Annotated in this window: 213 protein-coding genes, 5 tRNA genes and 6 pseudogenes; 103 read left to right on the top strand and 121 right to left on the bottom strand. The window is 56.5% G+C overall.

The window, feature by feature from the left end; translation table 11 throughout:
- Positions 1 to 48: 48 nt before the first annotated feature.
- The gene (gene sltY / locus SK53_RS16005) at positions 49 to 1,986 is read right to left on the bottom strand and encodes a murein transglycosylase (RefSeq protein WP_048209778.1); all 1,938 of its coding nucleotides are present in this window, start codon (positions 1,984 to 1,986) and stop codon (positions 49 to 51) included.
- A gap of 226 nt (positions 1,987 to 2,212) precedes the next feature.
- Between sltY and ettA the strand changes: the two genes are divergently transcribed.
- Complete coding sequence (gene ettA, locus SK53_RS16000) at positions 2,213 to 3,880, top strand: energy-dependent translational throttle protein EttA (RefSeq protein ID WP_003856515.1); 1,668 nt, start codon at positions 2,213 to 2,215, stop codon at positions 3,878 to 3,880.
- A 91-nt stretch (positions 3,881 to 3,971) separates the two neighbouring features.
- On the opposite strand, the gene SK53_RS15995 is transcribed toward ettA, so the two are convergent.
- Positions 3,972 to 4,871 carry a LysR family transcriptional regulator gene (locus SK53_RS15995; RefSeq protein WP_022650376.1) on the bottom strand — a complete coding sequence of 300 codons (900 nt, stop codon included), beginning with the start codon at positions 4,869 to 4,871 and terminating at the stop codon, positions 3,972 to 3,974.
- A gap of 108 nt (positions 4,872 to 4,979) precedes the next feature.
- Here SK53_RS15995 and SK53_RS15990 point away from each other — a divergent pair, with 108 nt between their 5' ends.
- The gene (locus SK53_RS15990; RefSeq protein ID WP_045344267.1) at positions 4,980 to 5,981 is read left to right on the top strand and encodes a zinc-binding alcohol dehydrogenase family protein; all 1,002 of its coding nucleotides are present in this window, start codon (positions 4,980 to 4,982) and stop codon (positions 5,979 to 5,981) included.
- A 97-nt stretch (positions 5,982 to 6,078) separates the two neighbouring features.
- Here the strand turns inward: SK53_RS15990 and nadR are convergent, their stop codons facing one another.
- The 3 genes from nadR to serB are packed head-to-tail and all read right to left on the bottom strand — an operon-like array spanning position 6,079 to position 9,712.
- Positions 6,079 to 7,311, bottom strand: a complete 1,233-nt coding sequence (gene nadR / locus SK53_RS15985) for a multifunctional transcriptional regulator/nicotinamide-nucleotide adenylyltransferase/ribosylnicotinamide kinase NadR (RefSeq protein ID WP_003856522.1) — start codon at positions 7,309 to 7,311, stop codon at positions 6,079 to 6,081.
- Between the two features lie 35 nt (positions 7,312 to 7,346).
- Complete coding sequence (gene radA, locus SK53_RS15980) at positions 7,347 to 8,732, bottom strand: DNA repair protein RadA (RefSeq protein WP_003856523.1); 1,386 nt, start codon at positions 8,730 to 8,732, stop codon at positions 7,347 to 7,349.
- Positions 8,733 to 8,743: 11 nt separating this feature from the next.
- Positions 8,744 to 9,712 (bottom strand): phosphoserine phosphatase, encoded by a 969-nt coding sequence (serB, locus tag SK53_RS15975; protein ID WP_003856524.1) that lies wholly within the window; start codon positions 9,710 to 9,712, stop codon positions 8,744 to 8,746.
- Between the two features lie 117 nt (positions 9,713 to 9,829).
- Here serB and SK53_RS15970 point away from each other — a divergent pair, with 117 nt between their 5' ends.
- The 7 genes and pseudogenes from SK53_RS15970 to SK53_RS23945 form a co-directional block, all read left to right on the top strand.
- Complete coding sequence (locus SK53_RS15970; RefSeq protein WP_048209777.1) at positions 9,830 to 10,474, top strand: YtjB family periplasmic protein; 645 nt, start codon at positions 9,830 to 9,832, stop codon at positions 10,472 to 10,474.
- A gap of 39 nt (positions 10,475 to 10,513) precedes the next feature.
- On the top strand, positions 10,514 to 11,530 hold the full coding sequence (lplA, locus tag SK53_RS15965; protein WP_023324128.1) for a lipoate--protein ligase LplA: 1,017 nt from the start codon (positions 10,514 to 10,516) through the stop codon (positions 11,528 to 11,530).
- A gap of 237 nt (positions 11,531 to 11,767) precedes the next feature.
- Entirely contained in the window at positions 11,768 to 12,454 is a 687-nt protein-coding gene (locus SK53_RS15960) for a DUF1120 domain-containing protein (protein WP_022650372.1), read from the top strand.
- 57 nt (positions 12,455 to 12,511) lie between these two features.
- On the top strand, positions 12,512 to 13,201 hold the full coding sequence (locus tag SK53_RS15955) for a DUF1120 domain-containing protein (protein WP_003856531.1): 690 nt from the start codon (positions 12,512 to 12,514) through the stop codon (positions 13,199 to 13,201).
- A gap of 77 nt (positions 13,202 to 13,278) precedes the next feature.
- Positions 13,279 to 13,512, top strand: coding sequence for a hypothetical protein (locus SK53_RS22310; RefSeq protein ID WP_022650371.1), 234 nt, complete (start codon positions 13,279 to 13,281; stop codon positions 13,510 to 13,512).
- Between the two features lie 59 nt (positions 13,513 to 13,571).
- A pseudogene (locus SK53_RS23785) lies at positions 13,572 to 13,910 on the top strand (FimD/PapC C-terminal domain-containing protein); the annotation flags it as partial.
- Positions 13,911 to 13,996: 86 nt separating this feature from the next.
- Positions 13,997 to 14,095, top strand: a pseudogene (locus SK53_RS23945) (hypothetical protein); the annotation flags it as partial.
- A 41-nt stretch (positions 14,096 to 14,136) separates the two neighbouring features.
- Here the strand turns inward: SK53_RS23945 and deoD are convergent.
- The 4 genes from deoD to deoC all read right to left on the bottom strand — a co-directional run bounded on the left by deoD (position 14,137) and on the right by deoC (position 18,460).
- Entirely contained in the window at positions 14,137 to 14,856 is a 720-nt protein-coding gene (gene deoD / locus SK53_RS15940) for a purine-nucleoside phosphorylase (RefSeq protein WP_022650368.1), read from the bottom strand.
- Between the two features lie 125 nt (positions 14,857 to 14,981).
- Entirely contained in the window at positions 14,982 to 16,205 is a 1,224-nt protein-coding gene (gene deoB, locus SK53_RS15935) for a phosphopentomutase (protein ID WP_003856540.1), read from the bottom strand.
- Positions 16,206 to 16,258: 53 nt separating this feature from the next.
- The gene (gene deoA / locus SK53_RS15930) at positions 16,259 to 17,581 is read right to left on the bottom strand and encodes a thymidine phosphorylase (protein WP_048209776.1); all 1,323 of its coding nucleotides are present in this window, start codon (positions 17,579 to 17,581) and stop codon (positions 16,259 to 16,261) included.
- A gap of 99 nt (positions 17,582 to 17,680) precedes the next feature.
- Positions 17,681 to 18,460: a deoxyribose-phosphate aldolase gene (gene deoC / locus SK53_RS15925; protein WP_032645921.1), complete on the bottom strand. Its 780-nt coding sequence runs from the start codon at positions 18,458 to 18,460 to the stop codon at positions 17,681 to 17,683.
- Between the two features lie 261 nt (positions 18,461 to 18,721).
- Here deoC and SK53_RS15920 point away from each other — a divergent pair, with 261 nt between their 5' ends.
- Together SK53_RS15920 and SK53_RS15915 are read left to right on the top strand one after the other, a co-directional pair.
- On the top strand, positions 18,722 to 20,257 hold the full coding sequence (locus tag SK53_RS15920; protein WP_048209775.1) for a YjjI family glycine radical enzyme: 1,536 nt from the start codon (positions 18,722 to 18,724) through the stop codon (positions 20,255 to 20,257).
- Positions 20,232 to 21,092 carry a YjjW family glycine radical enzyme activase gene (locus SK53_RS15915; protein ID WP_048209774.1) on the top strand — a complete coding sequence of 287 codons (861 nt, stop codon included), beginning with the start codon at positions 20,232 to 20,234 and terminating at the stop codon, positions 21,090 to 21,092. Before SK53_RS15920 ends, SK53_RS15915 begins: the two co-directional genes overlap by 26 nt.
- Here SK53_RS15915 and SK53_RS15910 read toward each other — a convergent pair.
- The 8 genes from SK53_RS15910 to SK53_RS15875 form a co-directional block, all read right to left on the bottom strand.
- Entirely contained in the window at positions 21,087 to 21,869 is a 783-nt protein-coding gene (locus tag SK53_RS15910; protein WP_003856548.1) for a metal-dependent hydrolase, read from the bottom strand. The two genes, SK53_RS15915 and SK53_RS15910, sit on opposite strands and share 6 nt — an antisense overlap.
- Positions 21,866 to 22,918, bottom strand: coding sequence for a patatin-like phospholipase family protein (locus SK53_RS15905; protein WP_048209773.1), 1,053 nt, complete (start codon positions 22,916 to 22,918; stop codon positions 21,866 to 21,868). The genes SK53_RS15910 and SK53_RS15905 overlap by 4 nt, the downstream gene beginning before the upstream one ends.
- 122 nt (positions 22,919 to 23,040) lie before the next feature.
- A complete protein-coding gene (locus SK53_RS15900) occupies positions 23,041 to 23,202 on the bottom strand; it encodes a DUF1328 domain-containing protein (RefSeq protein WP_003856556.1) in 162 nt (53 codons plus the stop codon).
- Positions 23,203 to 23,327: 125 nt separating this feature from the next.
- Complete coding sequence (osmY, locus tag SK53_RS15895; RefSeq protein ID WP_003856559.1) at positions 23,328 to 23,945, bottom strand: molecular chaperone OsmY; 618 nt, start codon at positions 23,943 to 23,945, stop codon at positions 23,328 to 23,330.
- Positions 23,946 to 24,249: 304 nt separating this feature from the next.
- Positions 24,250 to 25,839: a peptide chain release factor 3 gene (gene prfC / locus SK53_RS15890; RefSeq protein ID WP_003856562.1), complete on the bottom strand. Its 1,590-nt coding sequence runs from the start codon at positions 25,837 to 25,839 to the stop codon at positions 24,250 to 24,252.
- Between the two features lie 92 nt (positions 25,840 to 25,931).
- Positions 25,932 to 26,609, bottom strand: a complete 678-nt coding sequence (yjjG, locus tag SK53_RS15885; RefSeq protein WP_003856564.1) for a pyrimidine 5'-nucleotidase — start codon at positions 26,607 to 26,609, stop codon at positions 25,932 to 25,934.
- A gap of 19 nt (positions 26,610 to 26,628) precedes the next feature.
- Positions 26,629 to 27,072, bottom strand: a complete 444-nt coding sequence (rimI, locus tag SK53_RS15880) for a ribosomal protein S18-alanine N-acetyltransferase (RefSeq protein ID WP_003856565.1) — start codon at positions 27,070 to 27,072, stop codon at positions 26,629 to 26,631.
- Positions 27,041 to 27,454: a DNA polymerase III subunit psi gene (locus SK53_RS15875; RefSeq protein WP_003856566.1), complete on the bottom strand. Its 414-nt coding sequence runs from the start codon at positions 27,452 to 27,454 to the stop codon at positions 27,041 to 27,043. The genes rimI and SK53_RS15875 overlap by 32 nt, the downstream gene beginning before the upstream one ends.
- Before the next feature lie 102 nt (positions 27,455 to 27,556).
- Here SK53_RS15875 and rsmC point away from each other — a divergent pair, with 102 nt between their 5' ends.
- The 4 genes from rsmC to SK53_RS15855 all read left to right on the top strand — a co-directional run bounded on the left by rsmC (position 27,557) and on the right by SK53_RS15855 (position 29,050).
- On the top strand, positions 27,557 to 28,585 hold the full coding sequence (gene rsmC, locus SK53_RS15870) for a 16S rRNA (guanine(1207)-N(2))-methyltransferase RsmC (RefSeq protein WP_023315349.1): 1,029 nt from the start codon (positions 27,557 to 27,559) through the stop codon (positions 28,583 to 28,585).
- 145 nt (positions 28,586 to 28,730) lie between these two features.
- Positions 28,731 to 28,817 (top strand) — tRNA-Leu (locus SK53_RS15865).
- Between the two features lie 28 nt (positions 28,818 to 28,845).
- Positions 28,846 to 28,931 (top strand) — tRNA-Leu (locus SK53_RS15860).
- A gap of 32 nt (positions 28,932 to 28,963) precedes the next feature.
- Positions 28,964 to 29,050 (top strand) — tRNA-Leu (locus SK53_RS15855).
- A gap of 42 nt (positions 29,051 to 29,092) precedes the next feature.
- Here SK53_RS15855 and SK53_RS15850 read toward each other — a convergent pair.
- Entirely contained in the window at positions 29,093 to 29,362 is a 270-nt protein-coding gene (locus tag SK53_RS15850) for a DUF1435 domain-containing protein (RefSeq protein ID WP_032628028.1), read from the bottom strand.
- Positions 29,363 to 29,578: 216 nt separating this feature from the next.
- Between SK53_RS15850 and SK53_RS15845 the strand changes: the two genes are divergently transcribed.
- On the top strand, positions 29,579 to 30,643 hold the full coding sequence (locus SK53_RS15845; RefSeq protein ID WP_003856569.1) for a GGDEF domain-containing protein: 1,065 nt from the start codon (positions 29,579 to 29,581) through the stop codon (positions 30,641 to 30,643).
- Positions 30,644 to 30,738: 95 nt separating this feature from the next.
- Complete coding sequence (fhuF, locus tag SK53_RS15840) at positions 30,739 to 31,527, top strand: siderophore-iron reductase FhuF (RefSeq protein WP_003856570.1); 789 nt, start codon at positions 30,739 to 30,741, stop codon at positions 31,525 to 31,527.
- Positions 31,528 to 31,604: 77 nt separating this feature from the next.
- On the opposite strand, the gene SK53_RS15835 is transcribed toward fhuF, so the two are convergent.
- Positions 31,605 to 32,951, bottom strand: coding sequence for a PTS cellobiose transporter subunit IIC (locus SK53_RS15835; protein ID WP_003856571.1), 1,347 nt, complete (start codon positions 32,949 to 32,951; stop codon positions 31,605 to 31,607).
- Positions 32,952 to 33,279: 328 nt separating this feature from the next.
- Here SK53_RS15835 and SK53_RS15830 point away from each other — a divergent pair, with 328 nt between their 5' ends.
- A complete protein-coding gene (locus SK53_RS15830; RefSeq protein WP_003856572.1) occupies positions 33,280 to 33,738 on the top strand; it encodes a YbaK/EbsC family protein in 459 nt (152 codons plus the stop codon).
- Between the two features lie 37 nt (positions 33,739 to 33,775).
- Here SK53_RS15830 and bglJ read toward each other — a convergent pair whose 3' ends face one another.
- Positions 33,776 to 34,408 carry a DNA-binding transcriptional activator BglJ gene (gene bglJ / locus SK53_RS15825; RefSeq protein ID WP_003856573.1) on the bottom strand — a complete coding sequence of 211 codons (633 nt, stop codon included), beginning with the start codon at positions 34,406 to 34,408 and terminating at the stop codon, positions 33,776 to 33,778.
- Complete coding sequence (locus SK53_RS15820) at positions 34,405 to 35,142, bottom strand: helix-turn-helix transcriptional regulator (RefSeq protein WP_003856574.1); 738 nt, start codon at positions 35,140 to 35,142, stop codon at positions 34,405 to 34,407. Before SK53_RS15820 ends, bglJ begins: the two co-directional genes overlap by 4 nt.
- Positions 35,143 to 35,532: 390 nt before the next feature.
- Between SK53_RS15820 and SK53_RS15815 the strand changes: the two genes are divergently transcribed.
- From SK53_RS15815 to SK53_RS15775, 9 genes are all read left to right on the top strand, one after another.
- Positions 35,533 to 36,309, top strand: a complete 777-nt coding sequence (locus SK53_RS15815; protein ID WP_047654644.1) for a threonine/serine exporter family protein — start codon at positions 35,533 to 35,535, stop codon at positions 36,307 to 36,309.
- Positions 36,300 to 36,773 (top strand): threonine/serine exporter, encoded by a 474-nt coding sequence (locus tag SK53_RS15810; protein ID WP_003856576.1) that lies wholly within the window; start codon positions 36,300 to 36,302, stop codon positions 36,771 to 36,773. The genes SK53_RS15815 and SK53_RS15810 overlap by 10 nt, the downstream gene beginning before the upstream one ends.
- A 44-nt stretch (positions 36,774 to 36,817) precedes the next feature.
- Positions 36,818 to 37,270, top strand: coding sequence for a MarR family winged helix-turn-helix transcriptional regulator (locus SK53_RS15805; protein WP_032608457.1), 453 nt, complete (start codon positions 36,818 to 36,820; stop codon positions 37,268 to 37,270).
- 84 nt (positions 37,271 to 37,354) lie between these two features.
- Positions 37,355 to 37,783 carry an organic hydroperoxide resistance protein gene (locus SK53_RS15800; protein ID WP_003856578.1) on the top strand — a complete coding sequence of 143 codons (429 nt, stop codon included), beginning with the start codon at positions 37,355 to 37,357 and terminating at the stop codon, positions 37,781 to 37,783.
- Positions 37,784 to 37,907: 124 nt separating this feature from the next.
- Positions 37,908 to 38,453, top strand: coding sequence for a primosomal protein DnaT (gene dnaT / locus SK53_RS15795; protein WP_045331751.1), 546 nt, complete (start codon positions 37,908 to 37,910; stop codon positions 38,451 to 38,453).
- Positions 38,450 to 39,187, top strand: a complete 738-nt coding sequence (dnaC, locus tag SK53_RS15790) for a DNA replication protein DnaC (RefSeq protein WP_003856580.1) — start codon at positions 38,450 to 38,452, stop codon at positions 39,185 to 39,187. Before dnaT ends, dnaC begins: the two co-directional genes overlap by 4 nt.
- An 84-nt stretch (positions 39,188 to 39,271) precedes the next feature.
- On the top strand, positions 39,272 to 39,754 hold the full coding sequence (locus SK53_RS15785; protein WP_003856582.1) for a YjjA family protein: 483 nt from the start codon (positions 39,272 to 39,274) through the stop codon (positions 39,752 to 39,754).
- 271 nt (positions 39,755 to 40,025) lie between these two features.
- Positions 40,026 to 42,317: a phosphatidylglycerol--membrane-oligosaccharide glycerophosphotransferase gene (gene opgB / locus SK53_RS15780; RefSeq protein WP_022650356.1), complete on the top strand. Its 2,292-nt coding sequence runs from the start codon at positions 40,026 to 40,028 to the stop codon at positions 42,315 to 42,317.
- On the top strand, positions 42,317 to 42,826 hold the full coding sequence (locus SK53_RS15775; protein WP_032661491.1) for a GNAT family N-acetyltransferase: 510 nt from the start codon (positions 42,317 to 42,319) through the stop codon (positions 42,824 to 42,826). Before opgB ends, SK53_RS15775 begins: the two co-directional genes overlap by 1 nt.
- Before the next feature lie 92 nt (positions 42,827 to 42,918).
- Here SK53_RS15775 and tsr read toward each other — a convergent pair whose 3' ends face one another.
- The gene (tsr, locus tag SK53_RS15770; RefSeq protein ID WP_003856589.1) at positions 42,919 to 44,583 is read right to left on the bottom strand and encodes a methyl-accepting chemotaxis protein; all 1,665 of its coding nucleotides are present in this window, start codon (positions 44,581 to 44,583) and stop codon (positions 42,919 to 42,921) included.
- Between the two features lie 83 nt (positions 44,584 to 44,666).
- The gene (gene hpaR, locus SK53_RS15765; protein WP_003856591.1) at positions 44,667 to 45,107 is read right to left on the bottom strand and encodes a homoprotocatechuate degradation operon regulator HpaR; all 441 of its coding nucleotides are present in this window, start codon (positions 45,105 to 45,107) and stop codon (positions 44,667 to 44,669) included.
- Positions 45,108 to 45,375: 268 nt separating this feature from the next.
- Here hpaR and hpaG point away from each other — a divergent pair, with 268 nt between their 5' ends.
- From hpaG to yjiA, 14 genes are all read left to right on the top strand, one after another.
- The gene (hpaG, locus tag SK53_RS15760; RefSeq protein ID WP_045331739.1) at positions 45,376 to 46,653 is read left to right on the top strand and encodes a 4-hydroxyphenylacetate degradation bifunctional isomerase/decarboxylase; all 1,278 of its coding nucleotides are present in this window, start codon (positions 45,376 to 45,378) and stop codon (positions 46,651 to 46,653) included.
- A complete protein-coding gene (hpaE, locus tag SK53_RS15755) occupies positions 46,650 to 48,116 on the top strand; it encodes a 5-carboxymethyl-2-hydroxymuconate semialdehyde dehydrogenase (RefSeq protein WP_023315340.1) in 1,467 nt (488 codons plus the stop codon). The genes hpaG and hpaE overlap by 4 nt, the downstream gene beginning before the upstream one ends.
- A gap of 2 nt (positions 48,117 to 48,118) precedes the next feature.
- Positions 48,119 to 48,970, top strand: a complete 852-nt coding sequence (hpaD, locus tag SK53_RS15750; RefSeq protein WP_022650350.1) for a 3,4-dihydroxyphenylacetate 2,3-dioxygenase — start codon at positions 48,119 to 48,121, stop codon at positions 48,968 to 48,970.
- Between the two features lie 9 nt (positions 48,971 to 48,979).
- Entirely contained in the window at positions 48,980 to 49,360 is a 381-nt protein-coding gene (locus tag SK53_RS15745; protein ID WP_003856599.1) for a 5-carboxymethyl-2-hydroxymuconate Delta-isomerase, read from the top strand.
- A gap of 65 nt (positions 49,361 to 49,425) precedes the next feature.
- Positions 49,426 to 50,229: a 2-oxo-hept-4-ene-1,7-dioate hydratase gene (gene hpaH, locus SK53_RS15740; RefSeq protein WP_015572593.1), complete on the top strand. Its 804-nt coding sequence runs from the start codon at positions 49,426 to 49,428 to the stop codon at positions 50,227 to 50,229.
- A 9-nt stretch (positions 50,230 to 50,238) separates the two neighbouring features.
- Entirely contained in the window at positions 50,239 to 51,033 is a 795-nt protein-coding gene (gene hpaI, locus SK53_RS15735; protein ID WP_032661483.1) for a 4-hydroxy-2-oxoheptanedioate aldolase, read from the top strand.
- A 21-nt stretch (positions 51,034 to 51,054) separates the two neighbouring features.
- Positions 51,055 to 52,398: a 4-hydroxyphenylacetate permease gene (gene hpaX / locus SK53_RS15730; RefSeq protein WP_003856603.1), complete on the top strand. Its 1,344-nt coding sequence runs from the start codon at positions 51,055 to 51,057 to the stop codon at positions 52,396 to 52,398.
- A 9-nt stretch (positions 52,399 to 52,407) separates the two neighbouring features.
- On the top strand, positions 52,408 to 53,334 hold the full coding sequence (gene hpaA, locus SK53_RS15725; RefSeq protein WP_023315338.1) for a 4-hydroxyphenylacetate catabolism regulatory protein HpaA: 927 nt from the start codon (positions 52,408 to 52,410) through the stop codon (positions 53,332 to 53,334).
- A 171-nt stretch (positions 53,335 to 53,505) separates the two neighbouring features.
- On the top strand, positions 53,506 to 55,068 hold the full coding sequence (gene hpaB / locus SK53_RS15720) for a 4-hydroxyphenylacetate 3-monooxygenase, oxygenase component (RefSeq protein ID WP_010427196.1): 1,563 nt from the start codon (positions 53,506 to 53,508) through the stop codon (positions 55,066 to 55,068).
- 17 nt (positions 55,069 to 55,085) lie between these two features.
- Positions 55,086 to 55,595, top strand: a complete 510-nt coding sequence (locus tag SK53_RS15715; protein WP_017383854.1) for a 4-hydroxyphenylacetate 3-monooxygenase reductase subunit — start codon at positions 55,086 to 55,088, stop codon at positions 55,593 to 55,595.
- A 119-nt stretch (positions 55,596 to 55,714) separates the two neighbouring features.
- A complete protein-coding gene (locus SK53_RS15710) occupies positions 55,715 to 55,972 on the top strand; it encodes an HTH domain-containing protein (protein ID WP_003856607.1) in 258 nt (85 codons plus the stop codon).
- Between the two features lie 219 nt (positions 55,973 to 56,191).
- Positions 56,192 to 58,345 carry a carbon starvation CstA family protein gene (locus tag SK53_RS15705; protein WP_003856608.1) on the top strand — a complete coding sequence of 718 codons (2,154 nt, stop codon included), beginning with the start codon at positions 56,192 to 56,194 and terminating at the stop codon, positions 58,343 to 58,345.
- A 65-nt stretch (positions 58,346 to 58,410) separates the two neighbouring features.
- The gene (locus SK53_RS15700; protein WP_003856610.1) at positions 58,411 to 58,614 is read left to right on the top strand and encodes a YbdD/YjiX family protein; all 204 of its coding nucleotides are present in this window, start codon (positions 58,411 to 58,413) and stop codon (positions 58,612 to 58,614) included.
- A gap of 10 nt (positions 58,615 to 58,624) precedes the next feature.
- A complete protein-coding gene (gene yjiA, locus SK53_RS15695; protein ID WP_003856612.1) occupies positions 58,625 to 59,578 on the top strand; it encodes a GTPase in 954 nt (317 codons plus the stop codon).
- 56 nt (positions 59,579 to 59,634) lie between these two features.
- Here yjiA and SK53_RS15690 read toward each other — a convergent pair whose 3' ends face one another.
- Positions 59,635 to 60,993, bottom strand: a complete 1,359-nt coding sequence (locus SK53_RS15690; RefSeq protein ID WP_045342559.1) for an esterase-like activity of phytase family protein — start codon at positions 60,991 to 60,993, stop codon at positions 59,635 to 59,637.
- Positions 60,994 to 61,404: 411 nt separating this feature from the next.
- Here SK53_RS15690 and SK53_RS15685 point away from each other — a divergent pair, with 411 nt between their 5' ends.
- A complete protein-coding gene (locus tag SK53_RS15685) occupies positions 61,405 to 61,950 on the top strand; it encodes a YfaZ family outer membrane protein (protein ID WP_003856615.1) in 546 nt (181 codons plus the stop codon).
- Between the two features lie 52 nt (positions 61,951 to 62,002).
- Here the strand turns inward: SK53_RS15685 and SK53_RS15680 are convergent, their stop codons facing one another.
- Positions 62,003 to 63,373: an NAD-dependent succinate-semialdehyde dehydrogenase gene (locus SK53_RS15680; RefSeq protein WP_048209772.1), complete on the bottom strand. Its 1,371-nt coding sequence runs from the start codon at positions 63,371 to 63,373 to the stop codon at positions 62,003 to 62,005.
- 151 nt (positions 63,374 to 63,524) lie between these two features.
- Between SK53_RS15680 and SK53_RS15675 the strand changes: the two genes are divergently transcribed.
- Genes SK53_RS15675 through SK53_RS15665 form a run of 3 tightly spaced genes read left to right on the top strand, consistent with a single transcriptional unit; the run spans position 63,525 to position 66,244 of the window.
- Positions 63,525 to 64,268, top strand: a complete 744-nt coding sequence (locus SK53_RS15675) for an AraC family transcriptional regulator (protein ID WP_048209771.1) — start codon at positions 63,525 to 63,527, stop codon at positions 64,266 to 64,268.
- A 47-nt stretch (positions 64,269 to 64,315) separates the two neighbouring features.
- A complete protein-coding gene (locus SK53_RS15670) occupies positions 64,316 to 64,969 on the top strand; it encodes a LysE family translocator (protein ID WP_048209770.1) in 654 nt (217 codons plus the stop codon).
- 3 nt (positions 64,970 to 64,972) lie between these two features.
- Positions 64,973 to 66,244, top strand: a complete 1,272-nt coding sequence (locus tag SK53_RS15665) for a DUF445 domain-containing protein (RefSeq protein ID WP_048209769.1) — start codon at positions 64,973 to 64,975, stop codon at positions 66,242 to 66,244.
- Here the strand turns inward: SK53_RS15665 and SK53_RS15660 are convergent.
- The 7 genes and pseudogenes from SK53_RS15660 to SK53_RS15635 form a co-directional block, all read right to left on the bottom strand.
- Entirely contained in the window at positions 66,241 to 67,317 is a 1,077-nt protein-coding gene (locus SK53_RS15660) for a DUF2955 domain-containing protein (RefSeq protein WP_003863094.1), read from the bottom strand. The genes SK53_RS15665 and SK53_RS15660 overlap by 4 nt on opposite strands.
- A complete protein-coding gene (locus SK53_RS15655) occupies positions 67,307 to 68,374 on the bottom strand; it encodes an HlyD family secretion protein (protein ID WP_086527941.1) in 1,068 nt (355 codons plus the stop codon). The genes SK53_RS15660 and SK53_RS15655 overlap by 11 nt, the downstream gene beginning before the upstream one ends.
- Positions 68,371 to 68,841 (bottom strand): MarR family winged helix-turn-helix transcriptional regulator, encoded by a 471-nt coding sequence (locus SK53_RS15650; RefSeq protein ID WP_003863089.1) that lies wholly within the window; start codon positions 68,839 to 68,841, stop codon positions 68,371 to 68,373. The genes SK53_RS15655 and SK53_RS15650 overlap by 4 nt, the downstream gene beginning before the upstream one ends.
- Before the next feature lie 149 nt (positions 68,842 to 68,990).
- On the bottom strand, positions 68,991 to 69,686 hold the full coding sequence (locus tag SK53_RS15645) for an ArsR/SmtB family transcription factor (RefSeq protein WP_045340719.1): 696 nt from the start codon (positions 69,684 to 69,686) through the stop codon (positions 68,991 to 68,993).
- A pseudogene (locus SK53_RS22880) lies at positions 69,679 to 69,795 on the bottom strand (amino acid-binding protein); the annotation flags it as partial. The gene SK53_RS15645 and the pseudogene SK53_RS22880, both read right to left, overlap by 8 nt.
- Complete coding sequence (locus SK53_RS15640) at positions 69,774 to 70,103, bottom strand: antibiotic biosynthesis monooxygenase family protein (protein WP_008501327.1); 330 nt, start codon at positions 70,101 to 70,103, stop codon at positions 69,774 to 69,776. The pseudogene SK53_RS22880 and the gene SK53_RS15640, both read right to left, overlap by 22 nt.
- Before the next feature lie 75 nt (positions 70,104 to 70,178).
- Positions 70,179 to 71,594 carry an aldehyde dehydrogenase family protein gene (locus tag SK53_RS15635; protein ID WP_048209768.1) on the bottom strand — a complete coding sequence of 472 codons (1,416 nt, stop codon included), beginning with the start codon at positions 71,592 to 71,594 and terminating at the stop codon, positions 70,179 to 70,181.
- A gap of 100 nt (positions 71,595 to 71,694) precedes the next feature.
- On the opposite strand from SK53_RS15635, the gene SK53_RS15630 reads away from it, so the two are divergent.
- Complete coding sequence (locus tag SK53_RS15630; protein ID WP_003863079.1) at positions 71,695 to 72,597, top strand: LysR family transcriptional regulator; 903 nt, start codon at positions 71,695 to 71,697, stop codon at positions 72,595 to 72,597.
- Here the strand turns inward: SK53_RS15630 and SK53_RS15625 are convergent.
- On the bottom strand, positions 72,584 to 73,063 hold the full coding sequence (locus tag SK53_RS15625; protein ID WP_003863077.1) for a carboxymuconolactone decarboxylase family protein: 480 nt from the start codon (positions 73,061 to 73,063) through the stop codon (positions 72,584 to 72,586). The genes SK53_RS15630 and SK53_RS15625 overlap by 14 nt on opposite strands.
- A gap of 102 nt (positions 73,064 to 73,165) precedes the next feature.
- Between SK53_RS15625 and SK53_RS15620 the strand changes: the two genes are divergently transcribed.
- A complete protein-coding gene (locus SK53_RS15620; protein WP_032608442.1) occupies positions 73,166 to 74,554 on the top strand; it encodes a MocR-like pyridoxine biosynthesis transcription factor PdxR in 1,389 nt (462 codons plus the stop codon).
- An 85-nt stretch (positions 74,555 to 74,639) separates the two neighbouring features.
- Here SK53_RS15620 and SK53_RS15615 read toward each other — a convergent pair whose 3' ends face one another.
- Positions 74,640 to 74,801, bottom strand: a complete 162-nt coding sequence (locus SK53_RS15615) for a DUF1127 domain-containing protein (protein WP_003863073.1) — start codon at positions 74,799 to 74,801, stop codon at positions 74,640 to 74,642.
- A gap of 176 nt (positions 74,802 to 74,977) precedes the next feature.
- Between SK53_RS15615 and SK53_RS15610 the strand changes: the two genes are divergently transcribed.
- Positions 74,978 to 76,393, top strand: coding sequence for an aminotransferase-like domain-containing protein (locus SK53_RS15610; protein ID WP_003863072.1), 1,416 nt, complete (start codon positions 74,978 to 74,980; stop codon positions 76,391 to 76,393).
- An 81-nt stretch (positions 76,394 to 76,474) separates the two neighbouring features.
- Here SK53_RS15610 and foxA read toward each other — a convergent pair whose 3' ends face one another.
- The 3 genes from foxA to SK53_RS15595 all read right to left on the bottom strand — a co-directional run bounded on the left by foxA (position 76,475) and on the right by SK53_RS15595 (position 80,029).
- The gene (gene foxA, locus SK53_RS15605) at positions 76,475 to 78,583 is read right to left on the bottom strand and encodes a ferrioxamine B receptor FoxA (RefSeq protein ID WP_151403282.1); all 2,109 of its coding nucleotides are present in this window, start codon (positions 78,581 to 78,583) and stop codon (positions 76,475 to 76,477) included.
- 121 nt (positions 78,584 to 78,704) lie between these two features.
- Entirely contained in the window at positions 78,705 to 79,661 is a 957-nt protein-coding gene (locus tag SK53_RS15600) for a helix-turn-helix domain-containing protein (RefSeq protein ID WP_048209767.1), read from the bottom strand.
- Positions 79,662 to 79,795: 134 nt separating this feature from the next.
- On the bottom strand, positions 79,796 to 80,029 hold the full coding sequence (locus tag SK53_RS15595) for a DUF2171 domain-containing protein (RefSeq protein ID WP_003863067.1): 234 nt from the start codon (positions 80,027 to 80,029) through the stop codon (positions 79,796 to 79,798).
- 219 nt (positions 80,030 to 80,248) lie between these two features.
- Here SK53_RS15595 and SK53_RS15590 point away from each other — a divergent pair, with 219 nt between their 5' ends.
- Positions 80,249 to 80,434, top strand: coding sequence for a hypothetical protein (locus SK53_RS15590; RefSeq protein WP_003863066.1), 186 nt, complete (start codon positions 80,249 to 80,251; stop codon positions 80,432 to 80,434).
- Positions 80,435 to 80,472: 38 nt separating this feature from the next.
- Here SK53_RS15590 and SK53_RS15585 read toward each other — a convergent pair whose 3' ends face one another.
- Complete coding sequence (locus tag SK53_RS15585) at positions 80,473 to 81,594, bottom strand: ribosomal protein uL16 3-hydroxylase (protein WP_003863064.1); 1,122 nt, start codon at positions 81,592 to 81,594, stop codon at positions 80,473 to 80,475.
- Positions 81,595 to 81,728: 134 nt separating this feature from the next.
- On the bottom strand, positions 81,729 to 82,334 hold the full coding sequence (locus SK53_RS15580) for an ATP-dependent Clp protease proteolytic subunit (protein WP_003863062.1): 606 nt from the start codon (positions 82,332 to 82,334) through the stop codon (positions 81,729 to 81,731).
- Between the two features lie 300 nt (positions 82,335 to 82,634).
- On the opposite strand from SK53_RS15580, the gene SK53_RS15575 reads away from it, so the two are divergent.
- The gene (locus tag SK53_RS15575; RefSeq protein ID WP_003863061.1) at positions 82,635 to 83,252 is read left to right on the top strand and encodes a response regulator transcription factor; all 618 of its coding nucleotides are present in this window, start codon (positions 82,635 to 82,637) and stop codon (positions 83,250 to 83,252) included.
- 3 nt (positions 83,253 to 83,255) lie between these two features.
- Here the strand turns inward: SK53_RS15575 and SK53_RS15570 are convergent, their stop codons facing one another.
- The 5 genes from SK53_RS15570 to SK53_RS15550 are packed head-to-tail and all read right to left on the bottom strand — an operon-like array spanning position 83,256 to position 90,480.
- Positions 83,256 to 88,841, bottom strand: a complete 5,586-nt coding sequence (locus SK53_RS15570; RefSeq protein ID WP_048209766.1) for a trifunctional serine/threonine-protein kinase/ATP-binding protein/sensor histidine kinase — start codon at positions 88,839 to 88,841, stop codon at positions 83,256 to 83,258.
- A 9-nt stretch (positions 88,842 to 88,850) separates the two neighbouring features.
- Positions 88,851 to 89,231 (bottom strand): response regulator transcription factor, encoded by a 381-nt coding sequence (locus SK53_RS15565; RefSeq protein ID WP_003863058.1) that lies wholly within the window; start codon positions 89,229 to 89,231, stop codon positions 88,851 to 88,853.
- A gap of 23 nt (positions 89,232 to 89,254) precedes the next feature.
- Complete coding sequence (locus SK53_RS15560; protein WP_023324098.1) at positions 89,255 to 89,515, bottom strand: XapX domain-containing protein; 261 nt, start codon at positions 89,513 to 89,515, stop codon at positions 89,255 to 89,257.
- Positions 89,512 to 89,733, bottom strand: a complete 222-nt coding sequence (locus SK53_RS15555; RefSeq protein ID WP_003863054.1) for a DUF1427 family protein — start codon at positions 89,731 to 89,733, stop codon at positions 89,512 to 89,514. Before SK53_RS15555 ends, SK53_RS15560 begins: the two co-directional genes overlap by 4 nt.
- A gap of 60 nt (positions 89,734 to 89,793) precedes the next feature.
- Positions 89,794 to 90,480 carry a hydrolase gene (locus SK53_RS15550; RefSeq protein WP_023315321.1) on the bottom strand — a complete coding sequence of 229 codons (687 nt, stop codon included), beginning with the start codon at positions 90,478 to 90,480 and terminating at the stop codon, positions 89,794 to 89,796.
- A 220-nt stretch (positions 90,481 to 90,700) separates the two neighbouring features.
- Between SK53_RS15550 and SK53_RS15545 the strand changes: the two genes are divergently transcribed.
- The 6 genes from SK53_RS15545 to SK53_RS15520 all read left to right on the top strand — a co-directional run bounded on the left by SK53_RS15545 (position 90,701) and on the right by SK53_RS15520 (position 98,943).
- Entirely contained in the window at positions 90,701 to 92,572 is a 1,872-nt protein-coding gene (locus SK53_RS15545) for an amidohydrolase (protein ID WP_048209765.1), read from the top strand.
- Complete coding sequence (locus SK53_RS15540; RefSeq protein WP_048209764.1) at positions 92,572 to 92,979, top strand: DoxX family protein; 408 nt, start codon at positions 92,572 to 92,574, stop codon at positions 92,977 to 92,979. The genes SK53_RS15545 and SK53_RS15540 overlap by 1 nt, the downstream gene beginning before the upstream one ends.
- Entirely contained in the window at positions 92,976 to 94,595 is a 1,620-nt protein-coding gene (locus tag SK53_RS15535) for an MFS transporter (RefSeq protein ID WP_048209763.1), read from the top strand. The genes SK53_RS15540 and SK53_RS15535 overlap by 4 nt, the downstream gene beginning before the upstream one ends.
- Positions 94,596 to 94,625: 30 nt before the next feature.
- Entirely contained in the window at positions 94,626 to 95,447 is an 822-nt protein-coding gene (locus SK53_RS15530; RefSeq protein WP_048209762.1) for an alpha/beta fold hydrolase, read from the top strand.
- Between the two features lie 131 nt (positions 95,448 to 95,578).
- Positions 95,579 to 97,642: an McrB family protein gene (locus tag SK53_RS15525; RefSeq protein ID WP_032608431.1), complete on the top strand. Its 2,064-nt coding sequence runs from the start codon at positions 95,579 to 95,581 to the stop codon at positions 97,640 to 97,642.
- Entirely contained in the window at positions 97,639 to 98,943 is a 1,305-nt protein-coding gene (locus SK53_RS15520; protein ID WP_045897450.1) for an McrC family protein, read from the top strand. Before SK53_RS15525 ends, SK53_RS15520 begins: the two co-directional genes overlap by 4 nt.
- A 34-nt stretch (positions 98,944 to 98,977) precedes the next feature.
- Here the strand turns inward: SK53_RS15520 and SK53_RS15515 are convergent, their stop codons facing one another.
- Together SK53_RS15515 and SK53_RS15510 are read right to left on the bottom strand one after the other, a co-directional pair.
- The gene (locus tag SK53_RS15515) at positions 98,978 to 100,372 is read right to left on the bottom strand and encodes an MFS transporter (protein ID WP_048209761.1); all 1,395 of its coding nucleotides are present in this window, start codon (positions 100,370 to 100,372) and stop codon (positions 98,978 to 98,980) included.
- A gap of 45 nt (positions 100,373 to 100,417) precedes the next feature.
- The gene (locus SK53_RS15510; protein WP_048209760.1) at positions 100,418 to 101,506 is read right to left on the bottom strand and encodes a cellulase family glycosylhydrolase; all 1,089 of its coding nucleotides are present in this window, start codon (positions 101,504 to 101,506) and stop codon (positions 100,418 to 100,420) included.
- A 185-nt stretch (positions 101,507 to 101,691) separates the two neighbouring features.
- Between SK53_RS15510 and SK53_RS15505 the strand changes: the two genes are divergently transcribed.
- Positions 101,692 to 102,699 carry a LacI family DNA-binding transcriptional regulator gene (locus tag SK53_RS15505; RefSeq protein WP_048209759.1) on the top strand — a complete coding sequence of 336 codons (1,008 nt, stop codon included), beginning with the start codon at positions 101,692 to 101,694 and terminating at the stop codon, positions 102,697 to 102,699.
- Here SK53_RS15505 and fosA read toward each other — a convergent pair.
- Complete coding sequence (gene fosA, locus SK53_RS15500) at positions 102,685 to 103,110, bottom strand: FosA/FosA2 family fosfomycin resistance glutathione transferase (protein WP_048209758.1); 426 nt, start codon at positions 103,108 to 103,110, stop codon at positions 102,685 to 102,687. The two genes, SK53_RS15505 and fosA, sit on opposite strands and share 15 nt — an antisense overlap.
- 199 nt (positions 103,111 to 103,309) lie before the next feature.
- Here fosA and trpS point away from each other — a divergent pair, with 199 nt between their 5' ends.
- Positions 103,310 to 104,311 (top strand): tryptophan--tRNA ligase, encoded by a 1,002-nt coding sequence (gene trpS, locus SK53_RS15495; RefSeq protein WP_048209757.1) that lies wholly within the window; start codon positions 103,310 to 103,312, stop codon positions 104,309 to 104,311.
- A gap of 44 nt (positions 104,312 to 104,355) precedes the next feature.
- Here the strand turns inward: trpS and SK53_RS22875 are convergent, their stop codons facing one another.
- On the bottom strand, positions 104,356 to 104,811 hold the full coding sequence (locus tag SK53_RS22875; RefSeq protein WP_075262537.1) for a SymE family type I addiction module toxin: 456 nt from the start codon (positions 104,809 to 104,811) through the stop codon (positions 104,356 to 104,358).
- 299 nt (positions 104,812 to 105,110) lie between these two features.
- On the opposite strand from SK53_RS22875, the gene SK53_RS15485 reads away from it, so the two are divergent.
- Positions 105,111 to 105,980 (top strand): phosphorothioated DNA-binding restriction endonuclease, encoded by an 870-nt coding sequence (locus SK53_RS15485; protein WP_048209756.1) that lies wholly within the window; start codon positions 105,111 to 105,113, stop codon positions 105,978 to 105,980.
- 27 nt (positions 105,981 to 106,007) lie between these two features.
- On the opposite strand, the gene SK53_RS15480 is transcribed toward SK53_RS15485, so the two are convergent.
- On the bottom strand, positions 106,008 to 107,270 hold the full coding sequence (locus tag SK53_RS15480) for a DNA cytosine methyltransferase (RefSeq protein ID WP_048209755.1): 1,263 nt from the start codon (positions 107,268 to 107,270) through the stop codon (positions 106,008 to 106,010).
- Positions 107,271 to 107,359: 89 nt separating this feature from the next.
- On the opposite strand from SK53_RS15480, the gene SK53_RS15475 reads away from it, so the two are divergent.
- Together SK53_RS15475 and SK53_RS15470 are read left to right on the top strand one after the other, a co-directional pair.
- Complete coding sequence (locus SK53_RS15475) at positions 107,360 to 108,076, top strand: PmeII family type II restriction endonuclease (protein WP_029882215.1); 717 nt, start codon at positions 107,360 to 107,362, stop codon at positions 108,074 to 108,076.
- A 321-nt stretch (positions 108,077 to 108,397) separates the two neighbouring features.
- Positions 108,398 to 108,755, top strand: a pseudogene (locus tag SK53_RS15470) (phage polarity suppression protein); the annotation flags it as partial.
- Between the two features lie 5 nt (positions 108,756 to 108,760).
- On the opposite strand, the gene SK53_RS15465 reads toward SK53_RS15470, so the two are convergent.
- Complete coding sequence (locus SK53_RS15465) at positions 108,761 to 108,904, bottom strand: hypothetical protein (RefSeq protein ID WP_048209754.1); 144 nt, start codon at positions 108,902 to 108,904, stop codon at positions 108,761 to 108,763.
- Positions 108,905 to 109,094: 190 nt separating this feature from the next.
- Between SK53_RS15465 and SK53_RS15460 the strand changes: the two genes are divergently transcribed.
- On the top strand, positions 109,095 to 111,491 hold the full coding sequence (locus tag SK53_RS15460; RefSeq protein WP_082137261.1) for an SIR2 family protein: 2,397 nt from the start codon (positions 109,095 to 109,097) through the stop codon (positions 111,489 to 111,491).
- 38 nt (positions 111,492 to 111,529) lie between these two features.
- On the opposite strand, the pseudogene SK53_RS15455 reads toward SK53_RS15460, so the two are convergent.
- The 5 genes and pseudogenes from SK53_RS15455 to rraB all read right to left on the bottom strand — a co-directional run bounded on the left by SK53_RS15455 (position 111,530) and on the right by rraB (position 115,113).
- Positions 111,530 to 112,740: pseudogene (locus tag SK53_RS15455) on the bottom strand (tyrosine-type recombinase/integrase).
- Positions 112,741 to 112,938: 198 nt separating this feature from the next.
- Positions 112,939 to 113,023, bottom strand: a tRNA-Leu gene (locus SK53_RS15450).
- 106 nt (positions 113,024 to 113,129) lie between these two features.
- Complete coding sequence (locus SK53_RS15445; protein ID WP_048209752.1) at positions 113,130 to 113,852, bottom strand: hypothetical protein; 723 nt, start codon at positions 113,850 to 113,852, stop codon at positions 113,130 to 113,132.
- A 30-nt stretch (positions 113,853 to 113,882) separates the two neighbouring features.
- The gene (gene miaE, locus SK53_RS15440; RefSeq protein WP_048209751.1) at positions 113,883 to 114,641 is read right to left on the bottom strand and encodes a tRNA isopentenyl-2-thiomethyl-A-37 hydroxylase MiaE; all 759 of its coding nucleotides are present in this window, start codon (positions 114,639 to 114,641) and stop codon (positions 113,883 to 113,885) included.
- A gap of 46 nt (positions 114,642 to 114,687) precedes the next feature.
- Positions 114,688 to 115,113, bottom strand: coding sequence for a ribonuclease E inhibitor RraB (gene rraB, locus SK53_RS15435; protein ID WP_003862940.1), 426 nt, complete (start codon positions 115,111 to 115,113; stop codon positions 114,688 to 114,690).
- Between the two features lie 99 nt (positions 115,114 to 115,212).
- Between rraB and SK53_RS23835 the strand changes: the two genes are divergently transcribed.
- The 5 genes from SK53_RS23835 to xynR all read left to right on the top strand — a co-directional run bounded on the left by SK53_RS23835 (position 115,213) and on the right by xynR (position 118,247).
- Positions 115,213 to 115,308 (top strand): putative translational regulatory protein ArgL, encoded by a 96-nt coding sequence (locus SK53_RS23835; RefSeq protein WP_213014347.1) that lies wholly within the window; start codon positions 115,213 to 115,215, stop codon positions 115,306 to 115,308.
- Positions 115,278 to 116,282, top strand: a complete 1,005-nt coding sequence (argF, locus tag SK53_RS15430; protein ID WP_048209750.1) for an ornithine carbamoyltransferase — start codon at positions 115,278 to 115,280, stop codon at positions 116,280 to 116,282. The genes SK53_RS23835 and argF (SK53_RS15430) overlap by 31 nt, the downstream gene beginning before the upstream one ends.
- Positions 116,283 to 116,559: 277 nt before the next feature.
- Entirely contained in the window at positions 116,560 to 116,835 is a 276-nt protein-coding gene (locus SK53_RS15425; protein ID WP_075262536.1) for a CHAP domain-containing protein, read from the top strand.
- A gap of 1 nt (position 116,836) precedes the next feature.
- Positions 116,837 to 117,289 (top strand): DUF3828 domain-containing protein, encoded by a 453-nt coding sequence (locus SK53_RS15420; RefSeq protein WP_048209749.1) that lies wholly within the window; start codon positions 116,837 to 116,839, stop codon positions 117,287 to 117,289.
- A gap of 199 nt (positions 117,290 to 117,488) precedes the next feature.
- Positions 117,489 to 118,247: a DNA-binding transcriptional repressor XynR gene (xynR, locus tag SK53_RS15415; protein ID WP_048209814.1), complete on the top strand. Its 759-nt coding sequence runs from the start codon at positions 117,489 to 117,491 to the stop codon at positions 118,245 to 118,247.
- A gap of 4 nt (positions 118,248 to 118,251) precedes the next feature.
- Here xynR and SK53_RS15410 read toward each other — a convergent pair whose 3' ends face one another.
- The 5 genes from SK53_RS15410 to SK53_RS15390 all read right to left on the bottom strand — a co-directional run bounded on the left by SK53_RS15410 (position 118,252) and on the right by SK53_RS15390 (position 125,065).
- On the bottom strand, positions 118,252 to 119,862 hold the full coding sequence (locus tag SK53_RS15410) for a glycoside hydrolase family 43 protein (RefSeq protein ID WP_048209748.1): 1,611 nt from the start codon (positions 119,860 to 119,862) through the stop codon (positions 118,252 to 118,254).
- 11 nt (positions 119,863 to 119,873) lie between these two features.
- On the bottom strand, positions 119,874 to 121,256 hold the full coding sequence (locus SK53_RS15405) for an MFS transporter (RefSeq protein ID WP_048209747.1): 1,383 nt from the start codon (positions 121,254 to 121,256) through the stop codon (positions 119,874 to 119,876).
- Positions 121,257 to 121,482: 226 nt separating this feature from the next.
- Positions 121,483 to 123,450, bottom strand: a complete 1,968-nt coding sequence (gene yagF / locus SK53_RS15400) for a xylonate dehydratase YagF (protein WP_048209746.1) — start codon at positions 123,448 to 123,450, stop codon at positions 121,483 to 121,485.
- 14 nt (positions 123,451 to 123,464) lie between these two features.
- A complete protein-coding gene (gene yagE / locus SK53_RS15395; RefSeq protein ID WP_048209745.1) occupies positions 123,465 to 124,373 on the bottom strand; it encodes a 2-keto-3-deoxygluconate aldolase in 909 nt (302 codons plus the stop codon).
- 239 nt (positions 124,374 to 124,612) lie between these two features.
- Complete coding sequence (locus SK53_RS15390; protein ID WP_003862921.1) at positions 124,613 to 125,065, bottom strand: YhcH/YjgK/YiaL family protein; 453 nt, start codon at positions 125,063 to 125,065, stop codon at positions 124,613 to 124,615.
- Between the two features lie 675 nt (positions 125,066 to 125,740).
- On the opposite strand from SK53_RS15390, the gene arcA reads away from it, so the two are divergent.
- From arcA to SK53_RS15365, 5 genes are all read left to right on the top strand, one after another.
- Positions 125,741 to 126,961 carry an arginine deiminase gene (arcA, locus tag SK53_RS15385; RefSeq protein ID WP_048209744.1) on the top strand — a complete coding sequence of 407 codons (1,221 nt, stop codon included), beginning with the start codon at positions 125,741 to 125,743 and terminating at the stop codon, positions 126,959 to 126,961.
- Positions 126,962 to 126,971: 10 nt separating this feature from the next.
- A complete protein-coding gene (gene arcC / locus SK53_RS15380; protein ID WP_048209743.1) occupies positions 126,972 to 127,883 on the top strand; it encodes a carbamate kinase in 912 nt (303 codons plus the stop codon).
- Positions 127,884 to 128,002: 119 nt separating this feature from the next.
- Entirely contained in the window at positions 128,003 to 129,007 is a 1,005-nt protein-coding gene (argF, locus tag SK53_RS15375; protein WP_003863360.1) for an ornithine carbamoyltransferase, read from the top strand.
- 47 nt (positions 129,008 to 129,054) lie between these two features.
- Complete coding sequence (locus SK53_RS15370; RefSeq protein ID WP_032661340.1) at positions 129,055 to 130,458, top strand: YfcC family protein; 1,404 nt, start codon at positions 129,055 to 129,057, stop codon at positions 130,456 to 130,458.
- A gap of 80 nt (positions 130,459 to 130,538) precedes the next feature.
- On the top strand, positions 130,539 to 131,018 hold the full coding sequence (locus SK53_RS15365; protein ID WP_003863366.1) for an arginine repressor: 480 nt from the start codon (positions 130,539 to 130,541) through the stop codon (positions 131,016 to 131,018).
- Between the two features lie 3 nt (positions 131,019 to 131,021).
- Here the strand turns inward: SK53_RS15365 and SK53_RS23640 are convergent.
- A pseudogene (locus tag SK53_RS23640) lies at positions 131,022 to 131,139 on the bottom strand (hypothetical protein).
- On the opposite strand from SK53_RS23640, the gene SK53_RS22870 reads away from it, so the two are divergent.
- The 5 genes from SK53_RS22870 (at position 131,119) to gbpA (ending at position 134,711) form a co-directional block, all read left to right on the top strand.
- Positions 131,119 to 131,223 carry a pyrBI operon leader peptide gene (locus SK53_RS22870; protein ID WP_022646880.1) on the top strand — a complete coding sequence of 35 codons (105 nt, stop codon included), beginning with the start codon at positions 131,119 to 131,121 and terminating at the stop codon, positions 131,221 to 131,223. The pseudogene SK53_RS23640 and the gene SK53_RS22870 sit on opposite strands and share 21 nt — an antisense overlap.
- Positions 131,224 to 131,257: 34 nt before the next feature.
- A complete protein-coding gene (gene pyrB, locus SK53_RS15360; protein WP_003863368.1) occupies positions 131,258 to 132,190 on the top strand; it encodes an aspartate carbamoyltransferase in 933 nt (310 codons plus the stop codon).
- Between the two features lie 12 nt (positions 132,191 to 132,202).
- Positions 132,203 to 132,664: an aspartate carbamoyltransferase regulatory subunit gene (gene pyrI / locus SK53_RS15355; RefSeq protein WP_003863370.1), complete on the top strand. Its 462-nt coding sequence runs from the start codon at positions 132,203 to 132,205 to the stop codon at positions 132,662 to 132,664.
- A gap of 73 nt (positions 132,665 to 132,737) precedes the next feature.
- On the top strand, positions 132,738 to 133,124 hold the full coding sequence (gene ridA, locus SK53_RS15350) for a 2-iminobutanoate/2-iminopropanoate deaminase (protein WP_003863373.1): 387 nt from the start codon (positions 132,738 to 132,740) through the stop codon (positions 133,122 to 133,124).
- Positions 133,125 to 133,262: 138 nt separating this feature from the next.
- Positions 133,263 to 134,711 carry an N-acetylglucosamine-binding protein GbpA gene (gene gbpA, locus SK53_RS15345; RefSeq protein WP_048209742.1) on the top strand — a complete coding sequence of 483 codons (1,449 nt, stop codon included), beginning with the start codon at positions 133,263 to 133,265 and terminating at the stop codon, positions 134,709 to 134,711.
- Between the two features lie 94 nt (positions 134,712 to 134,805).
- Here gbpA and SK53_RS15340 read toward each other — a convergent pair whose 3' ends face one another.
- Both SK53_RS15340 and mgtA read right to left on the bottom strand, forming a co-directional pair.
- Entirely contained in the window at positions 134,806 to 137,190 is a 2,385-nt protein-coding gene (locus SK53_RS15340) for a beta-N-acetylhexosaminidase (protein WP_048209741.1), read from the bottom strand.
- 200 nt (positions 137,191 to 137,390) lie between these two features.
- Entirely contained in the window at positions 137,391 to 140,099 is a 2,709-nt protein-coding gene (mgtA, locus tag SK53_RS15335) for a magnesium-translocating P-type ATPase (RefSeq protein ID WP_048209813.1), read from the bottom strand.
- 387 nt (positions 140,100 to 140,486) lie between these two features.
- Here mgtA and treR point away from each other — a divergent pair, with 387 nt between their 5' ends.
- A complete protein-coding gene (gene treR, locus SK53_RS15330; RefSeq protein WP_032608379.1) occupies positions 140,487 to 141,434 on the top strand; it encodes a trehalose operon repressor TreR in 948 nt (315 codons plus the stop codon).
- An 11-nt stretch (positions 141,435 to 141,445) separates the two neighbouring features.
- On the opposite strand, the gene SK53_RS15325 is transcribed toward treR, so the two are convergent.
- Positions 141,446 to 141,925, bottom strand: coding sequence for an Hcp family type VI secretion system effector (locus SK53_RS15325; RefSeq protein ID WP_003863398.1), 480 nt, complete (start codon positions 141,923 to 141,925; stop codon positions 141,446 to 141,448).
- Positions 141,926 to 142,161: 236 nt separating this feature from the next.
- Positions 142,162 to 142,854, bottom strand: a complete 693-nt coding sequence (locus SK53_RS15315; protein WP_048209740.1) for a hypothetical protein — start codon at positions 142,852 to 142,854, stop codon at positions 142,162 to 142,164.
- A 306-nt stretch (positions 142,855 to 143,160) separates the two neighbouring features.
- Between SK53_RS15315 and treB the strand changes: the two genes are divergently transcribed.
- From treB to nrdG, 4 genes are all read left to right on the top strand, one after another.
- Complete coding sequence (gene treB, locus SK53_RS15305; RefSeq protein ID WP_003863402.1) at positions 143,161 to 144,579, top strand: PTS trehalose transporter subunit IIBC; 1,419 nt, start codon at positions 143,161 to 143,163, stop codon at positions 144,577 to 144,579.
- Positions 144,580 to 144,630: 51 nt separating this feature from the next.
- Positions 144,631 to 146,274, top strand: coding sequence for an alpha,alpha-phosphotrehalase (gene treC, locus SK53_RS15300; protein ID WP_048209739.1), 1,644 nt, complete (start codon positions 144,631 to 144,633; stop codon positions 146,272 to 146,274).
- A 373-nt stretch (positions 146,275 to 146,647) separates the two neighbouring features.
- Entirely contained in the window at positions 146,648 to 148,786 is a 2,139-nt protein-coding gene (gene nrdD, locus SK53_RS15295) for an anaerobic ribonucleoside-triphosphate reductase (RefSeq protein ID WP_048209738.1), read from the top strand.
- 140 nt (positions 148,787 to 148,926) lie between these two features.
- Positions 148,927 to 149,391: an anaerobic ribonucleoside-triphosphate reductase-activating protein gene (gene nrdG / locus SK53_RS15290; protein ID WP_003856093.1), complete on the top strand. Its 465-nt coding sequence runs from the start codon at positions 148,927 to 148,929 to the stop codon at positions 149,389 to 149,391.
- A 32-nt stretch (positions 149,392 to 149,423) separates the two neighbouring features.
- Here the strand turns inward: nrdG and SK53_RS15285 are convergent, their stop codons facing one another.
- The 10 genes from SK53_RS15285 to SK53_RS15240 form a co-directional block, all read right to left on the bottom strand.
- Positions 149,424 to 151,334, bottom strand: coding sequence for a BglG family transcription antiterminator (locus tag SK53_RS15285; protein ID WP_048209737.1), 1,911 nt, complete (start codon positions 151,332 to 151,334; stop codon positions 149,424 to 149,426).
- Positions 151,335 to 151,353: 19 nt separating this feature from the next.
- Complete coding sequence (locus tag SK53_RS15280; protein ID WP_023324063.1) at positions 151,354 to 152,490, bottom strand: lactonase family protein; 1,137 nt, start codon at positions 152,488 to 152,490, stop codon at positions 151,354 to 151,356.
- Between the two features lie 119 nt (positions 152,491 to 152,609).
- Complete coding sequence (locus SK53_RS15275) at positions 152,610 to 153,350, bottom strand: 2-dehydro-3-deoxy-phosphogluconate aldolase (RefSeq protein WP_023315284.1); 741 nt, start codon at positions 153,348 to 153,350, stop codon at positions 152,610 to 152,612.
- Positions 153,347 to 154,465, bottom strand: a complete 1,119-nt coding sequence (locus SK53_RS15270) for a DgaE family pyridoxal phosphate-dependent ammonia lyase (protein WP_032608372.1) — start codon at positions 154,463 to 154,465, stop codon at positions 153,347 to 153,349. Before SK53_RS15270 ends, SK53_RS15275 begins: the two co-directional genes overlap by 4 nt.
- Entirely contained in the window at positions 154,449 to 155,582 is a 1,134-nt protein-coding gene (locus tag SK53_RS15265) for an amidohydrolase/deacetylase family metallohydrolase (RefSeq protein WP_048209736.1), read from the bottom strand. Before SK53_RS15265 ends, SK53_RS15270 begins: the two co-directional genes overlap by 17 nt.
- Positions 155,583 to 155,624: 42 nt before the next feature.
- Positions 155,625 to 156,266 (bottom strand): DUF4310 family protein, encoded by a 642-nt coding sequence (locus SK53_RS15260; protein ID WP_003856081.1) that lies wholly within the window; start codon positions 156,264 to 156,266, stop codon positions 155,625 to 155,627.
- 13 nt (positions 156,267 to 156,279) lie between these two features.
- Positions 156,280 to 157,056 carry a DUF4311 domain-containing protein gene (locus SK53_RS15255; RefSeq protein WP_006810337.1) on the bottom strand — a complete coding sequence of 259 codons (777 nt, stop codon included), beginning with the start codon at positions 157,054 to 157,056 and terminating at the stop codon, positions 156,280 to 156,282.
- A 22-nt stretch (positions 157,057 to 157,078) separates the two neighbouring features.
- Positions 157,079 to 157,378: a DUF4312 family protein gene (locus SK53_RS15250; protein ID WP_006810338.1), complete on the bottom strand. Its 300-nt coding sequence runs from the start codon at positions 157,376 to 157,378 to the stop codon at positions 157,079 to 157,081.
- 2 nt (positions 157,379 to 157,380) lie between these two features.
- Entirely contained in the window at positions 157,381 to 157,743 is a 363-nt protein-coding gene (locus SK53_RS15245; RefSeq protein WP_006810339.1) for an SFCGS family glycine-rich protein, read from the bottom strand.
- 10 nt (positions 157,744 to 157,753) lie between these two features.
- On the bottom strand, positions 157,754 to 158,092 hold the full coding sequence (locus SK53_RS15240) for a PRD domain-containing protein (RefSeq protein ID WP_026080657.1): 339 nt from the start codon (positions 158,090 to 158,092) through the stop codon (positions 157,754 to 157,756).
- A 416-nt stretch (positions 158,093 to 158,508) separates the two neighbouring features.
- Here SK53_RS15240 and SK53_RS22860 point away from each other — a divergent pair, with 416 nt between their 5' ends.
- Positions 158,509 to 158,664, top strand: coding sequence for a Hok/Gef family protein (locus SK53_RS22860; protein ID WP_017383916.1), 156 nt, complete (start codon positions 158,509 to 158,511; stop codon positions 158,662 to 158,664).
- A 70-nt stretch (positions 158,665 to 158,734) separates the two neighbouring features.
- Here the strand turns inward: SK53_RS22860 and cybC are convergent, their stop codons facing one another.
- Complete coding sequence (gene cybC, locus SK53_RS15230; protein WP_022650280.1) at positions 158,735 to 159,121, bottom strand: cytochrome b562; 387 nt, start codon at positions 159,119 to 159,121, stop codon at positions 158,735 to 158,737.
- Positions 159,122 to 159,163: 42 nt separating this feature from the next.
- Positions 159,164 to 160,516 carry a metalloprotease PmbA gene (pmbA, locus tag SK53_RS15225; RefSeq protein WP_015572506.1) on the bottom strand — a complete coding sequence of 451 codons (1,353 nt, stop codon included), beginning with the start codon at positions 160,514 to 160,516 and terminating at the stop codon, positions 159,164 to 159,166.
- Between the two features lie 95 nt (positions 160,517 to 160,611).
- Here pmbA and yjgA point away from each other — a divergent pair, with 95 nt between their 5' ends.
- On the top strand, positions 160,612 to 161,163 hold the full coding sequence (yjgA, locus tag SK53_RS15220; RefSeq protein ID WP_003856072.1) for a ribosome biogenesis factor YjgA: 552 nt from the start codon (positions 160,612 to 160,614) through the stop codon (positions 161,161 to 161,163).
- Between the two features lie 86 nt (positions 161,164 to 161,249).
- Here the strand turns inward: yjgA and mpl are convergent, their stop codons facing one another.
- Positions 161,250 to 162,623 carry a UDP-N-acetylmuramate:L-alanyl-gamma-D-glutamyl-meso-diaminopimelate ligase gene (gene mpl, locus SK53_RS15215; RefSeq protein WP_023315280.1) on the bottom strand — a complete coding sequence of 458 codons (1,374 nt, stop codon included), beginning with the start codon at positions 162,621 to 162,623 and terminating at the stop codon, positions 161,250 to 161,252.
- 179 nt (positions 162,624 to 162,802) lie between these two features.
- Here mpl and fbp point away from each other — a divergent pair, with 179 nt between their 5' ends.
- On the top strand, positions 162,803 to 163,801 hold the full coding sequence (fbp, locus tag SK53_RS15210) for a class 1 fructose-bisphosphatase (RefSeq protein WP_003856070.1): 999 nt from the start codon (positions 162,803 to 162,805) through the stop codon (positions 163,799 to 163,801).
- Between the two features lie 40 nt (positions 163,802 to 163,841).
- Here the strand turns inward: fbp and SK53_RS15205 are convergent, their stop codons facing one another.
- From SK53_RS15205 to ytfQ, 5 genes are all read right to left on the bottom strand, one after another.
- Complete coding sequence (locus tag SK53_RS15205; protein ID WP_048209735.1) at positions 163,842 to 165,410, bottom strand: methyl-accepting chemotaxis protein; 1,569 nt, start codon at positions 165,408 to 165,410, stop codon at positions 163,842 to 163,844.
- 93 nt (positions 165,411 to 165,503) lie between these two features.
- Entirely contained in the window at positions 165,504 to 166,505 is a 1,002-nt protein-coding gene (gene yjfF / locus SK53_RS15200; protein WP_023302976.1) for a galactofuranose ABC transporter, permease protein YjfF, read from the bottom strand.
- Positions 166,492 to 167,517 (bottom strand): galactofuranose ABC transporter, ATP-binding protein YtfT, encoded by a 1,026-nt coding sequence (gene ytfT, locus SK53_RS15195; RefSeq protein ID WP_160859048.1) that lies wholly within the window; start codon positions 167,515 to 167,517, stop codon positions 166,492 to 166,494. The genes yjfF and ytfT overlap by 14 nt, the downstream gene beginning before the upstream one ends.
- 10 nt (positions 167,518 to 167,527) lie before the next feature.
- Positions 167,528 to 169,030 carry a galactofuranose ABC transporter, ATP-binding protein YtfR gene (gene ytfR / locus SK53_RS15190; protein WP_048209734.1) on the bottom strand — a complete coding sequence of 501 codons (1,503 nt, stop codon included), beginning with the start codon at positions 169,028 to 169,030 and terminating at the stop codon, positions 167,528 to 167,530.
- A gap of 132 nt (positions 169,031 to 169,162) precedes the next feature.
- The gene (gene ytfQ, locus SK53_RS15185; protein WP_017383924.1) at positions 169,163 to 170,119 is read right to left on the bottom strand and encodes a galactofuranose ABC transporter substrate-binding protein YtfQ; all 957 of its coding nucleotides are present in this window, start codon (positions 170,117 to 170,119) and stop codon (positions 169,163 to 169,165) included.
- A gap of 309 nt (positions 170,120 to 170,428) precedes the next feature.
- Between ytfQ and ppa the strand changes: the two genes are divergently transcribed.
- Complete coding sequence (gene ppa / locus SK53_RS15180; RefSeq protein WP_006810347.1) at positions 170,429 to 170,959, top strand: inorganic diphosphatase; 531 nt, start codon at positions 170,429 to 170,431, stop codon at positions 170,957 to 170,959.
- A gap of 117 nt (positions 170,960 to 171,076) precedes the next feature.
- On the opposite strand, the gene SK53_RS15175 is transcribed toward ppa, so the two are convergent.
- Genes SK53_RS15175 through tamA form a run of 3 tightly spaced genes read right to left on the bottom strand, consistent with a single transcriptional unit; the run spans position 171,077 to position 176,930 of the window.
- Complete coding sequence (locus SK53_RS15175) at positions 171,077 to 171,421, bottom strand: gamma-glutamylcyclotransferase family protein (protein ID WP_017383925.1); 345 nt, start codon at positions 171,419 to 171,421, stop codon at positions 171,077 to 171,079.
- 2 nt (positions 171,422 to 171,423) lie between these two features.
- Positions 171,424 to 175,200 (bottom strand): autotransporter assembly complex protein TamB, encoded by a 3,777-nt coding sequence (gene tamB / locus SK53_RS15170; RefSeq protein WP_023324058.1) that lies wholly within the window; start codon positions 175,198 to 175,200, stop codon positions 171,424 to 171,426.
- Positions 175,197 to 176,930: an autotransporter assembly complex protein TamA gene (tamA, locus tag SK53_RS15165; RefSeq protein WP_048209733.1), complete on the bottom strand. Its 1,734-nt coding sequence runs from the start codon at positions 176,928 to 176,930 to the stop codon at positions 175,197 to 175,199. The genes tamB and tamA overlap by 4 nt, the downstream gene beginning before the upstream one ends.
- A gap of 224 nt (positions 176,931 to 177,154) precedes the next feature.
- Here tamA and msrA point away from each other — a divergent pair, with 224 nt between their 5' ends.
- Positions 177,155 to 177,796, top strand: a complete 642-nt coding sequence (gene msrA / locus SK53_RS15160) for a peptide-methionine (S)-S-oxide reductase MsrA (protein ID WP_003856057.1) — start codon at positions 177,155 to 177,157, stop codon at positions 177,794 to 177,796.
- 211 nt (positions 177,797 to 178,007) lie between these two features.
- Positions 178,008 to 179,345 carry a polyamine export protein PaeA gene (locus tag SK53_RS15155; protein WP_022650272.1) on the top strand — a complete coding sequence of 446 codons (1,338 nt, stop codon included), beginning with the start codon at positions 178,008 to 178,010 and terminating at the stop codon, positions 179,343 to 179,345.
- 83 nt (positions 179,346 to 179,428) lie between these two features.
- Here SK53_RS15155 and SK53_RS15150 read toward each other — a convergent pair whose 3' ends face one another.
- Positions 179,429 to 179,836 carry a hypothetical protein gene (locus SK53_RS15150; RefSeq protein WP_048209732.1) on the bottom strand — a complete coding sequence of 136 codons (408 nt, stop codon included), beginning with the start codon at positions 179,834 to 179,836 and terminating at the stop codon, positions 179,429 to 179,431.
- Between the two features lie 335 nt (positions 179,837 to 180,171).
- Positions 180,172 to 180,378: a DUF1107 domain-containing protein gene (locus SK53_RS15145; protein ID WP_003856054.1), complete on the bottom strand. Its 207-nt coding sequence runs from the start codon at positions 180,376 to 180,378 to the stop codon at positions 180,172 to 180,174.
- 324 nt (positions 180,379 to 180,702) lie between these two features.
- Here SK53_RS15145 and SK53_RS15140 point away from each other — a divergent pair, with 324 nt between their 5' ends.
- A complete protein-coding gene (locus SK53_RS15140) occupies positions 180,703 to 181,260 on the top strand; it encodes a YtfJ family protein (RefSeq protein ID WP_022650270.1) in 558 nt (185 codons plus the stop codon).
- Here the strand turns inward: SK53_RS15140 and cysQ are convergent.
- Positions 181,254 to 181,994 carry a 3'(2'),5'-bisphosphate nucleotidase CysQ gene (gene cysQ / locus SK53_RS15135; protein ID WP_003856050.1) on the bottom strand — a complete coding sequence of 247 codons (741 nt, stop codon included), beginning with the start codon at positions 181,992 to 181,994 and terminating at the stop codon, positions 181,254 to 181,256. The two genes, SK53_RS15140 and cysQ, sit on opposite strands and share 7 nt — an antisense overlap.
- A 190-nt stretch (positions 181,995 to 182,184) precedes the next feature.
- Here cysQ and SK53_RS15130 point away from each other — a divergent pair, with 190 nt between their 5' ends.
- Positions 182,185 to 184,128, top strand: a complete 1,944-nt coding sequence (locus tag SK53_RS15130; protein ID WP_023324053.1) for a bifunctional 2',3'-cyclic-nucleotide 2'-phosphodiesterase/3'-nucleotidase — start codon at positions 182,185 to 182,187, stop codon at positions 184,126 to 184,128.
- 93 nt (positions 184,129 to 184,221) lie between these two features.
- Here the strand turns inward: SK53_RS15130 and SK53_RS15125 are convergent, their stop codons facing one another.
- A complete protein-coding gene (locus SK53_RS15125) occupies positions 184,222 to 184,608 on the bottom strand; it encodes a winged helix-turn-helix transcriptional regulator (RefSeq protein WP_022650268.1) in 387 nt (128 codons plus the stop codon).
- 84 nt (positions 184,609 to 184,692) lie between these two features.
- Between SK53_RS15125 and SK53_RS15120 the strand changes: the two genes are divergently transcribed.
- The 3 genes from SK53_RS15120 to SK53_RS15110 all read left to right on the top strand — a co-directional run bounded on the left by SK53_RS15120 (position 184,693) and on the right by SK53_RS15110 (position 187,488).
- Positions 184,693 to 185,541 carry an SDR family oxidoreductase gene (locus SK53_RS15120; RefSeq protein ID WP_048209731.1) on the top strand — a complete coding sequence of 283 codons (849 nt, stop codon included), beginning with the start codon at positions 184,693 to 184,695 and terminating at the stop codon, positions 185,539 to 185,541.
- A gap of 81 nt (positions 185,542 to 185,622) precedes the next feature.
- Positions 185,623 to 186,447, top strand: a complete 825-nt coding sequence (locus SK53_RS15115) for an AraC family transcriptional regulator (protein WP_048209730.1) — start codon at positions 185,623 to 185,625, stop codon at positions 186,445 to 186,447.
- Between the two features lie 75 nt (positions 186,448 to 186,522).
- Positions 186,523 to 187,488, top strand: a complete 966-nt coding sequence (locus SK53_RS15110; RefSeq protein WP_047054035.1) for a DMT family transporter — start codon at positions 186,523 to 186,525, stop codon at positions 187,486 to 187,488.
- Between the two features lie 80 nt (positions 187,489 to 187,568).
- Here the strand turns inward: SK53_RS15110 and SK53_RS15105 are convergent, their stop codons facing one another.
- Entirely contained in the window at positions 187,569 to 189,218 is a 1,650-nt protein-coding gene (locus SK53_RS15105; RefSeq protein WP_048209729.1) for a methyl-accepting chemotaxis protein, read from the bottom strand.
- A 245-nt stretch (positions 189,219 to 189,463) separates the two neighbouring features.
- On the opposite strand from SK53_RS15105, the gene ytfE reads away from it, so the two are divergent.
- On the top strand, positions 189,464 to 190,126 hold the full coding sequence (ytfE, locus tag SK53_RS15100; RefSeq protein ID WP_048209728.1) for an iron-sulfur cluster repair protein YtfE: 663 nt from the start codon (positions 189,464 to 189,466) through the stop codon (positions 190,124 to 190,126).
- A gap of 86 nt (positions 190,127 to 190,212) precedes the next feature.
- Here ytfE and cycA read toward each other — a convergent pair whose 3' ends face one another.
- Positions 190,213 to 191,622, bottom strand: coding sequence for a D-serine/D-alanine/glycine transporter (gene cycA / locus SK53_RS15095; RefSeq protein ID WP_045336773.1), 1,410 nt, complete (start codon positions 191,620 to 191,622; stop codon positions 190,213 to 190,215).
- 314 nt (positions 191,623 to 191,936) lie between these two features.
- Positions 191,937 to 192,557 (bottom strand): FKBP-type peptidyl-prolyl cis-trans isomerase, encoded by a 621-nt coding sequence (gene fklB / locus SK53_RS15090; RefSeq protein ID WP_008502892.1) that lies wholly within the window; start codon positions 192,555 to 192,557, stop codon positions 191,937 to 191,939.
- 231 nt (positions 192,558 to 192,788) lie between these two features.
- On the opposite strand from fklB, the gene SK53_RS15085 reads away from it, so the two are divergent.
- A complete protein-coding gene (locus SK53_RS15085; RefSeq protein WP_045330822.1) occupies positions 192,789 to 193,427 on the top strand; it encodes an OapA family protein in 639 nt (212 codons plus the stop codon).
- 46 nt (positions 193,428 to 193,473) lie between these two features.
- Here SK53_RS15085 and SK53_RS15080 read toward each other — a convergent pair whose 3' ends face one another.
- From SK53_RS15080 to rpsF, 5 genes are all read right to left on the bottom strand, one after another.
- Complete coding sequence (locus tag SK53_RS15080; protein ID WP_017383942.1) at positions 193,474 to 194,403, bottom strand: DMT family transporter; 930 nt, start codon at positions 194,401 to 194,403, stop codon at positions 193,474 to 193,476.
- A 152-nt stretch (positions 194,404 to 194,555) separates the two neighbouring features.
- The gene (gene rplI / locus SK53_RS15075) at positions 194,556 to 195,005 is read right to left on the bottom strand and encodes a 50S ribosomal protein L9 (RefSeq protein ID WP_003856039.1); all 450 of its coding nucleotides are present in this window, start codon (positions 195,003 to 195,005) and stop codon (positions 194,556 to 194,558) included.
- Positions 195,006 to 195,046: 41 nt separating this feature from the next.
- The gene (gene rpsR, locus SK53_RS15070; RefSeq protein ID WP_000135199.1) at positions 195,047 to 195,274 is read right to left on the bottom strand and encodes a 30S ribosomal protein S18; all 228 of its coding nucleotides are present in this window, start codon (positions 195,272 to 195,274) and stop codon (positions 195,047 to 195,049) included.
- Between the two features lie 4 nt (positions 195,275 to 195,278).
- Positions 195,279 to 195,593 (bottom strand): primosomal replication protein N, encoded by a 315-nt coding sequence (gene priB, locus SK53_RS15065; RefSeq protein WP_003856035.1) that lies wholly within the window; start codon positions 195,591 to 195,593, stop codon positions 195,279 to 195,281.
- 6 nt (positions 195,594 to 195,599) lie between these two features.
- Entirely contained in the window at positions 195,600 to 195,995 is a 396-nt protein-coding gene (gene rpsF, locus SK53_RS15060) for a 30S ribosomal protein S6 (RefSeq protein ID WP_003856034.1), read from the bottom strand.
- A 340-nt stretch (positions 195,996 to 196,335) separates the two neighbouring features.
- Between rpsF and yjfY the strand changes: the two genes are divergently transcribed.
- Positions 196,336 to 196,611 (top strand): DUF1471 family protein YjfY, encoded by a 276-nt coding sequence (yjfY, locus tag SK53_RS15055; protein WP_017383944.1) that lies wholly within the window; start codon positions 196,336 to 196,338, stop codon positions 196,609 to 196,611.
- 134 nt (positions 196,612 to 196,745) lie between these two features.
- On the opposite strand, the gene SK53_RS15050 is transcribed toward yjfY, so the two are convergent.
- From SK53_RS15050 to ulaA, 6 genes are read right to left on the bottom strand one after another with little or no spacing between them, the layout of a single operon-like run.
- Complete coding sequence (locus SK53_RS15050) at positions 196,746 to 197,432, bottom strand: L-ribulose-5-phosphate 4-epimerase (RefSeq protein ID WP_048209727.1); 687 nt, start codon at positions 197,430 to 197,432, stop codon at positions 196,746 to 196,748.
- Entirely contained in the window at positions 197,425 to 198,285 is an 861-nt protein-coding gene (locus tag SK53_RS15045) for an L-ribulose-5-phosphate 3-epimerase (RefSeq protein ID WP_048209726.1), read from the bottom strand. The genes SK53_RS15050 and SK53_RS15045 overlap by 8 nt, the downstream gene beginning before the upstream one ends.
- Before the next feature lie 9 nt (positions 198,286 to 198,294).
- Entirely contained in the window at positions 198,295 to 198,945 is a 651-nt protein-coding gene (gene ulaD / locus SK53_RS15040) for a 3-keto-L-gulonate-6-phosphate decarboxylase UlaD (RefSeq protein WP_003856025.1), read from the bottom strand.
- Between the two features lie 12 nt (positions 198,946 to 198,957).
- Positions 198,958 to 199,425, bottom strand: a complete 468-nt coding sequence (gene ulaC / locus SK53_RS15035) for a PTS ascorbate transporter subunit IIA (protein WP_003856024.1) — start codon at positions 199,423 to 199,425, stop codon at positions 198,958 to 198,960.
- A 9-nt stretch (positions 199,426 to 199,434) separates the two neighbouring features.
- A complete protein-coding gene (gene ulaB / locus SK53_RS15030; RefSeq protein ID WP_003856022.1) occupies positions 199,435 to 199,740 on the bottom strand; it encodes a PTS ascorbate transporter subunit IIB in 306 nt (101 codons plus the stop codon).
- A gap of 12 nt (positions 199,741 to 199,752) precedes the next feature.
- The gene (ulaA, locus tag SK53_RS15025; RefSeq protein WP_003856019.1) at positions 199,753 to 201,153 is read right to left on the bottom strand and encodes a PTS ascorbate transporter subunit IIC; all 1,401 of its coding nucleotides are present in this window, start codon (positions 201,151 to 201,153) and stop codon (positions 199,753 to 199,755) included.
- Between the two features lie 359 nt (positions 201,154 to 201,512).
- Here ulaA and ulaG point away from each other — a divergent pair, with 359 nt between their 5' ends.
- Both ulaG and ulaR read left to right on the top strand, forming a co-directional pair.
- On the top strand, positions 201,513 to 202,577 hold the full coding sequence (gene ulaG / locus SK53_RS15020) for an L-ascorbate 6-phosphate lactonase (protein WP_006810379.1): 1,065 nt from the start codon (positions 201,513 to 201,515) through the stop codon (positions 202,575 to 202,577).
- A gap of 110 nt (positions 202,578 to 202,687) precedes the next feature.
- Positions 202,688 to 203,443 carry an HTH-type transcriptional regulator UlaR gene (gene ulaR, locus SK53_RS15015; protein WP_003856014.1) on the top strand — a complete coding sequence of 252 codons (756 nt, stop codon included), beginning with the start codon at positions 202,688 to 202,690 and terminating at the stop codon, positions 203,441 to 203,443.
- Here ulaR and yjfP read toward each other — a convergent pair.
- Positions 203,440 to 204,162 carry an esterase gene (yjfP, locus tag SK53_RS15010; protein WP_022650260.1) on the bottom strand — a complete coding sequence of 241 codons (723 nt, stop codon included), beginning with the start codon at positions 204,160 to 204,162 and terminating at the stop codon, positions 203,440 to 203,442. The genes ulaR and yjfP overlap by 4 nt on opposite strands.
- Before the next feature lie 137 nt (positions 204,163 to 204,299).
- Between yjfP and bsmA the strand changes: the two genes are divergently transcribed.
- The 3 genes from bsmA (at position 204,300) to SK53_RS14995 (ending at position 207,155) form a co-directional block, all read left to right on the top strand.
- Positions 204,300 to 204,629, top strand: coding sequence for a biofilm peroxide resistance protein BsmA (bsmA, locus tag SK53_RS15005; RefSeq protein WP_003856011.1), 330 nt, complete (start codon positions 204,300 to 204,302; stop codon positions 204,627 to 204,629).
- 148 nt (positions 204,630 to 204,777) lie between these two features.
- The gene (gene yjfN / locus SK53_RS15000) at positions 204,778 to 205,053 is read left to right on the top strand and encodes a DUF1471 family protease activator YjfN (RefSeq protein WP_003856009.1); all 276 of its coding nucleotides are present in this window, start codon (positions 204,778 to 204,780) and stop codon (positions 205,051 to 205,053) included.
- Between the two features lie 170 nt (positions 205,054 to 205,223).
- Positions 205,224 to 207,155: a methyl-accepting chemotaxis protein gene (locus SK53_RS14995; protein WP_048209725.1), complete on the top strand. Its 1,932-nt coding sequence runs from the start codon at positions 205,224 to 205,226 to the stop codon at positions 207,153 to 207,155.
- On the opposite strand, the gene SK53_RS14990 is transcribed toward SK53_RS14995, so the two are convergent.
- Entirely contained in the window at positions 207,152 to 208,774 is a 1,623-nt protein-coding gene (locus tag SK53_RS14990) for an isovaleryl-CoA dehydrogenase (RefSeq protein WP_032608358.1), read from the bottom strand. The genes SK53_RS14995 and SK53_RS14990 overlap by 4 nt on opposite strands.
- Positions 208,775 to 208,969: 195 nt before the next feature.
- On the opposite strand from SK53_RS14990, the gene SK53_RS14985 reads away from it, so the two are divergent.
- Positions 208,970 to 210,244, top strand: coding sequence for an MFS transporter (locus SK53_RS14985; protein ID WP_023324043.1), 1,275 nt, complete (start codon positions 208,970 to 208,972; stop codon positions 210,242 to 210,244).
- A gap of 91 nt (positions 210,245 to 210,335) precedes the next feature.
- On the opposite strand, the gene rlmB is transcribed toward SK53_RS14985, so the two are convergent.
- From rlmB to nnr, 14 genes are all read right to left on the bottom strand, one after another.
- On the bottom strand, positions 210,336 to 211,067 hold the full coding sequence (rlmB, locus tag SK53_RS14980) for a 23S rRNA (guanosine(2251)-2'-O)-methyltransferase RlmB (protein WP_003856001.1): 732 nt from the start codon (positions 211,065 to 211,067) through the stop codon (positions 210,336 to 210,338).
- Positions 211,068 to 211,130: 63 nt separating this feature from the next.
- Positions 211,131 to 213,572, bottom strand: a complete 2,442-nt coding sequence (gene rnr / locus SK53_RS14975) for a ribonuclease R (RefSeq protein ID WP_023315260.1) — start codon at positions 213,570 to 213,572, stop codon at positions 211,131 to 211,133.
- Between the two features lie 38 nt (positions 213,573 to 213,610).
- A complete protein-coding gene (gene nsrR, locus SK53_RS14970) occupies positions 213,611 to 214,036 on the bottom strand; it encodes a nitric oxide-sensing transcriptional repressor NsrR (RefSeq protein WP_048209724.1) in 426 nt (141 codons plus the stop codon).
- Between the two features lie 192 nt (positions 214,037 to 214,228).
- Positions 214,229 to 215,527, bottom strand: a complete 1,299-nt coding sequence (locus SK53_RS14965; RefSeq protein ID WP_003855997.1) for an adenylosuccinate synthase — start codon at positions 215,525 to 215,527, stop codon at positions 214,229 to 214,231.
- Positions 215,528 to 215,631: 104 nt separating this feature from the next.
- Positions 215,632 to 215,829, bottom strand: coding sequence for a DUF2065 domain-containing protein (locus SK53_RS14960; protein WP_003855996.1), 198 nt, complete (start codon positions 215,827 to 215,829; stop codon positions 215,632 to 215,634).
- A 71-nt stretch (positions 215,830 to 215,900) separates the two neighbouring features.
- Complete coding sequence (hflC, locus tag SK53_RS14955) at positions 215,901 to 216,905, bottom strand: protease modulator HflC (protein WP_003855994.1); 1,005 nt, start codon at positions 216,903 to 216,905, stop codon at positions 215,901 to 215,903.
- Between the two features lie 2 nt (positions 216,906 to 216,907).
- The gene (gene hflK / locus SK53_RS14950; protein WP_022650254.1) at positions 216,908 to 218,167 is read right to left on the bottom strand and encodes an FtsH protease activity modulator HflK; all 1,260 of its coding nucleotides are present in this window, start codon (positions 218,165 to 218,167) and stop codon (positions 216,908 to 216,910) included.
- A 56-nt stretch (positions 218,168 to 218,223) separates the two neighbouring features.
- Entirely contained in the window at positions 218,224 to 219,504 is a 1,281-nt protein-coding gene (gene hflX, locus SK53_RS14945) for a ribosome rescue GTPase HflX (RefSeq protein WP_003855991.1), read from the bottom strand.
- Between the two features lie 74 nt (positions 219,505 to 219,578).
- Positions 219,579 to 219,890 carry an RNA chaperone Hfq gene (hfq, locus tag SK53_RS14940; RefSeq protein WP_003855990.1) on the bottom strand — a complete coding sequence of 104 codons (312 nt, stop codon included), beginning with the start codon at positions 219,888 to 219,890 and terminating at the stop codon, positions 219,579 to 219,581.
- A gap of 85 nt (positions 219,891 to 219,975) precedes the next feature.
- Positions 219,976 to 220,926 (bottom strand): tRNA (adenosine(37)-N6)-dimethylallyltransferase MiaA, encoded by a 951-nt coding sequence (gene miaA / locus SK53_RS14935; RefSeq protein WP_048209723.1) that lies wholly within the window; start codon positions 220,924 to 220,926, stop codon positions 219,976 to 219,978.
- Positions 220,919 to 222,763 carry a DNA mismatch repair endonuclease MutL gene (gene mutL / locus SK53_RS14930; RefSeq protein WP_048209722.1) on the bottom strand — a complete coding sequence of 615 codons (1,845 nt, stop codon included), beginning with the start codon at positions 222,761 to 222,763 and terminating at the stop codon, positions 220,919 to 220,921. Before mutL ends, miaA begins: the two co-directional genes overlap by 8 nt.
- 9 nt (positions 222,764 to 222,772) lie before the next feature.
- Positions 222,773 to 224,113 carry an N-acetylmuramoyl-L-alanine amidase AmiB gene (gene amiB / locus SK53_RS14925; protein ID WP_003855985.1) on the bottom strand — a complete coding sequence of 447 codons (1,341 nt, stop codon included), beginning with the start codon at positions 224,111 to 224,113 and terminating at the stop codon, positions 222,773 to 222,775.
- Positions 224,114 to 224,129: 16 nt separating this feature from the next.
- The gene (gene tsaE, locus SK53_RS14920; RefSeq protein WP_003855970.1) at positions 224,130 to 224,591 is read right to left on the bottom strand and encodes a tRNA (adenosine(37)-N6)-threonylcarbamoyltransferase complex ATPase subunit type 1 TsaE; all 462 of its coding nucleotides are present in this window, start codon (positions 224,589 to 224,591) and stop codon (positions 224,130 to 224,132) included.
- Positions 224,584 to 226,107 (bottom strand): bifunctional ADP-dependent NAD(P)H-hydrate dehydratase/NAD(P)H-hydrate epimerase, encoded by a 1,524-nt coding sequence (gene nnr / locus SK53_RS14915; protein ID WP_048209721.1) that lies wholly within the window; start codon positions 226,105 to 226,107, stop codon positions 224,584 to 224,586. The genes tsaE and nnr overlap by 8 nt, the downstream gene beginning before the upstream one ends.
- On the opposite strand from nnr, the gene queG reads away from it, so the two are divergent.
- Entirely contained in the window at positions 226,106 to 227,245 is a 1,140-nt protein-coding gene (gene queG / locus SK53_RS14910) for a tRNA epoxyqueuosine(34) reductase QueG (protein WP_003855966.1), read from the top strand. The two genes, nnr and queG, sit on opposite strands and share 2 nt — an antisense overlap.
- 270 nt (positions 227,246 to 227,515) lie before the next feature.
- On the opposite strand, the gene SK53_RS14905 is transcribed toward queG, so the two are convergent.
- Positions 227,516 to 227,591: transfer RNA gene (locus tag SK53_RS14905), tRNA-Gly, on the bottom strand.
- Positions 227,592 to 227,608: the final 17 nt, after the last annotated feature.

Genomic DNA, 227,608 nt, shown 5'->3' with positions numbered 1-227,608 from the left:
TGCCTCTTGTACTCATTAGCGAGTACAGCATAACACAACCCGCGCCGATCAGTAACGTCTCTGCCACTCGGCATCGCTCATCAGGGTATCTTTCTGCCCCATGAAGTAGCGATAGTAGGCGTCATAGGCCAGCACGTTCTTCACATAGCCGCGCGTTTCCGAGAACGGAATGCTCTCGACAAACGCCACGGCGTCGATACGCCCTGCGCTGTTACCAAGCCATGTCCGCACGCGGCCTGGCCCGGCGTTGTACGCCGCTGACGCGAAGATACGGTTATTACCGAACTGCTGATAGACGTACTGCAAGTAGCTGGTACCGATGTTGATGTTGGTCTCCGGATCCAGCAGCTGGGACGGGCTGCTGTAGCCTGGAATATTAAACATCTTCACCGTGTGCGTCGCGGTGCCCGGCATAATCTGCATCAGGCCGCTGGCACCCACTGGTGAACGCACTTTCGGGTTCCAGGCGCTCTCCTGACGGGCAATGGCCATCGCGTAGCTTTGCGGAATATCTTTGCCGCTGGTGTAGCGATCGAACAGATCCTTATAAGCCAGCGGGAAACGCTCTTCGAGATGATCCCACAGTTTGCCGGCGATCGTCGCCTGCACGCTCAGATCCCACCAGCGATTATCAAACGCATAGCGGGCAAGCTGCGCTTTCTCATCAGTGGTACGGCTGGTGACCAGATTCGCCCATTCGCTGCGCGCGGTATTATCCAGATTCCAGTACATCAGCTCGCGCACGCGCGCCATTTCCGGCCCCTGCGTCAGCGCCGGGTTCGCGTTGGCTGGCGCTTTGTCGATCTTCAGGGTGTACTCCTCGCCCAGACGCTGCGCCGCCGCCATCGGGTAGAATCCGCGCTGCTGCATCAGGGAGTGGAGGATCTCTTTGGCTTCATCGTCACGACCACGTTCCAGCAGCAGGTCTGCCTGCCAGTAACGCCATTCATCTTTCTCTTTGGCATCCATCGGCAGACGCGCCAGCCAGGTATTGAGGCCACGACGATCGCCCGTTCCCAGCGCCATGCGCACGCGACGCTCCACCAGCGAGACAGAGTTTGAACGCATCACCGCATCATCACGCCAGCGCGCCTGTTCGTCGGTGACATCTGTTCCCATCAGTCGCCATGCCACGATATCGCGCAGCTCCTGAGTTTGATCGTCATTAAGCTGCTGGGCATGCACCAGCTGCGGGATCATCAGCCTGGCGTTTTCCACATCATCACGCGCCACGCTGGCAAAGGCCACCGCCGCCATCTGGCGGGTAAAATCGGTCGCGCCGGTGGTACGCGCAAACGTCAGGACGGTGTTCGGATCGTTTGCCAGGCCGATAACGGCAGAAGCAATGGTCTGATAATCCGCCGGCATTTGCCCCGCCAGCACGGTGACCAGCCGCGTGTTCCCGGCCTTCATAGCCAGGCGGATGCGTTCGAGGTAGGAGAGCGGATCCTGCTGCCCCGACGCGCGCCAGGCGCTGAAAAGCGGATCGCAGGCGTTTGGCTGGCTTTTGCCCGTCAACCACAGCTCTTTCGCACCGACCCAGGCTTCCTCCTGCTGACCGGTCGCCCATTTCGCATAATAGTAATTACACTGCGCTTCCGTCGCGCCCGGTTTATCCGGGCTGAAAGCCAGCAGGCCGCGCCAGTCTTCGCGACGGGCCAGCTCGTTCACAAACCGGGACTTCAGGGTGCGCGCAGGCGGCAGGGTCGGGTTCGCCTGAATGAAATTATTCACGGTGACGGTCGGCTGGTTCATCAGATCGTCCGTGATCTGGCGATACTCCAGATACGGATACAGCGGATAATCCTTGAGCGTCGGCATCAGCGCCTGCACGGTATCCATCTGCTTGTTGTCCCATGCCTGCTTAATCTGGGCATAGCGGCTACGTTGTTCGTCCAGTGAATCGGCATGCACCGCCTGGCTTACCGCCATTACGCATACGCTGGCAGCCAGCAGACGCCAGACCACCCGTTTGGCTTTTTCCACAAGCTCTTCCTCATTGTTTTTCGTCAGTTGCAGCGTCTTGCCACGTCAAAGTTACATCAACTTATGCTAACCAGGCATCCCACAACGCGCCACGTCATGGACACTTTTTTACCTTTCTTGCGCGTTTTAACACTCCCGACGTTCCTGGCTGGGATTAGGGCGTGAAAAAGGCTACACTTCGAGGCTGAAATTCATTCTCATCACGATAAAAGAGGCGAAGTCCAACGTGGCTCAATTCGTTTATACCATGCATCGTGTCGGCAAAGTTGTCCCGCCGAAACGTCATATTCTTAAAAATATCTCGCTGAGCTTCTTCCCGGGCGCAAAAATCGGTGTTCTGGGTCTCAACGGTGCCGGTAAGTCCACCCTGCTGCGCATCATGGCCGGCATCGATACAGACATCGAAGGTGAAGCCCGTCCGCAGCCTGGCATTAAGATCGGCTACCTGCCGCAGGAACCTCAGCTGAACCCGGAGCACACCGTGCGTGAATCCGTTGAAGAAGCGGTATCCGAGGTGGTTAACGCCCTGAAAGGTCTGGATGAAGTGTATGCCAAATACGCCGAGCCGGATGCGGACTTCGACAAACTGGCCGCTCAGCAGGGCAAATATGAGGAAATTATCCAGGCGCACGATGGTCACAACCTGAACGTGCAGCTGGAGCGCGCGGCTGATGCCCTGCGTCTGCCAGACTGGGATGCGAAAATCGCTAACCTGTCCGGTGGTGAACGCCGCCGCGTGGCGCTGTGCCGCCTGCTGCTGGAAAAACCAGACATGCTGCTGCTCGACGAACCGACCAACCACCTGGATGCCGAATCCGTGGCGTGGCTGGAGCGCTTCCTGCATGACTTCGAAGGCACCGTGGTAGCGATTACCCACGACCGTTACTTCCTCGACAACGTTGCGGGCTGGATCCTGGAGCTGGACCGCGGCGAAGGTATTCCGTGGGAAGGCAACTACTCCTCCTGGCTGGAGCAGAAAGACCAGCGTCTGGCGCAGGAAGCGTCTCAGGAAGCCGCCCGCCGTAAGTCTATTGAGAAAGAGCTGGAGTGGGTGCGTCAGGGCGCGAAAGGCCGTCAGTCTAAGGGCAAAGCCCGTCTGGCACGCTTTGAAGAGCTGAACAACACCGAATACCAGAAACGTAACGAAACCAACGAACTGTTTATTCCACCTGGAGCTCGTCTGGGGGATAAAGTGGTTGAAGTGACTAACCTGCGTAAGTCCTACGGCGACCGCGTGCTGATCGACGATCTGACCTTCTCCGTTCCGAAAGGCGCTATCGTCGGCATCATCGGTCCGAACGGCGCGGGTAAATCCACCCTGTTCCGCATGATGTCTGGTCAGGAACAGCCTGACAGCGGCTCTATCACCCTGGGTGAGACCGTGAAGCTGGCCTCCGTTGACCAGTTCCGCGACGCGATGGACAACAGCAAAACCGTGTGGGAAGAAGTCTCCGGCGGTCTGGATATCATGCGTATCGGCAACACCGAGATGCCAAGCCGCGCCTATGTTGGCCGCTTTAACTTCAAGGGCACCGACCAGGGCAAACGCGTAGGCGAGCTTTCCGGCGGTGAGCGCGGTCGTCTGCACCTGGCAAAACTGCTCCAGGTTGGCGGCAACGTTCTGCTGCTCGATGAACCCACCAACGACCTGGACATCGAAACCCTGCGCGCGCTGGAAAACGCCCTGCTGGAGTTCCCGGGCTGCGCGATGGTTATCTCGCACGACCGCTGGTTCCTGGACCGTATCGCGACCCACATCCTGGACTACCAGGACGAAGGTAAGGTGGAGTTCTTCGAAGGTAACTTCACCGAATACGAAGAGTACAAGAAACGCACGCTGGGCGCAGACGCGCTTGAGCCGAAGCGTATTAAGTACAAGCGTATTGCGAAATAAAACCAAAACGGCAACTTCGGTTGCCGTTTTTTATGTTTGTTCCCTCTCCCCGTGGGAGAGGGCCAGGGTGAGGGCATCAGGCCGCACAAAATCACCCGCCCACGTAATACCGCTTCACCTCATCAAACTGCATCGCAAAGTCGATATAGCTCATCAGCGCAGGCGAATTGAGCTTACGGCTCGGGTAGGCCAGCCAGAGATCGTTTCCCTCAACGCTCCACGCCGACAGCACCTTCACCAGCGCGCCCTTTTCGATCTTATCTTCCAGCAGGAATGCGGGTAACAGCGTGATCCCCGCCCCGGCAATGGCGCATTCCCTGGCGTACACCAGATTATCCGTCATATGAGCGTTATCCGGCAGGTAGCGGTAATCCTCATTCTCGCTTCGCAGAAGCCACTCCGACCATGCCCGGTGCGTAATGCAGCGATGCTCCACCAGCTGTCGGGGATGAATTAACGGCTCCCGGCGTGCCAGGTAGTCGGGCGAGGCCAGCATGTAGCGCGGACAGTGCCCAATCATGCGGCCAATCAGGGAAGAATCCTGCGGTTTGCCGGTGCGCAGCGCCACGTCAAAGCCAGACTCGACCAGATCCACCACGTCGTCTGAGATCGACACATCCAGTGACACGTCCGGATAGCGAAGCTGGAACTCGGCATTCATATGCGCCAGCAGCGTCGCGCCAATTCCTGCCGGACAGGTGATCCGCAGCCGCCCGCTGGGGTTTTCTCGCAGCCGCTGAATGGCATACTCCGCGCGCTCGCTGGCCGCCAGCATCTCGCGACAGTGCACCAGATAGTGCTCGCCCGCAAACGTCAGGCTTATTCTGCGCGTCGTGCGATTCAACAGACGGATCCCCACCTGCTGCTCCAGCTGGCTAATGCGCTGGCTGACGCTGGATTTTGGCAGTTCCGCCTTCTGCGCCGCCGCGGTAAAGCTGCCCATCTCGGCCACCAGCGCAAACAGTGCCATATCCTGAAGCTGTTTAAACATGATTGTTCACTCTGTACGAACGCTGAGTTCTGGATTGTCCATCTTATCATGCGGCTGACCACTTAATAGACTAGCCTCAACAAAACGAATGCCATTGAGGAGCACACCATGTCAGTGAAAGCCATTGCCGTTAACCCAGAAAATCCCTCCACCTTCGTTGAAATCACCCCGCCGATGCCGCAGCCCGGCGAACACGATCTGCTGGTGGAGGTGAAAGCCGTCTCCGTAAACCCGGTGGACACCAAGGTACATGCAGGCATTGCTAAAAGCGGGCTGAAGGAGCCGCGCATTCTCGGGTGGGATGCCAGCGGGATCGTAAAAGCCGTTGGGGCTGGCGTCACCGGATTCAAACCGGGTGACGAAGTGTGGTACGCGGGGGATATCACCCGACCGGGCAGCAATACCACACATCAGCTGATCGATGCGCGCATTGTCGGGCACAAGCCTGCAAGCCTTGACTGGGCCGCCGCGGCTGCACTGCCGCTGACGGCGCTCACCGCGTGGGAAGGCCTGTTTGAACGGCTGAAGATTCAGGATGCCGACGCAGATAAAACGCTGCTGATTATTGGCGGCGCGGGTGGAGTCGGATCGCTGGCGATCCCGTTTGCGAAGCACAACAGCAAGGTGAAGATCGTCGCAACCGCTTCGCGAGAAGATTCCGCCCAGTGGTGCCGCGATCGCGGGGCGGACATAGTCGTAAATTACCGCGACCTGAAGGGGGAAATGGCGAAACAGGGGCTCACCTTTGTGGATTACATTTTTATCCTCAACGACACCGACGGGCACTGGGATGCGGTCAGCGATCTAATTGCCCCTCAGGGACACATTTGTTCCATCGTTGAAAACGCGCATCCGCTGAATCAGGACAAGCTGAAGTCCAAATCTGCCGCCCTGCACTGGGAGTTTATGTACACCCGCAGCATGTACCAGACTGCGGATATGGCGCGTCAGGGTGAGATTTTAAATGAGGTGGCGAAGCTGGTGGATAACGGCGTAGTGGAAAGTTCGCTCAGCGAAACGCTGCACGGGCTAAGCGTGGAAAGCATTACCGAAGCGCACCGCAAGGTGCTGGAGGGACATATGCGTGGAAAGGTGGTGGTTGAGTATTGAGTGGACTGATTCCCTTACCCTGGCCCTCTCCTAAAGGGAGAGGGAGATTAAAGTCCCCTCTCCCTTTGGGAGAGGGTTAGGGTGAGGGATAAATCTTTTACCCCTGCTCCCCCATCATCTCCTTCACCAGCTCGACGCAGCGCAGGAAACGGGTGTCGTAGTCCGACTCTTCCACATGGACAAACTCAACGTTGTTCTCGTTAAGCATCTCTACCAGCATGGTCTGGAACTCACGCCTGTCCACGGAGCTGCCCAGGCTGCGCATGCCGTCGGCCACCCATGGGGTGTTGTTTTCCAGCAGGATCACCAGGTCAAAGCGGTATTCGTCAATCAGCGCCTGCACAAACGGGTGCTCGCGCCCCTCGTACTTTTTGCAGAACGCCTGCGTGGTGACGAAATCGGTATCAATAAAGGCGACTTTATTGGCGTATTTCACCGCGAAATCAATGTACTGGGCATGACCGAGCGCGATTTTATCGTAGTCGGAATACTGCAACGCCATCTCGTCGCCGCCAAGGTGTGAAAAGACATAATCGCGGCCATACTCCCACGCGCTGGTGGTGTTGAAGATGTTCGCCAGCTTATTGACCAGCGTCGATTTCCCGCTCGACTCGCCGCCGAGGATCGCCACCGTACGCACGAAGAACGGCTTCACCTCGGTCGGGATGTAGTCCCAGTAACGGAACGGGTTCTCGCGAATCTGCGCCCCGCTGATGTTCATGAAGGTGCGTTTAGGATCGATCAGCACCGTCTCGATACCCAGATGCTCGCGGAACTGCGGCGCGTCGGACTCTTCAGAGGTGTAGATCCAGTTAGGCGCAATGCCCTTCTCTTCCATAAACGCTTTGATGCCGTTGCTCCACACGTCCCAGCCGTGCGGATATGGCTCCATGCCCTCTTCGTTAAAGGCATGAATACGAATATTTTTCTGATATTTAAAGGTCTGAAGCAGCCAGCGCAGGCGGTCCGGCACGGTGGGCTGCTGCGACATGGCGCTGTCTTCAAACAGCTGGCGATCGCGGGTTTCATCATAACCCATGATGATATGCAGCTCGTCGACCTGGCTACAGGCGCGCTGGATCAGATAGATATGCCCGGTATGCAGCGGGTAGAACTTACCGAACACCACGCCAATGTTCTTTTGCATCCGCGGAAATTCAAGCCCCAGAAAACGGTGCAGCGCTTCCAGCTTCTGCGCGCTGGGGCTTTTGATTTTGGCGTTCAGCAGTTGGCTCAGGTAGCCCTTGGTCATGCCGCTGGCGTCCGCCACCTGCTGCAACGTGCAGCCCTTCTGGCGGATAGCGGTCTTGATGTAGTCAAATGATGACATAAATTACGGTGCCTCCTGCAAAATCGAATACGTAATTATAAGTCGTCAAAGACATTTAACGCATCTGCGAGTTTTTTAACGCCGAAAACCTGCATCCCTTCCGGAATTTTTTTCGGCACGTTGGCGGCCGGAACAATCGCGCGGCGGAAGCCATGTTTTGCCGCTTCGGAGATACGCTCCTGACCGCTCGGCACCGGGCGGATCTCGCCGGCCAGCCCTACCTCACCAAATACCACCAGATCCTGCGGCAACGGTCTGTCGCGCAGGCTGGAGACCATTGCCAGCAGCAGCGCCAGGTCCGCGCTGGTTTCCGTAACCTTCACCCCACCAACCACGTTGACGAACACATCCTGATCCGCCATTTGCAGACCGCCGTGACGGTGCAGCACCGCCAGCAGGATCGCCAGGCGGTTCTGTTCCAGACCGACCGCCACGCGCCGCGGATTGCCCATCATCGAGTGATCCACCAGCGCCTGAATTTCAACCAGCAGCGGACGCGTTCCTTCCCACAGCACCATCACCGAACTCCCGGACGTGATCTCGTCGCCACGGCTCAGGAAGATGGCCGACGGGTTGCTGACTTCGCGAAGCCCCTGCTCGGTCATGGCAAACACGCCCAGCTCATTCACCGCGCCAAAGCGGTTTTTATGGCTGCGCAGGGTACGAAAACGGGAATCCGCATCGCCATCGAGCATCACCGAGCAGTCGATACAGTGTTCAAGCACTTTCGGTCCCGCCAGCGAGCCGTCTTTGGTCACATGACCAACCATCACAATCGCCACGCCGCGCGTTTTGGCAAAGCGCGTCAGGTAGGCCGCGGTTTCACGCACCTGCGCCACGCTTCCCGGTGACGACTGAATGTCAGCCATATGCATCACCTGAATGGAGTCGATCACCATCAGCTTCGGCTGCTCTTCTTCGGCGATCATGCAGATCTGCTCGATGCTGGTTTCCGACAGCATATTCAGATTGCCGGTCGGCAGGCCGAGGCGGTGCGCGCGCATCGCCACCTGCTGGAGTGATTCTTCCCCCGTGACGTACAGGGTTTTCATCTGTTCGGCGAGCTTGCAGAGCGTTTGCAGCAGCAGGGTCGATTTACCCGCGCCCGGGTTACCGCCGATCAGAATGGCGCTGCCCGGCACTACGCCACCGCCGAGCACGCGGTCAAATTCTTTGAATCCGGTTGAGAAGCGCGGCAGCGCCTCAAGGCTGATATCCGAAAGTTTTTGTACCTTCGACACGCCTGCATTGCCCGCATAGCCGCTCAGCCGTTCATTGCGGGCCACGCTCGGCGAAGCCGCCACACCACGCACTTCGGTGATGGTGTTCCAGGCATGACAGGCGCTGCATTGCCCCTGCCAGCGCGGATAATCCGCACCACATTCATTACAGACAAATGCGCGTTTTGGAGCTTTCGCCACGGTTTACCTCGTTATTTTTGATTAATGCTGCCGGAGAGAATACAGAACACCCCCATCAGATCAGCATGACGGATAGTGACTTCCGTCTTTTCATTCACTTTCGGTTTGGCATGGTAGGCAATACCCAGCCCGGCAACTTTGATCATCGGCAGATCGTTCGCGCCATCGCCGATGGCGACGGTTTGCTCGACCGGGATGGCATATTTCTCTGCCAGACGCGTCAGCGTATTGGCTTTGTACTGCGCATCCACGATGTCGCCGATGACCTGTCCGGTGAGTTTGCCGTCCATGATCTCCAGCTCGTTTGCCACCACGGTGGTCAGACGCAGCTTGTCACGCAGGTAGTCGGCAAAGAAGGTGAACCCGCCGGAGGCAATCGCCACTTTCCAGCCGAGCGTCTCCAGCTTGAGTACCAGCTGCGTAAGCCCAGGCATCAGGGGCAGTTCATCGCGCACCTGACGCAAAATGTTAGCATCGGCCCCCTTCAGGGTCGCCACGCGCTGTCTCAGGCTGGCGGTGAAATCCAGCTCGCCGCGCATCGCGCGCTCGGTGACTTCCGCCACCAGCTCTCCGCTGCCCGCCAGTTTAGCAATCTCGTCAATACACTCGATCTGAATGGCGGTGGAGTCCATGTCCATTACCAGCAGGCCGGGCGTTTTCAGGTGCGGAATTTTGCCGAGGGGAGCAACGTCCAGCCCGGCGTCGTGCGCCAGACGCGTGGCGCGCTGCGTCAGGGAACCCGCCAGGCGAATGACCTGATAATCTTCCACACACCAGGCCGCAACGATGACCATCGCTGCGCCCAGTTTGGTTTGATACTGGGTGAGGCGTTGCTTATCCAGGCCGCGTCCGTACAGCAGCCAGCCGCTACGGCCAGCGTGGTAATCGAGAGGCATCACCTCATCGCCACTTAAAGAGAGCGGCAATCCTGGCCATAAAGAGACATCCGTTGGCAGGTCGCACCAGGTAATGTTCGGCATTGAAGCTCCTGTAATTTCGTTCGCGCCGGAAGGTTCCAGAGGGAAAATAACGCATGAGGCTACCCTGTAACCATCACTTCTGGCAACATTAAGCCGTAAATTTTAAGCAGGTGGAATATGGCTCGCGCAAAACTGAAATTCCGGCTTCATCGCGCCGTGATTGTCCTGATCTGTCTCGCACTATTAGTGGCGCTGATGCAGGGGGCATCCTGGTTTAGCCAGAATCACCAACGACAGCGTAACCCGCAGTTTGAGGAGCTGGCCCGGACGCTGGCGCGCCAGGTGACGCTCAACGTTGCGCCGTCTATGCGCACCGAAACGCCGGATGATAAGCGAATAGCCCAGGTATTGCGCCAGCTTACGAAAAACAGCCGCATTCTGGATGCGGGCGTGTACGATGAACAGGGCGACCTGATTGCCCGCGCGGGTGAGCATGTCGACGTGCGCGACAGGCTGGCGCTGGATGGCAAAAAAGCCGGTGGTTATTTCAACCAACAAATCGTCGAACCCATTCAGGGCAAAAATGGTCCGCTCGGCTATTTACGTCTGACACTCGACACCCACACCCTGCCAACCGAAGCCAAACAGGTAGATAACACCACCAATATTTTGCGCCTGATGCTGCTGCTCTCACTGGCGATTGGCGTGGTACTGGCACGTACGTTGCTCCAGGGCAAGCGCACCCGCTGGCAGCAGTCGCCGTTCCTGTTAACCGCCAGCAAGTCGGTTCCCGAAGAGGAAGAGAGCGAGAAGAAAGAATAGTGATAAAGTAGGCGGATGATTCGGAAAAGGAACTCTGCCATGTCGACGTTACGCCTGCTAATCTCTGACTCTTACGATCCCTGGTTTAACCTGGCGGTAGAAGAGTGCATCTTCCGCCAGATGCCTGCCACCCAGCGCGTCCTGTTTCTCTGGCGCAACGCTGATACGGTCGTTATTGGCCGCGCGCAAAATCCGTGGAAAGAGTGTAACACCCGCCGTATGGAAGAGGACAACGTCCGCCTGGCGCGCCGCAGCAGCGGCGGCGGTGCGGTATTCCACGATCTGGGCAATACCTGCTTTACCTTTATGGCGGGCAAGCCGGAATACGACAAAACCATCTCGACCTCCATTGTGCTTAATGCGCTCAATTCGCTCGGCGTGACGGCTGAAGCCTCGGGACGTAACGATCTGGTGGTCAAAACGCCCGATGGCGACCGCAAGGTATCCGGCTCTGCCTATCGCGAAACGATGGATCGGGGATTCCACCACGGCACATTATTGCTGAATGCCGATCTGAGCCGTCTGGCTAACTACCTTAATCCAGATAAGAAAAAGTTACAGGCTAAGGGTATTACCTCCGTGCGCGGGCGCGTGGCGAATCTGGTGGAACTGCTGCCCGGGATTACTCATGAGCAGATTTGCGATGCGATCCGTGAAGCCTTCTTCGAACATTACGGTGAGCGGGTAGAAGCTGAAGTGATCTCCCCTGACAAAACACCGGACCTGCCCAACTTCGCGGAAACCTTTGCGCGCCAGAGCAGCTGGGAGTGGAACTTCGGCCAGGCACCGGCCTTTTCACACCTGCTGGACGAACGGTTTACCTGGGGCGGCGTGGAACTGCACTTTGACGTGGAGAAGGGCCATATTACCCGCACGCAGGTCTTTACGGATAGTCTCAATCCTGCACCGCTGGAGGCGCTGGCCGCACGTTTACAGGGCTGTCTGTACCATGCAGACAGTCTGCAACAGGCGTGCGAAGCGCTGTGGGTGGATTTCCCGGACCACGAGCGGGAGCTACGGGATCTCTCCCAATGGATCGCTGGCGCGGTGCGTTAATAAAAACAAATAAGGGAAGTGAATACGCTTCCCTTATTCCTGAAAATTAACACACGTATATAAATAAACAGGGAACATACACAAAATATATATTTATAGCTTATATATTAAGGGGAATTACATTCAAAAATTAACACTCCTTAATGTAAAGTTAACTTTTCCTCTAGAATAATAGACAGCAAGAAATAGTTTTCTATTTCTTCTCCACACGTCTGTTTCGAACGTTAAGGATTAACGATGAAAAAAATCATTATTGCAACCGCTGTTGCAATGACCCTCTCTGCGACTGCACATGCCGACTCTACTGCGGTATTAAAATTAAAAGGCGTATTAACCAACAACGCCTGTACCCCAACGCTGAGCGATGGCGCTGTCGTTGATTTCGGCACTAAATATATCAGCTCGCTCTCCGCAACGGCAGATAACCAGCTGGGTTATAAAGATATTTCTCTGACTATCAACTGCTCTGCCGCAACGAAAGTAGCGTGGTCCATTACCGATGATCACGCAGATTCAATGAAGAAAATGACCATCGATAACGCCACTTTCGCGGGCGATCAGGCATGGAGTTCAACTAACCAGTACGGCGTAGGTAAAACGGCTGGCGGCGTCAATATCGGCGCTTACTCCGTGGGTATGAATTCGAATGTAACCGTAGATGGAAACGTCAAAGCATTAGGTTATTCTGCGATAGCAGATGATCCAATGTGGTTACTTGCGAATACGGGTTCGCAGCTCGTCACTCATAGTGACGGTTCTATCCAGTATAGCGCACTAAATAGCAGTGATCGGACGTTGGTTCCCTTTATGAATGCCGTATTCCCGCTGCGCGTTGCGCTGGCGGTGCAGAAAACTGACACCCTGGCAATTACCGACGATACCCCGATCGACGGCCAGGCCACCATCACTTTGCATTATCTGTAACTGGCTCATTTCGCTTGTGAACTGAGCGTGATGGCCTGCATTTGTTAAGGAACAACAATGAAAAAGATTTTAGTTGCCACTGCCGTTGCGCTGGCCCTCTCCGCGACTGCCGCTAACGCCGCCTCTACCGCCGTACTGAAAGTGACCGGTTTACTCTCCGTTGCCGCCTGCACCCCGCAGTTAAGCGGCGGCGGCGAGGTGGATTATGGTCTTATCCACCTGGCGGATCTCTCCGCGACCAGCGTTAACCAGTTGGGTCAGAAAGATATCTCCCTGACCATCACCTGCCCGGTAGCCACTAAAGCTGGCTGGACCATCAGCGATGACCGCGCAGACACCCATCCGGGTGCTTCTGTGATCACCATTAACACCGCAGACGCGGCGGGCGGCAACGTTTCCGACACCACCCAGTCCTACGGCGTGGGCAAAACCGCGGGCGGCGTGAAAATTGGCGCTTACTCCATCTTTGCTGATGTGGCGAACGTCACCGCCGACGGCGTGAAATCAGACGTTATCTCCGGTACCGTGGACAGCCCGTCCTGGCAGAAAACCGCTACCGGTATCATCAAAAACGCCAACATGGAAATGATGACCGTGGCCGCTTCCGGCACCACTGCGCCGCTGCCTTTCACGACCGCAGTATTTCCGCTGAAAACCTCCCTGGCGATTCAGAATACCGCGGCCCTCGCGATTACCGATGATACCAACCTGGATGGTCAGGCCACGATTACCGTTAAATATCTCTGATTATCAACCCGATAAAGTGTGAACTATGCCTCCTCTTAACAGAGGAGGTATTTTGTCAGGTTAAAGGATTAATCTTGATGTCAGTTGAATCCACGATCGCTCAGTGCGCCATTGCCGCACCGTTATTATTCTCTGCTCTCTTTGCTCAGGCGTATGCCGCCGGAATGGTGCCAGAAACCACGCTGCTGGTTATTGAAGAGTCGACTCACAGCGGCACCATGAACGTAAAAAATACCGACACCTTCCCGGCCCTGATCTATACCATCATTGTCGATCTTCCTGACGATACAGGCGTGACGTTAAACGCGTGACCCTTGAGGCTATCCCGCCGAAAAACACCGATAAACATATGTGGATCGGCTTTAACCTGAGTCAGGATCTGCCCAACGGCATCAAGAACATTTCTGTCGCCCATACAGCCTTCAGGGAGCTGGATTTCAAAGTACTGAATACCCGTCGCGTAATGCTCGAAGTGAAACGTGCAGACGGCTCGTGACTGTCAAAAGGGACCAGTATCGTGGATGAGAAAAACAACTACCTGGTCAGCGCGGTGGACAGCGGGCGTGTTTTTGTCACTGATATGTCCAATAGCCCGGCACTTTATGCCGTTGACGATAATATGCAGCGCATCTGCCGCATCGATTAATCCCTGAGTGAGACTCAGGACAAAGAATCGTTTTATGAAACTGCTAAAGGAGTCTGTAAATGAAACACCTGGGTAAACATTTACTGATGACTTTTTCGCTAATGGCTACGCTTTTTACGCCTGCCTCGTGGTCCGCCGATGAGTGCCAGCTCACCCTCACCCCGGTGCTGAATGACCGCCAGTTTAATCACATAGGTGATACGGTGACGCTGGAAAGCAATTTGATGTGGGAAGTGTTGACGAAGTAAGCACCATAGGGGGCAAACCTGCCCCCCTGAAGAAAACGAAATTACTCTTGATCGCCCAGCAGAACGGATTCCAGCGCGATTTTGATCATGTCGTTGAAGGTGGTCTGACGCTCGGCAGCGGTGGTCTGCTCGTGAGTACGGATATGGTCAGACACGGTGCAAATGGTCAGCGCTTTCGCACCGAATTCAGCCGCCACGCCGTAGATACCGGCCGCTTCCATTTCCACACCCAGAATGCCGTATTTTTCCATCACGTCGAACATGTCGCCTTCTGGCGAGTAGAACAGATCGGCAGAGAACAGGTTGCCCACGCGCGCGTCAACGCCCAGCGCTTTTGCCGCGTCAACCGCGTTACGCACCATGTCAAAGTCAGCAATGGCCGCAAAGTCATGATCTTTAAAGCGAATGCGGTTGACTTTAGAGTCGGTGCACGCGCCCATGCCGATCACCACGTCACGCAGCTTAACGTCCATGCGAACCGCGCCGCAGGAGCCGACACGGATGATTTTCTTCACGCCGAAATCGGTGATCAGCTCTTTGGTGTAGATGGAGCAGGATGGGATACCCATGCCGTGACCCATCACGGAGATTTTGCGGCCTTTATAGGTACCGGTGAAGCCCAGCATGCCGCGCACGTTGTTCACTTCACGCACATCTTCGAGGAAGGTTTCTGCAATGTGCTTCGCGCGCAGCGGGTCGCCCGGCATCAATACGACGTCAGCGAAATCACCCATTTCTGCATTAATGTGAGGAGTTGCCATCTTCAGTTCCTTTTACATTGTTGTTTTTTCCGGGTGGCGGCTGCGCCTTACCCGGCCTACATTCTGTTTTCCCTCTCCCTGTGGGAGAGGGTCGGGGTGAGGGCATCAGGCCTCACCCAATCCGTTTAGAACATAGCCTTGCCATATTCCATGTCAGACGTACCAAAGTATTTCGCAATCGTCTGGCCGATGTCCGCGAAGGTTTCACGGTGACCCAGCGAGCCCGGTTTGACTTTCGGGCCGTACACCAGCACCGGAATGTGCTCACGGGTGTGGTCGGTACCGGTCCAGGTCGGGTCACAGCCATGGTCAGCGGTCAGGATCAGAATGTCATCTTCTCCCACCAGCTCCATCAGCTCTGGCAGACGGCGGTCAAACAGCTCCAGACCCGCAGCATAACCGGCGACGTCGCGACGGTGGCCCCAGGAGGAGTCGAAGTCCACGAAGTTGGTGAAGACAATGGTCTTATCGCCCGCTTCTTTCATCTCTTTGATGGTGGCGTCGAACAGCGCATCCAGACCGGTCGCTTTGACCTTTTTGGTAATGCCGCAGTTGGCGTAAATGTCCGCGATTTTACCCACGGAAACCACGTGACCGTCTTTCTCGTCGACGAGTTTTTGCAGCACGGTCGGCGCCGGTGGCTCCACAGCCAGATCGTGACGGTTGCCGGTACGCTGGAAGTTACCCGCTTTGTCGCCGATAAACGGACGCGCGATAACGCGGCCAATGTTGTAGCCGCCTTCGGTCAGCTCTTCACGGGCGATTTCGCACAACTCGTACAGTTTATCCAGGCCAAACGTCTCTTCATGGCAGGCGATCTGGAACACGGAGTCAGCAGAGGTATAGAAAATCGGCTTGCCGGTTTTCATGTGCTCTTCGCCGAGCTGGTCCAGAATCACGGTACCGGAAGAGTGGCAGTTACCGAGGTAGCCCGGCAGGTTGGCGCGCTTCACCAGCTTATCAAGCAGCTCTTGCGGAAAGCTGTTCTCGTGATCGGAGAAGTAACCCCAGTCGAACAGCACCGGCACGCCGGCGATTTCCCAGTGGCCGGACGGAGTATCTTTACCGGAAGAGAGCTCGTGCGCCCACGCGTAGGCGCCCACCACTTCCGCGTTACCGTCCATACCGGCTGCGATCTTACCGGTAGAGCCTTCATGCGCTTTTACCAGCCCCAGACGGGTCAGGTTTGGCAGGTTCAGAGGGCCTTTACGACCGTTGTCCGCTTCGCCTTTTGCACAGGCTTCCGCGATGTGACCCAGGGTATCGGAACCCACGTCACCAAATCGTTCTGCATCTTCGGTTGCGCCGATGCCGAATGAGTCCAGCACCATAATAAATGCACGTTTCATAATTGTTCTCCGTACTTAGTGCTTCATAAAAATGCGATCAGATCAGTATACCGCTATTCAGTGATACGACGATAGACCGTCGGTGTGGTTTCCGGTGCTTTATCGTCAAGAGATATTGCCGCCTTCACCGCTTTCGCCGCGTCCTGCAAGCTGGCTTCATCTTTCGCGTGGATCACCGCCAGCGGACGTTGGCCGTCAACGCTGTCGCCCAGACGGGCCATATCGGTAAAGCCGACGCTGTAATCAATGGTGTCCGATGCCTGACGACGACCGCCGCCCATAGACACGACAGCCATGCCGAGCGCGCGGGTATCCATAGCCGAGACAAAGCCTTCGCTATCCGCATAGACCGCTTTGCTGAGCATCGCGGTGGGCAGGTATTTCGCGTAGTTTTCCACGAAGTCGGTCGGGCCTTTCTGCGCCGCCACCATCCGACCAAAGATCTCCGCCGCTTTGCCGTTGTCCAGCACCGCCTGAAGCTTCGCGCGCGCGTCAGCGTCGTCTTTGGCCAGCTTGCCGGAGATTAACATCTCAACGCACAGCGCCATGGTGACATCGAACAGGCGCGGGTTACGGTATTCGCCTGTGAGGAACTGCACAGCCTCGCGGACTTCAACCGCGTTCCCGGCGCTGGAGGCCAGCACCTGGTTCATGTCCGTCAGCAGTGCGGTGGTGCGCACGCCCGCGCCGTTGGAAACGCCAACGATCGCTTCGGCCAGCGCCTCAGAGAGTTCATAGGTTGGCATAAACGCGCCGCTGCCCACTTTCACATCCATCACCAGCGCATCCAGACCTTCCGCCAGTTTTTTGGCAAGGATAGAGGCGGTGATCAGCGGGATGGAGTCTACAGTCGCGGTAATGTCACGCGTCGCGTAGAAACGCTTGTCAGCCGGAGCAAGAGAGCTGGTCTGGCCGATAATCGCCACGCCAACGTCTTTAATAATGTCGCGGAAGCGGTTGTCATCCGGGAAGATATCGAAGCCCGGAATGGCTTCCAGTTTGTCGAGCGTACCGCCGGTGTGGCCCAGGCCGCGCCCGGAAATCATCGGGATGTAACCCCCGCAGGCTGCCACCATCGGGCCAAGCATCAGGGAGGTCACGTCGCCCACGCCGCCGGTGGAGTGTTTGTCCACAATCGGGCCGTTGAGGTTGAGGCTTTTCCAGTCCAGAACGGTTCCTGAATCTCGCATCGCCATGGTCAGCGACACGCGCTCAGGCATCGACATATCGTGGAAGAAAATGGTCATCGCCAGAGCCGCAATCTGCCCTTCAGAGATGGTGTTATCACGAATGCCATTGATAAAGAAGCGGATTTCTTCGTCGCTTAATGCATGACCATCACGTTTTTTACGAATAATTTCTTGTGCGAGAAACACGGTAACCTCCATGCGGAATCGGGTGAATGGCGGCGGGTATGTTGACCCGCCCCACGATCCTTTAGGCCGGGTTAGCGTAGCGCCACCCGGCAATTCAACTTAGTAGCTGCTTGCGCTCTTACCGTCGCCGTGACCCAGCGCTTTCAGCAGGCTGGCCAGCAGGCTGGACGCGCCGAAGCGGTAGTGGCGGGAGTCCGCCCAGTCGGCGCCGAACAGCTCGTCGGCAATCGCCAGGAACTGCTGCGCGTCTTCTGCGGTACGCACGCCGCCTGCCGGTTTGAAGCCAACGGTTTTGGACACGCCCATATCACGGATGACTTCCATCATGATGCGTGCGCTTTCCGGGGTAGCGTTGACCGGCACTTTACCGGTAGAGGTTTTAATGAAATCCGCGCCCGCTTTGATGGAGATTTCAGACGCCTTACGAATCAGCGCCTCTTCTTTCAGCTCGCCGGTTTCAATGATCACTTTAAGCAGCACGTTTGCCGCCGCACACGCGTCTTTACAGGCTTTCACCAGGTCAAAACCGACCTGCTCGTTGCCGGCGATCAGCGCGCGGTACGGGAATACCACGTCAACTTCGTCTGCGCCGTACGCAATCGCTGCGCGGGTTTCTGCCAGCGCGATCTCGATATCGTCATTGCCGTGCGGGAAGTTAGTTACGGTGGCAATGCGCACTTCCGGCGTGCCCTGCTCTTTCAGCGTTTTGCGGGCAATCGGGATGAAGCGCGGATAGATACAGACGGCGGCGGTGTTACCCACTGGCGTTTTCGCCTGATGGCACAGGGCGATGACTTTTTCATTGGTGTCGTCATCGTTCAGGGTGGTCAGGTCCATCAGTTTCAACGCGCGCAGGCTGCTTGCAGTTAAATCGGTCATAACATTCTCCAACGGCAGTGCCGTATAAATTTTACCTTGCGGGTCTGTGAGTATTCTAACATTCACCCGCATCCACACTTCGACATTCATCACAGTTAATGAAAACTGTGTGCAAATTTGCATTACTGTAATGAGATCTTCTTCAAATTTTAGTGCGTTAATTGCTGACTAAATCGGCGATATCCCCTTTCTGATCAAAGCGCCACCAGGCTGGCTTCCTACAATTCGTTCACTATCCGCAGAACAACCAAGGAAGTGAACATGCCCGACGCCCTGCAACAACGTTGCCAGCACATTGTGACCAGCCCGGTGTTAACCCCAGAACAAAAACGTCATTTTCTGGCGCTGGAAGCGGAGAACAATCTGCCCTATCCCGCTCTGCCAGAGGCGGCCCGCGCCGCACTGGACGAGGGATTCATCTGCGACATGTTCGAAGGCCATGCGCCTTACAAACCGCGCTACGTGCTGCCGGACTACGCTAAATTTCTGGCTAACGGCTCAGAATGGCTGGAGCTGGAAGGGGCGAAAGATCTGGATGATGCCCTCTCGCTGCTCACTATCCTTTATCACCATGTTCCGTCCGTCACATCGATGCCGGTCTATCTGGGCCAGCTCGATGAAATACTCAGCCCATATGTTAAAATTCTAACACAGGATGAAATCAATAGCCGAATAAAACGTTTCTGGCGCTATCTCGACCGTACGCTTCCCGATGCCTTTATGCATGCCAATATCGGGCCGGAAGATACCCCCGTCACGCGTGCCATTCTGCGTGCCGATGCAGAGCTGAAGCAGGTCGCGCCGAACCTGACCTTTATTTATGATCCAGCGATCACCCCGGATGATTTGCTGCTTGAGGTGGCAAAAAACATATGTGAATGCAGCAAACCGCATATTTCTAATGGCCCGGTGAATGATAAAATTTTCACAAAAGGCCATTACGGCGTAGTGAGCTGTTACAACTCCCTGCCTCTGGCAGGCGGTGGCAGCACCCTGGTGCGCCTCAACCTCAAGGCCATCGCCGAACACAGTACGTCAATGGAAGACTTCTTCAGCCGCGCCCTCCCGCATTACTGCCAGCAGCAAATGGCCATCATCGATGCCCGCTGCGATTTCCTGTATCAACAATCCGGCTTCTTTGAGAATAGCTTCCTGGTGAAAGAGGGGCTGATTGATGCCGATCGGTTTGTGCCGATGTTTGGCATGTACGGCCTGGCAGAAGCGGTAAACGTGCTCTGTGAGAAAGCCGGGATGACTGGGCGTTACGGCAAAGACGAGCAGGCCAACGCGCTGGGCTATCGCATCAGCGAACAGCTTGCGGCGTTTGTCGAAAACACGCCGGTGAAACACGGCTGGAAGCAGCGCGCGATGCTGCATGCGCAGTCGGGGATCAGCTCTGACTCGGGCACCACGCCGGGCGCACGCCTGCCCTACGGCGACGAGCCGGATCCCATCAGCCACCTGCTGGCCGTTGCGCCGCACCACAAGCACTACGCTTCCGGGATCAGCGACATTCTGACGCTGGATGAAACGGTAAAACGTAACCCGCAGGCAGTGGTCCAGCTCTGTCTCGGCGCGTTCAGGGCGGGGATGCGCGAGTTTACCGCCAACGTTGCGGGTAACGATCTCGTGCGCGTTACCGGCTATATGGTGCGGCTCTCCGATCTGGAGAAATACCGGGAGGCCGGCTCGCGCACCAACACCACATGGCTCGGCGAGGAGGCCGCGCGCAATACCCGTATTCTGGAACGTCAGCCGCGCGTGATAAGTCATGAACAGCAGATGCGCTTTAGTTAGTCAGGTCATACCCTTCTCCTGCGTGGACGGGCCGGGCAGCCGCCTGGCGTTGTTCCTCCAGGGCTGTAACCTGCGCTGCAAAACCTGCCACAACCCGTGGACGATAGGGCGCTGCAACGACTGCGGCGACTGTGTACCCCACTGTCCGCATGATGCGCTGACGATTCAGGCCGGGCGCGTCTGGTGGCAGGAGAGTCACTGTCAGCAGTGCGACACCTGTCTGCACCTGTGTCAGCAGCAGGCGACGCCGATGGCGCAGCGCTATAGCGTCGAGGAGATCCTCTCCCGGGTGCTCACGTCCGCGCCGTTTATTGAGGGCGTGACCGTCAGCGGGGGTGAGGCCACCACGCAGCTGCCGTTTTTGGTTGCGCTTTTCACCGCGATCAAAGCCGATCCGTCCCTGCGCCATCTGACGTGCCTGGTGGACAGCAACGGCCTGTTAAGCGAAACCGGCTGGCAAAAGCTGTTTCCGGTGTTTGACGGCGCGATGGTGGATCTGAAAGCCTGGGGCAATGAACATCACCGTTTTCTGACCGGGCGCGAAAACACGCTGATCAAGCAGAGCATCCGCTGGCTGGCCGATCGTCATCGCCTGACGGAGCTGCGCCTGCTGGTGATCCCCGATCGGTGTGATTATCTGCAACATCTGCCATCGCTGACCGCTTTTATCCACACGTTGGGGAACGTTCCGGTGCGGATCAACGCGTTTCATGCCCATGGGGTTTACGGGGAGGCGGCGCGATGGCGGAGCGTCACGCCGGAGGACATCGAGCCGCTGGCGCAGGCCCTGGAACGGCAGCAGATCACGGTGATCCGCCCGGCCCTTTATCTATAGCGTGATGCCGAAGACCGCTCGGGTATTTTCCAGCAGCGCGCTGGCAATCACATCTTCAGGCTCCTGACGCAACTCACACAGCACATCAAAAACGCGCGCCGCCTGCTCCGGGCGGTTAGGCTGGCCCTGAAAACCATTCAGCGGCATGTCAGGCGCATCCGTTTCCAGCAGGAGCGAGGTCAGCGGGAGCTGTGCCATCACATCACGGGTTTTGCTGGCACGCGGATAGGTAATGGTGCCACCGACGCCAATTTTATAGCCCAGCTCGATAAAACGCTGCGCCTGCTGAAGGCTTCCAGCGAAACCATGGACCACGCCCCTGCGCGGCACGTCGATGCGCTTCAGGTGCATCGCCAGTTTGTCATGGGTACGTCTGGAGTGGAGGATCACCGGCAGATCGTGGCGCTTTGCCAACCGGAGCTGCGCGTCCAGAATCGTCTGCTGGCGTTCAAACTGCGGATCTTCACGATAGAGATCGAGGCCGATCTCACCGATGGCAACCAGCTTCGTATCCGCGTTTTGCAGCGTGGCATCCAGCCTGTCGAGATGGTCATCAAGATGGTGCTCAATAACGATCGGATGCAGACCCAACGCGGCATACAGCGCATCGTGCCCCCGGGCAAGCGCCAGAACTTTGTCGAATCTCGCCGCTTCAATAGCGGGCACAATAATGGCTCTCACACCGGCCTCAGCCGCACGCGCAAGACTGGATGTTTCCTCCCCGCTAAACGGCGGGAAATCAAAGTGGCAATGGGTATCGATAAAGCAGTGCGTCACGCCAGATCCTCGTTATCGAGTAAGCCATCGTTGGCCTGCGGCGCGTCCACCAGCGGCATCGCCACCGCGTCATTGGCCACAACGGCAGGCGGCAAAATGATGCTTTTATGCCGATGAAGAGGCGGTTGCTCGGCCAGCATTTTCCCGACGGTCGCCAGGAAGTAACGCCCGCACAGCCGCCCCGTTTTGTAATCCATACGCAACGCAGGCAACCGACTGCCCAGCGCCATGCTCAACAGCGGCTTCGGCGGATAAATTTCAAAGATGCGCAGCTTGCCCGGTGGTTTTTCAATAAAACGCTGCATCGCGCCGTAGGTGGTTTCATGCTGCTTCGCAATATTCACCAGCGGTTGCAGGCTGCTGTCGCCCAGCCAGCGTTCCATCCGCTTAAACCACTGTGGGGTGTAATACATCTGCGAAGGCACCGTACGGATCACCACAATGGTTTTTGCCCCGCGCCGCGCCGCCTCCTGTACCGGCACCGCGTCGCTGATACCACCGTCAAGATAGCTTATCCCCTCCAGCAACGCGCCGGTGCGGTAGAATCCCGGGATCGCGCTGGATGCGCGGATGATATCCAGCCAGTTCTCTTTCTGCGGCGAAAAGTAACGCGGCGAATAGTCATCGCCACGGCTGGCGCACATCCAGAACTCTTTGCCGGTATCGAACAGTCGTGACGCGGTATCCATGGCCAGCGGCATCTGGCTGGAGGTGGCATCCAGTAACCAGTCGAGATCGATCAGGTTCCCGCCGCGCACGAAGCGTACCGGATTGAAGAATTCTTTCGAGGTGGTATAGCGCATAATCACTTTGCGCGCATAGCCGGGCTGGTTGCAGACATAGGCGGAGAGGTTCTGCGCCCCGGCAGAGGTACCGAAATAGAGATCGAACGGGTTGAATTGCGCGCGCATAAATTCGTCGAGCACGCCGGCGGTAAAAATACCGCGCTGCCCGCCCCCTTCACAGACCAGCGCAAGCTGGCCTGCATGAAACGGTTTTAACGTCAGCGGCGCAATATTGCCGAGCGTAACGGGAATTCGTTGCCCCACCTCTGCCTTCCTGTTTTCATTATTGTGATGAGACACAGTAACGCACTTCCCCGGTGGTTCTCAAACGAGAAAAAGCCAGTCACGAGGACTGGCTTGAGTTTGTTTAGTAAATATTGCGTTTGCTACGGGCGACGTCGACCCGTAAACAGGCTGACCAGGAACAGAATAATACCGACGACGAAGACAATTTTCGCTGCCCATGCCGCGGTACCCGCCAGTCCACCAAAGCCCAATGCGGCGGCAATTAACGCGATAACCAGAAATATAATGCCCCAACGAAACATAAGCCTCTCCTTTACCATAGTTAATGTCGGCCGCTAAACGTGAGCGCTCAGGTCACTCACCGGCTTTTCCAGAATCGTTTTTATTTCGCCCGCGGTTTTAAGCCTTACGGGCGAATGGTACTGCTTTACTTCGTTTTCAGATCGTTTTTGACGCTTTTCACACCATCAATAGCTTTCGCAATTGACTCGGCACGATCGCTTTGTGCCTGATTCTCAACCGTACCGGACAGCTGGACCACACCATCGGTGGTTTCAACTTTCACCATACGGGATGGCACGATGTCGTCAGCTAACAGTTTAGCTTTGATTTCGCTGGTAGTTGCTGCATCTCCGGCATAGCCCTTCACGGACGATTCTTTGCTGTCACGTACGTGCAGTTTGTCGCTGACGGAGCTTACGCCCTCAACGCCTTTCGCCACTTTAACGGCTTCTTCAGCCTGGGTCTGGCTTTCAACGAAACCGCTCAGGGTGACAACCTTGTTGTCGGTTTTAACAGAAATATCGGTGCTCTTAATGGAGTCGTGATCCACCAGTGCGGCTTTCACTTTTGCTGTGATTGAGCTGTCATCCATGAAATTACCGACTTTATTCATAGAGCTATCGATTTTTTCCCCTGCGGTATTGGCGGAACTTTGCGCTTTATCCATGGTGCTGGATTCCGCCAGAGCAGAACCGCTTACCAGGACACTACCCAACGTTACAGCCAGCAGAGTTTTAGAAATCTTCAGTCTTGTCATATTCATCGATTTATTCCTGTGTTTTGCCCGTTATTTGGGCGACATACTTCCCTAAATCTTGGTTTTATATATTGCGAATTAACACCGGGGCAAAATGGAGAACCAATGGACATGCATTGAACAGTTAATTCATCCACGCCCGGTGCTAAACACTGAGTTAAATATAGATCACAATCAGAGGGGTGCATTCAGAATTGGGGAAAAAACGAACGAATAGCGAAAAAATGCGGTGAATTAAGAACATTCCGCAAGGGATTAATAACACAGGAATTAAAGAAGAGCACGGCGGCTGCCGTGCTCTGAGAGGGAATTAATGCTCGCGCGTTTTGCGGAACTGAACATCAGGATAACGTTCCTGCGTCAGGTTCAGGTTAACCATGGTCGGGGCGATATAGGTCAGGTTATCGCCACCGTCCAGCGCCAGCTGAACTTCGTTCTTACGTTTAAATTCTTCGAATTTCTTCACGTCTGAACATTCAACCCAGCGGGCGGTCGCCACGTTCACCGATTCGTAAATCGCTTCCACGTTGTACTCGCTCTTAAGACGGGCAACCACCACGTCAAACTGGAGCACACCCACCGCGCCCACGATCAGATCGTTGTTAGCAATAGGGCGGAACACCTGTACAGCCCCCTCTTCGGAAAGCTGGACCAGGCCTTTCAGCAGTTGCTTCTGCTTCAGCGGATCGCGCAGGCGAATGCGGCGGAACAGTTCTGGCGCGAAGTTCGGGATACCGGTGAACTTCATCATCTCGCCCTGCGTGAAGGTATCGCCAATCTGAATGGTACCGTGGTTGTGTAAACCAATGATGTCACCCGGATAGGCTTCTTCTACATGCGAACGGTCGCCTGCCATGAAGGTCAGCGCGTCGGAGATCACCACGTCTTTACCGATACGGACCTGACGCAGCTTCATGCCCTTCTCGTACTTACCGGAGACCACGCGCATAAAGGCAACGCGGTCGCGGTGTTTCGGGTCCATGTTGGCCTGAATTTTAAAGACGAAGCCGGAGAACTTCTCTTCCTTTGCTTCTACTTCGCGGGTGTCGGTTTTACGCGGCATTGGCTGCGGGGCCCACTCCACCAGACCGTCGAGCATATGGTCAACGCCAAAGTTGCCGAGGGCGGTACCGAAGAAGACCGGGGTAATTTCACCGCTCAGGAACAGCTCTCGGTCGAACTCGTGCGACGCGCCTTTAACCAGCTCCAGCTCATCGCGCAGCTGCGCGGCCAGCTCTTCACCGACCGCTGCGTCCAGATCCGGGTTGTCCAGACCTTTCACGATGCGCACTTCCTGAATGGTGTGACCCTTACCGGTCTGGTACAGGTAGGTTTCGTCTTTATAGAGGTGGTAAACCCCTTTGAACAGCTTGCCGCAGCCAATCGGCCAGGTGATTGGCGCGCAGGCAATCTTCAGCTCGTTTTCCACTTCATCCATCAGCTCCATCGGATCACGGATGTCACGGTCGAGTTTGTTCATAAAGGTGAGGATCGGCGTATCGCGCAGACGGGTGACTTCCATCAGCTTGCGGGTACGATCTTCAACACCTTTCGCGGCGTCGATCACCATCAGGCAGCAGTCCACCGCCGTCAGGGTACGGTAGGTATCTTCGGAGAAGTCTTCGTGCCCCGGGGTGTCCAGCAGGTTCACCAGACAGTCGTGATACGGGAACTGCATCACGGAGGTGGTAATCGAAATACCACGCTGCTTTTCCATCTCCATCCAGTCGGATTTAGCATGCTGGCTGGAGCCACGGCCTTTAACGGTACCCGCGGTCTGGATCGCCTGTCCGAACAGCAACACCTTCTCGGTGATGGTCGTTTTACCGGCATCCGGGTGCGAGATAATGGCAAAAGTGCGGCGTTTGGCCACCTCTTGCAGATAAGGAGACAACGTCATAATCAATTCTTCTTAGGTAAGCGCGGCAGCAGGCCGCGCATCATGGAATACGAAAAATGCGGCTATTTTACCCATCAACAGGGGGCAGGCAATCATTGTTTACACAGGAGCTGCTCCAGTTCGTTCAATGACGTAACGGTCCAGGTCGGCTCGATGCCTTCCGGCAGCATGCGGCCATGCGCATTCAGCCAGACGGTCGACAGGCCCGATCTCATACCTCCCAGAATATCAGATTCTGCCGTATCCCCCACCATCAGCACGCGATCGCGGTCAGGATTGCCCGCTTGCGCCAACGCATAATCGAAAATACGCGGATCCGGCTTCGGTACGCCCACCTCTTCGGAGATCACCAGCGCGTCGAAATGATCGCGCAGGCCGGTGCGTTCAAGGCGAATCTGCTGAAGCGCGGTAAAGCCGTTGGTAATGATCCCAAGCTTCACCTTCCCTTTCAGCGAATCCAGCAAAGAAACGGCGCCGGGCAGCGGCGCGCAGATATCCGCCATCGCATTCAGGAAGGCCTCGTTCAGCACCCCAGGACTCACGTTTAACCGTTCAGCCCACACGTCAAAACGCTGATGCTGAAGCTGTAACGCGGTGATGGCTCCGTTCTGGTAATCCACCCACAGCGGTTTGTTCACCGCCTGATAGTCCTGAAAATCTTCCGCGGTGAACGTCACGCTATAGTCGAGAAACATCCGCTGTAGGCCGCCGAACGAGTCAAACGTAAACAGCGTTTCGTCGGCATCAAAGAAAATCCAGTCCCATTTCATCGTTACAACCTTATTTTCGTTATCCAATCGGCAGAGCCATGATAATGGCGTCTTCACGTCCCTCTGCGGTGGGGTAGTAGTTACGGCGGATAGTCGCCTCGTTGAAGCCTAAGCTTTCATAGAGCGCGATGGCGGCGACATTGGACGCGCGCACCTCCAGCCACAGGGTGAAAACGTCACGGGTTTCCAGCTCACGAATGAGGTGCTCAAGCAGTTCCCTGCCCAGCCCGCGGCGCTGGTATGCGGGATCGACCGCGATATTAAACAGCGTCGCCTCGTCCAGAACGACCTGCGTGATGGCGAACGCAGCCATCGCACCGTCAACGTCCAGGCGGAGATTTAAATAGCGTTCGCCCTGATTGCTGGCAAACGTCTTTTCGCTCCACGGAAAGGCATGGGCGCGGGTTTCAATCGCGAACGCGGTGGTCAGGTCAGCCGTCGTGAGGGAAGAAATCGTGTTCATATTCGCAAATTTGTTGCCATAGCGCGCTACGCGCTTTTGGGTTGGCTTTCAGTTCGTCCAGCGCTGGAGAACTGATCTGGCTTCCTTCAAGGGGTAGCTCATCCACCGCCCCGATTCGCCAGCTGTTACAGCGGCTGTCAGAGGGAAGCATCGCGACGCTTTCGGGCGCCAGCTGTAATACCTGATCGTGGGTCACCTTCAGGCTGCGAAGGACATCCTCAATCAGGGGCTCGTTCAGGGCAGGCGGCGCTTCTGCCACCATCACCAGGCGGACATGCGCAGGGATGGAGATGGCTATTTCGCCCCGCAACGCCGTCGGGCGACGCAAAGCCCACTGGGTGATGCCCAGTTGCTGCAACTGCCAGTCTCGTCGGGATGTCATAGCGAAAACTCCTGTCTCTCAGGCGCGCAAATATAGCAAATGTGTCGAAACTGCGCCATCTACCTACTATAATCCCCGCCTGAGTTTATTGAGGAACAATTCATGTCTGCATTTACCCCGGCAAGTGAAGTCTTGCTGCGTCACAGTGATGATTTCGAAGAGAGCCGTATTCTGTTTGCCGGAGATATGCAGGATGACCTGCCCGCACGTTTCGACTGTGCTGAAAGCCGTGCCCACACCCAGTACTATCACCACTGGCAGGTGCTGAGCCGCCAGATGGGCGAGCGCGCGCGCTTTAGCCTGGCGGCGGAGCAGAGCGATATTGCTGACTGCGATACGCTCATTTACTACTGGCCGAAAAACAAACCGGAAGCCCAGTTCCAGCTGATGAACCTGCTTTCTCTGCTGCCGGTCGGCTGCGATATTTTTGTTGTCGGTGAAAACCGCAGCGGGGTGCGTAGCGCAGAGCAGATGCTCGAAGCCTGGGCGCCGCTGACGAAAATCGACAGCGCCCGTCGCTGCGGCCTGTACCATGGTCGTCTGGAAAAACAGACCACCTTCGATGCCGACGCCTTCTGGGACGAGTACCAGCTTGACGGCCTGACCATTAAAACCCTGCCGGGCGTGTTCAGCCGTGATGCGCTCGATACGGGCAGTAAGCTGCTGCTGTCCACCCTGACGCCTCATACCAAGGGCAAAGTGCTGGACGTCGGCTGTGGCGCGGGCGTGCTGTCAACGGTTCTCGCCAGTCACTCACCAAAAGTGCGTTTAACCCTGTGTGACGTGAGCGCTCCGGCGGTAGAAGCCAGCCGCGCCACGCTTGCTGCGAATGGCATTCAAGGCGACGTGATTGCCAGCAACGTCTTCTCCGACGTGACCGGTCGCTTTGACATGATCATCTCTAACCCGCCGTTCCACGACGGAATGGAGACCAGCCTTGAAGCGGCGCAAACGCTGATCCGTGGCGCAACCCGTCACCTCAACAGCGGCGGTGAGCTGCGTATTGTGGCGAACGCCTTCCTCGCATACCCGAAAGTACTGGATGAAACCTTTGGCTTCCACGAAGTGATCGCCCAGACGGGTCGCTTTAAGGTCTATCGCACCGTGATGACGCGCCAGGCGAAAAAGTAACCCCCCCGGTCCGGCGATGGCTGACGCTGCCATCGCCCAATTTTGCAGCAATCAAAACAACGTGCGCAATTTTCTGTTGACGTAAAGCTGAAAACATCTAGAATGCGCCTCCGTGGTTACGATACTTTTACAGTGTCGATGGTATGCGAAGGTGGCGGAATTGGTAGACGCGCTAGCTTCAGGTGTTAGTGTCCTTACGGACGTGGGGGTTCAAGTCCCCCCCCTCGCACCATAAATCACGTTGATATTGCTCGCACTGGGCGAAGGTGGCGGAATTGGTAGACGCGCTAGCTTCAGGTGTTAGTGTCCTTAGGATGTGGGGGTTCGAGTCCCCCCCCTCGCACCAACGAGGCGATATCAAACCAGTAAGATGACTGTGCGAAGGTGGCGGAATTGGTAGACGCGCTAGCTTCAGGTGTTAGTGTCCTTACGGACGTGGGGGTTCAAGTCCCCCCCCTCGCACCAATTATCTTACATCCTCTCAGCAGTGCCTCTTCTTTTTCCCTTTTATTTCAAACTCATCAGAATCACCAGCAGTCCACTGATTAGCGCCACGCATGAAGGCAGCAGGACATAATGCCGTAACTGTTTGTGCCAGATCATCGCGGATGTCACCAGCAAGCCTGAAACAATCATTGCTTTCCAGACATCAATGGGGAGATCGGTAAACATCAGCCCACCGATAATGGAACCAGGCAGTAATATTCCCCACCCACTTCCCAGCGCTTTGCTCAACATGGTTTCACCTCTCGCACTGATAATGATAACCAGTATCATATGATAGTAATTATCACTTGTCAGCAGGCGACGTAAGAAATTGCGCCAGCAATTGCTTTCCCATAATGACAGAGAATGTGTAAGGTGATAAATTGCCCACCTGTTAACTTCCGATAAAGTTTTTCTGATAATAAAAATTCAATTTTGTAGCGACCAATATTACACAACAACACCTTGCTCATTGTTTTAATTGAGTTTTAATAAAAACGCACGCATATGACATCACAATCCTGGCTGTCTTTAGTCAACAAGAAATATCAGCTATCTTTACGTTTGTTTTTATTTCTGAACGCCGCATCAGCATTGTTCTCGGTAACAAATCCTCTCTATTCCGTACGTGTGTTATCAGTCCCGCTCTTTGCCGTACTGACTATCAGCACAGGCTTACTTATCTGGCACTGGAAAAACAGCACGCGAAAAATAAATATCCCTGTTGTTTCAGCTATTTTTGGTCTTTTATGGGCCTGGCAGATCGTCTCTAAATTTCTGTTAATCACGCACGATCACGCGACCTATTTAATGATGGCGCTATTAACAGTGCTTTTTATAGGGTCTCTGGCGTTCGCGAGTAATATTAAAGCCTTTACGTTACATTCATTTCCCGCATTTATATCCTGCCTGTGGCTTAGCCCGTCCGAAAACTGGCTGAGAATGGCCTATTTTTTCGCGCTGCCGGTGGTCGCCATTGGTATCCATCATGTTCTTCAGCGGCGCAATGACCGTTTCGCCCAGGAGCTGCTTTCCGAACTGCTGGAGGAGCGCGAAACCCTGACCGATCTCAGCATGATGGACCCGCTCACCGGCCTGTATAACCGTCGCGGGCTGCAAAGCCGGCTGGAGAACCTTCCCAGGCCTGACGCTGGCGAGCACTTCGTGCTGCTGATGGATATCGACCACTTCAAAGCCTACAACGACCATTACGGCCATATGATGGGCGATCAGGCCTTGATCAGGGTCTCGGCTGCGATACGCGACGCCGTGCGCTCACGCGATGTTGTCGCCCGGTTTGGCGGGGAAGAATTTATGGTGCTGTTGAGTAACATCCCGCTGGAGCAAGCGCGCCAGACGGCTGAACGCATACGTCAGAAGGTTTACGATCTTAAAATCCCCCATATGTTTAACGAAAGCGTCGCCACTAACGTGACCATCAGCATCGGCATCGCCATGTTCGAAGGTGAAGACGTTGAGGGCGCGCTGGCGAAAGCGGATAAAGCCCTCTATGAAGCCAAGCATATGGGACGTAACAGCATTCTGCTGAGCGAAGAGCTTCATACTGCCTGAAACCGCCTTCACAGCGCCAGGATAAAACGCTTGCGCTTGGTTTTATCTATAGTTAGGATTGGCAATCATTATCATTTAGATTTGTAATCCACACTATGGCGACTCGTACCGCACACATCGTTGAGCCCCTGCTCTGGCGAGCTCCACTCTCCGCCGGGGAAACGACGCTTGCGGATGCCATTCGGGAAAAAATTGCCGTAACGCGCGCCCATCTGCTGGATTTCATCAAACTGGATGAAGCACCGCCGCATCATGCGCTGACGCTGACTGAGTGGCAACGTCCTGCCGAGCTGCGGTCGCTGCTGGCAACCTATTCCGACCATATTTATCGTAACCAACCTACCCTGACGCGGGAAAATAAACCGCTGTTATCCCTCTGGGCACAGTGGTATATCGGGCTGATGGTGCCGCCTGTCATGCTAGCCCTGCTGACCCAGGAAACGATGCTCGATCTCTCGTCGGAACATTTTCATGTTGAATTTCATGAAACCGGGCGCGCTGCCTGTTTCTGGATTGATGTACATGAAGATCCGAGCGCGAGACACCTGTCAGCGCAGGCGCGTATGGAACGGCTGATTACAAGAGCGCTGGTTCCGGTCATTGATGCGCTGGAAGCGACGGGAGAGATTAACGGCAAACTGATCTGGAGTAATACCGGGTATCTTATCCACTGGTATTTAACGGAAATGAAGCCGCTGCTCGGCGACGAGAAAGTGGATGCACTGCGTCAGAGCTGTTTCTTTGCCAGACAGCTATCGGATGGACGGGATAACCCTCTTTACCGCACCGTGGTTCCGCGTGAGGGACTTCTGGTACGTCGTACCTGCTGTCAGCGCTACCGTCTGCCGGACGTCCAGCAGTGCGGCGATTGCACGCTTAAGTAGTCTGGCCCGGCCTGATACCCGCAGTGAGAGAGAACAAACACTAAAAACGGCAACCTGCGTTGCCGTTTTGCTTTTACCTAAGCGACCTGCTGATTTTCCTCTTCTCCATTACGCTGTGCTTCTTCCGCTTCCTGCTGAAGCAACTGTTTCTCGTACACCTTGAAGAACGGGAAATAGATAATGGCGGAAACGCAGGCCAAAACCAGCACCAGAATGGCTGCACGGAAATCCCAGCCCAGCGCCCAGGCGGCACCAACCGGAGCCGGTGCCGTCCACGGCACGACGGAAATCACGCGGCCAATCAGATCAAACTTCATCGCTGCCCATGCCAGCACGGCATTAACCATCGGCGCCAGCAGGAAAGGAATAAAGAACACCGGGTTCATCACAATCGGCGTACCGAAAATCACCGGCTCATTGATATTGAAAATGCTTGGCACCACGCTCAGACGTCCAATAGAGCGCAGGTGCGCGGAGCGGCTACGCAGATAGCAGAACACCAGACCCATCGTCGCCCCCGATCCGCCGATAACGATAAAGAACGTCCAGAAGGCTTCCATAAAGATGTGTGGCAAAGGCTGGCTTGCCGCCAGCGCGGTCTGGTTCGCCCCCAGGTTCGTCAGCCAGAACATTTGCAGCATCCCGGAGACAATCGCCGCGCCGTGGATCCCGGCAAACCACAGCAGGTGGCCAATCAGCACCGCCAGCAGGATCGCAGGCAGCGAGTCAGCCGCAGAGACCAGCGGTTTGAATATCGACATGATGGCCTGTGGGATCAGCATACCGAACTGCGACTGGATCAGCAGACTCAGCGGATAGAGCGTCAGCACCACCACCAGCACCGGGATCAGCAGATCAAACGAGTTTTTGATCATCGGCGGAACCTGGTCTGGCAGGCGGATCCCGATATTGTGTGCTTTCAGGAAACGCATCATCTCAACGCAATAGATCGCCACCAGAATCGCGGTGAAAATACCGGTCCCTCCCAGGCTATCGACCGGCAAAGCGCCTTTGGTTTTAGGGGCGGCGACCAGCAGGAACGCCATCAGCGACAGCATCGCGCACATGAACGGATCCAGCTGATGGGTTTTAACGTAATGTTTGCCCAGGTTGTAGGCAATAGCCGCACAGATATAAAGGGACATCACCCCCATTGTCATATCAAACGGCGTCAGAATTTGGCCTTCAAACTGCTTCGCCATATCCAGCCAGGCGCGAGCAAAACCCCAGGTGGTATCAGGCGAAAAAGGTGGGTAAGCGAACACTAACAGAAACGAGCCCACAATCATAAACGGCATCGCTGAGATAAACCCGTCACGAATAGCCATAACGTGACGCTGGGAAGAGATGCGCCCGGCAATAGGGCTAACATAATTTTCAACGAAGCGGAAAATCAGATTAAATGCAGCATGGTTGGCAGACATAGCAGATCTCCTGTCATACGTTCGTTTCGGACGTTCTCACGTCACACGTTGTTCCATACATCAGCGTCACAACCTTGCCGGATCGTGTACCTGCGGTACTGCTCAAACGGAATGGTTTCATAATTAGCTCTTATTATTAGATACAGGGGAAGTTACACACTCAGTATTAATCTCTGCATCACGCTCTGCAACCGGTTACTGTAACCGGTTTCTGTGAATGTGAAGGCGATCCAGAAATCGCCCCAGACGGATATTTGTTACTTAAGGAATATTTACAGCGACTAAATTCTTATGACAGATTACGCAGGATATTTGTCAGGAGGAATCAATGAGTTTGCAGTCTGTACAACAGTTTTTTGCCGAACACGCTCCGGATATAGAGATCATTGAGCTTAACCAAAGCACAGCGACTGTTGCCCTTGCTGCTGCCGCGCACAACGTTGAACCCGGCCAAATTGCCAAAACGCTGTCACTAAAAATTAAAAATGACGTGATTCTGGTGGTTGCAAAAGGCGATGCGCGTCTGGATAACAAAAAGCTTAAAGAGACATTCGGCGCAAAAGCCCGCATGCTCAGCAGCGATGAGGTAGTCACCCTGACAGGTCATCCTGTTGGCGGCGTCTGCCCTTTCGGACTGGAAAACCCGCTTTCTGTTTACTGTGACATCACATTAAAACAATACGCGGAAGTGTTACCCGCAGCGGGCGCCATCCACAGTGCGGTGCGTATATCGCCCGACAGAATGGCGGAACTGACCGCAGCAAAATGGGTGGATGTGTGCATTTGAACGATGCGCCAGAAGCACTCTGGCGCATCATTTAACGCTAAGAGAATGAAGGAACGGTGAGAGCGGAACGACGAACTTCCCGGGCAGGGAGATGCGCCAGGATATCCGCCGCATCCAGTAATCCCACGTCAGAATTGACGCCCAGCTTTACCATGGCGTTAAACTTATGCGCCCGGATAGTTTTAATATTGCGTTCAAGCTGTGCTGCAATTTCAGGGATCGAAAAACCCGATGACATATAACGCAGAATCGCCCTCTCGGTTGGGCTTAACATACGATTGCTAACACACCAGTGATTGTACATGTTGTCGTTCACCTGATGCGTTTCGCTGAGTAATGTCTTCAGGCCCTCCATTAGCTGCTTTAGCGGAACCGATTTACTGATGATTCCATGCAAGCGAGAAGGCGAAAGATGGCTGACCAGCCTCGCCTCCATTTCGTCAGAGGCCAGCACAATACGCTGGACGTCGCTGTGGGTGAAGGTGAGATCCCGTAAACAGGCAAGACAGTTTCTCCGCTCCTCACGCTCATCAGACAGTGAATAGATAACCGCATAGAATGAGATATCCGAGAGCGCCGCTTTAAAGCTGGCGAATCTGCTAAACAGGTGCACCTGGTAATGGCTCAGGCTGGGCATCGCAAAGAGATGCTTCAACCCCACAGCGCTCATTGAGCAGCTTTCGATGACGGCGATATGTCTTGTTGCAGTGGTCTTTTCCATTCCTCAAACTCTCCATAAGCCGACATTAAACTGAGTTCTCGCATTCCCTGGGTACTGCTTATCCACGCGTACATATCGGCATTACTGCGAAGTGATAAGCGACGCATTGCACTGTTTTTCTGTGCGCTGATCGTTTTATTACTTTTATTCAGTAGTGTGGCAATTTGGTTGATTCCCCAACCTTTACCGAGTAAACGCAACACCTTGCGTTCAGAGTGAGTGAGTGCAATCATTTGCTCACTCTCCTCTTCAATATCGGGCGTTTCCGGTATTAATAACGTCTGGCTTATTCGCTCGGCACGTTCACTGCCCGCGCGAATAGCGTTAATGACGCCTTCAATAGGCTCCATATCTGAAAGCAGCGTGCTTTCCGGACGCATAAGAAGCTCTACTGCAAGCGGATAAAGAGGACGCGAGACAAGGAATATCCAGTGAATATCCCGATACTGATTCATTAATCCATAATACTGCTCAAGCGTGCCGCGAGGATTACGATACTCACCCGAAATATCGGCAATAACGACCCCGGCGCGACGCAACTGAAGTAGCGTCAACTCCTGCATCGAACGGCAGTACGTTATCTCAAAATCGGGAAAATGACGCGACATGACGCCACCTAACCCATTTTGCATAACCGGCACTCTGCTAATCACAACTCCGTGTTTACCATTCAATGGCAACATAGACCCTCCATGTCATGAATTCATTATTTAAGAACGAACTAACCCTACGAGGTTAAACACGTTTGTATTCCTTAGTACAAAACGGCTTAATATTCGTAAACCAGAAGAAATGTCACATGGGTTATGAAACGCCCAATACAGTCTTAATATCGCATAAAGACTACAAGAATTTAATTCTGGTTGTGTGAAAAGATCGAAAATATGAAATTAGAAATACTTAATATATTTTTTTTATAAATTCTCGTCACATATTCATTAAATAAATAAAGATACGGCCTCTTCGCCATGCTGGACACGCAACTGATCGCACAAATGTTGATCTGGTCCAGCGCAAAGGGCCCTGCCCTTTGTGTTAAAAGTAAGCAATCTCTCTTCTCTTCAGGGCGTTTCATGCAGGCAGATCGGTCTACGCAACGTGCTACCACGCGGCTATGTATTCAGTGCGGACTTTTTCTTTTACAACACGGGGCAGAAAGCGCCCTCGTCGAAGAACTTTCCACACGCCTTGGTCTGGCGCTGGGGATGGACAGCGTTGAGAGCTCCATCTCGTCAAATGCCATTGTACTGACCACCATTAAAGACGGACAGTGCCTCACCTCCACTCGTAAAAATCATGACCGCGGCATTAACATGCACGTCGTGACGGAAGTGCAGCACATTGTGATCCTTGCTGAACACAGGCTGCTCGATCTGCGGGAAATAGAGAAACGCTTCAACCAGATCAAACCTCTCCGGTATCCACGCTGGCTGGTTGTGCTGATGGTGGGACTCTCCTGCGCCTGCTTCTGCAAGCTCAACGCGGGCGGCTGGGACGGCGCTGTCGTGACCTTCTTTGCCAGCAGCATCGCGATGTATTTCCGCCAGTTGTTGACGCACAGGCAACTGCATCCGCAAATTAACTTCTGCATCACGGCATTTGTGGCGACAACCGTATCCGGCCTGCTTTTGCGCCAGCCTTACTTCGCCAGCACGCCTACTGTTGCGATGGCCGCCAGCGTATTGCTGCTGGTGCCGGGTTTTCCCTTAATCAATGCCGTCGCTGATATGTTCAAAGGCCACATCAACACCGGTCTGGCGCGCTGGGCGATAGCCAGCCTGCTGACGCTGGCGACCTGTATCGGGGTGGTAATGGCCATGACACTCTGGGGGTTACGCGGATGGGCGTGATCGATTTTCTGCTCGCACTGGCGCAGGACATGCTCCTGGCAGCCCTTCCCGCCGTTGGCTTTGCGATGGTGTTTAACGTCCCGCAGCGTGCATTACCCTGGTGTGCGCTGCTGGGTGCCATTGGCCACGGCTCACGTATGATCATGATGACCGCGGGCTTTAATATCGAATGGTCGACGTTTATCGCCTCCATGCTGGTCGGCAGCATCGGTATTCAGTGGTCCCGCTGGTATCTGGCGCATCCGAAGGTGTTCACCGTGGCGGCAGTCATTCCTATGTTCCCGGGTATTTCAGCCTATACGGCGATGATTTCCGCCGTCAAAATCAGCCACTTTGGCTACAGCGAACCGCAGATGATCCTGCTTCTGAGCAACTTCCTTAAAGCCTCGTCGATTGTGGGCGCGCTCTCCATCGGCCTGTCGATCCCCGGCTTATGGCTTTACCGCAAACGTCCACGCGTATAATAAAATAGCTTGCAATTGTATCGCGCACTATTTATATTCATTTCATGGATGCAAAAATGAACGACACCACTAACGCGCTTCTGCTGGATAACCAGCTCTGTTTTGCCCTCTATTCGGCAAATCTGGCGCTTAACAAGCTCTACCGGCAACTGCTGGCGCCGCTTAACCTGACCTACCCGCAATACCTGGTGATGCTGGTGCTGTGGGAGCAGGATGATATTACGGTATCAGACATTGGCGAGCGGCTGTTCCTGGATTCCGCCACGCTGACGCCCCTGCTGAAACGCCTGGAAAGTGCAGGATTAATCTTCCGCCAGCGTTCCCGTCAGGATGAGCGTCAGGTCGCCGTCACCCTGAGCGACGCGGGTCGGGCGCTGCAACAGCAGGCCGTGACGATACCCCACGCCGTGGGCTGTGCAGCGCAGTGTGATACCGACACCATGCTGGCGCTCAAGCACCAGCTCGAACTTTTGCGCCAACAGCTTCATCGCGCGTAAGGCTATACTTTACGCGCCTGATTTTAACTTAATACATCGCGCGCTATTTAATAGTGCATATAAACGTAAGATGAGGAACCTGCCATGTCTTTAGAAAAAGTTGTTTACACTGCCAAAGCCAAAGCAACCGGAGGCCGTGATGGCCGCGCAACGTCTTCCGATGGCGTTCTGGATGTCAAACTGGGTGTCCCCAAAGAGATGGGTGGCATGGGGGGTGAAGTAACCAACCCTGAACAGCTGTTCGCTGCGGGCTACTCCGCCTGCTTCCTGGGCGCAATGAAGTTCGTTGCGGCACGCGACAAATTCGCTCTGCCAAAAGATGCCTTTATTGAAGGCGAAGTGGGGATTGGCCCGCTGCCAACCGGTTTTGGTATCGAAGCGAAGCTGAACATCCACGTTGAAGGGATGGACGCAGCGGAAGCCAAAAAACTGGTGGATGCGGCGCATATTGTCTGTCCGTACTCTAACGCGACGCGCGGCAATATCGACGTGACGCTGAACATCATCGCGTAATCAGCTCCTGTGATTTTAGCCCCGGTAAGCGTAACGCCGCCGGGGAAATCCTCTCCTTTCCTCTCCTCTCTCTGTGCTACCATAACCCTCAATCACGCCCGTAGTAATCAGTTGAGAAAGTGTTATGTCCTCCAGAATCCTGACCACCAGCATTGCTGGCATTGATGCCTTTATGCGCGATCCTCGCGGTGTGTTGACGCACGCCGAAGGCGGCACGCTCGCGGTATTTGCCGACAACGCCCCGGCGTTTTATGCGGTCACGCCGGAACGTCTGGCGCAGCTTCTGGAAATTGAAGCGAAGCTGTCGCGCCCGGCGAGCGATGTCATGCTGGATAATCAGTTTTTTGGCGAACCCGCCAGCGCTCCGGTGGCCGTTCCAATGGGGAAATTTCCCATGTACGCCGGTTGGCAGCCGGACGCCGATTTTCAGCGGCAGGCGGCCTTATGGGGAATAGCCCTCGCGCAGCCCGCGACGCCAGAAGAGCTGGCGGCCTTTACCGCTTACTGGCAGGCTGAAGGAAAAGTCTTCCACCATGTTCAGTGGCAGCAAAAGTTCGCGCGCAGTCTGCAAATCAACCGCGCCAGCAACAATGGCCAGCCAAAACGTGATATCAATGCCTTTTCAGAACCGGACAAAAAAATCCCTGATGGATTCCGAGGTGCGAAATGAAAAACGTCGGCGACCTGATGAAACGTTTGCAGAAGATGATGCCCGCCAACGTGAAGCCCGCCTTCACCACCGGTGAAGAGCTGCTGGCGTGGCAAAAAGAGCAGGGTAAAATTCGCGCGGCTGCCCTCGCCCGCGAAAACCGCGCGATGAAAATGCAGCGCACCTTTAACCGCTCTGGCATTCGCCCTCTGCACCAGAACTGCTCCTTCGAGAATTATAAGGTCGAGTCGCAGGGGCAGATGAACGCCCTCAACCAGGCGCGCCAGTATGTGGATGAATTTGACGGCAACATTGCCAGCTTCATCTTTAGCGGAAAACCCGGCACGGGGAAAAATCACCTTGCGGCCGCTATCTGCAACGAGCTGCTGCTGCGCGGGAAGTCAGTGCTGATTATCACCGTGGCCGATATTATGTCCGCCATGAAGGACACCTTCAGCAACCGCGAAACCAGCGAAGAACAGCTGCTGAATGATTTAAGTAACGTGGATTTGCTGGTCATCGACGAGATCGGCGTCCAGACGGAGTCCCGCTACGAAAAAGTGATCATCAATCAGATTGTCGATCGCCGTTCGTCGTCAAAACGCCCAACCGGTATGCTGACGAACCACAATATCGACGAGATGACCCGACTTCTTGGCGAGCGGGTGATGGATCGCATGAAGCTGGGTAACAGCCTGTACGTCATCTTCGACTGGGACAGCTATCGCAGCCGCGTCACCGGCAAAGAGTATTAAGATATTTCCAGGGAGCGCCGGAAGAGCAGAGGTATATACTGAACCCACTTCTGGCCCAAAACGGACCTTGTTGAGTAAATCATTATGAAAAAACAGTTTCTTATCAGCATCCTTACTGGCACCCTGCTGGTGACTGGCGCAGCGCAGGCCGCATCATGGCAGGAGTCGCTCTCCAGCGCAGCAAGTGAGTTAACCAAAGAGAGCGGCACTTCCCAGGGCGGGCTGTCAGCCTCGTCCCTCACCGGCCTGCTGAGTAACAGCTCCCAAAGCCTGAGCGCCGGCACGATGAACAATGCGGCGGGCATTCTGGAATACTGCGCGAAGCAGAAACTGGCTTCCGTCACCGATACCGAAAACATTAAAAACCAGGTGCTGGGTAAACTGGGTCTGGACACCCAGGAGCAGAAAGCGGACACCAACTATATGGACGGTATTCAGGGCCTGCTGAACGCGCAAAATGGCCAGCAGCTGAACCTCAGCACCCTTGGAAATTCATCTCTGGCGAAACAGGTGAAAACGAAAGCCTGCGATCTGGTGCTGAAACAAGGCGTTAATTTCCTCTCCTGATCGTCTCCCATTTTCTGCCACAACACGCCGGGTTTATTACGTTAGTCTTACACCGCGGCGTGAAGTGCGTTTTTTTATCCCCTGCCACCACCTCAGCCTCCGTATACCACGATGCGACTGTATTCAAAAATCCGATTTTATAAACCAAATCCTAACAACAGCACACTTTCGTGACACTAAAATTGCAGCTAAGCGACATCGCAATTACATTGTATTACCCAAAAAATAAGCAATTAGCCGGCTAAGCGTCCGGCATGATGAGGATCTGCTGTTGTCAGAGTTAATGTCCCTTGTCCTTTTCCTGGCTTCCATCGGCGTTTATGCCTGGAAAGCCGGTCGTCACACCTGGTGGTTTGTGGCCACCCTGGTGGTGCTCGGCATTTTTATTGTTTTAAACATTACGTTATATGCCAGCGATTATTTTACCGGCGACGGTATTAACGACGCGGTGCTCTACACGTTGACCAACAGCCTGACCGGCGCTGGTGTAGGTAAGTATATCCTTCCGGGTCTGGGGCTGGTGGTCGCCCTGGTGGGCATCTTCGCCGCGCTGGCCTGGGTTCTGCGCCGTCGCCGTCACCGTCCGCATCATCATGGCTACAGCCTGCTGGCGCTGTGCCTGGCGCTGGCCTCCGTGGATGCCAGCCCCGCATTCCATCAAATTACCGAGCTGGTAAAATCCCAGTCGCGCGATGGCGACCCGGACTTTGCGGCCTATTACAAAGAACCCTCGAAGAAGATCGACAATCCCAGACTCAACCTGGTCTATATCTACGGCGAAAGTCTGGAGCGCACCTATTTTGATAACGATGCTTTCCCGAACCTGACGCCAGAGCTTGGCGCGCTGAAAAACCAGGGCCTCGACTTCAGCCACACCATGCAGCTCCCTGGCACGGATTACACCATCGCCGGGATGGTGGCCTCCCAGTGCGGCATTCCGCTGTTCGCTCCGTTTGAAGGCAACGCTTCCGCCTCAATGTCGAGCTTCTTCCCGCAGAACATTTGCCTCGGCGATATCCTGAAAAACTCGGGCTATGAAAACTACTTTATGCAGGGCGCTAACCTGCGCTTTGCCGGGAAAGATGTGTTCCTGAAATCCCACGGTTTCGATCACTTGTATGGTTCCGAAGAGCTGAAAACCACGGTGGCCGATCCGGCCTACCGCAACGACTGGGGCTTTTACGACGATACCGTTCTGGATGAAACCTGGAAGAAATTCGAGGAGCTTTCCCGCGCCGGTAAACGCTTCTCGCTGTTTGCGTTGACCGTCGACACGCATCATCCGGATGGTTTTGTCTCACGCACCTGTAAACGTCAGGGCTACGACATTGACGGTAAAAACAACAAGTCGTTCAGCGCCGTGACCTGTAGCCAGGAGCATATCGCGGCGTTAATCGAAAAAATCAAAGCGTCGCCGTATTTCAAAAATACGGTCATCGTCGTCTCATCTGACCATCTGGCGATGAAAAACAGCGCCTGGGATGAGCTGAATAAGCTGGATCGCAGCAACCTGTTCTTTGTGCTGCGCGGCGATAAACCGCAGCAGGAGATCATTGCCGCTAAACGTAACTCGATGGATAACGGCGCTACCGTGCTGGATATTCTGGGTGGCGATAACTTCATTGGACTGGGCCGCAGTACGCTGTCGGGCCAGTCCCTGTCGGAAATCTTCCTCAACATGAAGGAAAAAATCCTCGCCTGGAAGCCGGATATCATTCGTCTGTGGAACTTCCCGAAAGAGATAAAAGACTTCACCATCGATCAGGATAAAAAAATGATCGCGTTCTCCGGCAGCCATTTCCGCCTGCCACTGCTGCTGCGCGTGTCGGATAACCGCGTCGAGCCGCTGCCGGAAAGCGAATACTCCGCGCCACTGCGCTTCCAGCTGGCGGAATTCGCCCCGCGCGATAATTTCGTCTGGGTCGACAAATGCTACAAAATGGGCCAGCTCTGGTCGCAACAGCTGTCGCTGTCCACCGACTGGTGCGTCTCTCAGGGGCAACTCGGCGGCGAGCAGACCGTGCAACACGTTGACAAACCGCAGTGGCAGGGAAAAACCGCGTTTAAAGATACGGTTATTGATACCGCACGCTATCAGCGCAACGTTGACCTGCTGAAAATCGTCGACAACGACATTCGTTATAAAGCAGACAGCTTCATCTTTAATGTTGCCGGCGCGCCGGAAGAGGTGAAGCAGTTCAGCGGTATTTCGCGGCCGGAATCATGGGGGCGCTGGTCTAACGCCCAGTTAGGCGATGAGGTGAAAATTGAATATACCCATCCGCTGCCGGAGAAATTCGATCTGGTGATCACCGCCAGGGCATTTGGTCCCAACGCGAATCGCCCTATACCGGTGCGCGTCGGCGATAAAGAACAGACGCTGACGCTGAGCAATGATGTCACCACCAGCACGCTGCACTTCGATAACCCAACGCGCAGCAATACGCTGGTCATTGTGCCGCCCGATCCGCAGTCCACTAACGAAGGGAATATTCTCGGTCACGCTCCGCGCAAGCTGGGGATCGGCATGGTGGAGATTAAAATTGTGAGCAGCGCTGGCTGATGACGGCGTTCACCCTTCGCCCGACGCGCATCGACGACGTCGCTGCCCTGCCCGCCATCGAACGTGCGGCGGGGCAGCGGTTTCGCGACGTTCCTGAGCTGGCCTGGCTGGCAGACAATGAGGTTATTTGTGTTGAAGATCACCTCGGTTACGCCGGACGCGGATTAAGCTGGCTGGCGCTGGCTGACGACAGGCCTGTGGGCTTTATTCTCGCCGAAGCTCATCCATCGTCGCTGTTTATTGTGGAACTGTCGGTTCACCTGGACTGGCAGGGACGAGGTCTCGGACGCCAGTTAATCGCCCGTGCCGCCGCGCATGCCCGCAGTCTGGGGCTGAACTCGCTGACGTTAACGACGTTTCGTGATGTCCCGTGGAATGCGCCCTTCTACAGGCGATTAGGGTTTGAAATGCTGACGACGCTGACGCCGGAACTGCGCCAGAAACGCGAGGAAGAGACGGCGCACGGTTTAGCGTATGGTTCCCGCTGCGCCATGCGCCTGCCTCTGTAAGATCGCCCGGTGGCGTTGCGCTTACCGGGCCTACAAAACCCATTTCCGCAGGCCGGGTAAGGCGCAGCCGCCACCCGGCAAAACGCACAGCGTCAGAACGTTTCCCAGTTATCGCCCGCATCTGCGGTCGCCGGTTTACGCGCCACTACCGGAGCGGCAACGCTTTTCGCGGAGGCGAACTCGCGCGCCTTCATCTGTTCCTGCTGAATACGGAACACCGCAACGGCCTGCGTCAGACGGCTCGCCTGCTCTTCCAGTGCCGCGGCCGCCGCCGCAGACTCTTCCACCAGCGAGGCGTTCTGCTGGGTCACGCGATCCATCTCAGCCACCGCCAGCCCAACCTGGTCGATACCGCGGCTCTGCTCGTCAGACGCAGACGCGATTTCGCCCATGATGTCCGTCACGCGCGTTACCGCATTCACGATCTCACCCATGGTTTCACCCGCGCTTTCCACCAGCGTTGAACCAATTTCCACGCGCCCCACGGAGTCTTCAATCAGACTCTTGATCTCACGGGCCGCCTGGGCGCTGCGCTGCGCCAGGTTTCGGACTTCACCTGCAACCACCGCAAAGCCGCGGCCCTGCTCGCCCGCACGCGCCGCTTCTACCGCCGCGTTCAGCGCCAGAATATTGGTCTGGAAGGCAATCCCGTCGATCACGCTGATGATATCGGCAATTTTCTGCGAACTGCCGGCGATATCGCGCATGGTCTGCACCACGTTATCCACCACCTTGCCGCCTTTCTGCGCGGTTTCAGACGCGCTCAGGGCCAGGTTGCTCGCCTGACGGGCGTTCTCGGCGTTCTGCTTCACGGTGGCAGTCAGCTGTTCCATGCTGGCGGCGGTCTCTTCCAGAGAGGCAGCCTGCTGTTCGGTACGGGATGAGAGATCGTTATTGCCCATCGAGATTTCGCTCGCACCGCTGTAAATGGCGTTTGCGCCGTTACGCACGTCACCCACGGTACGCACCAGCTCGCCCTGCATGTGGCGCAGGGAGTCAGCCAGTTCCCCCATCTCGTTGGAGCCTTCCACGTCGATGCGCTTCACCAGGTCGCCGCTGGCGATATGACGAATGCTGTCAATCAGACGGTTCAGCGGCGAAATCAGCGCCTGACGAATACCCAGCCAGACGGCAACAATCACCACCAGCACCGCAGCCAGCACGCTAATCAGCACCCAGATAGCCTGGCGGTAAGAACTGTTGCTGTCTTCAACCGCGGTCTGATACAGCGCGTCGTTCTGTTGCAGATAGGTGACGTACTGCTTCTCAAAGCCATCCTGATAGCTCTGGGTCGGCTGGTCGAAGAACTCATTGATCTTGCCCGCCCCCAGCAGCTGGATCAGCTCGGCCAGCGCGCCGTGGTAGATATCGTAATTACGTTTGATTTCCAGTGCCGCAGCGTCGCTCTGACGCGGGTCGCGCGGCAGCGCTTCGTAATCCGCCCAGTTTTTTTCCGCCTGTTTCAGAGACGCAGAGGCAATCTGCATCAGCTCGGCGACGGTTGAGCCGCTACCGATATTGTTCTGATCCATCATATAGCGGATACCCGCGCGGTTCAGAGTGTTACGGGTTTGCAGCAGCGCCACCCAGCTACCGTTCAGGGTGGATTGTTGCTGGCGAATGGTTTGCAGGATGGTGAAATTCTCTTTGTCATGCTTCAGGGCATTGAAGAAAAGACCACCGGATGTGAGTTGTAAAAGGCCAAATATCGCTAAAACCAGCAGTAAGCTGGTGACAATCTTGATACGATTTAACATGTTTTCTCTTTCCTCAGACAGATACAGAATTTTCGGCCTGGAAAGGGAAAACTTTACGAAAATCATCCTGGAATTTAGGGTTTTTACTCTTCGTCCCGCGCGGCAATATGTCGGTTTCCAAGTTCAATAAATTCTTCCAGCAGCGCCGTGAGCTGCGTCATCTTCTCCGGGGTATATTCCGCCTCAATCTGCTGGTACGCCTCTTCCACCTGAGCCTGAGCACGCTGGTACAGCGCGTTGCCTTCTTTCGTCAGCGATACGTACAGCTTGCGCTGGTCATTCACCGGCTTTAAGCGCAGCACCAGACCGTCGCGCTCCATCCGCGTCAGAATGCCGGTCAGGCTTGGGCGCAAAATGCAGGTGCGGAACGCCAGATCGTGAAAATCCATGGAGGGATGCTCGGCCAGCACGCGGACGATACGCCACTGCTGCTCGGTCAGATTATGCCGCTTCACTATCGGGCGGAAGTAGCCCATCGCCGCTTCACGCGCCTGCAACAGCGCGATGGTTAATGAGTCATGCATCACCTTCCCCTTACATCATTAACAAGTAAACAATTTAAAACAGATGCTTTTATAGACAACACGTTGTAACCCAAAAAGTCTAACAGAAACAACGCAATTTTTTTAATCCATTGAATTAAAAGATAATTAACTCATTTATGTAAATTTATTGTTATTCATATCACAAATTATTCACTTCTGATTGCGAAACGAACAGCAAAAGCATAAAACCAGATCATTAACATATTAATGAAATCAAAACCGGACAGCCGGTTTGAGGAGTATGGGAATGAAAGGTACTGTTTTTGCCGTAGCGCTAAACCACCAAAGCCAGCGTGCAGCCTGGGCTGAGGCGTTTGAAAAAGCCCCCTATAACGCGCCGCCAAAAACGGCGGTGTGGTTTATCAAGCCACATAACACCGTTATTCGCGCAGGCGAGCCGATTCCCTTCCCACAGGGAGAAACCGTGTTAAGCGGCGCAACGGTGGCGCTGGTGGTGGGCAAAACCGCCAGCAAAGTCCGCGTTGAAGAGGCGGCGGCGTACATCGCTGGCTACGCGCTGGCCAACGAAATCAGCCTGCCGGAAGAGAGCTTCTACCGTCCGGCGATCAAGGCCAAATGTCGGGATGGATTTTGCCCGCTCGGCGAACCTGTCGCCGTTGATAACGTGGACAACCTGACCATCATCACCGAGATCAACGGTCGCGAAGCGGACCACTGGAACACGGCCGATCTGCACCGCAACGCCGCCGAACTGCTGAGCGCGTTGAGCGAATTTGCCACCCTGAACCCCGGCGATGCGATATTGCTCGGTACCCCACAAAGCCGTGTCGAAATTCGCCCGGGCGATCGGGTACGCATTCTGGCAGAGGGATTTCCGCCGCTGGAAAACCCGGTGGTAGTGGAACGCGACGTTACCATTGCTTCGCGCACGCCGCCGCACGCCACGCTGTTCGCACTCGGCCTGAACTACGCCGATCACGCCAGCGAGCTGGACTTCAAACCGCCTACCGAGCCGCTGGTGTTTATCAAAGCGCCGAACACCTTTAATGGCGACAACCAGACCTCGGTGCGCCCAAACAACATTGAATACATGCATTACGAAGCCGAGCTGGTGGTGGTCATCGGTAAAACCGCGCGTAAGGTCAGCGAAGCCGAGGCGATGGACTATGTTGCGGGCTACACGGTGTGCAACGACTACGCCATCCGCGATTATCTCGAAAACTACTATCGCCCAAACCTGCGGGTGAAAAGCCGCGACGGGCTGACCCCCATCAGCCCGAACGTGGTACCAAAAGAAGCCATCCCTGACCCGCACAACCTTCGTCTTCGCACCTACGTTAACGGTGAACTGCGTCAGGAAGGCACCACCGCCGATCTCATTTTCAGCATCCCATTCCTGATTGCGTATCTGAGCGATTTCATGACCCTGCAACCGGGCGACATGATTGCCACCGGCACGCCGAAGGGGCTATCCGACGTGGTACCGGGCGATGAAGTGGTGGTGGAAGTGGAAGGCGTAGGCCGTCTGGTAAACCGAATTGTCAGTGAGGAGACTGCAAAATGAAAAAGATTAACCACTGGATCAACGGGAAAAACGTCGCCGGAAGTGAGTACTTCCAAACCACTAACCCGGCCTCCGGCGAGGTGCTGGCTGAAGTAGCCTCCGGGGGCGAAGCCGAAATCCATCAGGCCGTTGCCGCCGCCAAAGAGGCGTTCCCGAAATGGGCCAACCTGCCGATGAAGGAGCGTGCGCGCCTGATGCGTCGCCTGGGGGATCTGATTGACCAGAACGTGCCGGACATTGCCGCGATGGAGACCGCCGACACCGGCCTGCCGATCCACCAGACCAAAAACGTGCTCATTCCGCGCGCCTCGCACAACTTCGAGTTCTTCGCCGAGGTGTGCCAGCAGATGAACGGCAAAACCTACCCGGTAGACGACAAGATGCTCAACTACACCCTGGTGCAGCCGGTGGGTGTCTGCGCGCTGGTGTCGCCGTGGAACGTGCCGTTTATGACCGCCACCTGGAAGGTCGCGCCCTGTCTCGCGCTGGGTAACACCGCGGTGCTGAAGATGTCTGAACTCTCCCCGCTGACCGCCGACCGTCTGGGCGAGCTGGCCCTCGAAGCGGGCATTCCGGCGGGCGTGCTCAACGTGGTGCAGGGCTATGGCGCCACGGCGGGCGACGCGCTGGTGCGTCATCATGACGTGCGCGCCGTCTCCTTCACCGGCGGCACCGCCACCGGGCGTAACATCATGAAAAACGCCGGGCTGAAGAAGTATTCTATGGAACTGGGCGGCAAATCTCCGGTGCTGATTTTTGAAGACGCGGACATCGAGCGCGCGCTGGACGCCGCCCTGTTCACCATCTTCTCCATCAACGGCGAACGCTGCACCGCCGGCTCGCGCATCTTCATCCAGCAGAGCATCTACCCGGAGTTCGTCAAACGCTTTGCCGAGCGCGCCAACCGCCTGCGCGTGGGCGACCCGACCGATCCGAACACCCAGATTGGCGCGCTCATCAGCCAGCAGCACTGGGAAAAAGTCTCCGGCTATATCCGCCTCGGCATTGAAGAGGGGGCAACCCTGCTGGCGGGCGGCCCGGACAAACCGACCGATCTGCCTGCGCACCTGGAAGGCGGCAACTTCCTGCGCCCGACCGTGCTGGCGGATGTCGATAACCGCATGCGCGTGGCGCAGGAAGAGATCTTCGGGCCGGTGGCCTGCCTGCTGCCGTTTAAGGACGAAGCGGAAGGGCTGCGCCTGGCGAACGACGTGGAGTATGGCCTGGCGTCGTACATCTGGACCCAGGACGTCAGCAAAGTGCTGCGTCTGGCGCGCAACATCGAAGCGGGCATGGTGTTCGTCAACACCCAGAACGTGCGCGACCTGCGCCAGCCGTTTGGCGGCGTGAAGGCCTCCGGCACCGGCCGCGAGGGGGGCGAGTACAGCTTCGAGGTCTTCGCGGAGATGAAGAACGTCTGCATCTCCATGGGCGACCATCCGATTCCAAAGTGGGGGATCTGATCATGGGAAAATTAGCGTTAGCGGCAAAAATCACCCACGTGCCGTCAATGTATCTCTCTGAACTGCCGGGCAAAAACTACGGCTGCCGCCAGGGCGCCATCGATGGGCATAAAGAGATCAGCAAGCGCTGCCGCGAGCTGGGCGTGGATACCATTATCGTCTTCGACACCCACTGGCTGGTGAACAGCGCGTATCACATCAACTGCGCGGACCATTTCTCAGGCGTCTACACCAGCAACGAGCTGCCGCATTTTATTCGCGACATGACCTACGACTACGACGGCAACCCGGAACTCGGCCAGCTGATTGCCGACGAAGCGGTGAAGCTTGGCGTTCGCGCCAAGGCGCACAACATCCCGAGCCTCAAGCTGGAGTACGGCACGCTGGTGCCGATGCGCTACATGAACGCGGATAAGCACTTCAAAGTGGTCTCCATCTCGGCGTTCTGCACGGTTCACGACTTCGCCGACAGCCGCAGGCTGGGCGAGGCCATCATCAGCGCCATCGAAAAATACGACGGCACCGTGGCGGTGCTCGCCAGCGGCTCGCTGTCGCACCGCTTTATCGACGACCAGCGCGCGGAGGAAGGGATGAACAGCTACACCCGCGAGTTTGATCGCCAGATGGACGAGCGCGTGGTGAAGCTGTGGCGCGAGGGGCAGTTCAAGGAGTTTTGCAGCATGCTGCCGGAGTACGCCGACTACTGCTACGGCGAGGGCAACATGCACGACACGGTGATGCTGCTGGGGATGCTCGGCTGGGACAAATACGACGGTAAGGTGGAGTTTCTCACCGAGCTGTTCGCCAGCTCCGGCACCGGCCAGGTCAACGCCGTTTTCCCGCTGCCCGCCTAAGGAGTCGTTATGCCGCACTTTATCGCTGAATGTACCAACAACATCCGCGAGCAGGCCGACCTGCCGGGTCTGTTCGCCAAAGTGAACGAGGCGCTCGCCGCCACGGGGATCTTCCCGCTCGGGGGCATCCGCAGCCGCGCCCACTGGCTGGATACCTGGCAGATGGCCGACGGTAAGCACGATTACGCCTTTGTGCATATGACGCTGAAGATCGGCGCGGGGCGCAGCCTGGAAAGCCGGGAAGAGGTCGGTGAAATGCTGTTTGCGCTGATCAAAACGCACTTCGCAGAGCTAATGGCGGGCCGATATCTGGCGCTCTCGTTCGAGCTGGACGAGCTGCACCCGACGCTTAATTACAAGCAAAACAACGTGCACGCGTTGTTTAAATAACACCGCACGGTCTGTCCCCTCTCCCACAGGGAGAGGGAGAAAACAAATAAAAACAGGATATCGCCATGCTCGACAAACACACCCATACCCTGATCGCCCACCGTCTGCATCAGGCGGAACAATCCCGGGAGCAGATCCGCGCGATCTCGCTGGAGTACCCGGAGATCACCATTGAAGACGCCTACGCCGTCCAGCGCGAATGGGTGAGCCTGAAAATTGCCGAAGGCCGCGTGCTGAAAGGCCACAAGATCGGCCTTACCTCCAAAGCGATGCAGGCCAGCTCGCAGATCAGCGAGCCGGACTACGGTGCGCTGCTGGACGATATGTTCTTCCACGACGGCAGCGACATCCCCGTGGATCGCTTTATCGTCCCGCGCATCGAAGTGGAGCTGGCCTTCGTGCTGGCAAAACCGCTGCGCGGCCCGAACTGCACGATCTTCGACGTCTACAACGCCACGGATTACGTCATCCCCGCCCTGGAGCTGATCGACGCCCGCTGCCATAACGTTGACCCGGAAACCCAGCGCCCGCGCAAGGTGTTCGACACCATCTCCGATAACGCCGCCAACGCGGGCGTGATCCTCGGCGGCCGCCCGATTAAACCCGACGAGCTGGATCTGCGCTGGATCTCCGCCCTGCTTTACCGCAACGGCGTGATCGAAGAGACCGGGGTCGCCGCAGGCGTGCTTAACCACCCGGCGAACGGCGTGGCGTGGCTGGCGAACAAACTCGCGCCATACGACGTGCAGCTTGAGCCAGGGCAAATCATCCTCGGCGGCTCGTTTACCCGCCCGGTTGCCGCCAGCAGAGGCGACACCTTCCACGTCGACTACGGCAACATGGGCTCGATTAGCTGCCGCTTTGTGTAGGAGTGCACCATGGAAAACGCATTTAAGACCGCGCTGAAAGCCGGAAAGCCGCAAATCGGCCTGTGGCTGGGGCTGACCAGCAGCTACAGCGCTGAGCTACTGGCCGGGGCCGGTTTTGACTGGCTGCTGATCGACGGGGAGCACGCGCCGAACAGCGTGCAGACCGTCCTGACTCAGCTCCAGGCCATCGCCCCTTATCCCAGCCAGCCGGTGGTGCGCCCGTCGTGGAACGATCCGGTGCAGATCAAGCAGCTGCTGGACGTGGGGGCGCAAACCCTGCTGGTGCCGATGGTGCAAAACGCCGACGAAGCCCGTCTGGCGGTCAGCGCCACCCGCTACCCGCCTGCCGGTATTCGCGGCGTCGGCAGCGCGCTGGCGCGGGCGTCGCGCTGGAACCGCATCCCGGAGTATCTGCATCAGGCTAACGACGCCATGTGCGTGCTGGTGCAAATCGAAACTCGCGAGGCGCTGAAAAACCTGCCGCAGATCCTGGACGTGGAAGGGGTGGACGGCGTGTTTATCGGCCCTGCGGATCTGAGCGCCGACATGGGCTTCGCCGGTAATCCGCAGCACCCGGAGGTGCAGGCCGCCATAGAGCAGGCGATCGCGCAGATCCTCAGCGCGGGCAAAGCGCCCGGCATCCTGATGGCGAACGAGCAACTGGCAAAACGTTATCTTGAACTCGGCGCGCTGTTTGTCGCGGTCGGCGTGGATACCACCCTGCTCGCCCGCAGCGCCGAAGCGCTGGCGGCCCGCTTTACCGACGTCACCACAGCAGTTGATAACAATAAATCCGTCTACTAAACGTACGATGTGGAGCGCAACATGACGACCTCAACCCTGCATAATAAAGCTGTTGAACATCGCGTTATTAATAAGCTGTTCCGTCGTTTGATCGTGTTTCTTTTTATCCTGTTTGTCTTCTCGTTTCTCGATCGCATCAACATCGGCTTTGCCGGGCTGACGATGGGCAAAGATCTGGGCCTCACGTCGACCATGTTTGGCCTGGCCGCGACGCTGTTTTATGTGACCTACGTGCTGTGCGGGATCCCCAGCAACATCATGCTGGCGAAGATCGGCGCCCGCCGCTGGATCGCCGGGATCATGGTGGTGTGGGGCATCGCCTCTACCTGCACCATGTTCGCCACCAGCCCCGAAACGCTCTACGTCCTGCGCATGCTGGTGGGTATTGCCGAAGCCGGTTTCCTGCCGGGCATTCTGGTCTATCTCACCTGGTGGTTCCCGGCCTATCACCGCGCCCGCGCCAACGCGCTGTTTATGATCGCCATGCCGGTGACCATGATGCTCGGTTCGATCCTCTCCGGGTACATTCTGGCGATGGACGGACTGTGGAACCTTAAGGGCTGGCAGTGGCTGTTCCTGCTGGAGGGGCTACCGTCGGTGGTGCTCGGCGTGGTGACCTGGTTCTACCTTAACGACACCCCGGATCAGGCCACCTGGCTGGATGATGACGAAAAGCAGGCACTCAAAACGATGATCGCCCGCGAGCAGGAGCTGGCCATTGCGCATGCCGCCACGCCGCGATCGACGCTGCGCGAGGTGCTGACCCCCGCCGTGCTGCTCTACACGCTGGCCTACTTCTGCCTGACGAATACGCTGAGCGCGATCAACATCTGGACGCCGCAGATCCTGCAAAGCTTCAACACCGGCAGCAGCAATATCGTGATTGGCCTGCTGGCGGCGATCCCGCAGTTTTGCACCATCCTCGGGATGATCTGGTGGAGCCGCCGCTCCGACAGGCTGAAAGAGCGAAAAAAGCACACCATCCTGCCGTATCTGTTTGCAGCGGCGGGATGGATGCTGGCCTCGGCGACCGATCACAGTCTGATCCAGCTGCTTGGCATCATCATGGCCTCAACCGGATCGTTTACCGCCATGGCGATATTCTGGACCACGCCGGATCAGGTTATTAGCCTGCAATCCCGCGCGGTGGCGCTGGCGGTGATCAACGCCATCGGCAACGTCGGGTCTGCCGTCAGCCCATTGCTGATAGGTATTTTGCGCGACGCGACCGGCAGCTTCAGCTCGGGACTGTGGTTCGTGGCAGGTCTGCTGGTGGTGGGCGCGCTGGTGCTGACGCGCATTCCGATGACGCGCCGGGAAAGCCTTGAGCGTGAGCCGGACATCGCGGCGCAAAAGATCCACTGAGGAGCCGCTATGTGTCAGAGCCCCATCACCAACATCGATATCAGCAAGGAGTACGACGAAAGTCTGGGCACCGACGATGTGCACTACCAGTCGTTCGCCCGCATGGCGGCCTTTTTTGGCCGCGACATGCAGGCGCACCGCCACGACCAGTATTTTCAGATGCATTTTCTCGACACCGGGCAGATTGAGCTCCAGCTCGACGACCACCGTTACTCGGTGCAGGCGCCGCTGTTTGTGCTGACGCCGCCGTCGGTACCGCATGCGTTTATCACCGAATCCGACAGCGACGGCCACGTGCTGACGGTGCGCGAGGATCTCATCTGGCCGCTGTTAGAAGTACTCTACCCCGGTACGCGGGAAGCGTTCGGCCTGCCGGGGATCTGCCTGTCGCTTGCCGACAAGCCTGATGAGCTGGCGGCGCTGAAGCACTACTGGCAGCTGATTGCCCGGGAATCCACGGAACAGCTGCCCGGTCGCGAGCATACGCTGGTCCTGCTGGCGCAGGCCGTTTTTACCCTGCTGCTGCGCAACGCGAAGCTCGACGACCACGCGTCAGGCGGCATGCGAGGTGAGCTGAAGCTGTTTCAGCGCTTTAACCAGTTGACAGATGCTCATTACCACGAGCACTGGACGGTGCCGGAATACGCCAGCGAACTGCATCTCACCGAATCCCGCCTGACCGATATCTGTCGCCGCTTCGCCAACCGCTCGCCGAAACGGCTGATCTTCGACCGTCAGCTGCGGGAAGCCAGACGCCTGCTGCTGTTTTCCGACAGCACAGTGAGCGAAATTGCCTGGCAGCTGGGTTTTAAAGATCCGGCCTATTTCGCCCGTTTTTTTAACCGACTGACGGGGTGCTCACCCAGCGCGTACCGGGCGCAGAAAGTACCGGTGTCGCCTGTTCCCCTCACCCCTGCCCTCTCCCAGAGGGAGTAACCGTCCCCTCTCCCAGAGGGAGAGGGTGAGGGAAATCACACTCTGTGATCTCTCGCGAAAAGTACCTGCCGTTGTCCCAATCGTCCCTTCACGTTCCGCCCCTCTCACGCTTCAATTAAACAACAAAAACAAAACATAAATTTAACAATCATCTTCCGATACGAGGTCCCTATGAAGCCTGAAGATTTCCGCGCTGATGCCAAACGTCCGTTAACCGGTGAAGAGTATTTAAAAAGCCTGCAAGATGGCCGTGAGATTTATATCTACGGCGAGCGCGTTAAGGACGTCACTACCCACCCGGCATTTCGCAATGCGGCGGCGTCCATCGCCCAGATGTACGATGCCCTGCACAAGCCAGACATGCAGGATACCCTCTGCTGGGGCACGGACACCGGCAGCGGCGGCTACACCCATAAATTCTTCCGCGTGGCAAAAAGCGCCGACGATCTGCGCCAGCAGCGTGACGCCATCGCCGAGTGGTCGCGCCTGAGCTACGGCTGGATGGGGCGTACGCCGGACTACAAAGCCGCGTTCGGCTGCGCGCTGGGGGCGAACCCTGCCTTCTACGGTCAGTTCGAGCAGAACGCCCGCAACTGGTACACACGTATTCAGGAAACCGGCCTGTACTTTAACCACGCCATCGTCAACCCGCCGATCGACCGCCATAAACCGGCAGACGAGGTGAAAGACGTTTACATCAAGCTGGAGAAAGAGACCGACGCCGGGATCATCGTCAGCGGCGCGAAAGTGGTGGCCACCAACTCCGCCCTGACCCATTACAACATGATCGGCTTCGGCTCTGCGCAGGTGATGGGCGAAAACCCGGACTTCGCGCTGATGTTCGTCGCGCCGATGGATGCCGAAGGGGTGAAGCTGATCTCCCGCGCCTCTTACGAGATGGTGGCAGGGGCGACCGGTTCCCCGTACGACTACCCGCTCTCCAGCCGTTTTGACGAGAACGACGCCATTCTGGTGATGGATCATGTGTTGATCCCGTGGGAAAACGTGCTGATCTACCGCGATTTCGACCGCTGCCGTCGCTGGACGATGGAAGGTGGCTTCGCCCGCATGTACCCGCTTCAGGCCTGCGTGCGTCTGGCAGTGAAGCTCGACTTCATCACCGCTCTGCTGAAGAAGTCGCTGGAGTGTACCGGCACCCTCGAGTTCCGCGGCGTGCAGGCGGATCTCGGCGAAGTGGTGGCGTGGCGCAACATGTTCTGGGCGCTGAGCGACTCCATGTGCTCCGAAGCCACGCCGTGGGTAAACGGCGCGTATCTGCCTGACCACGCGGCGTTACAGACCTACCGCGTGATGGCGCCAATGGCCTATGCGAAGATCAAGAACATCATCGAACGTAACGTGACCTCCGGGCTGATCTACCTGCCGTCCAGCGCGCGGGACCTGAACAACCCGCAGATCGACCAGTATCTGGCGAAGTACGTGCGCGGCTCCAACGGGATGGATCATGTCGAACGCATCAAGATTCTGAAACTGATGTGGGATGCCATCGGCAGCGAGTTTGGCGGACGTCACGAGCTGTACGAAATCAACTACTCCGGTAGCCAGGATGAGATCCGCCTGCAATGCCTGCGTCAGGCGCAAAGCTCCGGCAACATGGACAAGATGATGGCGATGGTTGACCGCTGCATGTCCGAGTACGACCAGCACGGCTGGACCGTACCGCACCTGCACAACAACACTGATATCAACATGCTGGATAAGCTGCTGAAATAACGCAGCGGGAGGTTTCAATGCAATCTGAAGAACGCCTGCGTTTTCGCGACGCGATGGCCAGCCTGTCGGCGGCGGTGAATGTGGTCACCACCGAGGGCGATGCGGGTCGCTGCGGCATTACCGCCACCGCCGTCTGTTCGGTCACGGACACCCCGCCTTCGGTCATGGTCTGCATCAACGCCAACAGCGCCATGAACCCGGTCTTCCAGGGCAACGGCAAACTGTGTGTCAACGTGCTGAACCACGAGCAGGAGATCATGGCCCGCCACTTTGCCGGGATGACCGGCATGGCAATGGAGGAGCGCTTTGCTCTCTCCTGCTGGCAGAAAGGACCGCTGGCGCAGCCGGTGCTGAAAGGCGCTCTGGCAAGCCTGGAAGGCGAGATAACCCAGGTGCAAACCATCGGTACCCATCTGGTCTACCTTGTGGAGATTAAGAACATCATCCTCAGCAGCGAGGGGCACGGCCTGATCTACTTCAAACGCCGTTTCCACCCGGTGATGATGGAGATGGAAGCCGCGATTTGATCCCGTTGCACAAAAAACGCTAAGGTTTCCGCAAAGGTGCGCCGTTAACTATCCATAAGATAAATTTTCCGGGGCGGCTGGCGACGTCGTCAGGCGCCCCCTTAACGCTGGAAAGTCTTATGGCCCCTTCACCCCGAAGCCGCTCGGCTGAACGTCTGGTTGACATCATTATTGCCCTGCACCGCAACGGAAGCGTTAATCGACGCGATCTGATGCAAAAATTTGGCATTACCGAACGCACGGTGTACCGCGATTTGCAGGCGCTTTCCCCTATTATTGAACACGACGGCAAAGGGCGCTATCAGCTGCTGCCTGCGTATCAGACCTGCCGCTGCGTGCACTGCCCTGAAGCGAACGACGAAACCCCGCAGGGGTAGATTATTCTCAGTGATCTCAATCACATATTTTCTTCCACCGTGGGTGAGCCTTAACCACTCACCCTCGCTTTTGACCGCTCACGCATCGCTTTCAACCACTCACCTATTTACCGTGCTTTATACGCGCGAGGATCTGGCACGATCGCTCCAGCATTAATCAATACCTCCTCACAACGAACCCTGACCCTTTTTTCTTTACATAAAAAACCAGGTCTTACTATGGATACTAAAAAACTACTTAAGCACGTGCCCTGGGCCATCCTCGGGATCATCGGTGCTTTCTGTCTGGCGGTTGTCGCATTACGCCGGGGCGAGCACGTCAGCGCCCTGTGGATCGTGGTCGCGTCAGTTTCCGTCTATCTTGTGGCTTATCGCTACTACAGCTTGTACATCGCGCAGAAGGTCATGAAGCTCGACCCGACGCGCGCCACCCCGGCGGTCATTAACAATGACGGCCTGAACTACGTGCCAACCAACCGTTACGTGCTGTTTGGTCACCACTTCGCCGCCATTGCAGGCGCGGGTCCGCTGGTCGGCCCGGTACTGGCCGCGCAGATGGGCTACCTGCCGGGTACGCTCTGGCTGCTGGCGGGCGTGGTGCTGGCGGGAGCGGTGCAGGACTTTATGGTGCTGTTTATCTCCTCGCGCCGTAACGGTTCGTCGCTGGGTGAGATGATCAAAGAAGAGATGGGCCGCGTGCCGGGCACCATCGCCCTCTTTGGCTGCTTCCTGATCATGATCATCATCCTCGCGGTGCTGGCGCTGATCGTGGTGAAAGCGCTGGCCGAAAGTCCGTGGGGCGTCTTCACCGTCTGCTCTACCGTACCGATTGCGCTGTTCATGGGCATCTACATGCGCTTCCTGCGCCCTGGCCGCGTTGGCGAGGTGTCGGTCATCGGTATCGTGCTGCTGGTCGCCTCCATCTACTTCGGCGGCGTGATTGCGCACGACCCGTACTGGGGCCCGGCGCTGACCTTTAAAGACACCACCATCACCTTCGCGCTGATCGGTTACGCGTTCATCTCAGCGCTGTTGCCGGTGTGGCTGATTCTGGCTCCGCGCGACTACCTGGCGACCTTCCTGAAAATCGGCGTGATCGTCGGGCTGGCAATCGGGATTGTGATCATCAATCCTGAGCTGAAAATGCCAGCGGTGACACAGTACATTGACGGTACCGGTCCGCTGTGGAAAGGCGCTCTGTTCCCGTTCCTGTTTATCACCATCGCCTGCGGTGCCGTGTCTGGCTTCCACGCGCTGATCGCCTCGGGCACCACGCCGAAGCTGATGGCCAACGAAACCGACGCGCGCTTCATCGGTTACGGCGCGATGCTGATGGAGTCCTTCGTGGCGATCATGGCGCTGGTTGCAGCGTCGATTATCGAGCCAGGTCTGTACTTTGCGATGAACACCCCACCAGCGGGTCTCGGCATCACCATGCCAAACCTGCATGAGATGGGCGGCGAAAATACCGCGCTGATCCTGGCGCAGCTGAAAGACGCCAGCGCACACGCGGCGGCGACCGTCAGCTCCTGGGGCTTCGTAATTTCGCCTGAGCAGATCATGCAGACCGCGAAAGACATCGGCGAACCGTCCGTGCTGAACCGCGCAGGTGGCGCGCCAACGCTGGCGGTGGGTATCGCACACGTGTTCCACAAAGTGCTGCCGTGGGCGGACATGGGCTTCTGGTACCACTTCGGTATTCTGTTTGAAGCGCTATTCATCCTCACCGCGCTGGATGCCGGTACGCGTGCAGGCCGCTTCATGTTGCAGGATCTGCTGGGTAACTTCGTGCCATTCCTGAAGAAAACCGACTCTCTGGTGGCCGGTGTTCTGGGTACCGCGGGCTGCGTAGGCCTGTGGGGTTATCTGCTGTATCAGGGCGTTGTTGACCCGCTGGGCGGCGTTAAGAGCCTGTGGCCGCTGTTCGGCATCTCTAACCAGATGCTGGCGGCTGTGGCCCTGGTGCTGGGTACCGTTGTCCTGGTGAAGATGAAACGCACCAAATACATCTGGGTCACCGTGGTGCCTGCGCTGTGGCTGCTGCTCTGCACTACCTGGGCGCTGGGTCTGAAACTGTTCAGCACCAACCCGCAGCTGGAAGGCTTCTTCTTCATGGCTAACCAGTACAAAGAGAAGATTGCCGCAGGCGGCGCGGATCTGACCGCGCAGCAGATTGCCAACATGAACCATATTGTGGTGAACAACTACACCAACGCGGGTCTGAGCATTCTGTTCCTGGTGGTGGTGTACAGCATTATCTTCTACGGCATCAAAACCTGGATGAAAGTGCGTAACGTTGAGGGCCGTACGGATAAAGAAACCCCGTACGTGCCGGTGCCGGAAGGCGGCGTGAAGACCTCCTCACACCATTAATTAAGCATGTTACTGTAGGCCCGGATCGCTGCGCGCCTCCGGGCTTCTTCTATCTGGAACCCTCAATGTTTGGTAACTTAGGCGAAGCAAAAAAATACCTCGGTCAGGCGGCGAAAATGCTGATTGGCATTCCGGACTATGACAACTACGTTGAGCATATGAAGACCAACCATCCGGATAAGCCGTACATGACTTACACTGAATTCTTCCGCGAGCGTCAGGAAGCGCGCTACGGCGGAAGTGGAGAAGGCGGCGTCCGCTGCTGCTAAAGGAGAAACCATGACCCCGATTGCCGTTACCCTGCTGACCGGTTTTCTCGGCGCCGGTAAAACCACCCTGCTGCGCCACATTCTGAACGAGCAGCACGGCTTCAAAATCGCCGTCATCGAAAACGAATTTGGCGAAGTCTCCGTTGACGATCAGCTGATTGGCGACCGCGCCACCCAGATCAAAACCCTGACCAACGGCTGCATCTGCTGCACCCGCTCTAACGAATTAGAAGACGCCCTGCTGGACCTGCTCGACAGCCGCGATCGCGGTGACATCGTCTTCGACCGTCTGGTGATCGAGTGCACCGGCATGGCCGACCCCGGCCCGATTATTCAGACCTTTTTCTCCCACGAGATCATCTGCCAGCGCTACCTGCTGGACGGTGTCATCGCTCTGGTGGATGCGGTACACGCCGACGAGCAGATGAACCAGTTCACCATCGCCCAGTCTCAGGTGGGCTACGCCGACCGCATCCTGCTGACCAAAACCGACGTGGCAGGTGAAAGCGAAAAACTGCGCGAGCGCCTGACGCGCATCAACTCGCGTGCGCCCATTTATACGGTGACGCACGGCGATATCGATCTCGCTCAGCTGTTCAACACCAACGGCTTTATGCTGGAAGAGAACGTTACCGCGAAACCGCGCTTTCACTTTATGTCCGACAAGCAAAACGACGTGGCGTCGATCGTGGTGGAGCTGGACTACCCGGTAGACATCAGCGAGGTCTCCCGCGTGATGGAAAACCTGCTGCTGTCGTTTGCCGACAAGCTGCTGCGCTATAAAGGGATGCTGTGGATCGACGGCGAGCCGAACCGCCTGCTGTTCCAGGGGGTGCAGCGCCTGTACAGCGCCGACTGGGATCGCCCGTGGGGCGATGAAACGCCGCACAGCGTGATGGTGTTTATTGGAATACAGCTGCCGGAAGAAGAAATTCGGGCAGCGTTTGCGGGGCTGAAAAAGTAAATCGCACCGATCATCCCCTCTCCCCCGCGGGGAGAGGGTTAGGGTGAGGGGGAAACTTATTTCAACGCCTCCGGCAGCGTCACAATCCACAGCTCGCTGTCGGACTCCGGCTTCTTCAGCGGCTTCACGCTGAGCGTGGTTTCCACCGGTTTATCATCCAGCGTCAGCTTGCCTTCCGCGTTCACCCGGTAATCCTTGAGCTTCTTGCCCTCGGCCGGGTTGTGCATCGCCACCTTCACGCCAAAGTCGTTATCGTTCGCCACCGCCAGCGTTTTGCTGTCAATCAGCGCCAGTCCTTCGGCCTTTTCCTGCTGCCAGCCCAGCGCACGCAGATCGACCACCTGCGTTTTTTCAGCAAGTGTAATGCCGCGCTGCGCCAGCGTTTTCTCATCGTCAAACTCCGGGTATTCGCCCGGCTTGTCGAAGGCGGCCAGATCGCTCGCCTTGCTCAGATCCACCCTGTAGATGAGGTTACGCATTGCGTCATTTTTATCCTCACCCTGTTCAATCAGCAGGATGGTGTGGTTATCCAGCGCCACTATGTCGCCGATTTTGGCGTCGCTGTTTTTGCTGTAGGCCGTGCTGTCGACAGGGTAGCCGTACATCGCGGTTTTCCCGGTCGCCGGATCGAAGCTCACCAGACGGGTAAACAGCGCCTGTTTTTTGTTCTTCCCGTCGATATCCAGTGTGCTTTGCACGGCGGCAATAATCCGTCCGTCCGGCATGCGGGTCAGGCCTTCAAAGCCCCGGTTTGCCTGACGCCATTTGATAACGTTTGGCAGACCGCCCGCGATGGATTTCTCCCCTTGCGTCGCCTGCGGACCGTGGATCGCGAGGATTTTCCCTTTACTGTCGACGTTAATCAGGAACGGGCCATACTCATCGCACAGCCAGTAGCCGCCCTTCCCGTCCGACGTGATGCCTTCCGTATCCAGCCCGCGGTTATCGCCTTTCAGTACTTTTAAGGTGTCGCTTAGCGCGACTTCATTGGTGGAACCAATCACACCGCTTTGCAGTGGCAGGCCGTTGATCTCGCCTTTATCGTCATGCAGCGGTCGCGCGTCCACGGCCTCCGCTTTACCGTTTTGCACGCGGATCGTCATCAGCAGCGGAGCGAAATCCGGGGTAACAAATATTTTGGCATCGTTTTTCCCCATTTTTGGCGAATCCGCGTTAGGACCGCGATCGGTCACGGTCGCAAACGTCAGCGCATCGCCCTGCTTGCCCGTAAACAGCAGACCAGAACCCATCCCCACCGGGAGCCCGTTCGGGAACGCATCGGCAAACGCGCCGCTGTATTTCACATGGGAGCCGTCAGGGAAGCTGACGATATAGCGCTCAGCGGTAGGCTGCGCAGCCAGGCCAGAGAAAGAGAGCGCACAACCGATAAGCACAGGAATAATTTTTCTTTTCATATTGTTAGCATCCAGTAAGTGAAGCCAACAACGTAATGAAGAAACGTGTCAGAAAAATGACATGAAAAGACAGCGGATCGGCAAAGAAATACGTATAGCAATCACCAGAAATGTAAACCTCTGTCTTGATCTGTGACAGCCGAAATACTTTTGGAAATTATTAGAAAATTAATTAATTCACCTCAAACGGCTTTCTTCGCCTCGTTCATTAAACGTTTAGCCAAAAATATAAACTTTCCCTAAACACGAATGGATTGAGGATTGACGATCTGCCATAAAAACATCTCATCAACATTTAAGATTAAAAAAACCAACAAAAACAGCATAAAACTGCGATACCCATCACATTTGCAGTCATAAACATCCCTTGTTAAGGTGCCCTCAGATTAATTTGATGACGAGGAAACACGCATGAAAAAGCTTAACGTTCTCATCCTTTCTGCTCTCACCGCCGTATCGGGCTCCGCACTGGCAATGGGCGGCAGCATTGAGCAGGGTAAAAACTTTACCAATCTGAATGTGGAAATGGGCAAATCAACTTCCGGTCTGTACACCGAAGGTAATTGGCTGAAAAACACCGACGACGGCACCACGACCGGTGGCGTGGGCGCAGGCTACAATTTCGAAGTCGGCCCGGTAATGCTGAACGCAGGCGCTAAGGCCCTCTACGTTGGCCCGAAGAAAGGCGATAACGGCGTGGCGTTCCCGGTCGGCGGCGGTGTGAACGTTGCCCTGACCGACAGCATCAGGGTATTCGGTGAAGGCTACGTTGCGCCAGACGGACTGAACAACAGCGTGAAGAACTACGTTGAAGCTAACGGCGGCGTAAGCTGGACCCCGGTCAAACCGGTTACGCTGAAAGTGGGCTACCGCCACGTGAGCGTTGATGGCAAAGACGGTCGTCCAAACCACACGCTGGTAGACGGCGCTTACTTCGGCGGCGGCGTGAGCTTCTAAGCCACCTGATAGATAAAAAAACCTGCCCTTCGGCAGGTTTTTTATTACTACGTCACTTACGCACCACCACCAGCTTCTGGTTCACAAACTCTTTGATCCCCAGATCCGACAGCTCGCGTCCGTAACCCGAACGTTTTACGCCGCCGAACGGCAGTTCTGCCGCCGTATCGGTGAGCCAGTTGATGTACACCATCCCGGTCTCAATGCGCGACGCCATTTTCTTCGCGCGCTCGATGTTCTGGCTGAACACCGCTCCGCCCAGACCGTAGTGGGAGTCGTTCGCCAGGGCAACCGCCTCGTCGTCGTTTTTCACCACATAAATCTGCGCTACCGGACCAAAGAACTCTTCGAAATACGCCGGGTTATCGCGCGAGATATTGGTCAGGATGGTCGGCTCAAAGAAGCTCCCGTCACGCTGCACCGGCTTGCCGCCATGGTGCAGCTTCGCGCCGTTTTTCACCGCCTCGTTAACCTGCTTAGTTAGCGTCTCCAGCGCGTCTTTGGATGACAAAGGCCCCAGCGTGGTACTTTCGTCCAGCGGATCGCCAATCTTCACCTGCTTAAACGCCTCGGTGAATTTGCTCAGGAAGGCGTCTGCAATCTTTTCATGCAGGATAAAGCGCTTCGCCGCGGTACAGACCTGCCCGGCGTTATTAAGCCGCGCGTTAACGCCGATCTTCACGGCTTTCTCCAGCTCCGCATCGTCCAGCACCACGAAGACGTCGTTCCCGCCCAGTTCAAGGGTCGATTTTTTGATGTGTTTCGCAGCCTGTGCCGCAACCACGCTACCCGCTTTTTCTGAACCGGTCAGCGCCGCCCCCTGTACGCGATCGTCGGCGATGATGTTCGCCACCTGTTCGGACGAGATAAACAGGTTGGTCCACGCCCCTTCCGGCGCGCCCGCTTCACGTACCAGCTGTGCAAAGGTTTCTGCACAGTGCGGCACGATACTGGCATGCTTGGCGATCACCGGGTTGCCCGCTGCCAGGTTTGGCGCCAGAACGCGCATCAGCTGATAGTATGGGAAGTTCCATGGTTCGACGGCCATCAGCACGCCGATGGGGTGATGTTCAACCCATGCTTCCCCGAGTTCAGAGTCATACTTCACCGGGGCCAGGAACTGCTTCGCGTTGTCAGCATAGTAGCGGGCGATTTGCGCGCATAGCTTCACTTCACCGCGGCTTTGTTCGATGAGCTTACCCATCTCCTGACTGGCGATTTTCGCCAGATCCTCCGCGCGTTCGTCGATCAGGTCCGCCAGCTTATGCAGCACCGGCAGGCGCTGGCTTATGTCACCTTTCGCCCAGTCGGAGTGATAGAGCGCATCGGCTGCCTTCAGCGCCGCTTCAACGTCTGCGTCAGTGTGAGAGGGATATTCTTTGATGAGCTGGTTCGTGGCAGGATTTACTGTCTGGTAAGCCATATCGAATCTCCTTGTTTTACCGCTTAGGGTATTAAGGGTAGTCAATGTGACTGGCTATGAAGGTAAAGTTGGGTATATACGGAAGGTTCTTAATGAAGCGCTGCCAGACGGTTCGCTGACGTGGTATAAAAAACGTCCAGAAGGAGTTCATATGACCGATACCCGACACATCCGGCAGACTTTTCACCGCGCCTCAGGCCTTGAGCTGCGCAGCACGTGGCAGAGCACGCAGGCCTATAAGCGTCATTGTCACCCGCAGCTCTCCATCGGCGCGATTGTGGAAGGCCAGACCTGCTGCGTGTGCCATGACCAAGAGTACATTCTTCATCCCGGGGACCTCATTGCGATCCCGGCTTATGCGCCGCACAGTTGCAACCCCGTCGACGGGCAGTCGCGCAGCTATCATATGCTCTATATCGACACCGATCTTCCTCTGGCGCTACAGGTGATTCGTAACCCTGCCCTGTTTGCCCATTACCTGGACGTCGTTAAGACAATGTCTCTAGCGTCCGTGGAAGCGCTGCTTTCTGCCCTTCCCCGCTGCGCGGATAACGCAGACGCGCTTCGGCCAACCAGCCAGCAGGTTCAGGAGGCGTTTCTTTCCAATCTCACCAGCCCGCCCTCTCTCGACGAACTTGCCCAACGCTTCTCGCTGCGCAAGGAGACGCTGATCCGCACCTTCCGGCAGGACACCGGCCTGACGCCGGGCAGCTTCCTCAACATCTCCCGCGTGGAGTTCGCCAAAGCGCGGCTACGTGCCGGGGACGACATCGCCGACGTCGGCTACCAGAGCGGGTTTGCCGACCAGAGCCATTTTCATAAGACCTTTGTCAGCTATACCGCGGCCACGCCGCGTCAGTATGCGACAGGCCGATCAATATCTGACAATAAATAGCGTTTGCATCACCGTAGGCTGACCTCAGATTGTTAACCGAGGTTGCTATGGAACTGTTCTTCCCTTCCGCTTTTCTCGCCCTGGCGCTGGCGCATTTTGTCGCCCTGTTAAGCCCGGGCCCGGACTTCTTCCTGCTGGTGGGCTACGCCGCGCGCTACCGACTGCGCGGCAGCGCCGGGTTGTGCTTCGGTATCGCCGCGGGTAACGGGCTGTATATCTTACTGGTGATTATCGGCTGGAGCGCACTGCGCCAGTTTGCCTGGCTGTTTACGCTGATAGAGCTTTGCGGGGCACTGTATCTGCTGTGGATCGGCTCGCATCTGGTGCGCAGCCAACCGCAGGCGCTGGCGCTTGCTGAAACCCGACAGCGGTGTCCTTCTCTGATGAAGCAGATCCTGCTGGGGCTGGGGTCGGCGCTGTTAAATCCGAAAAATGCGCTGTTCTACCTGGCGCTGATGACGGCGTTACTCGGGCCGGACGTCACGCTGCTCCAGCAAACAACGTGCGGCGTCTGGATGGTGACGGTGGTGCTGGTGTGGGATCTGGCACTGGTATCGCTGATGGGGTTACCGGCGGTTCAGCGAAAGCTCAGCCGTTCGCTCTGGCTGATAGAGCGCACGGCGGGGGTGGTATTGATGGGGTTTGGTGGGTGGGTGCTGTGGCGGTTTTTGCACTTTTCCCCCGTATCCCTCTATCCTTAACCCATGGAAAAGCATACCGAACTCAAACGCGCCAAGCTTCTCGCGCTGTCGCTGCTGCTGATTGCCGTCGCAGCGTTTATCACCACCCTGTTCATGCCGCAAACCTTCTGGGTGCGCGGCGTAAAGGCCATTGCCGAGGCGGCGATGGTTGGCGCGCTGGCGGACTGGTTTGCCGTTGTCGCGCTGTTCCGCCGGGTGCCCATTCCCTTTATCTCGCGCCATACGGCGATTATCCCGCGCAATAAAGACCGCATCGGCGACAATCTCGGCCAGTTCGTGCAGGAAAAGTTTCTCGATACGCAATCCCTTGTCGATCTTATCCGTCGCTACGAGCCCGCACAGATGATTGGGACCTGGTTCAGCCAGCCCGATAACGCCCGGCGCGTGGGGCAGCATCTGGTGCAGGTGATGGGCGGTTTTCTGGAACTTACCGACGATGGGCGCATCCAGCGCCTGCTCAAACGCGCGGTGCATAAGGCTATCGACAAGGTCGATTTAACCGAGACCAGCGCCGTCATGCTGGAAAGCATGACCAAAAACAACCGTCACCAGGTGCTGCTGGACGCCATCATAAACCGCCTGATTACCCTGATTCAGCGGGAAAGCACGCGGGAATTTATTGCTGACCAGATCGTTCACTGGCTTAAGACCGAGCATCCGCGCAAGGCCATGGTGCTGCCCACCGAGTGGCTGGGCGATCAAAGCGCGGAGATGGTGTCGAACGCGGTGAACACGCTGCTGGACGATATCAGCCACGACCGTACGCACCAGATCCGTCAGGCGTTTGACCGCGCCACGATCAAGTTCATCGACAATCTGAAAAACGATCCGGAGATGACGGCGAAAGCCGAGAATATCAAACACTACCTCAAGAATGATGAGGCCTTTAACCGCTATCTGGGGGAAATGTGGGCTGACCAGCGCCAGTGGCTGAAAAATGACATGCAGAGCGATGATTCCCGCGTGAAGCAGCGTATCGCCAACGCCGGGCTGTGGTTTGGCGAAACGCTGACCAACGACGCCAGCCTGCGGGCGTCGCTGAATGAGCATCTGGAGCAGGCCGCGCACCGCGTGGCGCCGGATTTCGCCGCGTTCCTGACGCGCCATATCAGCGACACGGTGAAAAGCTGGGATGCCAAAGACATGTCACGCCAGATAGAACTCAATATCGGTAAAGATCTTCAGTTCATTCGCGTTAACGGTACCCTGGTGGGCGGTACGATTGGCCTGATCCTGTTTCTGCTCTCGCAGCTACCCGCCGTGCTGGGGCATTAATCCGCTTTTGGCGGCGCGATAACGTAGCGCGTCGCCTCGAAGCGATTCAGGATCAGGTGCACCAGAAAGACCATCGTCAGCGTGACCACCAGCGCGAAGGTAACGGAGGTGATGCGGTACAGATCGCTGAACACCAGGTCGCTGTCCGGGTGCATGTTCTGCCCGAACATAATGCCGATGGTGGTGATACTGGCGAAGCCTACCCCGGCGCCGACCTTCTCCATTACGTGCAGACGCGCGCCAAACGCCAGGCCAAGGCCAATCAGCGGCATCATCAGCAGCATATGGCTGCTGTGATCGTAGAGGATAAGCTGGACGACAAGGATATAGAGGCACCCCAGCACCACGCCAACCACGCGCCAGATGGAGCTGATAACCGAGCCGCGATAGTGCATCGGGAACAGGATCAAAATCCCCGCCATCAGCGCCGAAAGCGAATCGCTTAAGTCGCTAATCTGGAACACGACGAAAATCAGCGTCGCCACGGTGCCGGATAGCAGCGACTCGTGGCGCACGCGGGCATCGTCTTTCTCAATCAGCGGCGGCGGCTTACGCGGCTCCACGTCCGGCAGCAGGTAGTTCATCAGCGCGCTCAGGCACACCGCCATCACGCTCGCTTCGATGTTAGAGAATAAAAGCGTGTGCCAGTTGGTGGTGGGGTAGCTCATAAAGTTGAGCATCACGCTCTGGCAAACCACGCCCATCGAGCCGAACAGGAACAGCGGCCCCTTACTCATAAAGCGAAAACGCATCACGTACAGGGCAAACACCACCAGCGTCATGATGACCGGCCACTGCGACAGATAGCCGATAATCAACACCATTTCGACGCAGTTCAGCGAGGCGCTGAAGATAAACTGCTTCGCCACGTGGCGATTAAACACCGGTACCAGCGAGAGAAGCATGATCGGGTAGACCACAAAAAACACGCCGTAGCTGGTGTTGTAGAAACTCGAAATACTGAGCGCAATCATCCCGGCAAAGACGATACGCAGGGTCTGGCGAAAGTCGTTTGCCGTATAGACGATGTTGCCGTGCGGGGTAAATACCCGTGCCAGGGTGCTAATAGACATAGTGAAGCAGGCTCACCAGATGGATTTGCATCCCGGAGAAGAATCGCGCAAACGGCCCTTCGCTGTTGTAGAGCTGCACGGTGGCGCGCGCGCCGGTCGGCAGCGGCTTCGGTAAGGCTTCGTCCAGCGCTACGTGAATGCGCATACGCTGGGCATCACGCACCCAGCGGTTGGAGGTTTCCGGTTCAGAAAGTTGACCGTTTACGGCCTCCTGTCCGGCGAGGATCCCCGCGTCGCTGCTGGTAACGTGGGCACGGAAAACGTGCCCCGGGAAGGCGTCAAACACCACGGCAGCGTCGGTCCCCTGATGGGTATGACGCAGGCTCTTCTCGCGGAAATCCGCCACGATATCGATCCGGGTGTTCACCAGCGCCAGCGCAGCCGAACCGGATGAGGCGTAAAAACCGGGGCTTAATTGCAGGTTACTGACCGTGCCGTCCGCCTCGGCGTAGACCTTCGTCCAGCCAAGATTCAGCTCCGCTTCATCCAGCGCGTTACGGTATTTTTGCAGCGTCACGTTACGGTGCTCATCCCGCTCGCCGCGCTGAATGCGCAGGTTATGAATATTCGCCTGGATCGAGCTGACGGACTGCTCGCTGCTCTGCCAGGTGGTACGGACCTTATCCAGATCCGCCTGCGATACGTTCTGCAAGGTGCTCAGTTTCTGGTAGCGGTCGAATGTCACTTTGTCGTTACGCGCGGTCAGCACGGCGGTTTTCAGGCTGGCCTGCGCTGCGGCAATCTGCGCATCCAGCTGATCGTTAGACAGACGCGCCTGTTCCAGCGCGATCTGCGCCGCCTCGACCTTATTGCGAAACGGCGTGGCGTCGAGCTCAAACAGCAGATCGCCTTTCTTAACCTGGCTATTGTTATGGACATGTACCGCCGCCACATACCCGGAGACGCGGGCAGACACCGGGGTCACCACGCGCATCACGGTGGAGTCCGGCGTCAGCGGGATCCAGATATCCGCGACGATAAAGTAAACAAACATCAGCAGGAAAGAGGCAATACTCACCCTTACCCAGCGGGCAAACTTTTGTTCAGGAGTCATTATTTTTCGGTCTTATTATCTTCTTCGCGGATTGTCCGCAAATTGCAGGCGATTTGATTGAGAGTAGCGCTGAAAATATCGATATGTTCCGGCGCGATGTTTTGCGATACGCGCGCCTGGAACGTCTCAATCACCTGAGAGAGCCTTTCAAGAATGGCTTTTCCCTCAGGCGTCAGCGTCAGCAGCCGGATACGCTTGTCATACGGCGAGACGGTGCGCAGCAGGTAGCCCTGCTTTTCCAGCTGTGTCAGCGTGCGCATTAGGGGAGGCAGTTCAATGCCCTGCACTTCCGCCAGCTCGCTGACCGAGACGTTATCCCCGAGTTGATGAAGCTGCATCATCACCGTCCAGCTCGACTGGGTTAACCCGGTGTCGAGAATGGCGTCGTCGATGACTGCGCGCCACTGACGCACGATCATCGCCATCCGCATGCCCATCGGCCTGCGGCTAAACAGATCTTCTTCACTCATGGGGAGCCCTCTCGTAGTACGCCATCACGATAATAGTTATCAGGATAAGTATCAAGAAACGAGAAGTTAAAGCGCAGGAATTGCGAAACGATGTTCTCCCTCTCCCTGTGGGAGAGGGTCGGGGTGAGGGCATCAGCCCGCAGCGGCGTTTAGCGGCTAAAATGCTTCCTGACGGCACTTTTCCCCGAAGCCGTCACCACCACCTCCCGATAACCCGCCACCCGCTGGATCCAGCCTTTGCTTTCCATGTGGATAAGCAGCGCAGCGCCCGCCTCACCGCCAAGATGAAACCGCCGCTCGCTCCAGTCCAGGCAGGCGCAGCAGGCCTTCCGACGCGGATGAGCGCTTAACGGAATACCGAGCGCCAGGAACTGCTCCCGACCATACAGGGTCAATGCGGAACCGTCAGCCTCCAGCCAGCCTTCCGCCTGCATGAAATCATAGATCTGCACCGCCACCGCGCCTGCGAGATGGTCGTAGCAGGTCCGGGCTTCACGCATGGCTTTCGGCGCGCTGGTTTCCGGCGGGGTAATGCGGCTCCACGAAAGCCCCATCATCTGTTCCACCAGCGCCGCCACGTCGTGCCCGGCAAGACGATAATAACGATGCCGCCCTTGCGACAGGCAGGTAATTAGCTGCCCTTCAACCAGCCGGGCAAGATGCCCGCTGGCGGTCGACGGCGCAACGTCTGCCGCCGCACTCAGTTCAGTGGCCGTCCACGCACGCCCGTCCATTAGCGCACAAAGCATCTTCACGCGCGACGGATCGGCCATTGCAGCCGCCACCGCGGCAATCGCCTTTTCCAGCATCGCGCTGTTGTCAGGGGGTAAACTCGTCTTAAGCATGGGCCGCCCAGGGTTCGGTGATCTCTGCGGCCAGCTTATCATCATCCGTCAGCAGAATAAGGTGATTCGCATGGTCGCTGTACTGAGTCAGGATAGACACGCCGCGTGCCCTCCGGTTTCGGAACTGTATTCCCGCACCAGCTGCGCCACGCGAATACGGTAGAAAGAGAAAATCGACGCCCGTCCTTCGGCCTGCGCCGCCTGATGAAAGACGTTCTGCTTCCAGCGGCGGACGGCCTCTTCATCCCGCCACCAGGAAAGGGAGAGGATTTTGCCGTCGGTCGTCAGGCTCTGGAACCGTTCGATATCGATAAAGCCGTCGATGTCGGCCAGCAAAGGCTTAAGCTCTGCGGCAAGTTGGAGGTAGCGCGCCTGATGGGCAGGCGCGGCTTTGGCTTCGAAAAGGACTGCGATCATGATGGTCTCTCCGCTGTGATGTTGAGGAGAGAATGCAGGATGGAAAAGCACAATGCTTCGGTAAAGAGCGAAGCTTTAGCCCAGAACCGACCTCGGCTCCATAAACGCGCGGATCCCCCACTCGCCCATCTCGCGCCCCACGCCGGAGTGCTTAAACCCGCCAAACGGCGCTTTCGGTTCATGAGCCAGGGTGTTCACCAGCACGCGACCGGAAACAATCTGCTGTGCCACGCGTCGCGCGCGGTCCACATCGCCGCCCAGCACCATCGCGCTCAGGCCGTACTCGGTATCGTTGGCAATGGCAATCGCCTCCGCCTCGTCCTGATAAGGGATTACGCACAGCACCGGGCCGAAAATCTCGTCGCGGGCAATGGTCATCCGATTGTTCACGCCGGCAAACAGCGTCGGACGCACAAACCAGCCGTCCCGCGTGCCTTCCGGTCGCCCTTCGCCGCCCGCCAGCAGGCGCGCCCCTTCTTCGATTCCTTTGCGGATATAGCCCTGCACCCGCAGCCACTGCTTTTCGCTGACCATCGGGCCGACGTCTGTCGTGCTGTTGCGCGGGTCGCCGGATTTCACCGCCGCCACGGCCTGCGCCAGCGCGGTTTCGATCTCCGCCTTGCGCGAGTAAGGCACCAGAATGCGCGTCCCGGCCACGCACGCCTGCCCGCTGTTCATAAACCCGGCCTGGATCACCAGCGGGATCGCCTGCTCGAGATCCACATCATCCAGCAGGATCGTCGGCGATTTACCGCCCAACTCCAGCGTTACGCGCTTAAAGCTTTCCGCCGCGTTGCGCAGGATCGCCTTGCCGGTATTCGTGGAACCGGTGAACGAGATTTTCGCGACGTCCGGATGGCGGCTGAGGGTTTCGCCCACCGTCTCGCCGCGTCCGGTGACGATGTTAAACACGCCCGGCGGCAGCGCGGCGTCGCGCAGCGCTTCGGTGACAATCTGCGTTTGCAGGGCGCTCATTTCGCTCGGCTTGATGACCGCCGTGCAGCCCGCCGCCAGCGCGGCCGCCAGTTTGCCGCAGATAAACCCCGCATCGCTGTTCCATGGCGTAATCAGCCCGGCCACGCCGAGCGGCGTCATCTGCACCGTTGCGGCACCTGCGGAGGTGACAAACTCAAACGCCTCAAGCGCCTCGATGGCCTGAGCAATCACCTCTGCCGGATAGCTTGCCATCCATGCCGAGCGCGAGGCGGGCGCGCCGTACTCTTCAATGACCGCTTCCAGCAGATCGTCGTGACGAGCGGCCACGGCGGCGTGCATGCGCTTCAGCGCGGCGATGCGTTCCTGCTTTGTGGTCTGCGACCACGCCGGAAACGCCGCTTTCGCCGCCGCGATAGCGCGTTCAGCGTCAACCTCATCCGCCAGGCGAATCTGACCGATGACCTGCGCCGTCGCCGGGTTGTACAAATCAAACCACTCGGTGCCGTGCGGGGTAACAAACTCGCCGTTAATAAAGATCTGTTCGATGGTGTGCATATAAACCTCCTCAGGCTGTGTGAGACCAGTCTGTCACGGCTTCTCCGTTGCGATAATCCACGCTATGCTGCAAGGGTTGTTTCGATTTTCAGGATAATCTATGCATCGTTCAGGTCTGACAGAGCTGGAAGTGGTGATGGCGGTGGTGCGGCGCGGCAGCTTTCGCGGCGCGGCGCAGGAACTGGGGATGTCCGCCACGGCGGTCAGCAACGCCATCGCCGGGCTGGAGAGCCGCCTTGAGACGCGACTTTTCAACCGCACCACCCGCAGCGTGGCGCTCACCGACGCCGGGCAGCGCTACGTGGCGCGTATCGGCCCGGCGCTACAGGAGATCCGTCTCGCCGGGGAGGAGATCCACAGCGACACCGGGGAACCCGCCGGCACGCTGCGTCTGAACGTGCCGAACCATATCGGCACCCTGTTTCTGGACCAGCTGCTGATCGACTTCATGATCCGCTACCCGAAAATGCGCGTGGAAACGGTGAGCGAAGCGAGGATGATCGACATCGTCGCCGAAGGCTATGACGCGGGGATCCGCCTCGAAGAGTCCGTTCCGCAGGACATGATCGCTGTGCCGCTGACCGGTGAGATCCGCCAGCTGGTGACCGCCACGCCGGACTATTTCGCCCGTCACGGCATACCCGAGACGCCGGACGATCTGCTTTCACATCAGGGGATCGGCATGCGTATGGCCCACGGCGGGATCTACCGCTGGGAGCTGGCCCGTCGGGGGGAAACGTACGCCCTTGCCGTGCCGCCGCGCTTTGCGACGTCCGATCTTTTTGCCTCGATCCGCGCCGTAAAAGCGGGGTTAGGGGTGGGATTTTTACCGGAAATCTATATTCAGGACGAGCTGAAAAGCGGGGAGCTGGTGAGCGTCTTAAACGACTGGGCGCAGCCGTTTGCCGGGCTGCGCCTGTACTACCCCGGCCATCGCCACGTCCCGCCGGGGTTGCGGGCGCTGGTGGCGATGATCCGCGAGCGCGGGATTATTCCAGGTTAGCCTTGTTCAGCCCGTACGCCGCATCCAGCGAGCCCGGCTCCATGCGGGAGGTAATGCCCAGGCGGTTCCAGGCGTTGATCGCCACGATGGCGAAGTTCAGCTCTGAAATCTCCACGTCCGAGAAGTGCTCCGCCACGCTGCGGTACAGCGCATCGCTCACGCCGTGAACGCCGATTTGGGTCAGCGCTTCGGTGAAGGCCAGCGCCGCTTTTTCACGGGCGCTGAACAGCGGGGACTCGCGCCAGGCCGCCAGATGGTACAGGCGCAGCTCGCGCTCGCCGGCAATTTTCGCCTCTTTTGAGTGCATATCAAGACAGAACGTACAGCCGTTCAGCTGCGACACGCGAATGTCGATCAGGTGCTTCAGCGCCGGATCAATAGAGGTTTTCGCCACTTCCATGCTCAGGGCGGAAAGCGCGTTGGTGAGTGCAGGTGTGGCTTTGTGGTGGTTTACGCGAGTGCTCATTGTCTTTCCTCTTTTTTGTGCGGCATGTGTCATGCGATGAAGCAAATCTACGCCGTTCATGACATAGTAAAAAGATACAAAAAGCGTGAAATGAGGTAGGACATGAAGCCGGGCTATCACGAGATTTATTCCCGCTATCGCGACAACATCATGCGCGGCGTGCTGAAGCCGGGCGACAGGGTACCTGCCATCCGCCTGCTGGCGGAAGAGCTGAAGGTGGCGCGCAAAACCGTCGAGACGGCGTATGCCATTCTGACGGGCGAAGGGTATCTGGTGAGCCAGGGCGCGCGCGGGACGCGGGTGAATCCGGATCTTCTGCTGCCCGCGCAAAACGCCCCCACAGAACAAGCGACCGGCACGCTGCCGGCGTCGTTGATTAGCCAGCGCGAACGGGCCGGTTTTCTGCGCCCCGGCATTCCCGCGCTCGACAGCTTCCCCTATAAAAAATGGCTGCTGCTGGCGGGCCAGGCGACGCGCGCCATGCGTCAGGATGAAATGCTCAACCCGCCCGTTCTGGGCTGGTATCCGCTGCGCGAGGCGATAGCCCGCTATCTCAATATCTCGCGCGGGTTATCCTGCACTGCGGAACAGGTAATGATCACCAGCGGCTACAGCGGCAGCCTGCGCCTGATCCTCGACACGCTCGCCAGCCGCAGCGATAAGGTGGTATTTGAGGATCCAGGCTACTTTATGGGCCAGCAGTTGCTCAAGCGCATTGTGCCCCGCCTGCACACCGTGCCGGTCGATCGCGCAGGGATGGATACGGACTACCTGCTGCGTAATCATCACGATGCCCGCTTCGCCATCGTTACTCCGTCTCACCAGAGCCCGCTGGCGGTGACGCTCTCCCTGCCGCGCAAGCAGCAGTTGCTCGACTGGGCGTCACAAAACGAGGCGTGGATTATCGAAGATGATTATGACGGCGAATTTCACTACACCCGCAAAGTGCTGCCGTCGCTGAAAAGCCTCGACCAGCATGACAGGGTGATCTTTATGGGCACCTTCAGCAAAACCATCATGCCATCGCTGCGCATGGGCTACGTGGTGATGCCCGCCAGCACCGTCGGCGCGTTTACCGACAGCGCGGACATCCTCACCAGCGGCCAGCCGGTGCTGACGCAAAAGATCCTCACCGCGTTTCTCAACGAAGGGCATTTTTTCCGTCATCTGAAAAAGATGCGCGCGCTCTATCAGACCCGCCGCGACTGGATGATTGCCGCCCTGCGTGAGGTCTATGGCGATCTGTTTTTCACCGAGCAAAACGACGGCGGGATGCATATTGTCGCGTTCCTCGCAAAGGGAAGCGCTGACCGGGAGATCGCCCGCTGCTGGCAGGAACAGCAATTGCAGGTCAATGCGCTTTCGGCGTGGTATCAAGGATCAGGAAAACGCTACGGGCTGGTGATGGGCTATAACAACGTGCGGTCGTATCAGGAGGCGCTGGATTTGCTGGAAAGGCCGAAACGGCAGACGCTAGAACTGTTGAGCTGAAAACCACCGGGTGGCGGCTGCGCCTTCCCCGGCCTACGGTCTCCTGTAGGCCCGGTAAGCGTAGCGCCACCAGGCAACCCTATGCTCACACATCATATCGCGATAACCCGACGTCCTTGAGCTGCTCGTCGCTCATCTGGCTCAGAATACGGCGGGTACGGTTGATGCGATACCAGTTACGCAGCGTTTTCGCTACCCAGACAAACGCGATAAACGGACGTTTTGAACGATTCTCGTAGAATTCCATGATGCTCTCCTCGCTATGCCAGTGGGGTTATCATCATGGAAAACGGCCAGTACAATACAGATTCAAAAACTGCTTTTGTTTACCATACAGATCCGCTAAAACGGTATCTGCATGGTGGTTTATTCATCCATCTGTACTGGTTTAATGCTCTGTATGGTGAAAACAAAGGATACAGCATGACGCGCTATCAACATCTGGCCAACCTCCTGGCGGAACGCATTGAACAAGGGCTGTATCGCAGCGGCGAACGTCTGCCGTCGGTACGCACGCTGAGCCAGGAGCACGGCGTGAGCATCAGCACCATACAGCAGGCCTACCAGATCCTCGAAAACCTCCAGCTGATCACGCCTCAGCCGCGCTCCGGCTATTTCGTCTCGAAACGCAAAGCCCAGCCGCCCGTCCCGGCGATGACCCGTCCGGTACAGCGCCCGGTGGACGTTACCCAGTGGGATGAGGTGATGATGCTGCTGGACGCCCGCGCCGACAAAGAGATGATCTCCTTTGGCGGCGGCTCGCCGGACATTAACCAGCCGAGCCTGAAGCCCCTGTGGCGCGAGATGAGCCGCATCGCGCAGCATAACCCCGGCGAGATGCTGAGCTATGACGTGCTCGACGGGCGCCTGGAGCTGCGCGAGCAAATCGCCCGCCTGATGCTGGACGGCGGCTCCACCGTCGCGGCAAACGAAATTGTCATTACCAACGGCTGCCACGGCGCGCTGTCGATCGCCCTGCTCTCGGTGTGCAAACCGGGGGATATCGTGGCGGTGGAATCGCCGTCGTTTCACGGCACCATGCAGATGCTGCGCGGCTTTGACATCAAGGCCATTGAAATTCCCACCGATCCTGAAACCGGGATCAGCATCGAAGCGTTGGAGCTGGCGCTGGAGCAGTGGCCGATCAAGGCGGTGATCCTGGTGCCAAACTGCAATAACCCGCTCGGGTTTATCATGCCGGAGGCGCGGAAGAAGCAGGTCTTAGCCCTGGCACAGCGGCACGATATCGTGATTGTTGAGGATGATATCTACGGCGAGCTGGCGGCGGAGTATCCGCGTCCGCGCACCATTCATTCTATGGATATTGATGGTCGCGTGCTGTTATGCAGTTCGTTTACCAAGACCGTGGCGCCGGGCCTGCGCGTCGGCTGGATTGTGCCGGGGCGCTATTACGATCGGGTGATGCACATGAAGTACGCCGCGGGCGGGTTTAACGTGCCGGGCACGCAGATGGCGGTGGCGGCGTTTATCCGCGACGGCCATTACCATCGCCACGTGCGGCGTATGCGCCAGATTTATCAGCAGAATATGGAGACCTACACCTGCTGGGTGCGGCAGTATTTTCCGGCAGAGATATGCGTCACCCGCCCGCAGGGCAGCTTCCTGCTGTGGGTTGAGCTGCCGGAGACGGTCGATATGGTGTGCGTCAGCAAGCAGCTGTGCCGGCTGAAGATCCAGGCCGCGGCCGGGTCGCTGTTTTCCGCCTCCGGGAAGTACCGCAACTGCCTGCGGATCAACGTAGCGCTGCCGCCGACAGACAAAAATCGCGAGGCATTGAAAAAGATGGGTGAAGCGATTGTGATTGCGATGGAGGAGTAGTGCGGCATTTTGCCCTCACCCCGCCCCTCTCCCACAGGGAGAGGGAGAAAACCGCTCCCGCCACCCGGCAAGATCAACAACTCAGAACTTCCACGAAACGCTGCCCACAATGCTGCGTTCTGCACCGAAGTAGCAGTAAGAGAGAGAGTTACAGGCCGCGACGTAGCTTCTGTCCGTCAGGTTATTGACGTTCAACTGCGCGCTCACGCCCGTGAGCCCCACTTTTGACAGGTCATACCCCACGGTCATATCCACCAGCGTGTACGACGGAAGCGTATGGGTGTTCTGGCGATCGCTGGCGATCCCGTTGACATAGCGCACGCCGGAGCCGACGGTCAGGCCGTCCAGCAGGCCGGTTTTGACGTCGTAGCTCAGCCAGGCGCTGGCCATGTTACGCGGGGCATAAACGGCGCGCTTGCCCTCCTCTTCCGGGCTGCTCTTCTTGTAGCGAATATCCGTGTAGGTGTACGCCGCCTGCATACGCAGGCTGTCGGTCAGCTGACCAATCGCCTCCAGCTCAACGCCTTCGGATTCGATTTCACCAATGGAACGGTACGGATCGGTCGGCTCCTCTTTAGTGGCAATGTTCTTCTGGTTGATGCGGAACACCGAGGCGCTGAACTGGCTGTTCATCCCTTCTGGCTCATACTTCACGCCCGCTTCCCACTGCTTGCCCTTCATCGGATCCAGGATATTGCCCTGCTCGTCGGCAAAGCTGGTCGGCGTAAAGGCGGTGGAGTAGCTGACGTACGGCGCAACGCCGTTATCAAACAGATACAGCAGCGCCGCGCGGCTGCTGAAGTTGTTTTTATCCAGATCGCTGCGGGTGTGGTTAAAGTTGTCGACGTTCGACACGCTCACCTGGTCGTAACGCCCGCCGAGCGTCAGGCGCCAGCGGTCAACGGACATCTGATCCTGTAGGTAGTAGCCGGTCTGGCGAAGCTTATGCTTTTCCCGGCTGTACTGGGTGATGTAGTCCGGCTTCGCACCGTAAACCGGGTGGAAGGCGTCAATCGGCGGGAAGCCGCCATAGTAGCCGGTCACGTTGTTGGTGCGGTCCTGATAGTCCATGCCGATCAGCACGCGGTGGTTCACCGCCCCGGTGTCGAAGCTGCCGTCGACCTGGTTATCCAGGGTGATGGCGTTCATCTTCTCGTCAGAGCCGGAATAGCCGCGATTCAGCTCGGTGTCATTCAGCCAGCCTGCGGCATACACCTGGTTCAGCTCGACTTTGGTGTGCAGGTAGCGCAGCTTCTGGCGCACAGACCAGCCGCTGTCAAACAGGTGCTCGATGTTATAGCCGACCATTTTTTCCCGACGATCGTACTTGTCGTAATCGTCCTCGCCCTCGAAGAAGGTGTTGGAGATTTTCTTACCGCTGTGCGGTACAACGGTGCCCTCATATGGCAGGCCGGAGTGGCTGCCGCCTTCCGGATCGCGGTGCAGGTAGGCCATCAGATCCAGACGGGTGCTGTCGGTGATACGCCAGGTCAGGCTCGGCATCAGGGCGTAACGCTCTTCTTTGAGCGGATCGAACTGGGAATCAGCATAGCGGGTCATCCCGCTGAGGCGCACCGCCACGCGGTCGTTATCATCAACCGGGCCGGTCACGTCGAACATCGCCCCACGCTGGTTATTGTTACCGGCGAAGAGCTTAATCTCCCCGCCAGGATCGAACGATGGCTTACGGGAGGTGAGCGCCACAATCCCGCCCGGCGATGAGCGGCCATAGAGCACGGAGGCTGGACCGCGCACGACTTCGATACTGTCCAGGAACCACGGGTCAACCACCAGCGAGCTGTGGGAATTGGTGTCGCCCATCATCTTCAGGCCGTCGAGGTAGACGTTGTCCAGACTGCCGTCCGAGAAGCCGCGCAGCACCATGTAGTCAAAGCGGTTTGACGCCCCGATCTGGTTGCTGTAGACCCCCGGCGTGTAGCTCACGGCCTGACGCACGCTGGTTGCGCCCTGCTCTTCGAACTGCTCGCGCGTGACGATAGAGACCGACTGCGGGGTTTCAATATCCGGTGTTTCAAGCTTGGTGGCCGCAGACTGCATCTGCGAGGTCACCACCACGGTGTCAGTTTTTTGGGCATCCTGCGCCAGTAAAGGAAAAGCGACGCTACCGGTAACCCATCCCACCAGCAGTGCCAGACGCGATTTAGCAAACATAACCCTCTCCAGAGATATTTCTTATTGTTAATAAGAATTATTACCTTTTTGAGAGTGCAAACGGCTATGCGTACAGCCAGGTTACGTATGCGCGATGCTAAACCGCACGGGATGCATTCGCGCGACAGGAGAAATTACGTTAGCGGAGTTTGCGCACGTCACCCGGTGAAATCCCGTAATGACGACGAAACGCGGTGGCGAAGTTGGTGGCATGCTGATACCCGCACATCCACGCCGCCTGCTGCACGCTGTGGCCTTCCAGCAGATAGCGTCGCGCCAGCGCAAGGCGACAGTTGCGGAGATAGTCGAAGAGGGTGCAGCCATAGCGCTGACGGAACTTGCTACGCAGGCTGCTTGGGCTCATTGCAGCCAGGGCTGCCAGCTGCGCGAGAGTATGATCCCGTTCAGGAGACTGTTCCAGCAGGCTCCGCACGCGTTCAAGACGCGCATGTTCAGGGCGGCTTGGGCAAGGCTGCTGGCGCTGGTTGAGGCCATGGCCGAGCAGCTGATACATCAGCCCCTCAAGCAAAAGCTTGCGTGAAAGCACGCTTACCCCCTGCCGCTGCGCATGCAGAATACCTGACATCACAAACTCAGGAACCTGCCAGACAAACGCGGGTGCATTCAGGCTTTGCCATTCCAGAAGCAATGACTCAAGCAAGGCTTCACGTCCGGCATCGTGCGGGTACACGCCAAACGAGAGCGTTTTCAGCGTGCTATCGGCATCGTGACGCGCGCTCATTACCTGATCTTCACTCAGACGTGAGCTGAACGCCATGCCCGGGCGGACGGGATAATTGATATCATTGAGCGTGAGCGTCACGCACCCTTCCAGCACCACCAGCATATAGAGCGGGCTGCTGTGGCGAGAGGTGGTTTCATAGGGCTGTAATACACGTACGTCGGAATGGGTCAGCGAAATGCCGGACGAGAGCATCATCTCTTCAACATTCCCCTGCAACACGGGGCTACCGCTGACCTGCGCCTCTTTTAACTGGGGGAAACGGTAGTCGATGCCGTAGCGCTCGCCGAATACCTGAAAATCTTCAACAAAAAATATGCGTTTCGCTGATCTATTTTCACTCTGGAGCATCATTCGGGGCCTGCATCGGGAAAGGACAGGCAAAACAGTACCATCCATTTGCAACGGCAGCAATCACCGGGCGCAGACACTATTACGCTCCGGACGAAGCCGGAGCGAAGGCATATATTTCCTTGCGAGAGATATATTTATGCTTCCTGCCACTCAGCAAAAACCTCTTTATGGTTTTTGGTCAGGACAACTTTATTATCTTCGACTTTATCAACCCAGCCGAGAGGAATAAAATGGTGCTTGCCGCCCGATTCCGGATCGCTCTTCGCAAGCTTGATACGCTCACCATCAAGATGGTCCACAACCCCGACGTGCGTTCCGCAGCTGGCGACAACCTGAGTGTGATCCTTAATTGCGCTTTTATCTACCATAATTATTCTCCTGTTTCGGTTATTTGCCTGTTGCACGAAATTAACTGTAGCGCATAAATTAAGGCTTAAACGCCCTATTAGCATTTTGAAACATCATTGACAGAACCGAATATTCATTCTACTTAACGCCGAAATGAAAAAATAAGAATGAGATGAATTATTACCGACTGATTATTTCCCGTTCATAATTAACTTATCGCAACCAACGAGGAGGTATTTATGACGATTCGCAACAATCGGACAGAAATTTCGCTGGCTCTTGGTGAAGCGGTTTTAGACATCGTGCAAAAAGGCCATGAGTTATCGCGAGAGAATCTCGCCCAGGCGATGAAAATCAAAGCGGAGAAAGAGCGCGACGACGAGCGGCTTTTGAACTACTGGAAGGCGTGTAATATGCTGGTTTGAACGTAGCGGCGTTTAGGCTGACTAAACGCCGCCTGCTGTTACTCGTCGAAGTACCAGTACCCCTGGTTAATCAGCCCGGTGAGTTCGTCCACAAACGCCGGATTATTCAGCGCCTCGCCCAGCTCGGCCTGGCCGAGCTCGGTGTAGCGGCACAGCGCGTCTGCCCCGTTCACATCCGCCGTTTCCAGCTGTTCACTGTTGATAAAGAAGCTGCCGTTAACGTTCAGCACGCGCAGGCCGCTCAGGCGCGACAGCGTTTCGCCGCCCTGAAGCGCGTCCAGCACCTCTTCTGCGGAATACGGCGGCTCGGCGGCGGCAATATCCAGCTCGTGACGTGGCGTGGAGACGAAGCTGCCAAACCATTTCGTGAAATCATCCGGCTTGCTAATCATGTCGATCATCATCTCGCGAATGCGATCAAGCTCGTACTGCTCCACGCGGCCCGGGTGTTCGCGGCAGGTCAGATCCGGATCGCTGTAGTGTTCGCCGCCCAGATCGTTCTCCAGCGCATAGTCGGCAAAGCTGCTGATCAGATCGCGACCGTTCGGCCCGCGAAAACCGACAGAGTAGTTGAGCGCGGTTTCATGGGTGAAGCCGTCATGCGGGAATCCAGGCGGAATGTAGAGGATATCGCCCGGCGCCAGATCTTCGTCGATGATCGGCTCAAAAGGATCGACATGTAGCAGAGCCGGATGCGGGCAGAACTGACGCATCGGCAGCTTTTCACCCACGCGCCAGCGGCGGCTGCCCATCCCCTGGATGATAAACACATCGTACTGATCGATATGCGGCCCAACGCCGCCGCCCGGGACAGAAAAGGAGATCATCAGGTCATCGAGACGCCAGTCCGGCAGGACGCGGAACGGACGCACCAGCTCTGCGGCGGGCATATGCCAGTGGTTCACCGCCTGCGCCAGCAGGGACCAGCCGGTTTCACCGAGGTTATCGAAATGCTCAAACGGGCCATTGCTCGCCTGCCACTTGCCGTTAGCATGGCTTACCAGGCGGCTATCGACTTCCGGCTCCATCGCCAGACCCGCCAGTTCATCAGGGGTAATGGGGTCGACAAAATTCGGGAAGGCATTTTTCAGTACAACGGGTTGTTTTTGCCAGTATTTTTCAAGAAATTCCGGCCAGTTCAGGTTCAGTTGATACGCCATGGTTAGCACCAGTGAGAGGGTAAACAGGCGCGATTATAGGTAAGAAAGCAGAGGGGGAACTTGTCATGGGTCAATCGAGCGCGTGTAGGTCGGGTAAGGCGAAGCCGTCACCCGACGCACACGCGGGCTAAAACTTAATCCAGGTTCAGCTCGTCATAATGGGTGATCAGTTTGCCCACGATGCCGTAGTCCAGCGCTTCCGCCGGTGACATCCAGAAGTTACGGTCGGTGTCTTTCTTCACTTTCTCCAGCGGCTGGCCGGTGGCGTCGGCAATCAGCTTGTTCACGCGTTCCAGCATGCGGATGATCTCCCGCGCTTCGATCTCAATATCCGTTGCCTGACCGCGCACGCCGCCCAGCGGCTGGTGGATCATAAAGCGGGTATTTGGCAGCGAGTAGCGGTGCTCTTTTTTCGCCGCCAGGAAGATGGTGATCCCGGCGCTTGCCACCCAGCCGGTGCCAATAACGTGTACTTCCGGACGGATAAACTTAATGAAGTCGTGGATGGTATCGCCCGCTTCTACATGGCCGCCCTGGCTGTTGATGTACAGCTTGATCGGATCGTTACTGACGCTTTGCAGCAGGATCATCTGAGTGATGACTTTCTGGGCCAGCTCCTGGTTGATTTCACCGGAGATGACAATCGAACGGGATTCCAGCAGTTTTTGCTGTAGAGCGCCCGCGCCGTTTGTTCCTTCCGCTTTTTCTTTATCGTCACTGCTTTTCAGTGTGTAGTGCATCGTTATGTCCTCAGCTTGTCGCGCTCAAAATCAGAGTGTAGCCTGTTTTACCCGTCGGCGTCCTCACACAAAACATCGCGTGTCGTGCGCTGGCTCCGCCCCCGGAAAGGTCACTAAAAACAGCGCTCCACTCCTAACTAATTCGCCACATTTTTATTACACTTTCATATCATCTTCATATTGGTAAATGATAATAATAATTAATGTGTTAGTATGAATGAGGATAGCAAACAGTCGCTTACGTTCAAAAAGGCGCTATTTTATTGTCGATGATTTACTGATCACACACCGGGGCGGTGAATGGAACACATTGTTTATGTGGTTGATGACGATGACACAGTCAGACAGTCCGTTGTCAGGCTGCTGGAATCCGCGGATATGCACGCCCTTGGCTTTTCCTCAGCAGAAGCCTTTCTCAGCCATCCCTTTGAGGATCTGCCCTCCTGCGTGATCCTCGATATGCAGATGCCCACGATAACCGGATTTGATGTCGCAGATGCGCTGAAAGCCAGCGGGCGGGAAATACCGATCATCTTTCTCACCGGTCACGGCACCATCCCTATGTCCGTCCGGGCGATCAAAGGCGGAGCCTACGAATTTCTCACTAAGCCCGTTGAATCCAGCGCGCTCATCGGCTCCATCGAATCCGCGCTCAGACTGGCACAGCACAACGCCGCCCGCGTCAAAGAGCACTACGCCCTGAAGCAGCGCCACATGTCCCTCACGCCGCGCGAGCATGAGGTGCTTGAGCTGGCCATCAGCGGCAAGCTCAACAAGCAGATCGCCGCCGAGCTGGGCGTCAGTGAGATCACGGTGAAAGTGCACCGCCGCCGGGTAATGGAGAAAATGCAGGTCCGCTCCGTGGCCGAACTGGTCAGGGCCGTCGAGCGCCTGACCAAACATCAACCAGTGGAATAACCGTTACTCCTCCTGTCCGGCAAGCGGCAACGCGAAGGTAAATACCGTGCCGTACGGCTCTCTGCGGCGCGCGCTCAGTTTCCCCCGGTGCCGTTCAATGATGCTGGCGCTGATGGTCAGCCCCATCCCCATTCCCTGCGCTTTGGTCGAATAGAACGAGTCAAAGATCCGCTCGGTGAGCTCCGGCTCAATGCCGCTGCCGGTATCGGCGATCTCAAAGATCACCTTCCCCTCGCCGCAGTTCGCGGTGGAGATCGTGATGCTGCACGGGCGATCCGTCACTTCCGCCATCGCTTCCATCGCATTCATCACCAGGTTAAGCAGCACCTGCTGGATCTGCACGCTGTCGCCGATGATAAAGCTGTCGTCAGCGTTCAGAAGATAATCAACGCTTATGTGTCGCAGCTCAAGTTCGCTGCGTGAAAGCATAATGATGTGGTGGATCAGGAAGTGCAGATCAATACGCGTAAACGTGGGGTCCTGTTTGCGCGTCAGAGACTGAATGCTGCGAATGATCTCCCCTGCCCGCTCGCCTTCGGCGGCGATCTCCTCCAGCCCCTCGCGCACTTTGTCCAGCCGCGCCGGATCGCGGTTGAGCCAGCGCAGGCTCGCGCCGGCGTTCGAGACAATCGACATCAGCGGCTGGTTGATCTCGTGCGCGATCGAGGAGGTCAGTTGCCCGACGGTGGTGGCCCGTGAGACTCGCGCCAGATCCGCCTGCGCCACCCGCATCGCATCTTCCGCCGCCCGCTGGCTGGTGATGTCGGTAATGATGCCGTAATACTCATTCACTTCGCTGCCGACGCCGACCGGATCGCCAATCCCGAGGATGTAGCGAACGGAGCCGTCGGTGCGGATAATGCGAAACTCCGCGCGCATCGACAGCCCGTCGCGCACGCTCTGGTTAACGAGGGTGCTGATCCGGCCATAATCGTCCTCATGCACGAAGGTTAAAAACTCCGCCATTGAGATCATCTTTTGCTGCTCCGGCAGGCCAAGGATACGGGCGTACTCTTCAGACATAAACATCAGATCCTGCACCAGCTCCCAGCGCCAGCTGCCGGTATGGCTGATCTGCTCGCCCAGCATCAGTGAGGTCTGGCTGGCGCGCAGCTCTTTCTCCACCCGTCGGCGCTGGATGTTTTCCGCCAGCAGCTCGGCGTAAAGCCGCGCCGTCTCCAGCGAAACCGCCGCCTGCGCGCCCAGCAGGCTGACCACGCGCGAATGTTCGGCGGTAAACACTTCCGGCATCAGGCGGTTTTCCAGATACAGCACCCCCACCAGCCGCGCCTGTTTGAACATCGGGACACACATCACGGCGGCGCCGGACGTCACCAGATACGGATCCTGGCTGAACGGGTGGAACTCCTCCGGTTTGCCGGTGCGGATCTCCTGCCCGGTGCGGATCACTGCGGCCAGCACCGACAGCGGCATGTCCGTCGCCATCGGTGACGCCTTCAGGATGCGCACCCGCACCCCGTCGGTACTGGTCCAGGCACTGGCCTCGATCTCCGGGATGTGATTATCGCTAACGCGCAGCAGCAGGCCACGCTGCGCCCCGGCCCGTTCAAGCAGCAGCGTCATCAGGTTTTCAATTAAACGCTCGAGGTTAATTTCTTCGGACAAGGCGCGTGAGGCTTTGATGACGCTCTGTAAATCGCGGATCACCTCGTTCTGGGCGAAGGCCGCCGTGTCATACGCGCGGCTCTGCCCGGAGGCCAGCAGATGCGGGAAATCCTGCTCCAGCTGGCGCACCTTGGCCTGCGCCCCGGCGCGCCCCCAGGCGGCAATCGCGCCGCGGAAATGGGCGTCGGAGGCGGTCGGGTAGCCGCAGGCCAGCGAGAAACGCCCTGCCAGCTCGTGCGCCAGGGCATTGATCGGGTTAAAGCCGCCCTCCCGCGAGAGCCGCACCGCTTTTTCATACTGCTCCAGCGCGATGCTGTTCATGCCGTCCAGACGGACGATTTCGGCGTAAATCAGCGCTTCTTTATCGGCAAACGTGCCCGAATTGATCCGCGCCCAGAGGGCAATTTTGTCGTAATGGTGATGAATACTGCGGCGATAATCCGCCGAGAAGGTCTCCGGCGTGAGCTGACGGGAGAGCGCCAGCGCGCTGTAAAAATGGTAATCCAGCAGATGAATATGACCCGGCGCGGACCACGCATACCAGCCCGCCCTCTCTAAATCCGCCTGCGCGTCGGCGTATTCGCCGCAGGAAAAGTGCGCCATCCCGCGATAGAGCCAGTACCAGAACAGCATGGTCGAGGTCTGCTCGGGCGCCTGCTCCGGCGGCGCGGGCAGCAGATCGTCAGGCAGCGCCTGGGCGGCGCTCCATGGGCCCGTCACCGGCGTGCGTAAAAACTCCACGTAGCGGCGCTGAATGTGCAGAACGGTTTCAATGTCCTGGTAATCCGTTTTGCGCACAAAGGCCAGACCGCGATCGATGCTGGTCAGCACGCCATCCAGATGATCGCCCCGGGAGAGGAAGTTAATGATCTGATGACAGGCCGCGAAACAGGCCATCGTCATGTCGCCGTGGGTCACCGCCGAGGTAAAGCAGGCCTTTGCGCACTCGATAGTGTACGACAGCGGCTGGGTCCAGACGCTGAGCTGGTCGAGCGGCAGCAGAGTTTTGGCTTCATAGGCATCATAGCCGTGGCGGTTCACCAGCTCACGAGCCAGCGTGCCGTACTCAAATCCGAGACGGTATTCGGCGTAGCGGTGACCAATCAGCACGCCAAACCAGGCCATCGCCGTGGTGGAGGCGCCGGTGATGCCGTGATCGAGCGTGAGGTGCATCATCCGGCACAGGAGTAAAAAGTGCAGGCGCGGGCAGGTAAAGCTGGCGAAAATACTGGCGCTGTAAAGCAGGTTCATCACCGCTTCGGTCTCTGCGTTCTCCATCAGCTTAAGCTGAGAAAACGGGTTCAGCGGCGCGTCGGCGGTGCGTTGACAGAACTGCTGCCAGGCCTCGTCACATTCGGCATTTTCCGGGTAGCGGCTGATCTGGATCCCGAACACGCCCAGCCAACATAACGACGCCTCCAGCGCCAGGCGGATCTCCGACTGGCGCATATACACTTCCGCCAGCAGGTTGGCGGCCAGCGCTTTCTCCGTCAGCCCGCCCGGTGAACCGAGGATCGCATCGCACAGCGCACGCGTACGCTCCAGGTGCCCGAGCGCAAACTCACAGCCCGCCTCTTCGATATCCAGCATAAAGTCCGAGACCGGGCCCACATTCCCCAGCGCTCTGGCGGTCTGGATATAGCTTAAGGCGGAAAGGTAATCGCCGGTACGCTTCGCACGCCGCGCGGCCTGAAGGCTCAGCTCCCGGAATCGCTGCCGCTGGGGTGCAGGCTGGATGCAGTCCAGCGCGGCGCTGACGTGGTGAACCGCGCGGAACAGCAGTTCGTTGCCCGCCGTCTGCCGTGCGGCATCCGCCAGCAGGCTGGCGGTGGTCAGGTGCAGATGGCTTTTCTCGCCCTCATCCAGCAGGGCAAAGGCGGCTTCCTGCACCCGATCGTGAGTAAAAGTGTACTCTTTCTCCGTCAGCACAATCAGCTGAGCAGTAACCGCCGGGTGAAGCGCGTAGCGGATTTCCGCCGCCGACCGCCCCACCACGTGGCACAGCATCTCCAGCTCGCCCGTGCAGCCGAGGCAGGCGATGCTGCCCAGCAGGCGGCGCGTCTCGTCGGGCATCTCCTTGAGCTGTTCAAGTACCAGCGTCACCACGTTTTCGGTGTAGTGCCGGGCGCGGATGGCCTGGAGATCGTAATGCCATTTCCCCTGATATTTGTTGTGCACCACCAGTCCGTCATCGACGATGCGGCGGAAAAATTCCTGCACAAACAGCGGGTTGCCACCGGTTTTTTCATGGATCAGCGTGGCAAGATCGGCGGTGCCGCTACTGCGGGCATGAAAAATTCCCCCGAGCCAGCGCGCCACGGCCTTCACCGACAGCGGCTGCGGCACAATCGTCGTGGCGTATTGCGCCGCCTCCGGCAGGCTCGCCAGCGCGGTCTGCAAGGTGGGATCAGAAAGCGAACTGAGATCGCGGTGCGCCACCACCACCAGCAGCGGGATGGCGCCGCAGGCGCGCAGCAGGTGATCGAGCGTTTGCAGGCTGGCGGCGTCGATCCACTGTACATCATCCAGCAGCAGCACCAGCGGCGCGCCCTGGGTGGCGAAGGTTTTCACCAGCGCCAGCACCATATGGCTGAAGCGCGCCCGCGCGTCGATGGAAAAGGTATCCGCGGAGAAACGCGGTTTGTTCTCAAGGAGTAAATTCAGCTCCGGCACCAGGCTGACGGCCAACTCCTCGAAGCCTTCCAGCGCGCGCGACAGACGGATTTTCCACGTCGCCACCTCCCCGGCTGGCAGCCCGAGCAGGTGCAGCGTGAGCGTCCGAAACGCCGAACTCAGCACGCCGTAGGGCAGCGTGGGAGAATATTGATCGACCTTGCCCACCGCCAGCAGCACCTTGCGCTGTTGCAGCGATTTCAGCGTGGTGGCGATCACGGAAGATTTGCCGATCCCCGAAGGCCCCCCAATCGTCACCAGTTCCGGCGCACCGCTCTGGCTGACCCGCTCAAACGCGGCGATGACGTCGCTGGCCTGCGGATGCGCAGAGAAAAGCGAATCGGCCAGATGGATCGCCGGAGAGCGATCCTGCTGGCCGGGAATAAAGTCGACAATTTCGCCTTCAACGGTCAGCGTCGCCTGGCAGCGCCTGAGGTCGGCAATCAGCCCGTCGACGGTCTGATAGCGATTCTCCGGATTCTTCTCCAGCAGCTTAAGGATAATGGTCGACAACATGCCGGGTACGTCCGGGCGCACCCGACCCGGCGCAAGCGGTTCAGAGGCAATGTGATAATGCGCCCAGTTGGTCTGGTCATCAGCGCTCAGTTCAAACGGCAATCGCCCGGTCAGAAGTTCATAAAGCACGATCCCCAGACTGTAGAGATCGCTCCGGCTGTCAACGGCGCGCCGGGTACGCGTGGTGTGTTCCGGTGACATGTAGGCGGGCGTGCCGCCAGACGCGGCAAGCCGGGACTGGGAGAAGGCGTCGGAGGTGCCGCAGGAAAGACCGAAGCTGCACAGACGGCAGGTGGCATCGTGATGAACGAAGATCGACCCGGGTTTGATATCGCCGTGGATCAGGTTGTGCTGATGCATCTGGCGCAGGGGACCGCAGATGCGGATCGCCATCTCGATAAAGCGGGCGATCCCGGAAATCGCCTTACCTGCCCGGCACGCCAGCAGTTCAAAGCAGAACGGCGCGTAGACCAGCGCAAAACGTCCGCGGTACTGGGTTGAAGCGACGGGCCGGATAGCCCAGCCGTCATGAAGGCGATCGCGCAGGGCAAACTCGTTTTTCAGCAGCCGCGTTGCCCGCTCCTCTTCTTCATCGCTGACCGCGGTGGCAATAATAAACGAACCGCCGGACTGGGGATGCCGCCCGTTCATCCAGGAGATGCCGCCCTCCTGCGCCAGCACGGTAAAAATGACATCCTCTTTCAGAACAAAAGCCCGCCCTTCATGGAGACTTCCCCGGGCGGGCCAAAATGCAGGCGACGTATGTTCGTTCATCCGCGATCCTTATTGTCGGCGGGTCAGCTCCCGCTGAATATGATCCAGCAGAATATCGATGTTAATCGGCTTACGCAAAAATGCAGCGGCGCCCAGACTGAGTGCATACCGCTGCATATTTTCATCAGCATGGCCGGAGATAAAGAGTATTGGCGGTGGCGGCATGGCCAGCAACCGCAGCTTCTCAAACAGCTCGATGCCGTTCATGCCGCGCAGCTTGATGTCGGCGATCACCAGCGACGCGCCGGACAGGGCGAGAGGGTGGCTCAAGAACACCTCTGCCGAATCGAAGGTATCGGTAGCATACCCTTCCGATTGCAGCAGGTTACTGAGCCCGCTGCGAACAGAGCGTTCGTCATCAATGATGGCAATGCGCCACGGCAGCGTCATGCTGTCTTTCCTCAAACAAATCGTTACGCGTCGCGGCTTTCCTTCGCGGGCGCGGGGGGCGCAGTACCGCTGATTTTCGGTACGCATTCATGACGAAACCAGGCCAGGGTCAGCGGTTCGCGGCTCACCAGACGCCGTCCGATGGGGATCAGCTGTTCACCCACCAGCATGCCGAACAGGCCTAGCAGCGCGACGACCGGCGGCGCCGGGGAATGTACGTCGAGCAGGGCGTAAAGTACCCCAGCCGCGGCCCCGCACACCAGCGAAATAATCCAGGCCTTCATGATGACGCTCCGGTCGGGTGCTGAACGTGGGGAACCGTCACCTGCACGGCAGCCGGATTATCGCGGGATAAAAGATGACGCATCGCCTGTTCACCTGCCAGCATCCCCAGCAGGCCAATCAGCGCCAGCGCGGGCGGCGCGGGGGAGCGCACCTTCAGCACGGCATACATCAGGCCAATCAACACGCCTGCCGCAAGGGATATCAACCCTGTACTCATTGAGAACTCCAGAGAAAAAGGCGCGGCGAGCCGGATGAGGGACCAGCCCGCCGACGGGACTTAGCGAGCCGGGACCGGCGCTAAGGTGCGGTGCTCGCTCTTCTGGCGAGACGGCGCTTTGTGCACCATGGTGTAGGCGTAATCCACGCCCATGCCGTACGCGCCGGAGTGCTCGCGCACGATATCCATCACCGCGGTGTAGGTCTCTTTGTGCGCCCAGTCACGCTGCCACTCCAGCATCACCTGCTGCCAGGTCACCGGGATCACGCCCGCCTGGATCATGCGCTGCATCGCGAAGTCGTGGGCCTCTTTGGAGGTGCCGCCGGACGCGTCCGCCACCATATAAATTTCGTAGTCGCCTTCCAGCATCGCGCACAGGGCAAAGCTGTTGTTGCACACTTCGGTCCACAGACCGGCGACAACCACTTTCTTCTTGCCGTTGGCCTTCAGCGCGTCACGCACTTTCTGGTCGTCCCAGGAGTTCATGGAGGTACGCTCCAGAATGTCCTGGCCCGGGAACACGTCCAGCAGCTCCGGATAGGTGTTGCCGGAGAAGCTTTCGGTCTCAACGGTGGTGATGATGGTTGGGATGTTGAACACCTTAGCCGCTTTCGCCAGCGCCACGGTGTTGTTTTTCAGCACCTGGCGGTCAATAGACTGCACGCCGAACGCCATCTGCGGCTGGTGGTCGATGAAAATGATCTGACAGTTGGCAGGGGTTAAGACTTCGAGCTTAGAAGTGGTCATAAGATTATCCAGTGAGGTTAAAGGTTAAAATCGCCGCGAACAGCACGCCGATAAAATCGCGTTCATCCTATGACCCACAGCGCTGTGGTGTAATTATCTCTTCGTATAGTTAACCTTAGGTATAGTTATACTTTGGTATACCTATCCTATTGTATAACTGGATCTTTGCCGAAACCGGTTCCCATAATCCTGACCATTCCCCTCTTAGTCTGGAGCTCTTATGGTTACCCTCGGTAAAGCCGATCTCATTCTGGTTAACGGCCAGTTTCACACCGTCGATCGCGAGAATCCTCTCGCAGAAGCCGTTGCCGTGCGCGACGGAAAATTTCTGGAAGTGGGTACCGTCGCCGAGGTGATGCAGCACCACGGCGACGGCACTAAGGTGGTCGACTTAAAAGGCCACACCGCCATCCCCGGCCTGAACGACTCGCACCTGCACCTGATCCGCGGCGGGCTGAACTACAACCTCGAGCTGCGCTGGGAAGGCGTGCCGTCGCTCGCCGACGCCCTGCGGATGCTGAAAGAGCAGGCCCTGCGCACGCCGTCGCCCCAGTGGGTGCGCGTGGTGGGCGGCTGGAGCGAGTTCCAGTTTGCCGAGCGCCGCATGCCGACGCTGGATGAGATTAACGACGCCGCGCCGGACACCCCGGTCTTCATTCTGCACCTGTACGACCGCGCTCTGCTCAACCGCGCCGCGCTGAAGGTGGTCGGCTACACCAAAGAGACGCCAAACCCGCCGGGCGGCGAGATCCAGCGCGACGCCAACGGCAACCCGACCGGGATGCTGATTGCCCGTCCGAACGCCATGATCCTCTACGCCACGCTGGCGAAAGGGCCGAAGCTGCCGCTGGAGCAGCAGGTTAACTCCACCCGCCAGTTCATGCGCGAGCTGAACCGTATGGGGCTGACCAGCGCCATCGACGCGGGCGGCGGCTTCCAGAACTACCCGGAAGATTACGAGGTGATCGCCGAGCTGCACGAGAAAAAGCAGATGACCATCCGCATCGCCTACAACCTGTTTACCCAGCGTCCGGGCCACGAGCTGGAAGACTTTGAAAAATGGACCGACATGCTCACGCCGGGCCAGGGCAGCGACTTCTTCCGCCACAACGGCGCGGGCGAGATGCTGGTCTTCTCCGCCGCCGATTTTGAAGACTTCCTCGAGCCGCGCCCGGACCTCGCGCCGGGCATGGAGGACGAGCTGGAGCGCGTGGTGCGCCATCTGGTGGAGCACCGCTGGCCGTTCCGCCTGCACGCCACCTATAACGAATCCATCAGCCGCATGCTGGACGTCTTCGAGAAGGTGAACCGCGACATTCCGTTCAACGGCCTGCACTGGTTCTTCGACCACGCGGAAACCGTCACCCAGGCCAACATCGACCGCATCAAAGCGCTCGGCGGCGGCATTGCCGTCCAGCACCGCATGGCCTTCCAGGGCGAGTATTTTGCCGAGCGTTACGGCATCGAAGCCACCCGCCACACGCCGCCGGTGGCAAAAATGCTCGAGACCGGCGTGCCGGTGGGATTAGGCACCGATGCCACCCGCGTGGCGAGTTACAATCCGTGGATCGCGCTCTACTGGCTGGTCTCCGGCCGCACCGTCGGCGGGATGCAGATGTACGACCACAGCGCCCGCCTGGATCGCGATACCGCCCTGATGCTCTGGACCCAGGGCAGCGCGTGGTTCTCCAGCGAGCAGAATCAGAAGGGGCAGATCAAGGTCGGCCAGCTCGCGGATCTGGCGGTGCTCAGCAAAGATTACTTCCGCGTGCCGGAGGAGGAGATCAAGGGCATCGAGTCCGTCCTCACCGTGGTGAACGGCGATATCGTCTACGCCGCTGGCAGCTTTGGCCCGCTCGCCCCGCCGGCCATCCCGGTCCTGCCCGAGTGGTCCCCGGTGGTCAAGGTGCCTGGCCACTACCGCAGCGCGCCGCCGCAGGCCGCACGCGTCGGCATGAGCGCCGTCCACCACTGCAGCGGCCCGTGCGGGGTGCACAGCCACCAGCATGATTTCGCCCGCACGTCAGCGATGCCGGTGTCCGACGATAACGCTTTCTGGGGGGCGCTGGGCTGCAGCTGCTTTGCATTCTGATGAAAAACACCACTGTGCCGCCCCGGGTCGACCTGGGGCTGTTCTTCCTGCGCCTGACCGGCAGCCTGCTGCTGCTGTACGTGCACGGCCTGCCGAAGGTGCTGCACTTCAGCGAAGAGCTGACGCGCATTGAAGATCCGTTCGGCTTCGGGCCTTACGCGAGCCTGATCCCAGCGATTGCCGCCGAGGTGATCTGCCCGCTGTTGATCATTGCGGGCGTCTACACCCGCCTGGCGTGCCTGCCGATTATCGCCGTGCTGCTGGTGGCGATGCTGGCGGTCCACCCGAACTGGTCGATTGCCGAAGGGCAGTTTGGCTGGCTGCTGCTGATTATCTTCACCACTCTCGCCCTCACCGGGCCGGGCCAGTGGCGGCTGCAGCGTAAGGCAACGGAGAGGTTCGCATGACCCAGGTTAACGACGTTCGCGACGCACACGTCGAGACGACGCCCGCCCCGGCGGTTTCACCCTGGCAGCCGCTGAGCCAGCCGGTGTTCCGCATGCTGTGGATCGCCACGGTGGTCTCTAACGTCGGCTCATGGATGAGCGACGTCGGCATCAACTGGAGCATGCTGACGCTCAGCGCCGATCCGCTGGATATCGCGCTGGTGCAGGCGGCGAGCAGCCTGCCGATGTTCCTCTTCGCCCTGCCGTCCGGGGTGATGGCGGACATCGTTGACCGACGTAAATACCTGCTCTTCTCCCAGCTGTGGGTGTTCATCGCCGCCGCCGGGCTGACGCTGCTCTCCTTCACCGGACACGTCACCCCTACCGTTCTGCTGGTGGCGACGTTCCTGCTGAGCGTGGGCGCGGCGATGAGCTCGCCGCCGTTCCAGGCGATTGTGCCCGATCTGGTGAGCAAGCCGGAGCTGGGTTCCGCCGTGGCGCTTAACTCGCTCGGGGTCAATATCAGCCGGGCGATTGGCCCCGCGCTGGGCGGTTTTCTGCTGTCGCTTGCCGGACCGTGGATGGTGTTTGCCCTGAACGCGCTCTCCGTGGTCGGCGTGGCGTGGGTTCTGTGGCGCTGGCGTCCGGCGCCGTCCGTTCAGCGTCTGCCGCCGGAGCACTTCTTCTCTGCGGTGCGCACAGGCATCCGCTACGTGCACGCCGCGCCGGTGCTGCGCAACGTGCTGGTGCGCACCGTGGCGTTCTTCGTTTTCGGCAGCGCGGGCTGGGCACTGCTGCCGCTGGTGGCGCGCCGCGAGCTGGGCCTGGGCCCGGCGGGCTACGGCGTGATGCTGGCGTGTATCGGCCTTGGCGCCATTGCCGGGGCCATCCTGCTGCCGCGCCTGCGCCAGCGGCTGAACGCCGACCGCCTGATGGTGGCCGCGAGCCTGACCTTTGCCCTCACCATGCTGGCGCTGGCGTTCGTGCGCCACGTCTGGCTGCTCAACCTGTTTGAGTTCTTCACCGGCTTCGCGTGGATTGCGGTGCTCTCGACGCTGAACCTCGGCGCGCAGCGCAGCGCCGCCCGCTGGGTTAAGGCCCGCGCACTGGCGGTGTACCTGACGGTGTTCTTCGGCTCGATGACCGCAGGCAGCGCCATCTGGGGGCAGATTGCCTCTCAGTTCGGCACCCCGACCTCGCTGGTGGTCGCCACGCTGGGGATGGTGCTGGCAAGCGCCACCGTGTTCCGCTGGAAGCTGGAGAAAGATCCTGATTTAAACCTCGACCTGAGCGGCCAGCCGCTGGACGGCGAGGAGATCGACCTGCCGAACGAGCGCGGCCCGGTGCTGGTCTCGCATGAGTACATCATCGACCCGCACAACGCGAAAGCGTTTTTGCAGGCCGTGCACGAACTACGCCGGGTGCGACGCCGCGCCGGGGCGATGAGCTGGGCGGTATACGAAGATATTGAGCGCCCCGGCCTGTTTATCGAGACCTTCCTGATGGGCTCCTGGATTGAGCATCTGCGCCAGCAGGAGCGCCACACCATGAATGACCTCCTGCTGCAGAGTCGCGTTCTGGCTTTTCATCAGGGCACAACATCACCGGCTATTCGCTACCTGGTCGCGCCGGTATAACCATAACCATCACCTGTACAGGAACACACTATGGCAACGTTTAAGGCACAAGACGGCACGCAGATTTACTACAAAGATTGCGGCGCGGGCAAACCGGTTCTCTTCAGCCACGGCTGGCCGCTGGACGGCGACATGTGGGACAGCCAGCTGAACTACCTGGCCGAGCGCGGCTTCCGCGCCATCGCCTTTGACCGTCGCGGCTTTGGCCGCTCGGATCAGCCGTGGAACGGCTACGACTACGACACCTTTGCGTCCGACATTAACGACCTGATCACCACGCTGGATCTGCGCGACGTGACGCTGGTGGGCTTCTCCATGGGCGGCGGCGACGTGACGCGCTACATCAACAACTACGGCAGCGAACGCGTTGCCGGTCTTGCCCTGCTGGGCGCGGTCACGCCCATTTTCGGCAAATCCGATAGCTACCCGGAAGGGGTGGATCAGAGCGTGTTCGACGGCATTCGCGACGGGCTGCGTAAAGATCGCGCCCAGTTCATCAGCGATTTCGCTACCCCATTCTACGGCACCAACGCCGGGCAGACCGTTTCTGCCGGTGCCCTGACGCAGACGCTGAACATCGCCCTGCTGGCGTCCCTGAAGGGCACCATCGACTGCGTAACCGCGTTCGGCGAAACCGACTTCCGCCCGGATATGGCGAAAATCGACGTGCCGACGCTGGTGATCCACGGCAGCAACGACCAGATCGTGCCGTTTGAAACGACCGGCAAGCTGGCGGCAGAGATGATCAAAAACGCCACGCTGAAGGTGTACGACAACGCGCCGCACGGCTTCGCGCTGACCCACCAGGATCAGCTCAACGAAGATCTGCTGGCGTTTGTGAAGTCGCTGTAAGTCTGAGGGCTGATGCCAACGGCGACAGCCCCCTTTTCACCTCAACCCACCTGAACAAGCAGTGACACTATTCAGATTAATCCTATAAAATACTGACCTTTACCGCCTTTACCCGACTTCCGGAGTTTATGATGGTTCAGGATCGCACCGCGTTAGCCCCCTTCTTTAATGAGCATATCAATAACAACAGCCGATACAGCCCTAAATGGGGGCCAGCCTATCACCAGATGGTCAAACGCGTAGCGACAGAGCGACCCGAGTTTCGTGATCAAAGCCTTATCAAGGCACTTTGGTATGAACGCTCCAACGGCGTCGCCAGCATTAAACAGGGTGGAATGTCGCAGAACGAATACAATGCGGCCCAGATTCACCTGCGGGAAATCACAACCCTGATGGCACAGGGCTGCACCCCGGCCGTATATGAAAAGGTGGTCAACAAGCTACAGGCGCTTAAGGCCAAATCCATTCTCAAGAAACAGTACTGGGCGTTGTGTCACCGGGCTTTTGCCACGCTGTACCCTGAGCGGGTTTCGAACGTGGTAAATACCAAAATGTTTTCCCGCATTTATAACTACTGTAATAACCGCTTCGGGCTTGGGCTCGCCGGGAAAGGGACGTGGTTTGAAAAAAACCTGGAGCTGAAGGCGGCTCTGAACCGCGAGCTGGGCGGCCATGTAGACCCTGTCGAACTCAATATGTCGCTGTGGCATCTCTACACGCATTTCATCAAAGATAAGAGCGATATCGGCCTGGTAGGTAGCGAGTCCTGGGCCGAAGACGACGATCAGGATACGGATGAGAGCGTGGCGGATGTTCCACTGAACGTCATTCTCTATGGCCCTCCGGGGACGGGTAAAACCTATTCCACCGTTGAGCATGCCGTCCGTGCCTGTGAACCCGCTGAGTATTCCCGCCTGCTGGATGGCCTTCAGGGCAGTGATTACCGAAACGCACTTAAAGCGCTTTATGACCGGCTGGTCTCCGAACAGCGCATCCGCTTTGTCACTTTCCACCAAAGCTTTGGTTATGAAGAGTTTATTGAAGGGCTACGCGCCGATACCACCCGTGACGGTAACGTTCGCTATGACATTAAATCCGGCGTCTTTAAGCAAATCTGTGAGGATGCGGCGTTTGGTTACGCAGGTGAACAGCTGGCGCTGAACGAGGCGCTATCAAAGTTTCAAAAAGAACTGCTGAATGGCGAAGCCGCCACGCTCAAAACGACATCAGGTAAACCGTTCGGCGTCACCTATAAAAGTGAAACGAACTTCGGCATCTTCCCTTTAAACAGCAAAAAAGGGGATCTGGGGAATGGATACAACGCCTACGTGAAGGACATCAAAGCTTGGTATCAGAACAACGGGATTGATATCCACAACGAGTCGTATGTCCGGGGTATCCTCAACTATCTTCATGATAATTATAATCTTCCCGTCACACCGAAAAAAAATGCACCGGCAAAACGCCAGAACTACGTGCTGATTGTTGACGAGATTAACCGTGGCAATATCTCCAAAATTTTCGGAGAGCTCATCACCTTAATTGAGAAATCCAAGCGCATGGGTGAACCCGAGGCCCTGAGCGTGACGCTACCCTATTCGGGCGAAAAATTCAGCGTGCCAAACAACCTGTTCCTGGTCGGCACCATGAATACCGCGGACCGTTCCCTGACCGCTCTGGACACCGCCCTGCGCCGCCGCTTCGAGTTTAAGGCCATGCTGCCGAAAGCCTCCATTCTGGAAGGCCACGTCATCAAAGGTATCGATCTCAAACGGCTACTGCAGATGCTCAATGAACGCATTGAGGCACTGTACGATAGCGAGCACACGCTCGGGCACGCTTTTTTCATACCGGTAATTGAGACGGAGGACGATGACGTTGCTTTCGCCCGTCTGCAGCGGGTGATTAAAAATAAAGTGCTGCCGCTGCTGGAGGAGTACTTTTACAACGACTGGCAGAAAATTCGTCTGGTCCTTGGAGATAACCAGAAGCAGGATCCCGCCCTGTGCTTCATCCGTTCGATCAAAAACGAGGGAAATATTCAGCGGCTGTTTGGAACGGATGCATCGGACGATCTGCAGGAAGAGGGAGAGCGCTATCACCTTGCAGGCGAAGACGATCCTGTCTGGAATAATGCCATCGCCTGGCGTCAGATTTACGATGCAGGTGCGCGAGGCGCGGAGAACGACGAATGACCGGGCGGCGGCAGTGGTCCACCTTTGAATACGGTTATCTGGTCAGTAAAGAGGACAGCGGCCGGGTTAAGGACGCAGTGGAGCTTCCTCCGGCCTGTTTTGCGTGGCTGGAGAAATGCTGCCTGAACGACGATGCGGAATACGACGCGCGCCTGCTGACGCTGAAAACGGTCGGGCGCGTGAAGGTGCTGCAGGTGAAAAACTATGTCGGCGTCATTGCGCTGCCGGGAGGAGCGTTCATCGAGGTGTTGCCAAAGACCGGCCATGATAACGCCCGCGAACAGCTGATGATGATGCTGCGCACGCTGAAAACCTTCCGGCACATCGCCACAACCTCCGCCAGTATCAAAACCTCGCGCATGCCGCTGATGGATATCTTTATTCATCAATTTATCCAGAGCGTCCAGGCGGTCCTGCAGCAGGGTCTTAAGCGTGACTACCTTCGCCAGCAGGAGAATCTACCGTGGATGAAGGGAAAACTGCGGGTTTCAGCACAACTGTCGACAAATAGCGTTCGCCGGGATCGCTTTCAGGTGGAGTATGACGAGTACAGTGTTGACCGACCGGAGAACCGCATTCTCAAAACGGCCATCGATACGGTTTCGCGCCTGACCCGCAACCCTCAGCTCATCCAGCAGCTTCGCCCCTTGCAGTCGGCCTTCGAAGGTATTCCTCCCGTTGTTGATACCGCACACGCGTTCGATCTGGTTCGCCTCGACAGGCATATGCATCACTATGAACAGGCGCTGGAGTGGGCCAAATTGATCCTACACGGGGAGTCACCACTTTGTATGCAGGGTCATGCTGATGCCATATCGCTGCTCTTTCCAATGGAAGCGGTATTTGAATCATTTGTTGCGGCGTGGATGAGGCATCATCATCATCAACGTTACCAAATTGATACCCAAGCAAAAACACACACTCTGGCTCGATATCACACCAGGTATATGTTTAGACTCAAGCCGGATATCTGGCTTCGCCCGTATAACACGTCGAAACATTCTTCAATTATTTGCGATACGAAATGGAAAAAGATTAAGCCTCATAAACCTGGCTTTAACATTTCGCAAAGCGATCTTTACCAGATGCTGGCCTACGGAACGAAATATCTCGATAGCCGCGGCGATATGATCCTGATCTACCCGCAGCATGACGGTTTTAGCGATGCGCTTCCCCATCCCTTCGAACTTCATAAGCCGGACAGCCATGCGCTACGTTTGTGGATCGTCCCTTTTACCATCGGAACCAGTATTCAGAGCTCGATACTCCACCTCCCCGAGTCCCTGAAGCTGCGGAATTAGAAGCAGACGCCTGCAAAGCAGGCGTCTGAAGCGATTAATTGACCGATACCGGGCGGGTCAACGCCTCATCCACGATGCCATTCTGCTCGCTCCCCCGCCTGCGTTCTGCCAGCAGCCGACACACTTCCGCATGCTTCTCCTCGGTAAAGGTAAAGCGCGACATAAAGCCCATGCGGATCAGCGACCCAATCGCCGGCAGCAGGCAAATCCCGAAGAACAGCCCCGACAGCACGCTATCGCTCTGGGCCTGCGCCTGCGGCACATAGTCGATCATCGTCAGAAACACGCCGATTAACCCGCCGCCTACCGCCACCGACATCTTGCCGGTGAAGGTCTGCCCGGAGAAGGTGATCGCCGCGCAGCGCTTGTTAGTGTGGTACTCCGCGTACTCGATGGTGTCGGCAATCATCGACGAGGTGAGGATGTTGGTCATCATCACGAACAGCGTGCTCAGGCCGAGCAGGATAAACAGCAGCGCCGTGTGCTGATAGCCCGTGAACCACATCACCACGCGCACCGCCACGTCCAGCCCGCAGAGGATCATAAACAGCTTCCGCTTCTGCATCCGGCGCGTCAGCATCGGGGCGACCAGGCACAGCACCGCCGCCACAATGCCCATCACGCCAATCGCCATTTGCAGGCTGCCGTCGCCCATATTGTTGATAAAGAAATAGATATAGAGCCCGCCCGCCACGTTGTGGAACACGCAGAAAAAGAACGACAGCAGGACGATAAACAGCGGCTTGTTCTGGCGCAGGTTGTGGAAGGTGTCGCGGATGGTCACCTTTTCCGGGCTCGGCGGCACGCGCTCTTTGATCTGCATAAAACCGTTGAGCATCAGCGGCAGCCCCACCAGCATCATCACCAGCGCCGCCATAAAGTAGCCTTTATCGTTGCTGTACCGGGCGAAGAACGCCGCCAGCTTCGGGAAGAAGATGTTGGCGCAAGCGATCCCGGCGTTCACCCCGAGCATTGCCGCCGTCACCGCGCGGGTGCGCTGGGCGGAGTCGTTGGTCATCACCGACGACATCGACCAGAACGGGATATCGGAGATGGCGTACAGCGTTCCCCACAGGATATACGTCACACCGGCGTAGAGGATTTTGGTGGTCATATCCGCTTCGATTTTATAGAACGACAGCAGCGTGACGCCGGTGATCAGCAGCGGCGCGATCAGCAAAAAGTGGCGAAACTTGCCGAACCGGCTGTTAATGGTGTCCATAATGCTGGCAAACAGCGGATCGTGAACTGCGTCCCATGCACGGGCAATCAGGAAGATGGTGCTCGCCGCCAGCGCCGAGATCCCCAGCACGTCGGTGTAAAAATAGTTAATAAACGAACCCACTAAACCAAAGCTAAAACACTGACCTAAACCATAGCCAAAGTAGGACCATAACTCGCGAGACGGTATTTTCATTGTCGTTGCCATAGTGCGTACCTGGTTGCCCGGCGACAGCGCGCCGGGTCGTTATTATTAGCCCTGCGGATCCGGGGCGATTTTGCGCAGCTTCTTCATCAGCGCGATTTCAGCGCGTGAAAACGGGATACCGTTCTCCTCGAACACGTCGTGGAACCAGAGGCGGCAGTAGTCCGTGGACTCCTTCATCACCACCGGCCACGGCAGCCAGGTCTGGGTTTTGCCGCGCACCAGCCCCCACTGGTACGGCGCGACCTTCGCCGCGTACATCAGCGGGAGCTGCTCTTCGATGGTGCTGCCCACGTGGCGCGCCAGCCATTCGGTGCAGAACAGCGGACGGCCAAGCTGTTGCAGCTGCTGAATAATCGCCGTCATGCGCCCCGTGTGGGTGTAGGCGTGGAAGCTCACCACGTCCGAGAGCGCCAGCGCGGTCTGGTCCAGCGGATGCTGGAAGAACGTCTCGCCCTCCTCTTCCGGCGGCAGGCGCCACGCGCAGACGGTGAGCGGCTGGGTCGGGTCCTCCTCACGCACCCACCGGAACGCCAGCTTCATCAGCTCATGGGCGCAGGTCTCCAGCTTCGCGTCGTACTGCACCTCCTGCGTGCCCGTCGCGAAAATGCCGCGGTTGCCCGGCTCGTTGTAGAGATCCCACAACAGCACGCGCTTATCGTCGCGGAACTGGCGCACAACGTCGCGGATATAGCGCTCAATCTGCGGCCAGCAGTCGGGATCGCACACTTTGTCGCGCCCCGGGCTCGCCGCCGCCTGGCTGTTGTGTTTGCCCGGCACTGGCGGCTTTTGCGGGCCGAGGTACGGTTCGTCGCCGGAGAAGCCGCAGTCGTCCATCAGGGTCAGCATGGTGCTGAAGCCGTGACCGTCGGCAATCGTCAAAAAGCGGTCGATGCGCGCCATCAGCCCGTCGCGGTCATGCTCCCAGACGATAAACGGCAGGTTGATGCGCAGGGTGTTATAGCCCGCCTCCGCCGCCCAGCCCAGCTCGCGCTCGATGGTTTCGGCATCGAAGGTCTCTGCCTGCCAGATATCGGTCCAGTTCACCGCCGTCGACGGCAGATAGTTAAACCCGCACAGCCAGCCTTTTTGCTGATACCACGCCTGTGCCTGCTCCCTGCTCCACTGCTCTTTCATTACGCGTCCTCTTACTGATAATATTTAGCTAATAAATATTAGTTGCAGGATAAATGCGCAAATCACGGCGTTGAGAAAAGCGATGCCCCTCACAAAGTTCACGCTTCGATGATTGAGAAACGTGATCGACGGCGCTAAAGCGTGCGGTTAGGGTATGATGCGAATTCGCGAAAGGGAGAGGACGGATGAAGCGAAAAACGAAAGTGACGATGAACGATATTGCGCGGGCGGCAGGGGTGTCGCAGGCGACGGTATCGCTGGTGCTCAACCAGTCCCGCAACATCAAGCTCAGCGACGACACCCGCCAGCGGGTCATCGGCGTCGCTACCGAGCTCGGCTACGACCGCCTCCCCGCCATTCACGCTCCGCGCAACCAGGAAGAGATCGCCCTGCTGGTGAGCTCCATGCAGAGCTTCGACCCGTTTATCGACGCCATCAGCCAGGCGCGGGAAGCGGCGTGGCGCAACGAGACCCTGCTCACCGTCTACGACTACGGCGACGACATCGAGCTGGCGCTGAACATCATCCGCCAGCTGGAGAAGCGCAACTGCATCGGGATTGTCCTCGCCTCACCGGTCACCACGCTGGTGGACATGACGGCCTTCCAGGACTGCACCCGCATCCCGCTGGTGCTGCTCAACCAGCGCGACCCTGGCTCGCCGCTGCTGCCGTCGTTTATCCCGGACGACTACGCCAACGCCTTCCAGGTCACTAAACACCTCATCGCCTGCGGGGCCACGCGCATCGCCCACATCACCGGCGAGAGCTGGATGGAAGCCTCGCGCCAGCGTCTGGCGGGCTACCAGGCCGCGCTGCAGCAGGCCGGACTCGCGTGCGACGACGGTCTGGTGCGCCAAACCAACTGGCAGTTCAGCGAGTCCTTTACCGCGACAGCTTCGCTGCTGGAACTGGCCGAGCGCCCGGACGCCATCTTCTGCGCCAGCGACTGGCTGGCGATTGGCTGCTACCAGGCGCTGGCGGTGAATGGCGTGCGTATCCCGCAGGACATGCTGCTGGCGGGCTACGACGACCAGAAGATCTCCGAGCAGCTCACCCCGCCGCTGACCAGTATCCAGCTGCCCTACAGCGAGCTGGGACGGCTGGCGGTGGAGTACCTGTGCAATCAGGAAGATGCCGCCACGCACGTGACGCTGGCGGGCAGGCTGAAGGTACGCGCCTCAAGCCTCGTCTGAGGCAAACACCATGCCCGAATAGGGCTTCTCGCGACACGCCGCCAGCCGCGCGGCGAGGCTGCCCACGTGCAGCTCCAGCTTGTGCCCGTCCGGGTCGAGAAAATAGAACGACGCCCCCTCGCTTTTGTTCTGCTTCCAGACGGTGACGCCCGCCTGCTCCAGCCTGTGCGAGAACGGTTCAAAATCTTCTTCCGTGACGGTAAACGCGTAGTGGGTGTAGTCGCTCTCCTGCGGCGGCACGTACTGGCGCGCCTCGTCGAACGACAGGCAGACCCACAGATCGCCGCAGGTGAGATAGGCCCCGGTATTCCAGCGGGCGTGCAGGGGCAGCCCCAGCAGCTCGTGCCAGAAGGTGACGCTTTTTTGCAGGTCGCTGACCGCGAGGGTCAGGTGGTTGAGAGATTGCAGCATGACGAGCCCTTTTGTTTTTCGCGCCGGACGTGGTACGGTAAAGAGATGAACATAAACCACGCCGTGCTCACCGTAAACCGCTGGTGGCTGCCTTCTTAAAGGCGGCACGGAGTAGTTTTCCCCATTTTCAGATAGCCGCCGAAAGGCGGCTTTCTCACATCTCAGACCCCTTTCGGCAACTGCACATTAAGGAGTCTTTATGAACACGCAAACCATCCTCACCGGCGACCGCCCAACCGGCTCGCTGCACCTCGGCCACTTCGTCGGATCGCTGCGCCAGCGCGTGGCGCTCCAGCACACGCACAACCAGTTTGTGCTAATTGCCGACCTGCAGGGGCTGACCGACAACGGCAGCAACCCGCAGAAGATCCGCGATAACATCCCCGAAGTGCTGGCCGACTACCTCGCCGCCGGCATCGACCCGAGCCTGACCACGATCTGCCTGCAGTCCGCCCTGCCCGCCCTCGCCGAGCTGACGATGCTGTATATGAACATCGTCACCGTCGCCCGCGTGGAGCGTAACCCAACGGTGAAAAACGAGATTGCGCAGAAGGGGTTCGCCCGCTCGCTGCCGGTCGGGTTTATGGCCTACCCCATCAGCCAGGCGGCGGACATCACCGCGTTTAAGGCCGAGTGCGTGCCCGTCGGCGACGACCAGCTGCCGATGATTGAGCAGACCAACGAGATTGTGCACAAGATGAACAGCCTGCTGCCCGCCCCGGTGCTGCGCCACTGCAAGGCGATGCTGAGCGACACCAGCCGTCTGCCCGGCATTGACGGCAGCGCCAAGATGTCGAAATCGCTGGGCAACACGCTGCACCTTTCGGCCAGTGAAGAGACCATTCACCGTGCGGTGAGCGCGATGTACACCGACCCGAACCACCTGAAGGTGAGCGACCCGGGGCAGATTGAGGGGAACGTGGTGTTTACGTACCTCGACGCGTTTCACCCTGACAAGGAGAAAGTGGCGGCGATGAAGGCGCACTATCAGGCGGGCGGGCTGGGTGACCGGGTATGTAAGAACGAGCTTGAAGCGTGCCTGCAGGAGTTGATTGCGCCGATGCGGGAGCGGAGGGCGATGTATTTGCGGGATAAGGGGGAATTGATGGCGATGCTGAAGCGCGGGACGGAACGGGCGCAAGGGGTGACGCAAGGGACGTTGAGGGAGGTGAAGGTTGGGCTGGGGGTGCCGGTATTTTGAAACGCAGCTTAAATAATAATCCCGGCCCAGAGCCGGGATTTTTATCAGGCGTTGCGCTTAATTATCGGAATATCGCCGGTGTCATTTAACGCTCCCGGAAATGTTTTTAACCACTGCGCGACTTTCTGCTTATTGATATTCACCACGCTCATACCCTCCAGGCATCCCCATAATTCTCTTGTATGCTGTGGCGTAATCACGATGCAGTCTTTCATGGCGCGGATTTTTACGGGCATGCCGTTGATAAAGCCCGCGCGGGTTAACCACTCGCCACCCAGAAGAAGGTATTTCATGTCTATGCGTGCATAGAGTTCGCAGCAGGCGGCACTGTCCTGCGGCGTTTCCGCGCGAGGGTGGACGGGCGCCGCGTTGGGCTGGTTGCCGTGAAGTCGGCGGGCGCTGTTTTTGCGTACCAACTCGCGGTTTTCAATCATGCCGGTGAAAGCGTCTGATTCTGTTTTGCAAACAGTAAACTCTGGCTTAAAATTCGTCGCAGCCATTTTCAACTCCTCAGTAGTTGTTGTGGTTAGCGGTATGGGGGTGTTGCAGCACCTTCATATCGCGAATTCCTCGTTAAATTCTCTTTGATACTTTCTTTGCCGTTCGGCGTAATTTGTGGTGCTCATTATACAGGGCTGAATATAAATACAGCGGTTTTGGGTGGGGTAAATTTGGAATTTGCGAGGAGGATTCAGGAAATAGGGTTGGGTTCATTAAGGTCATATTTTTGTTGGTTACGGGTTGATTGGTCTGGGTTTTGCGAGCATCATCGCAATTATTTACTTTCTTCCGTAACGCGATGGCTTCCAGCAAAACTCTCGAACAGGCGATTGCCGACATCACCATCTGGCGCAAAGGCGAACAACGTGCGCCGCATAAGCCTTTATTGCTTCTGTACGTGCTGGCGAACTATCAGCAGGGACATGCGCGACTCTTTGATTACGGAACCGAGGTTCACGAGCAGCTGCTTAGCCTGTTAGAACGCTTTGGCCCACAGCGGAAGGCACATTACCCAAATATGCCCTTCTGGCGGCTCAATAGGGACGGGTTTTGGGATCTTCAGAATACTGAGTTCTGTTCAACTACTGGCAGTAAACAACCGCCTGTTAAAGAACTTGTGGAACATAATGTCGCAGGCGGGTTTGATGAAGAACACTTTGCGCTGCTGAGTAAGAACAAAAACCGGATCGGCTCGCTGGCGCAGCAGATCCTTGAAGCGCACTTTCCTGAAAGCATTCAGGAAGAGATCGCGGATGAGATGGGTTTTGATATCCAGCAAATCCGCAAGATTCGCGATCCGCTGTTCCGCCAGCAGGTGCTGCGTGCGTATAACTATGAATGTGCCATCTGCGGATTCAACATGCGGCATGACAATGCCTCTGTTGGACTTGAAGCCGCGCATATCAAGTGGAAGCAGTTTGGCGGACCGTGTGAGATCCCAAACGGACTGGCGTTGTGTTCAATTCATCATAAAGCGTTTGATAAGGGCTCGATCGGGCTAGATGATAGTATGCGGGTACTGGTGTCTGAGGCGGTGAATGGGAATGGGATCGTTGGGCGGTTGTTCTGGGATTTTGCCGGGAAGCAGATTGCGTTGCCAATGGTGAAAGGGAATTATCCAAGGGAGGGATTTGTGGAGTGGCATCGGAGGGAGGTGTTTAAGAGTTAATCAGGCAGCCAAAGGCTGCCTATTAGATTAGTTTGATTCTATATCATTAAGTAGGCGAACAAGAGATCGTCCCAATGCTGCAGCCATATTTACCGGAACGGCGTTTCCTATTTGACGATAAATAGCTCCAAGTGATCCTTTAAACTCCCATTCATCAGGGAAAGTCTGGATCCTAGCATATTCACGTATCTGCAATGGCCTAGTTTCCACAGGGTGACATCTTTCAGTTTGTTTTTGCGCCGGGGAAGTTGTAAGGGTTAAGCTAGGCTCATCAAGCGATAAGCGTCTCGCCATTCCGGTTTTACCACCGCCAAGAAAGTAACTTCCTTGCATATATTCTTTTTGAAGTTCAATACTAAGATCTTTCCAATATCCACCTGGTGGAACAAAGGACATGATTTCCTTTTTCCTTAACGGATATAATTGGCCAGGAGAATCAGGAACATCTGTAGAATAAAGCTCTCCCGCATAAAAAGCATCCCTAAGAGTCAGGACTCGCTTATAAGGTGAGGGCCATTTAAATACAGCGCGTTTTGCGAGATCTTTTCTAACGCCAACAAGAATAAGCCTCTCTCGCTTTTGTGGAACTTTATAAAACATTGCCTTGAGAACTCTTGGTTCAACAAGCTCATAACCAAGCTCATGAATAATTTCACGGATTATTTCAAGGGTTCTTCCGTTTTCATGTGTTAACAGACCTCTAACATTTTCCGCCATAAAAACTTTCGGCTGTAATTCTTTTACAGCACGTGCAAATTCAAAGAACAGTGTACCTCTTGTATCTTCAAATCCTAATTTTTTACCTGCATAAGAAAATGCCTGACATGGAAAGCCACCAGTTAAAACATCAACATCTTCACTGATCTTAGTGAAATCTATACTAGATATGTCTCCTTCAACAACATTCCAATGCGGTCTGTTGTGTCTGAGTGTTGCACAAGCTGCTTTATCTAATTCATTGAGAAAGATGCTATCAAATCCAGCTTTTTCAAGCCCAACAGCCAAGCCGCCGCCACCAGCGAAAAGTTCGACTAACTTATATGAGCGAGAAGGAAAAATATGCTCTTCCGTTTCCCACTCGCTACTAATCAATTGATTTATCTCTGGAAAATGAGATAAATCCTGTAGATTAAATAAAACTTTATCGCCTGGTGTTGACGACGGGCTCAAGATCCCTTTAGAAACCCAAGCATCTAGTGTACGCTTTGATTCTGAAAGGATATCAGCAAGCACTTCGAGCGAAAGATACTCATTACTCGTTTTAGGGAAAAAATCTTGGACATCAGACATATGACGCTTCCAAACTTGTTAAACACTGTTTTATTATACAGTATTTACAAGCGTTTGTTTAGCGTTTTGTTATGAAAATTGAGGAAGATATGGAAGACAAAGATTTGATTTTGGAGCAAGTAAAACAATGGTTTAGTCAATCCATTGCAGCAAATCATATCAAGAATACGGTTAAACTTGTAAATCCAAATGAATTTGACATAAATCCTTTTCTAACAATTTATTTAGCAAAATATTTAACCGGTGAAGCATCTGCACAGAGCATAGCCAGAGCGTTGATATTGCCGAGGGTCTTAGGAACTTCTATAACTACTTCATTCGGTCAAAACATGCAAAATTTCATTAGTATTTTAAGGGAGTCGTACGGGAGTACAACTTCTGGAGTAGACATAGAATTTATAGACCAAATAGATGGTCATAGAAAATATTGCCAAATTAAAGCCGGGCCTAATACTATTAATAAAGATGATGTAGAATCGATTACCGGACATTTTAGAGACGTACTAAATTTAGCAAGAACTAATAATCTTCGAATACCGCATGACGATCTTATCATTGGTGTCCTTTATGGTGAACAATCAGATTTAAATGCAAGCTATAAAAGGATCACAAAACAATATTACCATCCTATTTATACGGGTAAAGAATTCTGGCATAGGCTAACTGGTGATGAGGATTTCTATTCTGACCTGATAGATGCAATTACTTCTGTTGCTACCGATGCAGATTTCAGCGAAAGATTAGAGGATGTAATAAATGAGTTAGCAAGTAATGAGAAAATAATTGCTCTTGAAAAACTCAACTAAAAAACAATCGCATGTTTCTTATGTAAACATGCGATTAAAAAATTAATTTTCCAAAATTAATCACTTTATAAAAAATAACATAATCACAAGGCTCATCTTTTTCATTTAAAATCAAAAAAAAAAAAAAATAGGACTTGCCCCACCGAAAGAAACAAAACAAAAAATAATGCAACAACAATAAAATATCAAATAAACGTGGCTCTTAGTTGATATTTCTGTCATTGGATTTATTTATAGCATAGGGACAGTAATAATGTTACTCAATTGCACAGGAGCAAATATTTTTATCTGGTTTATTTCACAAAAAATTATTTTTAAGATATACGTTCGCATGAGGTGGTGCAGCGCATCAGCATCCGCGACCGTTTAAAAGATTTTATGCAGGCACACGGCGCGGAGCTGGCCGCCGCCCTTGCCCCTGAGCTGATGAATTATTACGTGCAACATCCTGCAGTTCAGTGCTGTGCCATGCAGCACTCACTCAACTATCTTCGCGAGGTGCTACAACTCTGGCTGGCAGTCGGTGAAAAAAATTAATTATTCGGCGCAGGATAATGACATTTTTACGGCCATCGGATTCAGGCCTGACGCGGCCTCGCGCGATGATAATCGTGAAGAATTCACACCTGCACAGAGCCTGAATTACACCCGCCGCCGTGCAGAACTGGCCGCGCAGTAGTCCGCTTAAAAATTCCCGAAAATCCCGCCATTTTTACGTAAAAAAGCCATGCATGCATAAGGTGCATGGTTTTGCATGCGTTTTACCGATACTGGAACACCCACCAGCGCCAGCACTGGCGCGCCCTGAGGCCGGTCATGCACCTGCATGAAAAGCGCCCCCTTAAGCGGGCAGGCGGGGCGGGGAGAGCATTGCGCGCATTGCTCTCTACTAATTAAAAAAATGAATAGTGTTGCCGAAATCTTAAGTTCCCCCCACCCCATTGATCGAATCGGATTATTCTGATAAAAATATAAGGTATACATTAACAATAGATAATAAAAAATCAAGAGGGATCAAATGAGTAAGATATCTTATTATCAACACAATTCAACCGAGATAGTTGACTTACTATCAAATTGCTTTTCAAATAATAATTTAATTCCAATAATTGGTTCTGGTTTCACTGTTGGCTGCCAAACAAAGGCAAGAAAAAGGGTTCCCTCGGGAACTCAGCTTTCAGATAAAATGATCGAAATGATTGTTGAAGAAAAGAAGCTAACCGTAGACAAAAAAGAAAAACTAAAACAAAAAAAATTTAGTGAAATTAGTGATTTTTTCTTTAATGACGAATGGGTTGACAAGGAAAGAAGAAATAAATATCTCATTGAGAGCTTTGATGGAGTAGAGCTGGATAGTCAAAAAAAAGGGTTTATTCGAGATATTAAATGGCCATATATTTATACCCTGAACGCGGATGATGCGATAGAAAACTGTTCTGAATATAAAGTGGCACTCCCTTACGATGCGCATTTATCTTTTGAATCGAAAAATCACCCGACTTTATATAAAATTCACGGTGACATTCAATATGAAATGAGACACGAAGTTAGCAGACTTATTTTTAAAAGATCAGACTACTTAACTTCGTTAGAGTCTAACCGAAGAATGCTGGAATTATTGCAATTAGACTTTAAAGAAAAAAATATAATCTATATTGGATGCAGTCTGACGGATGAAATTGATTTAGCATTCGCTATCGCTCAACAGTCACAATCCGAAAGGAAGCAAACTCAAAACATAATATTTCTAAATGAAAAACTCGATGAAATTGATGAACAAGATTATATCAACATGGGGATTAACAGTATAATATTGTTTGACAAAGGTAAATACGAGCAAATATACACCTTAATTAATTCAGCTTATCAAAAGTCTGCCAAAAGCACTCCTGAACTTGAAGAGTTTAGTCACTCTATTAAAGTATTATCAAATTCTCCAGAAGATAACAGAGATTATTTTTTAACTGGCATAGCTCATATTAACAATGGAGAACGTTATAGCAGTCAAGTTATCCCTTATTTTTATGGAAAAAGAAAAAATGAAGATGATATTGCAAAATCACTACGCGAAAAGGATGTTGTTATAATAAAAGGTGCCCGGGTATCTGGACGCACTTTGCTTTGTTACAAATTGTTAAGCAACATTCAAGATAGAAAAGTCTTCGTCATAAACTCAAACAACAAGTTAAACAACCACTCTTTAAATAAACTTATTGGTCAAGATAACTCTGTAATCTTTTTCGATTCCAATGTCCTTGATGTTGAATTATTAAAAAAAATAAGACTACAAAAAAGATTCCTCAAAAACAAAAAAACAACAATCTTATTGTGTTCTGATCTTAACAATAGCGACGAGGAATATTTTTTAGATGCTGATGATTCAAGTATTGTTTATACTTTGTCGAACAAACTTTCAGAACCAGAGGTTTCAAAAATAAATGAAAGTGCAATAAAAGTACGACTCCCAACTTTCACCAAAGGAAAATACCTCCTAGATAAAATATTTAATGTTTATCAAGTCCTTGGCGAGAGTAATTACTTGAGTAAAATCGTCGCAAGTCAAGAATTATATATTTGTTTATGTGTTATCGCTACTAAATATAGCATTACCGGGCAGGAAATAATAACTGGGGGTATTAACCTCAATCAAACAAAAGAGATTTGTGAGAACTACTCACCCTACCTTGAAATAGAAAAAATAAAGAACGAAGAAAAATATGACCACACAAGCTTTAAGATAACATCTTACGCTTCAAGCTGGGTTGTAGCATTGCTGAGAGAGTTTTACCGCAGTAAAGGTAAAGATTGGTGTGTAGATAACATTATTAGCTTCTTAAAAAATACATACCCGCGTGATAAAGTTCTAGCCACTTCGATAAGAAAGTTTGATAATTTAAACCATATATTTACAGAGGGGCACAAAGGTGCGGCTGATTTAATAATCGATATATATAACCGCCTTCAAGATATTGAAGGTCAGGAACCTGACTTTTACGTTCAGAAGGCGAAGGCGTACTACAACATATATCATGGAAGTAATTTATCAGATGAAATCAACAACAGAATTAGAGAGCTAAATACAGCATTAACCTGGGCGCAGTCATCTAAAAACATTACAGCGGAAAGAAACATCATTCATATTACTGCATTACTATGGATTCAAAAAATGAATTTACTCGACATCGAGTCTATAACTGAGCATGAATTTTCGCAGTCATTAACCTGTATTTTAAGAGCAGTCGATAATGTTGGTAACAATAGTTATAGCGATACATTATTAAGTAGTAAAAGTAAATCAGCGATAAATCTTAAGCAGTATATTGATAAGATTGAAAATTCACATGGCCGGTTATCTTTCCTACTTAAATTTAAACTGGAATGGAACGGATTGAAGTCAAAGACATACTTCAATTGATCCTATTGACCTTGCTGTTTAAAATAGCAAGGTCACTTTTAATACTTCGAAGTTTTTTTCGCAAAACCAAAAGGAGATATAATATTCATTCGATTATCATCCAAATAATCAGCCCACCACTGCACCATTAGCCTACGCTCATCCAAATGCTCAGAAGTATGAATATAAGCCGCACGTACATAATTACGATCCGAGTGGCTCAACTGCCGTTCTATCGCGTCATCACTCCATAAACCTGACTCACCTAAAGCACCACGTGCCATCGTTCTAAATCCGTGGCCGCAAACTTCTGTCTTAATGTCATAGCCCATCGTTCGTAATGCACTATTCACGGTGTTTTCACTCATGACCTTTGTTGCGTCGTGATCCCCCGGAAAGAGCAGTTCTTTATCACCACTGATTTGCTTGAGCTGCTCTAACAACTACACAGCTTGTAGGCTAAGTGGAACAATATGTTCCTCTTTCATCTTCATGCCACGGTACGAGTAACGCACGCCTTTTATCTCTTCTCACTTCGCCGGTATGCGCCAGAGAGCCTTTTCAAAATCAAACTCATCCCAACGGGCAAAACGCATTTCGCTAGAGCGAACAAAAGTCAGCAGTGAAAGCTCGACCGCGATCCGTGTCATTACACGGCCACGATATTCGGCAAGACGAGCAAGAAACTCAGGGAAGCGGCTAGAGGGAAATGCGGGATAGTGTCGCGCTTTGGTTGTCGATAACGCACCGGCCATGTCACTGGCTGGATTTAAGTCGATGTAATCGTTCTGTACGGCATAACGCATTATGGCCGTGACGCGCTGTTGCAGGCGCTGTGCGACGTCGTGTGTTTACCACTGGCATCAACTTTTTTAATCGGGGCTTACAGGTGACTAGTGTTGAGCTGGCGGATGTCGGACGAACCAATATGAGGGGAGATATAAAGCTCAAGCTAACGTAGAACGCGCGATCGGTGATCTTCACTCCAGCGCTTATTGCTGGCATGCCATTCACGAGCGATAGTTTCGAAAGTATATGCCCCCGAATTCTCGGCCTGAGCTTCTTTCCGTTCGGCTTTTGAATCAATGCCCTGCGCTAACAGCTTTTTAGCTTCATCGCGCTTTGCTCTTGCCTGAGCAAGCGTCACAGTAGGCCAAACACCAAAAGCGAGGCGATCCTCTTTTTGGTCTGAGGGACGTCTGTATTTCATGCGCCAGTATTTAGAACCTTTGGCCGAAACCTCGAGATACAATCCACCACCATCGACCATTTTGTAGGTTTAGTCTTTTGGCTCTGCGGTCTCGACCTGACTACCGTTGAGCTTCATTTGGGGGTACATTTCTAATCGAAGTTAAAATGTCACCAATGACATCAGGATTTCAACGGACAACTGAGGATGTGAAAATCGCTGCAGGTATTGATTTTTAAGGAATAATTGGACTTTATCGGATGATCTTGAAAGTACTAATGGTGCCGAAGGCCGGACTCGAACCGGCACGTATTTCTACGGTTGATTTTGAATCAACTGCGTCTACCGATTTCGCCACTTCGGCACTGAAGGGGATGCGGAAACGTTGTGGATTATACCTGTCGCGCGCCGCCATGCAAGCGACGACGCGCTAAACCCGCGCTAAGTGCCCAAAAAACCAGCGCCCTTCGTCAGTCCAGCTCAGAAACCGCCAGCCGAATCACCCCCGCCGCCTTCTGCTCCGGCAGCGCCAGCACCTTGGCCCACATCTCCTGCACCATATCGCAGGAGAGCTTCTCTTTGCCCGCCGCCTTCTCCGGCATCTGCAACAGCTGGATATCCTCGCCGTACTGATCGGCAAGTTGCTTCATAATCGGTCGCACATCCTCGACGGCCGCCTCACGCTCGGCCTGGGTCACGGTGTGGCGGTTTTTGCCGTAGGCCGCGCGCATCATGTCCGCATCGGCCTGCATGCGCCGCGCCATCAGGTCTTTATCCAGCATGCGCATCGGGTTGATGCCGCCCTTCACCATCGGGTAGAGGAAGCGGAAGCAGGCGTCGTCGCTCACCTTCTGGATGGCGGCGGTCTGCTCCATGTTGATGGTCATGTAGTTCACCACGTTGGCGTCCGGGGCGTTTTGCAGGCGCGTCATCTGCAGATGCAGGATCTGCGGCTGGATGGTGTCGATAATCTGCTGCTCCGGCTCGCCCGCTTTTTGCAGGGCAGCCATCTGGTCGAGGATGCGCTGATGCAGCGCGGGCTCCTGCTCCTTAATCACCTGCCAGGCGGGCATCGCGTTGAGGGCGTTATCCATCTGCCGTTCCGGAGCGCGCTGCCTGTCGAAAAACACCCAGAACGCCACGGCGGCAGCCGCAATGACGACAATCACAATACGGGTCCACTTTTTATTCATCTCGCATCCTTATCCTTGAGTTATGCCGGGTTACACCGGCACGCCGCTGTGGAAGCGAAACTCGTGGTCCGGTGTCGAGATAAGTGTGGCTTCAATTTCGCCAAAATGCTGTATGCGCGGTGAGATATCGTCGTCGCTTACCTGCTGGGCCAGCGTCAGGTAGTCCTGATAGTGGCGCGCTTCCGAGCGCAGCAGCGAGAGATAGAACTTCTGTAGGTCGTCGTCGAGGAACGGGGCCAGCGCGGCAAAGCGTTCGCAGGAGCGGGCTTCGATATAGGCGCCGCAGATGAGCTTGTCGATAAGCGTCAGCGGCTCGTGGGTGCGAACGTCCTTCAGCATCCCTTTGGCGTAGCGGCTGGCGGTGATTTTGACGTACGGAATGTCGCGCGCCAGCATCGCCTCGCGCACCTGCCAGAAGTGGTGCAGCTCCTCTTTAATCAGCAGCACCATGCTGTCGATGAGCGCCTGGCCCCACGGGTCGTCGGTTTTGGGCATCACGCTTTTGCCGATCTGCCTGTGCAGGGCGATGAAGTCCGGCTCCGGGCCGTCGCGGAAGGTGAACTGTTCGTAGGGTTTGAGCCAGTCGAGCAGCGCGTCGGCACCGCTTTCGTCGGCGACGTATTTACGCACCAGCAGCAGCGCGGTCTGGGCGGCCTTGAGCTCGCACACCATGTGGTCGGTGAGCAGCAGCGGCAGGTTCGCCGGGTCGCGGGCTTTATCAATCCATGCTTGCGGGGTCGGGCACTGGAGGAAGTTGAGTACGGGGGCGAGTATCTGCGGGTAATCCATGGTTCTGCCTTGAAAAAGCGGTGGCGCGCGCCACCGCCTGAAACGCTTAGTGACGCACGCCGTCGTCGTCTTCGTCGACGTAATCTTCGTCGTCGCCTTCTTCGCCGTCTTCACCGTTCGGATCTTCGAAGTAGGTTCCCCAGCCGTCGTATTCCACTTCAAACTTCTCGGCCAGGTTCATCAGCTGTTCTACCTGCGCGTCGATCAGCTCCGCCTTCAGCGCGCCTTCGCTCAGGATGTCGCAGCAGATGACGGTGTCGCCCTCTTCCACTTCCAGCTCTTCCGGCTCGGTCACTTCGTAACCCAGCTTGAAGGCTTCCACGGCCATTTTTTCCAGCGCGTCGAAATCATCCGCAGAGAAATGGTGCTCGATGGTGTACAACGCGTCCGGATCGCTACCGTCTTCCAGCAGCTCTTCAATAATCAGACGCGTCTCTTCGCGTTGCTCTTCCAGTAATTCCGGGTTTGCCATGGCTCAATCCTCTTTAAAGTGCGGCAGATACTTCTATTTTCACACACGGACGGGTTTGCCTCCACCTTTGTTGGAAAGATTTGTGAAACGGGGTTGCAAATGAATAATTACACATATAAAGTGAATTTTAATTCAATAAGTGGCGTTCGCCATGTGAGGATAAAATGTCTGATCTGTACAAGAAACACTTTCTGAAATTGCTCGACTTTACCCCTACACAGTTCACTTCTCTGCTGACCCTTGCCGCACAGCTCAAAGCCGATAAAAAAAATGGCAAGGAAGTACAAAAGCTTACCGGTAAAAACATCGCGCTCATCTTCGAAAAAGACTCGACCCGTACCCGTTGCTCTTTCGAAGTTGCCGCATTTGACCAGGGCGCGCGCGTCACGTATTTAGGGCCGAGCGGCAGCCAGATTGGGCATAAAGAGTCAATTAAGGACACCGCGCGCGTGCTCGGGCGGATGTACGACGGCATTCAGTATCGCGGCCACGGCCAGGAAGTCGTCGAGACGCTGGCGCAGTATGCGGGCGTGCCGGTGTGGAACGGGCTGACCAACGAGTTCCACCCGACGCAGCTGCTGGCGGACCTGCTGACCATGCAGGAGCACCTGCCGGGCAAGGCGTTTAACGAGATGACGCTGGTCTACGCGGGCGACGCGCGCAACAACATGGGCAACTCGATGCTGGAAGCGGCGGCGCTGACCGGGCTGGATCTGCGCCTGGTGGCCCCGAAAGCCTGCTGGCCGGAAGAGAGCCTGGTGGCAGAGTGCAGCGCGCTGGCGGAAAAGCACGGCGGGAAAATCACCCTGACGGAAGACGTGGCGGCGGGCGTGAAGGGCGCGGACTTTATCTATACCGACGTGTGGGTGTCGATGGGCGAAGCCAAAGAGAAGTGGGCGGAGCGGATTGCGCTGCTGCGCGGGTATCAGGTGAACGCGCAGATGATGGCGCTCACCGGCAATCCGGACGTGAAGCTCCTGCACTGTCTGCCGGCGTTCCATGACGATCAGACCACGCTCGGCAAGCAGATGGCGAAGGAGTTCGATCTGCACGGCGGGATGGAAGTGACGGACGAGGTGTTTGAGTCGGCGGCGAGCATCGTGTTCGACCAGGCGGAAAACCGAATGCATACGATTAAGGCGGTGATGGTGGCGACGCTTGGGGGGTGATTGACTCCTCTGCGGTCTGGTGCCCTCACCCCAGCCCTCTCCCACAGGGAGAGGGAGAAAACACTCAAAACGACAACAGCGTTATCGTCGGGCAGAAAAATTCATTTTACTGACACTTTCTCAGATAGGCATTAACCATAATAGATATTTATATTTTTATTGACCATTATTTACTGAGTAGATAATGGTTAATATCAGATCATTATCAATTACAAAACACCGTATATTAGCGGCGTAATATTTCCTTATTGCTGCATTTCGTTAATAAGGATTATTTATGTCATGGAATAAGCATGAAGCTGTGTCGTATGCCCGCAGCCACGCACATCATAAAAATACCGGTTACTGCCCCCGCGCCGTTGCTGCAGCTATCCGCGCCGGAGGACTGAAGATTGATGGCGCTGATGCAAAAAACTTCTGGCGTTCTCTTGAGAAGGCAGGATTCAGTAAAGTGTATGACCCCCCTATTGAGGGTGATGTTGCAGTCATTGACGCATTGCCTGGTGCGCATCGGAAGATACGGCCAAAAATCACCCTTTACAGGCACTATTGATATGAAAAATATCTTACCGCTTCTCTTAATATTTTCTTTCTATGCAACGGCTGGCCTTTCTGATCCAATTGAGCTTGCTGTAAAATTTAACAGCTGGTACGTAAATCAAATCAACAAAGACATATTTCCCATTACTGATGGAAACGAAATAGATAAATATGTCACAGCATCAACAATGAAAAAACTCCGTCACGCGCAGGATCCTCGCTATGCAGACGAAGAGTTTTACGAGGCCGATATATTTTTAAAAGCGCAATACGTCGGCGATGACTGGCCGCAGAATGTAACAGCCATAGCAGGGGATACCGATCCAGTCTGTGTCAACGTATACATTGCATTCGGTAAAAAGAAGGACCACATAGTCATAGACTGCATGGTTAAAGAAGACAACTTATGGAAGGTACAGTCAGTTTCTGCTGTTGAATTTTCAAGAAACCTGACTATACCGAACTGAGCCAAACGACGTACCGGCAATGATATTGATACTGCGCGCTCTTTTTGCCGGGTGGCGTTGCGCTTACCCGGCCTACACAACCCGTAGGCCCGTGCAAGCGAAGCGCCGCCGGGCGAATCAGGCCAGCTCCATTTCATTGATTTTTCACCCCGAAAAAGGTACGTTTTCGCCTTCATTCCAGCGTGGACATGCCAGCATTATGCCGATTATTCAGTCTGTTGAACGTGCGTTGCAGATCCTCGACCTGTTCAACGAGCAGGCCACCGAGCTTAAGATCACCGACATCAGCAAACTGATGGGGCTGAGCAAGAGTACCCTCCACTCGCTGCTGAAAACTCTGCAGCTTCACGGCTATATCGATCAGAACCCGGAGAACGGCAAATATCGCCTCGGCATGAAGCTGGTCGAGCGCGGCCATTTTGTCGTGGGCTCCATCGATATTCGTCAGAAGGCGAAAGGCTGGCTGACGGAGCTGTCCCGGCGAACCGGGCAGACTACCCATCTGGGGATCCTGGACGGGCGTGAAGGGGTCTATATCGAGAAGATTGAAGGCAAGCTGGCCGCCATCGCCTATTCGCGCATTGGCCGCCGCCTGCCGGTTCACGCCACCGCCATCGGCAAGGTGTTGATTGCCTGGCTGGGCGAGGCCGAGCTGAACGCCCTGCTGGAGGGCTATCAGTACACCACCTTTACTCCCGCTACTCTCTCCTCTCGCGAAGCCCTAATAAGCGCCCTGGCGCAGACCCGCGAGCAGGGCTACGCCCTGGATAGCGAAGAGAACGAGCAGGGCGTGCGCTGCGTGGCGGTGCCGGTGTGGAACCATGAATCCCGCGTCATCGCCGCCCTGAGCCTGTCGACCCTGACCTCGCGCGTGGACGACGCAGAGCTGGCTAATTTCCGCGAACAGCTTCAGCAGGCCGGGCTCGCGCTGTCACGCGCGCTGGGCTACCCGGCCTGAGCCGTTAAACCGGCTCGTAGGTGAAGTAGTCGAAGTCCGCATGACAGCCGTCACCGCTGATGTCCTCGCAGTGCAGCCCCACAAACGCGCCGGTAAAGAAGCCGCGCCCGCCGATGTAGTCATCCGACAGCTTCCAGGCCTCATACGTCACCGGCACGGCGTGCCACGTCTCGCCGTCGAACGAGTAGCTGTAGCGGTAAACCAGCGTATCCACGTCCACCCGCAGCCATACGCTCTCCGCACTCTCCGGCACGGGAATCGGCTGCTCGTGCAGCGGCCATGACGGCACGTTGTGGTCAAGCTGGATCACCTTAATCGTTCTGCCCTGCCCCTCCTCGTAATCCACAAAGCAGTAGCTCCAGTTTTTGCTGTTGTAGTAGCAGGTCAGCCCCGCGCTCTGCTGGAAGTGAACCGGCGAGAACTGCATCCGCGTCTCCGCCCGGAAGGTGAAGTGCTGCCAGCGGCGCGCCACGGTCGACTGTGTAAAGGTCGAGTTGAGCGAGTCGTTGCCGTACAACCGTAAATAGCCGGGGCGCGCGGTGAGCGAGCCGAGGGTGTCGTCGAACGGAACGCGCAGGGTCTGCAGTTCCGGGTCGAGCGAACTGGCGTCGAAATCGTCCCGCCAGCTGCCCTGAACGGCTGCGGGCTGCTCCGCCACCTGCGGGCCTTTCACGGTCAGTTGCGCGTGCTTGCCGCCTTCCACGTACGGCCAGCCGTCGCGCCATTCAATGCGGGCGATACCGGTCTCGCGGCCCAGCGGACAGTAGCCGCGCCCGCTGGTGGCCAGCAGCGGCACGCCGGGCAGGCGGAGCGGGCGGCTGGTGAGGTAGGCCATATACCATTCCCCGGTGTGGGTCTGCAGCAGCGAGCCGTGGCCGCTCTTCTGCAGCGGGTTCTCCGGCAGGTGCCAGCTGGTCATCATCGTCACGTCCGGGTGCAGCTCGTACGGCCCGTCGATGGTTTTTGAACGCAGCACCACGACGGCGTGCTCGTAGCTGGTGCCGCCTTCGGCCACCATCAGGTAGTACCATCCCGCGTGGCGATACAGGTGCGCGCCCTCGGTGTAGCAGAGCGGCGTGCCGGTAAACAGGGTTTTACGCTCGGGCGAGAGCGTGCCAGTCTGCGGGTCAAACGCCTGCATCACGATGGTGTTGTGCGGGTTGCTGTGGTGGCGCGGCCCCCACGGACGGTAGAGGTAGTACTTGCGGCCATCGTCGTCGTGGAACAGGGACGGGTCAAACCCGCCGTTGCCCATCGGGATCGGCTCGCTCCACGGTCCCTCAATCGAGGGCGCAGTGACAAGGAAGTTGCGGCCGTTTTTCCACGGCGAGTCGACAATCTTCACGTCGGTGTAGAGCAGCCAGAATTTGCCGTCGGCGTAGCTCAGGCACGGCGCCCAGATGCCGCCGGAGTCCGGGTTGCCCTTCATGTCCAGCATCGACACGCGGTCCAGCGGCGTGCTGACCAGCGACCAGTTTTTCAGCTCACGGGAGTGGTAGATGCGCACGCCCGGGAACCACTCGAAGGTCGAAGTGGCGATGTAGTAGTCCTCGCCCTGGCGGCACAGGGACGGGTCCGGGTTGAAGCCGGTAAGGATTGGGTTAGTAATTTCCATATTGCCTCCGGTTAATGGGATGCGGCTGTCGCGGCGTCGGGAACGGCCTCGCCCTGCGCCGCGCGGTGCTTGATCAGCTGCTGGCTGATGGCCTCCACGCGGTCGTCGGTGAGCTTGTAGAACGACAGCATGATGAACATGCCCGCGTAGAGCACCACCGGCACTACGCAGAACAGAATTTTGATGGTGGTGAGCACCTCGACCGGCTGCACGCTGCTGCTGGCGGAGTAGTTCACGTACGCGAGGATCCAGCCCACCACCGCCCCGCCAATTGCCAGGCCAATCTTCAGGCTGAACAGATAGGTGGAGAACACCAGCCCGTCGAGGCGGCGCCCGCTGCGGCTCTCCTCGTAGTCCACCACGTCAGAGGCCATCAGCCACTGCAGCGGCGTGGTGGTGTTAAAGACGAACAGGAACAGGATGTTGAGGGCGAAAATCAGGGCAATATGCTCCGCCGGGGTGACGAAAATCAGCAGGCTGATCAGCGAGTAGGCGACGATGATCCACTTAAAGGCGGTGACGCGGTCGAAGCGGCCCAGCAGACGAGACGAGCAGAGCGAGCCGAACATGGTGGCGACGCTGCCGTAGAGTAAAAACTGCGTCGCCATCTCCGGGTGATCCATCACGTATTTCACGAAGTAGAGCGTCGCCCCGCCGCGCACCACGTTGGAGCAGGTCGCCATCATCTTGAACGCGCACATGATCCGCCATTGTCCGTTGCCCAGCAGCAGCTTAAGGTCTTTCGCCACTGACGAGCCCGGCTGCACCTCAAAGGTGTAACGCTCTTTGGTGGTAAAGAAGCAGACGTAGAGCAGCACCACGCCGCTCAGGCCCAGTACGCACATGGCGCCGAAATAGCCCACCTGCTCATTCCCCTTGCCGATGATGCTCACCAGCGGCAGGGCAATGCCGCTGATGGCGAGCGACCCCGCGGCGGCGAGGAAGAAACGCCAGGACTGAAGGGCGTGGCGCTCTTTCGGGTCGGCGGTGATCACCCCCGGCATGGCGCAGTACGGGACGTTAACGAAGGTGTAAACCAGGGTCAGGAGAATGTAGGTCGCGCAGGCGTAGATGATTTTGCCCTGCGCGGAGAAGTCCGGCGTGTAGAAGGTCAGCATGCAGACGATGCCAAACGGGATGGCGCCCCACAGCAGGAACGGGCGGAACTGGCCGTAGCGGGTACGGGTGCGGTCTACCAGCAGCCCCATCAGCGGATCGGTCACGGCGTCTAGCACGCGGGAGACCAAAAACAGCGTGCCCATAATGCCCGCGGAGAGACCGAAGACGTCGGTGTAGAAATAGGCCAGCAGGAACATGGTAGCCTGCCAGACGAAGCCGCAGGCGGTGTCACCCAGCCCGTAGCCAATTTTGTCTTTCATGGTTAATTGCGTCATCAGAATTACACCCTTATGTAGTGTGCTGAATTACAACATCGTGTTAATGGAGTGTAATGAGCTGTTCATTTAGCCAGCAATGGTCATATCTTATTTCTGAATTACGTTATTTTGCTTTTGTGACGCCACCGATATATCACAACTTATTGTTTAAATTTATAAAATAAAGAAACGCAAAAACCGCCCGCGGAATATTTCCCGCAGACGGTTTTATCTAATGAAATAATTAAATGCCGAGCGCTTTTTTACCGGCGTTAATTACCTCGATAATTTTATCGGTGTCATAAATACAGCCTTTCCAGGTGCCGCCGCTCACGGACTGCAATGCCGCCCACAGCCGGGTGTCGTCCGGCAAAAAGTCGTGGGCGTGCAGGTCCGGGTGCGTCTGCCGCATTGCCAGCTCGCGCGCGCCCTCCTCCGGCGTCAGCGGGTTATCCGCGGTGCCGATAAAGTTCACGCTGCCCGTTAATGTCAGTCGGTCGACGGCTATCTCAATGATGTCGTTATCGCGCAGCTTGCCAATCGGCCCGCCCGCCAGCGCCTCCGGCGACACGTGGCCGAAGCAGGCGCCCGTCGACACGCCCGAGAAGCGCGCATCGGTGATTAACGACACCGTCTTGCCCCACGAGATATGCTTCAGCGCGGAGGTAAGCTGGTAGGTCTCTTCCATGCCGGTGCCGGACGGCCCGCCGCCGATCACCACCATGATATCGCCCTGTTTAATCTCTTCCCGCTTGATGGCCTTGATCGCCTGCGCTTCCGAGACAAACACCCGCGCCCGACCGGTGTGGCGGTAAACGCCATCTTCACCGACAACCGACGGGTCGATCGCCGTGGCCTTGATCACCGATCCTTCCGGCGCAATGTTCCCCGTCGGGAAGCAAACCGTCGAGGTCAGCCCTTTCGCGTTGGCTTTCTCCGGCGGCAGGATCACGTCATCCGGCTCCACGCCGTCCTGCTCGCGCAGGCACTGGCGGAAGCGCTTACGGCGCTCGGATGCCTGCCACCAGTCGAGGTTCTCGCCCACCGTCTGGCCGGTGACGGTCATGGCGTCCAGATGCAGCAGGCCAAGATCGCGCAGGTGGAGCATCACCTCCGGCACGCCGCCCGCGAGGAAGGCGCGCACGGTCGGGTGATAGTCCGGGCCGTTGGGCAGCACGCTGACCAGGCGCGGCACCCTGCGGTTGACGCGCGTCCAGTGCTCTACATCCGGGATCGTGCAGCCCGCCGCGTGGGCGATGGCCGGGATGTGCAGCAGTAAATTCGTCGAGCCGCCGAACGCCGCGTGGATCACCATGGCGTTTTCGATGGCTTTATCGGTGAGGATATCGCGCGTGGTGATGCCACGGTTATCCAGCTCGCTCACTGCCCGCGCCGACTGGCGGGCGATCTCCAGCCACACCGCCTGCCCGGACGGCGCCAGCGCGGAGTGCGGCAGCGCCAGCCCCAGCGCTTCGGCCACCACCTGCGAGGTGCCCGCCGTGCCGAGGAACTGGCAGCCGCCGCCCGGCGACGCGCAGGCGCGACAGCCCAGCTCGGCGGCCTCCTGCAAGGAGAGTTCATGGTTGGCGAAGCGCGCGCCGATGGTCTGCACTTTGCCCGCGTCTTCCCCCACGGTCGGCGGCAGCGTCGCCCCGCCCGGCACCAGAATGGTCGGCAGGTCGTGCATGGAGGCCAGCGCGATCATGGTGGCGGGCAGCCCTTTATCGCAGGTTGCCACGCCGATCACCGCCCGGCGCGTCGGGAGGGAACGGATCAGGCGGCGAAACACGATCGCCGCGTCGTTGCGGTACGGCAGGGAGTCGAACATGCCGTGCGTGCCCTGAGAGCGCCCGTCGCACGGATCGCTGACGAAGGCGGCGAACGGGATCCCGCCGTTGCGGGTGATCTCCTTCGCCGCCGCCTGCATCTGCATGCCGATCTCCCAGTGGCCGGTGTGGTAGCCCAGCGCAACCGGGCGTCCGTCCCCGGCGCGGATGCCGCCCTGAGTGCCGATAATTAGCACCTCTTTGCCGGTCAGCTTGTTGGCATCCCAGCCCATACCGGCGTTCTGCGTCATGCCGAACAGGTTGCCGCTGGGGGATTCCATCAGCATCTGCGGGGTCAGCGGCAGCGCGCCCTGCGGCCCCGCCGCGTGGGTGATCACCGCATAAAACGCCTCGTCCTGTGGGGTGAAAATCTTCTCGATGGTCATGGTTATCGTCCGGCTCAGCAGAGCTTGAGCTGTTGCAGCAGGGTTTTCAGCTGCGCCTTGCGCGGCTCGTCCAGCGCAGAGGCGGGCGGCAGCACGTGCGTGGAAATCGGGCGGCCGCAGAGCACAATCGCCTCTTTAATCACGTTCACAAACGGCGTATCCAGCTGATACATCTGCGGAATTTGCAGCAGGGTCTGATGATACTCAGCCGCTTTCGCCACGTCTTTATCCCGCCAGGCTTTCAGAAGATTCACCGACACCTGCGGGGCAAAGTTGCCGCTGGCCGAGATCGCCCCGTCGCCGCCGAGCAGCAGGGTATTAAAGAGATGATCGTCGTAGCCGCACAGCACGGTGAAGTGCGGATGGGCGGCTTTGACGGTGTGGATCATGCTGCGCAGGTGGGCAACGGAGTCGATGGTGTCTTTGATGCCGACGATGTTGCTGCGCGAATCGGCCAGGGTTTTCACCAGCGCCGGGGTCAGATCCTGCCCGGTCAGCGCCGGGAAGTTATAGAGCATTACCGGCAGCGTAACGCTGTCCGCCACCTGTTCGAAATAGCGGATCAGGTTCGCTTCCGACACTTTCCAGTAGTAAGGGTTGATCACCACGATGCCGTCCGCCCCTGCCTGCTGCGCGTGCTGGCTCAGCGCAATGGTTTCCCGGGCGTTGGTGCCGCCGGTGCCGATCAGGACCGGTACGCGACGATCGACATGATCGATCGCAAATTGGGCAATGGTTTTACGCTCTTCGGCGCCGAGCTGGGAGAACTCGCCGCCGCTGCCCAGGAAAAACAGGCCGTCGACGCCTGCTTTGATGAGATCGTCGATCAGCGCGGCGGTGCCCTGCTTATCGAACTGGCCATCGGCGGTAAAAATGGTGGAGACAGGGGGAATGATTCCCGTAAACAACGCGGACTGCGGCATGAGATCTCCTTATTGAATCATTTTGTTCTACATTGTAGAACAGTGTTCGTTAAATTAACGATCATACTATGACGCAGGAAAAGCGCAGGTAAATGAGAGATGGAGAGGGAGTGCGGGAAATTTAAGCTGGATCACATTATGCGTGGGTGCGGTCTGGTGCCCTCACCCCGGCCCTCTCCCACGGGGAGAGGGTGTAAAAGTTCCCTCTCCCCGTGGGAGAGGGTTAGGGTGAGGGAAAATTACTCCACCAGCATTTTAACAACCACTTTCCTGACCTTAGCAGGCGCTCCCGCCGCGCACAGCGGCTTATGCACTTCGCCCGGCCAGAACACCACAAAATCCCCTTCGCTCAGCACCACGGTTTTCTCCTGCTCGCCTTCCGGCAGGAACGCGATGTCTTTGTCCGCCAGCCAGTCGGTGTCCGGCGTACCGTGCGGCAGGGTACTGAAGGTCATCCCTTCCTGACCCTTCAGCACAATCTGAATATCCAGATAGCGTGCATGGTATTCAGCACGACGCTCGGCGAACGGCTGGGTCATGTCCTCCGAAACCAGATAAAACAGGCTGTTGCCGTTGATGTCGTGCTTGCCGGTCGGCGTCGCGTCGGTGACGTGGGCCTTAACGTGCTCAATGGCCTGACGCAGCTCTTCTGGCAGCCAGGACTGGAGATGATGAATATTGCCAATAATCATGATACAACCCTCAGATTAAAACATTGTTTCATTTTCATGTTTTATACGAGAAATGCTTCTTCCATACCAGCCCTTTTTTGACAAGATTTGCGTCAGCGCATGTTTATCGGGAAATGTGTTAATCCACTGTTAATTGCACACAGGCATTTATGCAGTGGTTATGCATAACCTCATTTCATGCACTTTGCACATAGGGTCTAACTCACTGAATTTAAAACGTAACTCACAAAACCTGTTGGCATATCACACTTTATCACTTTGGTTATTTCCTTTAAAAATCCATAATTATTTATTGATTTATCTTAAGTGAAAAATAGTTAACTGTCATTATTGCATAGCTATTCCCGAATCAACATTTTATCCATTAAAATCAACCATATAACTAAATATTTCAAAACGTGTAATTCTACAAAATAATAACAAACTCAAATATTGCCACCCGTTCCTGCTTAGCTATTCATCCCGTAATAATATGAAATTAATCATTATCTGATACGAATCATGCAATTGAAAACAAACTCATCAATATCGGTTTTCGCGTGAGCAATGTCACAATAACCATTATTTAAGCGCCTACTATAACTCACGAAATCTATTGAGCTTAGCCGCCATGAAATTAAATACATGACATGGCGCATGCCCTTTTTATTCTGAAAAACAGTTAAAGGAATAATTATGGAAAAGCATTACGTCGGTTCTGAAATTGGTCAATTGCGTAGCGTTATGCTGCACCGCCCAAATTTAAGTCTGAAACGCTTAACGCCATCAAACTGTCAGGAGCTGTTATTTGATGACGTGCTCTCGGTTGAACGGGCGGGTGAAGAGCATGACATCTTCGCAAACACGCTGCGCGAGCAGGGTGTGGAAGTCCTCCTGTTGACCGACCTTCTTACGCAAACGCTTGATATTGCGGAAGCAAAAGCCTGGCTTCTTGAAACACAAATCTCCGACTATCGCCTGGGGCCAACCTTCGCCGCCGACGTACGCGGCTGGCTGGCGGATATGCCGCACCGCGAACTGGCGCGCAGGTTAAGCGGCGGATTAACCTACGGTGAAATTCCGGCGGCCATTAAAAATATGGTGGTCGATACCCACACGGCAAATGATTTTATTATGAAGCCGCTGCCGAACCACTTATTTACCCGCGATACCTCCTGCTGGATATATAACGGCGTCTCCATTAATCCGATGGCGAAACCCGCCCGCCAGCGTGAAACGAATAACCTGCGGGCAATATATCGCTGGCATCCCGCATTTGCCGACGGCGAGTTTATTAAGTATTTCGGCGACGAGAATATTAATTACGACCACGCCACTTTAGAAGGCGGCGACGTATTAGTCATTGGTCGCGGGGCGGTATTGATCGGCATGTCCGAACGCACCACCCCGCAGGGCGTGGAGTTCCTCGCTAACAGCCTGTTTAAACACCGCCAGGCCGAGCGCGTGATTGCCGTTGAGCTGCCAAAACACCGCTCCTGCATGCACCTCGACACCGTCATGACCCACATCGACGTGGATACCTTCTCCGTCTACCCGGAAGTGGTGCGCAAAGACGCCCAGTGCTGGACGCTCACCCCGGACGGCCGCGGCGGCCTGCTGCGCACCCAGGAAACCGACCTGCTGCACGCCATCGAGAAAGCGCTCGGCATTAACCAGGTACGTCTGATCACCACCGGCGGCGATGTCTTTGAAGCCGAACGCGAGCAGTGGAACGACGCTAACAACGTCCTGACCATCCGCCCGGGCGTGGTGATCGGCTACGAGCGCAACGTCTGGACCAACGAGAAGTACGACAAGGCGGGCATCACCGTGCTGCCGATCCCGGGCGACGAGCTGGGACGCGGTCGCGGCGGCGCACGCTGCATGAGCTGCCCACTGGAACGCGACGGAATTTAAAGGAGCCATCATGGAACGAAAACCCACTCTGGTTGTGGCCCTGGGCGGCAACGCGCTGCTCAAGCGCGGCGAACCGCTTGAAGCGGACATCCAGCGCCAGAACATCGAGCAGGCTGCCCGCACCATCGCCGGCTTAACGGCGCAGTGGCGCGTGGTGCTGGTGCACGGCAACGGCCCGCAGGTCGGACTGCTGGCGCTGCAAAACAGCGCCTACGACAAAGTCACGCCCTACCCGCTGGACGTTCTCGGCGCCGAAAGCCAGGGGATGATCGGCTACATGCTCCAGCAGGCGCTGAAAAACAATCTGCCCCAGCGCGAGGTCAGCGTTCTGCTCACGCAGGTGGAAGTGGACGCCGCCGACCCGGCCTTCAGTAACCCGACCAAGTACATCGGCCCGGTGTACCGCGAAGCCCAGGCCAAAACGCTGGCCGCGGAGAAAGGCTGGGTGTTTAAGGCCGACGGCAGCTACTTCCGCCGCGTGGTGCCCTCTCCGCAGCCGAAGCGCATTGTCGAGAGCGACGCCATCACGGCGCTGATCCAGCGCGACCATCTGGTGATCTGCAACGGCGGCGGCGGCGTGCCGGTGGTGGAAAACGCCAACGGCTATCGCGGCATTGAGGCGGTGATCGACAAAGACCTCTCCGCCGCCCTGCTGGCGCGCCAGATCGAGGCCGACGCCCTGCTGATCCTCACCGATGCCGACGCGGTGTACCTCGACTGGGGCAAGCCAACCCAACGTCCGCTGGCGCAGGTGACGCCGGAGCTGCTCAGAGGCATGCAGTTCGACGCCGGATCGATGGGGCCGAAAGTAGCCGCCTGCCGCGAGTTTGTTGAGGCCTGCGGCGGCATTGCCGGGATCGGCGCGCTGAATGACGGCGCGGAGATCCTGGCGGGCGAGAAAGGCACGTTGATTCGTAACTAAACCCCTCCCCTCACCCTAACCCTCTCCCGGAGGGAGAGGGAATGTAAGCCCCCCTCTCCCCGTGGGAGAGGGCCGGGGTGAGGGCATCAGACAGCTAACAATTTAAAAAGGATTTCCCCATGACCATTAACCTGAAAAACCGCAACTTCCTGAAACTGCTGGACTACACCCCGGCGGAGATCCAGTACCTGATTGACCTCGCCATCGAGCTCAAGGCCGCCAAAAAAGCCGGGCGCGAGAAGCAAACCCTGGTCGGGAAAAACATCGCCCTGATCTTTGAAAAAACCTCCACCCGCACCCGCTGCGCCTTCGAAGTGGGCGCGTTCGACCAGGGCGCGCAGGTCACCTATCTCGGCCCAAGCGGCTCGCAGATTGGCCATAAAGAGTCGATGAAAGACACCGCCCGCGTGCTGGGCCGCATGTATGACGGCATCGAATATCGCGGCTACGGCCAGGCCATCGTTGAAGAGCTGGGCGAGTACGCGGGGGTGCCGGTGTGGAACGGCCTGACCGACGAGTTCCACCCAACGCAAATTCTCGCCGATCTGATGACCATGCTGGAACACTCCCCAGGCAAAACCCTGCCGGAGCTGAGCTTTGCCTATCTCGGCGACGCGCGCAACAACATGGGCAACTCGCTGATGGTCGGTGCGGCCAAGATGGGGATGGATATCCGCCTCGTGGCGCCGAAATCCTTCTGGCCGGAGGCAGGCCTGGTTGAGCAGTGCCGCGCCATTGCGAAAGAGACGGGCGCGCGCATCACCCTCACCGACGACGTGGAAGAAGGCGTGCAGGGGACCGATTTCCTCTACACCGACGTGTGGGTCTCCATGGGCGAGCCGAAGGAAGCCTGGGCCGAGCGCGTCAGCCTGATGAAGCCATATCAGATTAACGCGGACGTGATGAAGGCCACCGGCAACCCGAACGTCAAATTCATGCACTGCCTGCCGGCATTCCACAACGAGCACACTAAGGTGGGCCGCGAAATCGAGATGGCGTACGGGCTGAAGGGGCTGGAAGTGACGGAGGAGGTCTTTGAATCCCCGAACTCCATCGTCTTCGACGAAGCAGAGAACCGCATGCACACCATTAAAGCGGTCATGGTGGCGACACTCGGCGACTAATCACTGCCCGGCGCGCCGCGGGGTGCGCCGGGTTTAAGGAGAACATCATGGGCAAGTTCAAGTTTCCCTCCGCTTACACCATTCTCTTTTTTCTGATTGCCGTCGTGGCCGTGCTGACGTGGATTGTCCCGGCCGGGCAGTACCATATGGCAATGAACGAGGCGCTCGGCAAAGACGTCCCCGTTGCAGGCACCTACGCGCACGTCGCGGCGCATCCGCAGGGGCTGGTTTCGGTGCTGATGGCGCCGATTGCCGGGCTGTACGATCCGGAATCCGGCCAGGCCGGGGCGATCGACGTGGCGCTGTTTATTCTGATCATCGGGGGATTCCTCGGGATCGTCACCAAAACCGGGGCGATTGACGCCGGGATCGAGCGTGTGACTACCCGGCTGCGCGGACGCGAAGAGTGGATGATCCCGATCCTGATGGCGCTGTTTGCCGCGGGCGGAACGATTTACGGCATGGCAGAAGAGTCGCTGCCCTTCTATACCTTACTGGTGCCGGTGATGCTGGCAGCGCGGTTCGATCCGGTGGTTGCGGCCTCTACCGTGTTGCTCGGCGCGGGGATCGGCACGCTCGGATCCACCATCAACCCGTTCGCCACGGTGATCGCCGCCAACGCCGCCGGGATCCCCTTCACCAACGGCATCATGTTGCGCATCGCGCTGCTGGTGATCGGCTGGATCATCTGCGTGGCGTGGGTAATGCGTTACGCCCGTAAGGTGCGCAAGGATCCGTCGCTGTCGATCGTGGCGGATAAGCAGGAAGAGAACCGCGCCCACTTCCTCGGCAACAAGGGCGAGCAGTCGCTGGAGTTTACCCCGGTGCGCAAACTCATCCTGGTGATCTTCGCCCTCGCCTTTGCGGTGATGATCTACGGCGTGGCGGTGCTGGGCTGGTGGATGGCGGAGATCTCGGCGGTGTTCCTCGCCAGCGCCATTATCGTCGGGCTGATCGCCCGCATGAGCGAAGAGGAGCTGACCTCAACCTTTATCAACGGAGCGCGAGATTTGCTGGGCGTCGCGCTGATTATCGGCATCGCGCGCGGTATCGTAGTGATCATGGATAAGGGCATGATTACCCACACCATTTTGCACAGCGCCGAGGGAATGGTCACCGGATTGTCGACGGTGGCGTTCATCAACGTGATGTACTGGCTGGAAGTGGTGCTGTCGTTTCTTGTGCCTTCTTCGTCCGGCCTGGCCGTTCTGACGATGCCGATCATGGCGCCCCTTGCCGATTTCGCTAACGTCAACCGCGACCTGGTGGTTACGGCTTACCAGTCGGCGTCCGGCATCGTTAACCTGATCACTCCCACCTCTGCCGTCGTGATGGGCGGGCTGGCTATCGCCCGCGTGCCCTACGTGCGTTATCTGAAATGGGTCGCGCCGCTGCTGGGGATTTTAACGGTGGTGATTATGGTGGCGTTAAGCCTGGGCGCTTTGTTGTGATTTGCCGGATGGCGCTGCGCTTATCCGGCCTACGGATCGGTGCGGTGCCACCGGTTATTTCGGGAACTGATATGGGAACTATGATGGATTACGAAGAGTACTCTCCCAAAGAGCAACTACAGCTAACGGTCTGCCAGCGTCTGATCGCGGAAAAGAGCTATCTCTCCCAGGAAGAGATCCGCCGCGACTTACAGGAGCGGGGTTTTGAGACCATCAGCCAGTCCACCGTTTCACGTCTGCTCAAGTTGCTTGGTGTCATAAAAATTCGCAATGCCAAAGGACTAAAGATTTATTCGCTGAATCCCCAGCTGCGCCCGGCCCCCGATGCGGCGCGTACCGTCTCTGAAATGGTGGTGAGCGTGGAGCACAACAGCGAATTTATCCTTATCCATACCGTCGCCGGATATGGCCGCGCGGTAGCGCGTATTCTGGATTATCACCAGTTACCGGAAATTTTAGGCGTGGTGGCCGGAAGCAGTATTGTCTGGGTCGCGCCCCGCGTAGTGAAGCGCACCGCGCTGGTGCATAAGCAAATTAATTATTTACTCAGAACGCATTAATATTCACAAAGAACCGTTTGCATTGAGTAAAGCGTGCATTAAATCGCTTGATCCCAAAAGCGAGCTGCGTATAATGCCCGACAATTTGCCGGGAGGAAGCATGGTCAAGCGTGTACGACACAACGTCTTACCGCGTCTGAAATCAGACGCTGGCCTGCCGTTTTTCTTCCCGTTGCTAAACCTATTCCCAGAGCCCCTCATTTGAGGGGCTTTTTTTTGCCCGGCGTCAGGAGATAAACATGAATCCGCTTTATCAAAAACACATCATTTCCATAAACGACCTCAGCCGCGAAGAGCTGGAACTGGTTCTGGAAACCGCGGCAAAACTGAAGGCCAATCCGCAACCGGAGCTGTTGAAGCACAAGGTGATTGCGAGCTGCTTCTTCGAAGCCTCGACCCGCACGCGCCTCTCCTTTGAAACCTCCATGCACCGCCTGGGCGCGAGCGTGGTGGGCTTCTCAGACAGCAGCAACACGTCGCTGGGTAAAAAAGGCGAGACCCTGGCGGATACCATTTCGGTTATCAGCACCTACGTCGACGCGATTGTGATGCGCCACCCGCAGGAGGGCGCGGCGCGTCTGGCGACCGAGTTTTCCGGCGGCATTCCGGTGCTGAACGCCGGTGACGGTGCCAACCAGCACCCGACGCAGACCCTGCTGGATCTGTTCACCATTCAGGAGACGCAGGGCACGCTTGAGAACCTGAACATCGCCATGGTCGGCGACCTGAAGTATGGCCGCACCGTCCATTCCCTGACCCAGGCGCTGGCGAAATTTAACGGCAACCGCTTCTTCTTCATCGCGCCGGACGCGCTGGCGATGCCGCAGTACATTCTCGATATGCTGGACGAAAAAGGCATCGCGTGGAGCCTGCATGCCAGCATCGAAGAGGTGATGGGCAACGTGGATATTCTCTACATGACCCGCGTGCAGAAAGAGCGTCTTGACCCATCCGAGTACGCCAACGTGAAGGCGCAGTTCGTACTGCGCGCCAGCGACCTCGAGGGCGCGCGCGACAACATGAAGGTGCTGCACCCGCTGCCGCGCATCGATGAGATCACCACAGACGTGGATAAAACGCCGCACGCCTGGTACTTCCAACAGGCCGGGAACGGCATCTTCGCCCGCCAGGCGTTACTGGCACTGGTTCTGAATCGCGAATTAGCTCTGTAAGGGGAGACGACCATGACACACGATAACAAACTCCAGGTTGAAGCCATCAAGCGTGGCACCGTGATTGACCACATCCCTGCGCAGGTGGGCTTTAAGCTGCTGACGCTGTTCAAACTGACCGAAACCGACCAGCGCATCACCATCGGCCTGAACCTGCCGTCGGGCGAGATGGGCCGCAAAGACCTGATCAAGATCGAGAACACTTTCCTGACCGACGAGCAGGTTAACCAGCTGTCGCTGTACGCGCCGGACGCCACGGTTAACCGCATCGACGATTACGACGTGGTGGGCAAATCCCGCCCAAGCCTGCCGGATCGCATCGAAAGCGTGCTGGTCTGCCCGAACAGCAACTGCATCAGTCATGCTGAGCCGGTTTCCTCCAGCTTTGCAGTGAAAAAGCGCGCCAATGACATCGCACTCAAATGCAAATACTGCGAAAAAGAGTTTTCTCATTATGTGGTGCTGGCCAACTAATTGAGGTTGGTAATGAAATCCCGGCTGTTATAATGGCCGGGAACATTCTTAACGCTGTAATTCTGGAGAAAAAATGAGCAAAGTACTCGCGACGGAAAATGCACCAGCGGCTATCGGCCCATACGTTCAGGGCGTTGATCTGGGCAGCATGATCATCACTTCTGGCCAGATCCCGGTGAACCCAAAAACCGGTGAAGTACCCGCCGACGTAGCGGCGCAGGCGCGTCAGTCGCTGGAAAACGTGCAGGCGATCGTCGAATCTGCCGGTCTGAAAGTGGGCGATATCGTCAAAACCACCGTGTTCGTGAAAGATCTGAATGATTTTGCGACCGTTAACGCCACTTACGAAGCGTTCTTCACCGAGCACAACGCCACCTTCCCGGCGCGCTCCTGCGTGGAAGTAGCGCGTCTGCCAAAAGACGTGAAAATTGAAATTGAAGCGATTGCCGTACGTCGCTAATTTATTTCAAGAAAGAGAAGGCAGCTCTGGCTGCCTTTTTTTATTTCGACCATTTTTACTCTCTCCGGAAAATGACGCATCCGCCACTCCATTAATAGACTGACGCTGCCTTGCTCTATTCTAATTAATGGATGATGAATGAAACTCTCTAAAATTGCGCTGGCGGTAACCACATTAACGGTTGCGTCTTCCGCACTTGCACACGGATATATAGAATCCCCTGCCAGCCGCGCCTATATGTGTAAGCTCGGCCAGAATACTGACTGTGGCTCTGTACAATATGAACCGCAGAGCGTAGAAAAGACCTCCGGCTTCCCGACGGGTGCGATGCCGCCCGACGGCCAGCTTGCCAGCGCCGGTATTGCCAGCTACTCCCAGCTTGATAAGCAGAGCCTGAACGCCTGGACCAAAAATCCCATGACGGCAGGCCCGCATGAATTTGTCTGGCACCATACCGCGCCGCATAAAACCACCAACTGGCGTTATTACATTACCAAACAAAACTGGGACCCCAATAAACCGCTGACCCGTGACCAGTTCGAATTAACGCCGTTCTGTACTATTAACGGAAATGGTCAGGCACCGGCGATGACAAAATCCATGACCTGTAATGTCCCGGAACGTACGGGCTACCAGGTTATTTATGGCGTGTGGGAAATTGCGGATACCGCAAACAGTTTCTATCAGGCCATTGACGTTGATTTCGGTAACGGCGGCAACGTCACGCCGGACGGCACCCCAGCGGTGATATCCCAGTGGAGTAAAACCCTGAGCGGACAGATTGCCGGGAATAACCTGAACACGGGCGATAAAGTGATTGCACGCTTCTTCGACGCCAACGGGGAAGTTGCCGCCCTGCGTACCGAGCTGACCATCGGCTCCGTTGCCCAGGGGGATGCGAACCAGTGGTCCTACGATCTGGCGCAGAAGATCAACGCCGCGTACAGCGATGTGCGTGTCGGGGTAAAGGATGAAGCGGGCGAAATTAGCCCGGTTCACGGCGCGAACAGCGTCTTCGTCAAAGACGGCAGCGCCCTCCAGTCCGTTGCGATTTCGTACGAAGAGCAGAAGGCGGAAGTGAATGAAACCATCGCGGTATCTAACCTGCACTACAGCAAAATCGAGAATGGCAAGGCGTCCGTCACCTTCCACGTGAACACCAAAGGCGACGTGAACGTTGAAGCGCACGTGATGAACCACAGCGGTGCGGAAAAGGGGTATCTGAAGCAGGAGATGAATAACGCCAGCCAGGACGTGACCATGACCCTGACTGACGTCACGGCGGGTCACCATATGCTGAAATACTACGCCACCAACAAAGACGGCACCCTGTTCGCGCAGGACGTGCTGGATCTGATGCTGGAAAGCGACGCGGCGGACAGCAACGGCCCGCATGACTTTATCTTCCCGAATAACGTCGCGTCCTACAAAGCGGGCACCGTAGTGCTACAGCCGAAAGACGGTAAGACCTACGAATGCAGGCCTGTCCCGTTCAGCGGCTACTGCGTGCAGTACAGCCCAACCGCAAACCAGTTTGAACCAGGCGTGGGCGCGCACTGGAGAGAGGCATGGGTGTTGAAGGACTGAGTGATCTGATTCCCTCACCCTAACCCTCTCCCAAAGGGAGAGGGAATTTATACACCCTCTCCCTTTGGGAGAGGGCTGGGGTGAGGGTTCTTTACTACTGATTCCGCGTCGCGCGCAGCAGCGTTTCCAGCGGGTACACCGCCGCAATCACCACCTCGTCCTGAACCTTCGCCGCGTTATCCAGTTCGCTCTGGATCGACGCAATCTCTTTATCATCCAGCGTGCCCTGGCGCGCCACCAGATCCGTCAGCCTCAGGCCAATCGCGGCCAGCTTATCCACCTCCTGGATCACCGGCTTAATGGCCTTCAACTGATAGCTGTTTTCGCTTAGCGCCAGCGCGTCGCTGGTGTTGTTCTGCCAGCGGTTAAAGACGTGGCGCAGCGCGTCGGCGCTTTCCGTGTCTTCCGCGTCGCTCACCAGACGGTCCGCCCATTTATTCATCTGACGCCCGGTCGCACTTTCCGGGTTTAGCGCATCAGCGAGCCGGTTGAGCGGCTCAAACTGATGATAGTTTCCAGCCTGGAACTTAAGATGCTGGCGGGTGTAATACTGCGCCGGTTCAAGCGCCTGGGCGAGAATTTGCAGCGGCAGGGTATCCGCATTGTTGGCGAGGCGCGTGAACTGCACCTGCTGCTGGGTATGCTGCTGTAGTCCAACCGACACCGTCGACCAGCTGTCCATCGCCTGGAGCCGGGTATACATGTTGTCGATGTCGTTGACGTCCTTCGCCGACCATAGCCGCTCCGCCACCGCAAAGGCGCGCGGCCACAGACGGATATCCAGCACCGGCGCGACCACGTTTTCCGCCCACAGCGCGGCTTCACCGCCGAGCAGATTGGCCTCGTTCGCCGGGTCCGGCACCACCGGCGGTATGCCTTTTGGGACCGCGTCCAGACGCGTGCCGCTAATCGGGTAGCGGGCGTTACCCACCAGGAAATAGCCGCTGAGCTTATCGTTCTCAACAGAAACGACCGGACGCGTTTCACCCATCCAGGTATCAACGGTAAACGTTACCTGATTGTCGTCCCGCCATTGAATGTTATCCACCGCCCGACGCGATTTCCCGGCAAAATCAATAAATCCGCGCCAGCCAGCATCGCCTTTCACCAGCGTAAAGCTACCTTCCACCGGCTTGCCCTTCAGGCGCGGCATGGAGAAAGCCCAGCTCTGGACGCTGTCGGTGTCCGCTATCACATCCACGCCGTTCAGCCCCTGCGGCACAATTTCATTGCGGTAGTGGTAGGCGGTGGATTGCGGCTGATCGAGGTAGAAACCGGTTGAGAGAATGCCCTTATAGCCGTTCTGCGCCACCTGCCCCAGCGCGTCCTGTCCCTGCCAGGACTGGATCAGAATGCTTTTCGGCAGATCGGGATGGTAGATCTCATCCCAGCCAACCATCTGCCGGTGGTGCTTCTCAAGGATCGTCTCCAGCTTGCGGTTGAAATACGCCTGCAACGCGTGGCTGTCCGCCAGTTTATTGTCGCGCATGAATCTCTGGATCGCAGCGTTCGCTTTCCACTGGCTGTCGTCAACCTCATCGCCGCCAATATGCAGATATGGATCCGGGAAGATCGCCACCAGTTCGCTGACCATCGCGTCGGCAAAGGTATAAGTTGCCTCTTTGGTGGGATCCAGCACTGGCTTCAGCACGCCCCAGTGGCGCTCCATGGCGTACGGCCCCGGCGCGCTCATCAGCTCCGGGTAGGCGACGGCAATCGCCGAGGCGTGGCCCGGCATATCAATTTCCGGCACCACGCGTATGCCGCGCTCGGCAGCGTAACGCACAATCTCGCGCATCTGCTCAGGGGTGTAGAACAGCCCGTCGCTGGCAAGCTGGGTCAGCTTAGGGTAGCGCTTTGAGCTGAAGCGCCAGCCCTGATCGTCGGTCAAATGCCAGTGCAGCACGTTGAGCTTCGCCGCGGCCATGCCGTCGATCTGGCGTTTAATATCCGGAATCGGGAGGAAGTGGCGCGCCGAATCGAGCAGCAGCCCGCGCCACGGGAAGCGCGGCGAATCTTCAATGGTCACCCACGGGATCGAGGTGTTTTCGGCGCCGTTCTGCATCAGCTGAAGCAAGGTTTCCATGGCGCGCAGCGCGCCGAAGCGGGTATTGGCGGAGATATTTACGCCGTTGGCGTCCACCGTGAGTTTATAGCTCTCATCGCTGTCCGGCAGCGGCTGCGGCTTCACCTTTTTGGCGATGGCGATGCGGATGGTCGGCTTGTCAGGTTTTTCGGCCTGCGGCTGTAGCGTCCAGCCGGTTTGAAGGGCGATGCGCTGGCGCAGGCGGTTGACCGCATCCCCCAGATCGTCGCCACTTACGCTCACGGTGAGTTGATTGTTAAGCTCCAGCGCGCCCTGAGTGGTCGGGCGTTCAACCTTCGCAGGCCAGGGCATTAAGGGAAGGTCGCCTGCCGGTGCGGCAAAGGCGGAGGCGCCGAGCATGAGCCCGGCGGTTAAGAGACTGTACCGTAACATGAATGTTCCTTATCTGACGGGCCAAATACAGGCAAAACATTCTGTTAACATGCGCTCAAATTGTCGTCAAGCGAATGCGCCGACGGAGATCACAGGTTGTTGAATTTGGGAGGAAAGCCAGCTGCCGGGTGGCGGCTTCGCCTTACCCGGCCTACGTTCGGATCGTAGGCCCGGTAAGCGCAGCGCCACCGGGCTTGCCGTTACTGCCACCCATACCGACGGCTATAGAACCCCTTCACCATCTGCGTCAGCACCATGTAACCCGCGAGGATCGCCACCAGCCATGGGAAGTAGCTCAGCGGTAGCGCCTGAAGTTGCAGGTAGCTTGCCAGCGGCGAGAACGGCAGCGCGATCCCGAGCGCCATCACAATGCCCGTCATCACAATCAGCGGCCACGCGGCACGGCTCTGAATGAACGGAATGCGGCGGGTGCGGATCATATGCACAATCAGCGTCTGCGACAGCAGCCCGACCACGAACCAGCCGGACTGGAACAGCGTCTGGTGTTCCGGGGTGTTGGCATGGAACACAAACCACATCAGGCAGAAGGTCAGGATGTCGAAGATGGAGCTGATCGGCCCAAAGAACAGCATAAAGCGCCCAAGATCTGCCGGGTTCCAGCGCTGCGGCTTCTGGATCTGCTCGTCGTCCACGTTATCAAACGGGATGGCGACCTGAGAGACATCGTACATCAGGTTCTGGATCAGCAGATGCAGCGGCAGCATCGGCAGAAACGGCAGAAACGCGCTCGCCACCAGCACGCTGAAGACGTTGCCGAAGTTCGAGCTGGCGGTCATTTTGATGTATTTGAGCATATTGGCGAAGGTGCGACGCCCTTCGATGACGCCCTCCTCCAGCACCATCAGGCTCTTTTCCAGCAGAATGATATCCGCTGCTTCGCGGGCAATATCCACCGCGCCGTCTACGGAGATACCGATATCCGCCGCACGCAGGGCCGGCGCATCGTTGATGCCGTCGCCCATAAAGCCCACCACGTGCCCTTCACGACGCAGCAGCGTTACGATGCGTTCTTTGTGCATCGGCGTCAGGCGGGCAAACAGCGTGGTGCGCTGGGCAAGCTGCGCCAGTTCGTCGTCAGAAAGCGTTTCGATGTCGCTCCCCACCACCACGTCGCCTGCGTCCAGCCCCACTTCGACGCACACTTTTGCCGCCACCAGCTCGCTGTCGCCGGTGAGAATTTTGACGGTGATACCGCTCGCTTTCAGCGCTTTCAGCGCAGGTGCGGTGGTCTCTTTCGGCGGATCGAGGAATGCGATGTACCCCTCGAGGATCAAATCAGATTCATCGATACGCTGGTAGTCCCCTTCCCGCGCGGGCAGGAACTTGCTGGCTACCGCCACCACGCGCAGCCCCTGGCGGTTCAGGTTATCGGTGACGCGTTTGATGCGGCGCAGCATGGTCTCATCCAGCGGCACGATCTCGCCGTTATGGCGCACCTGCGTGGAAACATTCAGGATCTCCTGCAATGCCCCTTTGCAGATCAGCTGATGCACGTCCGGCTTCTCGCTGACCACCACCGACATGCGGCGGCGCTCGAAGTCGAACGGGATTTCATCCACCTTCTGCCAGCGCCCGGAGAGCATGCGGGCAGACTCTTCATCCACACCTTCCAGCACCGCCACGTCGAGCAGGTTTTTCAGCCCGGTCTGGTAGTGGCTGTTCAGCCACGCGCTGTACAGCACCCGTTCGCTGGTCTTTCCGGCGATATCGGTGTGGTTCTCCAGCACGATTTTGTCCTGGGTCAGGGTGCCGGTTTTATCGGTGCAAAGAATGTCCATCGCGCCAAAGTTCTGGATGGCGTCGAGGTGTTTAACGATCACCTTTTGTTTAGAGAGTTTGACCGCCCCGCGCGCCAGCGTGGAGGTGACAATCATCGGCAGCATTTCCGGCGTTAAGCCAACGGCCACGGAGAGCGCGAACAGCGCCGCTTCCCACCAGTCGCCTTTGGTGTAGCCGTTGATCAGCAGGACAATTGGCGTCATGACCATCATAAAGCGGATCAGCAGCATGCTGACGCGGCCAATGCCTTTCTGGAACGCATTCGGCTCGCTCTCCTGCTCGCTGACGCGTCCGGCAAGCTGTCCAAACCATGTATTGCCGCCGGTGGCGGTGACAATCGCCTGCGCGGTGCCACTAACCACCGTGGTGCCCATAAAGCACAGGGTGTCGCACTCCAGCGGGTTCATCTGCTGCGGATCGCGGGTCCGCGCCACCTTCTCTACGGGCAGGGATTCACCGGTGAGTGACGCCTGCGCGACAAACAGATCCCGCGCCTGGATGATACGTAAATCCGCCGGGATCATGTCCCCCGCCGCCAGCTTCACCAGATCGCCCGGCACCAGCTGGTCAATGGGAAGCTCAATCCAGGCGTTTTCGCCGAGGTCGTTAATCACGCGCGACACGGTGGCGGTGTTGCTGACCATCGCTTTCAGCGCATCCGCCGCTTTGGTGGAGCGCGCTTCCTGAATAAAGTTCAGCAGCGTGGAGATCCCTACCATCAGGGCAATCACGCCTGCGGCAAACAGATCTTCAGTGGCGTAAGAGATAATCCCGAGCACCGTCAGCAGCAGGTTGAACGGATTGCGGTAGCAGAGCCACAGGTGGACCCACCAGGGAGAGGGTTTCTGCGCCGGGATCTGGTTATCGCCATGTTCCGCGCGGATTTTTGACACTTCTTGCGCGTTCAGCCCTTCCGGGTGGCCGCCAAAGGCGCGCCAGACTTCGTTTTCATCCATCGCCGCCACGTTCAGGCAGCGCTCGGTCAGGGAAGCGGGGATTGCCGCTCCCGCCATGGTGTTGGCATTTGGCAGCGGATCGCGCGCAATCAGGCGATGTGGCAGGTGACGGCTCAGCAGCGCTTGCAGCTGCCGGGTGATATTTTTCAGCATAGTCATTCCCCCGCATCCGCAAAGGCGGACGCAGTCTTTCCCGCAGGCGTGGCAAAGCCGTACCTGTCAGGCACTTAATTTATCAAGCAGGAACGTATGAACGTTGCTGCCTCACGCCGGTGAGACAGCAAAAAGCTGGCTTACCGGTAAGAAGGTTTTCTCCGGGTCAGGAGAGGTGTGGGATCGGGATCCATGTGGCCTCCGGTAAGTAAAAAGTTGGGTATCGGCGCGCAGTATAGAGATTTATCCATACCGTTTGTGACTAATCGGGCGGTATTATAACGCCCTGCAAATAAACCGAACGTAAACCAGACTTTGCCCATAGCGAATTCGCAGGATAGCATTAGGCTCAATTGATTATTTTATCGTTGTTACAGGGAATACAGCATGCAGAACCGCCTTACGATTAAAGACATCGCGCGTTTAAGCGGCGTGGGGAAATCGACTGTCTCACGCGTGCTGAACAACGAAAGCGGTGTCAGCGAGCGCACACGCGAGCGCGTCGAGGCGGTGATGAATCAGCACGGTTTTTCCCCTTCCCGCTCCGCGCGCGCCATGCGCGGGCAGAGCGATAAAGTGGTCGCCATTATCGTCTCGCGTCTGGATTCCCTCTCCGAAAACCTCGCCGTACAGACGATGCTGCCCGCGTTCTACGAGCAGGGCTACGATCCGATCATGATGGAGAGCAAGTTCTCCGCGCAAATGGTGGAGGAGCATCTCGGTATGCTTCAGCGCCGTAATATTGATGGGGTGGTGCTGTTCGGATTTACCGGCCTAAAAGAGGACGTGCTTAAACCCTGGCAGCCGTCACTGGTGCTGCTGGCGCGCGACGCGAGCGGGTTTGCCTCTGTCTGTTACGATGACGAAGGGGCGATCGTGATCCTGATGCAGCGCCTGTATGAACAGGGCCATCGGCATATTAGCTATCTCGGCGTGCCGCATGCCGACATCACCACCGGCAAGCGTCGCCATGAAGCGTACCTGGCGTTTTGTAAAAAACACAATCTCCCCGCCGTGGCCGCGCTGCCCGGTCTGGGTATGAAACAGGGATATGAACAGGTCGCCAGCGTGCTGACGCCACAAACCACCGCCCTGGTATGCGCCACGGATACCCTTGCATTGGGTGCGAGCAAATATTTGCAGGAGCAGCGCATCGGGGAGCTGCAATTAGCGAGCGTGGGAAGCACGCCGCTGATGAAGTTCTTACACCCGGAGATTATCAGCGTTGATCCGGGTTACGCCGAATCTGGCCGGCAGGCTGCCGCGCAGCTGATAGAGCAGATCAACGGGCGCGCTGAGCCGCGTCAGATCGTTATTCCTGCCCGTCTCTCATAGTCCTTTCGCTTTCATGCGCAACAGCGATCGTTCCATGAATCACGGTACAGGATATTGCCTTCGGTATACTTCCAGGTAATTGCCTCATAGCGCAGCTCCAGCGTTTCCAGGTGGGTACTGGTCATACTGCCGGGGGAGAGATACGGCGCTACCGTTGTGAACTTGACGTTTTCCAGAATAATATTGAAATACTCAGCCTCAATCCCAGACTCAAGAATACGGTACATTTTAATTGTCGCCTTCTTCATGGTTCGCCCTTCGCAAACTGCCCGGTAAAGAAGCGGCGTTGTCTGATCAAATTCTTTGACTATTGTTATAGGCCGATGTACGCGTGTACCAGTGAGTTTTCCCCAGCTTGGGTCAACCGGAATAGTTACGCCATGGGAAAAGGATTTTAATTCAATAGATCCAAGACGCAGTGGCATTGCACAACAACCGACAATCGGCGAGCCATTCTCATCTTCAAGCCATAAATGTGCGGGAGCAGACATAGAAATACCTTATTAGTGGTTATCTGTATTGAAATGTTTGGCCTTTTACCATTTCACATAGCAGCCAAAAACAATCATGACCACAATGAAGAAAAGCCCAATTGGCCAGACAGGACTGCCGGGGAAGAAATGGGCCTGTATCAGGGCAAACAGGATTGTTAACGCGGCCGGGCCGTAGACCGAAAATATAATTCGCCCCTGCCAACGTAAAAAACGTTTGATGTAATTCATCATTGTTATCTGATCAACCTGGTGATGATATCCGCAATGTCGTCATCAGATGCCCATTGCGCACGTGTCGCGTCCGTCCTGCGAAACACAGGCTCAATGAGAAAATAAAGCATTTCAAGCCCTTGAGCATAAAGTGCCGAGTACAAGGCGGGAAATTCAACGTACAGACGATGCGCGCTATCGGCGGCTTGCTGTACTACCCCATACAGCCCAATAAAAGCAATACCTCGGGAAGCCCATCTTCCGGTAATGGCGCTTAATTCGAGGCTGATATTTAATACAAGGCGAACGCAGGCGGCAACGGCTAATGTAAACCCGGCACCGGTAAGGCTAACCGCAGCGATGTGGACATTTACAGCCATTAGCCGCTGTTTAATATACTCTAACTGTTTAGGATTTTTGTATTTGAAAACTTCCTCAAAATACAGTCTAAGCATTTCATAGACTACATCCACACCGCTTACTAATTTATAAACGGCATCTCTGAAGCGTAGGTCTTCGCTCTTCTGTCTCAGGCAAACATCATTGTATTCATCAGTGAAACATGAGGCGTAATACAACAGCCGAGTGGCGCCTTTCCCTATCATATTCACCTGTGTTTTGACGTTCTGGCCGACCGCAGTAACAGCATGGTCGAGTTTAAGCGCAAGTATTTTATTGGCCTGTAAATAACTGACGATCTCGTTGTTCCCGTACATTATTGCTCTACGTTTATTTCAGTATATGAAGACAAGCTTATGCCTGAAACCGACTGTAAAGTTCCGGCCAGATCATGTTTAAGATCTTCCCTGTATTTTTAAGATATTGACCTGATATTTTTTAAACACTCTTGAGAAGAAATTCATAAAAACTGCGAGTGAAATGCAATCCAGTGTGCCCTCACACAGCGGATTATTGTGATCTTCGCCCGATTTCGGGAACGTTCCCATTTTCGCCGTCACGTTGAAGGAGTAGGCTTGCGCACAGGTCATAACCCCTATCACCATCTGTCATGAGGTTTCATGATGAGTAAAGTCAAACAAACAGATATCGATCAGCTGATCGTCCTGGTCGGCGGACGCGACAACATCGCCACCGTCAGCCATTGCATTACCCGCCTGCGCTTCGTGCTGAACGATCCGGCCAAAGCCAACCCGAAGGCCATTGAAGAGCTTTCCATGGTTAAAGGCTGCTTCACCAATGCCGGGCAGTTCCAGGTGGTGATTGGTACCGAAGTGGGCGATTACTATCAGGCTCTGCTGGCGACTACCGGGCACTCTTCCGCAGATAAAGAGCAGGCGAAGAAGGCCGCGCGTCAGAATATGAAATGGCATGAGCAGCTGATTTCCCATTTTGCGGAGATCTTCTTCCCGCTGCTGCCAGCGCTGATCAGCGGGGGCTTAATTCTGGGCTTCCGTAACGTCATCGGCGATGTGCCAATGAGCGACGGCAAAACCCTGGCGCAGATGTACCCGGCGCTGCAAAGTATCTATGACTTCCTGTGGCTGATTGGCGAAGCGATCTTCTTCTATCTGCCGGTCGGAATCTGCTGGTCCGCGGTGCGCAAGATGGGCGGAACGCCAATTCTCGGTATCGTGCTCGGCGTGACGCTGGTCTCTCCGCAGTTAATGAACGCTTACTTACTTGGTCAGCAAACGCCAGAGGTGTGGAACTTCGGCCTGTTTACCATCGCCAAAGTGGGCTATCAGGCGCAGGTGATCCCGGCATTGCTGGCGGGTCTGGCGCTGGGCTTTATTGAGACGCGCCTGAAGCGCATCGTGCCGGATTACCTATATCTGGTGGTGGTCCCGGTCTGCTCGCTGATCCTGGCGGTGTTCCTGGCGCACGCCTTTATCGGTCCGTTTGGCCGCATGATTGGCGACGGCGTGGCCTTCGCGGTCCGTCACCTGATGACCGGCAGCTTCGCGCCAATCGGTGCCGCGCTGTTTGGCTTCCTCTACGCTCCGCTGGTGATCACCGGCGTGCACCAGACCACGCTGGCGATCGATATGCAAATGATCCAGAGCCTCGGCGGTACGCCTGTCTGGCCGATCATCGCCCTGTCTAACATTGCGCAGGCCTCGGCGGTAACCGGCATCATCATCGTCAGCCGTAAGCACAACGAGCGTGAGATCTCCGTTCCGGCTGCCATCTCCGCTTACCTCGGCGTCACTGAACCGGCGATGTACGGTATCAACCTCAAATACCGCTTCCCGATGCTTTGCGCGATGATCGGCTCCGGTCTGGCGGGCTTGCTGTGCGGCCTGAACGGCGTGATGGCGAACGGGATTGGCGTCGGCGGCCTGCCGGGGATCCTCTCCATTCAACCCGCTTTCTGGCAGGTATTTGCGCTGGCGATGGCGGTGGCGATTATCATCCCAATGGCGCTGACTACCGTGGTTTATCAGCGTAAGTTCCGTCAGGGCACGTTGCAGATTGTTTAATTCTCTCTTTCGGGGCGCAGTTGCGCCCCTTCGCATTTGCAGGAACGCACTATGAATACCCTTCCTCACTGGTGGCAGAACGGCGTCATCTATCAGATTTACCCAAAGAGTTTCCAGGATACCACCGGCAGCGGCACGGGCGATCTACGCGGCGTAACGCAGCGCCTGGACTACCTGAAAACCCTCGGCATTGACGCTATCTGGCTGACGCCGTTTTATATCTCGCCGCAGGTGGATAACGGTTACGACGTGGCGAACTACACTGCCATTGACCCGACCTACGGCACGCTGGACGACTTTGACGAACTGGTTGCCCGGGCGCATGAACGCGGCATCCGCATCGTGCTGGATATGGTCTTTAACCACACGTCCACGCAGCACGCCTGGTTCCGCGAGTCGCTGGATAAAGCGAGTCCGTACCGCCAATTCTATATCTGGCGGGACGGTACGCCGGATACGCTTCCCAACAACTGGCGCTCCAAATTTGGCGGCAACGCCTGGCGCTGGCACGCCGAAAGCGAACAGTATTATCTGCACCTGTTCGCACCGGAGCAGGCGGATCTCAACTGGGAAAACCCGGCGGTGCGCGCCGAGCTGAAAAAAGTGTGCGAGTTCTGGGCCGATCGCGGCGTGGACGGCTTGCGTCTGGACGTCATCAACCTGGTTTCAAAAGATCAGGATTTCCCGGACGATACCCTCGGCGACGGTCGCCGCTTCTACACTGACGGGCCGCGCATCCACGAATATCTTCAGGAGATGAGCCGGGACGTCTTTACCCCGCGTAACCTGATGACGGTGGGCGAGATGTCCTCCACCTCGCTGGAGAACTGCCAGCAGTACGCGTCTCTTGATGGCCGCGAGCTGTCGATGACCTTTAACTTCCACCACCTCAAGGTGGACTACCCCGGCGGCGAAAAATGGACGAAGGCAAAGCCGGACTTCGTGGCGCTGAAAACCCTTTTCCGCCACTGGCAGCAGGGGATGCACAATAAAGCCTGGAACGCGCTGTTCTGGTGTAACCATGACCAGCCGCGCATCGTGTCGCGCTTTGGTGACGAAGGGGAACACCGCGTGGCGGCGGCGAAAATGCTCGGCATGGTGCTGCACGGGATGCAGGGCACGCCGTATATCTACCAGGGTGAAGAGCTGGGTATGACCAACCCGCATTTCAGCCGTATCACCGACTACCGCGACGTGGAAAGTCTGAACATGTTCGCCGAACAGCGGGCTAACGGACGCGATACCGATGAACTACTGGCGATTCTGGCGAGTAAGTCACGCGATAATGGCCGCACGCCGATGCAGTGGGACGCCTCGCATAATGCGGGCTTTACCGAGGCCGAGCCGTGGATTGGCGTTTGCGACAACTACGAAACCGTGAATGTCCGCGCGGCGCTGGACGACCCCGATTCGGTGTTCTACACCTACCAGTCGCTGATTCGCCTGCGCAAAACCCTGCCGGTACTGACGTGGGGGGATTATGAGGATCTCCTGCCTGACCACCCTTCCCTGTGGTGCTATCGCCGCCAGTGGCAGGGGCAAACGCTGATGGTGGTGGCGAACCTGAGCCATTTGCCTCAGGAATGGCAAGCGGACGCTCTCAGCGGCGAGTCGCAGGTGGTGATAAGCAACTACCCCGCCCCTCACACCTCAATGCTTCGTCCGTTTGAAGCCGTGTGGTGGCTAAAGCAGTAATTCCTCCGCCGGGCACGATGCCGTGTCCGGCTTACTTTGCTGTTTTTGTTGAATAATTAATCAGATTTTTCCTTCGCGTCTTTACAATTGCCCCAGCGCCCGCCGTTTGTACTCTCGTCTTTTTACTTTGTCCTGCATCAAAAAAACCGCAAACATGTTTGATGCAAATCACTATATGTAGCACTTAAAATGCACGCCGACCCAACATCTTGTATTTATCGTCTACTATTCCAACAACAAGACGGCGCTTACGCTGGCCGGAATTGTGGATAACACGGGCTGGGCACGCGGGAAGTCTTTGCCGCGGCGAGGAATACGCCCGGTGAATACTTCTCCACCTCTGTGGATAACCTGTTTTTAAAATGGAGTGATCATGACACCGCATGTGATGAAACGTGATGGCTGTAAAGTGCCGTTTAAATCAGAGCGCATCAAAGAAGCCATTCTGCGTGCAGCTAAAGCAGCGGGAGTCGATGACGCAGATTACTGCGCCACCGTCGCAGAAGTCGTTAGCAGCCAGATGCATGAACGCAGCCAGGTGGATATCAACGAGATCCAGACCGCGGTTGAAAACCAGCTGATGTCTGGTCCGTACAAGCAGCTGGCGCGCGCCTACATTGAGTATCGTCACGACCGTGACGTCCAGCGTGAGAAACGGGGTCGCCTTAACCAGGAGATCCGCGGCCTGGTAGAGCAAACCAACTCGTCGCTGCTCAATGAAAATGCCAATAAAGACAGCAAAGTGATCCCGACCCAGCGCGACCTGCTGGCCGGTATCGTCGCCAAGCACTATGCCCGTCAGCATCTGCTGCCGCGCGATGTAGTCTCGGCGCACGAGCGCGGTGAGATCCACTATCACGATCTCGACTACTCGCCGTTCTTCCCGATGTTTAACTGCATGCTGATCGACCTGAAAGGCATGCTGACCCACGGTTTTAAAATGGGTAACGCCGAGATTGAGCCGCCGAAATCCATCTCCACCGCGACGGCGGTCACGGCGCAGATCATCGCCCAGGTGGCGAGCCACATCTATGGCGGCACCACTATTAACCGCATTGATGAAGTGCTGGCCCCGTTCGTGACCGAGAGCTTCAACAAACACCGTAAAACGGCGGAAGAGTGGCAGATCCCGAATGCTGACGGTTACGCCCGTTCCCGCACCGAGAAAGAGTGCTACGACGCCTTCCAGTCGCTGGAATATGAGGTAAACACGCTGCACACCGCCAACGGCCAGACGCCGTTTGTGACCTTCGGGTTTGGCCTCGGCACCAGCTGGGAATCACGCCTGATCCAGCAGTCTATTCTGCGCAACCGTATCTCCGGCCTCGGTAAAAACCGTAAAACGGCGGTGTTCCCGAAACTGGTGTTCGCCATTCGCGACGGCCTGAACCACAAGTTTGGCGATCCGAACTACGACATCAAACAGCTGGCGCTGGAGTGCGCGAGCAAGCGTATGTACCCGGATATCCTCAACTACGACCAGGTGGTAAAAGTCACGGGTTCGTTTAAAACGCCAATGGGCTGCCGCAGCTTCCTCGGCGTGTACGAAGATGAGAACGGCGAGCAGATCCACGACGGGCGCAACAACCTGGGCGTCATCAGCCTGAACCTGCCGCGCATCGCGCTGGAAGCCAAAGGGAATGAAGCGGCCTTCTGGACGCTGCTGGATGAACGTTTACAGCTGGCACGTAAGGCGCTGATGACCCGCATCGCCCGTCTTGAAGGGGTGAAAGCCCGCGTCGCGCCAATTCTCTATATGGAAGGGGCCTGCGGCGTGCGCCTGAAAGCGGACGATGATGTGTCGGAGATCTTCAAAAACGGTCGCGCGTCGATCTCTCTTGGCTATATCGGCATTCACGAAACGATTAACGCGCTGTTTGGCGACAAGCATATCTATGACAACGACGCCCTGCGTGAGAAGGGTATTGCGATTGTGCAGCGCCTGCGCGATGCGGTAGACCAGTGGAAAGAGGAAACTGGTTACGGTTTCAGCCTGTACAGCACGCCGAGTGAAAACCTCTGCAATCGCTTCTGCCGTCTGGACACCGCCGAATTCGGCATCGTGGAAGGCGTGACCGACAAAGGTTACTACACCAACAGCTTCCACCTCGATGTGGAGAAGAAGGTGAACCCGTACGACAAGATCGACTTCGAAGCGGCTTATCCGCCCATCGCGAACGGCGGTTTTATCTGCTATGGCGAGTACCCGAACATTCAGCACAACCTGAAGGCGCTGGAAGACGTGTGGGATTACAGCTATCAGCACGTGCCGTACTACGGAACCAACACGCCAATTGACGAGTGCTACGAGTGCGGCTTTACCGGTGAGTTCGAGTGCACCAGCAAAGGCTTCACCTGTCCGAAATGCGGTAACCACGATGCAGCCCGCGTCTCCGTGACCCGCCGCGTGTGCGGCTACCTCGGCAGCCCGGATGCCCGTCCGTTTAACGCCGGTAAGCAGGAAGAGGTGAAGCGCAGGGTGAAACATCTGGGGAATGGGCAGATCGGGTAAGTTCTGCGCAGGGTGTCCCCCCCACCCTACCCCTCTCCCTCAAGGGAGAGGGAACCGATCGAGCACATTGTTATTCCGGCCACCGGTTTTCTCCCTCTCCCTGTGGGAGAGGGCCGGGGTGAGGGCATCAGGTTAACGCTATGAATTATCACCAGTACTACCCCGTCGACATCGTCAACGGCCCCGGCACCCGCTGTACCCTGTTTGTATCAGGCTGCGTTCACGAGTGCCCCGGCTGCTACAACAAAAGCACCTGGCGCCTGAACTCGGGTATGCCGTTTACCGCTGAGATGGAAGACCGCATCATCAACGACCTGAACGACACGCGCATCAAACGCCAGGGGATCTCGCTCTCCGGCGGCGACCCGCTCCATCCGCAAAACGTGCCGGAGATCCTGAAGCTGGTAAAACGCATCCACCACGAGTGCGCGGGAAAAGACATCTGGGTCTGGACGGGCTATAAGCTGGATGAACTGAATGCGCAGCAGATGGAAGTGGTGGATCTAATTAACGTCCTGGTCGACGGCAAGTTCATGCAGGATCTAAAAGATCCTATGCTTATCTGGCGCGGCAGCAGCAACCAGGTTGTGCATCATCTGCGTTGAATGAAGGCGGATATCCTCTGTCCGCCTGAACGTCAAAACCGACTCAAACTCTCCATCGCCACAGCCTTAAACGCCGCAAAATTCTCGCACTGGCACAGGCGCGCCATCGCGCGTTCACGCAGGAAAGTGACAAAGATGTCGTAAATCGCCATTGCCTCTTCGTACTCGCTTTTGCTGATGGCGAGCAGGAAGATGACATGGGCGGTTTCATCTCCCCACTGAATGCCCTGCGGCGCCAGCACGGTGTAGACCACCGTTTTTTGCGCCAGCAGGCCGAGGGAGTGCGGCAGCGCAATGCCGTCGCCGAGCATGGTGCTGACGATGGCTTCACGCTCGATAACCGAATCCAGAAACTCCGCACCGACAAAGCCCTCTGCTTCAAGCTGTTCACACAGCTCGCGGAACAGCGTTTGCTGGTCGACAGGCTTGTCGATAATGCGGAAATGGGCCGCGTCGAAGTATTTTTCCAGCATCCACGGCCGGGTGCGGTCCACCAGCACCAGCTTGCCGATCTGCTCTAACTGATAATCGGTCGGGAACGGGGCGATCATCACCACCGGTTTGGATTTTTCGCTCACGCGGGCGGTGGAGATCACAAAGTCTTCGCCAATGGCATCGGCAAGCTCGTACTCGCGAAGGGTGAGCGTGCGCGTCACCTCAATCTGCGGGTATTTACGCTGAAGTACCGCCTCGATCATGCGCACCATCGCGTTACCTGCGTCGCATACCAGCAGCACCCGCGGCTGGCGCTGGTAGCCGATGTTGTAGTGGCGCTCCAGCCCGACGCCGATATGCAGCACCAGAAAACCAATTTCGTTTTCGCTGATCACATACGGGGTGTATTTGCCCCAGCTCGACACTGCCGCGAGGGTCATATCCCACGCCATCGGGTAGTGCTGCTTGATGTTATCCAGCAACGGATTGGGGATCATGATTTGATACCGCACGCGGGTAATCATGGTTTTGATGTGCGTGAGCAGATCTGCATGCAGTTGCTCGTCGCTCAACAGGTTGTAGTTATAGTGGGTGTTGATGTAGCGCAGAATGTAGTTGACCAGGGCTTCGTCGTCGTCAGCATTAATGGCGCTCGGGGCGATCTCCTGGATCTGCCGCGCCGCAATGTGCACGCACAGCCAGCTCTCTTCTGACGGCGACAGCGCTTTGCCCGCCAGTTCCTGGATAGCTACCGCGATATCTTTCGCCGCCTCATGCACGTTCTCTTCCACGTCTTCCGCGTGGAATTCCGGCAGCGGATACCCTTCGCTGATGCGCCGCACCGACACCGCGCAGTACAGGCGCAGGAACAGCTCGCCTTCGTCGGTCAGGCGAATGTGATGGCGCGTCAGCGCATCGTGCAGCACCGGCACCATCTTTTCCGCCACGCCCGTGTTCAGCGCCACGTCGGTCACCAGCGGGTTCAGGCTGTCCTGCTGCGCCAGCTCCCACAGGAGGTCGGTCAGGCAGGCGCGTATCGCCATCTCGCTGCCAAACAGCTTCATGCCGTGGCGAGGGCGGGTTTCCAGCGTCAGGTTGTAACGGTGAAACCACTCGCGCACTTCCACCATGTCGCTCTGCAACGTGGCCCGGCTGACGAACCACTCATCGGCCAGATCCTCCAGCTTGATGGAAAAGGCTGACGTCAGAAAACGCACCACCAGATAGTGCACGCGCTCAGGTCCGGTTCGCGGAATACGCAGCGCGCGCGGGTGGGACGCCTGCAATTGCTGATAGCGCGCCACATCATTAATTTTGAGCTGATAGCCGTTGCCCCGGCTCAAAATGAACTGCGCGCCGTGGCTAGCCAGCAGCGCGTTCAGGGCGGTGATATCCGCCCGGACGGTTCGCGTGGAAACCGACAGCCGCTGCGCCAGCTCGTCCTGCGGCAGCGTCTCGTTTTGCAACAGATCGAAAAGTTGCGCTAAACGTTGGTTCGGAAATCGCACGTCGTTGTCCTCTTACGGCTTAAGGTGAAATGACCATCTGGGATGGGCTGCCGACCGGGGTATAGTCTGGCTCGGCGCTCAGCTTGCCGTCCGGTGCCACGCGGAAACGGGTAATGTTGTCGCTGCGCTGGTTCATGACGTACAGCCAGCGACCCTGCTTATCGAGCGTCAGGGTGCGCGGATAGTCGCCGCGCGTCCAGACATCATCCTGATGCGTCAGCGTACCCTCTGCCGTTACGGTAAAGTGCCCGATGCTGTTATGCAAACGGTTAGCGACATACAGCTGTTTCCCGTCGGCACTTAGCGCCAGCCCGGCAGCAAAACTGGTGCCTTTATAACCGTCCGGCAGGGCTGAAACCGTTTTACCCTCTTTCAGCCTGCCATTACTGTCCAGCGCATAATGGGTGAGCGTAGACGCCTCTTCGTTAATCAGCCACAGGGCATCACCTTTCGGCGTAAAGACGAAGTGGCGCGGCCCGGCCCCTTTTGAGGAGGCGCTGATAAACGGCGGATCGTTCGGAGTCAGCTTCCCGGTTTGATCGTCAAAACGGTACTGATAGATGCGATCCAGCCCCAGATCGGTGGAAAAAACGTATTTCCCGCTCGGATCGGCGGCGATCATGTGCGCATGCGGGCCGTTATGATCGCTGATGGCGAAACTGCCCTCGACGGCAGCTTCCGGCTTCGCCGCGCCCGGTTCGCCTTTGTCCTGATGGGTGTCCGTAGCATCGCTCAGGCTGCCGTCTGCGTTAACGGGCAGCACCGCGACAGTTCCGCTGATGTAGTTTGCCACCAGCAGATGTTTACCGTTCGGCGTCAGGGAAAGATATACCGGCCCCGCGCCGCCGGAGGCCACCTGATTCAGCTCGCTCAGCGTGCCGTTATCGCCGATGCGCAGCGCCTGCACCACGCCCTGCTCCACTTCGCTTGCCAGATAGAGCGTTTTGCCGTCGTGTGAGACGGTTAACTGCGCGGCGTTCGGCAGCTTGCTCACCAGCGTTTTATCGTTCAGCGCACCGGTTTGCGGGTCGACGGTAAAGCGGTACAGCCCTTCGCCGTTGGGGTTGTAGGTGCCCACCCAGGCGTACTGGTTTTGAGCGATAGCAGAGGTAGCAAGTAAAGAGAGTGAAGCAACAAGCAGGGTACGGGTGTGCATGGTGGCTCCTTCGGGTGTGTGCGGTTTGTTTCCCCTCACCCTAACCCTCTCCCCAAAGGGGAGAGGGGACGATTACACCCTCTCCCCTTTGGGGAGAGGGCTGGGGTGAGGGGCAGGTTTTACTTCACCAGCTTCTTCGTCATCGCCAGCAGCGTGCGCACATCTTCTGGGCGCGTATCACCGCTGGCTTTATCGATAATCGAGCTGTAGATATGCGGGATGATTTTGCTCACGCCCGCGTCGAGGGCGATCTGCAAGATCGCCTCGAAGTTCTCCAGATCGATTCCCCCGGTCGGCTCCAGCCAGAAGTCGTGACGGGCGCAGGCTTCCGCCACCGCCTGGTATTCGTCACGGCATTTCAGGCCGCCCATCGGAAAGTACTTGATGGAGCTCCCGCCGAAATCTTTCAGCAGGGCGATGGCGGTTTCAACCGGGACAATGCCGTCCGGCGCGTTGCTGCTCAGCGGGCCGGTGGAGATTTTCACCATCCCGACGGTACCGGTCGGAGAGACCAGACCGTTGACCACGGAGTCATTTTGCCCCAGCAGCGCGCGGCTGGTGGCCACGCCGGTAAAGACCTGGTTAACGTGCTGCGGCTGCACCTGGCGGGAGATTTCACTCACCATCGCCGACTGGTTCGGATCGCCCGCGCCCAGGCCAACGGAGAGCGCGTTATCAATCAGCTTCGCGTATTCACGCATATCCGCGACCGCGCTCGCCACGTCCGGGTAATTTTTGGAGAGCACGCCCACCAGCACGTGGCCTTCCGCCGCCTCATAGATGGCGCTGGCGTTGGCCTTTGAGCCTGCCAGCACGTTCAGACAGACGCGGTCACGGTAAAAGTTGGGGGTCAGTTTCATGCGTTTTTCTCCTGTCCTAATACTTCACTAATGCGGCGGTACACAATATTCAGCTGGTCAGCGTTTACGCTGCGCACGTCCGCCTCAATAATCCCTTCGTTGGCCTTGTAGCCACGGAAATAGATGGCGTATTCGCCCTGCTTGAGCGCATTCACCAGGTCACCCGTGCCGACGCCGGTGGTGGCTTCGTCGAACTTAATTTCGGTGCGGGCGATGTCGCGTCCGGCGCTGTCCCAGACCACGCGCGCGGTCACACCGTTAAGGGTGTTGAGCGCCTCGATAAACGGCGTCATTTTCGCCACCATCTCGGCGCCGCTCTCCTTGGTGGCCGTCAGGTAGTGTTCGATGGCGCAGGTCAGGCCAAGAATGCCCTCTTTGCCCACCTTCATCGCGCGGCCAATGCCCGCCGTCTGGCGCTTCACCCACTCAACGTACTGGGTTTTGCCAATCACCAGGCCGCTGGTTGGGCCTTCGATCGCCTTCGCGCCGCTGTAGATCACCAGATCGGCGCCGGATCGGTAATAGGTATGCAGATCTTCTTCCGCCGCGGCATCAACGATCAGCGGCAAGTCGTGTTTACGCGCGACAACCGCCGCCTGCTCGACGCTGAGCATGCTTTTCTGCACGCAGTGGTGCGATTTAATGTAGAGGATAGCCGCCGTGCGCGGGGTGATCGCCGCCGCCAGCTGATCGGCGGAACATTCGTTGGCGTAGCCCGCTTCCACCAGCTTGCCGCCGCCAAGCGCCACCATGGTGCCCACCGGCGCGCCAAAATTCACGTTGTGGCCTTTCGGCAGGACGATCTCGTTATTTTCAATCGGTGTGACGTGCAGGTTTTCCAGCAGCCAGTCGCTGTCTTTCACCAGCACAGCCGCCACGGACTGGGCAATGCCCGCCGACGCGCAGGAGACCACCGTCGCCCCTTCCACCTCCAGCAGCTTCGCGATGTATTCCCCGGTTTTATTGACCAGATCCTTCATCTCGAAATAGTGATTCATGCCGTCCATCGCCGCCTGCACCACTTCCGGGCGCGGCGTGGAGACGCCCAGCGCCGTCATGCGGCCAGAGGTGTTGATAACCTGCTTTAAGTTGTACTTCTCATAAATCGAAGGCATGTTCCGTGCTCCCTTGTTCGGTCATGTAGCCCTTGCCCGCGCGGATCGCGGCAAGCGGCACCAGAATGTGTTCAGCCTGTAGGCTGTCGTTTTCGGCATCCGTCAGCACCGTCGGCTGGCGCTTGAGGGTAAACAGCGTCAGATCGGCGTCGAGGCCAGGCTGAATGCGGCCTTTGCGCGTCAGGCGCAGGCCGTCGGCGGCGTTGGCGGTGACGCAGTCAATCACCTGCGGCAATGACATGCCGATGGCGAGGAATTTCGACATCACGCTTGCCAGCGAGCCGACCGGACCGTTGATGCGGTTGCGGCAGTAAATATCCGAGCTGATGGTGTGCGGCAGAATGCCCATCGCAATAGCGCGCTTCGCCACTTCAAAGCTGAAGCTCGCCGTACCGTGGCCAACGTCCAGACGCACGCCGCGCTTCAGGGCGGAGGTAATGGAGGCACGCAGCTCGCCGGAGGGCGTCAGGATGCGGTTTGGCTTGCCGTTGTAGCAGTGGGTAATGATGTCGCCGGAGCTCAGCAGCTCGGCGATTTCGTCGAGGTTCGGCGGGTTGTTGCCAATGTGCACCATCAGCGGCAGGTCGCCGTTCTCTTTCTGGATCGCTTTCGCGCGCGCCAGCGGGGTGATGCCGTTTTCACCGACCACGCTGCTGCTCATGCGCGCCTTCAGGCCGACGATAAAATCAGGATAGCGTTTCACCGCCTCTTTCACCGCGTCGGCGTCAATATTGGCCATATTGGCCAGCTCGTTCTGGGCGATCAGCCCCACGCGGGAGATGTTCAGCAGGGCAAACACCTCGGTGGAGGCTTTGCGGGTGATGGCGTAGAAATCGTCCACGTCGTCGGCCCCGGTGCTGCCCGCGTCCACCACGGTGGTGACGCCGGTGGCAATGCCCACGCTGTCCGGCTCGTCGTGGTAAATCGGGGAGTTCGGGTAGCAGTGGACGTGGGAGTCAATCCAGCCCGCGCTGACGAACACATCACCGTTAAGCTCAACCGTTTTGCGGGCGGGAGCGTTAATGTCGCCTGTCGCGGCGATCTTCCCGTCCTGAATGGCGATATCGGTCAGGGTATCGTCGGCGAGGCGCGCACGGCGCAGGAGTAGATCAAACATGGGGTTCTCCTGATAAGGCGGGCACCGAAGCGCCCGCGGGTATTAAAGGGCGACCGGGAACAGCCAGCCCAAAATCATTGCGCCGAGGATGGCGCCACCGGTTATCGGCTTCTGCCAGATGTAGAACAGCAACGCGCCTACCAGGGAACCGACGCCGATTGGAATGGAAGCGGTCATGGCGCTGAGGATAATCAACGGCCCGAGGAAGCGGCCGGAGGCGTTACCCGCGCCCATCATCACGTCTGCGCCGTAGGTGGAGTTGCTCTGGTTGATGGTGAACTTACGCGCAAGGATGATGACGTAGCCAATCGCCAGACCAATCACCAGGCCGGTAATCAGCGAGGCAATGAAGTTGGTCACCGGGAACATGATCCCCGCGCCCAGCAGCAGCGCCGGTACGCCGAGGCCCACGCCGGTCTGGATCGCCCCACCGATGTCGAGAATACCCACCAGCGACCCTTCAATAATGCGGGCGAACAGGAAGCTCGCGCCAAATGCCGCCACTGCGCCGTAAACGCCGGTATCAATGCCCGCTTTCAGCATCGCCACGAAGGCCACTTCGTTAAACGCGCCGATGCCGTAGAGGTAGTACATGTGCGTCCCGGCAAACACGCCGGAGGAGAGCAGGCCAACGAAGATCGGGAACGACCAGTCGGCATACCAAAAACCTTTATTCTGTTCCATTTAGAGGCTCCTGTTATTTACCGCTGAGCGAGTTGTGGATCATGTCGAGCCAGTTCGGCACGGTCAGATGGAAGGATTCGATCATCTTCATGTCGAAGCCGCGGAAGAAGCCGCTCAGCACGAAGAGCAGAACGATCGCCGCCATCATCACTTTGGTGACGTGGTTCCAGCCGCTCTCCTCCACGCCTTTACCGATCAGAATACCCAGTACCAGACCCGGTACGGCGTTACCCATGATCAGCTGTGCCGCGCCGCCAAAGATGGTGGCCCAGAAGCCCGATTTTTTACCCGCGTCGATGGCCGCCAGCCAGAAGATCACCGGCATCACGGTGTTGACCAGCAGGTTAGCCGCCGGTACCAGCACCTTCACGGCGGTGACCTGAAGCGCTGCGGGCACGGAGGAGGCGGTCAGGTTAAGGAAGGTCACGACAATCATGCCGATGATGCCGCAGGCAATCGCCATTTTGCGCGGGTCATGCAGCGTTTCACCGACGTTACGGTTTTTGATCATCAGCGCGGCAGCACCCCAGTTCGGGATGATGCGGTGGTCAACGTCCTGTGTGAAGGCACCTGCGGCCACGGAAGAGGCCCAGGCGTTAAAGAAGAAACCTAACCCAAAGGAGAAGTGGGACGCCGGATCCCCTTCGCAGGAGTTCAGTTCCCCCAACGTACGAAACGCGCCCATACCCTGAGTGGTAGGCGCATGAAACATGCGTGCAGCCCCGGCCCCGACACCGACGCCTACCAGGCCGCCGATGATGAGCGATTTTATTAATATAATTAAGAACATCAGTCTGCCCTTTTATGAATAATCAGCGTTGCGTGACGAAATCCACCTGGTCGAGATTGATGGCTGTCACGTTGACGGTCACATCCAGCTCCACGCTGTAGGTGCGTCTTTCCCGGCGCAGAAAGAAGAACAGAAACGCTTCTTTTCGCACCGCTTCTTGCGCCTGAACGACCTGCACATCCTGTGGCTCAATACGCAGTAAGATATGCGGTGAGGCTTTCATCACCGCGGCCTGAACGTGGTTGAGCGCGTCGGCAAAGGCGCGCGCTTTGGCGTCGCCCTTCCCCTTCACTCTCACCGTGGTTGTGAACTGTTCTTTCATGCTTACGCGCCGTATTTCTTCTGCCACGCCTGTACCAGACGCTCGCCCAGCTCTTCTTTATCCATAAAGCCAAAGCCCAGCACGTTGCAGCCTTCGTTGATGGCGGTCACACCCTCATCCACGGAGCGCATCCCGTATTTGGCCTTGTATCCATATTTGGTCTGAGCGGTGATGGCGCCCGCGCCGCCGCTGCCGCAAAAGGAGATGCCGAAGGTGGCGTTTTCCGCTTTCATCACGTCACCGAGCTTCATATCCGCTGCCATGCCCGGTACGACAACCGCGCGTCCGCCGGCTTTTTCCACACCCGCAGCCACTTTCTGACCTTTACCCAGGCGATCGCCAATCACGACTGTAATCTGTTCCATGTGTTGCTCCTTAAAGGTTGTCTTTCGCGACTTCGAAGTGAACGGAGAGCAGCCAGGCCTCTTCATCAGGAAGGTTGCCGAACTGCGCTACCACTTCACGGGCAAGTTGCATTGAATCTGGTGAAATTTCGTCGAACAGCTCTGCTTCAACCTCCGGCAGCGGCTCGCCGGTCACGGACCGGTGCGCCATTGCGCGAACGTGGGAGGTCAGCATCTGCTCCTGTACCGCGTTGGGGATGATGTTGTGCCGGGCCAGCAGGGCGTAGACCTGCTGAAGCATGGTGTTCGCGAGCTGTTCTGTTTGCACCGCCTGTTCCCCAACGTCGTTCATTACCGCTCCGTTAATCACTCGTCTTACCCCGTTAATGGCTCTGGAATAAAACTAACGTCGAGGGGGAATTGTTTGTAGCGAGTTGTTTTCCACTTCGAAGTGGAAAGGCGAGCAGCGGCAGTGATCTGTGCCACATAAATGCGGTGAATCTGTATAAATCGCTGGATTTACGTGATGAATATCACGCTATTACGCGGTATTAGACTGATAAGCGGAGTGGAAAAGATTACGAGCAGGCTCGTAGAAATGTGACGTGGATAAGGTTTTCTTATGGAGATTCGCTAGAGTGGCGGCGGGTGCTTGAGACTGACCGTCTCAGGCATGGGACGGAAAGTGGAAAGCCCCGCCTGATAAAAAATCAGGGCGGGGGCTCGAAACGACACGTCACACCGTGGAGTTCGCTACCTCGCCCGCTTTAAAGCAAGGAGGCATCCATGAAACGCAGAAACCCAAGTATCGGGGTTTTGATGATTATTTCTTTGACAATAATCATCTTAACGCTGGTGACGAGGAAAACACTGTGCGAGATCCGTTTTCGTAATGGCTCGCTTGAAGTGACAGCGCGGATGGATTGTCGCTCCGGCAAGTAGGGAGCAACGATGCGGGGGCGCATCATGCGCCTCCGCATACGGAGAGAGGACGTACAGCTCAGGCACCCAATTAACGATACTTTTTGTGATACGCGTTGCGGGTCGCCGCAAACTGGTCGGCTGCCGCCTGGGCTTCCTTCACTTTGCCTTCGTTCGCCAGCTTCAGCGCGCCGTCAATCTGGCCGACCAGCACGTCAAAGCCGTGGCGGTAGTCTTTCATCTCGGCGCTGTCTGCCGCTTTGCTTTCCAGCTTCGGCGGCGTCGCTTTTTGCGCATCCAGCGCAGCTTCACGCATCTTCGTCAGTGCGTCTTTCATTTCCGCCGCATTGTCGGTTTTCTGCACCACCTTCAGATTTTGACTGAGGATGTCCATGTTGTCTTCGAGATCGGCAGCAAACGCAGATGAGCCAAGAACCAGCGTTGAAGCCGCGACGATCGCTAACAGGTGTTTACGCATTGCTCACTTCCTTTTTTATTATTAATCACGCTTTTACGGGGATTATTGCCCGGCGATTTTCATCTCCGGCAGTAATACAGAACCACACTGAATATTGCTGCGTGTTTCAATATCGTTACCGACCGTAACAATATTGCGCCACATGTCCTTGAGGTTGCCGGCGATGGTGATTTCGCTCACCGGATACTGAATTTCACCGTTTTCGACCCAGAAGCCCGCTGCACCGCGAGAGTAATCGCCGGTGATACCGCTCACGCCCTGCCCCATCAGCTCGGTGACCACCAGGCCGGTGCCCATCTCTTTCAGCATCTGTTCAAAATTCAGGCCCTGTCCGGCAATGCGCCAGTTGTGGATGCCACCCGCGTGCCCGGTGCTTTTCAGCCCCAACTTACGCGCAGAGTAGTTGGTCAGCAGCCACTGGGTCAGAATGCCGTCTTTCACGATATCCCGGCGTTCCGTGCGTACGCCTTCGCTGTCGAAAGGCGTGGAGGCCAGCCCTTTCAGCAGGTGTGGGTGCTCTTCGATGGTCAGCCATTCCGGCAGGATCTGCTTGCCCAGCGAGTCGAGCAGGAAGGTCGATTTACGGTACACCGAACCGCCCGCGATAGCGCCTACCAGATGGCCAAACAGACCGGTCGCCACTTCGTTGGCAAAAATCACCGGGGCTTTCATGGTGGAGAGCTTGCGCGGCGACAGGCGTGACAGCGTGCGTTCGGCGCACGCTTTTCCCACCCACTCCGGAGACTGCAAATCCCCCAGCGCGCGGCCAATGGTATACGCATAATCACGCTCCATATCGCCGTTTTCTTCGGCGATGACACAGCTGGAAAGCGAGTGGCGGGTTGAGCAGTACCCCTGCAACATGCCATGGGAGTTACCAAACACTTTAATGCCGTAGTGGCTGTTAAAGCTGCCGCCTTCGGTATTGGTGATGCGTTTGTCAGCCTGCAAAGAGGCCTGCTCGGCACGCGCGGCCAGCTCAATGGCTTCGTCCGGCGTCACTTCCGCCGGATGGAACAGATCGAGATCCGGCGCGTCAAACGCCAGCAGCTCTTTATCGGCCACACCAGCGTAAGGGTCCGGGGAGGTGTACCGCGCGATATCCAGCGCCGCCTGCACCGTACGGGCGATGGCATCCGGGCTGAGATCGGTAGACGACGCGCTGCCTTTGCGATTCTGGTGATACACGGTGATCCCCAGCGCGCCATCGCTGTTAAATTCTACATTCTCCACTTCGCCATAGCGGGTGCTCACGCTAATGCCAGTGGTTTTGCTGACCGCCACTTCGGCGCCATCTGATTTACCTGAAGCGAGCGTCAGCGCGGTGGAGACGGCTTCTTCCAGGATCTTACGCTGCGCTTCAACTTGTGAGGTTACTTTCATCGCAAATGCCATACTGTAAGAGAGAGTTAAGTGAAGTCTAACAGAGAACCGTTTTTCAGTGCGCGTCTTAACTGGTAACATTAGCCTCTTTTTTTAAGGAGCCTGACATGACTAAGCAGCCCGAAGACTGGCTCGACGACGTTCCCGGTGATGACATCGAAGACGAAGATGATGAGATCATCTGGGTCAGTAAAAGTGAAATTAAACGTGACGCCGAAGAGTTAAAACAGCTTGGCGCAGAAATGGTAGAACTGGGTAAAAACGCGCTGGATAAGATCCCGCTCGACCAGGATCTGCGTGATGCCATTGAACTGGCACAGAAAATCAAGAAAGAAGGGCGTCGCCGCCAGCTTCAGCTTATCGGGAAACTGCTGCGTCAGCGCGATGTTGAGCCGATCCGTCAGGCGCTGGATAAACTGAAGAACCGCCACAACCAGCAGGTTGCGCTGTTCCATAAGCTGGAGCAGATCCGCGACCGTTTGATCGAGCAAGGTGATGACGCGGTACCTGAAGTGCTGAACCTGTGGCCGAATGCCGACCGCCAGCAGCTGCGTTCTTTGATCCGTAACGCGAAGAAAGAGAAAGAAGGGAATAAGCCGCCGAAGTCAGCGCGTCTGATTTTCCAGTATCTGCGCGAGCTGTCTGAGAACGAAGAGTAAACCCCTCACCCCAGCCCTCTCTCCAAAGGGGAGAGGGAGAAGAGATAATGTAGGCCCGGTAAGCGATAGCGCCACCGGGTCTTTTTTTACTCTGCGGCCGCGGCTTTCTTCGCCAGACCGTCCAGCAGCTTCTGATGGATCCCGCCAAACCCGCCGTTGCTCATCACCAGAATGTGATCGCCAGGCTGTGCGGCTTTCACCACCATATCCGCTAAGACATCCACGTCCGCACTCCAGTGCGCTGGCTGAATGCAGGCGTCGGCCACTTCGGCCACCTGCCACGGAATATGCTGCGGTTGCAGCAGGAAGACCTCGTCGGCACGCCCTAAGGACGGCGCGAGGTCGTCTTTGCAGATGCCCATTTTCATGGTGTTCGAACGCGGTTCCAGCACGGCCAGAATGCGCGCGGTGCCGCCAACTTTGCCACGCAATGCGGCAAGCGTCGCCAGAATGGCCGTTGGGTGGTGCGCGAAATCGTCATACACCGTCACACCGTGGGCTTCGCCACGCAGCTCCAGACGGCGACGGGCGTTGATAAACGTGCCCAGCGCATTGGCAGCATCCGCAGGCAGTACGCCAACGTGACGCGCCGCGGCGATCGCCATCAGGCCGTTGTGCATGTTGTGCTCGCCCACCAGGCCCCACTTCACCTCGCCCACTTTCTCACCGTCGAGCAGCACTTCCCATTCGGAGGCATCCGCGTTGAGCTTTTTCGCCTGCCAGTGCCCCTGCTCGCCAACCAGCTCCTGCTCGCTCCAGCACCCCATCGCCAGGGTCTGCTTCAGGTTGATGTCGTTCTCCGGCAGGATAATGCGGCCCTGACCCGGAACAATGCGCACCAGATGGTGGAACTGTTTCTGAATCGCTTTCAGGTCGTCAAAGATATCCGCGTGATCGAACTCAAGGTTGTTGAGGATCAGCGTGCGTGGGCAGTAATGCACGAATTTAGATCGCTTGTCGAAGAACGCGCAGTCGTATTCATCCGCTTCAATCACAAAGAACGGGCTGTCGCCCAGACGTGCGGAGACGTCGAAATTGCCCGGCACGCCGCCGATCACAAAGCCCGGCTTGTAGCCGCAGGCTTCGAGGATCCAGGTCGCCATACCGGCGGTGGTGGTTTTGCCATGCGTCCCGGCAACGGCGACAACCCAGCGGTCGCGCAGGACAAAATCATGCAGCCACTGCGGGCCAGACATGTACGGGATATTGCGCTCCAGCACCGCTTCAACGCATGGATTCCCACGGGTCATGGCGTTACCCACGATCACCAGATCCGGCTGCGGCTCCAGCTGGCTGGCGTCGTATCCCTGAATCAGAGAAATTCCCTGCTTCTCGAGCAGCGTGCTCATCGGCGGATACACATTGGCGTCCGAACCTGTCACTTCATGGCCCAGCGAGCGCGCCAGCATTGCCAGTCCGCCCATGAAAGTGCCACAAATCCCCAATATATGAATGCGCATACGTCACTATCCTTCTTCAATGTGGCGCACATTTTACTCACATGTCAGCGGCTGTGAAACGCATTTCAGGTAAATCCGTATTTTGCTGGCGCGATTCACCTCTGCGCTAATATTTGAATGTTTGTTAAGATTGTTGGACATCAACCGCTTTACTCAACATAAGATGCAGGGAAAGTGTTATGAAAACGTTAGGTGAATTTATTGTCGAAAAGCAGCACGAGTTCTCTCATGCTACGGGTGAGCTCACTGCTTTGCTGTCGGCAATAAAGCTGGGCGCTAAGATCATCCACCGCGATATCAACAAGGCCGGTCTGGTCGATATCCTGGGTGCCAGCGGTGCCGAGAACGTTCAGGGTGAGGTTCAGCAGAAACTCGACCTGTTCGCCAATGAAAAACTGAAAGCAGCACTGCGCGCGCGCGACATCGTTGCGGGTATCGCCTCTGAAGAAGAAGATGAGATCGTCGTATTCGAAGGGTGTGAACACGCGAAATACGTTGTTCTGATGGATCCGCTGGACGGCTCCTCCAACATCGACGTTAACGTTTCTGTCGGTACCATTTTCTCCATCTACCGTCGCGTCACGCCGGTTGGCACGCCGGTGACGGAAGAAGACTTCCTGCAACCGGGCAGTAAACAGGTTGCTGCCGGTTATGTGGTGTATGGCTCGTCCACCATGCTGGTGTACACCACCGGTTGCGGCGTACACGCCTTTACCTACGATCCGTCCCTGGGCGTATTCTGCCTGTGCCAGGAGCGTATGCGCTTCCCGGAGAAGGGCAACACCTACTCCATCAACGAAGGCAACTACATCAAATTCCCGAACGGCGTGAAGAAGTACATCAAATTCTGCCAGGAAGAGGATAAAGCCACCCAGCGCCCGTACACCTCACGCTATATCGGCTCGCTGGTGGCGGATTTCCACCGTAACCTGCTGAAGGGCGGTATTTACCTCTACCCAAGCACCGCCAGCCACCCGGACGGAAAACTGCGTCTGCTGTACGAGTGCAACCCAATGGCGTTCCTGGCCGAACAGGCAGGCGGCAAGGCGAGCGACGGTAAAGAGCGTATTCTGGATATCGTGCCAGAAAGCCTGCACCAGCGCCGTTCCTTCTTCGTCGGCAACCGCCATATGGTGGATGACGTTGAACGCATGATCCGCGAATTCCCGGACGCGTAACGCACGAAAAGGGGAGCCCGTCAGGCTCCCCTTTTTTTCGTCATGCCGTTTGCGTCGTCAATTTGAAGGAGGCCATCGCTTCCATCAGCTCGCGAGACTGCTCCTCCAGGGAACGTGTTGCCGCAGATGATTGCTGGACCAGCGCCGCATTTTGCTGCGCCGTTTCATCCATCTGATTGACAGCGATATTCACCTGCTCAATACCGCGGCTTTGCTCCTGAGAGGCCGTCGCAATTTCACGCATCAGTTTGGTCATACGCAGTACTTCGGTGGCGATCTCGTCCATCGTCTCACCGGCCTGCTGCGCCAGCTCGCTGCCCTCGTTCACGTGGGTTTGCGAATCGCTGATAAGCGAGCGGATCTCTTTCGCCGCATCAGCACTGCGGCTGGCGAGATTACGCACCTCACCCGCCACGACCGCAAAACCTCGCCCCTGCTCACCCGCACGCGCCGCTTCAACGGAGGCGTTCAGCGCCAGAATATTGGTCTGGAAGGCAATGCCGTCGATGACGCTCAGGATATCGGCGATGCGTGCCGAGCTGCCGGAGATGTCGCGCATCTTCTCAATGACATAGCAGACCATTTCGCTGCCGTGATCGGCGGTATCGGAGACCGACTTCGCCAGCTGGTGCGCCTGCTCGGCGTTATCGGCGTTAAGTTTCACCGTGGCGGTGATCTCTTCCATGCTGGCGGCCGTCTGCTCCAGCGAGGTGGCGGTGGATTCCGTGCGCTGAGCCAGGTTCATATTCCCGGCCGTCAGCTCGCGGCTGCCGGTATCAATCTGCGAGCTGGCGTCACGCACCCGCAGAACGGAGTCCATCAGCGACTGGCGCATCCCTTCGATCGCCGCGTTAAGGCGATTAAATTCCTGGCTCGCCGGCGCGTTCAGGGTATGGGTTAAATCCCCGGCCGCCACATGTTCCAGCTGGGCAATCGAGGCTGAAAGCGGCTTGAGCAGCATATGGCGCAGAACCAGCCAGGCCAGCACGATAATGCCAGCCGTCAGCAGCGCCGCGACGATAATCAGGATCAGCACGCGGGTTTTACTCGCCTGCACGGCGCTCACCTCCGCTTTGCCGCGCGCCTCGCTCCATGCCTGGAACGCCTGCATATCGTTATCAAACTGCTTCGCCACCGGGACCAGCTTGTTTTCCAGCAGATCGTAATAGCTGTCCGCGCTTTGCTCGTTCAGGGCTTTCAGCATCGGGCTGATACCCTGCTGGTTGTACACCGCCAGGCTCGCGGCGACGTTATCCAGCAGCTTTTGCCCCTGCTCATCCGCCACGCCGCTGCCGATCACGTCCTTCAGCGTTTTCTGTGCCAGCGCCACTTCCTGGTTAATGGTTTTGACCGCCCTGGCCGCATCGTCCAGCAGGCCGACCTCCATCATGCGAACGGCCTGCCCCGCTTCGTTACGCGCGCGCAGGATCAGCGTATAGCCGGCATTCAGTTGCACCATCTGTTCACCCTGAAGATGATTGATGCGCTGGAGAGAAGAGGAACTTTGTGTAAGGGCATAAATGCCGATGCCGCTGACAATCAGCAGCAGAAGGGTCATAACGGCCAGTAAAGAGAGCAAGCCGGTACGAATCGATAGCGTTTTAAGCATGATGTTATTTCCGGTAGCGAGATATTTCTGGGCATAAAAAAAGAGTATCGGCCGCTACCGGAAAATGTTTAGAGTTTAAGCAATTTCAGCATGTTATCGCCCTGTTACAGAGGTATTCACCCGGGTAACAGGCGAGCTCTGGCGGTTCTCCCACAGCACCGTCAGGCCGCGCTGGAGCGCGATGAAAATAAACAACAGAATGCCGATGGCAATTTTGGTCCACCAGGAGCTGAGCGTGCCGTCGAAGTTGATATAGGTCTGAATCAACCCCTGGATCGCCACGCCAAACAGCGTGCCGAGCACCGTCCCCACCCCGCCGCTGAGCAGCGTACCGCCAATCACCACCGAGGCAATGGCGTCCAGCTCAACGCCCACCCCCGCCAGGGCATAGCCTGCCTGGGTATAAACCGAGAATACAATCCCCGCGAGCGTGGCCAGCCCGGTCGAAAGCATGTAGATGCGGATAGTCGTGCTGCGCGTGGAAATTCCCATCAGGTTCGCGGACGTGGCGCTGCCGCCAATGGCATAAACCTGGTTACCAAACCGGGTACGGTGGGCGAGGAAGATCCCGATCACCACCACGCCCAGCATCAGCAGCCCCATTGCGCTCAGGCGCCCCCCGCCGGGGATTTTCCACGCCAGGCTGGAGAGCGTGTCGTAGATCGGGTGGTTAATGGGAATTGACTCCTCCGACACCAGATAGCTCACGCCGCGCAGGAAGAACATCCCGGCGAGGGTGATAATAAAGGCCGGGATTTTCAGCGCATCGATCAAAAGCCCCATAAAGGCGCCGAACGCGCAGCCCATAACCAGCACCAGCGGAAAAGCCAGCAGCGGCGAAATGCCCCAAAAGCCAATCGCCTTGGCAAGGAACACGCCGGTAAAGGCGATCACCGACCCAACGGAGAGATCGATCCCGCCGGAGAGGATCACAAACGTCATGCCGACGGCGATAATGCCTAAAAAGGCATTGTCGGTCAGGATGTTGCAAATCACCCGCGTGGAGGCGAAGCCCGGGAACTGGGTCAGGCAGTAAAGGTATCCCAGCACGAACACGCCCAGCGTGATCATTAACGGCAAATTACGTTTTATCATGACCGCGGAACCTCTTAATGAGAGTGATAAAGCGCGGCGACTGCACGATAAGCACGATAAGCACCACGACCGCTTTGACGACCTGATTCAGCTCCGGCTGGAACCCGGAGAGCAAAATACCGGTATTCATACCCTGAATAATCAACGCCCCCACCACTGAGAGCAGCAGATTAAAACGTCCGCCCATCAGCGATCCACCGCCGATAACCACCGCAAGGATTGCATCCAGCTCGAGCCAGAGTCCGGCGTTATTGGCATCCGCTCCGCGAATATCGGCGGCCACGATCACCCCGGCAATCGCAGCACAGACGCCACTCAGCACGTAAGTCAGCATCACCATCAGCCGCGTATTTACCCCGGCGTTTTTCGCGGCCCGAATGTTAATCCCCACCGCTTCGATGAACATCCCGAGCGCCGTTTTGCGGGTGAAAAGCCAGAACACCACCAGCGTCACCAACGCGACGATCACCGGCGTCGGGAAGAACAGAAAATTACCGCTGCCGATCCACGCAAGATTCGGGGAGTTAAAGGTGACGATTTGACCGGAGGTGATAAGCTGCGCCACACCGCGCCCGGCCACCATCAAAATCAACGTCGCGACAAACGGCTGGATCTTGAGCACCGCGACCAGAATGCCGTTCCACAGCCCGGCTAGCACGCCGGAGCCCAGCGCGGCCAGCAGAACCACCGGCAGGCTGTGCCCGGCGACGGTCATCGAGGCGGCGGTGGCGCCCGCAATCGCCATTACCGCACCGACGGAGAGGTCGATCCCGCCGGTGGCAATGACCAGCGTCATACCAATCGCCAGCAGCGCCACGGGCGCGGCACGGTTTAAGATGTCGATCGGGCTACCAAACAGGCGGCCATCCTGCACGACGATCTGAAAGAAATGCGGAGCTACCAGGCTATCCACCAGCAGCACCAGCAGCAGCGCCACGATTTGCGGCGTGCCGGTCGGCCAGCTGAAGCGGCGCTTCGCTTCGCCAGTTTGCGAAAGAGAACGGGACATCACATTTGACTCCTTACGCCGCGATGGCATTCATGATCGCCGGAACCGACAGTTTATCCAGCGGGATCTCTGCCACCTGCATGCGATCGCGCATGATGATGACGCGATCGGCATAGCCGACCAGCTCCTCCAGCTCAGACGAGATCACCAGCAGCGCCAGACCGTCGGCGCAGAGCGTTTCGATAAGCCTGATGATTTCGGCGTGCGCGCCCACGTCGATACCGCGCGTGGGCTCGTCGAGGATCAGGAATTGCGGCTTGGTGAGCAGCCAGCGCGAGAGGAGAACCTTCTGCTGGTTACCGCCCGAGAGGAACTCGATGGGCTGTTCCGCGCTCGGGGTACGTATACCGAGCTGGCGGATGAAGCGCTCGGCAATCGCGTTCTGCTCGCGCTTAGGGATCGGACGCAGCCAGCCGCGCTGGGCCTGTAGCGCCAGAATGATGTTTTCCCGCACCGAGGCGGCGGCAATAATACCGTCCGTTTTCCTGTCCTCCGGGCAGAAGCCCACGCCGAGGCACGACGCCTGATGCGGTGAACGTAGCGTTTGTAGTTTGCCTTTGATCAGCGCCGTTCCGCTGTCGGCAGGTTTGATCCCGAAGATCACTTCGGCGGTTTCGGTGCGCCCGGAGCCTAACAGACCCGCCAGCCCCACAATTTCACCGGGGCGTACCTCGAGGTTAAACGGCGCGATGGTCCCTTTTCTGCCGTAATCGTGAAACGCGGCGATCGGTTTTTCGCTCAGCAGCGTACGGCCCGCGCGCTGAAGCGCGTTGGTCTCCAGCTCGCGGCCCAGCATCATTTTGACCAGCTCTATCTGCGGCAGCTCGCGCGTTTCCCGGCAGCCGACAAAGCTGCCGTTGCGCAGCACCGTTATACGGTCGCTCACCTCGTAAACCTGATCGAGGAAATGCGTCACGAAAATCAGGCTGACGCCCTGATTACGCAGCTGGCGCATCAGGGTAAAAAGCATCTCCACTTCCTGGGTATCGAGGCTGGCGGTGGGTTCATCGAGGATCAGCACTTTCGCCGAGAGATCGATAGCGCGACAGATCGCCACGATCTGCTGCATCGCCACGGAGAAACGGTTCAGCGGTTCGCGCACGTCGAGAGAGAAGCCATACGATTCCATCAGCTTCGCGGCGCGCGCTTCCATCTCTTTGCGGCGCAGCAGGCCAAAACGTCTGGGCTCGCGGCCAATAAACAGGTTGTCCGCTACCGACATGTTTGGCAGCAGGTTCACTTCCTGGTAGACCGTGCCGATCCCCAGTTGCTGGGCATGTGCGGTGTTTTTGGGCGAAATGGCGTTACCTTCCAGCCAGATAGCGCCGCGATCGGCGTGATAGACCCCGGTCAGGGTTTTAATCAGCGTCGACTTCCCCGCCCCGTTTTCGCCGAGCAACGCCATGATCTCCCCCCGCCGCAGGCTGAAATCAACGTTATCCAGCGCCTTAACGCCAGGGAAAAATTTACTCAGGCCCTCTGTGCGAAGGATTTCCTGGTGTTGTTCGGTGGTCATGGTTTCCCCCTCACCCTGACCCTCTCCCCGGAGGGGAGAGGGGACTATGTCGTGCCCATCTTTAATTTTCTGCCCAACCCGCCCTTTTCCCTCTCCCCTCCGGGAAGAGGGCTAGGGTGAGGGGGCGAGGGCTTAGTAGCCCATATTTTTCTTCTTCTCTAACTCTTCTTTCGCCGTGTCCGGCAGGTAGAGCGTGGATTTGGTGATGGTCAACTTCTCAGGCTGGGTGCCGTCTTTCTTGAATTTCTCCAGCGCATCGAATGCCGGGCCCGCCATATTTGGCGTCAGCTCCACGCTGGCGTTCGCTTCGCCGTCAATCATTGCTTTGTAGATGTCCGGTACGCCGTCGATCGAGCCGGTGAGGATATCTTTGCCCGGCTTCAGGCCCGCTTCTTTGATGGCCTGAATGGCGCCGATCACCATGTCGTCGTTGTGGGCGTAAACCATGCAAATATTTTTGCCGTTATTTTCTGCCTTGATGAAGCTTTCCATGACCTCTTTACCCTTGCTGCGGGTGAAGTCGCCGGACTGAGAACGGATGATTTTGATGTTTGGTGCTTTGGCGATGGCCTCCGCGAAACCTTTCTTACGGTCGATAGCCACGCTCGCTCCGACGGTGCCCTGCAACTCAACCACGTTACACGGCTTGCCATCCACCTGCTTCACCAGCCAGTCACCAATCAGTTTGCCTTCCAGCACGTTATCGGCGGTGACGGTGGTCATATAGAGAGATTTGTCTTTTACGTCGATGGAACGGTCGAGCAGGAAGACCGGAATTTCAGCATCTTTGGCTTCCTTCAGCACCGGCTCCCAGCCCGTAGCGACAACCGGGGCAATAAAGATGGCATCCACGCCCTGAGCGATAAACGAGCGCACCGCTTTAATCTGGTTCTCTTGCTTTTGCTGACCATCGGCGATTTTCAGCGTAATACCGCGCTTTTCGGCCTCACTTTTCGCCACATTCGTTTCAGCGGCGCGCCAGCCGGATTCAGATCCGACCTGCGAAAATCCCACGGTTAAAGGTGCGGCCATCGCCATAGACGACATGGCTGCCGAAACTGCTGTAACAAGAAGTAAGCGCTTCCACATATGAACGTCCTCGTAGGGTAGGTTATTGTTGGTTAAAAGATGTTCCGCGGATGAACTATAGCCAATGGAATATGTTACGGATTGCGTTACATCACACTTCAGAAAAGTGAATAAAACGTTAATCACAAGTTTGTAATCGCTTTCATTTCAACATTTAAAATGCGGCTGAGTTTATGGATTATCCTGTCATGGAAACGGTCTGAAAAGTGAAGGCGCGAGGGAGAGAAGTCGAAAACAGGCGGAGACTTTCAGCGCCAGTTGGCTATAATACCTGCCACTTGTTTACCATCCATTTTAAAGGACACCGACATGAGCTTACTCAACGTCCCTGCGGGTAAAGAACTGCCAGAAGACATCTACGTTGTGATCGAAATCCCGGCCAACGCAGATCCAATCAAATACGAAATCGACAAAGACACCGGTGCGCTGTTCGTTGACCGTTTCATGTCTACCGCCATGTTCTATCCGTGCAACTACGGCTACATCAACCACACTCTGTCTCTGGACGGTGACCCGGTTGACGTACTGGTCCCGACGCCATACCCATTGCAGCCAGGCTCCGTCATTCGCTGCCGTCCTGTTGGCGTGCTGAAAATGACTGACGAAGCGGGTGAAGATGCGAAACTGGTTGCCGTACCGCACACCAAGCTGAGCAAAGAGTACGATCACATTAAAGATGTGAACGACCTGCCAGAGCTGCTGAAAGCGCAGATCGCCCACTTCTTCGAGCACTACAAAGATCTCGAAAAAGGCAAATGGGTTAAAGTTGAAGGCTGGGATAACGCAGAAGCGGCGAAAGCAGAAATCATCGCCTCTTTCGAGCGTGCTGCTAAGAAGTAATTCTTACTGCTGATACTAAGCCCCGCGCGTCGGGGCTTTTTTGTGCCTTTCGATCCCGGTAACCCGTGCGAATGGGCGCAAAAAAACAACGCCACCTTACGGTGGCGTTGTCGTTTTTCAGAACTGGTCTCTGTCTAACCAGTTACCGCTTTCAATCAGCGTTAACCCGTCGACCGAACGTTGGTACACGTACATCCATGCACTGCCGTAAGGTGTCTGGATCAACTGGCGAGCGTATTCACCGCCCCTGGTGCGTAAGGCATCAAGTTCGGCCAGCGTGGCATTATCAATACGATAAACCTCACCCTGTACCGTTCCGTTCCCCGGAACTGCGCCTGGATAGTGGCCCAGACTGTACAACTGGTAGTTTTCGATTGTGTAATTTCCCAGCAACTGGGCGTTGGTCATCCAGTGGCTGTTGCCTTGCCTGGTTCGTAAACTGCCGTAAACAAATATTCGCATTGCTAAAACTCAAACTGATAGAGCAGATCAAGTGCCTGGTCTACGCCGGACACTGCTTCCAGATATAGCTTAGGCATCAGGCGATAACGTAACGTGAGTGTAGCCAGTGAGTCAAAGATCCCCACGCCATATTTTACCTGTAGACCCGGCAGTACATAGCCGCTGACCACTACCTGCGAAGAGTCACCCACGCCCTGAGTGTCCAGCGCCAGATTGCTTACGCCAAACGTCTCGCCGATTTTACCCACAACCTGACCACTTTGTGCAACCCCCAGACCGACTAACATTGATGTCATTGCCGCACCATCGCCCTGTTGGCTATCCAGACCCTGGCCGCGCAGCAGGTAAGAGAGCGCTTCCTGTTGCGACATGGCCGGGTCAGAGAAGATCTCTGCCTTAGGTTCATCGGCGGAGCCCGTCACGCGCACGCCCGCAATCACATCATCTTCGGTGGCTTCCGGATTACGTATCGCTTCGATATTGAGTACCGGCTGATCCGGTGGACCGGAGAACAGCAGCTCGCCTTTACGCACAATCAAATCCTGACCGTAGGCATGGAAGCGCCCTTCAGGAATATTGATTTGTCCATTGAGGCCAAGCCCCTGTTGATCCTGCGCCACTTTCAGGTCACCTGTGAGTCTCGCCTTCAGCCCAAACGCGTCCAAACGCACGTTATTCCCCACGTGCACGATAAGATTACTATTGATCGGTATGCCCGCGCTCTTCTGTTCAACAGGTTTCAGATTTTCATTGAGCATAACTTCATCACTGGAGACGCCAACCGCGCTTTCCGGCACTTCGTGAACCACGATGCGCGCCCACGGTACGTCAACACGGCCGTCCAGGGTGAAGAGACTCGGCGTTGCCTCAAAGACCACGTCTGGCGACACGTCCAGGCGCACCATCGGCGGTACCGTGATACGCACCCTGCTGCCCTTGGCCGCAATACGGGCGCGCCAGTTGTCGAGCTGGCTCCAGTCTGCGTCACCGCTCAGGTTGATTTGTCCCTGCTGCGTCAGCACTGAGCCACTGAGGGTTGAGCTTTGGCCGTTAAAGTTCATCGTCAGCTGGCTTGGCTGCATATCGAACGGCATAAAGTTACCGTCAATGTCCACGCCGTTTAACCGCATCTGGCCAAACAGCTGCGGGCTTTGCGCATCCCCCGCCAGACGCAGGTTGGCGCTGAGCATCCCCGCCGCCTTTTCTCCCCGCGAGAAGATCGGATTCACCATCGCCAGGTTGAAGTTGCGAATATTGACGTTGCCGCCGAGATTGCGCCGCCCTTGCGGATCGGTAATTTGCACCTGTCCGTCAAACTGACCGTTGTTGGTCAGGCGGATCAGCCATCCCAGTTCAGCACGATTGTTACGCAGGTCAGCGTTCACATTCAGGGTGTCGAACGCTACCGGCAGCGGCGCGTCATTGACCTCCTGCGTCACCTTCACGTTACGCCCGGAGAGCGTAACGCTGCCCTGCGGCAGCCCCTCTTTGGTGGTGTCCCACGCGACGTCCGCTTTACCGCTGAAGACCCCGCTGGCCTGGGTGGTTTCCGGCATAAACGGTTTCAGCATCGCCAGGTCGAAACGGTTGAGGTTGATCTGCGCGCGTCCTTCCGCGCCCGCATCAATGGTCTGCGGCACGCACAGCTCAGCATTCGGGTTGGTCCAGCAGTGTGGCCCAATGCTTAACTTTTGCTCCGCATTGCGGTAGTCCAGCGCGATGGATCGGGACAGCACCAGCGGGCCGACCGGCGTGCTGAAGCGGGTGTTATCCAGTACGCCCTTCCAGCGCGTTGCCTGGCGATCAAAACTGCCCGTCAGGTGCAGCTGCCCGGAGACCGGCTCGCCCTGCACGCGCAGCTGGAGATCGTGCTGCTTTTCGTTACCTTTTGCCGCCAGCGTGACCAGACTGATGTTCACGTCCGGCTGGGAGATACGCTCCACGCGCAGGTCCAGGTTTCCGCCGATCTGATCGGTGGATTTCACGTCCCCTTCGACGCGCACGCGGGCAATGGAAAGTTCCTGCCAGCGCAGGTTATTAGCGGTGATGTCCGCCAGCAGCTGCGGTGCCTCCACCGTACCGCGAACCTTCACTAACCCCTTCGCCGTGCCGCCAAGACCCGGCAGGGCGTTATCGAGATTTGGCGCGTCGATGGTGGCATCCAGATCGAGATCTTTCACCCCCAGCTCGCCTTTGATATCTGCCGTGTTGCGGCCCAGCGCCACGTGCAGGCCCGGGATCACCCACTGGAGATAGCTGTTGCCCTTAAGCGAGCCCTCTACGTTGACTTTGTTCTGCTTCACGTTGCCGGTGAGCTTGAGTTCCGGCACGTCCATCTGCCAGGTGCCACCGTACAGGCTACCGCGGGTTTTGATCAGGCCATCCAGTTTTGACGGCCAGTCCGGGACCTCTTTAGCGGTGTTGATCCCGGTCAGCTTCAGCTCGCCGCGCCAGCTGATCGCCTGCTGCCAGTCGAGCAGCGCGGTCAGCTCTGTTTTTCCTTCCAGCGCCGCCACGGTCAGCTTGTCGAGGTTAACCTGCAACTCGTTACCCTTCGCATCCAGGGTGATATCGGCGGGCGGTACCCCCTGCCCCTTCACTGCCGTGCGGAACGACAGCGTGTAGTCGGTCATTTTGCCACTCAGCTTCAGCTTCAGATCGTCAGCCTGGAACTGTTTTTCGCCGGTGAACGGCCAGTAAAGCTGCTTGCTGACAACCTCAAGGTTGAGCGGTAAACCGGCCTCTGCCAGCTGGGTTTGCCCGCGCAGCACCATATCCACCGGTCCGGAAAGGTTCACGCCGAACTCCAGCTTCTCACGCAGCGCGCCGCCGACCTTCACCTTCACCTTTTCGCCCTTCAGCGGATCGATGTTCAGGGCGCTGTTCAGCGTAATATCAACCGGCCAGTTGTCGCGCAGCTGCGCGTTGCCTGAGGCGTTCACCGAGCCCTGACTGGAGTCGATATCCAGCGCGTCGAGCTTCATGTTGCCGTCGATGCTGCTGACTTTAAGCAGCATGTTGAAGACTGTCAGATCGGTATCGCCGGTCAGACGCAGCTGCTCGCCCTTAAACTCTTCGATATTGAGGTTCAGCGGCAGATGCACGTCGGTCATCTCCGGCAGAACCGGTTTCGAGAAGAGATCTTTCAGCGTTTCGCCCAGCGGTTTTTCTTCCGGCTGCGGGTTCTGGATCTTCGGCTCGACGATCTCTTCCTGCGCCACGTCGGCCACCTTCGGCAGCGCAATCAGCAGCCCTTGCAGGGAGGTTGGGGTCAGGGTGAGGTTTTTCTCCTGCCAGCGCAGACCGGAGGTGAAATCCATCACGGATACCGTCGTATCGTCGATTTTGATATTGACGTTATCCAGCGCAACCCGGTAGAGCGCAATCGGGTACGGCGTGGAGAGATTCAGCGGGCCGCTGTCCTCTTCTTCGACAGGCTCAGACTTCGGCATTTTTTTGGAATCTATCGCCACGTTAACGTCTTTTAGCGACAGATCGTTTACGCACAGCTGGCTGTCACGCAGGCAGCCGAGCTTGACCGCCAGATGAAACTCGCCCGCGTTCACCGCCACGCCGGGCTGTTCGTAACGGATATTTTTCAGGCGCAGATCGCGCCAGCCGCCCGTTACCTGGCCGATTTCCAGCCCTGGCACCCAGCGGTTCGCGGCGTTAAACAGCAGATGCAGGCCCGTGGTGGTGCCCACCAGAAACGCCACCGTACCGAGCAGTAATACGATAAAAATCAGCACCCCGAGGCTTATCTTCTTCCATAAACTCATAATTCAGGCCCCAGACCGATGTAAAACTGTAAACCGTGTTCATCTTTGTCGCCCACCGGAACGGCGAAATCGAGCTTGATGGGCCCGACCGGTGACTGCCAGCGCACGCCTACGCCCGCGCCGGTTTTGAAATCGCTGCGGCGGATATCGTTCACCGCTTCACCGCCGTCAACGAACATCGCTCCCCACCACTTGCCGCTGACGTTGTACTGGTACTCCAGCGAGCCGGTCGCCAGTTTAGAGGCCCCGGTCAACTGGCCTTTGTCGTTTTCAGGTGAGATCGATTTGTACTTATACCCGCGAATGCTGCGGTCGCCCCCGGCGAAGAAGCGCAGATCCGGCGGGACGCGTTCGAAATCACCGGTTTCGATCCAGCCGAGATTACCGCGCATCACAAAGCGGTGTTTGTCGTACAGCGTGCGGATCCAGACGTTTTGCGCCTGAAAGACGGAGAAGTCTACGTCGGAGCCCCACGCAGTGTTGGAGTAATCGATGGAGTAGCGCTGAGAGTCGCCCCAGGTCGGCATCAGGCCACCGCGCGAGCGGGTACGGCTGATCATCACGCCCGGATAAAGCAGCATGGTGGTGTTGGTAACGTTTGCCTGGGTAAAGTGGTCGAGGCTCCAGCGCAGGTTAATGGCGCGCTGCCAGCCGCTGGAGAGATCCCAGAAGCGTGATACCGCAAGCGTCGTCGAGTCCTGCTCGGTATCGTTCAAATCGGTACGCTTAAAGCCGCCCTGCACGAGGTAGTATTGCTCAAGCGGATTTTTCAGCAGCGGCATTTTATAGCTGAAGTCCAGCTGCTGTTCAGGCGCAGACAGGCTCACGCTGGTGGTCAGGCTGTGGCCGTAGGAGTTCATCCACGGTTTTTTCCACGAGGCTTTCACGCGCGGGCCGACGTCCGTGGAGTAGCCGACACCGGTCTCAATGGTGTTTTCGGTGCGCGGAGAGACCACGCCATGCAGCGGTAACACTTTCGTTTTACGGGATTTTTCAAATTCCGGTGCTACCACCACGGAGTTAAACCAGCCCGTCGCGGACAAACGACGGTTCAGCTCGCCCAGATCGCTGGACTGGTAGTAGTCGCCCTTTTTAAACGTCACCAGGTTTTGCAGATACTCATCACGGATTTGCGATCCTTCGAAGGTCACATCGCCAAACCGGTAGCGCTCGCCGCTGTCGTAATCGATATCCCAGAATGCCTGACGTCGCTCAAGCGCAACGCCTAGCTGGCTTTTGTTGAACTGGCTGTCGAAGTAGCCTTTGCGCAGCGAAACGCTGGTTAATGATTTTTTAAAACGATCGTAATCCCCGTGATTGAGCACAGTGCCCACTTTCGGACGGGTGCTGAGCAGATCCAGGTAGTCACGATCCGTGCGCGCGCCGCCGCGCAGCACCACGTTCGTGCCGCCAATCAGGACGGGTTCGCCCGGCGAGACGCGGGCAATCAACACCTGACGTCCTTTTGCCGGCGGCGGGCGTAAATCGAAATCGATGGTGGGTTCGTAGTACCCCAACGCCTTTAAGCCTTCGCGAATGGCGTCATCCACGCGCGCGCGAAAACGCCGATCCGGCGTGACCTCATCGCTCTGGATAGTAGAAAGCTGCGCACGCACGTTTTTTTCCAGCGCCCCGGATAACCCCTCAACCTGCAAACGGACATTCGCCGCGCTGGCAATCCCGCTGGTCAGCAGTAAGCTGACTAAACATAACTGGCGGATCTTTGTCACGTTTTCTCCTGAATATCCCTGTTTCCACCCTGGAAGCAAATGCAGTGCCGCTCCGCGGCAAAATACGGCCTGAAAGCCAAAAACCCAAATTACGGGTTGAAAAAGGGTGTAACACCCAAATATTTCTTATGATTAAATCTAGACTCATTCATCGCATTTATTGTGTTCAATTAAACGCTTCGTGACAACCTTAACCGAAACAACGCTACCCCGGAGGCCCCACCGTGAGTTTATTTGATAAAAAGCATCTGGTATCACAAGCCGATGCGTTACCGGGACGCAACACCCCTATGCCAGTGGCGACATTACACGCCGTAAACAACCATTCAATGACAAACGTTCCTGATGGAATGGAGATCGCCCTGTTTGCCATGGGCTGCTTCTGGGGCGTAGAACGCCTGTTCTGGCAACTGCCGGGCGTGTACAGCACCGCTGCGGGCTACACCGGAGGATATACGCCTAACCCAACCTACCGCGAAGTCTGTTCCGGTGAGACCGGTCATGCTGAAGCGGTGCGTGTGGTGTATGACCCGAGCGTCATTAGCTATGAACAGCTGCTCCAGGTGTTCTGGGAAAACCATGACCCGGCGCAGGGCATGCGTCAGGGTAACGATCACGGCACCCAATACCGTTCGGCCATCTACCCGCTCACCCCAGAGCAGGAGGCCGCGGCCCACGCCAGCCTGACGCGTTTCCAGGAAGCGATGCAGGCGGCCGGTGATAAACGTCAGGTCACGACGGAAATCGCTACCGCGAAACCGTTCTACTATGCCGAAGACGACCACCAGCAGTACCTGCATAAAAATCCGTACGGCTACTGCGGCATTGGCGGCATCGGCGTCTGTCTGCCTCCACAACAGGACTGATTACGGCTTCAGCGCCACGCGAGCCGCGTGGCGCACAGCCTCTCCCTCCGGCCACTTTTTGCCGAAAACGTGACCTCTGGCAGGTTTACACGTCTTTACGCTATACTACCGCTGAAATAATCGGCTCAACGCTACGAGCTGACTTCAATGTGTCTTCACACGAATGGTATCAACTCCCCTTCTGAGGATCTGGCGAGAAGCCGGATAAACTATGTTAAACAGTATTTTAGTAATACTTTGTCTTATTGCCGTCAGTGCATTTTTCTCGATATCGGAGATCTCGCTGGCTGCCTCCCGTAAAATCAAACTGAAGCTGCTTGCCGACGAGGGCAACATCAACGCATCACGCATTCTGAAAATGCAGGAAAACCCCGGCATGTTCTTTACCGTGGTGCAGATTGGCCTGAACGCGGTCGCCATTCTTGGCGGTATCGTGGGTGATGCAGCGTTTTCTCCGGCGTTTTATGGCCTCTTTGTTAAGTACATGTCCGTAGAGCTGGCCGAGCAGTTGAGCTTCATCCTCTCCTTCTCCCTGGTGACCGGCTTGTTCATTTTATTCGCGGACCTGACCCCGAAACGCATCGGTATGATTGCGCCAGAAGCTGTGGCTTTGCGTATCATCAACCCGATGCGCTTCTGCCTTTATGTCTTCCGTCCGCTGGTGTGGTTCTTTAACGGCCTGGCGAACGTCATTTTCCGCATCTTCAAGCTGCCGATGGTGCGTAAAGACGACATCACCTCCGATGATATTTATGCCGTGGTGGAAGCCGGGGCGCTGGCAGGCGTGCTGCGCAAGCAGGAGCACGAGCTGATTGAGAACGTTTTCGAACTGGAATCCCGTACCGTGCCGTCCTCCATGACCGGCCGTGAAAACATCATCTGGTTCGATCTGCATGAAGACGAGCAGAGCCTGAAGACCAAAGTGGCGCAGCATCCGCACTCCAAGTTCCTGGTCTGTAACGAAGATATCGACCATATCATCGGTTATGTGGACTCCAAAGACCTGCTGAACCGCGTGCTGGCAAACCAGAGCCTGGCGCTGAACAGCGGCGTGCAGATCCGCAACACCCTGATAGTGCCGGACACCCTGACGCTCTCCGAAGCGCTGGAAAGTTTCAAAACCGCCGGGGAAGACTTCGCGGTGATCATGAACGAATACGCGCTGGTGGTGGGCATTATCACCCTCAACGACGTTATGACGACCCTGATGGGCGACCTGGTCGGCCAGGGGCTGGAAGAGCAGATTGTTCAGCGTGACGAAAATTCATGGCTCATCGATGGCGGTACGCCGATTGAAGACGTCATGCGCGTGCTCGACATCGACGAGTTCCCGCAGTCCGGAAACTACGAGACCATCGGCGGCTTTATGATGTTTATGCTACGTAAAATCCCGAAACGTACCGACTCGGTGAAGTTCTCCGGCTTCAAGTTTGAAGTGGTGGATATCGATAACTACCGCATCGATCAGCTGCTGGTAACGCGTATTGATAGCAAACCGACCGTGCTGGTGCCGAAACTGCCGGATGCGGAAGAGAAGGTGTCGGCGTAATTTATGAAGGGCAGCGTTGAGCTGCCCTTTTTGTTTTAAAACGGAAGCTGCCGTTTATGTAATTTAAATAATTTTTTAAGTCCTTAGAAGGGGGACGAATTGAGATAAATAAAGGCAGAGCCTACGATATTATTAAATTTAAAAATATCCCCGTTTACTTTAAGAAAAATCGTTCTGTCTTCAATGCTAACTTTCACGCCAGGATCGGTGGTGACAAGGAAAGGTTCATAACCATTTTTAATGTCTTCTAAAAAAACTTCATCGGTCTTTTGTGCCGTGTAAAGATAATATTTATATACGAAAGAAGTCGTCGCACCCGCGCTGCTTTCCGTGATATACAACATAGACTTATCAGCTACGGCATGCCGATAAACTATAGTCTGTTCAAGGTAAAAAAAGTCACCAAGCATGCGCCAAATCCCATATCCTATGGTAGCTAACATAAATAACACAAATATATTCTTATTTTTAAAAACCAGATCTCGATGCATAATTATTCCATTTATTTTCCATGCGTAACGGCTTCCCTTCTCAGCCAACAGTTAAAGCTGACCTTTTTACAACTCGCTTATAAAAAGTATAGGGGTATTGTTTATGCCATGGATAATAAGTCCAATAGTGATCCAAGTTTTTAATGTTTTATATCAATTTTTAGCACTGAAAAAGATTTTAAGAAAAACTTCATCAATTCATGGTTATGCCCGTTAATACAAATAACGCCAAGTCAAAACTATCTGCTTCAGGGTATGTCTCTGGACTGGCCCTACAAACATCAACGGCTCCCATTGGGAGCCGTCTTTTTAACAACTACTGCATAGCACGTTGGTTAAGCCATCTCAGTTTGCAGACGCATAACCTGACGGTTGACTTCGGACATCACAGACAAGTGCTGTTTGTCCTTCACTTTCGGGATAAGGATTTTGCCCTTATCGAACTCAAAAGCGCCAACATCCTTGATGTACAACCGTCCACGGAACAGGATCTTCACGTACTTCGCCACCTGAAGCGGGTTGTAGCGTTGGAAAATTTTCATTCTTGTATCTCCTGCGAATCATACGCTCTTGCGGTGCCACAATCGGCCCGACTGTCCTGAGCGCAAATTTTGATGCCCAATGACTATAGACCAGAACCTCGTACTTACCCAGTGTGCATAAGTTTATTTACCGTTTGATTACAATTATTCAGAATAATCTTTGCAAAGCGTGATACAGCGCAGTATATGCCGTCGTTTTTGCATAGATATGTGCGTTCGCCCGCAAACTGGCATCGGGATTGCGGGAAAAGCCTATTGATCGCACTTATGATTAAAAGCGCATGACCAAGTGGTCGGATCACCTGCTAACAATAAGGAAACACCATGACCCTACGTAACCTCCTGGCAGCAGCTTGCCTGTTGCTGCCGCTGATGGCTTCCGCACACAACATTGAAAAAGGACAACGTGTCCCGCCGGTCGGGATTGCTGACCGGGGAGAATTGATTCTCGACAATGATAAGTTTAGCTATAAAGCCTGGAATAGCGCGCAGCTTGCGGGCAAAGTGAGAGTTGTACAACATATTGCCGGACGTACATCCGCTAAAGAGAAAAACGCTACCCTCGTGGAGGCGATCAAGGCCGCAAAACTCCCGCACGATCGCTACCAGACCACTACCATCGTGAACACCGACGACGCCATTCCCGGCTCCGGCATGTTTGTGCGCTCAAGCCTTGAGAGCAATAAGAAGCTCTATCCCTGGTCGCAGTTTATTGTCGACAGCAACGGCGTGACGCGTAAGGCGTGGCAGCTGGAAGAGGAGAGTTCAGCGATTGTCGTGCTGGACAAAAACGGTCGCGTAGAGTGGGTTAAAGACGGCGCGCTGACGCAGGATGAGGTGCAGCAGGTGGTTGCCCTGCTGCATAAGCTGCTGACTCAGTAAAGTGACACCCGGAAGCCCGGATTCAGGAATGACTCGCGCGGGGTGTAGTCCAGTGGCTTACCCTGCCAGTCATGCACATGCGCGCCAGCGGCCGCCGCCACCGCATGCCCTGCCGCCGTATCCCAGACGTTCGTCGGCCCGAAACGGGGGTACAGCTGCGCCTGCCCTTCCGCCACCAGACAGAACTTCAGCGACGAGCCAATCGACGTCGTCTGGTGTTCACCCAGCTGTTGCAGATACTCCTCCAGCTCGCTGTCACTGTGCGAGCGGCTGATCACCACCAGCGGAGGACGGGCATCACGCACCTGGATCTGCTTACGCACGCCGCACTCTTCCTTCCAGGCTTTACCTTCCGCCGCGCTGTACATCACCTTCATCACCGGGGCATAAACCACGCCCAGTACCGCTTTCCCGTTTTCAATCAGAGCGATGTTGACGGTGAATTCACCGTTACGCTTGATAAACTCTTTCGTGCCGTCCAGCGGGTCGACAAGCCAGTAACGCTGCCAGTGCTGACGTTCATCCCAGCTCTGGGGCGCTTCTTCAGAAAGGACCGGAATATCCGGCGTCAGGGCCTGCAAACCTTTCAGGATCACCGCATGCGCCGCGATATCCGCCGCCGTCACCGGGGAGTCATCCGCTTTGCTGACAACATCCATCGGTTTCGCACCGTCGTACACCTGCATAATGGCATCACCCGCATCCCGTGCGAGCTGACAAATTTTATCTAACATTCTCCACCTCTTCGTTAACGCAGTGGGCATAACTTATTGTTTTAGTTATATCGTAATGTGAACAATTCCGCTATCTGTGAAGCAATTCTGGTTTCAGCGCCCTTTTTTCTGGCAGCATTCACACTTCTGTAAGCAACAAATACTACATACATATTCTTTTGTGGCTTGGATCGAAAAAAGGACTCCTCAGATGATTAAGTTTAGCGCAACGCTCCTGGCAACGCTGATTGCGGCAAGCGTTCAGGCAGCGACGGTGGATCTCCGTATTCTGGAAACCACCGATCTGCACAGCAATATGATGGACTTCGATTACTACAAAGATACCCCTACGGAAAAATTCGGACTGGTACGCACGGCAAGTTTGATCAACGCCGCCCGCGGTGAAGTGAAAAACAGCGTGCTGGTCGATAACGGGGACTTAATTCAGGGCAGCCCGCTCGGAGACTACATGGCGGCGAAGGGGCTGAAAAAAGGCGAGATCCACCCTGTCTATAAAGCGATGAACACCCTGGATTATGCGGTTGGCAACCTGGGCAACCACGAATTTAACTACGGCCTGAAATACCTGCACGACGCGCTGGCAGGGGCAAAATTCCCGTACGTTAACGCCAATATCATCGACGTTAAGACGAAGAAGCCGCGCTTCACCCCTTATCTGATTAAAGAGACCGAGGTTGTCGACCAGGACGGTAAAAAACAGACGCTGAAAATCGGCTATATCGGTTTTGTACCGCCGCAGATCATGACGTGGGATAAAGCCAACCTCGACGGGAAAGTAACCGTCAACGACATTACCGAAACCGCGCGCAAATACGTGCCGGAGATGCGGGCGAAAGGGGCGGATGTGGTGGTCGTCGTGGCCCACTCCGGCCTCTCGGCCGACCCGTATCAGGTGATGGCTGAGAACTCCGTGTACTATCTCAGCCAGGTGCCGGGCGTGGATGCGATCCTGTTTGGTCACGCCCATGCCGTCTTCCCGGGCAAAGATTTCGCTGATATCAAAGGCGCGGACATCGAAAAAGGGACGCTCAACGGTGTGCCATCGGTGATGCCGGGCATGTGGGGTGACCACCTTGGCGTGGTGGATCTGGTGCTGAATAACGACAGCGGAAGCTGGAAAGTCACGCAGTCGAAAGCGGAAGCGCGTCCGATCTACGACGCAGCGGCCAAAAAATCTCTGGCAGGGGAAGATAAAAAGCTGGTCGACGTCCTGAAGCATGACCACGACGCGACGCGTGAATTTGTCAGCAAGCCGATCGGTAAATCGGCTGATAACATGTACAGCTTCCTCGCGCTGGTACAGGATGATCCGACCGTGCAGGTAGTCAACATGGCGCAGAAAGCCTATGCGGAGCACTATATTCAGGGCGATCCGGATCTGGCAAATCTGCCGGTACTGTCTGCCGCGGCGCCATTCAAAGTGGGCGGACGTAAGAACGATCCGGCCAGCTACGTTGAGGTGGAAAAAGGCCAGCTGACCTTCCGTAATGCCGCCGATCTCTACCTCTATCCCAACACACTCGTGGTGGTGAAAGCCACCGGGAAAGAGGTGAAGGAGTGGCTGGAGTGCTCTGCCGGACAGTTCAACCAGATCGATCCGCACAGCAGCAAACCGCAGTCGCTGATTAACTGGGACGGTTTCCGCACCTACAACTTCGACGTGATCGACGGCGTGGATTATCAGATTGACGTTACCCAGCCCGCGAAATATGACGGCGAATGTCAGGCCATTAATCCGCAGGCAGAACGCATCAAAAACCTGACCTTCAACGGCAAAGCGATTGATCCTAATGCCACTTTCCTGGTGGTGACCAACAACTACCGCGCCTATGGCGGTAAGTTTGCCGGTACGGGTGACAGCCATATCGCCTTTGCCTCACCGGATGAGAACCGTTCGGTGCTGGCGGCGTGGATCAGCGCGGAGTCGAAAAAGGCGGGTGAAATTCATCCGGCGGTGGATAACAACTGGCGACTTGCGCCGATCCACAGCGACACTAAGCTGGATATTCGCTTTGAGACATCTCCGTCCGATAAAGCAGCCGCGTTTATCAAGGATAAGGCGCAGTATCCGATGCAAAAGGTCGCGACGGATGATATTGGGTTCGCGATTTATCAGGTGGATTTGAGCAGGTAGCGATGATTGTGCCGGGTGGCGGCTTCGCCTTACCCGGCCTACCCGCAATCCTCGATCCCGTAGGCCGGGTAAGCGCAAGCGCCACCCGGCATTTCATGCCGCACGCTCGTCCCTATTCGCCATCACCTGCGGCGTATTGACCTCAATCCAGTCGGCCAGCGCGGCCACCTTCTCGCTTACCTCCCGCCCCAGCGGCGTCAGGCTATACTCCACATGCGGCGGCACGACCGGATACGACACGCGATCGACAAACCCGTCATGTTCCAGCGCCTGTAAAGACTGAGCCAGCATCTTCTCGCTGACGCCGCCCATCTTGCGGCGCAGATCGCTGAAGCGATGCGTCCCCTGACGTAACGCCACCAGGATCAGCACGCCCCAGCGGCTGGTTACGTGTTTGAGCACCTCCCGTGACGGGCACTGTTCCGCAAAGAGGTTGCCATCGCGCATTTGCTCGCTGAGCGTTGGTATTGTTGTTTTCATACTTACCTTTTTGTACGTACTTACTAAAAGTTAGTTATGGTGATAGTGTGCCACAACACCAGACAAACACGAAGGAGATTCATCATGATCGCGATTACCGGCGCAACCGGCCAGCTTGGCCAACACGTTATTGAAGAACTGCTGAAAACCGTTCCGGCCAGCCAGATCGTGGCTATTGTGCGTAACCTGGCGAAAGCCGAAGCGTTGCGTCAGCAAGGGGTCGTTGTGCGTCAGGCGGATTACACCGATGAAGCCGCATTTACCACCGCGCTGAACGGCGTGGATAAACTACTGCTCATCTCCTCCAGCGAAGTGGGCCAGCGCGCCGTACAGCACCAGAACGTGATAAACGCCGCCAAAGCCGCCGGGGTGAAATTCATCGCCTATACCAGCCTGCTGCATGCTGACAAATCCCCGCTGGGTCTGCACGTTGAGCACGTCGAAACCGAAAATGCCCTGGCGGCCTCCGGCGTGCCTTACGCCCTGCTGCGCAACGGCTGGTACACCGAAAACTACCTGGCAAGCGCGCCGCCAGCGCTGGAACACGGCGTGTTTATGGGGGCCGCAGGCGAAGGCAAAATTGCCTCTGCGACCCGTGCGGATTACGCGGCGGCGGCAGCGAAAGTGATTTCTGAAGAGGGTCATGCCGGCAAGGTGTATGAACTGGCGGGTGATAATGCCTGGACGCTGAGCGAACTGGCTGCGGAACTGAGCAAGCAGAGCGGTAAGCCGGTAACGTATCAGAACCTCAGCGAAGCCGATTTCGCCGCTGCGCTGAAGGGCGTTGGTCTGCCTGCCGGGCTGGCGGAAATGCTGGCGGACTCCGACACCGGCGCGTCCAAAGGCGGCCTGTTCGACGACAGCCGAACCCTGAGCAAACTGATCGGCCGCCCAACCACACCGCTGGCGGAAAGCGTCAAAGCCATCCTGTAGTTGTTAAAAATTGGTTATTTTTTGTGGCATCCCCTCGGGTCATCTCTGATAATGAAGCGATGACCCACAAGGAGGCTCACCGTGCAAGGCGTACCGGAACAGTTCACTGATGAGAGAGACAGCGCGCGCTTTCGCCATCTGGCGCAGCTGCCGGGCCTGGAGCTTTATCACGCCCATATCTCTGACTACGCCTTCGAGCCGCACACTCATGAAGCCTTCGGTATCGGCACCATCGAAACCGGTGCCGAACGCTTCCGCTATCGCGGTACCCAGCATCTTGCCGCGGAAAAATCCGTCGTGACCATGAACCCGGACGAGATCCACACCGGGGAATCCGCCACTGAAGGCGGCTGGCGCTACCGGATGGTCTACATCGAACCCGACCTGCTGGAAGAGGTCACTGGCCTGCGTCACTGGTGGTTTAGCGACGTCACGCGTCACGATCCGCTGCGCTCGCAACAGATAGGCCAGTTGATTTATGGCCTGTGGCACACGGACGATCCGCTGGCGCAGAAGGGGCTGCTACTGGATTTGATTCAGACTTTTCAGCCGCTGGCCCACCATGCGCCGGTGGTGCAGGAGGCCACGCACCACTTCGAACGCGTTCGCGACTACCTGCACGACAACTATATGCGCTCGCTGACCCTGGACGAGCTGGCTAACGTTGTCTCGCTCAGCCCGTACCATTTTCAGCGCCAGTTCAAAGCCCATTTCCACGTTACGCCCCACCAGATGCTGATGGCCATCCGGCTGTGGCGCGCCAAAGCATTCCTCACCCATGGCATGCCTGCCGCCGAGGTGGCCGCCGCGACCGGGCTGACCGATCAGTCGCACCTGACCCGCGCCTTCACCCGTCGCTACGGCATCACGCCCGTGCGCTACCAGAAACAGGTTATGCCGCGCTAATGCGCAACCTCATACAATACGCGCCCGTTTTGCCCTCCTACACTGAGCGCAAAGTGAATCAAGATGGATGGAAAAATGATTAGCGGCGTGTTGTATGCCCTGCTTGCGGGTTTGATGTGGGGGCTGATTTTTGTCGGCCCGCTGATTGTGCCGGAGTACCCGGCAATATTGCAGTCGACCGGACGTTACCTGGCGCTGGGGCTGATTGCCGTGCCGCTGGCGTGGCTGGGGCGCACGCGTCTGCGTCAGCTGGGCCGCCAGGACTGGCTCACCGCGCTGGCGCTGACCATGATGGGTAATCTGATCTACTACGTCTGTCTGGCGAGCGCCATTCAGCGCACCGGTGCGCCGGTGTCGACCATGATTATCGGCACGCTGCCGGTGGTCATCCCGGTTTTCGCGAACCTGCTTTACAGCCAGCGTGACGGCAAACTGGCGTGGTCAAAAATGGCGCCGGCGCTGGTCTGCATTGCCGTGGGGCTGGTGTGCGTGAATATTGCCGAGCTTCGCCACGGCCTCGAAAACTTCAGCTTGTGGCGTTACGGTTCAGGGATCTTTCTGGCGTTTATTTCGGTTGTCTGTTGGGCCTGGTATGCCCTGCGCAACGCACGCTGGCTGCGGGAAAACCCGGATAAGCATCCGATGATGTGGGCCACGGCGCAGGCGCTGGTCACCCTCCCTGTCTCGTTGCTGGGCTATGTGGGCGCGTGTGTCTGGCTGGGTAGCCAGCAACCGGCATTTACCCTGCCCCTCGGACCGCGCCCGTGGGTATTCGTCGGGTTAATGGTCGCCATTGCCGTGCTCTGTTCGTGGGTGGGCGCGCTGTGCTGGAACATTGCCAGCCAGAAGCTGCCGACGGTGATATTAGGGCCGCTGATTGTCTTTGAGACACTGGCCGGGCTGCTCTATACCTTCCTGATGCGCCAGAGCGTGCCGCCGTTACTAACGGCCTGCGGGATCGCGCTGCTGGTCGTTGGGGTGGTGATTGCGGTGAGAGCGAAGCCGGAAAAACCGATGGTCGTTCCGGCGTCGGAGGGGTGAGCTTTTCGCCCGGCGGCGCTTCGCTTGCAGGGCCTACAAAACCGTAGGCCGGGTAAGCGTCAGCGCCACCCGGCACAGTATCAGAACGTTTCCCAGTTCGCTTCAGACGCCGCCGCGACGAGCTGCGCTTTAGGTACATAGGTCTTTACCGGCGCGGCTTTCACCGCCTGATTGCGGGTGATCTTAAACACCGCCACCGCGTCGTTCAGGCGTGCAGCCTGATCTTCCAGCGCCGCCGCTGCCGCCGCAGACTCTTCCACCAGCGAGGCGTTCTGCTGGGTGACGCGATCCATCTCCGCCACCGCCTGACCCACCTGGTCGATACCGCGGCTCTGTTCGTCGGAGGCCGACGCAATCTCACCCATGATGTCCGTCACGCGCGTAACCGCATTGACGATCTCCGCCATCGTCGCGCCCGCCTCATTCACCAGCTGAGAACCCGCGTTGACGCGTTCGCCGGAATCATCGATCAGCGCTTTGATCTCTTTCGCCGCCTGCGCACTGCGCTGGGCAAGGGTACGCACCTCGCCCGCGACAACCGCGAAGCCACGTCCCTGCTCGCCCGCGCGCGCCGCTTCTACCGCCGCGTTCAGCGCCAGAATATTGGTCTGGAAAGCAATGCCGTCGATCACGTTAGTAATTTGCGCGATTTTGCTGGAACTGGTGGCGATTTCGTCCATCGTCCGCACCACGCCTTCCACCACGTTACCACCCTTCTTCGCGGTGGAGGAGGCGTCCAGCGCCAGGCGTGACGCCTGACGCGCGTTATCGGCGTTTTGCTTCACGGTGGCGGTTAACTGTTCCATGCTGGCTGCCGTCTCTTCCAGAGAAGCGGCCTGCTGCTCGGTACGGGAGGAGAGATCGTTGCTGCCCGCCGAGATTTCACCCGCGCCGGTGTAGATGGTATCTGCGCCTTCACGCACCACGCCCACCGTGTTGGCCAGCGCAGTCTGCATCTCCTGAACGTTGCGCGCCAGGATCGCCATTTCATTTTTACCCTCAGCCTGAATCGGCTGGGTTAAATCCCCTGCGGCAATGGCGCGGATATGGTTGATCACCTCTTCCAGCGGCAGCAGCAGCACGCGGCGCATCGCAATCCAGCTGGAAATAATCACCGCGATCACCAGCAGCATCACCGCAGAAAGGATCCACAGAATGCGTTTGTAGTCGCTTTCATTGTCCTGGATACCTTTGGCGGTCAGCGCGGCCTGCGCCTCACGCCACTCGCGATAAACCTTTTGCATCGCGGTCTGCTTCTGTTCGGCATTTTGTTTGAACATATCTTCCAGATTGCCCTGCCCCAGCAGAACGTTCATTTGCGTCAGCGTGGCGGAGTAGACGCGGTACTGCTCTTCCAGGCGATCGGCCAGGTGCTCGTCCATACCCGGCGTTTCCGGCAGCGCATAGTATTTATCGTAATGGGTCTGGGCATCGGCCAGCAGGTTTTTCGCGGTATTGACCAGCTCGTTCAACTGCCCGCCGTTAATCTGCGACGCCATGCTGCTTTGCAGGCGCAGCATGCCGCGGTTGAGGGTGACGCGCGCCTGGTTCAGGCTGATCCAGGCGTCGGTAAACTCCGCAACGTTCTGGCTGGAAAGCTGAGAAACGGTGAAGTTCTCTTTATCGTTATTGAGTGCATTAATGAAAATGCCAGCGGAGATCAGCTGCATGATGCCGAGCACAAGCAGCACCGAAATCAAAAGAGTAATGACTTTTATACGTTTAAACATGCGTTGCCTTATTTATATACAGGTATTGTCTGACCTGTATCTATCGGCACGCGCGGCAGGTTGTTTACTGTTTCTCCACCTTTAAAAACTTTCGAAAGCCCTTTTCTGCATTCAATCAGCAAGTTAAAAGCATGCTTTTTTTGTGATCCCTTTCTCGTTTTCACCCTTGCCTCTAAAGGGTTATAGTATCCACTTAAAGATGCATTTAAAATGCATCTTATATTTCTGATGATGAGGTAACTGCTATGGCCTTCCGCGACCAACCCTTAGGCGAGCTGGCGCTCTCCATCCCTCGCGCTTCTGCGCTGTTCCGTAAATATGATATGGATTACTGCTGCGGTGGTAAGCAAACGCTGGCGCGCGCAGCGTCGCGTAAAGAGCTGGATGTAGAGGCTATCGAAGCGGAGCTGGCTCAGCTGGCTGAACAGCCCGTCGACAAAGACTGGCGCACTGCGCCGCTGGCTGAAATCATCGACCATATCATTGTGCGTTACCACGATCGTCACCGCCAGCAGCTGCCGGAGCTGATTTTACAGGCGACCAAAGTTGAACGCGTTCATGCCGATAAACCTTCCGTACCGCGCGGCCTGGCGAAATACCTGACCATGCTGCACGAAGAACTTTCCAGCCACATGATGAAAGAGGAGCAGATCCTCTTCCCGATGATCAAACAGGGCATGGGCAGCCAGGCCATGGGGCCCATCAGCGTGATGGAAAGCGAACATGATGACGCCGGCGAACTGCTGGAAGTGATTAAACACACCACCGACAACGTCACACCGCCGCCAGAGGCGTGCACCACCTGGAAAGCCATGTACAACGGCATTAACGAGATGATCGACGATCTGATGGAACACATCAGTCTTGAGAATAACGTTCTGTTCCCGCGTGCATTAGCGGGGGAATAAAAAAGCCCGGCGGCGCTAGCGCTTACCGGGCCTACAACGTCCGCGAACGTAGGCCGGGTAAGCGTCAGCGCCACCCGGCAACATGCTTAACGCATGCCCGCCATACGTTTCTTACCGATAAACAGCCAGCCCAGCCCCAGCGCAATAAACCACAGCGGCGTGACGATCAGCGCCTGGCGGGTATCTTCTTCCAGCGTCAGCAGCACCAGCACGAAGACGAAGAACGCCATGCACACCCAGCACATCAGCTTGCCCAGCGGCATCTTGTAGATCGACTTCTCATGCAGGTGTGGACGCTGTTTGCGGTACACCAGGTATGAGCAGAGGATAATGGTCCAGACGAACATGAACAGGATCGCCGACACCGTAGTGATCATGGTGAACGCGCCGATTACGCTCGGGTTGACGTAGAGCATCACCACACCGCCCAGCAGACAGATGCAGGAGAAGGTCAGCCCTTTCGCCGGTACCGCGCGTTTAGACAGTTTGGCAAACGCGCTCGGAGCAACGCCCTCCTGCGCCAGACCGAACAGCATACGGCTGGTGGAGAAGACGCCGCTGTTCGCGGAAGAGGCCGCAGAGGTCAGCACCACGAAGTTAATCAGGCTCGCGGCAGCAGGCAGTCCCACCAGCACGAACAGCTCGACGAACGGGCTCTTGGTTGGCACCACCGAACTCCATGGCGTCACGGACATAATGACGATCAGCGCGAACACGTAGAACATGATGATACGCAGCGGAATGGAGTTGATCGCGCGCGGCAGGGATTTCTCCGGATCTTTGGTTTCCGCCGCCGTGGTACCGACCAGCTCAATCCCGACAAACGCGAACACCGCAATCTGGAAGCCGGCAAAGAAGCCGCTGATCCCTTTCGGGAACCAGCCGCCGTCATTCCACAGATGGGCAAACGACGCCTGTACGCCGGTTGGCGACTGGAAGTGCGTCAGCACCATCACCAGCCCGACGACAATCAGCGCGATGATGGCGACGATTTTGATCATCGCGAACCAGAACTCCATCTCACCGAACATTTTAACGGTGGCGAGGTTCAGGCTCAGCAGCAGGACAATCACCGCCAGCGAAGCCACCCAGTCCGATAGCCCTGGGAACCAGAATTGCGCGTACGCCGTGATGGCCACAACGTCAGCCATGCCGGTGACCACCCAGCAGAACCAGTAGGTCCAGCCGGTAAAATAGCCCGCCCACGGGCCGAGCAGGTCTGACGCGAAGTCGCTGAAGGATTTGTATTCAAGATTCGAGAGCAGCAATTCACCCATTGCACGCATCACGAAAAAGAGCATAAAACCGATGATCATATAAACGAAGATGATCGACGGGCCGGCAAGACTGATGGTTTTGCCCGAGCCCATAAACAGCCCTGTGCCGATGGCTCCGCCAATGGCAATAAGCTGAATGTGACGGTTCGTGAGATTTCGCCGTAGCGACTGTTCAGACGTCGCCTCTTCTGCGGCGGCGACTTTGACCTGATCTACCATGTGATATTTTCCTGTTTATGCCTGTCTGTGTTGTTAAGGCTCTTCTGGCCTTTATTTACGCCAAATAAATGACGGCCCCTGTGTAAGGACTAATCGATAGTAGGTAAGAATCGGCGGGATGAATACTATGATTTGAATATTATGTTAATAATATGTTGAAAGTGAGTGTCATATCACTCATACAGCGCGAAACAGCTCACAAAAATACACGTAACAGTTTCGTTTGCAATACAAAATGTTGATTCCGTCGTAACTCCGGGTTTTATCGCTATTTTCCTCTCCCCGATCGGAGAGAGGAAAATAAGAAAAACCGATTACAGGATTTCCAGCAGCTCGACTTCAAACACCAGGGTGCTGAATGGCGGAATGGACGCGCCAGCGCCACGCTCGCCGTAAGCCAGGTTGTGCGGGATAGTCAGTTCCCATTTGGAACCTACTGGCATCAGGGTCAGGGCTTCGATCCAGCCTGCGATAACGCCGTTGACCGGGAACTCAGCCGGTTCGCCACGCGCGACGGAGCTGTCGAACACGGTACCGTCGATCAGCTTACCGGTGTAGTGTACGCGAACGTGGTCGGTACGCGCCGGGATTGCGCCATCACCCTGATTGATTACGCGGAACTGCAAGCCGGACTCGGTGCTGTTCACGCCTTCACGCTCACGGTTCTCTTCCAGATATTTCACGCCTTCTGCCGCCATCTCTTCGAAACGCGCGCGACGCACGGCGTCAGCACGTTCGTGGATTTCACGCAGCGCACGGTGCACAACGTCAACCGGCACAGCGGGCTGCTTGCCTTCCAGCGCGTCAGCGATACCCGCCACCAGCGCTTCCGGTAACAGACCTTCCAGGCCGGATTCGCTCAGCTGCTGTCCTACCTGCAAGCCGATGCCGTAGCTTGCCTGCGCTTCGATAGTGTCAAAAGTCGGGGTGGTCATGGGTTTTCCTTCCATCACATTTAAAGTAGCGGGCAGCATATCAGCCATGCCCTTATGGGTAAAACTTTGTCTTAAGTAAAGGTGACAAACTGCGACGAAACGGAAACAATAGTAGCCGTCAGGATTTTCCCTAATATATGTCACGAAAGCTGGCTTTGTTACGCCCATCAGGCAGTTAGCAAACTACACTTCTCAGGACAGGATAAAAAGACGCGGAGCAGGAGGAGAGCCATGCCCGGGCGATTTGAACTGAAACCTACCCTGGCGAAAATCTGGCATGCGCCGGATAACTTTCGCATCATGGACCCGCTGCCGCCTTTGCATCGCAGAGGCATTATCATCGGCGCGTTGCTGATCGTCATCGGCTTCCTGCTTCCTTCCGGCAGTGACAACGTTGATACCGCGCCGGTCAGCCGGAATGCTGAGCTGGATATCCAGTCGCAAAGCCAGCCGCAGCCTGGTTCACAGCCGATGCAGACGCAGCTGGTCACACCGTCTAACGATCCGGGCCAGGTTGCGCCGGTTGAACCTGAACCTGTTCAGGAAGATCAGGAGCAGGCCGCCGCCCCTTCAGAGCCACAGGCGCAACAGCCCACCGGCATTGAGCAGCAGTGGCGTTCGTATCGCGTAGAGCCTGGGAAAACTCTTGCCCAGCTGTTCCGCGACCACAATTTGCCAGCAACGGATGTGTATGCCATGGCGCAAGTCGAGGGGGCAGGCAAGCCGCTCAGCAACCTGCAAAATGGTCAGATGGTGCAGATCCGTCAGAACGCCAGCGGCGTGGTGACCGGGTTAACGATCGATACCGGAAACGGGCAGCAGGTACTGTTTACCCGCCAGCCGGACGGCAGTTTCATCAGAGCACGTTAATGGCCCAGGCCGGGTAAGGCGATGCCGCCACCCGGCACTTTTGTTCTCAGGCACGCCGTTTATTCACCCACCAGATCCCCGAACAGACCAGCACCAGCGCAATCGCGTATTTGATGTCCAGAATGTTTTCGCCGAGGAAGATGGCGGAGAGCACCGTCCCTGCTACAGGTATGACAAAGTTGAACGGGGCAATCATACTCACGCGGTTTACTTTCAGCAGCGCGCTCCACAGGGCGAACGCCACGGATGAGAGCAGCGTCAGATACCCAAGCACGGCGACGGCTTTCATGCTGTGCACCTCCAGCGTCCCGCCCGTGGCATAGCCTCCCGCAACCAGTGCCGCCCCGCCTATCCCCAGCTGCCAGCCAGTCATCACCGTCGGGTCAACGGTCTGGGAAATGCGTTTCCCGTAAAGCGTGGCCGCAGAGAGAATAAAGGCGGCCAGCACCACAAATCCGTCACCTTTCCACACAAACTGGAACTCACTTAACCCGCTGTGGAAGTTCACCAGCATCACCCCGGCAAAGCCCAGAACACACCCCAGCGTTTTGTTATAGCTGAGTTTGTCGTTGTGGTAGATAAAGTGCGCCAGCAGCACGCTGAAGAAGGTCCCGGTGGCATTCATGATGGAGCCGTTCACCCCGGTCGTGTAGGCCAGGCCGATATAAAAGAAGGTGTACTGGAGGGAGGTCTGGGTCAGTCCGAGGATCGTGAGCTGGCCAAACTGCGTGGGCGTGAGCCTGCCAATCGGTTTTCGCTGGGCCAGGGCAAAAAGCAGCAGCAACGCGCCGGCAAACAGAAAACGGTATCCGGCAAAGACGACTTTGGAGGGGATATCATCGGTCGCGATCTGAAAGAGTTCGTAGCCACTTTTAATGGCCGGGTACGAGCTTCCCCAAAGCAGACAGCAGAGCGTGGCGCAGGCATAGGCCACATTTCGACGGGCAAAGACGGGCGTGGGCAGAGCAGTATCCATGACAAATCTCATAAATAAAATTGCGTTTCAATTTATTATCAGAGAATGCGTCAGGAATAGCGACCTTACAAGAGCAAAAGATGACGCAGGGTCACGCTAAAAAGCAAAACGCCGGCACAAGGCCGGCGCTTCGACGCGAGCAGAGTAAAAAATTACTCAGCTACTACGTTAACAACCAGTTTAGCGAACACTTCGCTGTGAACCTGGAAGTCAACTTCGTGCTCACCAGTGGTACGCAGAACGCCGTTCGGCAGACGAACTTCGCTCTTAGCCACTTTAACGCCTGCCGCAGTAACTGCATCAGCGATATCGCGGGTACCGATGGAACCGAACAGTTTACCTTCGTCGCCAGCTTTGGACGCGATGGTAACGGTGCCCAGTGCGTTGATTGCTTCAGCGCGAGCGTTAGCAGCCGCCAGAACGTCAGCCAGTTTGGCTTCCAGTTCAGCACGACGTGCTTCGAAAAACTCTACGTTTTTCTTAGTAGCTGGAACAGCTTTACCCTGTGGAACCAGGAAGTTACGAGCGTAACCCGCTTTAACGTTTACCTGATCACCCAGGCTGCCCAGGTTTGCTACTTTATCAAGCAGAATAACTTGCATTACCTTATCCTCTTAAAGTCGTATTAATGGACCGTGCCCGATTACTGATGACGATCAGTGTACGGCAGCAGAGACAGGTAGCGAGCGCGTTTGATAGCGCGAGCCAGCTGACGCTGATATTTTGCACGAGTACCGGTGATACGGCTTGGGACAATCTTACCGCTTTCGGTGATGTAGTTTTTCAGCGTTGCGATATCTTTATAGTCGATCTCTTGAACGCCTTCCGCGGTGAAACGGCAGAACTTGCGACGACGGAAATAACGTGCCATATGGCTAGTCTCCAGAATCTATCAAATCAATCTGCTCGGCATGCAGAACCATTTTGCTCAGGCCGTTCTTTGCCTTGTGGCAAGAAATGAACCCCTGAACGATTACTGCGCTACCGACCGTTAAACTGTGAGTAATGGCCTGGTTTTCGTGTCCGCTAATAATTACGGGCATTTGGCACCACGCCTGCCGGTGAAACCCGGCTTCCTCTTGCACAGAACGATGCTCAAGCACGAACTGGCAATGCGGAATTCCTGATGGGCTGACCTTTCGAAGGGGGGTCCTGCACACGGTGCCGGACAACACCAGACGGTTGGTCATCAGAAATTACTCTTCAGAATCCCCAGCATCAGAATCATCTGCGGTTTCGTTTGCGAAATCATCGCGACGCTCACGGCGCTCGTCTTTCGCTTTAACCATCGGAGATGCTTCGGTCACTGCGTGTTTGGTACGCATAACCATGCTGCGGATAACGGCATCGTTGAAGCGGAAGGTAGTTTCCAGCTCATCGATCACTTCCTGCGGAGCTTCAACGTTCATCAGAACGTAGTGTGCTTTGTGCAGTTTGTTGATCGGGTAAGCCAGCTGACGGCGGCCCCAGTCTTCCAGACGGTGGATCGTGCCTTCTGCACCAGTGATGGCAGCAGAGTAACGCTCGATCATGCCCGGAACCTGTTCGCTCTGGTCAGGGTGGACCATAAAAACGATTTCGTAATGACGCATCGAATTGCTCCTTACGGATTATTCAGCCTCCTGTCTGGGTCAGCCGAGGCCCGGGGAGGCAAGGAACGTGTTAAAGGTCGGCTGAAAAATTGACGCGTCATAATACTTGCGCCCCCCAGGAAACTCAAGCTGATTGCACAAATAATTCGCACAAAGGGTAAAGCTGTTCTAAGTGGGTGATTTAAAATCGCACTCATCAGAAGCGCTGTTTTTTTGAACAACATCATCAGAAATGGTCACCCATCCCAACCCGGGTAGCGATTACACTTTAATCAGAAACCCTGAACAGAGAAGGAGAGCATTCCCCCGTATCACAGCACGCAGTCGTGGAGCGCATATCATGAAAAGAATCGCAATCGCCATTTTGGCTGCGCTTTTGCTCAGTGCAAACGCGATGGCAGCCATCAGAATAGACAGCCAACAGGCCAGAAACATGGATGATGTGCAGAGCTTAGGCGTTATTTACATCAATCATAACTTCGCCACTGAAAGTGAAGCAGATCAGGCGCTTAATGAAGAAACCGATGCGCAGGGCGCAAAATACTATCACGTCATGCTGACACGTGAGCCCGGCAGCAACGGTAATATGCACGCCAGTGCAGATATTTACCAGTAACGCTTTATCGCTAGCACCAGGAAAGCAAAAGAAAATCAAAGCCATATATAATTTGCCCCCTGCCCGGGGGCTTTTTTATGAATGGCTCCGGAATACCACCGGTTACAACTGTTTCGGTATTCCAGAGCACTTATTCACTTCTGCCCGTAATAAGCATTCGGGCCGTGCTTACGCATGAAATGCTTGTTCATCAGATAATTATCAATGCCCTGAAGCTGTGGGTTAATGCCGCGCGCAATCCACGCCATTCTGGCCACCTCTTCCATCACCACCGCGTTATGCACGGCGTCATGCGCATCTTTACCCCAGGAGAATGGACCATGCTGGTACACCACAATACCCGGCGTATGCAGTGGTTCCGTCTCACCCAGCGTTTCGATAATGACCCTGCCGGTGTTAAGTTCGTACTCGCCTTCGACCTCAGTCTGCGTTAACGCCCGCGTGCAGGGAATATCACCGAAGAAGTAGTCCGCGTGCGTTGTACCCAAAGCAGGGATCGCCAGCCCGGCCTGTGCCCAGGCGGTGGCGTGCGTGGAATGGGTATGTACAATCCCCCCCAAGGACGGGTAACGCTGGTACAGCGCCAGATGGGTTGCCGTATCAGAAGAAGGACGCCATTTGCCTTCAACGACCAGTCCTTCCAGGTCAACCACCACCATATCGTCCGCTTTCATGGCGTCATAGGCCACGCCGCTCGGCTTAATCACCACCAGCCCCTGCTCGCGATCGATGGCGCTTACGTTGCCCCACGTAAACGTCACCAGTCCATAGCGCGGGAGATCCATATTGGCTTCAAAGACCTGCTGTTTCAGCTTAAGCATGTTCCGCCTCCATCAGTCCTGCCCGCGCCATGCGCTCGCACACCCAGTCCCGGGCTTTCGCCACTTCTGCCGCCGGATCGTCCGCGGTTTCGCTCCACATCTCAATCAGGTAAGGCCCGCAATAACCTGTCTGTTTGAGCGTCTGGAAGCACCGTTCGAAATCCACCACCCCGGTGCCGAACGGTACGTTTTTAAACACGCCGGGACGGGTATCTTTAACGTGCACCGCCACGATATGCCCGATGCCCGCCTGAAGCTCCATCTGTACGTCGTTATCCCATGCCGACAGGTTGCCGATATCCGGATAAAGCTGGAACCACGGGTTATTCAGATAGTGCGCGTAGCCCAGCGCCTTGCTGATGGAGTTCATCAACGGATAATCCATGATCTCCATCGCCAGCGTCACCTGCGCACGGCTTGCCATCTCAACGCTCTCTTTCAGGCCGTCACGGAAACGACGGCGCGTTTCATCATTGGCTTCCTGATAGTAAACATCATAACCCGCCAGTTGGATCACGCGGATGCCGACATCCTGTGCGAAGCGAATAGCTTTACGCATGATCTCCAGCCCTTCGGCGCGTACGGCATCATCTTCGCTGCCAAGCGGAAAACGACGATGAGCGCTCAGGCACATGGACGGCACGCGCACGCCCGTTTCCGCGATGGCGCTTACCAGTGCCAGGCGCTGGTCGCGGCTCCAGTCGAGGCGAGAAAGACGCTCGTCCGTCTCATCCACCGACATTTCGACAAAATCGAAGCCCAGCTGCTTCGCCAGCTGTAACCGCTCCAGCCAGCACTCCCCCGCAGGGAGTGCCTTTTCATAGATGCCAAGCGGGACCTGTTTTGACAACATACCCGCTCCTTAACCCCAAAGCTGAGCGATTGAGCGTTTAAACTGACGCGCAGCTTCCACCGGAGATTCCGCATCGCGAATGCTACGACCGGCAATAAAGACGTGAATTGGAATCCCCTTGAACAGCGGCAGATCTTCCAGCGCCAGGCCACCGGTTACGGTCACTTTGAAGCCCATATCGGCCAGACGTTTGATCGCGCTGATATCGGCTTCACCCCACGCCACGCCTGCGGCCTGCGCATCACGGCTGCGGTGATAAACCACCTGCTGGATACCTGCTTCGCGCCACTCCTGCGCCTGCTCCCAGGTCCAGAAACCGGTCAGTTCAATCTGCACGTCGCCATTGAACTCCTTCGCCACGTCCAGCGCGCCTTTCGCAGTGTTGATATCCGCACAGCAGATCACGGTGACCCAGTCGGCGTTGGCTTCAAAGCACATGCGAGAGAGAATTTTGCCCGCATCGGCGATTTTGGCATCCGCCAGCACGATTTTATGCGGATAGAGCGCCTTCAGGTCACGAACCGCACGAACGCCTTCGCCCACGCACAGAATGGTGCCGACTTCGATGATGTCCACTTCTTCCGCAATCAGACGGGTGGTTTCGTAAGCGTGAGACAGAGTCTGGTTATCCAGCGCGACCTGCAACATTGGTAATGACATTTTAAATTCCTCTTAAACGGCCGCCGCAGTGGCGTTATCAATTAAATCCAGCACGTCCTGCGCGGTACGGCAGGCGCGTAAACGGTCAAAATTAGCTTCATCATCAAACAGATTGACGATCTGCATGATGCCCACCTCCTGGTGGGTATTGGCATCGACAGCCGCCATAGTGATAAGGATGTCGACCGGGTCGTTATCTTCGTGGTTAAACACCAGCGGCGTTTTCAACGTCACCAGCGCGAAGCCGGTTTTCTTGACGCCCTCTTCCGGGCGGCCATGCGGCATCGCCAGGCCTGGCGCAATCACAAAGTAAGGGCCATGCTGCGCCACGCCATCCAGAATCGCCTGGTAGTAACGCGGCTCGACAACGTCAGCCTTAACCAGCAGATCCACGCTCAGCTTCACCGCTTCCTGCCAGGTGCTGGCTTCGGCCTGTAAAAGGATGGAGTTATTCTCTGCCAGCGAATCACGTAGTTTCATGTGGCATCCTTACTTCACGTCTTGTGGGAAGTGTTCTTTGATCACTTCCAGCAGCTTTGGTCCGAAATCCGCAGGCGACAGCATGTTGCGTACGCCTACCACGTATTTGTTGCCCGACACGCTAATCTCGCCGGCAATGTGCGTTGAGGCGATGATGATGTCCGCGCCGTTCAGTTCACTTTTGTATTCACCCACTGCGCAGCTGTTCACCGTGTGGTCAATGTTTGACTGGGTTAAAAACTGGTCCACTTTCATCTTCATGATCATGGAGCTACCTTGCCCATTGCCACACACAGCCAGGATACGTACGGTCATAATCGAAACTCCTTAATGAGCAGACACTTCTGCTGTTTGTTTTTCTGCATCTTCTTCAGCCCGCAGCGAACGGCCAGCGAAGAACATATAAGCCAGGGCAATCAGGATGATGACGGCCATAAAGACCAGCCCGACGGACGCAAAGCCCTGCATCATCGGCGGCGCCAGAATTGACCAGTCCGCCATGCCCATCCAGGCGCTCATGCCGGTGAGCTTGACCGCCCACACGCACCCGAAGATTTCAACCATGCCCATCACCAGGCAGATCTTGAGCGCTGCGCGCCATCCGCCGAAGTGGTTAGCAAACACGCCGATAGTGGCGTTGGAGAAGAACATCGGGATAAAGCCAGGAATAATCAGGATTGAGGAGCCACAGCCCACCAGAATGCCGACCGCAATCAGCTGGCCGATGGTGCCCCACATAAAGCCCCAGACAACGGCGTTTGGCGCAAAGCTATAGATAGCCGCACAGTCAATCGCCAGCACCGCGCCAGGGATCAGGCGCTGGGAGATGCCATTAAACGCTTCCGACAGTTCGGCGACGAACATACGCACGCCCTGGGTGATGATGAAAATAGCAACAGCGAAGGAGAAACCGGTTTGCAGGATATAGACCGTCCAGTGGGTTTTACCCGCCATCGCCTGCACCACGTCAATGCCAAAGGAGAGCAGGATGGCGCCGAAGAAGATGGTCATCACAATTGCCGTGGAGACGATGTTGTCGTGGAAGATATTCAGCCAGCCAGGCAATTTGAGATCTTCAACACTCTCCTCTTTTTTGCCCAGGTACGGCGCGACTTTGTAAGCAATCCAGGAGGCGAACTGCTGCTGGTGACCGATGGAGAAACCGCAGCCGTCCGTAACGTCCTGCGTTGGCTTATACATCATGTTGGAGGTGATGCCCCAGTAAAGTGAGACCAGCACTGCCGTGCAGATGACCGTGGTCCACATTGGGTAGCCGAAGATATAGAGAGAAACGGCAATCAGACCCGCCTGCTGGAACATGATGTGCCCGGTGAGCATGATGGTGCGAATACCGGTGATACGGCGCAGGAGCACGTAAATGATGTTCAGCGCCAGCGCGAGCAGTACCGCATACCCAACCCAGCTGTATGCATCTCCCATGCGATCGATGGTGGCCATCATGGACGCGTAAGTGTCAGAGATGGCGCCGTTAATGCCGTACACCTCTGACATTTTGGCAACAACCGGCTTAAACGTGCTGGTCAGAATGCCAGACCCCGCCTGCAACAGCATAAAACCAATGATGGTTTTGATGGTGCCTTTGATAATCACGCTGACGCTTTTGCGCAGCAGGATGTACCCCAGGCACGTCACGATACCCAGCAACAGCGGGGCGTTGGTCATTACCTGATTAAAGAAAACGGTAAAGACGTTGTAGAGGATCTCCATAACTCTCTCCAGAAAATGAGAACACGAGGGGCAATCCCTGTGTGGTTGGTGTCATCACTCTATTAATCACAAATAATCATCACAAGATTGCATTTGATTATTTGTGACGGATCACGCAATTTATTTCCATGGCGTTAGTAATGATTTTCACTACCGAACTAATTCAATAAATAAATTCTTAATTTTCAGTACATTAATCATTTATAGCGGTTATCTTATCAACGTCATGATGTTTTTTCTGTGATGTGGCGAGGGGAATTTTCCGTAAATAAGCCATTGCAAATCGATTTAAACAGTGCCAGCATTAATCACAACAAGTCACAGTATGATTACTTTTGATTAAAACCAGGAGTCAAACGATGAGTAAAGTGAAAACCATCACCCGTGAATCATGGATTCTGAGTACCTTTCCGGAGTGGGGTAGCTGGCTGAACGAAGAGATCGAGCAGGAACAGGTTGCTCCTGGCACATTTGCGATGTGGTGGCTGGGCTGCACCGGGATCTGGCTGAAATCAGAAGGCGGCGCCAACATTTGCGTTGATTTCTGGTGCGGCACCGGCAAACAGAGCCACGGCAATCCACTGATGAAAAAAGGCCACCAGATGCAGCGTATGGCCGGCGTTGAAAAGCTCCAGCCGAACCTGCGCACCACGCCTTTTGTGCTTGATCCTTTTGCCATTCGCCAGATCGACGCCGTTCTCTCTACCCACGATCACAACGATCATATCGACGTGAACGTGGCGGCAGCGGTTATGCAAAACTGCGCGGACGACGTACCGTTTATCGGGCCGCAGACCTGCGTGGATTTGTGGATTGGCTGGGGCGTGCCAAAAGAGCGCTGCATCGTGATGAAGCCGGGCGACGTGGTGAAAATCAAAGATATTGAGATTCACGCGCTGGATGCCTTTGACCGCACCGCGCTGATCACCCTGCCTGCCGATCAGAAAGCCGCAGGCGTACTGCCAGACGGGATGGACGAGCGCGCAGTGAACTATCTGTTCAAAACGCCTGGCGGTTCCCTGTATCACAGCGGTGACTCCCACTACTCCAACTACTACGCGAAGCACGGTAACGAGCACCAGATTGACGTGGCGCTTGGCTCTTACGGTGAAAACCCGCGCGGGATCACCGACAAAATGACCAGCGCGGATATGCTGCGTATGGCCGAAGCGCTGAACACCAAAGTGGTGATCCCGTTCCACCATGATATCTGGTCAAACTTCCAGGCCGATCCGCAAGAGATCCGCGTCCTGTGGGAGATGAAAAAAGACCGCCTCAAGTATGGCTTCAAGCCGTTCATCTGGCAGGTTGGCGGCAAGTTCACCTGGCCGCTGGATAAAGACAATCTTGAGTATCACTACCCGCGTGGTTTCGATGATTGCTTTACGATTGAACCCGATCTGCCGTTCAAGTCCTTCCTCTGATACCGAGGCCCAATCGCCAGACCCTGCGTCTGGCGATGTCATTTTTATTTTAGTAATTTCACGCTATTTCAAATATCATCTTTTCAAATCAATTCTTATCGGAATAGCTCATGACGGAAGCGCAACGGCATCAAATTTTACTGGAACTCCTGGCGCAAACAGGGTTTATCACCGTCGAGAAAGTGATCGAACGTTTAGGGATCTCCCCCGCTACCGCGCGACGGGATATCAACAAGCTGGATGAGAGCGGCAAGCTGAAAAAAGTCCGCAATGGCGCAGAGGCCATCAGCCAGCAGCGTCCACGCTGGACGCCGATGAACATCCACCAGGCGCAGAATCACGATGAAAAGGTGCGGATTGCCAGAGCGGCGTCACAGCTGGTGAATCCCGGGGAGAGCGTGGTGATCAACTGCGGTTCGACGGCGTTTCTGCTGGGCCGTGAAATGTGCGGCAAGCCGGTGCAAATCATTACCAACTATCTGCCGCTGGCCAATTATCTCATTGACCAGGAACATGAAAGCGTGGTGATCATGGGCGGCCAGTATAACAAGAGCCAGTCCATCACCCTGAGCCCGCAGGACAGTGAAAACAGCCTCTACGCCGGGCACTGGATGTTTACCAGCGGCAAAGGCCTGACGGCGGATGGACTGTATAAAACCGATATGCTCACCGCAATGGCAGAGCAGAACATGCTTAACGTGGTGGGCAAGCTGGTGGTGCTGGTCGACAGCAGCAAGGTCGGTGAACGTGCCGGCATGCTTTTCAGCCGCGCCGAGCAAATCAGCATGGTGATCACCGGCAAAAACGCCAACCCCGAGATCCTCAGCAAGCTGGAGGATCAGGGTGTCACGGTGCTGCGCGTTTAAAGGTGCTGGCGGAAGAATTCCACGGTTGCTTCCAGCGCGGCCGGGGTAATACGGTGCCGGACACCTGCTCCCCACAGGCAGGTCAGATTGCTGTCCAGCCCTTCACGCTGTAGCGCCTGTTGCAGGCGGAACGTTTCACCGGGCGGTACGACGTCATCGGCGTCCCCATGCCACAGAAGCAGCGGACGATCGGCCAGCTGCGAAAGCGCATGGCTGACGTCCCATTCTGACAACAGGGCCTCAATCTCCTGAGGGGCCTGCGGCGGGAACAGCGTCTTTGCCAGTGACGTAAAGTAGCCCGATCCCATCAGGCAAGCCACGGACGTCACCTCCGGATGCCTGGCCATGATCCCCAGCGCCGTCATTCCGCCCATTGATGCGCCTGCGACCGCCAGCCGTTTCCCCTCCACCAGCCCGGCCTGCAAGAGCGCGTCACGCAGCCCGGCGAACTCGGTCAGATTGCCGTGCAGCGTTTGCCAGAACAGCCCCAGCCGCGCCTGCTCATCGCCCGTAAAGCGTGCCCCATGATTCGGCGCATCAGGCATGACCACCCGGAAACCGGCCTGCGCCAGCGCGACGGCAAAATAGCTGTAGACCAGCTTCGAGGAGAGAAAGCCATGATAGAAAACTACCGTCGGCAGCGGCTGTTCACCTTTACCAGCCGGAAAAGCATGGATGATTTCATGCTCACTCAGCTGGCGAGTTTCAATTTCAATCATTGTCGATCCTGTGCTGATGAATGATTCATAATGTTGAGAGCTGGATTACGGTTTCACGATATTTTCATTCGAAATCTACGTCCCAGATAACACTTCGGGAACATTCCCCCAAAACTAAATTCGCAGACAACTACACTATGGCTATCAGGAAAAGAGACAGGTTTATGCGCAGGCTTACCGCTTTATTGCTGGTCTCGCTGCTCAGCGGATGTTCCGTATTGCAGGGTACGCCAGAACCGGCGCCGCCGGTTACCGATCATCCTCAGGAAATTCGTCGTAATCAGACGGAAGGATTACAACGCCTGGGTACCGTATCCGCGATGGTTCGTGGTTCCCCGGATGATGCAGAAGACGCAATTGAAGCGCAGGCCGTTGCCGCAAAAGCAGATTATTACGTCATCACGATGATTGATGAAACCATTATTACGGGACAGTGGTACGCCCAGGGCATTTTGTACCGTAAGTAAGCATCATCATTTGAACGACTTTTACACTGCTTTGCGTCCGTAGACATTTTCCTGTCCACAATAAACTCCATGCCAGCAACAATGGAAATGAGTTTATTCGCGAAGGATTGCCCGGCGGATACCGGAGACACGTGAAAAGGAGCTGACGATGAAACGAACCCTTGCTTTAACGACGCTATTGCTTTCAGCGGGCCTGCTGAGCACCACGGCGCAGTCGGCCGAATTTGCCAGCGCGGATTGCGTCACGGGCCTGAACGAGATTGGTCAGATCTCCGTCAATAATATCACGGGGAGTCCGCAAGACGTTGAACGTGTCGTCGCTCTGAAGGCCGATGAACAGGGCGCATCCTGGTATCGCATCGTCCAGATGCAGGAAGATCACCATGTTAATCACTGGCGCGTGCAGGCCATTCTTTATGCCTAATCCCTTCCGATAAAAGCCACTTAATTTTAGTGGCTTTTCACTTTTGCAAATTTTTTATCTCCCAAAAAACCTAACGAAAACATAAATGTAACATTAAGTTACATTAAAAAGGTAAACGTTATCTCTGCTCGGCCGTTGAACAGCCATCACTTTTCAATAATGAGCAATTTATGATCACCTTTTTCCGCCGGGCAGGTCTGGGCACGAAGCTATCGCTGCTAACAGGTGCCAGTGTCGCCACGCTTTTTTTGCTGTTCACTTTTCTGTTGAGCCACAACGCCAGCCAGCAGCTTGAAGATCTTGCGGTTGAAGACCTGCATAACCAGTCTACCGGCATGGTGGATATGGTAGAGATGTTCAACACCAGCCTGAGCGAAGAGGTCGAGAGCTATACCCGCCTGTTCACCACCTTTTTGCCACAGCCATTGAACAGCGACAGCAGCCAGAGCCGGACCATTAACGGCCTTACCGTTCCTCTGCTGAAGGGCGGTGAAACGGAGTTGCATGAAAACAATACGCTTTCTGATGACTTCCTGAGCCGAACGGGGGCCATCTCGACGCTGTTTGTCCGCAGCGGTAACGATTTTATCCGCGTGGCCACGTCGCTGCGCAAAGAGAATGGCGACCGCGCCATCGGAACCGTTCTTGATAGCACCAGCCCGGCATTTGCGGCTGTCACCAAAGGGGAGGTCTATCGCGGCCTCGCGCTGCTGTTCGGCAAGCGCTATATCACGCAGTACCAGCCTGTTAAAAATGCGGAAGGCCAGGTTATCGGGATTATCTTTGTTGGCGTCGACATCACCCATTCCTGGAACGTCATGCGCGAGAAAATCCTTAACCGTCGTCTGGGCAAGAGCGGTCACTTCTTTGTACTGGATCGCAGCAGCGGTAAAACGCGCGGACAGTATCTGTTCCATGCCAGCGAAGAGGGCAAACTGCCCAACTGGGACACGGCGACACAGCAGCAGCTTCTGAGTGATAAAGCCGGCACGCTGGAACGCGTGAGCGCGGATGGCCGTACGCTCAAAGTCGCCTACACGCCGCTGCCGGGCTGGAACTGGACCATCGTGGGTGAAGTGGATAAAGCCGTACTGCTTTCAAGCGTCACCACGCTGCGCGATCGCTTCCTGATGGCGGGCGTGGTGCTATCCGCGCTCTTCGCGGGCCTGTTCGTTATCCTCATTCGCCGGATGCTAACCCGCCCACTGCGCGCAGTGATCGCGCTTGCCCGGCAGTATGCCGCAGGCGATCTTCGCGCCAGCCTGCCGGTAACCCGCCAGGATGAAGTCGGCCAGCTGATTGATGCCATCAATGGGATCGGGGGCGGCCTGCAAAAAATTGTGTTGCAGGTCCGCGAGGCCGCAAGCGAAATCCATCTGGGGACTAAAGCGCTGGCTTCAGATACCGGCGAGATCTCTGAACAAATCAACAAACAGGCCAGCAGCGTTGAGGAGACCTCCGCCAGCATGGAGCAATTAGCCGCCACCGTGCAGCAAAATGCCGCCAACATGGAGCAAACTCAGCAGCTGGTGGGTGAAACCTCGCGCGCGGTGCATCAGGGTGGAGAGACGGTGACCCACGCAGTTTCCACCATGGATGATATTCGTGATGCATCGAAACGCATTGAAGACATCACCCGCGTGATTGAGTCCATCGCTTTCCAGACCAATATCCTGGCGCTCAATGCGGCGGTTGAAGCGGCGCGGGCGGGCGAGCACGGGAAAGGTTTTGCAGTGGTGGCGCAAGAGGTGCGCGCCCTGGCCGCACGCAGCGCCAACGCGGTAAAAGAGATTGAGCAGCTGATTGGCGACACGCTGAACAAGGTGAGCGAAGGCCATGCGCTTTCTGAGCAGACGCGTCTGGCGATGGATGCCATCATTGTTCATATCGATAACATCAGCCAGCTTGTTACCGAGATCAACCACGCCTCCCGCGAGCAGTCTGCGGGGATTGGTCAGGTGAATCTGGCGATGACGCACATCGGTGAGGCATCGCACATCAATGCCGATCGTATCTCACGCAGCGAGCAGACGGCGCAGACGCTGCGCGAGAAGGGTTCACATCTCACCCGGCTGGTGAGCCTGTTCCAGCTTAAAGCTTAACCGACCCGGCCCGTGGCGCGCAGCAGCAGATCGTTTTGCACCTGTTCGCTCATCAGCGTGCCGCCCCTGGTATCCAGCATCATGCGGCACCACGCCTGCGCTACGGGCGGCGTTGCGTGCCGCAGTATCTGGCTTCCGGCCCCGAGTAAAAAGAGCTGCCGCGCGATCTCCCTGCCCTGCGCTTCCTGCGGTTTACGCAGCTTCTGCTGTAGCTGCCGCCAGCTGCGATCGAAGTGCCTGTCCTGGCCTTTTACCTGCGCGAAATCATCGGCGAGCAGGTCGAGAATGCCCGACTGCTTCGCCAGTACGCGCAGTACATCCAGGCACATAATATTGCCAGAGCCTTCCCAGATGCTGTTAACGGGCATTTCACGGTACAACCGCGGAAGCTCACTCTCTTCGCAATAGCCTGCGCCGCCCAGCACCTCCATTGCCTCTGCCACAAACGGTATGCCCGCTTTGCAGACGCTGTATTTTGCCGCCGGAGTGAATAGCCGCGCCCATGCGGCTTCCTGCGGGTCGGTGCGGTTATCCCACGCCCGGGCGAGTCGGAACAGCAGTGCCGTGTGTCCCTCCAGCACCAGCGCCATACGGCTTAGCACGTCGCGCATTAACGGCTGGTCGATAAGATTTTTGCCGAAGGTCTGCCGCTGATGGGCATGATAAAGCGCCACTGAGAGCGCACGGCGCATCAGTCCGTGGCTGCCAAGCGCACAGTCAAAGCGCGTCAGCCCGCCCATCTTCAGAATTTGCCGGACACCTTCACCCTCTTCGCCCAGCAGCCAGCCGTAAGCATCAAGGAACTCAGCCTCACTGCTGGCATTTGAACGGTTACCGAGCTTGTCCTTCAGACGCTCAAGGCGCACGGCATTGCGTTGCCCGTCGGGTAAGAAACGCGGGACAAAAAAGCAGGACAACCCGCCCTTCGCCTGCGCGAGCACCAGATGCGCATCGCTCTGCGGCACGGAGAAAAACCATTTGTGCCCCACCAGCCGGTAACTGCCATCACTGCATTTCTCTGCTTTGGTGGTATTACTGAGTACGTCCGAACCGCCCTGCTTTTCCGTCATCCCCATGCCGATCAGCAGGCCGCGCTTTTGCGCCCCCGGTGCGAGATGGGGATCGTAGCGATCGCTCATCAGCGGCGTTAACCAGTCGTGAAACGGTTTGGGTAGCGACTGTAGCAACAGCGGCGTGGCCGCAAAGGTCATGGTCACCGGGCATAGCGTTCCCGCCTCCACCTGAGCATGCAGCACAAAACGCGCGGCCCTGGCGACGAACGATCCTTTCCGCGCCTCCTCCTCCCACGCCAGGTTGTGCACCCGGTTGGCGCAAAGCCCCTGCATCAGAAGATGCCATGCTGGATGAAAGCGGACGTCGTCCAGCCGCTCTCCCGTGGCGTCATAACGCAGCAGCTCCGGCGGATTAACGTTCGCCAGCCTGCCCAGCTCCAGCGACTCCGCCGTACCCAACTGCTGTCCGATGCTGGCAAGAAGATCCACATCCCACTCAGCCCCTTCGCGCGCTACCGCATCGCGCAGGGCGCAATCAGAGAGAAAAAGGTTGCTGTTCGATAGCGGTGCAGGTTGATTAAAAACGGTATGAGTCTGCCAGTGCATGCTGTCTCCCTCCTTTCATTGGCAATAAAGGTAAGTATGGACAGAGGGCATGCACGCTGCATGGGAGGGGGGTCACACGATGACAATCGTGTTGATATCATTCGTGAAATAGCTCACAGAACATAAGAATAAACTATTTCATTACTTCACTAATGCTGAATAATTTATTCTTACCCTGTTTTTGTGAGGATCGTTATGCAACAGGATGCGCACAAGCGTGCATTAATTGCAGGCTCCATCGGTAATTTCATCGAGTGGTATGAATTTGCGGTCTACGGTTTTCTGGCAACGGTGATTGCCAGAAACTTCTTCCAGCTTGAGGGGGAAGCGGAGCTCACCAGCCTGATCCTTACCTGGGCCTCGTTCGCCATCGCTTTCTTCTTCCGTCCGCTGGGTGCGGTGGTCTTTGGCCGCATTGGCGACAGGATTGGCCGCAAACCGACGCTGATTATCGTGCTGGTATTGATGACGCTCGCCACCGCTGCCATCGGTATTGTGCCGGTCTACGCCAGTATCGGGATTGCCGCGCCGCTGATCGTTACGCTCCTGCGTATTCTGCAAGGACTGTTCGCGGGCGGTGAATATGGCGGTGCGGTCTCATTGATGACGGAGTTCGCCCCGCGCGGCAAGCGCGGTCTTTACGGGGCATGGCAGTCCTTCACCGTGGCGCTCGGGCTGTTAGCGGGAGCAGGCATTGTCGCGTTGCTCTCTGCCCTGCTCTCCCCTGAAGCCTTGCACGACTGGGGCTGGCGCATTCCGTTCTTCCTGGCGTTGCCGATGGGTGCGGTCGCGCTATGGCTGCGGGTGAGCATGGAAGAGACGCCGAGCTTTGTGCAGCAACGGGAAAAACCGGTTGTTACTCAGGCCACCACCGCCGCCACGTTCAAAACCATCCTGATGGGCATTGGCCGCGTGATGGTCTGGTCTGCGGCGGGCTATACCTATCTGGTGATTATGCCGACCTATCTGCAATCTGCGCTGCACACCAGTTTTAACCAGGCGCTGCTGATTGCGGTGATTTCTAACATTGGATTTGCGCTCACGATCATTCCGTCGGGCATGCTGAGCGACAGGATCGGGCGGCGGACGGTGATGATTATCTCCACCGTGCTCCTGCTGATCCTCGCCCTGCCGCTGCTGAAAATTTTGCAGGCGGAAACCAGTACGCTGGCGGTCAAAGCGATTGTGGTGCTGATTGCGGGAGGTCTGGTTGGGATGCTGGCAGGGCCGGGGCCGGCAATGCTGTCTGAGATGTTCCCGACGCGCGTGCGTTATACCGGGCTGGGGCTGGCCTATTCTCTGTCGAATGCGATCTTCTCGGGCTGCGCGGGGCTGATCATTACCGGGCTGATTAAAGAGACGGGCAATCTGGATATTCCGGCGTACTACGTGATGGCAACGGCGGTGGTGAGTATTTTCGCGCTGATGACGCTGAGGAAGGATGACCATTTACGGTCGTTAGAGGAGTGAGATTGTTGCCCGGTGGCGCTGCGCTTAGCGGGCCTACGTTACCATGCTTTTGTAGGCCGGGTAAGGCGAAGCCGCCACCCGGCACAACAGGCTACCCGCGCTGACGCACCGCTTCGAACAGGCAGATACCCGTCGCAACAGAAACGTTCAGGGACGACACGCTGCCTGCCATCGGGATGCTGATCAGCTCGTCGCAGTGCTCGCGCGTCAGACGACGCATGCCTTCACCTTCTGCCCCCATCACCAGCGCCATGCGGCCGGTCATTTTGCTCTGATACAGGGTGTGATCCGCTTCACCGGCTGTGCCGACGATCCAGATATTCTCTTCCTGCAACAGACGCATGGTGCGCGCCAGGTTAGTCACGCGGATCAGCGGAACGTTTTCCGCCGCGCCACAGGCAACTTTTTTAGCGGTAGCGTTAAGCTGCGCGGAACGATCTCTTGGCACAATCACCGCATGCACGCCTGCTGCATCGGCGCTACGCAGGCACGCGCCCAGGTTATGCGGGTCGGTTACGCCATCAAGGATCAGGAAGAACGGGTTATCCAGCTCAGCGATCAGATCCGGCAGATCGTTCTCCTGATACTGACGGCCTGGCTTCACGCGCGCGATAATGCCCTGGTGTACAGCTCCTTCGCTTTTCTCATCCAGATACTGGCGGTTCGCCAGTTGGATCACTACGCCCTGCGCTTCCAGCGCGTGGATCAGCGGCATCAGACGTTTATCTTCTCGCCCTTTCAGAATAAAAACTTCCTGAAAACGCTCCGGCGCGCGCTCCAGCAGGGCCTGCACCGCGTGGATGCCGTAAATCATTTCACTCATTGATGGTTCTCGTAATAAATATTTTCCCTCTCCCGTTGGGGAGAGGGTCAGGGTGAGGGGAAATTACTCCGCCTGCTGTTTCTTCGCCGCGCGCTTCGCTTTGGTCGCGGCCGCTATTTTTTGGGTCTTGGTCGACGGTTTTTTCGCTTTACGAGCGTCTTTTTTTGCCGCCTTGGGCTTCTGTTTCTTCTCGCCACGGAAAGCGCTGTCTGGCTCAAAGTTTACTCTTTTACCTGCCTGACGTCGCTTGCCGCCCGCTTTACCGTTGCCACCTTTTTTCGCTTTCTCACGCTCGGTTTTCCCGACGTTACGCGGAGCACGCTCGCTGGAGATGAGGCTGAAGTCGATTTTACGGTCGTCCATATTCACGGCTTCAACCTTCACTTCCACCCGATCGCCCAGACGGTAGGTCTGGCCGCCGGATTCGCCGATCAGACGTTGTCCGACCTGGTCGAAGCGGTAGTAATCGTTATCGAGGCTGGAAACGTGCACCAGACCGTCGATAAACAGCTCATCCAGACGCACGAAGAAGCCAAAGCCGGTGACGCTGGCAATCACGCCTTTAAAGATATTACCCACCTGATCCAGCATAAAGTCACACTTCAGCCAGTCCGCCACGTCGCGCGTTGCTTCATCCGCACGACGCTCGGTCATGGAACAGTGCTGGCCCAGTTGCAGCATCTCTTCCATGGAGTAGTGATACCCTCCGGTTTCGGTCGTATTGCCTTTATGACCCTGCTCGTGCGCCAGCAGATACTTGATCGCACGGTGCAGGGACAGATCCGGATAACGGCGGATCGGCGAGGTAAAGTGCGCGTACGACTGTAAGGCCAGACCAAAGTGGCCCCGGTTTTCCGGATCGTAAATCGCCTGCTTCATGGAGCGCAGCAGCATGGTTTGCAGCATTTCCGCGTCAGGACGATCGCTGATGGATTCCAGCAGCTCGGCGTAATCGCGTGGCTCAGGCTTATTACCGCCAGGAAGCTCCAGACCGAGTTCAGCCAGCACGGAGCGGAACGAGGTTACGGCTTCCGTGGTTGGCTTGTCGTGAATACGGAACAGCGCAGGCTCTTTGGCTTTCTCAACGAAACGTGCCGCCGAGATGTTCGCCAGGATCATACACTCTTCAATCAGCTTGTGCGCATCGTTACGCTGGGTCTGCTCGATACGCTCGATACGACGCTCAGCGTTGAAGATAAACTTCGCCTCTTCACTCTCAAACGAGATCCCACCGCGCTCTTCGCGCGCCTGATCCAGCGTTTTGTAGAGGTTGTGCAGCTCTTCGATGTGTTTGACCAGCGGCGCGTACTGTTCGCGCAGATCCTGATCGCCCTGCAACATATGCCAGACCTTGGTATAGGTCAGGCGCGCATGAGAACTCATCACTGCTTCGTAGAACTTATAGCCCGTCAGACGTCCCTTGCTGGAGATGGTCATTTCGCAGACCATACACAGGCGGTCCACCTGCGGATTGAGGGAACACAGGCCGTTGGAGAGCACTTCTGGCAGCATCGGTACAACCTGAGACGGGAAGTAGACCGACGTACCACGGCTGCGCGCTTCGTTATCCAGCGGCGTGTGTGGACGTACGTAATAACTCACATCCGCGATGGCCACCCACAGACGCCAGCCACCACCACGTTTTTTCTCACAATATACGGCATCATCGAAGTCACGGGCGTCTTCACCATCAATGGTGACCAGCGGCAGATCGCGCAGATCCACGCGGCCTGCTTTGGACTCTTCCGGCACTTCTTCACGCAGGTTTTCGATCTGGTCTTCAACCGCTTTCGGCCAGACGTACGGAATTTCATGGGTGCGCAGCGCCATATCAACGGCCATGCCGGTGCCCATGTTATCGCCCAGCACTTCGACGATTTTACCTACCGCTTTTGTGCGACGAGTTGGGCGCTGGGTGAGTTCAACCACCACCACAAAGCCCATGCGTGCGCCCATTACCTCTTCAGGCGGGATGAGAATGTCGAAGCTCAGACGGCTGTCGTCCGGCACCACAAAGCCTACGCCCGCATCGGTAAAGTAACGGCCAACGATCTGGCTGGTTTTCGGCACCAGCACGCGGACCACGCGCGCTTCGCGGCGGCCTTTACGGTCTGCACCCAGCGGCTGCGCCAGGATCTGGTCGCCGTGAATACACATCTTCATCTGTTCGGATGAGAGGTACAGGTCGTCTTTACGGCCTTCCACGCGCAGGAAGCCGAAGCCATCGCGGTGACCAATAACGGTGCCTTTCAGCAGGTCGAGGCGTTCTGGCAGCGCGTAGCACTGGCGACGAGTAAAGACCAGCTGCCCGTCACGCTCCATGGCGCGCAGGCGGCGGCGAAGGGCTTCAATTTGCTCTTCACCTTCAATATTTAATTCAACGGCAAGTTCTTCACGATTGGCGGGTTTTTCGCGTTTTGTTAAGTGTTCAATGATGAACTCGCGGCTGGGGATAGGATTCGCGTATTTTTCGGCTTCGCGTTCCTGGAAAGGATCTTGTGACATGTCGGTTCCTCCGTTGTCAGCTCCGGTGGAAATTTTCTTCATTCCACCAGCAATAATTTATAAAGCGGTTGATTCTCTTCAACCAAATCGGACAGCGTGTAGTTATCCAGTTCCTTGAGAAAACTTTGCACGGCCTTTGAAAGCGCCTGTTTCAGGCGGCAAGCGGGCGTAATGTGGCAGAACGCGCTGCTACAGTTCACCAGAGAGAGCGGCTCCAGTTCACGTACCACATCGCCAATACGGATACTCTGTGCCGGTTTACCGAGACGGATCCCTCCATTCTTCCCGCGGACGGCAGCAACGTATCCGGCACGACTAAGTTGATTGATTATTTTGACCATATGATTACGGGACACACCGTACACCTCTGTGACTTCAGAGATGCTGGTCATCTTCCCATCGGGTAACGACGCCATGTAAATCAGCGCGCGTAAGCCGTAATCGGTGAAACTTGTTAACTGCACATCAACCTCAGGAAAAAGGGAAAACGCGGTTAAACCGCAGAGATATTCATTAATGATGATAAACCAGCCAGATAGTTAGCGGCTAATTTATTTGACAGACGGGGCGAAAAAGCGGAGATCCAGGAGCGGTCGCCGGATGGCGCTGCGCTTATCCGGCCTACGGGTTTCCCCGCAGGCCAGCAGTCACGAAGATTATGCGTCGAACGGGTCGCGCAGGATCATCGTTTCAGTACGATCCGGGCCGGTAGAAATAATATCGATCGGCACTTCGGTCAGTTCTTCAATGCGCTTGATGTAGTCCAGCGCGGCTTTTGGCAGGCCACTACGCTCTTTCACACCGAAGGTGGTCTCAGACCAGCCCGGCATGGTTTCGTAGATTGGCTCAATGCCTTCCCAGTCGTCAGCAGCCAGCGGAGTGGTGGTCACTTCGCGGCCATCTGGCATGCGGTAGCCTACGCAGATTTTCACTTCTTTCAGGCCGTCCAGTACGTCCAGCTTGGTCAGGCAGAAGCCAGACAGGGAGTTGATCTGCACTGCGCGACGTACGGCAACGGCGTCCAGCCAGCCGGTACGACGACGACGACCGGTGGTCGCGCCAAACTCGTTACCCTGCTTGCAGAGGAACTCGCCGGTCTCATCAAACAGTTCGGTCGGGAATGGACCTGCACCCACGCGAGTGGAGTACGCTTTGATGATGCCCAGAACGTAATCCACATAACGTGGACCCAGGCCAGAGCCGGTCGCCACGCCACCCGCGGTGGTGTTAGAGGACGTAACGTACGGATAGGTTCCGTGGTCGATGTCCAGCAGGGTACCCTGCGCACCTTCGAACATGACGAAATCGCCACGCTTGCGCGCCTGGTCCAGCAGATCGGACACATCAACAACCATACCGGTCAGAATGTCTGCAATCGCCATGACGTCATCCAGCACTTTCTGGTAGTCAACGGCTTCGGCTTTATAGAAGTTCACCAGCTGGAAGTTGTGATATTCCATCACTTCTTTCAGTTTTTCAGCGAAGGTTGCTTTGTCGAAGAGGTCACCGACGCGCAGACCGCGACGAGCCACTTTATCTTCGTATGCCGGGCCGATGCCACGACCGGTAGTGCCGATCGCTTTCGCGCCACGCGCTTTTTCACGCGCCACGTCCAGCGCCACGTGATAGTCCAGGATCAGCGGGCAGGCTTCGGAGAGCAGCAGACGCTCACGAACAGGGATACCACGGTCTTCCAGACCTTTCATCTCTTTCATCAGCGCAGCAGGAGACAGCACAACGCCGTTACCGATGATGCTGGTGACGTTTTCGCGAAGAATGCCTGATGGAATAAGATGGAGGACGGTTTTTTCACCGTTGATTACGAGAGTATGGCCTGCGTTGTGACCGCCCTGGTAGCGTACAACATATTTAGCCCGTTCAGTCAGAAGATCAACAATCTTCCCTTTACCTTCGTCACCCCATTGGGTGCCCAGTACGACGACGTTGTTACCCATTTTTTTCAAAATCACCGTTTGCTTAAAAATGGATTCTACCATCGCTTTTTCAGATATACAGCACTTTTTGACCCTAAAATATGCCAATTGCGGTTAGTTTTTGATCAGCCAATCGTTTTCCTCAACATGTAGTAGATAACGATACCAGCAACCACAAGACCACCGCCAAAACGACGCAAAATATTATCCGGCAGTTGGCTCATGGTGGCGATCATCCGGCGCCATGCGCGCGGATAAAGCATCGGGCCGAGGCCTTCCAGCACCAAAACCAGGGCCAGCGCGAGCCAGATCGTTGAATTCATTTTTCATCCTTATAAAAGAAAACCACCGCTCCGTGAAGAGCGGTGGTTTGAATACTCAAACGAGCCTGAGTTTATCGCGTTGCGTTGGTCGGCGTCTTCATATAACGGAAGAAATCGCTGTCCGGGCTGAGCACCATCACATCCTGGTTGCTCTTGAAGCTATTCTCGTAAGCGCGCAGGCTACGAATGAAGGCATAGAAGTCCGGATCCTGGCTGAATGCATCAGCAAACAGTTTCGCGGCTTCCGCATCACCTTCACCGCGCAGGATACGACCCTGGCGCTCAGATTCCGCCAGCGTCTTGGTGACTTCATAGTCCGCTGCCGCGCGCAGTTTTTCCGCTTCTTCCTGACCCTGTGAACGGTGACGACGGGCTACCGCTTCACGCTCGGCGCGCATACGGTTGTAGATCGCCTCGGACACTTCCGCTGGCAGGTTGATCTGCTTGATGCGCACATCAACCACTTCGATGCCCAGCGCCGCCATACTGTTCGGGTTGATCACCGGCACTTTACCGTTGGTTTCAGCCTGAACACGTTCAGCCGCTTTGGCAATCGCATCGTCTGCCGCCGGGGTTTCAACTTCATCCTCGGTGCCCGCAGAGCCGGAGTTCAGCGCATCACGCACTTCCAGCGTCAGGCGACCACGGGAGTCGGTCACAATGTCTTTCACATCCAGACGACCAATTTCAGAACGCAGACGGTCAGAGAACTTACGTTTCAGCAGCACTTCTGCCTGAGAAACGTCGCCACCCCCGGTTGCCAGGAAGTAGCGGCTGAAATCGCTGATGCGCCATTTGATATAGGAATCAACGATCAGGTCTTTCTTCTCTTTGGTCACGAAACGATCGGCCTGGTTATCCATGGTCTGGATACGCGCATCGAGCGTTTTCACTGACTGAATGAACGGGATCTTAAAGTGCAGACCCGGCTCATAAATCACCGGACGCTTGTCGCCGTCACGCACGACGCTGCTGAACTGGAACTTGATCCCACGCTCGCCCTCTTTCACCACAAAGATGGAGGTGTAGAGCACGACCAGTACAATGATGATGATCGCAATAACTGACTTACGCATCCTTATTCCCCCTGACGCTGGTAGTCGTTACGCTGCGCGTTGGCACGGCGTTGGTCCATAATGTCACCATCGTTCGAAGAAGGCGTTGTGTTCGCGCTGGCGCTGCCAGAGGAGGCCGGTGGCAGACGCAGCAGGTTGTTCGCACCGCTGTTGTCTTTTGCTGTCGGTGCAGAACCGCCTTTCAGCATCTGATCCAGCGGCAGGACCATCAGGTTTCCGCCTTTGTTGTCGTTAACCAGCACTTTACGCGTATGGCTCAGCACTTTTTCCATGGTCTCGATATAGAGACGCTCACGGGTAATTTCCGGCGCGGCTTTATATTCCGGCAGGATCTTCGCGAAGCGAGCCACTTCACCCTGTGCTTCCAGGATGGTCTGGGTCTTATACGCACGCGCTTCTTCCAGAATACGCTGCGCCTGACCGTTTGCACGCGGCTGAACTTCGTTGGTGTACGCTTCCGCTTCACGGATGTACTGCTGTTCGTTTTCACGCGCGGCAATCGCATCGTCAAAGGCGGCTTTCACCTCTTCCGGCGGACGTGCAGCCTGGAAGTTGACGTCCAGCAGGGTGATACCCATGTTGTACGGACGGATGGTCTCTTCCAGCTCACGCTGGGTATCGCTACGAATAACGGTACGACCTTCGGTCAGGATACGGTCCATGGTGTATTTACCGATCACGCCACGCAGGGCGCTGTCGGTCGCCTGACGCAGGCTGTCATCGGCGCTGGTCACGCTAAACAGATAACGTTCCGGATCGGTCACGCGGTACTGTACGTTCATCTCAACGCGCACCACGTTCTCGTCAGAGGTCAACATCACGCCAGAGGCGGCCAGTTCACGGACGGACTCCACGTTAACCGCGGTCACGTCATCAATGAAGGTCGGCTTCCAGTTCAGGCCCGGTTCAACCAGATGGCTGAACTTACCGAAACGGGTGACCACGCCGCGTTCTGCTTCTTTAATGGTGTAGAACCCGCTGGCTGCCCAGATGATTACTACCGCAGCGGCGACAATGCCCACCACGCGGCCACCCATTGGCGGGCGCGGACTCTGAGTGGAATTGCCACCCGAGCCAGAACCTTTTCCTCCGCCAAGGCCACCAAGCTTTTTGCTCAGTTTGCGGAAGATATCATCCAGATCCGGCGGCCCCTGCTCGCGACCACCTTTGTTGCCATTTCCCCCAGAGTTGCCGCCTTGATTATTGCTGCTTCCCCACGGGTCGCGGTCTTGTCCGTTATTACCGGGCTGATTCCACGCCATGTATATGCTCCATATTTGTTATGCAAGGGCGAATTTTTCAGGCTTCCCCTTTCTGATCAGACGATATAGTCCGCCAGCGCAGGTTCTTGTTTACAGAGGCGACGCCAGTCAACGATCGGCATACGCACCTGCATCCCCACGCTGCCGTCATCCTCCATCCACTCTTTTTCTATCGCCTGAAGCTGATAAAACCGGCTGCGCAGCCTGCCTTCCTGTGGCGGCAGTCGCAGCGTGTGCTGAGCTACCTCACCGGAAAGACGTTCTGTCAAAGCCTGGAAAAGCAGTGGCACACCAATCCCGGCCTGAGCAGACAGCCAGACCCGAATCGGTTTGTTCTCTTCGTCTCGGTCAATACGCGGTTCAAAATCGTCCAGCATATCGATCTTGTTCATCACCAACAGGGTGGGAATTTCGTGGGCGTCGATCTCTTCGAGCACCACGTTCACCGCGTCGATGTTCTCCTGCACGCGTACGTCAGCCGCATCAATCACATGCAGTAGCAGGGTCGCCTGACGCGTCTCCTGCAACGTCGCTTTAAACGCCGCGACCAGATCGTGCGGCAGATGGCGAATAAACCCTACGGTATCCGCCAGCACCGTTTCACCGACGTCTGCGACGTCAATACGGCGCAGGGTTGGGTCCAGGGTCGCAAACAGCTGGTCTGCGGCATATACCTGGGCCTCGGTTATCTGGTTAAACAGGGTGGATTTACCGGCGTTGGTATAGCCCACCAGCGACACCGTTGGGATGTCAGCTTTCGTTCGCGCCCGACGCCCCTGTTCGCGCTGTTTCTCTACACGTTCCAGACGTGAAAGGATCTGGGTTATACGCCCACGCAGCAAACGGCGGTCGGTTTCGAGCTGGGTTTCACCCGGGCCGCGCAAACCAATCCCGCCTTTTTGTCTTTCAAGGTGTGTCCAGCCACGCACCAGACGCGTCGCCAGATGGCGCAACTGCGCCAGCTCAACCTGCAACTTACCCTCGTGGGTACGCGCACGCTGAGCAAAAATATCTAAGATCAACCCCGTGCGATCGATAACACGGCATTCGCAGAGAGCTTCCAGGTTACGTTCCTGAGCCGGAGACAGCGCATGATCAAACAGCACAACAGATGCGCCGGTTGCTTTTACGGCATCCGCAATTTCTACTGCTTTACCTTCACCTACAAAATACTTCGGGTGCGGCGCTTTACGGCTACCGGTAATCACCTGCATTGCTTCGACACCGGCGGAAGAGACCAGAGATTCAAACTCCTGGAGGTCTTCCATATCTTTGTCTTGCGAAAAATAGATGTGTACCAGCACCGCCTGCTCACCGGCGTCATAACGGTCAAACAAGCGTAAACCTCTCTAAAAAGATCAGCGGGGAACGCAGGATCCCTGGCTCCCCGTGTGGAAAACAGCCCAAAACCTTATTCGGTTTCTTCGCTGTCCTGCGCTGGTGTTGAAGAACCCTGCGCGTTGCTGCCATGATGGTAGTTACTGCCAGTGCCGCCTCCAGCGTTATTGCTGTGATGAGATACCGGACGGGACGGAACAACAGTAGAAATCGCGTGCTTATAGACCATCTGGCTGACCGTGTTTTTCAACAGGATCACGAACTGATCGAAAGACTCAATCTGACCTTGCAGCTTAATACCATTCACCAAATAAATAGAAACTGGAACACGCTCCCGACGCAATGCGTTCAGGAACGGATCTTGTAAAGATTGCCCCTTAGCCATTCTATCTTTTCCTTATATGCTTGTTTTGTACTTAGAACCTTGCGATTCTGAAAAATTGCGCACGATACGGCTTAATTGTACACATTCAGTCAGCGATATCACCAATAACCTCAATCACTTCGTTTAACGCCTGTTGTGGTTTTTCACTGTCTAACCAGTGAACCCCCTTCCAACCGCGTAACCAGGTGATCTGGCGCTTCGCTAACTGTCTCGTGGCGCAAACACCTCGATAAACCATTTCATCGTATGAAATCTCGCCTTCAAGATACGACCACATCTGGCGGTACCCCACACAACGAATGGAAGGCATGTCCGTATGCAAATCTCCACGGGCAAAAAGCGCCCGCACTTCTGCTTCAAAATCTGAAGCCAACATCTGATAAAAACGCTGCTCAATTCGTTGATGGAGCAGTTCACGGCTCGCCGGGGCGATGGCGAACTGATGCACCTGATACGGCAGAGCGTCTCCTGACGTTTGCGTCAGTTCCGTTAAAGTTTTACCCGAAATGAAAAAAACTTCCAGTGCCCGGGAAAGCCTTTGCGGATCGTTTGGGTGGATCCGCGCTGCGGCAACCGGGTCAATCTCTTCCAGTTGCCTGTGCAAAACGTCCCACCCCTGCTCTGCCGCCTGCCGCTCAATCTTCGCTCTCACTTCCGGATCGGCCGATGGCAGAGGCGATAACCCCTCCAGCAGCGCCTTAAAGTAGAGCATCGTGCCGCCAACTAACAGCGGTATGCGTCCCGCGGCGGTAATCTCGGCCATCTCGGCTAAGGCGTCGCGGCGAAAATCTGCCGCGGAGTAAGCCTGTGCCGGGTCGAGAATATCCAGTAAACGGTGCGGTGCCGCACGCAGTTCGTCTGCGTTGGGCTTCGCCGTGCCGATGTCCATCCCTCGGTAGATGAGGGCTGAATCAACGCTAATCAACTCTACTGGCAAAACTTTACGTAACTCAATGGCTAACGCCGTTTTGCCGGAGGCCGTTGGCCCCATTAGAAAAATCGCCTTTGGCAGGCTCGCCTTACTTACATCAGTCATGTTTCAGGGCGGTCATCGCCGTTTGTAAATCAACAGGTTGTAACAAACCACCTGGAGGCGCTTTCACCAGCTGTGGACAGAGGCGCTCCACCTCCGCCAGAACGGTAATCGCCTGCGCCATACTCCACGGTGCATGCTCGCTGGCCAGATGGCGGGCGATCCACTGCGCGGTATCGGCGGCATCAAACGTCGTTTGCTGCGCCAGGTAGCCTATCAGTTCAGGAATCAAGTTTTGTAAATTTTGTTGGCGTAAGGGTAAAGGCACTGCGCGAATTGTCACATGCTGCGCGTCCAGTACGATTTCAATCCCCATTTCGGCCAGTTGCGTCTGCACGCGCCGCAAAACCCCTGTTTCTTCAGGGGATATTTTCAGGCGAACGGGGATCAACAGCGGCTGCGCGCAGGCGGCATTCACCCCCGGGGTTAACTGCGCCTGTTTGAGCCAGCGCTCCGCCACGGAAAGCGCCAGCAACAGCAGTTTACCTTCGCGTTCAAGCAACGCCATGTCGGGAGCAATAATGGTCAATACCCGACCAAAACTCTGGCTATGCCCATCCAGAGAGGGGGTTGAAACCGTGATGTGCTCTTTATGCTCCACCGCCGGCGTATCCAGCAGTTTGCGGTACAGCGCCCCCTGCTGTTTGTGGTAGCCCGGCTGAGCGTTGGGATAGTTGGCACCGGTTGGTCGCGGCGCGTTGCCCGCCGGGGATAAACGTGGAGCAGCCGGCTCGCGCGCGACCGCCGGTTCGGCAAAATGGTTACGCCCGGCCGCCACGCGGTTTTCCGGCAGTGGGCGCGGCGCGGGCGCTTCTTTTGCCAGCGGCAACTCTGGCTCTGCCTGCTGCTGCAATACAGCGGCAACGCCCTGGTAGATGAAATCATGCACCAGGCGCGACTGGTGGAAACGCACCTCGTGCTTGGCGGGGTGCACGTTAACGTCAACCTGGTGCGGGTCGATCTCCAGATAAAGCACAAAGGCGGGCTGTTGATCGGCGCCGAGCTTATCTTCGCAGGCCTGTCGAATAGCGTGGTTAATCAGGCGGTCGCGCATCATGCGGCCGTTGACGTAGCAATACTGAATTTCTGCGAACGCGGCGCTGCTGGCGTTCGGATCGGCAACCCAGCCACGCAGGGCCAGATCGCCATGCTGCCACTCAATGGCCAGCGCCTTTTCCAGAAACGGTGTGCCGCAGATGGCGCCCAACCGACGCTCCTTTTGTCCACCCTCCGCCACCGCGCGATACTGGCGCATCACCTTACCGTTATGGCTGAGGTTGAGGGTGACATCAAAGCGCGCCAGCGCGATGCGGCGGATGATCTCGTCGATATGTCCGAATTCGGTCTTCTCGGTTCGCATAAACTTGCGCCGGGCGGGCGTGTTATAGAAGAGATCCAGCACTTCAAGCGTGGTGCCTACCGGGTGCGCCGCAGGTTTAACCGTGACGTCCATATCGCGCCCTTCGGCGTAGGCCTGCCAGGCTTCCTGCTGGTCGGCCGTGCGGGAGGTCAACGTTAAGCGGGAAACGGAGCTGATACTGGCCAGCGCTTCGCCGCGAAAACCCAGGCTTATAATCGCTTCCAGATCGTCAAGTGAGGCAATTTTACTGGTGGCATGACGCGCCAGCGCCAGCGCCAGTTCGTCCTTTTTGATGCCACAGCCGTTATCACGAATGCGAATAAGCTTTGCGCCCCCGCGTTCGATATCGATATCAATGCGGGTCGCCCCTGCATCGAGGCTGTTTTCCACCAGTTCCTTCACCACCGACGCAGGGCGTTCCACCACCTCACCGGCGGCGATTTGGTTCGCGAGCTGCGGCGGTAGAACCTGAATCGGCATGAACTCTCCTTAATTAGTCGCGGTCATTTCACCCGGCAGCGCGGCGCTTGCCGTCTGGGCTGCCCCGCCCTGCGGCGCAGACTGAAGCGGATGCGCGTCAAAGTATTTACGCAGACCGTTATAAATCGCTTCGGCAATTTGCTGCTGATAGCTGTCGCTTCCCAGTAAACGCTCTTCACCATGGTTACTGATAAAGCCCGTCTCTACCAGAATCGACGGGATATCCGGCGAACGCAGGACACCAAGGCTTGCATGCTCCGGGCGACGCTTATGCAGCGATCCAATGCTTTGCAGCTGGCTCAGTACGTTAGTGGCGACATCATACCCGACGCGCTGAGAATGACCGAACTGTAAATCCAGTACCGCCTGGCTGAGATACGGATCGGCCTGGCTGTTTGCCAGCACATCGCCTGCCCCGCCTAACAGTTCAGATTGCTTCTCGTGCTCTTCAAGCCAGTTCGCCATTTCACTGTTGGCTCGACGGTTCGACAGCACCCATACCGACGCGCCGGTGGCGTTACGGTTCGGCGCAGCATCCGCGTGAATCGACACCAGGAAGTTGGCGTTTTGCTTACGCGCCACATCCGAGCGTCCCATCACTGAAATAAAGTAATCTCCGTCGCGGGTCATGACCCCTTTAAACATCGGATCGTCATTCAGAAGCGCACGCAGCTTACGGGCAATGGCGATAGTGACGTTTTTCTCCCGCGTGCCGCCCGGGCCAATCGCGCCAGGATCTTGCCCGCCGTGTCCGGCGTCGATGGCGATAATCACTTTGTCGCCACTGACCGGTGTTCGCCGCGCGCTGACCGCCGGACGCGTCACCGTGTTGCTGCTGGTCACGGCGGTAAGTCGGTCATTTTGTGATTTAAACGGATTACGGGCTGGCTCAGACGGCCTTGGGGTATAAACCGGCGCTTCCACGCGTTTTGCTACAACAGGTGCAGGCGGTGGAGGCGGCGGAACATCAGCATTAATGGTAAAGACCACCGTATAATTGGCGCCGTTTTGCTGCTTAACCGCCTTCGTTTTGCCCTTTTCGGTGAGATCGACCACCAGACGCAGAGACTGCGTATCCTTCGGCGTTCCCGAACGGATGCTTTTCACCAGATTGTTGCCGCTGAACTGGAGCGGCAGCCCCTGGATCACCCCGGTCTGTTTAATATCGAGCGCCACGCTGCGGCTGTCGATTTGTGAGAAAGCATATTCAGGATCGCCCATAAAGCTGAACGTAATGCGGGCCTGGCTATCGCCATTCGACACCTGAATATCCGAGAGGCTGGCCGCCCCGACCTGCGCGCACAGCAGGACCGTGGCAGCCAGCACCCAACCTTTAACGCGATTAATCATCCCGTTATCCCTACGCTCAACCGGCTAAACGCGCCAGTAAGGAACAGCCTGATGAGGAAACCGCACTGATGCGTGCCTCACGCCCTTGTGCCTGGTAATCTAAGTGAATTTCGACATCCGGGTCAGGCAGCACACCCGCACCTTGTTGCGGCCACTCCACCAGGCAGATGGCGTCGTTGGCAAAGTAATCGCGGATCCCCATAAATTCCAGCTCCTCCGGGTCCGCAAGACGATATAAATCAAAGTGGTACACCATGATATTTTCAAGCGTGTACGGTTCCACCAGCGTGTAGGTCGGGCTTTTTACGTTCCCGTTATGGCCTAACGCCTGCAAAAAGCCACGGCTGAAGGTTGTTTTACCCGCGCCTAAATCACCATACAGATAAATGACGGTCGCCCCCTGACAGGCCTGCGCCACGCGCTTGCCGAGATCTAAAGTGGCTTGTTCATCAGGTAAAGGAATCGCTCGATTAGTCATTTTCTACGTCAATCACATCCGGGTTAACAACACGCCGCAGCGTGCAAAAAAGATCGCTGGCCAGCATACCGCGCGTTCCGTAACGAGCAGCCAGCCTGTCAGCCGCCGCACCGTGGGCCACGCAGCCCGCACAGGCTGCATCATAAAGGGGAAGTTTCTGTCCGAGCAATGCGCCAATGATGCCGGAGAGCACATCGCCCATGCCGCCGCTCGCCATGCCTGCATTACCGGCATCAACGATGCCCATCGCATCATCGCTGGCGATAACGGTTCCCGCCCCTTTCAAAACGGCAACACCTCCGTAACGTTTTACCAGACGTTGGGCTGAAAGTAAGCGATCGCTTTCAATTTCTGCCACGCTACAGTTAAGCAGCCGTGCGGCTTCGCCGGGGTGCGGCGTCAGAATGCGATTGTGACGCTTATCCGGGTTTATTGCCAGAAGGTTAAGCGCGTCGGCATCCCAGAGCATCGGTTTACGAAAATTCTCGGCCTTTTGCAGGGCCTGTTTACCCCACTCCTGCTGACCCAGGCCCGGACCAATGACCACCACGTCCGCCCACTCAAGACCCTCTTCAATCGCCTGCGGGGTAAGCTCGTGAACCATCAGCTCCGGCCGCGCGGTAATAATGGGCGGAATGTTTTCGCTGCGGGTCAGCACGCGTATTAATCCGCCGCCGCTGCGCAACGCGGCCTCTCCGGTCATTCGAATCGCACCTGCCGTGCCATGATCGCCACCAATAATCAGCAGTCGGCCATGGTCACCCTTATGGGAGGTGGGACGACGCGGCGGTAGCCACTGTGCAAGCTGGGAGGCATCAAAGCGGGTGATGTGGGTATCCTGTCCGATCAGCCAGTTTTCCAGCCCCAGGGCGTTGTGGTGTAACGTGCCCACGACATCCCGCGCTTTCCCGGTAAGCAGCCCCGGCTTCAGGGCGATAAAGGTCACGGTGTGCGCCGCCTCAATCGACACGCCCGGCGTCGCGCCGGTTTGTGCCATCAGGCCGGAGGGAATATCCAGCGCTACCACCGGGGCGGGGTGCGCATTAGCGCGCGTAATCAGCGCGGCGACGTCATCGCGAGGCGCGCGCATCAGTCCCGTCCCCAGCAGACCATCAACAATCACGTCGACATCCTCGGGCCAGATAATATCAGGCGCATGAATAATGCCCCCCGCATTCAGCCAGGCCTCTCTCGCCATGCCAGCCTCTTCCGGTAGCGGCTTGTCGCTCTCCAGCGCCATCAGGGTGACGCGCAGCCCCGCCGCCACCGCAAGACGAGCCACCACATAGCCATCGCCACCGTTATTGCCGTGCCCGCACAGGATCAGATAGTGCGAGGCATCAGGATAAGCCGTGCGCGCCACGTTAAACGCCGCCTCGCCCGCGCGCTGCATCAGTTCGTAAAGGGTAATGCCGAGGCTATCTGCGGCCTCTTTCTCGGCCCGAAGGAGGTCATCCGCATGCCAGATGGAATGTGGTATACTTGCGGGGTTTTTCTTCACAGTATGGTCCGTCATGTCACAGCCCCTCGATCTCAATGAATTAGCGCAAAAAATAAAACAGTGGGGTGCTGAACTGGGCTTCCAGAAGGTCGGTATTACTGACACCGACCTCTCTGCCAGTGAGCCTAAGCTCCAGGCATGGCTGGATAAACAATACCACGGCGAGATGGAGTGGATGGCGCGTCACGGTATGATGCGTGCCCGCCCCCACGAGCTGTTGCCGGGTACGCTGCGCGTTATTAGCGTACGCATGAACTATCTGCCCGCTAACGCGGCCTTTGCGCGCACGCTAAAAAATCCCTCTCTGGGTTACGTCAGCCGATACGCGCTGGGGCGTGATTACCACAAACTTCTGCGCAACCGTCTAAAAAAGCTCGGGGAAACCATTCAGCAGCACTGTGTTTCGCTGAATTTTAGACCCTTTGTCGATTCTGCGCCTATTCTTGAGCGCCCGATCGCCGAAAAAGCCGGGCTCGGCTGGACAGGTAAGCACTCACTTATCTTAAGCCGCGACGCGGGCTCATTCTTTTTCCTGGGTGAACTACTGATTGATTTACCTCTTCCGGTAGACAGTCCGGTGGAAGAAGGTTGTGGCCGCTGTGTGGCCTGTATGACCATCTGCCCGACGGGCGCGATTGTCGAACCGTATACCGTTGATGCGCGCCGCTGTATCTCTTATCTCACTATCGAGCTGGAAGGCGCTATTCCAGAGGAGTTTCGTCCGCTTATTGGCAACCGCATCTACGGCTGTGATGACTGTCAGCTGATTTGTCCGTGGAACCGTTATTCACAGTTGACGGACGAAGAAGACTTCAGTCCGCGCAAGGCGTTACATGCCCCGCAGTTGATCGAACTGTTCGCCTGGAGCGAAGCCTGGTTCCTGAAGGTGACGGAGGGTTCCGCCATACGTCGTATCGGCCACCTGCGCTGGCTGCGTAATGTGGCCGTTGCGCTGGGGAATGCCCCGTGGGATGAGGCAAATCTTCAGGCGCTCGAAAGCCGTAGAGGTGAGCACCCACTTCTTGATGAGCACATAGAATGGGCGATTGCGCAGCAAATTGAGAAGCGAAATGCCGGCGTGGTTGAAGTGCAGTTACCGAAGAAACAGCGTCTGGTCAGGGTGATTGAAAAAGGGCTGCCGCGGGATGTGTGATATATTCACAGGCTGTGAGTAAAAATAAGAATTCAGGCGCCATCAGCTCTGGCAAACAGGTCAAGTGATCTCAATAACATTTTGAAATCAAATTTTCTTCATAAATTACAGGGAATTACGAAGATATTATTCACCCTGCTAACATTTCGTACAGACTGATTTTATCACGGTTTCTGTGGATAACTCTGTTCACAAGAGTATTTCAGATACAACAGAAAACGTCCCCAACGAAGCACTTCGCTGTGGATAATCTGGAGATGAAGAAGAATTTGGAGCGGGAAACGAGACTCGAACTCGCGACCCCGACCTTGGCAAGGTCGTGCTCTACCAACTGAGCTATTCCCGCTTGGGTGTTCTGGTGCT

The organism is Enterobacter sp. MGH119, assembly GCF_001037675.1.
GTDB lineage: Bacteria > Pseudomonadota > Gammaproteobacteria > Enterobacterales > Enterobacteriaceae > Enterobacter > Enterobacter hormaechei_C.
Note: the sequence above shows the minus strand (reverse complement) of the source record. Positions and strands in the feature narration are given on the sequence as shown.

Excerpts from the sequence above, each read along its gene's own strand:
- SK53_RS15445 (WP_048209752.1), bottom strand. The coding sequence starts at position 113,852 with ATGAATAAAAAGTGGACCCGTATTGTGATTGTCGTCATTGCGGCTGCC.
- SK53_RS14995 (WP_048209725.1), top strand. The coding sequence starts at position 205,224 with ATGATCACCTTTTTCCGCCGGGCAGGTCTGGGCACGAAGCTATCGCTG.
- SK53_RS15685 (WP_003856615.1), top strand. The coding sequence starts at position 61,405 with ATGAAAAAGCTTAACGTTCTCATCCTTTCTGCTCTCACCGCCGTATCG.
- SK53_RS15145 (WP_003856054.1), bottom strand. The coding sequence starts at position 180,378 with ATGAAAATTTTCCAACGCTACAACCCGCTTCAGGTGGCGAAGTACGTG.
- nadR (WP_003856522.1), bottom strand. The coding sequence starts at position 7,311 with ATGTCATCATTTGACTACATCAAGACCGCTATCCGCCAGAAGGGCTGC.
- SK53_RS15920 (WP_048209775.1), top strand. The coding sequence starts at position 18,722 with ATGCCCGACGCCCTGCAACAACGTTGCCAGCACATTGTGACCAGCCCG.
- SK53_RS15460 (WP_082137261.1), top strand. The coding sequence starts at position 109,095 with ATGAGTAAGATATCTTATTATCAACACAATTCAACCGAGATAGTTGAC.
- SK53_RS22875 (WP_075262537.1), bottom strand. The coding sequence starts at position 104,811 with ATGGCTGCGACGAATTTTAAGCCAGAGTTTACTGTTTGCAAAACAGAA.
- ytfE (WP_048209728.1), top strand. The coding sequence starts at position 189,464 with ATGGCCTTCCGCGACCAACCCTTAGGCGAGCTGGCGCTCTCCATCCCT.
- SK53_RS15280 (WP_023324063.1), bottom strand. The coding sequence starts at position 152,490 with ATGCACACCCGTACCCTGCTTGTTGCTTCACTCTCTTTACTTGCTACC.
- SK53_RS15515 (WP_048209761.1), bottom strand. The coding sequence starts at position 100,372 with ATGGCAACGACAATGAAAATACCGTCTCGCGAGTTATGGTCCTACTTT.
- SK53_RS15265 (WP_048209736.1), bottom strand. The coding sequence starts at position 155,582 with ATGTTTGATCTACTCCTGCGCCGTGCGCGCCTCGCCGACGATACCCTG.
- rplI (WP_003856039.1), bottom strand. The coding sequence starts at position 195,005 with ATGCAAGTTATTCTGCTTGATAAAGTAGCAAACCTGGGCAGCCTGGGT.
- rimI (WP_003856565.1), bottom strand. The coding sequence starts at position 27,072 with ATGAACACGATTTCTTCCCTCACGACGGCTGACCTGACCACCGCGTTC.
- yjjG (WP_003856564.1), bottom strand. The coding sequence starts at position 26,609 with ATGAAATGGGACTGGATTTTCTTTGATGCCGACGAAACGCTGTTTACG.
- ulaB (WP_003856022.1), bottom strand. The coding sequence starts at position 199,740 with ATGACCGTACGTATCCTGGCTGTGTGTGGCAATGGGCAAGGTAGCTCC.
- SK53_RS15130 (WP_023324053.1), top strand. The coding sequence starts at position 182,185 with ATGATTAAGTTTAGCGCAACGCTCCTGGCAACGCTGATTGCGGCAAGC.
- mutL (WP_048209722.1), bottom strand. The coding sequence starts at position 222,763 with ATGCCGATTCAGGTTCTACCGCCGCAGCTCGCGAACCAAATCGCCGCC.
- prfC (WP_003856562.1), bottom strand. The coding sequence starts at position 25,839 with ATGACGTTGTCTCCTTATCTGCAAGAGGTGGCCAAACGCCGCACTTTT.
- SK53_RS15045 (WP_048209726.1), bottom strand. The coding sequence starts at position 198,285 with ATGTTGTCAAAACAGGTCCCGCTTGGCATCTATGAAAAGGCACTCCCT.
- hpaI (WP_032661483.1), top strand. The coding sequence starts at position 50,239 with ATGGAAAACGCATTTAAGACCGCGCTGAAAGCCGGAAAGCCGCAAATC.
- SK53_RS23835 (WP_213014347.1), top strand. The coding sequence starts at position 115,213 with ATGAATAATTACACATATAAAGTGAATTTTAATTCAATAAGTGGCGTT.
- SK53_RS22310 (WP_022650371.1), top strand. The coding sequence starts at position 13,279 with ATGTCAGTTGAATCCACGATCGCTCAGTGCGCCATTGCCGCACCGTTA.
- SK53_RS15590 (WP_003863066.1), top strand. The coding sequence starts at position 80,249 with ATGACGATTCGCAACAATCGGACAGAAATTTCGCTGGCTCTTGGTGAA.
- yjfP (WP_022650260.1), bottom strand. The coding sequence starts at position 204,162 with ATGATTGAAATTGAAACTCGCCAGCTGAGTGAGCATGAAATCATCCAT.
- hpaG (WP_045331739.1), top strand. The coding sequence starts at position 45,376 with ATGAAAGGTACTGTTTTTGCCGTAGCGCTAAACCACCAAAGCCAGCGT.
- SK53_RS15370 (WP_032661340.1), top strand. The coding sequence starts at position 129,055 with ATGGGCAAGTTCAAGTTTCCCTCCGCTTACACCATTCTCTTTTTTCTG.
- SK53_RS15710 (WP_003856607.1), top strand. The coding sequence starts at position 55,715 with ATGGCCCCTTCACCCCGAAGCCGCTCGGCTGAACGTCTGGTTGACATC.
- SK53_RS15635 (WP_048209768.1), bottom strand. The coding sequence starts at position 71,594 with ATGCACACCATCGAACAGATCTTTATTAACGGCGAGTTTGTTACCCCG.
- SK53_RS15050 (WP_048209727.1), bottom strand. The coding sequence starts at position 197,432 with ATGCTTAAGCTGAAACAGCAGGTCTTTGAAGCCAATATGGATCTCCCG.
- pyrB (WP_003863368.1), top strand. The coding sequence starts at position 131,258 with ATGAATCCGCTTTATCAAAAACACATCATTTCCATAAACGACCTCAGC.
- argF (WP_003863360.1), top strand. The coding sequence starts at position 128,003 with ATGACCATTAACCTGAAAAACCGCAACTTCCTGAAACTGCTGGACTAC.
- SK53_RS15800 (WP_003856578.1), top strand. The coding sequence starts at position 37,355 with ATGTCTTTAGAAAAAGTTGTTTACACTGCCAAAGCCAAAGCAACCGGA.
- SK53_RS15155 (WP_022650272.1), top strand. The coding sequence starts at position 178,008 with ATGTTAAACAGTATTTTAGTAATACTTTGTCTTATTGCCGTCAGTGCA.
- SK53_RS15625 (WP_003863077.1), bottom strand. The coding sequence starts at position 73,063 with ATGAGCACTCGCGTAAACCACCACAAAGCCACACCTGCACTCACCAAC.
- SK53_RS15580 (WP_003863062.1), bottom strand. The coding sequence starts at position 82,334 with ATGCACTACACACTGAAAAGCAGTGACGATAAAGAAAAAGCGGAAGGA.
- ulaA (WP_003856019.1), bottom strand. The coding sequence starts at position 201,153 with ATGGAGATCCTCTACAACGTCTTTACCGTTTTCTTTAATCAGGTAATG.
- SK53_RS15540 (WP_048209764.1), top strand. The coding sequence starts at position 92,572 with ATGAAAAACACCACTGTGCCGCCCCGGGTCGACCTGGGGCTGTTCTTC.
- deoD (WP_022650368.1), bottom strand. The coding sequence starts at position 14,856 with ATGGCAACTCCTCACATTAATGCAGAAATGGGTGATTTCGCTGACGTC.
- SK53_RS15325 (WP_003863398.1), bottom strand. The coding sequence starts at position 141,925 with ATGTCTGCTCCCGCACATTTATGGCTTGAAGATGAGAATGGCTCGCCG.
- cysQ (WP_003856050.1), bottom strand. The coding sequence starts at position 181,994 with ATGTTAGATAAAATTTGTCAGCTCGCACGGGATGCGGGTGATGCCATT.
- nnr (WP_048209721.1), bottom strand. The coding sequence starts at position 226,107 with ATGACGGACCATACTGTGAAGAAAAACCCCGCAAGTATACCACATTCC.
- SK53_RS15550 (WP_023315321.1), bottom strand. The coding sequence starts at position 90,480 with ATGACCACTTCTAAGCTCGAAGTCTTAACCCCTGCCAACTGTCAGATC.
- SK53_RS14960 (WP_003855996.1), bottom strand. The coding sequence starts at position 215,829 with ATGAATTCAACGATCTGGCTCGCGCTGGCCCTGGTTTTGGTGCTGGAA.
- SK53_RS15105 (WP_048209729.1), bottom strand. The coding sequence starts at position 189,218 with ATGTTTAAACGTATAAAAGTCATTACTCTTTTGATTTCGGTGCTGCTT.
- SK53_RS15260 (WP_003856081.1), bottom strand. The coding sequence starts at position 156,266 with ATGGAACAGAATAAAGGTTTTTGGTATGCCGACTGGTCGTTCCCGATC.
- SK53_RS15915 (WP_048209774.1), top strand. The coding sequence starts at position 20,232 with ATGAACAGCAGATGCGCTTTAGTTAGTCAGGTCATACCCTTCTCCTGC.
- SK53_RS15700 (WP_003856610.1), top strand. The coding sequence starts at position 58,411 with ATGTTTGGTAACTTAGGCGAAGCAAAAAAATACCTCGGTCAGGCGGCG.
- SK53_RS15680 (WP_048209772.1), bottom strand. The coding sequence starts at position 63,373 with ATGGCTTACCAGACAGTAAATCCTGCCACGAACCAGCTCATCAAAGAA.
- ulaC (WP_003856024.1), bottom strand. The coding sequence starts at position 199,425 with ATGAAACTACGTGATTCGCTGGCAGAGAATAACTCCATCCTTTTACAG.
- SK53_RS15110 (WP_047054035.1), top strand. The coding sequence starts at position 186,523 with ATGATTAGCGGCGTGTTGTATGCCCTGCTTGCGGGTTTGATGTGGGGG.
- SK53_RS15485 (WP_048209756.1), top strand. The coding sequence starts at position 105,111 with ATGGCTTCCAGCAAAACTCTCGAACAGGCGATTGCCGACATCACCATC.
- argF (WP_048209750.1), top strand. The coding sequence starts at position 115,278 with ATGTCTGATCTGTACAAGAAACACTTTCTGAAATTGCTCGACTTTACC.
- bsmA (WP_003856011.1), top strand. The coding sequence starts at position 204,300 with ATGGCTATCAGGAAAAGAGACAGGTTTATGCGCAGGCTTACCGCTTTA.
- pyrI (WP_003863370.1), top strand. The coding sequence starts at position 132,203 with ATGACACACGATAACAAACTCCAGGTTGAAGCCATCAAGCGTGGCACC.
- rnr (WP_023315260.1), bottom strand. The coding sequence starts at position 213,572 with ATGTCACAAGATCCTTTCCAGGAACGCGAAGCCGAAAAATACGCGAAT.
- arcC (WP_048209743.1), top strand. The coding sequence starts at position 126,972 with ATGGAACGAAAACCCACTCTGGTTGTGGCCCTGGGCGGCAACGCGCTG.
- SK53_RS15690 (WP_045342559.1), bottom strand. The coding sequence starts at position 60,993 with ATGAAAAGAAAAATTATTCCTGTGCTTATCGGTTGTGCGCTCTCTTTC.
- treC (WP_048209739.1), top strand. The coding sequence starts at position 144,631 with ATGAATACCCTTCCTCACTGGTGGCAGAACGGCGTCATCTATCAGATT.
- SK53_RS15630 (WP_003863079.1), top strand. The coding sequence starts at position 71,695 with ATGCATCGTTCAGGTCTGACAGAGCTGGAAGTGGTGATGGCGGTGGTG.
- ulaG (WP_006810379.1), top strand. The coding sequence starts at position 201,513 with ATGAGTAAAGTGAAAACCATCACCCGTGAATCATGGATTCTGAGTACC.
- queG (WP_003855966.1), top strand. The coding sequence starts at position 226,106 with ATGTCACAGCCCCTCGATCTCAATGAATTAGCGCAAAAAATAAAACAG.
- SK53_RS15595 (WP_003863067.1), bottom strand. The coding sequence starts at position 80,029 with ATGGTAGATAAAAGCGCAATTAAGGATCACACTCAGGTTGTCGCCAGC.
- xynR (WP_048209814.1), top strand. The coding sequence starts at position 117,489 with ATGCCGATTATTCAGTCTGTTGAACGTGCGTTGCAGATCCTCGACCTG.
- SK53_RS15830 (WP_003856572.1), top strand. The coding sequence starts at position 33,280 with ATGAGTTTGCAGTCTGTACAACAGTTTTTTGCCGAACACGCTCCGGAT.
- yjfF (WP_023302976.1), bottom strand. The coding sequence starts at position 166,505 with ATGATAAAACGTAATTTGCCGTTAATGATCACGCTGGGCGTGTTCGTG.
- SK53_RS15315 (WP_048209740.1), bottom strand. The coding sequence starts at position 142,854 with ATGTACGGGAACAACGAGATCGTCAGTTATTTACAGGCCAATAAAATA.
- SK53_RS15080 (WP_017383942.1), bottom strand. The coding sequence starts at position 194,403 with ATGGATACTGCTCTGCCCACGCCCGTCTTTGCCCGTCGAAATGTGGCC.
- SK53_RS15875 (WP_003856566.1), bottom strand. The coding sequence starts at position 27,454 with ATGACATCCCGACGAGACTGGCAGTTGCAGCAACTGGGCATCACCCAG.
- SK53_RS15815 (WP_047654644.1), top strand. The coding sequence starts at position 35,533 with ATGCAGGCAGATCGGTCTACGCAACGTGCTACCACGCGGCTATGTATT.
- SK53_RS15125 (WP_022650268.1), bottom strand. The coding sequence starts at position 184,608 with ATGAAAACAACAATACCAACGCTCAGCGAGCAAATGCGCGATGGCAAC.
- SK53_RS15660 (WP_003863094.1), bottom strand. The coding sequence starts at position 67,317 with ATGTCTATTAGCACCCTGGCACGGGTATTTACCCCGCACGGCAACATC.
- SK53_RS15955 (WP_003856531.1), top strand. The coding sequence starts at position 12,512 with ATGAAAAAGATTTTAGTTGCCACTGCCGTTGCGCTGGCCCTCTCCGCG.
- SK53_RS15565 (WP_003863058.1), bottom strand. The coding sequence starts at position 89,231 with ATGACGCTGCCGTGGCGCATTGCCATCATTGATGACGAACGCTCTGTT.
- hpaD (WP_022650350.1), top strand. The coding sequence starts at position 48,119 with ATGGGAAAATTAGCGTTAGCGGCAAAAATCACCCACGTGCCGTCAATG.
- miaA (WP_048209723.1), bottom strand. The coding sequence starts at position 220,926 with ATGACTGATGTAAGTAAGGCGAGCCTGCCAAAGGCGATTTTTCTAATG.
- SK53_RS15970 (WP_048209777.1), top strand. The coding sequence starts at position 9,830 with ATGGCTCGCGCAAAACTGAAATTCCGGCTTCATCGCGCCGTGATTGTC.
- SK53_RS15205 (WP_048209735.1), bottom strand. The coding sequence starts at position 165,410 with ATGCTTAAAACGCTATCGATTCGTACCGGCTTGCTCTCTTTACTGGCC.
- lplA (WP_023324128.1), top strand. The coding sequence starts at position 10,514 with ATGTCGACGTTACGCCTGCTAATCTCTGACTCTTACGATCCCTGGTTT.
- treR (WP_032608379.1), top strand. The coding sequence starts at position 140,487 with ATGCAGAACCGCCTTACGATTAAAGACATCGCGCGTTTAAGCGGCGTG.
- SK53_RS15575 (WP_003863061.1), top strand. The coding sequence starts at position 82,635 with ATGGAACACATTGTTTATGTGGTTGATGACGATGACACAGTCAGACAG.
- dnaT (WP_045331751.1), top strand. The coding sequence starts at position 37,908 with ATGTCCTCCAGAATCCTGACCACCAGCATTGCTGGCATTGATGCCTTT.
- SK53_RS15555 (WP_003863054.1), bottom strand. The coding sequence starts at position 89,733 with ATGAGTACAGGGTTGATATCCCTTGCGGCAGGCGTGTTGATTGGCCTG.
- rpsR (WP_000135199.1), bottom strand. The coding sequence starts at position 195,274 with ATGGCACGTTATTTCCGTCGTCGCAAGTTCTGCCGTTTCACCGCGGAA.
- SK53_RS15995 (WP_022650376.1), bottom strand. The coding sequence starts at position 4,871 with ATGTTTAAACAGCTTCAGGATATGGCACTGTTTGCGCTGGTGGCCGAG.
- SK53_RS22870 (WP_022646880.1), top strand. The coding sequence starts at position 131,119 with ATGGTCAAGCGTGTACGACACAACGTCTTACCGCGTCTGAAATCAGAC.
- yagF (WP_048209746.1), bottom strand. The coding sequence starts at position 123,450 with ATGACCATCGAGAAGATTTTCACCCCACAGGACGAGGCGTTTTATGCG.
- SK53_RS15775 (WP_032661491.1), top strand. The coding sequence starts at position 42,317 with ATGACGGCGTTCACCCTTCGCCCGACGCGCATCGACGACGTCGCTGCC.
- ulaD (WP_003856025.1), bottom strand. The coding sequence starts at position 198,945 with ATGTCATTACCAATGTTGCAGGTCGCGCTGGATAACCAGACTCTGTCT.
- SK53_RS15665 (WP_048209769.1), top strand. The coding sequence starts at position 64,973 with ATGGAAAAGCATACCGAACTCAAACGCGCCAAGCTTCTCGCGCTGTCG.
- cycA (WP_045336773.1), bottom strand. The coding sequence starts at position 191,622 with ATGGTAGATCAGGTCAAAGTCGCCGCCGCAGAAGAGGCGACGTCTGAA.
- SK53_RS15340 (WP_048209741.1), bottom strand. The coding sequence starts at position 137,190 with ATGTTACGGTACAGTCTCTTAACCGCCGGGCTCATGCTCGGCGCCTCC.
- yjgA (WP_003856072.1), top strand. The coding sequence starts at position 160,612 with ATGACTAAGCAGCCCGAAGACTGGCTCGACGACGTTCCCGGTGATGAC.
- SK53_RS15960 (WP_022650372.1), top strand. The coding sequence starts at position 11,768 with ATGAAAAAAATCATTATTGCAACCGCTGTTGCAATGACCCTCTCTGCG.
- yjfN (WP_003856009.1), top strand. The coding sequence starts at position 204,778 with ATGAAACGAACCCTTGCTTTAACGACGCTATTGCTTTCAGCGGGCCTG.
- SK53_RS15530 (WP_048209762.1), top strand. The coding sequence starts at position 94,626 with ATGGCAACGTTTAAGGCACAAGACGGCACGCAGATTTACTACAAAGAT.
- SK53_RS15645 (WP_045340719.1), bottom strand. The coding sequence starts at position 69,686 with ATGCTTAAGACGAGTTTACCCCCTGACAACAGCGCGATGCTGGAAAAG.
- SK53_RS15845 (WP_003856569.1), top strand. The coding sequence starts at position 29,579 with ATGACATCACAATCCTGGCTGTCTTTAGTCAACAAGAAATATCAGCTA.
- hpaB (WP_010427196.1), top strand. The coding sequence starts at position 53,506 with ATGAAGCCTGAAGATTTCCGCGCTGATGCCAAACGTCCGTTAACCGGT.
- dnaC (WP_003856580.1), top strand. The coding sequence starts at position 38,450 with ATGAAAAACGTCGGCGACCTGATGAAACGTTTGCAGAAGATGATGCCC.
- fbp (WP_003856070.1), top strand. The coding sequence starts at position 162,803 with ATGAAAACGTTAGGTGAATTTATTGTCGAAAAGCAGCACGAGTTCTCT.
- arcA (WP_048209744.1), top strand. The coding sequence starts at position 125,741 with ATGGAAAAGCATTACGTCGGTTCTGAAATTGGTCAATTGCGTAGCGTT.
- gbpA (WP_048209742.1), top strand. The coding sequence starts at position 133,263 with ATGAAACTCTCTAAAATTGCGCTGGCGGTAACCACATTAACGGTTGCG.
- tamB (WP_023324058.1), bottom strand. The coding sequence starts at position 175,200 with ATGAGTTTATGGAAGAAGATAAGCCTCGGGGTGCTGATTTTTATCGTA.
- SK53_RS15805 (WP_032608457.1), top strand. The coding sequence starts at position 36,818 with ATGGATGCAAAAATGAACGACACCACTAACGCGCTTCTGCTGGATAAC.
- hpaA (WP_023315338.1), top strand. The coding sequence starts at position 52,408 with ATGTGTCAGAGCCCCATCACCAACATCGATATCAGCAAGGAGTACGAC.
- rpsF (WP_003856034.1), bottom strand. The coding sequence starts at position 195,995 with ATGCGTCATTACGAAATCGTTTTTATGGTCCACCCTGACCAGAGCGAA.
- ulaR (WP_003856014.1), top strand. The coding sequence starts at position 202,688 with ATGACGGAAGCGCAACGGCATCAAATTTTACTGGAACTCCTGGCGCAA.
- SK53_RS15745 (WP_003856599.1), top strand. The coding sequence starts at position 48,980 with ATGCCGCACTTTATCGCTGAATGTACCAACAACATCCGCGAGCAGGCC.
- SK53_RS15275 (WP_023315284.1), bottom strand. The coding sequence starts at position 153,350 with ATGAAACTGACCCCCAACTTTTACCGTGACCGCGTCTGTCTGAACGTG.
- SK53_RS15650 (WP_003863089.1), bottom strand. The coding sequence starts at position 68,841 with ATGAGTGAAGAAGATCTGTTTAGCCGCAGGCCGATGGGCATGCGGATG.
- SK53_RS15120 (WP_048209731.1), top strand. The coding sequence starts at position 184,693 with ATGATCGCGATTACCGGCGCAACCGGCCAGCTTGGCCAACACGTTATT.
- tsr (WP_003856589.1), bottom strand. The coding sequence starts at position 44,583 with ATGTTAAATCGTATCAAGATTGTCACCAGCTTACTGCTGGTTTTAGCG.
- SK53_RS15425 (WP_075262536.1), top strand. The coding sequence starts at position 116,560 with ATGTCATGGAATAAGCATGAAGCTGTGTCGTATGCCCGCAGCCACGCA.
- deoC (WP_032645921.1), bottom strand. The coding sequence starts at position 18,460 with ATGACCGATTTAACTGCAAGCAGCCTGCGCGCGTTGAAACTGATGGAC.
- yjiA (WP_003856612.1), top strand. The coding sequence starts at position 58,625 with ATGACCCCGATTGCCGTTACCCTGCTGACCGGTTTTCTCGGCGCCGGT.
- hflC (WP_003855994.1), bottom strand. The coding sequence starts at position 216,905 with ATGCGTAAGTCAGTTATTGCGATCATCATCATTGTACTGGTCGTGCTC.
- amiB (WP_003855985.1), bottom strand. The coding sequence starts at position 224,113 with ATGATTAATCGCGTTAAAGGTTGGGTGCTGGCTGCCACGGTCCTGCTG.
- hpaE (WP_023315340.1), top strand. The coding sequence starts at position 46,650 with ATGAAAAAGATTAACCACTGGATCAACGGGAAAAACGTCGCCGGAAGT.
- SK53_RS15990 (WP_045344267.1), top strand. The coding sequence starts at position 4,980 with ATGTCAGTGAAAGCCATTGCCGTTAACCCAGAAAATCCCTCCACCTTC.
- SK53_RS15545 (WP_048209765.1), top strand. The coding sequence starts at position 90,701 with ATGGTTACCCTCGGTAAAGCCGATCTCATTCTGGTTAACGGCCAGTTT.
- SK53_RS15715 (WP_017383854.1), top strand. The coding sequence starts at position 55,086 with ATGCAATCTGAAGAACGCCTGCGTTTTCGCGACGCGATGGCCAGCCTG.
- SK53_RS15810 (WP_003856576.1), top strand. The coding sequence starts at position 36,300 with ATGGGCGTGATCGATTTTCTGCTCGCACTGGCGCAGGACATGCTCCTG.
- priB (WP_003856035.1), bottom strand. The coding sequence starts at position 195,593 with ATGACCAACCGTCTGGTGTTGTCCGGCACCGTGTGCAGGACCCCCCTT.
- serB (WP_003856524.1), bottom strand. The coding sequence starts at position 9,712 with ATGCCGAACATTACCTGGTGCGACCTGCCAACGGATGTCTCTTTATGG.
- SK53_RS15250 (WP_006810338.1), bottom strand. The coding sequence starts at position 157,378 with ATGAAAGAACAGTTCACAACCACGGTGAGAGTGAAGGGGAAGGGCGAC.
- miaE (WP_048209751.1), bottom strand. The coding sequence starts at position 114,641 with ATGGATTACCCGCAGATACTCGCCCCCGTACTCAACTTCCTCCAGTGC.
- mpl (WP_023315280.1), bottom strand. The coding sequence starts at position 162,623 with ATGCGCATTCATATATTGGGGATTTGTGGCACTTTCATGGGCGGACTG.
- SK53_RS14990 (WP_032608358.1), bottom strand. The coding sequence starts at position 208,774 with ATGCACTGGCAGACTCATACCGTTTTTAATCAACCTGCACCGCTATCG.
- SK53_RS15900 (WP_003856556.1), bottom strand. The coding sequence starts at position 23,202 with ATGTTTCGTTGGGGCATTATATTTCTGGTTATCGCGTTAATTGCCGCC.
- rraB (WP_003862940.1), bottom strand. The coding sequence starts at position 115,113 with ATGGCAAACCCGGAATTACTGGAAGAGCAACGCGAAGAGACGCGTCTG.
- SK53_RS15150 (WP_048209732.1), bottom strand. The coding sequence starts at position 179,836 with ATGCATCGAGATCTGGTTTTTAAAAATAAGAATATATTTGTGTTATTT.
- nrdD (WP_048209738.1), top strand. The coding sequence starts at position 146,648 with ATGACACCGCATGTGATGAAACGTGATGGCTGTAAAGTGCCGTTTAAA.
- SK53_RS15570 (WP_048209766.1), bottom strand. The coding sequence starts at position 88,841 with ATGAACGAACATACGTCGCCTGCATTTTGGCCCGCCCGGGGAAGTCTC.
- SK53_RS15640 (WP_008501327.1), bottom strand. The coding sequence starts at position 70,103 with ATGATCGCAGTCCTTTTCGAAGCCAAAGCCGCGCCTGCCCATCAGGCG.
- SK53_RS15820 (WP_003856574.1), bottom strand. The coding sequence starts at position 35,142 with ATGTTGCCATTGAATGGTAAACACGGAGTTGTGATTAGCAGAGTGCCG.
- SK53_RS15465 (WP_048209754.1), bottom strand. The coding sequence starts at position 108,904 with ATGCAGGTGCATGACCGGCCTCAGGGCGCGCCAGTGCTGGCGCTGGTG.
- fklB (WP_008502892.1), bottom strand. The coding sequence starts at position 192,557 with ATGACCACCCCGACTTTTGACACTATCGAAGCGCAGGCAAGCTACGGC.
- SK53_RS15835 (WP_003856571.1), bottom strand. The coding sequence starts at position 32,951 with ATGTCTGCCAACCATGCTGCATTTAATCTGATTTTCCGCTTCGTTGAA.
- SK53_RS15255 (WP_006810337.1), bottom strand. The coding sequence starts at position 157,056 with ATGTTCTTAATTATATTAATAAAATCGCTCATCATCGGCGGCCTGGTA.
- cybC (WP_022650280.1), bottom strand. The coding sequence starts at position 159,121 with ATGCGTAAACACCTGTTAGCGATCGTCGCGGCTTCAACGCTGGTTCTT.
- ridA (WP_003863373.1), top strand. The coding sequence starts at position 132,738 with ATGAGCAAAGTACTCGCGACGGAAAATGCACCAGCGGCTATCGGCCCA.
- trpS (WP_048209757.1), top strand. The coding sequence starts at position 103,310 with ATGAACACGCAAACCATCCTCACCGGCGACCGCCCAACCGGCTCGCTG.
- SK53_RS15670 (WP_048209770.1), top strand. The coding sequence starts at position 64,316 with ATGGAACTGTTCTTCCCTTCCGCTTTTCTCGCCCTGGCGCTGGCGCAT.
- ytfR (WP_048209734.1), bottom strand. The coding sequence starts at position 169,030 with ATGACCACCGAACAACACCAGGAAATCCTTCGCACAGAGGGCCTGAGT.
- SK53_RS15785 (WP_003856582.1), top strand. The coding sequence starts at position 39,272 with ATGAAAAAACAGTTTCTTATCAGCATCCTTACTGGCACCCTGCTGGTG.
- hfq (WP_003855990.1), bottom strand. The coding sequence starts at position 219,890 with ATGGCTAAGGGGCAATCTTTACAAGATCCGTTCCTGAACGCATTGCGT.
- SK53_RS15510 (WP_048209760.1), bottom strand. The coding sequence starts at position 101,506 with ATGAAAGAGCAGTGGAGCAGGGAGCAGGCACAGGCGTGGTATCAGCAA.
- rsmC (WP_023315349.1), top strand. The coding sequence starts at position 27,557 with ATGTCTGCATTTACCCCGGCAAGTGAAGTCTTGCTGCGTCACAGTGAT.
- bglJ (WP_003856573.1), bottom strand. The coding sequence starts at position 34,408 with ATGAGCGCTGTGGGGTTGAAGCATCTCTTTGCGATGCCCAGCCTGAGC.
- SK53_RS15600 (WP_048209767.1), bottom strand. The coding sequence starts at position 79,661 with ATGATGCTCCAGAGTGAAAATAGATCAGCGAAACGCATATTTTTTGTT.
- SK53_RS15245 (WP_006810339.1), bottom strand. The coding sequence starts at position 157,743 with ATGGAACAGATTACAGTCGTGATTGGCGATCGCCTGGGTAAAGGTCAG.
- SK53_RS15675 (WP_048209771.1), top strand. The coding sequence starts at position 63,525 with ATGACCGATACCCGACACATCCGGCAGACTTTTCACCGCGCCTCAGGC.
- hflK (WP_022650254.1), bottom strand. The coding sequence starts at position 218,167 with ATGGCGTGGAATCAGCCCGGTAATAACGGACAAGACCGCGACCCGTGG.
- SK53_RS15365 (WP_003863366.1), top strand. The coding sequence starts at position 130,539 with ATGATGGATTACGAAGAGTACTCTCCCAAAGAGCAACTACAGCTAACG.
- SK53_RS15615 (WP_003863073.1), bottom strand. The coding sequence starts at position 74,801 with ATGGAATTCTACGAGAATCGTTCAAAACGTCCGTTTATCGCGTTTGTC.
- SK53_RS15525 (WP_032608431.1), top strand. The coding sequence starts at position 95,579 with ATGGTTCAGGATCGCACCGCGTTAGCCCCCTTCTTTAATGAGCATATC.
- SK53_RS15175 (WP_017383925.1), bottom strand. The coding sequence starts at position 171,421 with ATGCGAATATTTGTTTACGGCAGTTTACGAACCAGGCAAGGCAACAGC.
- SK53_RS15620 (WP_032608442.1), top strand. The coding sequence starts at position 73,166 with ATGAAGCCGGGCTATCACGAGATTTATTCCCGCTATCGCGACAACATC.
- SK53_RS15610 (WP_003863072.1), top strand. The coding sequence starts at position 74,978 with ATGACGCGCTATCAACATCTGGCCAACCTCCTGGCGGAACGCATTGAA.
- ppa (WP_006810347.1), top strand. The coding sequence starts at position 170,429 with ATGAGCTTACTCAACGTCCCTGCGGGTAAAGAACTGCCAGAAGACATC.
- SK53_RS14965 (WP_003855997.1), bottom strand. The coding sequence starts at position 215,527 with ATGGGTAACAACGTCGTCGTACTGGGCACCCAATGGGGTGACGAAGGT.
- rlmB (WP_003856001.1), bottom strand. The coding sequence starts at position 211,067 with ATGAGTGAAATGATTTACGGCATCCACGCGGTGCAGGCCCTGCTGGAG.
- SK53_RS15270 (WP_032608372.1), bottom strand. The coding sequence starts at position 154,465 with ATGCCTTCGATTTATGAGAAGTACAACTTAAAGCAGGTTATCAACACC.
- ytfQ (WP_017383924.1), bottom strand. The coding sequence starts at position 170,119 with ATGTGGAAGCGCTTACTTCTTGTTACAGCAGTTTCGGCAGCCATGTCG.
- SK53_RS15480 (WP_048209755.1), bottom strand. The coding sequence starts at position 107,270 with ATGTCTGATGTCCAAGATTTTTTCCCTAAAACGAGTAATGAGTATCTT.
- yjfY (WP_017383944.1), top strand. The coding sequence starts at position 196,336 with ATGAAAAGAATCGCAATCGCCATTTTGGCTGCGCTTTTGCTCAGTGCA.
- SK53_RS15585 (WP_003863064.1), bottom strand. The coding sequence starts at position 81,594 with ATGGCGTATCAACTGAACCTGAACTGGCCGGAATTTCTTGAAAAATAC.
- SK53_RS15505 (WP_048209759.1), top strand. The coding sequence starts at position 101,692 with ATGAAGCGAAAAACGAAAGTGACGATGAACGATATTGCGCGGGCGGCA.
- fosA (WP_048209758.1), bottom strand. The coding sequence starts at position 103,110 with ATGCTGCAATCTCTCAACCACCTGACCCTCGCGGTCAGCGACCTGCAA.
- SK53_RS15420 (WP_048209749.1), top strand. The coding sequence starts at position 116,837 with ATGAAAAATATCTTACCGCTTCTCTTAATATTTTCTTTCTATGCAACG.
- fhuF (WP_003856570.1), top strand. The coding sequence starts at position 30,739 with ATGGCGACTCGTACCGCACACATCGTTGAGCCCCTGCTCTGGCGAGCT.
- SK53_RS15560 (WP_023324098.1), bottom strand. The coding sequence starts at position 89,515 with ATGAAGGCCTGGATTATTTCGCTGGTGTGCGGGGCCGCGGCTGGGGTA.
- nrdG (WP_003856093.1), top strand. The coding sequence starts at position 148,927 with ATGAATTATCACCAGTACTACCCCGTCGACATCGTCAACGGCCCCGGC.
- SK53_RS15705 (WP_003856608.1), top strand. The coding sequence starts at position 56,192 with ATGGATACTAAAAAACTACTTAAGCACGTGCCCTGGGCCATCCTCGGG.
- osmY (WP_003856559.1), bottom strand. The coding sequence starts at position 23,945 with ATGAATATGACAAGACTGAAGATTTCTAAAACTCTGCTGGCTGTAACG.
- hpaR (WP_003856591.1), bottom strand. The coding sequence starts at position 45,107 with ATGCATGACTCATTAACCATCGCGCTGTTGCAGGCGCGTGAAGCGGCG.
- SK53_RS15390 (WP_003862921.1), bottom strand. The coding sequence starts at position 125,065 with ATGATTATTGGCAATATTCATCATCTCCAGTCCTGGCTGCCAGAAGAG.
- pmbA (WP_015572506.1), bottom strand. The coding sequence starts at position 160,516 with ATGGCATTTGCGATGAAAGTAACCTCACAAGTTGAAGCGCAGCGTAAG.
- hpaX (WP_003856603.1), top strand. The coding sequence starts at position 51,055 with ATGACGACCTCAACCCTGCATAATAAAGCTGTTGAACATCGCGTTATT.
- hpaH (WP_015572593.1), top strand. The coding sequence starts at position 49,426 with ATGCTCGACAAACACACCCATACCCTGATCGCCCACCGTCTGCATCAG.
- SK53_RS15410 (WP_048209748.1), bottom strand. The coding sequence starts at position 119,862 with ATGGAAATTACTAACCCAATCCTTACCGGCTTCAACCCGGACCCGTCC.
- mgtA (WP_048209813.1), bottom strand. The coding sequence starts at position 140,099 with ATGCTGAAAAATATCACCCGGCAGCTGCAAGCGCTGCTGAGCCGTCAC.
- SK53_RS15535 (WP_048209763.1), top strand. The coding sequence starts at position 92,976 with ATGACCCAGGTTAACGACGTTCGCGACGCACACGTCGAGACGACGCCC.
- SK53_RS15850 (WP_032628028.1), bottom strand. The coding sequence starts at position 29,362 with ATGATACTGGTTATCATTATCAGTGCGAGAGGTGAAACCATGTTGAGC.
- treB (WP_003863402.1), top strand. The coding sequence starts at position 143,161 with ATGAGTAAAGTCAAACAAACAGATATCGATCAGCTGATCGTCCTGGTC.
- SK53_RS15520 (WP_045897450.1), top strand. The coding sequence starts at position 97,639 with ATGACCGGGCGGCGGCAGTGGTCCACCTTTGAATACGGTTATCTGGTC.
- SK53_RS14985 (WP_023324043.1), top strand. The coding sequence starts at position 208,970 with ATGCAACAGGATGCGCACAAGCGTGCATTAATTGCAGGCTCCATCGGT.
- SK53_RS15085 (WP_045330822.1), top strand. The coding sequence starts at position 192,789 with ATGCCCGGGCGATTTGAACTGAAACCTACCCTGGCGAAAATCTGGCAT.
- deoB (WP_003856540.1), bottom strand. The coding sequence starts at position 16,205 with ATGAAACGTGCATTTATTATGGTGCTGGACTCATTCGGCATCGGCGCA.
- tsaE (WP_003855970.1), bottom strand. The coding sequence starts at position 224,591 with ATGACTAATCGAGCGATTCCTTTACCTGATGAACAAGCCACTTTAGAT.
- SK53_RS15475 (WP_029882215.1), top strand. The coding sequence starts at position 107,360 with ATGGAAGACAAAGATTTGATTTTGGAGCAAGTAAAACAATGGTTTAGT.
- yagE (WP_048209745.1), bottom strand. The coding sequence starts at position 124,373 with ATGCCGCAGTCCGCGTTGTTTACGGGAATCATTCCCCCTGTCTCCACC.
- SK53_RS15405 (WP_048209747.1), bottom strand. The coding sequence starts at position 121,256 with ATGACGCAATTAACCATGAAAGACAAAATTGGCTACGGGCTGGGTGAC.
- SK53_RS15140 (WP_022650270.1), top strand. The coding sequence starts at position 180,703 with ATGACCCTACGTAACCTCCTGGCAGCAGCTTGCCTGTTGCTGCCGCTG.
- SK53_RS22860 (WP_017383916.1), top strand. The coding sequence starts at position 158,509 with ATGAAACGCAGAAACCCAAGTATCGGGGTTTTGATGATTATTTCTTTG.